The following is a 230,686-nucleotide window of genomic DNA, read 5'->3' as shown; positions in this document are numbered from 1 at the left end:
CACGACGCCACAGCCGTTCGGTGTCCTTGTTGCCGAACGATCTGATCACGAAACCAGTGTATAACGGAGTCCGTCATTAACGCTATACGTTAAACCGGAACTCGACCACGTCGCCGCAGATACCAACCTCTGGAGAAGTTAGCTACTCCCCGGGTTTGACCTTGTCGTAACGGCAAGGTTTACCGTCTCTCGCTATGACTATTTCAGTGATTGACAGCGCGTCGAGCATGCGCCGAGTGCTCGCAGCGACACCCGATGACCGCGCCGATCTGGTCCGTGAGATGTGGTCTCCCCTGGCTGGGATGTACCACTTCATCCCGGGAGGGGTCGACATGGCCACCGTGCACCGACAGAACTTCGGCTTCGACTGGGAGGGCGCAACCGAACCGATCCAGGGGGCCCTCGAGCGTCTCGTCGAGGCAGACGCCTGGAACCGCATCACTACGGCGCTCGAGTCCGGAGCCGCGGCACTCCGGGCAGCTGCCCCGGGCATCGAGGTGCCCGATCTGCAGGTGCTCCTCGTGCTAGGCGATCCCGACAACAAGCACTTCGTCGACGAGATCCAGGGGCTGTCCGCATTCGGTGGAATCAGCGGCTACATCACCATCACCGTCTGGCCCACGCCCCAGGTTCTGGAGCGACTCGAAGCGATTGCCGTTCATGAACTGCACCACAATGTGCGGTACTCGCCGGGCGGAGTCGTATGGGACCCGATGACGGTCACCGTCGGCGAGCAGGTAATCTCGGAAGGGCTTGCGGACGTGTTCGCTGCGGAGCTGTTCGGCGACCGCGGGTACACGCATTTCGTCAGTGAAAGCACCCACAACGATGCCGAAGTCCTTGCGAAGGTCGCAAGCGGGCTGCACGTCACAGGCATGCAGAACTTCACGGCGTGGGTGCATGGTGACGCGAGCGCGCGCCTCCTCGGCGCAGAGCCAGTTGGTCTGCCCACGGGTGCTGGCTACGCAGCCGGCATACGGCTAGTTCGCGCCTACCTCGATGCCACAGGAGCCACCGCGGCACAGAGCGTTGCCGTGCCTGTGGACGAGGTTCTGCGTGTCGCCGCGCCTCAACTGGGCTTGCGCCTCAATCCGGAAGAATGAGAACGACGTCAACCAGCTGGAGGCAGTCCGTGGAGTGGACCGTGCACGAGCTCGCAGAACGTGCGGGCATCAGCGGGCGAACGCTGCGTCACTACCACCAGATTGGGCTGCTCGAGCCAGACCGCGTCGGGTCCAACGGTTACCGGTACTACGGGCCCGACGCAGTCTCCCGCCTGCAGCGAATCCTGCTGTTGCGAGAAACGGGCATGCCGCTGGCCGACATCGCGGACGTACTTGATGTGCCCACAACTCCTGAGGTGGAAGTCCAAGCGCTCACCGGGCACTTGGAGCATCTCGCTAGGGAACGCGACTCTCTGAATCGACGCATCAACGCGGTGGAGCACACCTTGTCCATGCGTCGCCAGGGCCGCGAACCTCGCATGGATGTCATGCTCGAGGGATTCAACGACCGATATGAGGTTGAGGTCGTCGAGCGCTGGGGCCGCGACGCATTCGACGCATCGAATCAGTGGTGGCACGGGAAATCGGTCCAGCAGCAAAAGGCATGGAAAGTCAGAGCCGACGCCCTACTCACCCGGTGGCGTGTGATCCAGCAGGAAGGGCATGAACTGGACTCCGCGATAGCGCAGGAGCACGCGGCCGTTCACGTGGAGTGGTTCAAGGAGATTCCGGGAACTCCTACCCATGCAGGCGACACGGCGAAGTCCGTCGACATGATCCGTGGTCTCGCAGACCAGTACGAAACGAACCCCGACTTCCATGTCGCCTTCGGAACCCCGGAGGCCGCAAGTTTCGCTGCAAACGCGTTGCGACTTCACGTGCGAGGACTAAAGCCTTCTCCTGCGGATGACCTCAGAGGTTAATTTGAAAATCTAAACTCCACGACGTCGCCGTCGGCCATGACGTAGTCCTTGCCTTCCATGCGGACCTTGCCCGCAGCCCGGGCGGCGGCCATCGACCCCGCCTCGACCAGGTCGTCGTACGAGACGACCTCGGCCTTGATGAACCCGCGCTCGAAGTCGGTGTGAATCACCCCGGCGGCCTGCGGAGCGGTGGCGCCCTGCGGGATCGTCCAGGCGCGCGCCTCCTTCGGACCCGCGGTCAGGAACGTCTGCAGCCCCAGCGTGTGGAAACCGGCCCTGGCCAGCGCGTTCAGGCCCGGCTCGTCCTGGCCGACCGACGCGAGCAGCTCACGCACGTCCTCCGGGTCGTCCAGCTCGAGCAGCTCGGCCTCCACCTTGGCGTCCAGAAACACCGCGTCGGCCGGGGCGACCAGCTCGGACAGTTCCTTGCGCTTGGCCTCGTCGGTCAGCACCGATTCGTCGGCGTTGAACACGTACAAGAACGGCTTGGCGGTCAGCAGCGAAAGCTGCCGCAGGCCGTCCAGGTCGACCTCCGACTGGGCGGCGAACAACGTGCGTCCGCTGTCCAGGATCTCCTTGGCCTTCTGCACGTTCTCCAGCGCGGGCCGGGCGTCCTTGCGCGTGCGCGCTTCCTTCTCCATGCGCGGCAGCGCCTTCTCCAGCGTCTGCAGGTCGGCGAGGATCAGCTCGGTGTTGATCGTCTCGATGTCGTCCGCCGGACCCACCTGGCCTTCGACGTGCGCCACGTCCGGGTCGTCGAACGCCCGGATGACCTGGCAGATCGCGTTGGCCTCGCGGATGTTGGCCAGGAACTTGTTGCCCAGCCCGGCGCCCTCGGACGCGCCCTTGACGATGCCCGCGATGTCCACGAACGACACGGTGGCGGGCACCGTGCGGGCGGAGCCGAACATCTCCGCCAACTTGTCCAACCGCTCGTCGGGCAGCGGCACCACACCGACGTTCGGCTCGATGGTGGCGAACGGATAGTTCGCGGCCAGCACGTCGTTGCGGGTCAGCGCGTTGAAGAGGGTGGACTTGCCGACATTGGGCAGCCCAACGATGCCGAGGGTCAGACTCACGCCATCCGAGTCTACGGAGCATGCCGGTGATCTCCGCGCCCGGGCCGTCCGCGTCACGGTCACCATGTCCGATTTCCGCCAGTGCCCCGGGAGCCGCGGTGGCAGTATCGGCATCATGACAGCAACGGCGAGCGTCGAACGGTCGGCTATCTGGCGCGACTTCGACGTCTGCTACCGGGCCGTAGCGGCACGCGATGCGCGGTTCGACGGACAGTTCATCACCGCGGTGGCGACCACCCGCATCTACTGCCGGCCGTCGTGCCCGGCGGTGACGCCGAAACCGCAGAACGTTCGCTTCTACCCCACCGCGGCGGCCGCTCAGGCTGCGGGCTACCGCGCCTGTCGCCGGTGCTTGCCGGACGCCGTACCGGGGTCGCCGGAGTGGAACGTGCGGGCCGACCTGGCGGGCCGCGCCATGCGGTTGATCGCCGACGGTGTGGTGGAGCGCGAGGGCGTACCGGGGTTGGCGCGCCGGCTCGGATATTCGGAGCGTCAGCTGAATCGCGCACTCACCGCGGAACTCGGCGCGGGCCCGTTGGCGCTGGCCCGCGCGCACCGAGCGCACTCCGCCCGCTTGCTGATCGAGCTGACCGACTTGCCGTTCGGCGACGCGGCCTTCGCCGCCGGGTTCTCCAGCATCCGGCAGTTCAACGCCACGGTGCGCGAGGTGTTCGGGTGCTCGCCGTCGCAGCTACGCGCGCGTCGCAAGCAGACCGCCCGTACCTCGTCGGCGAACGGCAGTGTCGACGTGACGTTGCGGCTCCCCTTCCGCGAACCGTTCGACGCCGAAGGCATCTTCCGGTTCTTGCGGGTCCGCGCGATCCCCGGCGTGGAGATCGCCCACGAGGATGGATACGCCCGCACGCTGCGACTTCCGCACGGCACGGCCACTACCTGGCTGTGGCCGCCGAAGAGCGCGGCGCGGCATGTCCACTGCTTGCTGAGGTTGTCCGACATGCGCGACCTCGGCAGCGCGGTCACCCGCGTTCGTCGCTTGCTGGACCTCGACGCCGACCCGGCCGCGGTCGACAGCGTGCTCGCCACGGATGCCGCGCTGGCCGACAGCGTCGCTCGAACGCCGGGGATCCGGGTGCCCGGCGCTGTCGACGGACCTGAGCTGGTCATCCGGGCACTGCTCGGGCAACAGATCAGCGTGGCGGCGGCACGCACCACGGCCGGCAGGCTCGCCGAGGCGCTCGGTGAACGGCTGCCGCACCCCGACGAGGAACTGACCACGCTCTTCCCCACCCCGGAAGCGATCGCCGAGCACGGCGCAGACGTGCTCAACGGGCCACGGCGGCGCATCGAGGCCATCGTGAACACCGCTGCCGCCATGGCGTCGGGCGAGCTGGACGTGCACGTCGGCCGAGCACCCGACGAACTTCGCGCCGACCTGCTGGCGCTGCCCGGAATCGGGTCGTGGACCGCGGACTACGTCCTGATGCGTGTACTCGCCGCCCCGGACGTTCTGCTCACCGGCGATGTGGCGTTACGGCAGGGTGCGGCCACACTCGGCCTGCCAACCGCGCCCGCGGACTTGACCCGACGACTCGACACGGTGCGGCCGTGGCGCTCGTACGCCGGCATGCACCTGTGGCGCGCCGCGCCAGGCACGACTACCCGGAAAGGATGACCATGCCCACCACCGCCTCATGGTCCACTGTGGACACACCGATCGGACCGTTCACCGCGATAGCGGCCGCCGACGGCGCCGTGCTGGCCTCCGGCTGGACCGCCACCACCGACGACCTCACGCCGTTGATCTCGCCGCCGCTTCGGCCCGCTGAGCTGCGGGAACGACGTGACCTCGGCGCGATCACGCGCGCCGTGCGCGCCTTCCACAGCGGAGACGTCGCCGCCATCGAGGAGATCCCGGTGCGCCAGCGCTCGGGCGAGTTCCTGACGCATGCCTGGGAGGTCCTGCGCACGGTGCCGCCGGGGCAGCCGGTGACCTACAGCGAGTACGCCGCCTTGGCCGGACGTCCCGCCGCCGTCCGCGCTGCGGCCTCGGCGTGCGCCAGGAACGCGGCCGCACTGTTCGTGCCGTGCCATCGGGTGGTCCGTATCTCGGGCGCGATGGGTGGCTTCCGCTGGGGCCTCGACGTCAAGCGCTGGCTGCTGGCCCATGAGGCCGCGGCGGCCTGAGCTCAGACCTGGAGCTGCAGTGTCGACCCGGTGCGCGACTTGCGCACGTGCAGCCTGGTCGGGATCCGCTGACGCATCTCCTCGACATGCGACACGAGGCCCACGGCACGGCCGCCGGCACGCAGACTGTCGAGCGTGTCCATCACGACGTCGAGCGTCTCGGCGTCCAGCGTGCCGAAACCTTCGTCGATGAACAGCGTGTCCAGCTGCACGCCGCCCGCTTCCGCCGAGACGACGTCCGCCAACCCCAGCGCCAGCGCCAGCGACGCCAGGAACGTCTCCCCGCCGGAGAGTGTCTTCGCCGAGCGGACCATGCCGGAATAGTCGTCCAGCACGTCCAGGCCGAGGCCGCCCCTGGTGCCGCGAGCCCCCGCAGCGTCGCTGTGCACGAATGCGTAGCGACCTTGGCTCATCACCCGCAGCCGAGCCGTGGCGGCGACCGCGACTTCCTCCAGCCGGGCCGCGAGTACGTAGGACCGCAGTGACATGCGCTTGGCGTTCTGCCCGCGGCCGTTGAGCACGTCGGTCAGGGCGTTCAGCTCGGCGAACTCCGCTTCCAGCGGCTCCAGCTCCGCGCTGCGCTCGGTGAGCCGCTTGCCGAGTTGCTCGAGCTGTTCCGCGCGGGTCTCCGCGGCGCGCTGTGCCACCAGTGCCGCATCCGCGGCGGCGCGGGCCCGCTCGGCCTCCTCCAGCGCGCCGGCGACGTCGACCTCCATGTCCGGCTCGATACCGAACAGCTCGGGCTCGGCCAGCACCGCACGGGCGGCGCGTTCTTCGACCTCGGCTTCCGACACCTCGGACTCCAGTCGCCGGACGATCTCCGGCTCGCGGGCGGCGGCCAGCGCCGCCTCGACCGACGAGAATCCGGCCGCCTTCGCGGCATCCGCCACGGCGGTTTGCTGCTCGGTGACCCGTGCCTGGCACGCCGCGACGGCCGCCCGCGCATCGGCCAGCGCATCACAGGCGGCCGCCTGGGCGAGCAAGACCGACCGTCGTTGCTCGACGGAGTCGTATTCGCCGCGGGCCTCTTCCAGCCGCCGCGTCCGTTCCTCGATCGCCGCGACGAGGCCCTCGCGTTCGGCCTCCGCTGCCGCGACGGCGCGCTCGGCCGCTGCCCGCGCCGCCGTGAGCTCCTCGATGCGGTCTTGTGTCGTGGCCACGGCGGCTTCCAGCTCCGCAGCTCGCGCGACGGCCTCCTCCAACTCGGCGAGCTCGCGCCGGGTTCGGTCGAGCTCGCGCTGCAACTCGTCTGCGGTGCGGCCGCGTAGCTTGACCTGCAACTCGGTGACGGCGGCACGCGCATCGTGCATGGCTTGCTCAGCCCGCGTCCGAGCCTGCTGGGCCTCGGCTTCGGCGGCCGCGGCTGCCTGCTCGTCGGCCTCCCGCACCGCGTCGTCGGTGGGATGCGCGGGAGCCGGGTGCTCACACGAGCCGCAGACCGGGCACATCTCGCCGGCGACCAACTTCCCGGCCAGCTCGGCGGCCATCCCGGCCAAACGGCGTTCTCGCAACCGTTGCTGCTCTTCGCGCGCGTCCTGGTGCGCGTCGACGGCGGCGCGCAGCCGCTCCTGCGCCTGCTCGAGGGCCTCCTGCAGCACCGGAAGCCGCTGCGCGTCGGCAAGCGCCTCGAGCAACTCGTCTCGCGCGGTGCGTGCGTGCTCCACCTTCGCTGCGGCGGCCTTCGCGACCGCCAGCTGCTCGCGTAGGTCTTCCAGCCGCTCAGGCAGTCCGTCCAGCTCGGCGCCGATCTGCGCGACCCGGCGCTGGGCTGCCTCGGCTTCGGCGTCGACGTCCTCGAGCCGGCGCTGTTGCTCGCGCTGGCGGTTCGCCTCCTCGATCGCGCCGGCCAACTCCCCGGCCTGCTCCCGCAGCGAACCCGCGCGCGAGCGCAGCTGCCCGGCAGGGCTTTCCGCCTCGACGCCGTCCACGGCGTGTGCCGCGGCCGCTTCGGTCTCCCGGGCGCCGGCCAATTCCTGCTCGGCGCGTTGCAACTCGCGCTGCGCGGCCAGCACGGACTCCGCGCGCCGCGCTTCGGCCAGCTCGGTGCGAAGGCCCTGCAGTTCGTCCGCCCGCGCGCGCAGTTGCTCCAGCTTCGTCATCGCCGCGGCCACACGGCGGGCCCGCTCCACCAGCGTGCGCCGCTCGGCAAGTGTTTCCTCGGCCTGCTTGCTCGCCTCGGCCGCCGCGGCCGCGTGCTTGGTCGCCAGCTCGTAGGCTTCGATCGCGCGCTGCGTGGTCTCCTTCGCCCACGTCAGCACGTCGGTCTCCGGTGGCTCCTGGCCCGCCGCCTGCGTGAACCGGGCCACCCACTCCCGGAAGTCGGCCCGCGCCAGGTCCAGTTCGCTGCGCCGCTGCCGCCTGCGTTCGGTGAACCAGTCCTGGACCGCTTCGAACCGGTGCGTGCCGAACAGCTTGTCCAGCAGCCGTTCGCGTTCCGCAGTCTCCGCGCGCAGGAACGTCGCGAACTCGCCCTGTGGGAGCAGCACGACCTGGAAGAACTGGTCCGCGGTCATGCCGAGCAGCCGCTGCACGGTCCTCGCGACCTCGTCGATGCGTGTCACCGGCTCGTTGCTGTAGCCGCTCGGCGGATCGTTCACCCAGGTCAACGAGGCCTTGGCAGGCTGCTTCGTGACCCCGTCGCCGCGCTTCTTGGGCCGCTCGTACTCCGGGAAACGCTCGATGCGCAGCCGGTGCGAGCCCACCGTGAACTCCAGGCAGACGCGCGTCGGCGTGGTCGGTTCGGCCTGGTCGCTGCGCAGCCGCTTGGCCTCGCCGCGCGCGCCAGGCACCACGCCGAACAACGCGAACGAGATCGCGTCCAGCAGCGTCGTCTTACCTGCGCCGGTATGGCCGTGCAGCAGGAACAGCCCGTCCGCGCCGAGCGCGTCGAAGTCCACCGACTCCGTTCGCGGGAACGGGCCGAACGCGCTGAGCTCCAGGTGGTGCAGCCTCACCGGCCGACACCTGCCGACAACGGCGCGCCTTCCTCACGGCGCCCTTCCCGCTCCGGGAGGCCGGCGCGCAGCGCTTGTTCCAGCAGGTCCCGCTCCGAAGCCTCGGGTCCGGCACCGCGACAGTCGGCCAGGAAGCGCTCCACGATCTCCACATCCTTGCGGCCGCGCACTGCTTCGGCGTAGCGCAGCTGTCCGCCGGAGCCACCACCCTGCGGCTGCCAGTCCAGATGCACCGCGTACGGGAAGCGTTCGCGCAGCTTGCGCATCGCGTCGGTGGGGCGAACCCGGTCGGTCAGCGTGACCGCCAGGTAGCACTCGCGAACGTCCTCGTGGGCGGGATCGGTCAGCACTTGCTCCAGCTCGCCGCTGATCATGGCCAGCGCGCGCGGCACCGGCAGGTCGACCCGCTCCACCCGTTCAAGGCCGTCGGCGCCCAGATCGATCAGCCAGGCGGCCTTACGGTGCGCCGCCTCGGAGAACGAGTAGGGCAAGAGGCTGCCGGAGTAGCGCAGGCGCTCGCTGAGCGTCTGCGGGCCGTGCAGGTGGCCGAGCGCCACGTAGTCCGGGCCGTCGAACACCGCCCCACCGACCTGCTCGACACCGCCGACCGCGATCGACCGCTCGGAGTCCGAGCCGGTGCCACCCGTGACGAACGCGTGCGCCATGACCACCGAGCGGCCGCCACGCCGCTGTCGGTCGGCGTTGATACGCCGCATCGCCTCGGTCAGCACGCCGGTGTGGCCTTTGGCGTCGATCCCCATCGCCTGCCGGGACGGTTCCGGCTCCAGATACGGGATGCCGTAGACGCACACCGGGCCGTGCTCGTCGGTGAACACCACCGGGTCGTCGATGGCGTCGATGCTGGTGCGCAGGTGCAAACCACCCGCGGCGAGGAAGTCCGCGAAGGCGCCGAGCCGCAGCGCCGAGTCGTGGTTGCCCGACGTGACCACGATCTGCGCGCCCGCCTCCCTGATCCTGGCCAGGCCGCGAGTGGCCACCTGGACCGTCTCGGCGGACGGCACCGCGCGGTCGTAGATGTCGCCCGCGACGAGCACCACGTCGACCCGCTCGGACTGCACGACTTCGGCAAGATGCCGCAGGACGGCCTCCTGGTCGGCGAGCAGATCGGCGCCGTGGAACGTGCGCCCGAGATGCCAGTCCGACGTGTGCAGCAACCTCACGCTGCCCGACTCTATGTTCGAATGCCGACACGATCGTGCAGACTCGCCGCGACACCGGCAGGCCCGCGCCGACGGCCACCCGTCCGCGCCTCGCGTCCTCCCCGAATCTGTCGGTGATCTCTGCCAAGGTTGCGGCTATGGCATCGACAGTGCTCACAACGGCAGCGGTGGCGGCCGCGGCGGTGCTTGCCGTCGGCGTGGCGATGCTGTGGCGGCTGTACACCGACAGCCAGCGCAGGGCGGACGCGGCCGCGCAGGCATTGGCGCAGGAACGCAGGCGGCTGGACGAACAGCAGTCCCAGCTGCGCCGCTACGAGGTCGCCTTCGCCTCCATCCACGGTCGCGGCGAGCTCGGCGAACGCGTGCTGGTCGAGACGGCGAAGGCGCTCGGCCTGCGGGAAGGCCTGCACTACACGTTGCAGGCCGACGTGGCAGGCGGCGGCTCGGTCAAGCCGGACATGGTGTTGCACGTCGGTGGCGGGCGCAGCGTGCCGGTGGATGCGAAGGCCAGCATGGCGTGCTGGGCCGAGGCGGTCGAGACCACCGACGAGGCGGAGCGGGCCGATGCGCTGCGGGTGCACGTGCGCAATCTGCGGTCGCGCGCCGCCGAGCTGTCCAGCCGCGGCTACGACCGGTACGCCGATGCCATCTACGGCACGATCATGTTCGTCCCGTCCGACGCGGCCGTGGTGGCGGCGCTGGACACCGAGCCGGAGCTGCTGCGCTGGCTGCTCAACCGCCGGGTGTTCATGTGCGGGCCGACCGGGTTCGCGGTGCTGGCCTCCGCCGCGCTGTTCGCCAGCACGGAGCGTGCGCTCGCCGACGATGTCGAGCGCGTCCGCTCGGCCGCCTCCGGTGCGCATCGAGCAGCGGGCAACGCGGTGGAGGCGGTGAACCTCTCCAGCACACATCTGCAGCGATTCTTGTCCGCGCGGCGCCGTGAGCTCGATGCTTTGGAAGCCTTCCGCCGTGCCGTGCAGCCACTGAGCGACGCGTCCGGCTCGGCGACCGCGCTGGCCGAGATCCGCAGGGACGACGGGGAGCCGCTGTCCGCCTAGGCCTTCACGAATGCGTAACGTGTTCACGCTACCGTTGGCGGGTGCCTACCAGGATCGAACGCGAGGACGAACGCGCGTCGAGCGACCGCGGAGCGCCGCCGTGGGATGAACGTCCGATCCTGGGTCAGTCCCAAGGTCTGCCGTGGTGGAGCGCCATCCTGCTGGCGATCGCGGTCACCGCGGTCGGCGCGGCCGCCGATGCGCAGTTCAGCGACAAGCCGCCGACGCTGATCACGCAGGCGGCGTACTTCGTCGGCTGTGTGGTCGCGGTGTGCTGGGTGCGGCGCCGCAACCTGTTCGGCCCGACCGTGCAGCCCCCGCTGGTACTGGCCCTGGTGCTGCTCGGCGCCGAGATCGCGAAGAACGGCATGCCCGAGAAGCTGGGCATGAAGGAGATCTTCTTCGACTACGGCGTCCCGGTCATCAACAACTTCCCGGTCATGGCGCTGACCACCGGTGTCACGCTGGTCATCGGCATCGTCCGCGTGGTCCGCGAGCGCGATCCGGACCGGGCCGACGCCGACCGCAAGCGGCGTGGCTCGGGCGCCGACGATGACGACGAGCCACGGCCTCGTCCGCGCCCGTCCGCCGAAGAGCGGCGCGCCGGACGCCGGGCCGACGAGCCGACCAGCGCCGCGGCGCCCCCGGTGAGCAAGCCTGCCGGCCGCGACCGTGGTGCTGCGGGTCGAGGCGCCGAACCTCGCCGCCGGGACTCGACGGCACTCAACCGTCCGCGACCGGACGCCGGGCTACGCGATTCCGGTCCGCATGCTCGGCGTAAGCCGCAGGCAGGCAGGCGGCAGCAGGACAGCGGTCCGCATCCGCGTCCGGATCGGGCGACCCCAGCAGGTCGTCCGCCCGCGCGTGGCCGCCGCACTCCCCCGCCGACCCGGCCGTGGGAGACCGAAGGCGGGCCGCCCGGGGTTCCGCCGCGTCGCCGGGTCCCACCACCTTCGCGTGGCGGGTCGACCCGCAAGCCCCCGGCACGCGGGGAGACACCGGAACCACCTCGTCCCCGTAGGCAGCCACCACCGCCGCGCAGCAGGCGGTGGGATTCCGACGAGTCCCGCTGAGGGAGAACCCGGATGCCCGCCGTCCTGCCCGAGGCGTTGATCGTGGCCACCCTGGTGACCGCTGCGTTGCTGGTCGGCCCGCTGGTGCGTGCGCGGCGGCCGGGTGGCTTCCTGTTCAGCCTGTTCGGATTGATCGAGCTCGGCCTTCTCGTTCTGCTGGTGTGGGGCATCGTGCTGGTCGCAGGAACCGAGCGCGACGTGGACGTCGCCACGTTCGTCGGCTATCTCGTCGGGACGGTCGCCGTGCTCCCGTTGGCCGTGCTGTGGGCGAGGAACGAAACGAGCAGGTGGGGTGACGCGGTGCTGATCGTCGCACTGCTGGTGATCCCGGTGCTGATCGTCCGGTTGAACCAGATCTGGGACGCGGCGCATGCCTGACGACCTCGCCACCGCGACCCGTTCCGGCCCGGGCCGCATGCTGGTCGCCGTGTACGCGATCTTCGCGTTGGCCGCGACCGCACGGTCGGCGGTACAGATCGCCACCCGGTTCGAGCAAGCGCCGCTGGCCTATGTGCTGTCCGCGTTCGCGGCACTGGTCTACGTGCTGGCCACGGTGTGCCTGGCAAAAGGGAGTGCGGTGTCGCGCCGCATCGCCTACGCCGCGTGCACCATCGAGTTCCTCGGTGTGCTGATCGTCGGCGCGCTGAGCCTGCTGCGGCCCGAATGGTTCCCGGACGCCACGGTGTGGTCGGTCTTCGGGCGCGGGTACTTGTTCATCCCGGTCGTGCTGCCGCTGATCGGGCTGTACTGGCTGCGCCGCACCGCGCGCTGAGTCAGCGGACCTGCGAGCGTTCCTTGGCCTCGCGCAGCTCTCTGGGCAGCGCGAACGAGATCTTCTCGCTGGCCGTGGTGACCTCTTCGACGTCGGACCACCCGCGCTGGGACAACCAGTCCAACAGCTCGAGCACCAGCACGTCCGGCACCGAGGCGCCGCTGGTGACGCCGATCGTCTCGACTCCGTCCAGCCACTGCTCGTCCACCTCGCTGGCGAAGTCGATCAGGTGCGCGGCCTTGGCGCCTGCCTGCAGCGCGACCTCGACCAGCCGGTTGGAGTTCGACGAGTTGCGCGAGCCGACGACCAGCACCAGGTCACACTCCGGCGCCATCGCCTTGACCGCGGTCTGCCGGTTCGAGGTGGCGTAGCAGATGTCGTCCGACGGCGGGTCGGCCAGCTTCGGGAAGCGCTCGCGGAGCTGCTCCACCCGTTCCATCGTCTCGTCCACCGAGAGGGTGGTCTGGGACAGCCACACCACCTTCTCCGGGTCGCGTACCTGCACCTTGTCGACGTCCTCGGCGGTGTCGACCAGCTGCACCCGGTGCGGCGCCTCGCCCGCGGTCCCCTCGACCTCCTCGTGGCCCTCGTGGCCGATCAGCAGGATGTCGTAGTCCTCGCGGTCGAAGCGGTTGACCTCCTTGTGGACCTTGGTGACGAGCGGGCAGGTCGCGTCGATGGTGCGCAGGTTGCGGGCTTGGGCCTCGGCCCGCACGGCCGGGGAGACGCCGTGCGCGGAGAACACCACCAGGGCGCCTTCCGGCACCTCGGAGGTTTCCTCGACGAAGATGACGCCGCGCTCGCGGAGGGTCTCCACGACGTGCCGGTTGTGCACGATCTCCTTGCGGACGTACACCGGCGGCCCGTACTTCTCCAGGGCTTTCTCCACGGTGATGACCGCACGGTCGACGCCCGCGCAGTAGCCGCGCGGCTTGGCCAGCAGGACCCGCTTGCCCGTACTCATGCTCCCTACCCTACGGGCACCGGTCGGCGGAAAGCTTCCGCAGGTGAGCGGGGGCACCCCGAACTACCGGTCCGCACCGGCCGGCATGCGGCACGCACCGCATCGATCGCCCGGGGCCGTTAGCCTCGCCGCGGTTCGACCGGTGCCCACAGCACCCGCCGGGTCGCCCGAGACCGGAGCCCAGGCGCGCAGTTCGACCGGTGCCCACAGCACCCGCCGGGTCGCCCGAGACCGGAGCCCAGGCGCGCAGTTCGACCGGTGCCGGCAGCCCCCCCCGGGTCGCCCGAGACCGGAGCCCAGGCGCGCAGTTCGACCGGTGCCGACAGCCCCGCCGGGTCGCCCGAGACCGGAGCCCAGGCGCGCGGTTCGACCGGTGCCGACAGCCCCGCCGGGTCGCCCGAGTCCGTAAGCCCGCCGCGGCTCAGTCGAAAGGCCTTATGCCCCGCCGCTGCGGACCACCCGCGGATCCGCACCCGCCACGCGGACCGCCCGGGTTGGGTCCGCCGGCCGGGTGAGAGAGACTAGGCGCATGAAGCCACTTCCGCTGCCGGTACGGCTCGCGGCCGGGTTGGTCGTCACCGCTCGCGAGCGCGCCAAGGATCTGCCCCGCCAGCTCATCGGACTGCCGATCACCGTGGTCAGTCACGTGCTCCAGACGTCCATGCGGGTGCAGCAACACATCACCGAGCTGGCGTTGAAGGGCGACGAGGCGCTGTCCGGGCTCCGGCCGGTGGAGGACACGCCCAGCTGGGCCACGTTCGACGAGGACGTGGCCGACGCACCGGGCGAACCGTTCACCGGGCAACTGGTCTCCGTCCCGGCGCCGCGGGCCGAGCACAACGGCGCCGGCCCGCTGACCAGCGCGCGCAACAGCATGTTCGACCGAGCGGACGCAGGCGAGACCGACGAGGCTGACGAGGGCGACGACGACCGGTCGCCGGACCCGTGGGAGGAAGAGGCGCGCGAGGTGGCCGCCCGCGACGCGGATCCCAGCGACGACCCGGACCAGAGCGAGGGCCCGCGGGCGCCGGAATGGTTGCCGAACTACGACCAGCTCACGCTCGCCCAGCTGCGGGCCCGGCTGCGCCAGTTCAGCGCCGAACAGCTCGCCGAGCTGCTCGCCTACGAGAAGGCGACGTCGAACCGGCCGTCCTACGCGGGCATGCTGCAACGCCGGATCGAGCGGGTGTCCGGGGGTGACTCCACGCTGTGACGGCCGAGCCCGCGCAGGTGGATCGCCAGCGCTCGACGGCGGAGCATCCGTGGCCGGTGCGCACCGTCGCGCGCAAGATCGGCGACTGGATCCACCGGCTCGGGTTCGTCTGGATGGAAGGTCAGGTCACCCAGATCTCCGCGCGGCCGGGCACCAGAACGGCGTTTCTGACCCTGCGTGACCCGGCCGCGGACATCTCGTTGACCGTCACCTGCCCGATCGGTCTGCTGGACGAGGTGCAGCCGCCGTTGCGGGACGGCGCACGCATCGTCGTCCGGGCACGTCCGAACTTCTTCGTCGGTCGCGGCACGATCAGCCTGCGGGCGAGCGAGATCCGCGCCGTCGGCATCGGTGAGCTACTGGCGCGCATCGAGCGGCTGCGCGCGTTGCTGGCCGCCGAAGGCTTGTTCGCACCCGAGCGCAAGCGCCCGCTGCCGTTCCTTCCGAAGGGCGTCGGGCTCATCACCGGCCGGGCCTCGGCCGCCGAACGGGACGTGCTGGCGAACGCCCACGCACGCTGGCCTGCCGTCCGGTTCACAGTGCACAACACCGCGGTGCAGGGGCCCATGGCGGTGCCGCAGATCATCCGCGCGCTGCAGGCATTGGACGCCGACCCGGACGTCGAGGTCATCGTGATCGCTCGTGGCGGCGGCAGTGTCGAGGACCTGCTGCCGTTCTCCGACGAGCGGCTGTGCCGGGAGGTCTCCCGCACGCGTAAACCCGTGGTGTCGGCCATCGGCCACGAACCGGACTCCCCCCTGCTGGACCACGTCGCCGACGTGCGCTGTTCCACGCCCACGGACGCGGCCAAGCGGATCGTGCCGGACGTGAAGGTGGAAGCCGAGCGGATCGCCGAGCTGCGCCACCGCTGCCGTCGCGCGCTCCGCGGCTGGGTCGACACGCAGTGCGAGTGGCTGTCCCAGCTGCGTAGCCGCCCGGTGTTGGCCGACCCGTACGGTCCGCTCGACCGACGAGCCGACGAGATCCAGCTCGCCAGGGAACGCGCGCGCCGTGCCGTGCTGGCGGCGCTGTCCGCCGAACAAGCAACCCTGGCCACCGCCCGCGGTCGCCTGACCGCTCTGGGGCCCGCAGCGACGATGGAACGCGGCTACGCCGTGGTGCAGGTGCGCAAGCCGGACGGCTCGCTGTCCGTGTTGCGCTCGGTCGACGAAGCCGAGGTCGGCACGGAGCTTCGGGTGCGGCTGGCCGATGGTGCGGTGCATGCCGTGGTCGACGGCATCGCGCCCGATACCGATGACGACGACCCGTCTGCCAGGATCGAGTCATGAGCGACGAGAAGAACGGCTACGCCACGCTCGGCTACGAGCAGGCTCGCGACCAGCTGCTCGAAGTGGTGCGCGAGCTGGAAGCGGGCGGGAAGTCGCTGGAAGAGTCGCTGGAGCTGTGGGAGAAGGGCGAAGAGCTTGCGCGCGTGTGCGAGCGGCATCTGGAGGGCGCTCGCAAACGCATCGACGACAAACTGGCTTCCGTCGGCGAGGCGGACGAGCCGCCTTCCGACGGTGAGTAACGCGGCACATCCGGCCTACGACGCCCAGGCAATCTGGGAGGATGCAAGGCGCGTCACGACTGGAGGACATCATGAGCGCGACCGACTCGTCTTCGAGCACTACCCGCCGCAAGGGTGAAGCCCCGGACCGCAACCTGGCGATGGAGCTGGTTCGGGTCACCGAAGCAGCGGCGATGGCGGCCGGCCGGTGGGTCGGCCGTGGTGACAAGGAAGGCGGCGACGGCGCGGCGGTCGACGCCATGCGCCAGCTGATCAGCACCGTGTCGATGCGCGGTGTGGTGGTGATCGGTGAAGGCGAGAAGGACGAAGCGCCGATGCTGTACAACGGCGAGTTGGTCGGCAACGGCGACGGCCCGGAGTGTGACGTCGCGGTCGACCCGATCGACGGCACCACGCTGATGAGCAAGGGCATGCCGAACGCGCTCGCCGTGCTGGCGGTGGCCGAGCGCGGAGCGATGTTCGACCCGTCCGCGGTGTTCTACATGGAGAAACTGGCCGTCGGCCCGGAGGCGGCGGACGTGGTCGACCTGACCGTGCCGGTTGCGGAGAACATCCGGCGGGTGGCGAAGGCGAAGAACACCGACGTCAGCGACGTGACGGTGTGCATCCTGGACCGGCCGCGGCACGCCCAGCTGGTCGACGAAGTGCGGCGGGCAGGCGCGCGCATCCGGTTCATCACCGACGGCGACGTGGCCGGTGCGATCGCCACGGCGCGGCCCACGACCGGTGTGGACATGCTGCTGGGCATCGGCGGTACCCCGGAGGGCATCATCGCCGCGGCGGCCATGAAGTGCATGGGTGGCGCGCTGCAGGGCAGGCTGTGGCCCAAGGACGACGCCGAGCGCGAGAAGGCACTGGCGGCCGGGCACGACCTGGATCGCGTCCTGCACACCGACGACCTGGTCAGCGGCGAGAACGTGTTCTTCTGCGCCACCGGCGTCACCGACGGCGACCTGCTGCGCGGGGTGCACTACCGGTCGGGCGGCGCCACGACACACTCGATCGTGATGCGGTCCAAGTCCGGCACCGTACGCATGATCGAGGGCTACCACCGGCTGACGAAGCTGCGGCAGTACTCGTCGGTCGACTTCGACCGGTCCTCGGACGAACCCGCGGTGCCGCCGCTGCCGTAACGGTCGGCCGCCTGCGGGCCAGTCCGCGGCACCGTTCCCTGTCGAGCCCGCGGAACCGTCCCTGCCGAGCCCGCAGGACCGTCCCTACCCGCCCGCGGCACCGCGAACACACCTTCGCGTGACAACCCGAACGAGCCGTCTACGTGCGGAAATAGCGCCCAGATCGGTCATCAGGCACAACGTTCACGGAATTTGGCGACGGATCGTGAATTGTTGACCCGGTTCCTACTTTCGCGGGTGTCACACGTCCGATACCCGCACCTACCTTCCGTCACCAATGGTTTTCGTCGGCGGACGCCGGCAACGACGGAAGGAGAAAAGAGAACATGCGTAAACGTTCTCTGGTGGTGGGACTCCTGGCGGCAGCGGCGACGGCTGTCAGTGGTGCGGCGGCAACCGGTGCCCTGGCCGACCCCGCCGACAACTCGGACGAAGTCCAGCCGTACATCGTCGGCGGCCACGACGCGACCGAGGAGTACTCGTTCGTCGTTTCGCTGCAGCAGCAGGGCCAGCACTTCTGCGGTGGTTCGCTGATCGCCTCCGACTGGGTGCTGACCGCCGCGCACTGTGTGGACGGCGCCAGCCCGTCGCAGGTGCAGCTGCGGATCGGCAGCCTCGACCGCACCTCCGGCGGTGAAGAGGCGCAGGCGGCCGAGATCACCGTCCACCCGGACTACAACGGCACCAACGACATCGCCCTGATCAAGCTGGAGTCGCCGGTCGAGGCGACGCCGATCCAGCTGGGCTCGTCCGCGGACGTCGGCACCGAGTCGCGCATCCTCGGCTGGGGCCAGACCACCCCGCAGCCGGGTGGTGACAGCGGCCCGGACACGCTGCAGGAGCTGGACGTGGCGGTGGTCGACCCGTCCGGATGCGCGGGCGGCCAGATCGACGCCGACACCGAGCTGTGCACCGACAACCCCGGCGGTGACTCGGGCGCCTGCTACGGCGACTCGGGCGGCCCGCAGATCGCCAAGGAAGGCGGCAACTGGGTGCTGATCGGTGCCACCAGCCGCTCCGGTGGCAGCTCGACCTGCGCGATCGAGCCGTCGATCTACACCAGCACCGTGGCCCACGCCGACTGGGTCAACGAGGTCACCGGCGGCGCCGTCAGCTGAAACTCTGCGCCATCGACGAACGGGCTCACCGGCTTCGGTGGGCCCGTTCGCTTGTCGTGGTCACCGTGATCTCTTTTCCGACTACTGGCCGAACAAGTCAGCGCCTTTCCTCCGTGTTCCCTGTGCCGGCGCCAACCCCGCCGGTTGCGGAAGGAGACAAGCATGCGGAAACGTTCTCTGATCGTCGGACTCCTGGCGGCAGTGCTCACGGCCGGTGCTCTGCCGACAGCGGCCTGGGCGGACGACGTCGAGCCGCTTATCGTCGGTGGGCACGACGCCACCGAGGAGTACTCGTTCGTCGCCTAGCTGCAGGACGACGGCAAGCACTTCTGCGGCGGCGCGTTGATCGCACCGGAGTGGGTGGTGACGGCATATCACTGCGTGTGGGACTACCAGCTGGACCCGACGCAGATCACCGTGCGCGTCGGCAGCCTCGACCACACGACCGGCGGCGAACAGGTACGGGTCGCCGACATCGACATCCACCCGGAGCTTGCCGACGGCTGGGTGGAAGGCGACCCCCCGCACGACATCGCGCTGCTCAAGCTGGCCGCACCGGTCGAGGCCACGCCGATCGCACTGGGCACCTCGACCGAGCCGGGCACCGAAACCCGGCTGCTGGGCTGGGGTATCACCGTTCCCGAGCCCGAGGAAGACACGCAGCTACCCACCACGCTGCAGGAGTTGGACGTCACGGTGCTCGACCCCGCCGACTGCGCGAGCGCACTGATCGACCCGGATACCGAACTGTGCACCGACAGCCCCGGCGGTGATTCAGGCGCCTGTCTCGGGGACTCGGGCAGCCCGCAGATCGCCAAGGAAGGCGGCGCCTGGGTGCTGCTCGGCGCCACCAGCCGCGGCCCCGTGCCGTGTGGGACCAAGCCGTCCGTCTACACCGACGTCGTCGCCCACGCCGACTGGATCGACGAGACCCTGAAAGGCGCAACCCGCTAGTCCACCCCGTACGAGCGGGCTCATCGACATCGGTGGGCCCGCTCCTCTTCGTCACACGTCCGACGAGTGCCCCGGGAACAGGTGCGCCTGGGGGTCGAGGTCCACCGCGATGTTGTTCACCGCCGTCGCGGCCTCCCCGAAGCCGGTGGCGATCAACTTGACCTTGCCGGGATAGGTGGCGACGTCACCGGCCGCGTAGACGAACGGCCGCGCGGTCGCCATCCGGGTGTCGACCGTGATCTGACGGCGTTCGATCTGCAATCCCCAGCTCTCGATCGGCCCCAGGTCCGCGGTGAAGCCCAACGCGGCGACCACCGTGTCCGCGGGCACCCGCACCGGGTCCGCGCCTTTCTGCGTGATCTCCACTTCGCGCACCCTGTCGTCGCCGAACATGGCGGTGACCTCGGCGTCGGTGATGATCGGGATCCCCAGCTCACGCACCCGCGTCACGACCGACTCCGCGGCCCGGAACCGTGCCCGCCGGTGCACCAGCCGCACGCTCGCGGCGATCGGGTGCAGCGCCAGCGCCCAGTCGAACGCCGAGTCGCCACCACCGACCACGACCACGTGCTTGCCCCGGTGCTCCTGCAGCGACGGGACGAAGTGCACCACTCCGCGGCCCATCCAACCCTCGGCGGACGGCAGCGGCCGCGGGGTGAACTCTCCGATGCCCGCGGTGATCAGCACCGCTCTGGTCAGCACCGGCTCCTCCCCCTCGATCCCGACCTGCAGCTTGCCGTCGACCTCGGTCAGCGTGGTCGCCTTGCAGCCCAGCAAATAGTGCGGGTCGGCCTGCTCGGCCTGCTTGACCAGCGACGCCACCAGGTCGCGGCCCAGCACGCTCGGGAAGCCCGCCACGTCGTAGATCTGCTTCTCCGGGTACATCGCGGTGATCTGTCCGCCCGGCTCGGGGAGCGAGTCGACCACCGCGCAACTCAGCCCGCGGAACCCGGCGTAGTAGGTGGCGAACAAGCCCGTGGGCCCGGCACCGACGATGAGCAGATCGACTTCGAGGCGACTCATACCGGAGAGGTTAACCCGGTCACACCACCGCCGCGCCCGTTCGCGAGTGGCGCGCCCTGGACGAGACGTAGTTCGCGTTGAGTGGCTTCCGCGCGCGCGGCGGGCCAGACTCGAAGCATGGCTGACAACACTGGCGCACAGGACGGCTACCGCATCGAACGCGACACGATGGGAGAAGTTCGCGTGCCCGCCGACGCGCTCTACCGGGCGCAGACCCAGCGGGCGGTGGAGAACTTCCCGATCTCCGGGCGTGGCCTGGAGCGAACCCAGATCAGGGCGCTCGGCCTGCTGAAAGCCGCGTGTGCCCGGGTCAACGGCCGGCTCGGCGTCCTGGACGAGGAGCTCGCGTCGGCCATCGCCGCCGCGGCCGACGAAGTGGCCGAGGGCAAGCACGACGACCACTTCCCCATCGACGTGTTCCAGACCGGGTCGGGGACCTCGTCGAACATGAACGCCAACGAGGTCATCGCCACGTTGGCCAGCCGCAGCCTGGGGCGGGACGTGCACCCGAACGACCACGTCAACGCCTCGCAGTCGTCCAACGACACGTTCCCGACGACCCTGCACCTGGCGGCCACCGAAGCCGTGGTGAACGACGTCGTCCCTGCGCTGACCTACCTCGCCGACACCATCGAGGGGCGCGCGGCCGAGTGGGGTGACCTGGTCAAGTCCGGCCGCACCCACCTGATGGACGCCGTGCCGATCACGTTCCAGCAGGAGGCCGGCGCGTGGGCCGCCCAGCTGCGGTTCTCCGTGGAGCGGCTGGAGTCGTCCGTGCCGCGGCTCGGCGAACTGGCCATCGGCGGCACGGCCGTCGGTTCCGGCTTGAACGCGCCGCCCGGGTTCGGCGCCGCGGTGGCCGAGGAGCTGGCGAAGGTGACCGGGCTGCCGGTGACCGAGGCCCGCAACCACTTCGAGGCACAGGCGTCGCAGGACTCCGTGGTGGAGGCATCCGGCCAACTGCGCACCGCGGCCGTGGCGCTCAACAAGATCGCCAACGACGTCCGCTGGCTGGGCTCCGGCCCGCGCACCGGATTGGCCGAGCTGGCGCTGCCCGACCTGCAGCCCGGGTCGTCGATCATGCCGGGCAAGGTCAACCCGGTGATCTGTGAAGCGACGCTGCAGGTCGTCGCTCAGGTGATCGGCAACGACGCCGCGGTGGCCTTCGCAGGCTCCCAGGGCAATTTCCAGCTCAACGTCAACCTGCCGGTGATCGCCCGCAACGTGCTGGAGTCCGCGCGGTTGATCAGCGCGGTGTCCCGCCTGCTCGCCGACAAGGTCTTCGCCGGGCTGACGGTCAACGCCGATCGCGCGCGGCAGTACGCGGAAGGGTCGCCGTCCATCGTCACGCCGTTGAACGCCTACATCGGCTACGAGGAGGCCGCCGCGGTCGCCAAGCAGGCACTGGCCGAGAGCAAGAGCATCCGCGACGTGGTGATCGAGCGCGGCCACGTGGCCAACGGCAAGATCACCGAGGAGCAGCTGGACGAGGCACTGGACGTGCTGCGGATGGCGCGCGGCAACAACCGCTAGCGCTTCGCCTGCGCCAGCACCGCGGCGGCGGTTCGCCTCGCGGTGCGCACGGCCTTCTCGGCGACGCCGAGCGTGCTGGCCACCGTCGCGCCTTCCAGCAGGATGAACAGCGTCTCCGCGACGGCGGCCGGCCGGCGCACGCCTGCCTCGTCCACCAGCTGCCGCAGCCGTTCCAACTGCCATTGCTTCTGTTCAGCGATGGCGGCGCGGCCGGGGTGATCGGGCTCGGCCAGCTCGGCGTTGGCGTTGACGAACGCGCAACCACGCGGGTTCTCCCGCTCGATCCACGACTGAAGTGCGTCGAACATCAGCAGCGGACGGTCGGCCTTCCGGCCGCGCGCCAGCGTCTGCTCGACATGCTCGCGATAGCGGCGATCTCGCCTCCGTAGGTACTCGGCGACCAGCTGCGCCTTGGAGCCGAACCGGTCGTAGAGCGTCTTCTTGGTCACCCCGGCAGCCGCCGCGATGCCCTCCACGCCCACGGCCGTGATCCCACGCTCGTAGAACAACTTGCCTGCCACGTCCAGCACCCGCTCGGCCGCCGGCGTCAACGTTTTCGTCGCCACCCGAATCACCTCACCGCACTGAGTATACCGACCGGTATGGTTATCATCGAGGTAAACCGATCGGTATACCTTGGAGGCGGTATGAGCACGAACACGCTGATCGCGACGGGGTTCGTGCTCGCCTGGAGTTCCGGGTTCATCGGCGCGGAGCTCGGCACCCAGGACGCTTCGTCCCACACGCTGCTGTTGTGGCGGTTCCTGGTGGTCACCGCGGTCGCCGCCGCATGGTGGCTGATCGCCGGCCGGCGCAGGCTGAACGCACGCGAGCTCGGGTGGAATGCGCTGATCGGCGCCCTGTCGCAGGCGGTGTTCCTGTTCGCCGTGGTGTGGTCGGTCGAGCTCGGGGTCTCGCCGGGCACTTCCGCACTGGTGGCGTCCCTGCAACCACTGGTCGCCGCGCTCGCCGGCGGCCCGCTCCTCGGCGAGCGGACATTGGCGTTGCAGTGGTTCGGCTTGGCGGGCGGGCTGGCCGGAGTCGCCCTGGTGGTGGCCGGCGAGCACGGCAGCGGCGCACCGTGGCCTGCCTACGCCCTTCCGGTGGTGGCGATGCTGGCGCTGGTGGCGGCCACCCTGCTGGAACGCGCGAGCAAGCGGACGACTCCGCTGCCGGATGCCATGGCCGTGCAATGCCTGATCAGCCTGGTGCTGTTCTCCGTGCTCGCCGTGGCGACGGGGACGGCTGCGCCACCGGCGAGCAGTTCGTTCTGGGCAGCCGTCGCCTTGACCGTGGTGGTGTCCCACCTCGGCGGGTACGGCTTCTACTGGCTGGCCGTCCGGCGCATGTCGCTGGCCCGCGCGTCCAGCCTGCTGTACCTCACCCCGCCGACGACCATGCTGCTTGCGCTGGTGCTGTTCGGGGACTCGGTCGACGGGCAGGGCATCGCCGGCACGCTGCTGTGCCTGGCTTGCGTCTCGGCCGTGCACATCGGCGACCGCACGCGCGCTGTGCGTCCGCAACCAGTGAGTTTGTCGTAGTCGGGCGGCATGATGGAGCCATGTTGCTGGCCACCGTCGTCGCGGCCTCGCAGGCCGTGGCCGCCACCCGCTCGCGCAAGGCCAAGGTCGCCGAACTGGCGACGTTGCTGCGCGAAGCCGAGCCGGACGAGCGCGCGGCCGTCGTCGCGTTCCTTTCCGGCCGGCTCACCCAAGGCAGGTTGGGGGTCGGCTGGCGCACGCTGACCTCACTGGACAGCAGCCCGGCCGACGAGCCGCAGCTGACCGTGACCGAGGTGGACGAGGCGCTGACGAAGGTGGCGCAGACTCCGCCGGGCACCGGGTCCACGACGGCCCGGCTGACCGTGATGCAGTCGATTTTCCACCGCGCCACCAAGGACGAGCAGCGGTTCCTGATGCAGCTGATCATGGGCGAACTGCGCCAGGGAGCGCTGGAAGGCGTCATGCTCGACGCCATCGCGGCCGCATCCGGCGCCCCGGGCGAGTCGGTGCGCCGGGCGTTCATGCTCAGCGGGCGGCTGCCCGAGACTGCGGCCGCCGCCCTGTCGGACGACCCGGGGGCGCTGGACCGTTTCCGCCTCCAGCTCGGCAGGCCGGTGCGGCCGATGCTGGCCTCCCCGGCAGGCTCGCTGCCGGAGGCGATGGAGATCCACGAGCGGTCCGTGGTGGAGTACAAGCTGGACGGCGCGCGGATCCAGGTGCACAAGTACGACGGTCAGGTGCGTATCTGGACGCGCACGCTGCGGGAGATCACGCCGCACGTGAGCGAGCTGGCCGAGCTGGTGCGGGAGCTGCCGTGCGAATCGGTGGTGCTCGACGGTGAGACGCTGGCGCTGACCGACGACGGGCGTCCGCGCCCCTTCCAGGAGACGCAGGCGCGGTTCGGCTCCACCACCGAGGAGCAGGTGCGCGCACTGCTGCTGCGGCCGTACTTCTTCGACTGCTTGCATCTCGACGGCGCGGATCTGCTGGACGCTGCGCTGCACGAGCGGCGGGAGGCGCTGCATTCGGTGGCGAGTGAGCACGTCATTCCTGGTGAAGTGAGCCCGCCCGATCCGGCTGAGGTGCTGGATGCGGCGCTGGCCGACGGTCACGAAGGCGTGGTGGTGAAGAACCTCGAGTCACCGTACGCCGCGGGCAGGCGCGGGAAGGCCTGGTTGAAGGTCAAGCCGGTGCACACGCTGGACCTCGTGGTCATCGGTGCCGAATGGGGGCACGGACGGCGCACCGGTTATCTGTCGAATCTGCATCTGGGCGCCCGTGACCCGGACGGCGGGCCGCCGATCATGGTCGGCAAGACGTTCAAGGGCCTGACCGACGAGCTGCTGCGCTGGCAGACCGAGGAGTTCCCGCGCTACGCGGTCGAGTCGAGCCAATGGCACGTGCAGATGCGGCCCGCTCTGGTCGTGGAGATCGCGCTCGACGGGGTTCAGCGGTCGACACGCTACCCGGGCGGTGTGGCACTGCGCTTCGCCCGTGTGGTCCGCTACCGGCCGGACAAGACCCCCGCGGAGGCCGACACCATCGACTCTGTTCGCGCGTTGTTGCGCTGACCCGTAGCTTTGGTGTCGTGCAATACCTCAACGAGCGTGAGCCGGAATACGACCTGACCTACGACGACGCGTTCCTGGTGCCTACGGCATCGTCGGTGGAGTCGCGTTTCGACGTCGACCTGTCGACCTCGGACGGCACCGGCACCACGATTCCGATCGTGGTCGCCAACATGACCGCGGTGGCCGGGCGGCGGATGGCCGAGACGGTGGCCAGGCGCGGTGGCCTGGTGGTCCTCCCGCAGGACGTGGACCCGCACGCGGTCGCCGACATCGTTTCCTGGGTCAAGCAGCGCGACACCATGTGGGACACCCCGCTGACGCTGTCCCCGGACGACGCGGTGGTCGACGCGGTCAACCTGATGGGCAAGCGTGCGCACGGCGCGGTCGTCGTGGTGGACGGCGAGGGCCGTCCGACGGGCATCGTGCCGGAGAAGGCGTGCAGCGGCGTCGACCAGTTCGCGCGCCTGGACGACATCGCGGAGAAGGCCCAGGTGCAGCTGCCGATGACCACGCCGGCGCGCGAGGTGTTCGAGGAGTTGCACGCGCACGGTGCGCAGCTTGCGCTCGGTCTGGATGCCGACGGCCGACTGGCAGGCGTGCTCACCCGGGTCGGCGCGTTGCGTGCGTCCATCTACCGGCCCGCGGTCGACGACTTCGGACGGCTGCGCGTGGCCGCGGCGACCGGCGTGAACGGTGACGTGGCGGCGAAGGCGAAGGCCTTGCTCGAAGCCGAGATCGACGTACTGGTGGTGGACACCGCGCACGGCCATCAGGAAAAGATGCTGAAGGCGCTGCGTGCCGTCCGGTCACTCGAACCGACCGTGCCGGTGGTCGCGGGCAACGTGGTGACGGCGCAGGGCGCCAAGGATCTCATCGAGGCGGGCGCCGACATCGTCAAGGTCGGTGTCGGGCCCGGTGCGATGTGCACGACGCGGATGGCCACCGGCGTGGGCAGGCCGCAGTTCTCCGCGGTGGCCGAAACTGCCGCGGCCGCGCGTGCGCTGGGTAAGCACGTGTGGGCCGACGGCGGCATCCGGCACCCGCGCGACGTGGCGCTCGCACTCGCGGCAGGCGCGTCCGCGGTCATGATCGGCTCGTGGTTCGCCGGCACCTACGAGTCACCCGGCGACCTGCACTACGACGAGCACGGGCGGCCGTACAAGGAGTCGTTCGGGATGGCGTCCAAGCGGGCGGTGGAAGCCCGCACGCGGTCGGAGAACCCGTACGACCAGGCCCGCAAGGCGTTGTTCGAAGAGGGCATCTCGTCGTCGCGGATGGCGCTGGACCCGGCCCGGCCGAGCGTGGAGGACCTGCTGGATTCGATCTGCGCCGGGGTGCGCTCGGCCTGCACCTACGCAGGCGCGGCGAATCTGGAGCAGTTCCACGAGCGGGCCGTGGTCGGCGTGCAGTCCGCGGCCGGGTTCGCCGAAGGTCGTCCGCTGCCCAGCGGTTGGTGAGGCGCCGCCGCGCACCCGGCCGGTGGCTTCACGGCGCAGCGGGCGGGCACGCACCAGGCCGGCGGCTTCACGGCACACCGAGCCGTCGCGCGCCGGGCCGGCGGCTTACGGCACAGCGGGCCGTCACGCACCAGGTCGGCGGCTCCGCGGCACACCGAGCCGTCGGGCGCCGGGCCGGCGGCTTCACGGCACAGCGGGCCGTCACGCACCGGGCTGGTGACGTCACGGCTCACCGGACCGACGGATGCCGTCGCGCACCGGGCAGGTGCGCGACGGCATCCGTGCGACTAGTGGCCGTGGTCCTCCAGCATCTCGGTCACCAGCGCGGCGATCGGTGAGCGCTCCGAGCGGGTCAGCGTGATGTGAGCGAAGAGCGGATGCCCTTTGAGCTTCTCGATGACCGCGGAGACCCCGTCGTAGCGGCCGACCCGCAGGTTGTCCCGCTGCGCGACGTCATGCGTGAGCACCACACGAGAGCCCGTACCCAGCCGTGACAAGACGGTCAGCAGCACGTTGCGCTCCAGCGACTGCGCCTCGTCGACGATGACGAACGAGTCGTGCAGCGAACGCCCGCGAATGTGCGTCAACGGCAGGACCTCGAGCATTTCCCGGTCCATGACCTCGTCCAGCACGTCCTGGGAGACCAACGCGCCGAGCGTGTCGAACACCGCTTGCGCCCACGGCTGCATCTTTTCGTTCTCGCTGCCGGGCAGATAGCCGAGGTCCTGGCCGCCGACGGCGTAGACCGGACGGAACACGACCACCTTGCGGTGCCTGCGCCGTTCCATCACGGCTTCCAGGCCGGCGCACAGCGCCAACGCCGACTTCCCGGTGCCGGCCCGGCCGCCGAGCGAGACGATGCCGACGTCCGGGTCCAGCAGCAGGTCCAACGCGATCCGCTGCTCCGCGGAACGACCGTGCAGGCCGAACGCCTCCCGGTCACCCCGAACCAGCTGAACCTGTTTGTCCTCGGTGATCCGGCCGAGCGCGGACGAGGACCCGGCCAGCAGACGCATGCCGGTGTGGCAAGGCAGCTCACCCAGGTCGGTCAGCCCGAAGTCGGTCAGGTCGACCGTGTTGTGCTTGAACAGCTCGTCCAGCGCTTCCTGCGGGACCTCCACGTCGTACATGCCGGTCCAACCCGAGGGCACGACGTCGTGCGCCCGGTATTCGTCGGCGCACAGGCCGACCGCGCCTGCCTTGACCCGAAGCGGGATGTCCTTGGTCACCAGCGTGACCTTTTCCCGCTCCGCGCTGAGGTTCAGCGCGCACGCCAGGATGCGGTGATCATTGCTGTCGGTTCGGAATCCCGACGGCAGGACACCGGGATCGGAGTGGTTCAACTCCACCTGCACCGTGCCGCCTTCGTCCCCGATCGGCACCGGGGCGTCCAGCCTGCCGTGCTGCCTGCGCAGGTCGTCCAGCAGACGCAATGCTTCGCGCGCGAACCACCCGAGCTCGGGGTGGTGCCGTTTGCCCTCCAGTTCGCTGATCACCACCAGGGGCAGCACCACCGCGTGTTCGGCGAACCGGGTGAGTGCCCAGGGGTCGGACAACAGAACAGAGGTGTCCAGCACGAATGTCTCTTGCGCTGATGTTGGGGGCGCGGATTCCGCGGTACGCCCGGCCTGGCCGGTCATCGAGCGGGATAGGGGAACCTCCGTCGCGGCCTTGCGGGACGAACGCTGCACAGTCACGGCATCTCCCTCGAGGGCGCGGCACCCGCGCCCCATCTCGCGCGTTGGCCGGGCACCCCGCCGTCGGTGGCCACCCGCCGCCCGATTCCTCAGGCGGCGTCAGCACGAGGGCCGGGTGCCGGCCCCCGCGTGAGTCTTCTGAGCGTTCGCAACGCTCCGCTGACTGTGATCACGTCCCAGGGCCTCCCGGGACGACCCGTGTCTTCGTCCGGGCCGTCACTGGCAAGCTACCGCGCATCACCGACAGCGCGCAGGCTGCCACACAGGTGATTCACCAAGAACTGACGTTACTTTCCGTCAAACTCCACTACACGGAAGGTGTCGATCTTACGTACCGAAACGCCGCTGACGCCACGAGAACTCACGCAGCGCACGCAGGAAGTCGACGCGGCGGAAGGCCGGCCAGTACGTCTCGGTGAACCAGAACTCCGAATGGGCGGACTGCCACAACAGGAACCCGGACAGGCGTTGTTCGCCCGAGGTGCGGATGATCAGGTCCGGGTCCGGCTGGCCCGAGGTGTACAGGTGCTCGGAGATGTGGTCGACGTCGAGCATCTTGGCCAGTTCGGTGATCGTGGTGCCCTCGCTGGCGTGCTGCAGCAGCATCTTGCGCACCGCGTCGGCGATCTCCTGCCGTCCGCCGTAACCGACCGCGACGTTGACCACCATGCCGCCGCGATTCTGGGTGCGGTCGGCCGCCGCGGTGAGCCGCTCGGCGAATTCCTCCGGCAGCACCTCGAGCGCACCGACGATGCGCAGCGTCCACGGGTGCTGCGGCTCAGCGAGGTCGTCGACCACGTCGGCGATGATCTCCGACAGCAGCGCGAGCTCCTCCGGATCCCGCTTCAGGTTGTCGGTGGACAGCAGCCAGAGCGTGACGTATTCGATGTTCGCCTCATGGCACCAGCCGAGGAAGTCGGCGATCTTGCGGGCACCGACCCGGTGGCCGTCGCTGACGTTGGTGAAGCCTGCTTCCCGGGCCCACCGGCGGTTGCCGTCGAGAATGATCGCCACGTGCCGGGGCCGTCGGCCGGCGGTCTGTTGGATCAGCCGCTTCTCGTACAGCCCGTAGACGATCTTCGATGCCCATGACCGCAGACTCACAGGGGGGAACTTTACTGCTGTTGCGATCCGACACGTGTCCGCGTCCGCCCTCGGCGCGGGCTAGTCCACGCGGGTGGTTGCGGACGCGCGAGACGTGCCAGGCGAACCTACGGTGCCGTAACCTGGAATTCCCGACAGTTGTACCAGGAAGGCCGCCGCGTGAGCGTTACCTCTTCGCGCACCGACGACTCCGACGAGCTGCCTCGTCACGTGCAGCTCGCCGCCCAGCGGCCGCGCCTGCGCGGACACATCCACTACTGGTCTTTCCTGGCCACGTTGGCGGTCGGGACCGCGCTCATCGTGATGTCGGCCGTCCAGGTGTCCGGTTTCGTCGCATTGACGTGCTCGGTATATGTCCTCACCGTGCTCGGCATGTTCGGCGTCAGCGCGCTGTACCACCGGCGCATCTGGACGAGCTACCGCGTCTACATGTGGATGAAGCGGCTCGACCACTCGATGATCTTCTTGTTCATCGCGGGGACGTACACGCCGTTCACATTGCTGGCGATGCCGCAGCCGACCGGATGGATCGTCCTCGCCGTGGTGTGGACCGGCGCGCTCGGCGGCGTGATTCTCAAGCTGTTCTGGCCGGATGCGCCCCGGTGGCTCGGCGTGCTGGCCTACAACCTGGTCGGCTGGGTGGCGATCTTCGTGCTGCCCGAGCTGGCCGAGACCGTGGGCGTCGCCGCGCTGACGCTGCTGCTGGCCGGCGGTGTGCTGTACACCGCCGGAGCGGTGATGTACGCGCTGAAGAAGCCGCGGTTGTGGCCGAAGGTGTTCGGCTACCACGAAATGTTCCACGCGTTCGTCACCGCTGCGGCGTTGTGTCACATGATCGCGATCTGGTTCTGCGTGTACTCGTGAGAAGCGGCGGGCTACGGGCGACGCGGCCGTGGATGGCTCGAACCCGCCGGAGCGGCCCGAGCGCCGGTGATTCCCGCCCCGATCGCCCGAATTGGCTGGAACAACCCGAACGCCGGCGGCTCGCGCCACGGTCGCCCCAGTCGGCCGGAGCGACCCCGAGCACTAGTGGTTCGCACTGCGATCACCCCAGCGATCGGAGCGGTTCCGAGCGCCGATGGCTCCCCGTCGCGGGTGGCAGCTAGAGCTGCGGGCCGCGCGAGCGTAGGTCGTCGACCGCCTGCATCGCCTCGCGAAGCTCGGCCAGCCACTCCTCGGCATGCTCGCCGACCAGCCGTACGCACCACGCCAACGCTTCGGACCGCGAGCGGGCAACGCCCGCGTCGACCAGCGTGTCGAGCACCTTCCGCTCCGGCTGGCGCAGTCGCGTCATGACCGGGACGGACAGCGTCGTGAAAACCTCTTGGGCGTCACCCAGCCGGACACCCCATGCGACTTTGCGCTGATAGCGGTGTTCCGCTTGGCGGGCGATCTGCATGCGGGTCTCGCGCGTCTGCTCCCGGAACCGGGCGATCCGCCCGGCCACCACGGCCGCCCGCTCGGCGTCGTCGGTGAACTCGTCCTGCAGTGCGGGCAGCTCCCCGATCACGATGATTTCCTCGCGGTCCACGCTGACCTCCGGCGGGCCGGTGAACCAGTCGTCCGGCAGCCGCCCGGCGAACCAGGCCGCCGCGTCGTCGGCCGACGGAGCTTCCGCCTGCTGACCCCGGCCGCGCGCGCCTTTCCACCCGTGCCCCATGAACCGCTCTCCTATGAAGTGCCGATACATCGCAACTCCTGATTACAGCATTACAGTAGTACCAAAGTTACGCCGTTCTCGGAAGGCTGCGACCCTCGTTCACCAGTAGCGGAACCCGTCATCCCCCCAAGCGGAACGCCATCCCCAACCAAACGCGGAGCACATCGGTCCAGGGGCGTGAACGATCACCACGCACAGACGAGGAAAGACCGATGACGAAGCAGATGGTCCGCGTCGACGTCAGTTTCGAGCACGACCGCTGGCTGGCCTCCACCGAGGAACTGGGCTGCGCAGCGGCCTACTCGACACACCGTGAGATGCGCGCCCGGTATCCGCACGTGTTGGCGGACAGGCTCGACACCGATGTCGCCTCCATCGATATCGAATGGCGCGGACTGGACCCGGTGGTGCGCGAGCTGCTCGACAAGGCGGCCGACAGCCTGCGGCTGGCGCACGAGATCAGCGTGCGCACGCACTCCGGCCGAGCCATGACCGACTACCTGCACGCCCAGCACGCCATCAAGGTGTATCGGCTGGACCTGCAGGCGTGTCCGGCGTGAGCGGAGGGGGACGGAAGATGTCTCTGCTTCGTCGCTTCGCCGCAGCCGTGTTCGGCGGCGTCGTCGGTGCGGCCCTGGCCACGGGCGTGAGCGCAACCGCCGGCGACGACGCCTACTACCGCAAACCGAGCATCGACAACCCGATGCAACTGGCCGGGTGCGTCATTCGTTTCGACCAGCTGTCGCCGTCCGGAACGTCGGTCGTGCCGCGTACGCACGCCAACGTGTCGCACTACAACGTGGGCTGCCCGAACGTCCGCGTCGACGACTCCGACGACGGGACCGGCAAGGTCGGCGACCTGATCATCTACCAGTCAGGCACCAATCGGGTCGTGACCGCCGGCGTGTTCGTCGACGAGACGCTCGCCGCGCGCGACATCTACTGCGGGATCTCCGGCGGCGGAACGAGCAGCCGGATCCGCTGTTTCCAGGACGGCAAGTTCGTGCCGGTCACCGACAAGGCTGCCTTCTACTCCAAGACGGCGAACCTGTGGTTGCTCTGGGTGCGGTGGGAGGAGTCCGCGGCTTAGCGCCCAGACCTCCAGCTAGCCGGCCCGTGCACTCGTCAGCGTCCGCGCGAGCTCGGTCGGGTCGGTGGTCGGCCGGTCGCACACGTACCCGCGACACACATAGGCCGCAGGGCCGTCCTCGACCAGCGGACGGTCGGCCAACAGCGGGACCCCCGGCTCGTCGGGGCGGCCGGCGACCACGACGGCTCCTCCATGGGCGACCGCCACTGCGGTCGACGTCAGCTCGCCACGCGATTCCGGCGGACCGACCACGGCCACCTGTACCGGTCCGGCCTGCGCCGCCTCGGCCACCGCCAGCCAGTTGCCCGCGAAGCGCGGCTGGTACGACAGCAGCACGCCCACCCGCTGCAGCGCCTCGTCCGCCAGCCTGCGGTACTCCGTCGCCTTCGAGCCGCCGATGAGCACCGACGCCGAGAGCAACGCGGCCGCCAGCGCGGAAGCACCGGAAGGGCTGGCGTTGTCCGCCGGGTCGGCAGGCCGCTGAACCAAGGCCTCTGCATCCTCGGCAGTGTCGAAGTAGGCGCCGGGGTGATCGTGGTCGGCGAACCTGTCGACTGCGATGTCGATCAGCTCGGTCGCGGCGGACAACCACTTGCCGTCGCCGGTTGCCTGGTGCAGCGCCAGCAGTCCTTCCGCGAAACAGGCGTAGTCGGCGAGCACACCGGCGGCGTCACCGACTCGGCCCGCTCGCGAGCTCCTCCGCAGACGGCCGTCGACCACATGCACATCGAGCACGAAGTCGGCGGCGGCCACAGCGGCTCCGACCCAGTCCGGGCGGTTGAGGGCCCGGCCGGCCTCCGCGAGCGCGGTGATCGTCAGGCCGTTCCATTCCGCCAGCACCTTGTCGTCGCGTGCCGGCTGCGGACGAGCGCGCCGCGCCGCCAGCAACTCTTCGCGTACCCGCTGCCACCGCTGCGTGTCGTCCGGATCGGCAGGCATTTGCAGCGTCGAGGTCCCGTGCTCGAAGGTTCCGTCGTCGGTGACCGCGAAGAGCTCGGCGGCCCACGCGCCGTCGTCCTCGCCGAGAACGTCGACCAACTGCGCAGGCGTCCAGACGTAGGTCTTGCCTTCCTCCCCCTCGGTGTCGGCATCCAGCGAAGCGGCGAAGGCGCCCTCGGACGTCCGCAGGTCGGTGAGCAGGAACTGCGCGGTTTCCTCGGCCACGCGGCGGGCGAGGGTGCGGACCGGTTCTCCGGGCACGAGCCGGGCAAGGTGCGCGTAGACCCGCAGGAGCAGCGCGTTGTCGTAGAGCATCTTCTCGAAGTGGGGTACGACCCACGCGGCGTCGACCGAGTAGCGTGCGAAGCCGCCGGCGAGCTGGTCGTAGATGCCGCCGCGCGCCATTGCCTCGGCGCATTGGGTGGCGACGTCGAGCGGCTCGCGACCTCCGCCGTTCTCGTATCGGCGGAGCAGGAACTCCAGCACCATCGACGGCGGGAACTTGGGCGCGCCACCGAACCCGCCGTGTTCCTGGTCGGATTCGGCGACCAGACGTGCCGCGGCAGCTGCCAGGACGTCTGCGTCGACCGACGCCGTACGCAGCGGACCGGTGCGCTCCTCGATGTGTGCGACCAACTGTTTGCCGGCGTCCACCACCTCGTCGCGGCGCTCACGCCAGGTGGCGGCGACCGCCTCCAACAGCCGGGCGAACTGGTGCGGCGGGTAGTAGGTGCCGCAGTGGAACGGTTCGCCATCCGGGGTGAGGAAGCATGTCATCGGCCAGCCACCCTGACCGGTCATCGCCTGAGTGGCGGTCATGTAGACCGCGTCGATGTCCGGCCGCTCCTCCCGGTCGACCTTGATGTTGACGAAGTTGTCGTTCATCAGCCGCGCCAGCTGCTCGTTCTCGAACGACTCGTGCGCCATGACATGGCACCAGTGGCATGCGGCGTAGCCGACCGAGAGCAGGATCGGCACGTCCCGGCGCTTGGCCTCGGCCAGCGCTTCCGGCGACCACGGCCACCAGTCGACGGGGTTGTCGGCGTGCTGGCGCAGGTACGGACTGGAGGCATCGGCGAGCCGGTTCGTCATAGGTCCACCCTCCCAGACCACCGCGTTCGCGGCCCAGCGCCTTCCCGGCCGGCGCGCTCGCGGGCCGGCGCCCTCCAGGTGGGCACTCGCGGGCCGGTGCCCAGGGGACGGCGCGGCCCCACGCCAGACCGGCGCACTCACAGCCTCACGCCACTTCAAGCCGGTGGGCTCGCGGGCCCGTGCCGCCCAGGGCCGGTGCGCCCGCGCCCCGACATCTCCCACACTGGCACGCCCGCAGCCCGGTGCCACCCACCCGGTGCGCTCGCATGCCGGCGCCGCCCGGGCCGGTGCGCCTGCGGCCCAGTTCTGGGTCAGAAAATGAGCTTGAAGCCCATGTGCGTCGGTTCGAAGCCCAGCCGCTGGTAGAACCGATGCGCGTCGGTCCTGCTCGCGTCCGAGGTCAGCTGCACCAGCACGGCCCCGCGTTCTCGGGCGGTATCAATCGCCCACCGTATGAGGCGCTCGCCGACGCGATTGCCACGCTGATCCCCGCGCACACGAACAGCCTCGATCTGCGCGCGCAGCGCCCCTCGCCGCGACAGACCGGGCAGGAAGCTCAACTGAACGGTTCCGACCACAGCGCCTTCGCGCTCGGCGACGACCAATAGCTGGTTCGGATCCGTCTCGACAGCGGCAAATGCTTCCCGGTACGGCGCCAGGTCGTCCGGCGACTCACGTTTCCGGCCCAGCGGGTCATCGGCGAGCATCGCCACGATGGCCGGGATATCCGCGGCAGTCGCCTCTCGGATGGTCAATGCGATCTCGCGCGGCGCGTCCGAGGTCGCGGTCATCCTGACCCTCCCCTGTCCTCATCTGGCCTTTCGGCCCTGCTACCCCGCTGCGGTGGAACTCCGGCTGCGGGTCGTCGCGCCAGGCCCGCTGTGCCCTCCCCGAGCGCCGAGGCCCGCGTCGAACAGTCCCCTGTCTACTGTGCGCCCGCCCGGTCACCGCCGCGCCCCAGCCGACCACCGGGCGGTCGCAGTGCACCCGGCCGGCGGGCAGCTCACTTCGCGCCTCGACGGGCAGGTCACTTCGCGCCCGGACTGCCCGGATCTTCGCGGCCTGCCGTCCCAGCCTGCTCCACCGAGTGCTCGTCCTCGATGTGCTCGCCCCTCGCCTCGGACGAACCACCTTCGTCCTGCTTGTCCTGCTGCTCGGGCTCGTCGAAGCTTTCCGGAAGCCGCTTCAAGTGCTTGGTCATCGACCGCACGAGCAACACCACAGCGACCAGGAACAGCAGCATCACGACCAGGCCGAGCGGGGAGGACTTGCCGAACTCCTCCTTGCCTGGTGTGTCGTTGCTTCCCGGCTGCTGCGCGAGCACCAGGCCCACCGTGGCTGTCACCCCGGCGGCCGGCTGCGGCAGGAACGTCATGCGGTCTCCTTCGGAATGCCGGCGAACAGGTCGTCCTCCGGCAGCGTGGTGTCGACCAGCGAGTGCACCAGCTCGTATTCCTCGGTCGGCCAGAGCTCACGCTCCAGCTCGACCGGTACTGCGAACCAGCGAGAATCCGGGTCGATCTGTGTGGCGTGCGCCTTCAGTGCCTCGTCCCGCACCTTGAAGTAGTCGGCGCACTCCACTCGCGTGGTGACCCGCTCCATCACGTCCGGACGGTTCGAATCCCAGCGCTTGAGCCAGTCCTCGTACGGCGACTCCTGGCCGCGGGCCAGAAGAGCCTCGTGGAAAGTCACGATCTTGGAGCGGGAGAACCCGTGCGAGTAGTACAGCTTCAGCGGCTGCCACGGCTCGCCTGCGTCCGGGAACCGGTCGGGATCGGGTGCGGCATGCCAGGCCTCCATCGACACCACGTGGGTGCGGATGTGGTCCGGGTGCGGGTAGCCGCCGTTCTCGTCGTAGGTGATGATCACGTGCGGCTTGAACTCGCGGATCTGTCGAACCAGCGCCTCGGCAGCCTCCTCGACCGGGACCAGCGCGAAGCATCCGTCGGGCAACGGGGGCAGCGGGTCGCCCTCCGGCAAGCCGGAGTCGACGAAGCCCAGCCAGCGGTGGCTGACACCGAGGATCGACGCGGCCTTGGCCATCTCTTCCCGACGAATCGCGGCGATGTTCTCCACCACCTCGGGCCGATCCATCTTCGGGTTCAGCACGCTGCCCGCTTCACCGCCGGTGCAGGTGACCACCCGCACCTGGTGACCCTCGGCCACGTAGCGCGCCATAGTGGCGGCACCCTTGCTGGATTCGTCGTCCGGGTGCGCGTGCACCGCCATCAGACGCAGCCCGCCCGGCTGTGTGGGGTGGTTGTCCTCGGTCAAGCCACGACCCCTTCTCTGCCTCGTGGAGTCGACCCGGCTAGGGTCGACTCCATTGTCCTCGTCCTGTATTCGGCCGGCGCCGGGAGGGGTTCGGATCGGTGTGAACACAGAACCGACCACGCACCCGCTGCCGGAAGGCCGCTATGGCAAACAACGCTCCTCGATGATGAAATACTCCGCGGCCCGGTGGGTCGCCGGAGTGCTCGTCGCGATCGCGTGCGTACTCGCGGCCTACATGGCATACGTCAACCTGGGCAGCGATCCCATTACCGCCGAGACGATCGGCTACTCCGAACGGCCGGGCAATGCCATGGAAGTCACCTTCCGCGTGAGCCGCGACGACGACCGCAAGGCGGCCGTCTGCATCGTGCGCACCCGCGTGCGTAGTGGTGACGAGGGCGGCCGGAAAGAGGTGCTGGTACCACCCGGCAATGACGGTCAGCCATTACGCACAGTAATCAAGAGCACGTCGCGACCGGTCACCGCGAACGTCTTCGGCTGCTCATATTCAGTTCCGGAGTATCTGTCAAGGGGCTAGCGGCCAACGGGGTGAATCGCGCGTCGGGCGCCCCAAGATCGTCGTCTCGACGCGACGAAGTGGCCGCTCAACGTGCTATCATGGCGTACGGCACGGCCCGGCGGGCCGTGTCTTTCCTTTATGAGCATTTGTCTACCGAAGATGCGTTTGCCGAGAAATCGGCGCTGCGAAAGTTCCCCGGTGCGAAGCCACGCATCGGGCGCCACGACAAGGAGATGGTGACCGTGAGCGACACCAAGGTGACCTGGCTGACCCAGGATGCCTACGACCGGCTCAAGAAAGAACTGGATGAGCTGATCGAGAATCGCCCGGTCATTGCCGCCAAGATCAACGCCTCTCGCGAAGAGGGCGACCTGAGGGAGAACGGCGGCTATCACGCGGCCCGGGAAGAGCAGGGCCAGGCCGAGGCTCGCATTCGTCACCTCCAGGAGTTGCTGCGCACGGCGAAGGTCGGCGAAGCGCCACCCAACGACGGGATCGCCGAGCCAGGCATGGTGCTGACCATTCGCTACGAGGGTGACGACGAGGTCGAGGAGTTCCTGCTGGCCACCCGCGAAGAAGGCGGCGGCGGGGACATCGAGGTGTACTCGCCCGAGTCGCCGCTCGGTAAGGCGTTGCTGGGGGCTTCCGAAGGTGAGTCGCGCGAGTACGAGCTCCCGAACGGCAGCAAGCAGAAGGTCACGCTGCTCAAGGCCGTGCCCTATTCGGGCTGATCGGTAGCCGCGTGCACGCTTACCGTTGGTGGTACTTCGCCGCCGCCGTGATCATGGCGATCGCGGTGGCGGCGTTTTACATCGCCGTCCAGGCTTACCCCGACAGCCTCGGCGGAGCCGCGTGGCCGGGACTGCTCGTCTCGGTGCTCCTGCTCGCCGGTGCTGTCTTCCGCCTGCGCGTGACCGATTCGCCGATGGCTCGTGCCGAACGGGCAGCCCTGGCCGCCGCAGCCGGCCTGAGCCTGCTGACCGTCGCGCTGCAAGCCTTCGTCCTCGCCGACGGCCTCTCGGTGTGGGCCGTCGTCGTCGGAGCGCTCCCCGCGCTGCCGTTCCTCCCGCTCGCGTGGCAGGCCGAGCGAACGCTGTCCGCCGAGCCGTCGCGCAGCTGACCGTTCGCCTCACGGGCCCCGCGCACCGAGGGCGGGCCGATCCAGCCGCGTGACCGGCCCGCTGACGTCGGTGACGAAGCTCAGTTTCGACCCCACCGGTAGTCGGGCTGGTTCGCTCAACACGACAGCTGACTCCAGCGGCGATACGCACATTGTGGGCCTCCACAGCATTGGTTCTTGTCTCTTCGGGCTTGTCTTCAGCCTGCCCGACGGGCCTTGTCGGATCGACCATGTGCCACCGCGGCTGTGGACAACTCCCCTGGTGTGGACAGCTCGAGTTTCGGCGACCTACGCCGCCGGGTAGCTGATCAGGACAGCTTCCAGGGAGGTACGCGATGCCGCAGCAGGCATGGTCCAAGAAGCGCGAACGGCAGTACGAGCACATCAAGTCGGGTGCGAAGAAGAAGGGCACGAGCGAGGACCGCGCGGAGGAAATCGCTGCTCGCACGGTGAACAAGAACCGGGCACGGTCCGGCGAATCCCGGCAGAAGAGCAGGACGTCGGTCAAGGACATGTCACCGCAGCGGCGTGGCGGCAAGCGCTCCGGCAACCGGCAGGGACCCGGTGGTCCGACGCGCGACCAGCTTTACAACGAGGCGAAGAAGCGCAACATCAAGGGCCGGTCGAAGATGACCAAGAAGGAGCTGGCGAGCGCCCTCGGCCGCTGAACCGCCGATCGCTTTCGACGGGCCCGGCCGGCGTTGACCCGCTTCAGTGGGTGATGCCCCGTGGGGCTTTGCCGTTCGGTGGGGATTGTCGGCTGAGAGCGGGTGTGCCAGGCGACGAGCCGCATCGGCGGCGAAGCAGGTGGGCCAGGCGACGAATCAGCGCGCTTGCATCACGGTTGCTACTCGCCGCTGGTGACCAACGCTCGCACCTACTCGACCACGGTGTAACCCGCGCGCTGCAGGGCCTCGGAGACCTCGGCGCAATGCTGCGGACCGCGCGTCTCCAAGTTCAACTCGATCTCCACGTCACCGATGTCCAGCGACCCGGAGATGCGCGAGTGCTCGACATCGATCACGTTCGCGCCGAGCTCGCCGACCCTGGTCAGCAAGGCCGCCAACGAGCCGGGCCGATCGGCGACCCGCAACCGCAACGACAGATACCGCCCGGCGGCGGCCATGCCTCGACGAATGATGTTGAGCAGCAGCAGCGGGTCCACGTTGCCTCCCGACAACACGGCCACGACCGGCGGTTCGAACGCACCCTCGTGTTCCAACAACGCTGCCACCGTCGCCGCGCCGGCCGGCTCGACGACCAACTTGCGCCGCTCCAGACACAACAGGACCGCACGCGCCAGCGCCTGCTCGCTGACCGTCACCACATGGTCGACGAACTCCGTGACGTGCGCGAACGTCACCGGGCCCGGCGCGCCGACCGCGATCCCGTCCGCGATGGTGCTCGGATTCTCCAGCTGCACGGGCTCACCGGCGTCGAGGGAAGCGAGCACAGCCGCAGCATCGACCGCCTGCACCCCGACGATCCTGACGTCCGGCCTGCGCTGCTTGAACACCGCGCCGATCCCGGCAACCAGCCCGCCACCACCGGTGGCGACCAGCACCGTCTTGACGTCCGGCACCTGCTCCAGGATCTCCAGCCCGACGGTGCCCTGCCCGGCGATGATGTCGGGGTGATCGAACGGGTGGATGAACACCGCACCCGTGCGCTCGGCGAACTCCGTCGCTGCCGCTAGCGACTCCGCGAGCGTGTGACCCTTCAGGTGAACGTCCGCGCCATAAGCCCTGGTCGCGGCCAACTTGGGCAGCGGCGCACGCTCCGGCATGAACACCGTCGAACGCGTGCCGAGCAGCGACGCGGCGAGTGCGACACCCTGCGCGTGGTTGCCGGCGCTGGCCGCAACCACCCCACGGGAGCGTTCGCGCTCGCTCAGCCCGTGGATGCGCGTGTAGGCGCCCCGAATCTTGAACGAGCCGGTCCGCTGCAGGTTCTCGCACTTCAGGTACACATCCCCGCCGTGCAGCCGCGCCAGGTCACGGGCGTGCTCCATCGGCGTGGTTCGAACCACCTCGGAGATCAGTTTCCGGGCGGATTCGATTTGATCCAAGCGCACAAGGTCCATATGAGCTGCATCATGCCACCGGGTACGCTGGAAATACCGACGACCCGGGAGATTAAGGGCGAGAGAATGACACGGGGGACCTCACCCACGCGGGCCACGCGAGTGGCCGGCGGGACGTCGCTGCTTGTCGCGCTGCTGTCGGCAGCCGCGCTTACCGGGGCCGCGTTCGTCACAGTCGACCTGGCGACATGCGGTCAACCGGCCAGGTACGTGCACAACGAACAGCAGCTCGAGCTGGTCGGTGGCTGCGTCGATCCGGCGGAGCTGCCGAAGATTCATCCCGAGCCGAAGAAGGCCAAGCCGAAGGCGGCGGCGGGCGCCTACCAGCCGTAACCGGTCAGCTCAGCGCCTTACGCAGGTCCGCTTCGAGGTCCTCGGGACTTTCGATACCGACCGACAACCGGATCAGATCCTCCGGCACCTGCAGCAACGAACCAGCCGTGCTGGCGTGCGTCATCTTCCCCGGATGCTCGATCAGCGATTCGATACCGCCGAGCGACTCGGCCAGCGTGAACAGCTCGGTTGCGGCCGCGACCTGCAGGGCGCGCTGCTCTCCGCCCTGCACGGTGAACGACACCATGCCGCCGAACCGGCGCATCTGTTTGGCCGCGACCTCGTGCCCCGGGTGCTCGGGCAGGCCCGGGTAGTACACCTTCGTCACGGCGGGGTGGTCGGCCAGCATCGCCACGATGCGCTCCGCGTTGTCACAGTGCCGCTCCATGCGTAGCGCCAGCGTCTTCATGCCCCGCATGGTCAGCCAGCTGTCGAACGGACCGGGTACCGCTCCTGCGGAGTTACGCAGGAAGAACACCTGCTCGGCGACCTCGTCGGAGTTGGTGACCACCGCGCCGCCGACGACGTCGGAGTGCCCGCCCAAGTACTTGGTGGTCGAGTGGACGACGATGTCCGCGCCCAGCTCGAGCGGCTGCTGCAGGTAAGGCGTCGCGAACGTGTTGTCCACCACCAGCTGCGCCTGCGCCTCGTGGGCCACCGTCGCCAAGCCCGCGATGTCCGCGATGCCCAGCAACGGGTTCGACGGCGACTCGCACCAGATCAGCTTCGTCTCCGGACGCACCGCCGCACGCACCGCGTCCAGCGAGGACAGGTCCGCGACGGTGTACTCCAAGCCCCACCCGGTCATCACCTTGTCGATGAGCCGGAACGTGCCGCCGTACGCGTCGTTACCCAGCACCAGGTGGTCACCCGGCCGCAGCGCAGTGCGCAACACCGCATCGGTGGCCGCCATACCGGACGCGAACGACACACAGCGCCGCCCATTCTCCAACGCGGCCAGCGCCTCTTCGGCGGCCGTACGCGTCGGGTTGGCCGTGCGCGAGTACTCGTAGCCGCCCTCCCGCAGACCACCCACGCCGTCCTGCGCGTAGGTCGAGGTCGCGTAAATCGGCACGATGACCGCGCCTGTCCGTGGATCGGGCCGCTGACCTGCGTGAATTGCCCGGGTTTCGAATCCGTAGTGCCGGGTGTCGTCCATGTACCCAGCCTAGGCCCGCGACCTCGGATGACGACCAGCGGCCCGGTCGCTACGCGGTCCGGCTCTCCGGCGCCCTGGTCGCTCCGGCCACGATCGCCAGCAGGGCCGTCAGCAGCCCGAGGCCGGAGGCCAGCACGATCGCGATGGCGAACGAGTCCTCGAACTCGAACATGAGCTGGACCCAGCCGCCGAGCTCGACTTCCAGCACCAGCGGTTCGAGGATCACCGTACCGGCGGTCAGCAGCGCGACCAGCATGAGCAGCCACGCTGCCGACACCCGGCGTGCCAACGTGCCCACGGCGAGCCCGAGCAGCAGGAACGCCAAACCTGCCCGCACCCCGACCACGACCCACAACGCGTTCGGCATCGGTGTACCTGCCTCGTCGAACGCCGTGAACCACTCGAAGACCACCCACGCCAGGGCGCCGGCAGCCAGCAGTCCGACCAGGCCCGCGACGATCGCCGTGGCGCCCGCCCGCGGACGGGAGTACTCCGGAGTCGAGCCGTAGTCGTAGGGCTGCGGTTCATTGGGGTACATGCTCGGACTCCTCGATCACACGGTGACAGAGGATTCGTCGCCGTCGGCGAACCGCGCGTTAGCGCGTCACCACTCGTCGAGCGGATCCTCCCTGGTGCACCACCGGCCGGTCGCCGGGAGCAGCGTGAGCACCAAGGTGACCACGACGACAGCCAACGCGGTGCCGACCAGTACCTGCAGCTGGCCGACGACCGGCGCCTCGTCCTCCCAGACCAAACCGGCGTTGCTGACCTGTTCGATGCCTGCGATGAGTACGTACCCGAGCCCGGACAACGCGGCCGCGGACGCGGCGGCGACGGTCATCTGCCCTGCCGACCTGCGTCGGAACAACAGCACAGACCCGCTGAGCAGTGCCACGGTGATGCCGACCAGCACCAGGTAAACCACCACGCCCGCAGGGTGCAGCTCGGCGTCGTCCCAGATCGCCCACAGGCCGAGCAAGCTCAGCACGAGCCCGCCACAGCCGAGGACGGCCGACAACACCCCAGCGGTGATCGCACTCCATCCGCTCGCCGGCTGCGACGGCTCCGCCTGCGGCGGCTGGGGCGGCAGGTGCGGTGGTCGGGGCGGCCGGTGCGGCGGGTAGGTCATCGGCTCATCTCCGGGAATGTGGTCACAGCGACGAACTCCGTCCTGCGCGGACGTGGCGCCATGTCGGCGGCAGGCAGGCCAGCAGGGTCGGGATCGCCACCAACAGCAACGCCACCAGAGCGCCTGCGGTGAAGGCTATGACCAGGTCGGCCAGCCCGACGAGCAGCAGCACACCACCACAGCTACCGAGCAGGTAGGGACCGACCGGATTGCGCAGGTGGACCAGAACGCCGCCGGCCACGACACCGCACGCCAACAACAGCCCGGCGATCAGCAGCAAACCGCTCGCGATGCTCGTGCGGAAGACGGTGCCGACGGCCGACACGTTGAGGGCGATCTGCAGTACCCCTACGAACAGGGCGGATGCCGACGCCGCCAGGGCGAAGTGCTGATCAGTGGGCCGTTCCTTGTTCGTGGCGGCGACCGGAGCGGGCTGCGGCGCCACTGGAGCATTGGAGAACTCGGGGGCTGTGGGACTCCAGCCACCCGGTTGACCGGGTGCTTGCTGCTCCCCGGTCGCTGGGGCGTAGGCGCTCGGCTGAGCCGCGGCGTCGTAGCTGTGGTGCGGTGTGCCGGTCGTCGAATGTGTTGGCGCGCCCGGCACCGTGTCGTGCCGGTCCGTCGGATCCGAATACGACTGCGGTGACGCCGCCGCGCCCCCGGCGGCCGAATCGTGCGGCGGCGCAGGCCGCGGATCGCGCCCGAACGGCTGCGGTGGCTGTGGCGCGGTCACGTGCTCGACCCTTTCGACTGCTCAGCAGGCAGACAAATCGTGGGCCATACGCTAACCGACCGGGCCTCCCCAAGGGGAGCGCCCGGTCGGTTGTGTTCGAGCTGGATGAACTCAGCCTTGGTACGGCGGCTGGCCGAACCCACCGGTCTGCGGGCCCTGCTGGCCGAAGCCCTGCTGCGGCGGCTGACCGTAGCCACCGCCCTGCGGCGGGCCGAAGCCGCTCGGGCCGCCGTAGCCGCCCCCGCCGCCGGGACCACCGAAGCCACCGGGACCGCCGTAGCCACCGGAACCGGCCGCGGACAGGCCCAGGAACTGCTTGGTCTGCGGAATCAGGCCGAACACCGCGATGATGGCAATCAACAAGCCGAAGATCATTGTCAGGACGAAGCGTGTCTCGTCGACGTAGACGGCCATGAAGAGAATGCCTCCAATTGCCGCCACTGCGCCGCCGACGAGCGCCAGGATGACACCGACCGTGCCTTGCGTGCGCAGTGCGACGAGCACACCGCCAGCGGTCCCCATCAGGCCACCCAGCAGCCCGAGGATGACGTAGATCCACGCGTCGGCCGGCGCTCCGCTGAATTCCGCCATCATCGTGATCATCAGGATGGCCACGGTGAGCCCGAGCGCCGCCATCACGCCGCCGGTGATCCAGGCGAAGATCTGGCCGTTGTCACCACCACCGGGCCCGCCGAACCCACCGGGGCCGCCGTAACCGGGCTGCCCCATCGGCTGGCCGTACTGGCCCTGCTGACCGAAGCCCTGCGGTTGACCGAAGCCGCCCTGCTGCTGCGGAGGCTGGCCGTACTGGCCCTGCGGCTGGCCGAAGCCACCCTGCTGGCCCTGCTGCTGGCCGAAGCCACCCTGCTGCTGCGGGGGCTGGCCGAAACCGCCCTGCTGCTGCGAAGGCTGGCCGAAACCACCCTGCTGCTGCGGAGGCTGCTGGCTGAAACCGCCACCCTGCTGACCGCCGCCCGGGTTGTCCTGAGCACTCGGCGGCGGGGTGTACGGAATACCGCCCTGCGGCTGCATGCCCGGCGGCACGAGCTGCGTGGACTCGCTACTCGCGCTGGAGTCCTGCCCGCCCTGGCCCTGCTGCTCGACCGGCTTCACCATCTGGGTGGCGTCGCTCTCGCCGGCAGGCTCCGGCGGGGTCTGGCCGGGTTGCACCACCTCGGTGGGCTCCGGCGCATCCCCGAACGGGGTGTTCTGCTGCTGGTCAGGTCCGCTCGGCGGGCCCCCCTGGTTTTCCTGCTGCGGGTTCGGTGGCTCGGGAGCACTCATGTGGGTTCAATCCCCTTTGAAAACGACAAGTGACGACGTAACGCCGTATGTCAGTCGACTCATTTCTTCGCTGTCGACACGCTATCGGATCACCGCATCTTCCGCCGGAAAGGCCCCGGGGGTGTTGCGATCACTGTCGCGCGATCGGGGCTACTCGGAGGCGAAGAACGCCAGCAAGTCGTGCCGGGTCACGACGCCGACGGGACGGCCGTCCTCGAGTACGAGGGCGCCGTCGGCGTCGGCCAATGCGCTCATCGCCGCCTGCACCGGTTCCCCGGCACCAATAGTCGGCAATGGCGCGGACATGTGCCGATCAAGCCGATCGGACAATTCCGCCTTACCGGAGAACAATGCGGCCAGCAATTCGCGTTCGTTGACCGCGCCGACCACTTCGGCCGCCATCACCGGTGGCTCGGCCGAGACCACGGGCATCTGGCTGACGCCGTACTCCCGGAGGATCTGCACCGCCTCGGCCACGGTCTCGTTCGGGTGGGTGTGCACCAGGTCGGGCAGCGACCCGTCCTTGCGGCGCAGCACATCGCCCACCGTTGCATGGCTGGACTCCGGCGGCAGGAACCCGTGCCTGGCCATCCAGGAGTCCGAGAACACCTTGGTCAGATAGCCACGGCCACCGTCCGGCAGCAACACCACGATCACCGCGTCGTTGCGACCCTCGGCAGCCAGCCGCTCGGCCAGCCGCACCGCCGCCGCGGCCGCCATGCCGCACGACCCGCCGACCAGCAGGCCCTCCTCACGCGCCAAGCGCCGCGTCATGGCGAAGGAATCCGCGTCGGAGATGGCGATGATCTCGTCGGCGATGTTTCGGTCGTAGGCGTCCGGCCAGAAGTCCTCACCGACGCCTTCCACCAGGTACGGACGCCCGGTCCCGCCGGAGTACACCGAGCCTTCCGGGTCCGCCCCGACGACCTGCACGGCACCGTCGGAGACCTCCTTGAGGTACCGGCCGGTCCCGGAAATCGTTCCGCCGGTCCCCACTCCCGCCACGAAGTGCGTGATCTTGCCGTCGGTCTGCTGCCACAGCTCGGGGCCGGTGGTCTCGTAGTGGCTGCGCGGGTTGTTGGGGTTGGAGTACTGGTCGGGCTTCCAGGCGCCCTCGATCTCCCGCACCAGGCGGTCGGAGACGCTGTAATAGGAGTCCGGGTGCTCCGGCGGCACGGCCGTCGGGCACACCACCACCTTGGCGCCGTAGGCCTTGAGGACGTTGCGCTTGTCCTCCGACACCTTGTCCGGGCAGACGAACACGCAGTTGTAACCCTTGCGCTGGGCCACCAACGCAAGACCGACCCCGGTGTTGCCGGACGTCGGCTCCACGATGGTCCCACCCGGCCGGAGTTCGCCGGAGGCTTCGGCGGCCTCCACCATGCGCACCGCGATGCGGTCCTTCACACTGCCGCCCGGGTTGAGGTACTCGACCTTGGCCAACACCAACGGCCCGTTCTCGATGTGCGCGGTCAGGGCGTTCAGTTTGACCAGCGGCGTGTTGCCGACGAGGTCGATGACGTGCTCGACGTAGTCCACGGGTCCTCTTTCTCACGCGGATGCTGCGCAATGCCGGATCAGGCACCTACAGCCTATGCCCGGCGATGCGGCACAGCTGAATCGCGGTATCGGTCGAACGGCCCACGACGAAAGGGGGGTCCGACGACACGCGGCAACAACCGGCGCACAGCCATTGTCCGGAACGCCCGAAAGTGCTTAGCTCTGCGTCGTTCCACCGGACGACCAAGGGGTGTTTATGTCCGCACGTTCCCTCCGCCGGGGCAGGCTGACCGCCGCCACGGCGGCCGCGGTTCTCGTTGCGAGCGCGGGTGTCATCGGCAGCACGAGCGCTGCCGCCGCACCGGAGAAGCCGAAGTTCACGCTGCACGTACTGTTCACCAACGACGCCGAGTCGGCGTTGCTCGGTGTCGAAGGGGACGGCACCGACGAAGGCCCGATCGTCGACGACGGTCCACGGCCGTACGGCAGTGCGTCACGCATGGTGACGTTGACCAAGAAGCTGCGCGCGGAGGCCACTCACGGCAAGGCCCCGGAGGGGCAGGCGGCCAAGCGCGGCGTGCTGACGCTGTCCGGCGGCGACAACTTCCTGGCCGGCCCGGAGTTCGCGGCCAGCATGGACAAGGGTGTGCCGTTCTACGACTCGCTGGCGCACAAGGCGATGGGCTACGACCTGTCGGCCATCGGCAACCACGAGTTCGACTTCGGGCCGGAGGTCACCGCGCAGTTCATCGACGGCTTCCGTGGCTCGGTGCCGTTCGTCAGCGCGAACCTGGACGTCAGCGGGGAGCCGACGCTCAAGTCGCACGCCGACCGCGGCACCATCGTGGCCACGCACGTCGAGCGGATCCGCGGCGAACGGGTCGGCGTCATCGGGTTGACCACGCCCGAGCTGCCGTCGGTGTCCAGCCCGCGCAACGTGAAGGTCGACCCGGATCTGGCCGGCATCGCGAACTATCACGCCGGCTACCTCGAGGCCAGGGGCGTGGACAAGATCCTGGTGGTCAGCCACCTGCAGGACATCGACAACGAGCTGGCCCTGGTGCCGAAGCTGCGCGGCGTCGACGCGGTCATCGGCGCCGGCGGTGGCGAGATCCTGGCGGACGAAGGCGACCGACTGATCCCCGGTGACCAGGCCGAGCGCGGCTTCCCGCTGTGGGCGACCGACGCGCAGGGCAAGAAGGTTCCGGTGGTCACCACGACCGGCGACTACAAGTACCTGGGCAGGCTGGTGCTGAACTTCGACCGCGACGGCAACGTGATCAGCATCGACGAGAAGCAGACCCAGCCGGTGCGGGTCTCCGGTGTCGGACCGGACGCCATCCAGGGTGACCGCCAGGTGCGCGAGCAGGTGGAGAAGCCGGTCGCCGAGTACATCGAGGGCCTGGCCGAGACGGTCGTCGCGGACAGCGCGGTCGCCCTCGACGGTGTGCGCAACAACGTCCGCTCCAAGGAGACGAACCTCGGCAACCTGCTGGCCGACGCGCTGCTGTGGGCGGGCAAGGAGAAGGCGGCCGAGTACGGCGTGCCCGAGCCACAGGTGTCGATCCAGAACGGCGGCGGGATCCGCAACGACTCGGTTATCCCGGCAGGCGAGGTGACCGCGCTGAACACCTACGAGATCGCACCGTTCGCCAACTTCGTGGCCGTGGTGCCCGAGGTTCCGCGGGAGACGCTGCGCCAGCTGCTCGAGCGCGGGGTCGCCGAAGCACCATCGGCGTCCGGTGCGTTCATGCAGGTCGGTGGCTTGAAGTTCACCTACGACACCTCGAAGCAGGCGCAGGAAGTCGAGCCGGGCAGCGGCGGCACGATCGTCACGCCGGGCGAGCGGGTGCAGGACGTGACCCTGGACGACGGCACGGTCATCGTGCAGGACGGCAAGGTCGTCGACGGCCCGCCGGTGACGATCGCGACCAACGACTTCAGCGCGCGCGGTGGCGACGACTACCCGTTCGACGGGCTGGAGTTCACCCCGGTCGGCGTCACCTACCAGGGCTCGCTCGAGGGCTACTTGACCGAAGGGCTGTCCGGGAAGATCACCGCGGAGGACTACCCCGAGGGTGGTGAGGGCCGGATCACGCCGGTCGGCTGACCGGACCGGTTGGCCTGGCGGCCACAAGCGGGCACGATGACAGTCACGTCATCAGTGATGTCATCGTTGCCTCGCTTGAGCCGGAGGAACCCACCATGCCGGAAGCCGTGATCGTCGCCACCGCCCGTTCGCCGATCGGGCGCGCGGGCAAAGGATCGTTGGTGGACATGCGCCCCGACGACCTCACCGCGCAGATGGTGCAGGCCGCATTGGCCAAGGTGCCGCAGCTCGACCCGGCCGACATCGACGATCTGATGCTCGGCTGCGGCCTGCCGGGCGGTGAGCAGGGCTTCAACATGGCCAGGGTGGTGGCCGTGGCGCTGGGCTACGACCACCTGCCCGGCACCACGATCACCCGGTACTGCTCGTCGTCGCTGCAGACCACGCGGATGGCCATGCACGCCATCAAGGCGGGCGAAGGGGATGTGTTCATCTCCGCCGGTGTGGAGACGGTCTCCCGGTTCGCCAAAGGCAGCTCGGACTCGTGGCCGGACACCCACAACCCGCTGTTCGCCGACGCGGAGGCGCGCACCGCGAAGGCCGCCGCCGAGGGCGCGGACAGCTGGACCGACCCGCGCGAGTTCGACCAGGTCCCGGACATCTACATCCCGATGGGCCAGACCGCGGAGAACGTCGCACTGCTGAAGGGCATCACCCGCGAGGAGATGGACGAGTTCGGCGTCCGCTCGCAGAACCTGGCGGAGAAGGCGATCGCAGACGGCTTCTGGGCCAAGGACATCACCCCGGTGACGCTGCCCGACGGCAGCCAGGTGACCAAGGACGACGGCCCGCGAGCCGGCGTGACGTTGGAGGGCGTCTCGGCGCTCAAGCCGGTCTTCCGCCCGGACGGCCGGGTCACCGCGGGCAACTGCTGCCCGCTCAACGACGGCGCCGCGGCGGTCGTCGTCATGTCCGGCACCAAGGCCCGTGAGCTCGGCATCACCCCGCTGGCCAGGGTCGTCTCCACCGGTGTCTCCGCGCTCTCGCCGGAGATCATGGGTCTCGGCCCGGTGGAGGCGTCCAAGCAGGCGCTCGCGCGGGCAGGCATGACCATCGACGACATCGATCTGGTGGAGATCAACGAGGCGTTCGCCGCCCAGGTCATCCCGTCCTACCGTGAGCTCGGCGTGGACATCGACAAGCTCAACGTCAACGGCGGCGCCATCGCGGTCGGCCACCCGTTCGGCATGACCGGCGCCCGGATCACCTCGACGCTGATCAACTCGCTGCAGCACCACGACAAGCAGTTCGGGCTGGAGACGATGTGCGTCGGGGGTGGCCAGGGCATGGCCATGATCCTCGAGCGGCTGTCCTGAGACGGACACGAAGAAGCGGGGCGCCTGATGATTCAGACGCCCCGCTTCCTTATGGCTACCTGGCTACTCGGACTGCATAGCCCAGAGCAGGTGCAGGATCTCGAAGTACAGCCAGACCAGCGTGGCCATCAGACCGAACGCGGCGTACCAGGCCCACTTGGCAGGCATCCCCGAACGGATCATGTTGTCGGCCATGTCGAAGTCCAGCAGCAGCATGAACGCTGCGATGCCGATGAACACGATGCCGAGGATGATGCTCAGCGTGCCGGGACCACGCAGCCCCAGGTTCGCGCCGAACAGGCTGAACACCAGGTTGACCAGCATCAGCAGCGCGGCGGCGGACGCAGCACCGATGACCCACTTGGTCAGCTTCGGGGTCACCTTGACCGCCCCGGTGCGGTAGACGAACAGCATCACCACGAACACCAGGGCCGTGCCCATGACCGCCTGCAGGCCGAGGCCACTCACGCTCGGCGGCAGCAAAGTCTCCAGCACCGCGGTGACGGTGCCCAGGAAGACACCCTCGACCGCCGAGTAGGCCAACGTCAGGCCCGCGCTCGGCTTCGGCCGGAAGCTCAGGAACATGGCCAGGCCGAACCCGACCAGCATCGACACGATCCAGACGGTGAACACCGAGCTGGCAGCCTGGGCGGCGATCTGGCCGTGCGCCCACACCGCGGCGAGGACACCGGCGACCAAAGCGACACCGATGCTGGCTGCCGACTTCGTCACCACGTCGTCGACCGTCATCGGCCGCTCGGCGGCGACCTGCCCGGGGTACGGCGGCACCCCAGTCTGCGCGTCACCGAAACCCACGTACGGCCCGCCCGCGGTAGCTACACCGCCAGGCAGCCTGCGAAATGCCGGGTTGCCACTTCGTTGCACTGCGCCCTCCTCGGGACTTCAACACATGCAGGGTCTTCGCGGCGCCTGCACCACATCAACGTCCTGTGCGGCGCGCCAGTTCCCGTCCGGGATCAACTGATCTTCCACCCTACCCAGACCGTGCTGGCCGACGCGAGCAGCGCGATCGGACCGTGACCCGAAGTCGACAACGAGCGACGGCCGCACAACAATGCTGCTCATGACCAACTACCTGGTGACCGGGGCGACCGGGCTGATCGGGCGCCACTACATGACGGAAGTGCTGGCCGACCCGGATACCGAGCGTGTGTGGGTCACCGTGCGGTCCGGTTCGCGGGACAAGCTGGAGCGTATGGCCCGCCGGTGGCCGAACCGCGACAAGCTCGTGCCGGTGATCGGCGACATCGGCGAAGAGCGGCTGGGGTTGTCCGAAGAAGACTTGCAGCAGCTGCGGGGACGCGTCGACCACGTGGTTCACCTGGCAGCGCTGTACGACATCGAGGCCGACGACGAGGCCAACGAGCAGGCCAACATCGCCGGGACGGCGAACACGGTGGCGCTGGCCGCCGAGATCCAGGCAGGCTGCCTGCACCAGGTGTCGTCGGTGGCGGTGGCCGGCGACTACACCGGCACGTTCACCGAGGACATGTTCGACCAGGGGCAGCGGTTCCCCACGCCGTATCACCGCACCAAGTTCGAGTCGGAGAAGCTCGTTCGCGAGCAGCAGGACGTTCCGTGGCGGGTGTACCGGCCGTCGATCGTGGTGGGCAACTCGCGGACCGGCGAGATGGACAAGATCGACGGTCCGTACTACCTCTTCCCCACCATCCAGAAGCTGGCCACGTTGCCTGCTCTGCCGTTCGTTGCGCCCGATTTGGGCGACACCAACGTCGTGCCGGTCGACTACGTGGCCGCGGCCCTGCACGAGCTGGTCAAGCGACCGGGCCTGGACTACCGGGCGTTCCACCTGGTCAACCCGGAGCCACAGCCGGTGATGGCGGTGTTCAACGCGTTCGCCAGGGCGGCCGGTGCGCCCACGGTCGCCACCACCATCGGCGGCCGGATCGGCCGTGGCCTGGTCGACGCGGTGAAGTTCACCGAGCACCTGCCCGGCGTGACGATCGCCCGCGACGCGCTGCTGGAACGCCTGGGCATCCCGCCGGTGCTGCTGGACAACATCAACTTCCCCGCGGTGTTCTCGTCCGCGGCCACCCGCAAGGAGCTGGCCGGGACCGGGATCGACCTGCCGCGGCTGGAGGACTACGCGGCCACGCTGTGGGCGTACTGGAGCGAACACCTGGACCCGTTCCGGGCTCGCCGTCCCGGTCCGCGCGGCAAGCTGGACGGCAGGCGAGTGATCATCACCGGTGCGTCGTCCGGCATCGGCCGGGCCACCGCGTTGAAGGTCGCCGCGGCCGGTGGCATCCCGCTGCTGGTGGCGCGCCGCGAGGCCGAGCTCGAGCAGGTGCGCAAGGAGATCCTGGAGGCGGGCGGACAGGCGTCGGTCTACCCGTGCGATCTGACCGACCACGAGTCGGTGCACAAGATCGTCGAGCAGATGATCGCCGACCACGGCCACATCGACATGCTGGTCAACAACGCCGGACGCTCGATCCGCCGGTCGATCCGGCTGTCCTACGACCGCATGCACGACTACGAGCGGGCGATGGCGATCAACTACTTCGCCGCGGTCCGGCTCATCCTGGCCGTACTGCCGCACATGACGCAGCGCAAGTTCGGGCACATCGTCAACATCTCGTCCATCGGTGTGCAGGGCATCGCGCCGCGGTTCTCCGCCTATGTGGCGTCGAAGGCGGCGCTGGACTACTTCTCCAAGATCGCCGCGGTGGAGATGCACGGCGACGGGATCACGTTCACCACGATCCACATGCCGCTGGTGCGCACCCCGATGATCCGGCCGACCAAGATCTACGACGCGTTCCCGACCAAATCGCCGGACGAAGCGGCGGACATGGTGATGGACGCGCTGATCAACCGGCCCAAGCACATCGGGACGCCGAGCGGCCAGCTGATCAACGCCGCCTACAACGTCACGCCGAGCCTCACCGACGCGGTCGCCTACCAGGCCTACCGCGTCTTCCCGGACTCCGCGGCGGCGGGCGGCGACGGCAAATTGAAGATCGGCAAGGGGGAAAAGCACCTTGGCCGGGCGGCCAGCGCACTCATTCGGCTCACCCGCGGCTTCCACTGGTAGTCGCGGAGGGTAAGCGATTCACCCGTGTGGGCAGCCCGACAGGCGGAGAACCCCCGCCTCCGGTGACAACAGCCTGTGCGCGGGTACCTTCGATGATGGTCAGTGGTGTGCCGCGAGCCCTGACCGACGTTAGGAGGACCCTTGACTTCGCCGACTCCGCCCCAGCGTGCTCATGTCCCCGCGCCCGTGCAACGTGAGTTCACTACGCACTGGAACGGCTACGACCGCACCGAGGTGCGGGCGCACCTGGCGCGTCTCGAGGAGGACATGCGGCAGCTGGCCTCGGAGCGGGACAAGGTGACCGCGCAGCTGGGCACCATGGCCAAGCAGATCGAGGTGCTGCGGGCGGAGAACGCGAAGTTGAAGGAGCGGGTCGAGGAGCTCAAGCAGCCGCCGAAGAACCTCGCGGACCTCGACGAGCGGATGCAACGGGTCGGCAAGCTGGCGCACCTGCAGGCGGAAGAGGTCACCACCAGGGCGCAGGCCGCTGCTGAGGAGACGTGGCAGGCGACCGCCAAGGCGTCCATCGCGTTGCGTGAGCGGTATCGCAAGCTGCTCAAGGAGCTGGACGACTACGCTCAGCAGCTGCACGCCGAGCACCGGGCCGCGCTGGAGGAGACGCGCGCCGAGGTGCAGGAGCTGGTGGTCGACTCGGTGCGCCGCCGGGAGGCGCTGGACGCGGAGGCGGAGCGCAAGCGCCGGGCGATCGAGCAGGAGTTCGACGCGACCATGGCCGCCAAGCGCAAGGAGCTGGAGAAGCATCTGTCCGATCAGCGCACGGCGGCCAAGCAGCAGGCCGAGCGGCGGATGGCCGAAGCGCAAGCGGAAGCCCGCCGCACGGTGGCGGAGGCCAATGCGATCGCGCAGCGGCGCACCGACGAGGCGAACCGGGTGATCGACCGGCTGCTGTCCATCAGCAAGCAGGCACACGGCCGCATGGTGACGGCCAACCAGTACCTGGCATCGGCCGAGGAAGCGCTGCAGCCGACGGAGGAGGAGCAGCAGCCGGTGCGGCGCGCCGAAGAGGCTGTGCCGTCGGTGCCGAAGCCCACGAACAACGGCACCAAGGCCGGCAAGGACACCGCGAACAGCTCCGCGGACGCCAACAAGAACGACAAGACGAACGGGTCCGCGGACAAGGCCACGGCGGAGGCCGACAAGCGCGAGCCGGAAGCGGCGAAGACGCGGTAATCAGGCCGGCCCTGCACGAGCCTGAGGCAGCGAAGACGCGGCAAACACGCTAGGCAGGCGCGAGTTCGCGCGCGTGCCGAGCAGCTCTGTCAGGGCCGAGCGACGCGGCCGGGCGCTCTCCGCCGGGGATCACCAGCTCGCTCAAGGCCGAAGCGTCCACCCGCGTACCCTCCGGCGGGGATCACCAGCTCGATCCGGCTCGAGACGCCTGTCCGCCACTCTCCGGCGGGGCCAGCTACCCCGTCCACTCAGTCGCCGCGCGGCACGGCCGCGTGCCCGGTGACCTCAGTCGTGAATCCGTCGGAACGGCCGCTCGGCCTCCAGCTCGTACGCCAGCTCCAGCAACGTCCGCTCGTCCCCGTGCGTCGCGGTGAAGTGCACGCCGATCGGCATCCCCTCCGCCGTCTGCCCGAGCGGCAGTGACATCGCCGGGCCACCCGCCACGTTGTTCAACGGCGTGAACGCCACGTACTTGATCAACCGGTCGAGCAGCTCGTCGAACGGCAGCGTCGGGCTGAGGTACCCCAGCTTGGGTGTGCTGTGCGCGAGCACCGGCGAGACGATCACGTGGTAGCGCTCGAACATCCGCGCGTACTCGTTCTTGATCTTGCTCAGCCGGTACAGCGCGCTCGGGAACCGGTGCATCGCGCGCTGGTAGCGGCGCCGCAAGCCGCGCGTGAACCCGTCCAGTTTGCTGCTGTCGAACGCCCGGTCGAAGGTCTTGCCGAAAGCGCTGATGGTGAAGGCCAGGAACCCCCAGTAGGTGATGAAGTCGTCGACGAACTGCTCGCCGAGCGGCAGGTCGACCGGCTCCACGGTGTGCCCCAGCTTCTCCAGCAAGGCCACGGTGTCCTGCACCGCGTCCGAGGTCGGACCGTCGACCTCCACGTCGGTGATCGAGCGCGTGACCAGCCCGATGTGCAGCCGTCGGTCCGCCGGCCCACTGACCATGCCCAGCGCCGGGTAGCGCGGGTTGCGCCAGTACTGCTCAGCGGCCGCCCAGAACGCTGCGGTGTCCCGCACCGTCCTGGTCAGCACACCCTCCGACACCAGATTCACCGGCATGGTGCGCGCCTGCTCGCCGTCGACGTGCCTGCCCCGGGTCGGCTTGAGCCCGACGAGACCGTTGACCGCCGCCGGGATGCGGATCGACCCGCCGCCGTCGTTGGCGTGTGCGATGGGCACGGCGCCCGACGCCACCAGCGCGGCCGACCCACCCGAAGAGGCACCCACCGAGTACTCGGTGTTCCACGGGTTCCTGGTGGGCTCACGCCGCGCGAACTCGGTGCTGGCGTTCAACCCGAACTCCGGCAGCGTGCTCTTGCCGAGCACGGTGAATCCGGCGCTGAGCAGCTGCTTGGCCACCCGGCCGTGCCGCCGAGCCTTCCGCGGGACATAGGCGTCCGTGCCGTTGCCGGTGGGCATGTCCGCCACGTCGGTGTTGTCCTTGACGAAGAACGGCACGCCGGACAGCAGCCCGGGCGCCGGGGTGGCGGCGGACTCGACGGCCCGCTCGAACGCGGCGAACTCCACCGCGTTCAGCTTCGGATTGACCTTCTCCACCCGCGCGACGGCCGCCTGAGCCACCTCGACCGGGTCGAGTTCGCGGCGGCGGATCAGCTCGGCCAGTTCGACGGCGTCGTGCTCGCCAAGAGCATCATCGGTGAACGCGTGCACCCTGTTCTCGGTCATCGGCGAGCTCCTTATACGTCTGTATGAATCCGCCTCAGAGTAACCGATCCGCACACTGGGAATCCGTCCCATGACGGTCGGCGGCAAAAGGTGTCCTTGTGCCCTATTCGGACGCAGGACCCCAGCCGTAATTTGGGCCGCTCGGACGCCGTCGCGCGAGTCGGCGTACGCGAGTTGGACAAGAGGAGCTTTGCCGATGGCGCGCAGATCCCCTGCACCACGCCCGCCTGCGCCGGAATCCGGCACGAAGAACACCACGGTCGAGGACTGCCCGGAAGCCGCGGCCAGGGAAGAAGGACTGCACCAGCTGCTCCAGGGCCTGCGGGCGGTCCGCGACGGGGATTTCTCCACCCGGCTGCCCCGGGTGGACGACCCGTTGATGGACGAGATGGGCACCGTGTTCAACGGGATGGTGGACCAGCTGACCCGGTTCACCTCCGAGGTCACCCGGGTGGCCAGGGAGGTCGGGTCGGAAGGCAAGCTCGGCGGCCAGGCCGAGGTGCCCGGCGTCGTCGGCGCCTGGAAGGACCTGACCGATTCGGTCAACGCGATGGCGGGCAATCTGACCGATCAGGTGCGCGACATCGGCCGGGTCGCCACGGCGGTGGCCAAGGGTGACCTGACACAGAAGATCACCGTGGACGTCAAGGGCGAGGTCCTCGAGCTCAAGGACACCGTCAACACGATGGTCGACCAGCTCTCCTCGTTCGCCGACGAGGTCACCCGCGTCGCCCGCGAAGTCGGCACCGAAGGCAGGCTGGGCGGTCAGGCCGACGTCAAGGGCGTCTCCGGCACCTGGAAGGACCTGACCGAGTCGGTCAACGTCATGGCGACGAACCTGACCGACCAGGTCCGGTCGATCGCCGAGGTCACCACCGCGGTGGCCAGGGGTGATCTCACCCAGAAGATCCGGGTCGACGCGCGCGGCGAGATCGCCGAATTGAAGGAAACCATCAACACGATGGTCGACCAGTTGTCCGCCTTCGCCGACGAGGTCACCCGCGTCGCTCGCGAAGTCGGCACCCAGGGCAACCTGGGCGGACAGGCCATCGTGCGCGGTGTCTCCGGCACCTGGAAGGACCTCACCGACAACGTCAACGTCATGGCGTCCAATCTGACGTCGCAGGTCCGCTCGATCGCGCAGGTGGCGTCGGCGGTGGCGCGCGGCGATTTGTCGCAGAAGATCACCGTCGAGGCCAAGGGTGAGGTCGCCGATCTGAAGAACTACATCAACGCGATGGTCCGCTCGCTGCGCGAGACGACCAAGGCGAACGAACAACAGGCCTGGTTGAACACCAACCTGGCACGCATCTCCCGGCTGATGCAGGGCCACCGCGACCTGCGCAGCGTCGGCGAGCTGATCATGGACGAGCTGGCTCCGCTGGTCGGTGCTCAACACGGCACGTTCTTCCTGGCGGAGAACACCGAGCGGCGCAGGCAGCTGCGGCTCATCGCCAGCTACGGCAGGGCCTACGACGACCACAGCCCGCGGCAGATCGAACTCGGGCAGACGCTGGTCGGCCAAGTGGCGCAGAGCAACCGGCCGGTGATCATCGACGAGACACCACCGGACTTCCTGACCATCTCGACCAGTCTCGGCCGGGCCGCACCGGTGAACATCGTCGTGCTGCCGATCAAGTTCGAGGATCAGCTCATCGGCGTTCTCGAGCTGGCCTCGTTCAACCGGTTCACCGAGGTGCACATCGAATTCTTGCAGCAGTTGAGCGAGTCCATCGGCGTCATCGTGAACACGATCATCGCCAATGCCCGCACCGACGCGCTGCTCGAGGAGTCCCAGCGGCTGGCGGCCGAGCTGCGGGCGCGCTCGGAGGAGCTGCAGAAGCAGCAGGCCGAGCTGCGCCGGCCCAACGCCGAACTCGAGGAAAAAGCCGCCCTGCTGGCCAGGCAGAACCGCGACATCGAGATGAAGAACATCGAGATCGAGCAGGCCAGGCAGGAGCTGGAGGAGCGGGCCCGCCAGCTGGCGCTGGCCTCGAAGTACAAGTCGGAGTTCCTGGCGAACATGTCGCACGAACTCCGTACGCCGTTGACGTCGCTGCTCATCCTCGCCGGGGTGCTGGCGAAGAACCCGACCAAGAACCTCACCGCCAAGCAGGTCGAGTTCGCCAACGTCATTCACTCCGCGGGCAGCGACCTGCTGCAGTTGATCAACGACATCCTCGACCTGTCCAAGGTCGAGGCGGGCAAGATGTACATCCACCCGGAGCCGTTCTCGCTCGAGCAGCTGCTCAGCTACGTGCGCACCACGTTCGCCCCGCAGACCGCGCAGAAGGGACTGGCGTTCGACATCGTCGCCGACGACGACGTCCCCGAGCAGCTGGTCACCGACGAGCAGCGGCTGCGTCAAGTGCTGCGCAACCTGCTGTCCAACGCGGTGAAGTTCACCGAGCACGGACGCGTGACGCTGCGGGTGAGCATGGCCGAGCCGGACTCGCTGGCCGAGACACCTGGTCCGGTGGTCGCGTTCTCGGTCGCCGACACCGGGATCGGCATCGCCGAGGCGAACCTGGAGGCCGTCTTCGGCGCCTTCCAGCAGGCCGACGGCACCACCAGCCGCCGCTACGGCGGCACCGGGCTCGGCCTGTCCATCAGCCGGGAAGTGGCGTATCTGCTCGGCGGCGAGATCCGCGCGGAGAGCAAGCTCGGCGCCGGGTCGACGTTCACGTTGTTGCTGCCGGTCACCACCGGCGCCACACCGGACGACGAGGGTCAGCAGCTCGAAGCCGGCACCACCGGGGAGCAGAACGAGTCGGACGTCCGGCGCGTGCTGATCGTCGAGCCGAGCGAGGACGATCAGCCCGGTCCGCTGACGTCGTTGGCGCGGGCGGTGGTCAACGAACTGGGCGGCAACCAGGCCCCGAGGTTGACCTCGGTGACCGATGCGGATGCCGCGATCAATGCCCTGACCGACCACGGCTACCGGTGCGCCGTGCTGGAGATCAGCCCGGACACCCAGATGCTGGACGTCGTCAAGGCACTGACGGAGAACCCGATGCTGCGGTCGCTGCCGATCCTTGCGGTGGTCAGCGGGAAGCTCACCGTGGCGCAGGACCGGATGTTGCGCAGCTATGCCCGCATCCAGCCGATGGAGCTGTTGTCCTCGCGCGAAGAACTACGCAGCCGGATGCTGCTGTACTTCTCCGCGGACGACACCAGGGATCTGCTCCCGCTCATGCTGGCGCAGCAGCGCGACGAGGCGCCGAGCGCGGACGAGGCTGACGACGAGCCGAACTACGACCTGCTCAAAGGTCGCAAGATCCTGCTGGTCGACGACGACTTCCGCAATGTGCTGGCCATCGCGGGGATGCTCGAGTTCTACGGCATGACGGTGGTGCACGCCTCCAACGGTCGCCGGGGTGTCGAGCAGCTGCTGGCCAATGACGACGTCGACGTCGTGCTGATGGACGTGATGATGCCGGAGATGGACGGCTACGCGACGACCACCGCGATCCGGCACATGCCGCGCTACGCCGACCTGCCGATCATCGCGGTGACCGCCAAGGCGATGGAGGGCGACCGGGAGAAGTCGTTGGCCTCCGGTGCGTCAGACTACGTCACCAAGCCGGTGGACGCCGACGAGCTGCTGTCGTGCATCCACCGCTGGATCACGCGGCGCGACGCGGCGGGCAAGGACAAGTCCGGCCGCGACCTCGCCACCACTCCGCCCGCGGAGTGACCGGGCAGCGGGTCGGCGAGCTCATCGACGCCGAGCTCGCGAGCCCAGCATGCGGATGGTGTCGACGACTTCCTGGTTCGGGGCGCCCTTGGCCAGGTAGGCGGCCGCGCCGTGCGATCGCATCCCGGCCATCGACTCGCGATCACCGAACGCCGAGAACGCCAGCAACTCGGTGTCCGGGGACTTCTGCCGCAGTTCGTCGGCGACCCGTTGGCCGCCGCCACCGGGAAGCCTGATGTCCAGCACGGTCACGTCCGGCGCGAACTCCTCGGCCAGGGTGATCGCATCCTGCGCGGAGCTCGCGACACCGACGCAGTCGATGTCCGGTTCGAGCTCCAACAGGGCACGCAGCGCCTCCCGGATCGCCGGTTCGTCGTCGACGACCAGCACCCGAATCGGCTCCTGCGGGTCGGTCATGGCGACGTGTCCACCAATGTCAGTGGTAACCAGAATCGCACCGTGGTGCCGGTTGCGGAAGTCTCGCTCTCCCACCAGCCGCCGCCGGACAACGCCCACTCCCGCATCTCCCGTGTGCTCAGGCCCGCGCCCTCGGGCTGACCGTCGTACGGCCCGTTGTCGATGACCTCGGTGAGCAGGCCGTCGTCTTCCGGCCGGACCGCGATCCGCAGTTGCGTGGCGCTGCCCCGCCTGCGCACGTCCTCCACCGCGATCTGGGTCAGCCGGAACAGCGTGAGCACCACTCGTGACTCGGGTTCTTCCGGGACCCGGTAGTCGAGCTGACCGTCGACGTGCCAGTCGTCGGTGGCGTTCTCCAAGTAGGTACGCAGGATCGCCTCGAGCTTCTTGTGCTCCAACGCGCGCGGGCGCAGGTACGTCAGCAGACCGCGCAGGGTGGCCATGGCCGACGAGACCGCATCGGTCACTTCCGTCATCTGCTCGCGTTCGGCCTCGCCCAGCCGTGCGGCGAGCAGCTGCATGCGCAACCCGACGGCGACCAAGGCCTGCATGGGGTCGTCGTGGATCCGCTCGGCAAGCCACTGCCGCTCGAGCTCGTGGGCATGCAGCAAATGGTCGATCAGCCCGCCCGGATCGGGGACGGGCCGTCTGCCGTCGCCCGACTCAGGACGCACGCTGTCCACCTGCCGATTGTGCCAGCACCGCCATCGCTGCGTTGTGGCCGCCGATACCGCTGACTCCGCCACCCCGCGTCGAACCGGCACCACAGAGCAGCACCCGAGGGTATTTCGTGGCCACACCCCAGCTGCCCGGTTCGTGCTCACCGTGCGCATAGGGCCACTGCAGGTCGCCGTGGAAGATGTGCCCGCCCGGCATGCCCAGCTCCGCGTGCAGATCCAGCGGCGTCTTCGCCTCCAGGCACGGCCTGCCCGCGGCATCGGTGTGCAGACAACCCTCGATCGGCTCGCCGAGTACCGAGTCCAGTGACCGCAGGGTCGCGCGCAGCGCCTCGGCCTTGGCGGCCTCGTGGTCGGCGGCGAACAGACGAGCGGGCATGTGCAGGCCGAACAACGTCAGGGTCTGCATCCCGGCCCGCCGTTCTTCGGGGCCGAGGATCGAGTCGTCGGTGAGCGAGTGGCAATAGATCTCGCACGGCGGCAACTCGGGTATGCGGCCCTGCGCGGTGGCTTCGAACGCCGCCTGCAGCTGCGCCATGTCCTCGTTGACGTGCAAAGTGCCGCTGAAGGCGTCGCGCGGGTCGACCTCGGGATCGGCCAGCTTCGGCAGCCGCCGCAACACCATGTTGACCTTGAGCTGTGCGCCTTCCGGTGGCACCGAGGCCTCCCCGATCAGGTCGTCGAGCACGCTGGGGGCCACGTTCGCCAGGACCCAGCCGGCGTGCGCGACGTGTTCGGCGTCGTCGTGGCGGTAGCGGACCTCGCCGTCGGGGTCGATCGCGACGACTTCCGCCTCGGTCCGGATCTGCGCGCCTGCCGACCGCGCTGCCTCGACCAGGGCGCCGGTGACCGCTCCCATCCCACCGACGGGGACGTCCCAGTCGCCGGTTCCCCCGCCGATCACGTGGTAGAGCCAGCACCGGTTCTGCACCAGTCCGGTGTCGTTGAGGTCGGCGAACGTGCCGATCAGGCCGTCGGTGGCCAGCACGCCGCGAACCGTGTCGTCACTGAAGCGTTCCTGCAGCGTGTGGCCGAGGGGCTGCTCGAACACGACCCGCCAGGCTTCGTCGTCCCCGACGGCTTCGCGCAGCTGCTCGCGGCTCGGCAACGGTTCGGTGAGGGTGGGGAACACCCGCTGCGCGACGCGTCCGGTCAGCTCGGCCAGCTCCTGCCACGCCGCGAAGTCGCGGGTCGAGCCGGTCACCCGCTGGAACGACGCGGCCGTCCGCTCGGCATCCTCGTTGTCGACCAACAGACCGGTGGCGGTGTCGCCACGCCGCACCGGGGTGTAGGAGGAGATCCGCCTGCGGCGCAGTCGCACGGTCAGTCCCAGGTCGTCGATGATCTGTTCGGGCAGCAGGCTCACCAGGTAGGAGTACCGCGAAAGCCGGACGTCGACACCGTCGAAGGCCGGGTAGCTCACCGCTGCCCCACCCGGCGAGGTGCCGCGCTCGAGAACCAGGACCCGCTGTCCGGCCCGTGCCAGATACGCAGCGGCGACGAGTCCGTTGTGCCCGCCGCCGACGATCACCACGTCGTGTGAAGTCACTCCGCGAACCTACCTTCCGGATCGGCCGCGGTGGACCACCGATTCGTTCGGTCAGGTCCGCGATCGCGCCCGTTCGGTCCGTTTTCGGACTTCTCGCAGCATGACGCGGTGCAACTGGTGACTCAACACCGGCGACAGCCGCTCGAGCCACCAGCCGAGGCGGCCGTAGAACGGGGTGATGACGAAGCGCCTGCCGCGCCGTACCCCGTCGAGCAGGCGGCGGACCGCTTCGTCGGTCGGCATGGGTTTGACCGGTACGACCTTCCTGGGGTCGGGCACGCTCATGCTGCCGTGCAGCTTCGCGGTGTCGAACATGCCGGACTCCACCCACGCCGGGCAGAACACCGTGGTGCGGATGCCGTTCGCCTCCGCTTCCAGCGCCAGCGCCTTGTGCAGGCCGACGACCGCGTGCTTGGTGGCGGTGTAGTGCACCTGGAGGGGTACCGGGACCAGGCCGGCCGCCGACGCCGTGCTGATGATGTGACCGAAGCCCTGCTTGAGCATCTGTCGATACGCGATCCCTACGCCGTTGAGCACGCCGCGCAGGTTGACGTTCACCGTCAGGTCGGCTTCGTCCAGGGTCACCGCCTCGACCTCGCCGAAAATGCCGACACCGGCGTTGTTGACCATGTAGTCCAGGCGGCCGAACTCGGCGACCACTTCGTCCACGGCGTCCTGCACGTCGGCGCGCTCGGCCACGTCGACCCGCATGGCGCGGGCGGCTCCCCCGGCGCGCTTGATCTCGTCCACCACGGCGTGCAGCGGCTCTTCGGAGACGTCGGTGGCCAACACGAACGCGCCCTGGGCGGCCAGCTGCCTGGCGATCTCAGCTCCGATGCCGCTGGCCGCGCCGGTGACGACGGCTGTGGCTCCGGCAAACGTCCGGCTCATGCCGACCTCCCGGTGAATCGTGCGCTGAGCGCCTGCACCACCCGGGCAAGCCCGGTCGGGCGGCGCGGAGTGTCGGGCTGGATTCGCAATGAGTTGATCGTCATGGCCAGCATCTCGTAGTGCCCCACCAGCATCGGTAATTCGATCAAGTGCCGTTCACTGAGCTCGCCGCGCAACGCCTGCCAGGTTTCGTCCGACAGGGTGCGGGTGTTCAGCAACTCCTCGGCCGCGGTCAACAGGAGTCGCTGCCTGGGCGTCCACCCCGCGGCCGCCGGTCCCTCGAGCACCGCCGCGAGCTCCTTGTCGGTCAACCCGGCTTGGCGCGCGAGCTGGGCGTGATGGTGCCACTCGTACTCGCACTCACACAGGTGCGCGACACGCAGGATGACCAGCTCGGTGTCCCGGCGCGGCAGCGTGCCGCCGGGCATGAGCGTGCCCGCGAACAGCAACCACGGGCGGAACATGCGCCGGTGGCGGGCCAACGTGGTGAACAAGTTCGGCGGACCGGTGCCCGCCGCGGCGCCCAGCGCGCCGGTGATCGCCGTGTTCACCAGCCCCATCTCGCGGCGGGTGGCCGGAGGAATCCGTGGACTGACCATTACCGGACGGTAACATAGAAGAACACTTTTGTTCGTAGAAGTTGCCTGGATGTTCTTGTGGCGTGAGACAACAGGACGCCGGCCGGGATCGCGCCGGGCGTGCGGCGCGGAACGGGACGCCGGCCGGGATTGCGCCGGGCCCGCGACGCGCGATGAGCCGTCAGCCGGGATTGCGCCGTGGTTTGATCACCGCGTTGGGCAGCGCGGGTGCGGGCAACCGATGCGGCGTACCGATATAGCCGTCGACCTCACCGAACCGATCGGCCCCTGCCTCCCAGGCGGCACGGAACTCGACGATCTCGTCGTGGCTGCGGCCGACGAAGTTCCACCACATGACGATCTCCTCGCCGAACGGCGGCCCGCCCAGCAGCAGGATGCGCGCCGGCTCGCCCGCCCCCGCGCGCAACTCGACGGTGGTGTGTCCGGGTGCGAGGTAGGCGAGCTCGGCCGGGTTCACCGGGACGCCTGTCACGGCCAGCTCTCCCTGATCGAGCAGGATCCCGTGCTCGAAGGTTTCGTCGAGCGACAGCTCGACGCCGGCTCCGGGATCGAGGACCAGCTCCGCGCCGAGCAGCGGGGTGTAAGTGCGCACCGGGGACGCCGTGCCCGCCAACGAGCCGAGGAAGACCTTCGCCACCGCGCCACCCAAGCGCACCGGTTCGGGCCGGTAGGACTGCAGGTCACGGGGCACGTCACGAGCCTCGTCCGGCAGCGCCACCCAGAGCTGGACACCGTGCAACGTCTCGGTCTTGTCGGTGGAGACCTCGGAGTGGGCGATGCCGCGCCCGCCGGTCATCAGGTTCAGCTCGCCGGGCCGGACGAACAAGTGGTGGCCGCCGCTGTCGCGGTGCTCGATCTCGCCGTCGAACAGCCAGCTCACCGTCTGCAGCCCCGTGTGCGGGTGCGGTGGGACGACCATCGGTGTGGTGTCCGGACCGTAGTGGTCGGCGAAGCACCAGGCACCGATCAGCGTTCGTGCCCGCTGCGGAAGTGTGCGCCGAACGAGCAGCGCGCGCGGGCCACCGAGCGGCACCTCGCGCGCGGTGAGGATCTGTACGCCGCTCGGCTGGTCACCGTCCGTGCAGGTGACTTCCCGCGGACTGGTCTCGGTGTTGCTCATCGCATCCTCATCGTAGGCTCGGGGCCATGGATTCCTCGGCCACGAAGGTCACCGACAACCCGGAAGAACATCGTTTCGAGCTGACCGTCGACGGCCGGCTCGCCGGGCACGTCGAGTACCGGCTGCTCTCCGACACCATCGTTTTCACCCACACCGAGGTCGACCCGGCCTTCAACGGCAGGGGTCTTGGCAGTGTGTTGGCGCGCGCGGTGCTGGATTCCGCCCGCGAGCGGGAGCTGGCCGTGGTGGCCCAGTGCCCGTTCGTCCGCCGGTGGATCGAGAAGCATCCGGACTACGCGGACCTGGTGTCCGACTCGGCATCGGAGGAGGCTTCCGGGGCCTGATTCCGCCGCGCGACCGCCGGGTGCACCGGAGCCTCCGGCACGTGCGCGGGCCGCAGCGCGTCCATCTCCTTGCGCAGGACGGGCACGACTTCCTCGCCGAGGATGTCGAGCTGTTCCAGCACGGTCTTCAACGGCAGGCCCGCGTGGTCGGCCAGGAACAGCAGCCGCTGGTAGTCGCCGAAATGCTCGCGGAAGGTCATCGTCTTGTCGATGATCTGCTGCGGGCTGCCGACGGCCAGCGGCGTGGTTTCCATGAACTCCTCGAGCGAGGGGCCGCCGCCGTAGACCGGGGCGTGGTCGAAGTACGGCCGGAACTCGCGGATCGCGTCCTGCGAGTTCGGGCGCATGAACACCTGGTGGCCGAGGCCGACGATGGCTTGGTCGGCGGCGCCGTGCCCGTGGTGCTCGTAGCGCTGCCGATACAGCTCGATGAGCCGCTGGAAGTGGTAGGTCGGCCAGAAGATGTGGTTGGCGAAGAATCCGTCGCCGTAGAACGCGGCGACCTCGGCGATCTCCGGACTGCGGATCGATCCGTGCCAGACGAACGGCGGCACCCCGTCGAGCGGTCGCGGCGTGGAGGTGAAGCCGTGCAGCGGGGTGCGGAACTTGCCTTCCCAGTCCACGACGTCCTCCCGCCACAGCCGGTGCAGCAGGCCGTAGTTCTCGATCGCCAGCGGGATGCCCTGCCGGATGTCCTTGCCGAACCACGGGTACACCGGCGCGGTGTTGCCGCGGCCCATCATCAGGTCGACCCGGCCGTCGGCCAAGTGCTGCAGCATCGCATAGTCCTCGGCGATCTTCACCGGGTCGTTGGTGGTGATCAACGTGGTCGCCGTGGACAGGATCAGCCGCTCGGTGCGGGCCGCGATGTAGCCGAGCATCGTGGTGGGTGACGACGGCACGAACGGCGGGTTGTGGTGCTCTCCGGTCGCGAAGACGTCCAGGCCGACTTCCTCGGCCTTGAGCGCGATGGTGACCATCGCCTTGATCCGTTCCGCCTCGGTGGGTGTCCGGCCGGTGGTCGGATCCGGGGTCACGTCGCCGACGCTGAAGATGCCGAACTGCATCGCGCCTCCTGAGTTTCATGCATTTGCATTGATACAACCGGCGCACCTGACACGATATTCCGCCTGCCGACGTCAGCCGGCACCTCGGCGTGCTGCTGGACGTAGCGACAGAAGGGCGACCCGGCGGGCGGGATCGCCACGACGTCGGCCAACAGCATCGAGGCGTACGGGGCTTGATGCCAAAGATGTGCCGGCAAGGAGACGACACCGCCGATGTCGTGCGCGATGATGTGCGGCCGCTGAAGTTCCCAGCATTCGAGCAGCGCCGCCAGTGCCTCGGCTTGCACCCCGAAATCGACCGGATGATTGGCGTTGGACGAGCGGCCAGAGCCCGGCATGCCCCACAGGTAGACCGTGAAATCGGCCGCCGGCGCATCCGCGAACGCTCCCGCAGCCACGACGACCACGGTGTGCCGTGACAGAACACCACCGCGGGACCGTCACCCCACCGCCCCCACGCGATGCGCCGACCTTGCCACGGGAAGCTTCGATCAACCGTCATCGGCGCATGCCAGGGGCGTCAAGCGGCGCGTTGCGCCTTCTTTTCCGCGCGGCGGACGGCCTTGCGGAGGTCGTCGACGCTCATCTTCGACCGCCCCTTGATGTCGAGCTCCTTGGCGAGCTCGAGCAGATCCGACTTCGACATGTCGTCCAGGTCGGCGGGCTGTTGCTTGCCGCCGGACTTCTTGCCGGACTTGCCCTTCGCCTGCTCCACGCTGCGCTGCAACACGTCCATCAGGCTGGAGACCTCGGTCGGCTCCGCGGGTTCCGGCGCGGGCTCCGGCTTGCGGCCCGCCTTCTTGTCCTTGACGAGTTTCTCCACCCGCTCGGTGTAGGTGTCGTGGTAGTCCTGCGGCCGCCACGGCGCCTCCATGGCCTCGATCAGTGACACGGCCATGTCCAGCTGCTTGCCCTTGCCGGGCTTCTTCTTGGTGTCGACGTCCAGCACATCGGCCGGGTCGCGGATCTCGTCGGCGAAGTACAGCGTGTCGAGGGCGAGCACGCCACGATCGGAGCGCACCGCGGTGAGGTACTGCTTGTTCCGCATGACGAATTGCGCGATGCCGACGCGGTTGGTTTTGGCCATCGCGGCGACGAGCAGCTGGTACGGGTTCGTGCTCGATGCGTCCGCCGGGCCGAGCCAGTACGTGGCGCGGAAATGAATCGGGTCGATCTCGTCGAGGTCGACGAACGAGTCGATCTCGATGGACTTGGATCGTCCTGGTGCGATGTCGGTCAGCTCGTCCGGCTCGACGATCACATACTCGCCGTCACCGACTTCGTAGCCCTTGACGATGTCGCTGTATTCGACTTCTTTACCGGTGCGCTCGTTCACCCGCTTGTAGCGGATGCGGTCGTTGGTGTCGCGTTCGAGCTGGTTGAAGTGCACGGTGTGGTCCTCGACGGCGCTGTAGAGCGCCACCGGGATACTCACCAAGCCGAAATTGATCGATCCGCGCCATACCGGCCGAGCCATGCGAGCACCTCCTGCCGTGGGATTACCCCGGGCAGGCGGGTGTCACGCATACGGCAACGCCGCCGACCCGGTGCGGATCGGCGGCGTTGTCGGTAAGCGAGCGTCAGACCGCGCGCACGTTGCTGGCCTGCGGGCCCTTCTGGCCCTGCGCCAGCTCGAACTCGACGCGCTGGTTCTCCTCGAGGCTGCGGTAGCCGTGGCCCTCGATGGCCGAGTAGTGCACGAAGACGTCACTGCCGTCCTCGAGCGCGATGAAGCCGAAACCCTTTTCGGCGTTGAACCATTTGACGGTTCCGTGGGTCATGCGTAATCCCCTTCAGGGTCGATTTCGGAGCCGCACCGTGCGCCTCCGTTGGCCGGATAGGTGAGACGGAGCGACTTCCTCGGCCTTCCCTGCAAAGAGAACTACCCGCCCACTGGATGGGGCGGCCGTGCGAAAAAGCAAACGCGTCAAAACTTCGACCACCACCCAGTGTACAGATCAACTGACGGCCATCCGCGTGCCCCTGGTCACATGCGCGCGGAAAAGAGCCGACCCAGCCGCGGTGACCTGCCCCAGGCCGTTAGTCGGACGGTGATTTCCGCCAGAACAGGTCCGTCATTCGCTCGATGGTCTTCTGCATCTCTTGCAACGCCTCGGGGATCCGGGCGCGAGTGAAGCGGCTGCGCGGGCCGTTGACGGTCAAGATCGCCACGAGGGTTCCGGCCGCATCCCGGATGGGCCGGGACAGCGACAGCAACTCCGGCTCCAGTTCGTTGTCGATGATGGCGAAGCCCTGTTCCCGGACCTGTTCCAACTCCCTGATCAGGGCTTCCCGGTCGGTGATGGTCTGCGGCGTGTACGCCTCGAGCTTCTCCGGCAGCGTGCGGCGGAGCTCCTCGGCCGATTTCTCGGCGAGCAGGACCTTCCCGGTGGAGCTGGCGTGCAGCGGGTAGCGCTGTCCCACCATGTTGCGTCCGGTCACACCGAGTACATGCGACCCAGCAGCTTCGGCGATCAGGTCCAGCTCGTCCTCACCACTGGGCACCGACAGCGTCACCGACTCGTTGAACCGGTCCGCCAGCTCCTGCAGCAACGGCTGCGCGTGCCCCACCAGGCCGGCGTACGGATCGGCCCGACGCCCAAGCCTGGCCAGCTCCCAGCCGAGCACGTAGTGGGTGTTGATCCGGTCGACCAGGCCGTCCTGCTCGAGGCTGTACAGCAGCCGGAACGCGGTAGGCCGGCTCAGCCCGGCGGCCTTGGCCAACGTGGTGACGGTGGCACCGGTCCTCGGCTGCGCAGCCAGTTCTCGGAGCAGGCGCACCGCCTTGACCACCGACTTGTTGATCAAGTCGGGCTGCTCGGAGCTCTCGCCCATCGCCACTCCCCCGCACGGTCAGCAGATCACCTGGCGCGTTCACTGTAACGCCGCGGTGTTCAGTAATCGAACGTGGGGAGAGCGTGGACGCGGCTTCGCGACGCGAAACCGCGAGGTCGGCGACGACGCCCCGACGGCCGCACAGCGACCGCCGGGGCCCATCGGCTAGACCGCCTCCGGCGCAGGCGATCCGTGCGGGGCCGACGTCTCGCTCAGATTGCGGCCCATGGTCTCGGGCGCCAGCACCTGGGAGACCAGCGCACCGACGACGCACACACCAGCAGCCATCAGCATCGTGGTCGCCCCACCGAGGTTGTGCATGGACCACGGCAGCAGGAAGGTGCCGATACCGGCGCCTATCCGGCTGACCGCGGTCGCGAACCCGGTGCCGAGGCCGCGGATCTCGGTCGGGAAGACCTCACCGGGATAGACGCCGGTCAGCGCCGTGTACATCGCATTGGCGAACGCGAAAACGAGAAAGCAAAGCAGAACCACCGACGACGGCGCGTCCGGCCACAGCCCGATGACGACCAGCACCGCGCCGGCAACCCACTGCTGCGGAATCGTCAGCTTGCGGCGACCGATCCGATCGATCAACAGCAACGACACGATGACACCGGCTAACGCAAGCCCGTTGACGCTGATGGCGCCCACCAATCCGTCTCCGAGGCCGTAATCGGACAACACGCTGGCAGCGAAGGTCGCGATCGCGAAGTACGGCGTCACCGCGCAGAACCAGAACACCGAGGTGAAGGTGGTGGCTCGCCAGTACTCGCGAGAGAACATCATCCGGAACGTGCCCGGACGTGCCGGGAGGTTGCCCGGGTCAAGCGCATCCTCCGGCTCTTGCAGGTACGCGTGCGCGATCCGGCGCGCCTCCTCCGTCCGTCCCTTGCTCATCAACCAGCGTGGCGACTCCGGAAGGCCGAAGCGGGCCACGAACAGGATCACCGCCGGGATGGTGCTGGTAGCGAGCGTGATCCGCCAGTCGACGTCGGCCGTGACCAGGACATAGGCCACGGCTGACGCCAACATGAAGCCCAGATACCAGAACACCTCGCAGAGCGACATCAACCGACCACGCAGTCGCGCGGGCGCGAATTCCGCGAGCAACGGCCAGCCGACCGAGTATTCGGCGCCGATCGCGATCCCCATCAACAAACGCACGGCGAACAACTGCCACGCCGTGTCGACGAAGGCCTGCAGCACCGAGCCGACGATGAACAGCCCGAGGTCCATCATGAACAGCGGCCTGCGCCCCAGCTTGTCGGTCAGCCATCCGCCGAGTGGCCCACCGACGAAAATGCCGATCAGTGCTGCGGCGCCGGTCAGGCCCTGCATGAACAGCGACATGCTCAGCTCGCTGTTCACCGCGGCAATGACGTTGCCGATGATGCCCAGGATGTAGCCGTCGATGAACATGCCCCCCACGGTGACGGCGGTGATCTTGACCAGAAAGCGCCGTTTACGAGCCGCGTCATCCATGCCCGGCCCGACGAAATCCGGGCTTGGTGTGGTTACCGTCATTTCAGTCCTTCCTGGTGGACGACGCAGCCGCCGGCACACGACGCGATCGGGAAATTCCAGCGACGAAATGCCGATCTCGAGGTAGATCGAAAAATTCGTGCGATTTGTTCATCGTTGAACACCGTTCGAATTGGGCGGCATGCACCAGCACGGCGCAGCCATGAGGTGAAGGAATTGAGAAACTGGCGGGCGCGGTGACGCTAGGCGCGTACTTCGAACTCGACGGTGCCGAGTCCGTCGAACGAGCCCGACCAGTGGCCCGGCTTGCGCATGGGTACCGCTTCCAGGCAGCTCCCGGCCAGGATCAGCTGACCAGGAGCGAATGCGATGTCGTAGGAGGCGAGCCGATTACACAGCCATGCGGTCGCATTCAGCGGGTTACCGAGGATGGTGCCGGTATTGCCCGCCATGACCTCGCGACCGTTGAACCGCAGCACGCCCCTGGTATTGCCAAGGGAGAGCTCGGTGAGCGATCGAGGGGCGCCGCCGATGATCACCGCGCCGGTCGACCCGTTGTCCGCCAGTGTGTCCGGCAGGTCGATCGCCCAGTTCTCGATCCTTGAGTCGATGATCTCTATCGCCGGCACGACATAGTCGATCGCATTGATCACGTCGACCACCGTGACGTTCGGCCCGGCCAAGTGTCCTTTGAGGACGAAGGCAGGCTCGAGCTCCACGAACGGCTCGATGTAGTGATCGCGGTCGACCGGGGTGCCTTCGTAGCGGAAGGTGCTGGCCAACAGATGGCCGTAATCGGGCTGGTCGAGGCCGAACGCGTCCTGCATGGCCTTGGCGATGTTGCCCAGCTTGTAGCCGACCACCCGATCGCCTTCGGCCACTGCTTTGTCGACGTTGATTCGCTGGACTTCGAAAGCTCGATCGGCGTCCAGCTCGGGCCAGGTTCTCGTGGGCGCCGGCACCGCACGCCGGCTGACCCGCGCAGCGTGCAGGAGCTCGGCAATTTCGTTCAGCTGACCAGCCGGCATCACGCCACCTCAGCCGGAGCCACACACTTCCGATAACCGCGGCCGGGGTGGTCCTCCCGAAGCCGGACCTGCCCGGCCCCGTAGAGCTTCTCGCGCAGTGTGGAGCTCTCGTAGGAGTCCCACACCACTCCTCTACGCCGCAGCTCGGGTACGACGAGTTCGACGAAGTCCGCGATGTCCTGGTACTTCACCGCGTGGCCGATGTTGTAGCCGTCGATGCCGGTCTCATCCATCCAGCTGATCAGCTCATCGGCCACCGTCGCCGGCGAGCCGACGATGGTCGGACCGGTGCCGCCGATGCCGATGAACTCGGCGATGTCTCGCGGCGTCCACTCCTTGTCCGGATCCATCTTGGAGAACAGATCCACCATCGTCTGGCCGGCGTTGGTCTTGACGTGCTTGAACGGCACGTCCGGGTCGAACTGTGCGAAGTCCAGTCCGGTCCATCCGCTGTAGCGGGCCATCGCCCCGGCGAAGCTCACCAATCGCCGGTACGACTCGTACTTGGCCTGCGCGGCCTCGTCCGTCGGCGCGCAGACCACGGTGATCATCTGCAACACCCGGACACTCTTCGGATCGCGGCCGTTCTCGGCGGCCAACGCACGCAGCCCTTCGACCTGCTTCTTCAGCGCGGGCTTCGAGACGGCGTTGGCGAACACCGCCTCGGCATGCGCCGCGGCGAGCGCTCGGCCTTTGCTCGAGCCGCCTGCCTGGAAGATCACCGGCGTGCGTTGCGGCGACGGTTCGCACAAGAAGATGCCGGGAACGGTGAAGTACTTGCCGTGGTGTGCGATCTCATGCACCCGAGCCGGATCGGCGTAGACGCCGTTCTCCCGGTCGCGAATGACCGCACCGTCCTCCCAAGATCCTTCCCACAGCTTGTAGCAAACCTCGAGATACTCCGCCGCCCTGTCGTAGCGCTCGTCGTGCGGGACCTGCTGACCGGAACCAAGATTGCGCGCGGCGCTGTCCGCGTAGGACGTCACCAGGTTCCAGCCGATGCGTCCGCCGGTCAGGTGGTCCAGAGTGGTGAACCGCCGCGCCAGCGCATACGGGTGCTCGTAGGACGTCGATCCGGTCACGCCGAAGCAGAGATTGTCGGTGACCGCGGCCATCGCCGGCACTACCAGCAACGGATCGTTCGCCGGAAGCTGTGCCGCGTCGGTGAGCGCAGCAGCAACACTGCCTTGGTACACGTCGTGGTAGCCGACATTGTCCGCGAAGAAGATCCCGTCGAAGCAGGCTTGTTCCAGCAGCTTCGCGTACTCGGTCCAGTAGTGGATGTCGGTGTATCTGTGGTGGCGGTCGTCCTCGTGGCGCCACAGTCCGGCCGACAGGTGTGCGGGCCCGTGGAAATCGAACGCGAACAGACGCATTCGGCGTGTCATGATCGTTCTCCTGTTTCGCGGGTAGATCGTTCGGGTCAGATCTGCTGAAGCCGGTGTCCCATCCGGTTCCGCTTGGTCGCGAGGTAGGCCGTGTTGTGCTCGTTCGGCGGGGCCTCGAGCGGGACGATGTGGCTCACCGCCACTCCGCATTCGGTCAGCGCACGGCATTTCGCCGGGTTGTTCGTCATCAACCGGATCGAGGTGATTCCGATGTCGCGCAGGATGCCGGCGGCCGCCGAGTACTCCCGGCTGTCCACCGGCAGTCCGAGCGCGAGGTTGGCCTCCAAGGTGTCCAGACCTTGGTGCTGTTGGAGCTGGTAAGCGCGCAGCTTCTGCGCCAGACCGATGCCGCGGCCTTCGTGCCCGCGGAGATAGACGAGCACACCGCGACCTTCCTCGGCGATCGCCGCCATGGCCATGCGAAGTTGCGCACCGCAGTCGCAACGTAGCGAGCCGAGCAGGTCGCCGGTGAAGCATTCGCTGTGCAACCGGACGAGCACGTTCTCCGCGCCGGCCACGTCGCCCGTCAGCAGTGCGACGTGCTCGGCACCATCGGGCTCGACCCGGTATGTGACCGTGTGGAACGTGCCGAGATCCGTCGGGATAGCCGCTTCTCCGGTGCGCTTCACGCCGGGCGCCGACCGCTGCAACCAGTCGATCAGATCCGTCATGGCGATCATCGGAATGCCGTGCTGCGCGGCGAAAACCTCCAGGTCGGCACCGCGCATCATGTGCCGCCGGTCCGGTGTGACGACCTCACACAGCAGCGCCGCACCACTCAGCCCGGCCAAACGGCACAGTTCCACACCGGCCTCGGTGTGACCAGGCCGCTGCCGCACGCCACCAGGCTTGGCCAGCAAGGGCATGACATGTCCCGGCCGCGCCAAATCGGCGGGCATCGTCCGCGGGTCGGCCAGCGCCTTGACCGTCCTCGCCCGATCCCCGGCACTGATCCCGGTGCTCGTCCCGTGCTTGTAGTCGACGCTCACCAGGAATGCCGTGCCGTGACTCTCGGTGTTGTCCCGCACCATCAGATCGAGGCCGAGCGCGTCCGCGCGGTTCTGATCGATCGCGACGCAGAGGAACCCCGACGTGTGTTCCAGGAAGAACGCGACATCGTCGGTGTCGGCGTACTCCGCGGCCATGATCAGGTCACCCTCGTTCTCCCGGTCGGCATCGTCGACGACGAGCACCTTCCCGCCCGCGGCGAGAGCGGCAACGGCTTCGGCAACGCTCGATCTGGGCATTGGGCCTCTCCCAGGCGACGCTCAATGAGCGTTCAGATAGTGACTATGACGTTCGCAAGACTGTGGCACGGCGATCCGGAGGCCGTCAAGAGTCTTCGAAAATTCCCCATCTATCTGCAAATACCCTCGTAAGGCCTCTTGACGCGACACAAGTCGCAACGCCACACTGCTCACGCTGATGTTCAGTATATGAACTGATCGACCACTTTTAAGCCATCGCCACGACGGGAGTCCCCATGTCCGAGCAAGCCGATGTTGTCGTGATCGGCGGCGGGATCGCCGGACTGATCACCGCCCGCGAACTGGGCCGTACCGGCCGGCGCGTCCTGGTGCTGGAGGCGCGCAACCGACTGGGCGGCCGGGTATGGACCGACCACCGCCTCGGCCGCGATCTGGAGATCGGCGGCACCTGGCTCCATTGGGTCCAGCCGCACGTCTGGGCCGAGATCACTCGCTACGGCCTGGCTGTCACTCGCGGACCCCGCCCCGAAGTGGCCTACTGGTTGGCCGGCAACCAAGTCCGGCAGGGCACACTCGACGACTTCATGAAGCTCATCGACCCCGGCATGCGGAGGCTGCTCGCCGACACCATGCGTTGGATTCCGCGCCCGGACGACCCTCTCGCCGAGCCGGAACTGGCCACCATCGATGCGTTCAGCGTGCAGGACAAGCTGGACGAGCTCGAACTCGGCGTCGACGAGTATCACGCCAACGAGGCCGCGTGGATCGGTCACTTCAATGCGCCGCTGGACGAAGGCGCATTCACCAGCGCCCTGCGCTGGACCGCCGCAACCGCGGGCTCGTGGCATCTCATGCACGAGGCCTCGGCGGTCTTCCGGCTGGCGTCGGGCACGCAGGCGCTCGTCAAGGCGATCGTCGCCGACACCCGAGCCGAGATCCGTACCGGAACTGAGGTCCGACGCATCGAGCACGACGCCTATGGCGCAGTGGTCACCACCGCCACCGGTGAGCAGGTTCACGCGCGGCGAGTCGTCGTCACGTTGCCGCAGAACATCATCGGCAACCTGGACATCTCCCCGGCACTGTGCCAAGAGAAGCTGGCCGCGAGTAAGGAGAAGACGGCCTCCAAGGGAGTCAAGGCCTGGATACGCGTACGCGGTCCGATCGAGCCGTTCTTCGCCTACTCCTCGGCTGCCCACCCACTGTCAGTCGTCCGCACCGAGTACCTGGGCGACGACGATGCGGTGCTGGTCGCATTCGGTGCTGACTCGAGTCGGATCACGCCGAATGACATCGATGCCGTTCGCGAAGCCCTGCGGGTCTGGCGTGACGACCTCGACGTCATCGAGGTGACCGGGCACGACTGGATGTCCGACCCGTACTCCGGCGAGACGTGGCTGATGCACCGGCCACACCAACTCACTCGCTATCTGCGAGCCCAGCAACAGCCGGAGGGCGTGCTGCACTTCGCCGGCAGCGACTACGCCAATCTGTGGGCCGGATTCATCGACGGCGCCATCGAGTCGGGCCTGCGCGTCGCCCGCGAGATCACCACGCAGCTCGCCACCTCGCGGTAGGGCGAGGCGAATTCCTTTGTGAAGGGAGAGGTCATGACAGCTGCACTGTCGCGGATCGACCCGCGGCGCTACCGCGACGTCATGGGGCACCTGCCCACCGGCGTGGTGGTCGTGGCAGGCCGCAGGCCGAGCACCGGCGAACCGGCAGGACTCGTCGTCGGCACGTTCCAGTCACTGTCGCTGGACCCGCCGCTGGTCACGTTCAGCGTTGCACTGACATCCAACAGCTGGCCGAAGATCCGCGAGTCCGGCCGATTCAGCGCCAGTGTGCTGGCCAGCGGACAACACGACGTCTGCCAGCGGTTGTCCAGCAAGAACCCGGACAAGTTCCACGCGGTCGACTGGCACGAGTCCGCCGACGGGAATCCCCGCATCACCGGCGCCCACGCCTGGATCGACTGCCAGGTCCACCACGAATTCGAATGCGGTGATCACACCGTCGTCATCGCACGGGTTCGGAGGCTCGATGCGGGTTCCGGCGAACCGCTCGTCTTCTACCGCGGCCGCCTCGGCAAGTACCGGGAAATCAGCGCCTGATCATTCGCCAACCAACGGAGACCATTGATGAGCACCCTCGACCGGGAAATCGTCGCGACCACCGAGGACGTCGACCGCCGTCTTGCCGCCGCGGCCGGCGCGGCCGACGAGTGGGGCCAGTGGAAGCCCCGGCGCAGAGCCGATGCGCTCTCAGCCGTCGCCGATGCGCTGGACGCGCGCAGCGCCGAGCTTGTCGCCGCCGCCATGCAGGAGACCGGCCTCGCCGAAGCGCGACTGGTAGGCGAGATGAAACGAACCACCGTCCAGCTTCGGATGTTCGCCGACCTGCTGCGCGACGGGTCGTATCTCCGTGTCGTCATCGACCGGCACGATCCCGAGTTCGTTCTCGGCCCTCGACCCGACCTGCGCCGCTGGCTGATTCCCGTCGGCCCGGTGCTGGTGTTCGCGGCCAGCAATTTTCCGTTCGCGTTCTCCGTTGCGGGCGGGGACACCGCGTCCGCGCTCGCGGCCGGGTGCCCGGTACTGGTGAAGACCCACCCCGGCCACCCGGAGACTTCCCGACGCACCGCGGAGATCGTGCGCTCCGCGCTGGCCGGTAACGGCGCCCCAGAGGGCACGTTCGACGTGATCGCAGGCAAGGAAGCCGGGGTGCAGGCGCTGCGAGACCCGCGCGTCAGCGCGGCTGCGTTCACCGGATCGGTCGCCGGCGGGCGCGCGCTGTTCGACATCGCTGCCTCACGTCCGACGCCGATCCCGTTCTACGGTGAGCTCGGCAGCATCAATCCGACTGTGGTCACCCTCGAGGCGACGCGTGAACGCGGTGCGCAGATCGCCGAAGGATTCGTCGGGTCGTTCACCCTGGGCGCGGGCCAGTTCTGCACCAAACCGGGGGTGCTCCTCCTGCCGAACGACACCGATATCCCCGATCAACTGATCAAACTCGTCGCGGACGTTCCGCCAGCCAGGTTGCTCACGGCCGCGATAGCCGAGCGCTACCAGGAACGGACCGACCAGCTCGCCCAGGTGCCCGGGGTGCGGGCCCTCGTCACCGGCGGCCAGGTCGCACATCCGTCCGGAGTCCCCGCCGTCACCCCGACCCTGTTCCACGCCGGCTCGGTACAGAACCTGTACCGCCATCGCGACGTCCTGCTCGAGGAGAACTTCGGCCCGTCCGCCGTGCTCGCCCAGTACGACTCGGACGACGACATCGTCAGGATCCTCACCGCCGTCGAGGGGACCCTGACCGTCACGGTGCACACATCGGAAACGCCCGGACCAGCGGAGCAGGATCGCCTCACTCGGCTATTGGATCTCGCGGCCAAACGCAGCGGCCGGATCGTGTTCAACCAATGGCCGACCGGCGTCTCGGTCACGCCTGCTCAGCAGCACGGCGGCCCGTACCCGGCCACGACGGCCGTATCGCACACGTCCGTGGGCACTGCGGCTGTCGAGCGGTTCCTCCGCCCGGTGACCTACCAGAACGCGCCCGACGACCTGCTGCCTCCGGCACTTCGGGAGGACAATCCGTGGCGACTGCCTCGAACGGTGAACGAGCCGGGTCAGGCACAGCGCTGGCACTGAGTCGGCCTGTGCCCCCGACGGGACTCGAACCCGCACTCGATCGGTTTTAAGCCGACTGCCTCTGCCAATTGGGCTACGGGGGCGGAAAAAGCCTAGCGCGCTCGAGCCCGGCAGCGGCCGGCCGCTCGCATCGGACCGATGGAGGCCCGCCGCTCGCGTCGGACCCTGCGGCGACCAGCCACATGCGCCAGACCTCCGGAAGGGGCCGGCCACTCGCGTCGAACCTGGGCAGGGCCGCGCCCACCGGCCCAGGCGAACCCCGTACAGCCCACGGGCTCGGCAAGCCCGCGTACACCCCACGGACTCGGGCAGTCCGCGGACAATCGCCAGCCGGCAAGCTCGCGACCTCCCCGCCGACTTATACAAGTGTGTAAAATCTCCCCGCATGGTGACGCAGCACACGGATGTCCTCATCATCGGCGCGGGCCTGTCGGGAGTCGGGGCGGCTTGCCACCTGCGCCGGGAGATGCCCGAGACGACGTTCACCATCTTGGAGAAGCGCGACACGATCGGCGGCACGTGGGACCTGTTCCGCTACCCCGGTGTGCGGTCCGACTCGGACATGTACACCCTCGGATACCGGTTCAAGCCGTGGCCCGAGCAGAAGGCGATCGCGGACGGCCCGTCGATCCTGCGCTACGTCAAGGAAACCGCCGCTGAGTACGACGTCGAGCGACACATCCGGTACAGGCACGAGGTCATCGCCGCCGAGTGGTCCAGCGACGACGCCAAGTGGCGGGTCACCGCCGAGCACGACGGCAAGAAGGTGGAGTTCACCTGCAACTTCTTGTGGTCGTGCAGCGGCTACTACGACTACGAGAACGGCTACACGCCGCAGTTCGACGGGGTCGAGGACTTCACCGGCACGGTGGTGCACCCGCAGCACTGGCCGTCCGATCTGGACTACCGCGGCAAGCGGGTGATCGTCATCGGCAGCGGGGCGACCGCGGTGACGCTGGTGCCCGCGATGGCGATGGGCGACAACGCAGCCGAGCACGTCACCATGCTCCAGCGTTCACCGACGTACATCTTCACCGCGCCGTCTCAGGACCCGTTGGCCAATCTGCTGCGCAAGGTCCTGCCGGAGGAAGCCGCCTACTTCCTCAACCGGTGGCGCAACATCCTGACGCAGACCGGCTTCTACCAGCTCAGCAGGCGCAGGCCGCAGCTCGTCCGCCGCCTGCTCAAGCGGTTCACCGCCAAGCAGCTCCCGCCCGGCTACGACGTGGACCGGCACTTCTCGCCGAGCTACGACCCGTGGGACCAGCGCATGTGCCTGGTACCCGACGGTGATCTGTTCAAGGCCATCCGCAAGGGCAAGGTCGACATCGTCACCGACCACATCGATCGGTTCACCGAGAAAGGCATCCGGCTGCGCTCCGGTGTCGAACTCCCCGCGGACATCATCGTCACCGCCACCGGGCTCAAGCTCTTGGCGTTCGGCGGCATGACGCTCGCGGTCGACGGCAAGCCGGTCGAGCTGTCCGAGCGCATGGCCTACAAGGGCATCATGCTGTCCGGGGTGCCGAACTTCGCCTACATCCTCGGCTACACCAACGCGTCCTGGACGCTGAAGGCCGACCTGGCGTGCGAGTACGTCTGCCGGGTGCTACGGCACATGCGCGACAGCGGCAGCAAGCGGTGCGAGCCGGTACCCGACCCGGACGTGCGGCCCGAGCCGTTCATCGACCTCAAGTCCGGCTACGTGTTGCGCTCCCTGGACCAGCTGCCCAAGCAGGGCGACCGGACGCCGTGGCGGCTTCGGCAGAACTATCTGCGGGACATCTCGGCGCTCCGGCACGGGCGGGTGGCCGACGGCGTGCTGACGTTCAGCCGCTAGTCCGGCCTGCTGGCCCGCTGGAACTCCGCGTGCGGGTCGTGCAGCTGGCCGAGCGAGAGGATGTCCCTGCGGAACAGCCCGCCGAGCAGCCAGTCCATCGTGATGCGCACCTTGCGGTTGAACGTCGGCATCGCCTTCACGTGGTAGGCGCGGTGCATCGCCCACGCCGGCCAGCCCTTGAGCTTGATGCCCAACGTGTCCGCGACGCCGCGACCGAGGCCGAGGCTGGCCACCGACCCGAGGTTCTTGTGGTGGTAGTCCTTCAGCTCCTTGCCGCGCAGCCACCGGATCACGTTCTTCGCCAGGTGACGCGCCTGCCGGACCGCGTGCTGCGCGTTCGGCGGGCAGACCGCGTTCGGGTCCTCCTCGGTCCGCGACAGGTCCGGCACGCCTGCGCAGTCACCGGCCGCCCACACCTCGGGATGATCCACCACCTGCAGCGTCGGGTGCGTACGCACTCGCCTGCGGTCGTCCAGCGGCAGGTCCGAGCTCTTCAGCACCGGGTTCGCCTTCACGCCCGCGGTCCAGACAATGGTGTCCGAGTCGAACTCGGTGCCGTCGGAGAGCACTACGTGCCCGTTCTCGAACGACTTGGCCAGCGTCGACAGGTACACCTCGACGCCGCGCTTCTCCAGCGCCCGCACGGTGTAGGCACCCAGCGTCGGGCGCACCTCGGGCAGGATGCGGTCCGCCGCGTCGATCAGCACCCAGCGCAGGTCCTTCTCGTCGATGTTCTCGTAGAACCGGGTGGCGTAGCGAGCCATGTCCTCCAGCTCACCGAGCGCCTCGACACCCGCGAAGCCACCACCGACGAACGCGAAGGTCAGCTTGCGGCGGCGCACGTCCGGGTCGGTGGTGCTGGCCGCCTGGTCCATGCGCGACATCACGTGGTTGCGCAGCCAGATGGCCTCACCGATGCTCTTGAAGCCGATACCTTCCTCCGCGAGGCCGGGAACCGGGAGCAGCCGCGCGACCGAGCCGAGCGCGACGATCAGGACGTCGTAGCTCAGCTGCTCACGCTCACCCGCGGCGGTCTCGATGGTCACCGTGCGGTCGGCGTGCTTGATCTCCTGCACCCGGCCGTTGAGCACATGGCACCGGCGCAGCACCTGCCGCAGCGGGACGACCACGTGCCGCGGCTCGATCGACCCAGCAGCCGCCTCCGGCAAGAAAGGCTGGTAGGTCATGTGCGGTTGCGGATCGACGACGGTCACCGACGCCTCGTTCGCGCGCAATTTGCGCTGCAAACCCAGCGCGGCGTACAACCCGACGTATCCTCCGCCGAGGATCAAAATTCGCTTCGGTCCAGCCTTCTTGGCAGCCATGGCTCTATCGTTGCACTCCCCGCTCGGTATCGCCGCTGGAACGGGGTCCAGCGATCGCGTGCGTCACAGTCGGGCCGCGGATTTCGCCCGAGCGAGCACTTTCTTGATCATTTCTGGCGTGAGTTTTCCGGTGAAAGTGTTCTGCTGCGAAACGTGGTAGCAACCGAATAGTCGCAATCCGTTCACGTCGTATTCCACTCCGTGTCCGAAGCGCGGTCGGGGCTTCGGGACCTGCCACCCGGCCGAAGGCAGCGCGTTCAACGTCGCCTGCCAGCCGAAGGCACCCAGCACCACGACTGCCCGCAGGTTCTCGAGCAGTTGCAGTTCGCGCACCAGCCACTGCTTGCACGTGTCGCGCTCGGCCGGAGTGGGCTTGTTCGCAGGCGGGGCACAGCGCACCGGAGCGGTGATCCGCACACCGAACAGCTCCAGACCGTCGTCGATGTGCGTGCTCATCGGCTGCGACGCCAGGCCGACGTCATACAGAGCTGCGTAGAGGACGTCGCCGGAGCGGTCCCCGGTGAACATGCGGCCGGTTCGGTTCGCGCCGTGCGCGGCGGGTGCCAGGCCGATGATCGCCAACGAGGCGTCCGCAGGCCCGAAGCCGGGGACCGGACGACCCCAGTAGTCCTGATCGGCGAAAGCAGCTCGTTTGGTGCGCGCGACCTCCTCACGCCAGGCGACCAGGCGCGGGCACGCCCGGCATTCCGACACCGCGGCATCGAGTTCGGCGATGCTGTCGGCCCGCTCGGCAAAATCCGTCACCCGTCCAGTGTGGACGCCTTAGAGTTGCCTGCATGTCGACCCCTTCCGCCGACTCCCGCGCCGAGGACAAGGACAAGCCCGCAGAGCCCAGCGACGAGCTCGTCACCACGCACCACACGCTGGAACTGCCGACCGGACCGCTGCGCTACACCGCGCAAGCCGGACGCGTCGTGCTGCGCAAGGAAGTGATCACGGACGGCAAGTCGGAAGGGCTCAAACCGGTCGCCGAGATCTTCCTGACCAGCTACACGCTCGACGACGCCGACCCGACCCAGCGCCCGGTGATCTTCGCGTTCAACGGCGGACCCGGCTCGTCCAGCACGTGGCTGCATCTCGGGCTGCTCGGTCCGCGCCGGGTGGTCTCCGGTGACGTCGGCGCCATGGAGCCGCCGCCGTACCGGCTCACCGACAACCACGAGACCCTGCTCGCGCATGCCGACCTGGTGTTCATCGACCCGGTGGCCACCGGCTACTCGCGGCCGGTGAAAGGCGAAGCCGACAAGGACTTCCTCGGTTTCACCGGGGACCTGGAGTCGGTCGGCGAGCTGATCCGGCTGTGGACCTCGCGCAAGGGCCGCTGGCTGTCGCCGAAGTTCCTCGCGGGCGAGTCCTACGGCACTCTGCGGGCCTCGGCGTTGGCCGAGCACCTGCAGTCGCGCTTCGGCCTGTATCTCAACGGGCTGATCCTGATCTCGGCGACGCTGGACCTCGGCACCGTGTTCGCCGACGCCAACAACGATCGCCCGTATCCGCTGTTCGTGCCGACCTACGCGGCGATCGCGCACTACCACGGCCTGCACGGTGACCGGCCGCTGCAGGAGGTGTTGCGCGAAGCGGAAGAGTTCGCGTCCCGGGAGTACCCGTGGGCGCTGGCACAAGACGCCCGGTTGACCGCCGAGGAGCGCGCGAGCGTGGTCACCAAACTGGCTCGGCTGACCGGACTGTCGGCCGACTACATCGACCGCGCGAATCTGCGGATCGAGCACATCCGCTTCTTCACCGAGCTGCTGCGCGACCAGCGCAAAGTGGTCGGCCGGATCGACGCTCGCTTCACCGGCCCGGAATCCGACTACGCACGGGAGCGATTCAGCTCCGACCCGTCGACGAACGCGCTCACCGGACCGTACGCCGCGGCGCTGAATCATTACGTGCGCGCGGAACTGAAGTACGAGAGTGACCTGCCCTACGAATTGATCAACATGCGGGCCAACGAGAAATGGTCGTACGCCGAGTTCGAAGGAAAACACATCAGCGTGCTGGACCGGCTGGCCGCGGCGATGCGCGCCAACCCACACCTGAAGCTGCACGTCGCGTTCGGCTACACCGACGGCGCCACGCCGTACTTCGCCGCCGAGCAGAGCCTGGCCCAGCTGGCCATCCCGGAACAGCTGCGGGAGAACATCGAACGGGCGTACTACCCCGCCGGCCATATGATGTACGTGCATCCCGACTCGCGAGTGCGCCAGGCGGCCGACCTCGCCGCGTTCGTACGGGCCAGCTCGAACCGATGATCAATTTCTCCCACCGGGCCGGTTAACGCGGTTCAACAATTCGGGTGAAGACGGTATTCCCGCAGCGTATGAGGCATAACCCACATACCGTTAGCCAAGGTAATGAGCTAAACTAACAAAGTACCGTCCCCTACTCCTTCCAGGAGGCGAATTCACCCCAGTGCGTCACATGTTCCGCTCGTTGCGGCATCACGACTACCGGCTCTACTGGTCGGGAATGTTCGTATCCAACGCCGGGACGTGGATGCAGCGGGTCGCCCAAGACTGGCTGGTGCTCGTCACCCTTGGCGGTGGCGCGACCGCCGTCGGCATCACCACGGGACTGCAGTTCCTGCCCTTTCTGCTCGCCGCGCCGTTCGGCGGGGTGCTCGCCGACCGGCTGCCCAAGCGGCAGCTGCTGATGGCCACCAACGGCTTCCTCGGCCTGGTCGGCCTGACCCTCGGTGTACTGGTGATGACCGGAACAGCGGAGATCTGGCACGTCTACGTGCTGGCTTTCCTGCTCGGCGTCGGTACGGCATTCGACAACCCCGCGCGGCAGGCGTTCGTGTCCGAACTGGTCGGCCAGGAGGACATCACCAACGCGGTCGCCCTGAACAGCGCCTCGTTCAACGGCGCCCGGCTGTTCGGGCCCGCGATCGCCGGCCTGCTGATCGCCGTGTTCGGACCTGGTCCGGTGTTCCTGATCAACGGTTTGTCGTTTGCCGCGCCGATCATCGCGCTGCTGCTGATCAAGCCGTCGGCGGTCCCGAGCGATCCCACGTCCGAAGACGACGACGGCCCCCTGGCCAGGATGGCCGCCGGTGTCCGCTACCTGCGCGGCCGCCGCGACCTGCTGATGGTCATGGCCGTGATGTTCGGTGTCGGCACGTTCGGCATGAACTTCCAGATGACCAACGCGCTGATGTCCGCGGACGTCTACCACCGCGGCCCGAGCGCGTACGGGCTGCTCGGCACCATCATGGCCATCGGCACGCTCAGCGGTGCGCTGCTCGCCGCTCGTCGCAAGGCACCCCGGCTGCAGGTGATCCTGACCGGCGCGGTGCTGTTCGGCGCGTTCGAAGCGGCTTCCGGCCTGATGCCGAACTACGAGGCTTTCGCGGTCACGCTCGTGCCCATAGGCGTGCTCACCATGACCGTGCTGACCTCGGCGAACGCTTACATCCAGACAACCGTCCCAGCGGGGATGCGTGGTCGCGTCCTGTCGCTGTACCTGATGTTGCTGATGGGCGGCACCCCGCTCGGCGCGCCCATCATCGGCTGGGTGGCCAACGAGCTCGGCGCTCGCTGGTCGCTGATCGGTGGCGGTGCGCTGACCGTCGCCGGCACCGTGATCGCCTACTTGGCGTTGAACACGCGGCCGGAGCGCGGCGTGCGCGCTCTGCTCGTGCACACCCAGCGGCGCCCGATGCACACCGCATCGAGCGCCGGCAAGGTGGCCGCCTGACGGCTGCTGATCCCACCACGAACACAGAGCCCCTCGGGTCCGCCCGAGGGGCTCTGTCGTCACCGGGCCTCCGGGTCCGCTCGAGGGGCTCTGTCGTCACCAGGCCACGGATCCTGGGCCCTCGAGCCATCCGAGGCTGCCGTCACCGGCCCTCGGGGCCGCCGCGGCTGTCGTCACCGGGCCTCGGGTCCTCGGGTCCACCCGAAGCTGTCGCCACCGGGCACGGGCCCAGCGGCAGCCCAGCCGTCGTGCCACTCCACGCAGCCCTCCGCCGACCCGGTGACCCATCAACCACCGTGGGCATGTCGATCGTTGCAGCCAGGCGGCAGGCACGGCGGATTCACCGCACCCGCACACGAGGAGAGCCCCTCGAAGGCGACTCCGAGGGGCTCTCCTGGTGGGGGTGGAGTGTTGGTCAGTCGGTCAGGAATCCGTCGCCGTGGCGGACCGCACCGAAGGCGTCCACCACGCCGTGGCCGTAGAAGCCGTTGAACTCCCAGTCACCCTCACAGGTCGCGGTCCAGGTCTCGTCGCGACCCTCGTCGAGGTAGTCGACCGTCCGCGGCTCCGGACACGGCGTGGCGATCGCGGTGCCTTCCAGGACCGCGCGCACCTTCTCCGGCGCGAGGCCGAAGTCGGCGCCCTCACCCGAGCCGTACTGCGACACGATCAGCGCGGCCACACCAGCGGCGTGCGGCGACGCCATCGAGGTGCCCTGCAGCGGCTGGTAGTAGGCGTACTCGCCGTCCGCGGTCTCCGCGCGCTGGACGCCCCATTCCTCGCCGAGCTCGGTGATGTCACCGTTCTCGTCGATCGTGCCCTCGGCCAACGCCACGTTCTTCGGGTACGCCGAGAGGATGAGGTTCGCGTTCTGCCCGTAGTCCGGCGTGCCGTAGTAGTCGCGGAAGTAACCACCCGGCGCGGACACCGAGATCCGCTCGGTGCCGTAGCTGGAGTAGTCCGCCTTCGCCTTCGACGGGCCGAGCGCCGCCACGTTGATCACGTTCGGGCCCTCGGTCGGCATGCTCAGGCAGGTGTCGTTGTCGATCTGCCGTTCCTTGGCGCTGTTCGACGGGAAGTTCGGGCTCGAGGTGTCCGGGAGCGGGTTGCCGCTGTCCTCGTGCTGGTTGCCCAGCGCCGACACCAGGGTGACGCCCTTGCCGTGCGCGTACTCCAGCGCCCTGGTCACCGCTTCCTTGACGGTGCGCTGCTGCGCCTGCTCCGCCGGCGAGTCCGCCGGGTTGTCGTCGCAGTTGTACAGCCACGGGTCGACGTAGAAGCTCATGTTCACCACGTCGATGCCGTGGTCACCGGCGTAGGTCAGCGCGTCGACCACCGGCTGCAGGAAGAAGTAGCCGGAGTCCATGCCCGCGCGCAGGTTGACCAGGGTGACGTTCGGGGCGACACCGGAGACACCGAAGTCGTTGGCCGCCGCACCGATGGTGGCCGCGACGTGCGTGCCGTGGCCGTTGTCGTCGTGGTCGTTGGGGTCGACGCAGCCACGGAACTCGCACGGCCCGTCCACCACTTCGCCGTTCGGATCGGTCGGCATGTCGACGGTGAAGTTGCGCGACAGGTCCTTGTCGAAGTTCGGCGCGATGTCCGGGTGGCTGCCGTCCACACCGGTGTCGATGACGCCGACGCGAACCTGCTTGTCACCCGCCTGTACGTCGCGCGCCAGGTGGGAGCGGACCATGGTCAGGCCCCACAGCTGGTCGTCCATCGGGTCCATGGCCGCGCGGGAGCTGCCCTTCTTGGCGGCCTTGGCGGACTTGCGCTGCTTGACCTTGCTCGCGCGGTGCTCACGCTCGATCTCGCGGCGCTGCTTGGCCTTGCTCTTCTCCTTCGGGGCGTAGCCGAGCGACTTCGCCTTGGTCGCACCGAAGACCGCGTCGTCCTTGGCGACCGCGGTGGCAAAGCCGTTCTCCGGGGCGCGCACCGTGAGCAGACCGACGGCCTTGTTGGCCTTGACGACCTCGCCACCCGCGGCCTCGACAGCCTCGACAACCTCGTCGACGCCGGCGCCGCGCTCGGCGAGCACGTTGAATTCCACGGTCTTGCCGGACACCGCCGGAGCCGCCATCGCGGGCACGGCCACTGCCGCGGTTCCCCCGGCGAGGGCCGCCGCCACCGCGGCGACGATCAACTTCCGTTTTCTCATCCGTTCCTCCGCCCTGTGTGGGATGGAGTGAACCTAATGCACGAAGCGGCGTGATGTGGGCACTTTGCCACGAATGGCGTGGGCCATTCGGGCTACCCGGAGACCTGATCGTTAGCCACCGAAAGAGAACGTGCTGACGGGGCGTGATCAGTCCGCCAGGCTCAGCGCGATGCCGTCCAGAATGTCGTGTTCACTGACGTGCAGATCGACCGGTCCGCCGCGCTCGGCGAGCATCTCACCGATGGTGTGCACGACCAGCGCGCCACCGCCGATGACGTCGACCCGCCCTTCGTGGATGACCGGGTTCTCGGCGCGGGTGGCGTGATCCTGCGCCAGCAGGTCGCGGGTGACCCGCTCCAGCTCGGCGTGCGTCACCGTGGACTGGTGGATCTGGTCCCGGTCGTAGCGCGGCAAGCCCTGCGCGACGCCGGACAACGTGGTGACCGTGCCCGCGACACCGATCCAGCGCCGAGCCCGCGTCACGTCGACAGCGTCGAAAGTTTCGGTGAGTACTTCGCGGGCGAACTGTCGTCCCGCGGCGATCTCGTCGGCCGTCGGTGGATCGGAACGCAGCACGCGCTCGGTGATGCGCACGCAGCCGACGTCGACCGACTTCGCGGCGAGTATCTTCGCCTCGCGGCCGTCCCACTCCCCCAGCACCAGCTCGGTCGACCCGCCGCCGACGTCGACCACCAGGAACGGCCCGTCGTCCGGATCCTGATCGGCGACCGCGCCGGTGAACGACAACCGGGCCTCGACCTCGCCGCTGATCACCTCGGCCCGCACGCCGAGCGTCTGCTCGGTCATGCGGAAGAAGTCCTCGCGGTTGCTCGCGTCCCTGGTGGCCGAGGTCGCGACCATGCGGACCCGCTCGACGCCCTTGCGCCGCGCGGCGATCGTGTAGGCGGCGAGCGCCTGGCGAGTACGTTCGATCGCCTCGGGCGCGAGTTGACCGGTGGCGTCCACGCCCTGGCCGAGCCGGACGATGCGCATCTCCCGGTGCAGGTCGCGCACGAACCAGGTTCCGTCGTGATTGGGCATGAGCTCCGCGACCAGCAGTCGGATGGAGTTCGTCCCACAGTCGATCGCGGCAACCCTAGGCATGCGCTCAGCCTAACGGACCGAGATCAGCCTGCGGCGCAGTCGCCGGACGGCCAGTCCTTGCTCACCAGCTCGAAGGTCTCGTCGCCGAACGGATTGACCCCGGGGCCGACGGCGAGCCGGTGGGCGAGGTGAACGTGCAGGCATTTGACCCGCGTGGGCATGCCGCCCGCGGAGACCTGGTGACCGAGCGGCTCGATGGCGTCACGCTCGGCCAGGTACTGCTCGTGCCCCCGCTGGTAGGCGGCGGCCAGCTCCTCGTCCTCGGCCAGCCGAGCGGTCATCTCGCGCATGATGCCGGACGCTTCGAGCCGACCGACCAGCGAGCACAGCCGCGGACAGGTCAAGTAGTACAGCGTCGGGAACGGCGTGCCGTCCTCCAGCCGCGGGCTGGTCTGCACCACGGCGGGATGTCCGCTCGGGCACCGTGCGGCGATGGCGCGCATGGCCCGCGGTGGACGGCCCAGCTGCTGGCGGACGATCTCCCGGTCCGCTTCGGTCACCGGCTCGAATTCCCTGCTCATCGCCGTCGAGGGTATCGCTCGCCGGTGGCCTCACTCCGACATACCCGACCACAGCTTCTCGAACCAGGCCGCGTCGATCTCGGTCCGGCCACCGGAGGTGTGTTCCTCCCCCGTCGGCGCGTCGCCGGGCAGCTGCACGATGTAGGGCGTCTCGCCGGGCATCACGTAGCGCAGCCGGCGCCGCGCTTCGGCCTCGATCTGCGCCGGGTCGCTCAGCGCGCGCTTCTTCCGTTCCAGTTCGGCCACCTTGCCGGTGAGCTGTTCCTTCAGTTCTTCCTGTTCGGCGACCTCGGCACGCTGAGCCAGGTAGGTGCGCAGCGGCACCGCAAGGGTGAATGCGAGCGCGCACACCACGAGGGCGGCGATGGCCGCGCGGCGGGTCGACGACAACCCGAGCGCGCGCGCCGCCCCGGCCAGCCGCTTGCTGCGCACGCCCTCGGCGACCCGGGCCCGGACGGTCGTCCGTGACCGGGACCGGGCCGCCGTGGCGGGGCCGGACTTGGGCCGGCCACGCGTCAGTTCCGGGCGACGCGAGCGCGTCGAACGCGCCGAACCCCGTGGAGTCCGGCGATCGTCACGCTTGGCCCGGGTCATGATGCGTCAGTTGTTCGGAGTGAAACGGGGGAAGGCCAGGTCACCGGCGTAGCGTGCCGCGTCGGCGAGGTTCTCCTCGATGCGCAGCAGCTGGTTGTACTTCGCGGTCCGCTCACCGCGGGCCGGAGCACCGGTCTTGATCTGGCCGACGCCGGTGGCCACCGCCAGGTCGGCGATCGTGGTGTCCTCCGTCTCGCCGGAGCGGTGGCTCATCATCGACTTGTAACCGTAGGACGTGGCCAGCGCGATGGCGTCCAGCGTCTCCGACAGCGTGCCGATCTGGTTGACCTTCACCAGCAGCGCGTTGGCGGCACGCCGGGCGATGCCGTCCTCCAGCCGGTCCAGGTTGGTGACGAACAGGTCGTCGCCGACCAGCTGGACCCGGGAACCGATCCGCGCGGTCAGCTCCACCCAGCCGTCCCAGTCGTCCTCGGCAAGCGGGTCCTCGATCGACACCAGCGGGTAGGCGTCCAGCAGTTCCTCGTAGTAGGCACCCAGCTCGGACGCGCTGCGCTTGTTGCCCTCGAACTGGTAGGAGCCGTCGGCGAAGAACTCGGTGGCCGCGACGTCCAGCGCCAGCGCCACGTCGCTGCCCGGGGTGAAGCCTGCCTTCTTGATCGACTCGACGATCAGGTCCAGCGCGGCCCGGTTGTTCGGCAGGCTCGGCGCGAACCCGCCCTCGTCCCCGAGGCCGGTGCTCAGGCCCTTGGACTTCAACACCGACTTCAGCGCGTGGTAGACCTCCGCGCCCCAGCGCAGCGCCTCCCGGAACGTCTCGGCCCCGATCGGGGCGATCATGAATTCCTGAACGTCCACGTCGGTGTCGGCGTGGGCACCGCCGTTGAGGATGTTCAGCATCGGCACCGGCAGCACGTGCGCGTTCGGGCCGCCCAGGTAGCGGAACAGCTCCAGGTCCGCCGAGTCCGCGGCCGCCTTGGCCACCGCGAGCGAGACACCCAGGATGGCGTTGGCGCCCAGCCGCGACTTGTCCGGCGTGCCGTCCAGGTCGACCAGCTTCTGATCGACGATGCGCTGGTCGACCGCCTCGATGCCGACCAGTTCCGGCGCGATCTCGTCCAGCACGGCGGCGACGGCCTTCTCGACGCCCTTGCCGTTGTAGCGCTGCGGATCGGCGTCGCGGAGTTCGACCGCCTCGTGCTCCCCCGTCGATGCGCCGGACGGAACCGCGGCCCTGGCCAGCGTCCCGTCGTCCAGCGCCACCTCCACCTCGACCGTAGGGTTGCCACGCGAGTCGAGAATCTCCCGCGCACCTACCTGATCGATGACCGCCACGCCTCACTCCTCGCTACGTGCTCACGGTGAACGGCGTACCTGCTGATACGCACTCTCACGACTGACGTCTCGAAGCGTAGCCGCCGTGCGCTGTCACCCGTTGGAGGCATGCGGTAGCTCACGTCATCTGTGCCCGTCCGGACAGGGGTCGCCGACCGGAGGCTGCGCTGGGTTCCGGCATCGCGGGCGGTCACCGAGCGGCGGCTGCGCGGGCTCTCGCGTCGCGGACCGGGCGAGCCGGCGGTGCAGGCACACCAAGCGCGCCGGTCACCGACCGGGTGCTGCGCGCAGGATCACGAGGCGGTCCGACCCCGAGCGGCGGCTGCCCAGGCTCCTCGCGTCACGGACCGGGCGAGCCGGCGGCGCAGGCACCACGCGCGCCGCTCACCGACCGACAGCTGCACAGAATCACGAAGCGGGCCGACCCCGAGCGGCCGGCAGTACGGACCGACGCGTGGCGACCAGCGTCACCGACCGGCGGCGGCGCTGGCTTTCGCGTAGCGCTTGGTCGCCACGAACACATGCTGGGCGAACGTGGTGGAGCCGCCGTGCGCGGCGACCGCCGACCACCAGTGCCGCGCTTTGCGCATGTCCCCGCCGCGGGCGCAGAGGGCACGGGCGGTCGTCACCGCTGCGTCGTCGATCTGCTGCGGATCCGGGCGTTGGCCGTCCCGCGAGGCACGGAACCGGTGCGCCTTCCACTTCGCCAGCGACAGGTGCAGGGGGCCGACCCGGTCGTTCTTGCCCACCACCGGTTTGACCAGCTCGCCGTCCTTGTCGATCTCACCGCCGTGCTTGCTGGCCACCTGGGCGATGCCGGCCAGGGTCGACCAGGTCAGCCTGCACTTGGGCGCGTCCGAGCGCATCCACATCTCGGCCAAGCCGTACGCCCGGACCGCGCGGGCCGGGATGCCGGTCAACCCGCCGACCTCCTTCGCCCAGGCCGCCAGTTCCTTTTCGTCCGAGGCGTTCGGACGGTCGACCGGAGCCGGAACGCCGCGCGGCGGTGCGGCCGCATTGGGCGCGGGGAGCGCTGAGGCGTGCGCGGCCTTCGGTTCGTCGCCTTCCGCGGCGGGGCGGTTGACGCCGATGGTCAGGATCAACGTCAGGCCGGTCGCGATGATCAGCCCGGCAACTGCCAGGCGCATGACGGGCGGCCGAAGCCGCGGCAGGACAGCAGACCGTGGCGGTTCGCTCACTCGATCAGGTTATCCCGTCTCACCCGGGCGTCCGGGCATGTCGGACGCCGTGTCTGTCTCGTTCTTGTCGTCGGCCGGCCAGTATCGCCGCCAGCCCTGCGCGCCCATGGCCAGCGGGTCCACGCCGTCGGCCCGCGCGGCCTGCTCGGCTTCACGCACCGCCGCGGCGAATCGCTTCGCCGCCGCGCGCAGTTCGCCCTCCGGCTCGCGGCCGTCGCGCATCACCTGCGCTGCCTGGTCGAACAATGCGGCGCCCGGGCCGTCGCCTGCCAGCAGGTCGGCGGGGAACTCGGCACGCAGGACCCGCTCGACGATCTTGCCCGCGAGGGCGGCCGCGGGTTGCCCCATCGCCACCCCGTCGAGTGTGGACGTGCGTGCTTTCTGCTTCTGCTTGAGGCGGTGCCAGTTCTGCTCCTGGGCTTCCGCCGAGGGCACGGCCGCAGCTTCGCCGAAGATCTGCGGATGACGGCTGACCATCTTGTCGACCAGTTCCGCGGCGACGTCGTCGATGTCGAACGCGTCATCCGGGTGCTCGGCAGCGATCCGCGCGTGGAAGAGCACCTGGAGCAGCACGTCGCCGAGCTCCTCGCGCAGCGCTGCCCGGTCGTCGGTCTCGATCGCCTCGAGCAGCTCGTAGGTCTCCTCGAGCAGGTAGCGGCGCAGCGACTCGTGCGTCTGCTCCGCGTCCCACGGACAGCCACCCGGCGAGCGCAGCCGGTCCATCACCGCGACCGCTCGCGCGAGCGCGGACGGTTCGATCACCGTGGCACCGGCCGCGACGAGTGCCGCTGCGGCCCGGTCGGACCGGTCGGCGGCGAGCAGCACGACGGATTTGAGCCCGGCCACCTGCACCAGCTCGGTGTCGTCGGGCGCGGGCTCGGCGCCGGGGACGGTCAGCTCCACGCCCGGCGCGAGGTAGACGACGTCGGCTGCGCGCACGGCACCGAGTGCCTCAGCGGGAACACCTGCTGAAGTGACGATCACGACCACCGGGCTCGTCGCCGACCCCGGCACCGCTGCGGTCACTGCCGTTCGACTCCGTCCGTCGAGAAGAGGTGGCTCTGCGCGTCCTCCTCGTTCTCCAGGATTGCCATGCCGGCCTCGTCCCACACGCCGTAGCGCGGGTTGATCGTCACCCCGAGCTGCTCGGCTGCGGGCCGCAGCATCTGCAGGCCGATCTGGCTCAGCGCACCTTCCGGATAGTTGCGGCCGGACGAAGCCCCGGACTCGGACCGCTCCTCGACCAGCGCGACCATCCACAACGCGCCGTTCTGCGGGTTCGGCTGCATCACCACGACGGTGCCCGGCTCGACCGCGAACAGCGGGGTCTGCATCAACACCTCTTGCTCGCTGCCGATGAGTTCGGACAGCACAAGTTCCTTGGGCAGCTCCTGGTCGCCCTGCGCAGCCAGTTCCGCCGCACGGTCCGGGTTGGCGGCCATCTCCTTGCCGAGGTCGACCGCCCGCTGGCGGGCCGTCGCGCCCGGCTCTTCGTTCGCGATCAACGCTCCGGAGACCCGCACGGACAGCTTGTCGGCGTAGTGCCTGCCGATCTCACGCAGCAGCAGCAGGTCCTGGATACGCTCGCGCACCCGGTCCGGCGAGGTCAGCACCCGGGTCGCGGCCTTGGTCTCCCCACCGAGCTCGTCGAGCAGGTCTTGCACCTCTTCCGGGTCAGCACGCAGATCGAGCCGGTCGGCGGTCGCCGCGATCAGCTCGTGCTGAACACGCGCGGTGAGCGACTGCACCGAGATCCTGCCGAGCGCGTCCTGTTCCCTGAGCTGCTCGGCGTCCGGGACGTTGTCGAGCAACCAGCGGAACTCACGCTGGAGCGAATCCACCGAGATCTCGGTGTCGCCCACGACGGCGGCGGCTCCTGGTCGGCTGGGCCCGGTGTCGCACGCGACGAGGGCCAGCACTCCCGTGACGGCAAGCAGCGCGAGCCAGCTACGGCGGATGATGTGCCTCACAGCGCTGTACCTTCTCACAGCCGCACCGGCCGATGGGAAGCACCCGTTCGTCTGCACCCACCGCGGTCGATCATGCACTTTCCGTGGTCGTCGAATCGGTCATCCGGTGCGCGAGCGGACAGCGCCGGGGTCAGCGGGCCCGACGCCTCGCCGGTCACTCCGTGAGCGACTGCACCAGCTTCACGCACCACTGCAACAGCTCGTCGTCCCGCAGCGGCGGCGCCCCGATGCGACCACCCGCAGGCCCTTCTGTCGGCCGCGGCACGGACACCGTGCTGGTCGCGGCCTTGAAGATCGCTTTCGGGTACAGCCGCTTGAGCCGCACCTGCTGCGAGTCGGCCAGCTTCAGCGGGGCGAACCGGATGTTGTTGCCCTGCAGCGAGACCTCGGTGACCCCCGCGGCCCGGCACACCTGCTTCAACCCGGCGATCTTCAGCAGGCGCTCGACCGGTGCGGGCGGGGAGCCGTAGCGGTCGGTCAGCTCGTCGCGGACCTCGTCGATCGCCGCGACGCCGTCCTGCTGGCTGGCGGCGGCGATCTTGCGGTAGGCCTCCAGGCGCAGTCGCTCGCCGGAGACGTAGTCGTGCGGAATGTGCGCGTCCACCGGCAGGTCCACCCGGACCTCGACCGGCTCCTCCTCGGCGGGCTCCGCACCGGCCGAACGCCGGAACGCATCCACCGCCTCGCCGACCAGCCGCACGTAGAGGTCGAAGCCGACACCCGCGATGTGTCCGGACTGCTCGGCGCCCAGGATGTTGCCCGCGCCGCGGATCTCCAGGTCCTTCATCGCCACTGCCATGCCCGCGCCCAGCTCGGTGTTCTGCGCGATGGTGGCCAGCCGCTCGTGCGCGGTCTCGGTCAGCGGCGCCTCGGTCGGGTACAGGAAGTAGGCGTAGCCACGCTCGCGGCGGCGCCCGACCCGGCCGCGCAGCTGGTGCAGCTGGGCAAGGCCGAGCAGATCCGCCCGCTCCACGATGAGCGTGTTCGCTCCCGCGATGTCCAGACCCGTCTCGACGATCGTGGTGCACACCAGCACGTCGAACTCGTGCCGCCAGAAGCCCTCGATGATCTTCTCCAGGCGGTCCTCGTTCATCTGGCCGTGCGCGACCGCGATGCGGGCCTCCGGCACCAGCTCGCCGAGTCGCTTGGCCGCCTTCTCGATGCTGCGCACCCGGTTGTGCACGTAGAAGACCTGGCCGTCGCGCAGCAGCTCACGCCGGATGGCCGCGGCGACCTGCTTGTCGTCGTAGCCGCCGACGTAGGTCAGCACCGGGTGCCGCTCCTCCGGCGGGGTCAGGATGGTGGACATCTCGCGGATGCCCGCCAGCGACATCTCCAGCGTGCGCGGGATCGGCGTGGCCGACATGGTCAGCACGTCCACGTGCGTGCGCATCGCCTTGATGTGTTCCTTGTGCTCGACGCCGAACCGCTGCTCCTCGTCCACGATGACCAGGCCGAGGTCCTTGTACCGGACCCCGGTCTGCAGCAGCCGGTGCGTGCCGATGACGATGTCCACCTCACCCTCGGCAAGGCCGGTCAGGATCGACTCGACCTCGGTCTCGGGGGTGAAGCGGGACAGTCCCTTGATGGTGACCGGGAACGCGCTCATGCGTTCGCTGAACGTGGCCAGGTGCTGCTGAGCCAGCAGCGTCGTCGGCACCAGCACCGCGACCTGCTTGCCGTCCTGCACCGCTTTGAACGCCGCCCGCACCGCGATCTCGGTCTTGCCGTAGCCGACGTCGCCGCAGATCACCCGGTCCATCGGTACGCCGCGCTGCATGTCGGCCTTGACCTCGTCGATGGCCGCCAGCTGGTCCGGGGTCTCGGTGAACGGGAAGGCGTCCTCCAGCTCGCGCTGCCACGGGGTGTCCGGCCCGAACGCGTGTCCCGGCGACGCTTGCCGAGCGGCGTACAGCTGGATGAGCTCGGCGGCGATCTCCCGCACCGCCTTACGCGCCCGCGCCTTGGTGTTCTTCCAGTCCGAGCCGCCCAGCTTGTTCAGCGTCGGCAGCTCACCGCCGACGTAGCGGGAGACCGCGTCCAGCTGATCGGTCGGGACGTACAGCCGGTCACCGGGATGCCCGCGCTTGGAGCTGGCGTACTCCAACACGAGGTACTCACGGGTGGCACCGGCGACCTTGCGCTGCACCATCTCCACGTAGCGGCCGATGCCGTGCTGTTCGTGCACCACGTAGTCGCCCGGCTTGAGCGCCAGCGGGTCGACCGCGTTGCGCCTGCGGGACGGCATCTTGACGCTTGCTGCCTGGGCGTCGACCGCCCCGCGACCGGTGATGTCCGACTCGCTGAGGACGGCCAGCGCAGCGGAGGGCAGCGAGAACCCTTCGGTGATCGTGCCGCGGGTGACCGTCACGACGCCCGCGGGCGGGACGTCGTCGAGGCTCTCGGCGAGCGCGGCCGGAACCTCCTCGGCGGACAGCTGCTCGACGGCCCGCGCCGCAGTACCCGCACCCGCGACGACCAGCACCGCTGCCCCGCCGGACGCGGTCTGCGCGCGCAAGTCCTTGGCCGCCTGGGGAAAGTCACCGCGGTATCCGGGCGCAGGCTGCACGCCGGTGTCCAGCACGTCCTCGACGTCGGTGGTCAGCTGGCTGAGCGTCCACCAGCAGCGGCCGGTCTCCTTCGCGTGCCGCTCGATCTCGGCCAGCTCGCGGTACGCCGAGGCGCCGAGGTCGATCGGAGCCTGTCCTCCGGCCGCAGCGCTGGACCACGAGGCCTCCAGGAACTCCTGACCGGTGCGGACCAGATCGTGCGCGCGGGCCACGATGCGTTCGGGGTCGGCCAGCACCACGTGCGTCCCGTCCGGGAACGCGTCGGTGAGCAGCTCCAGGTCACCGTGCAGCAGCACCGGGATGAGCGACTCCATGCCCTCGACCGGGATGCCCTGCGACAGCTTCTCCAGCATCTCACTGAGCGCCGCGTTCGACTCGTGCTCACTCTGCAGCGCCGCCGCACGCGCCCGCACCTCGGGCGTCAGCAACAGCTCCCGGCACGGCGCGGCGACCACGCGCTCGACCGGCTCGGGCAACGAGCGCTGGTCGGCGACCGAGAACATGCGGATCTCGGAAACCTCGTCGCCCCAGAACTCCACGCGGTACGGGTGCGGCGCGGTGGGCGGGAAGACGTCCAGGATGCCGCCGCGCACGGCGAACTCGCCGCGCTTCTCCACCATGTCCACGCGGGTGTAGGCCAGCTCGAGCAGGCGTGTGGTCAGCTCGTCGAACTCGTGCTCGCCGCCCGGGGCCAGTTCGACCGGCTCCAGCTCGGCCAAGCCGGGCGCCATCGGCTGGATCAGGCTGCGCACGCCGGCGACGACCACGCGCAGCGGCCCGTCGACGCCGGGATGCTTCAGCCTGCGCAGCACCTGCAACCGGGTGCCGATGGTGTCCGCACGCGGCGACAACCGCTCGTGCGGCAACGTCTCCCAGGACGGGAAGGCCGCCACCTGGTCCGGACCCAGCAGGTCGGCCAGTGCCGACGACAGCACGTCGACCTCCCGACCGGTCGGCACGACCGCCAGCACCGGCCGCTCGGCACCACCGGCCGCCTTGTCCGCGGCCAGCGCCGCCACGACCAGTTGCCGCGCGGCGGCGGGCCCCTGGAGCGCAAGCTCAGCCGCCCCGGCGCGGTCGACGACAGCACTCAAGCCGGGGGTGGACAAGGCGGCGGACAACAAGCCGGAAAGCACGAGTAAACAGGGTACGGCGCAGCACCGACGACCCCGGCTGCGGGCGCGTTCCGCCCCTTTTGACAGACTCGCCGTCATGAAACGCTTCCGCGTGACTGCAGCCGTACTCGCCAGCTTGTCCGTGCTGCTGACCAGCTGTTCGGAAGACGCATCCGGCAACGAACCGCCGCCCGGCGCGATCAAGGGTGACCAGCGCTCGCACTCGCAGGGCAAGATCAAGGTCACCGAGGTGGCCGAGGGGCTGAAGGTCGGCTGGGACATCGGCTTCCTGCCCAGCGGCAACGTGCTGGTGCCGCAGCGGCCGGGGAAGCTGTCGGTCATCTCGCCCAAGAAGAAGGGCCAGAAGATCACCGACATCACCGACCCGAAGCAGACCACGGTCACCGACGTCAAGATCGACCTGCCCAAGCCGTACGTGAAGGCCGAGGGTGGTCTGCTCGGCATGGTGCTGCACCCGGACTTCGAGAAGTCCCGCAAGTTCACGCTGTGCCAGACCACGGCGACCCCGGACGGCAAGCCGAACGACATCCGGCTGATCACCTGGAAGCTGTCGAAGGACGAGAAGTCCGCGACCAAGGTCAAGGACCTGATCACCGGGCTGCCGCTCGGCCCGACCGGTCAGCACGTCGGCTGCCGCCCGACCGAGGGCCCGGACGGCGAGCTGCTGATCGGCACCGGTGACGGCTGGCACCTGAACACCGCCCAGGACAAGAACAACCTCGGCGGCAAGGTGCTGCGCGTGGACTGGGACACCGGCAAGGCGCTGCCGGACAATCCGTGGGTCGCCGACGGCTCGGCCAAGACCGAGGAAGCCAAGCGCGTGATCAGCTACGGCCACCGCAACGTCCAGGGCGTCGCGGTGCGGCCGGGCACCAAGGAGATCTGGACCTCCGAGCACGGCACGATCCGGGACGACGAGATCAACCTGATCCAGCCGGGCAAGAACTACGGCTGGGACCCGTCGCACGGTGGCGAGAAGACCGACCAGAGCCAGTACGCCAAGTTCGAGGTCGAGGCTCCGATGACCGACAAGGAGCTGTTCCCGGACGCGGTGGACGCGAAGTGGGCCACCGGCGAGCCGACCGAGGCGCTGTGCGCGGCGATCTTCCTCGAGGGCAAGCAGTGGGGTGAGCTGGAAGGCAAGCTGGCGGTCACGTCGCTGAAGGGCTCGAAGCTGTTCCTGATGACCGTCGAGGGCGAAGGCACCGACAGCAAGATCACCGCGGTCGACGTGCCGAAGGAGCTCGACTGGACCTACAAGCGGCTGCGCGCCGCGCGGATCGGCCCGGACGGTGCGTTGTACCTGACCACCGCGGGTGGCGAGAACGACTACCTGCTGCGGGTCGAGCCGGCGAAGTAACACGTTTCACGCGCCAGCGCGGGCATGATGGTCGATGTGACCAGATTCGTGCCCGCGCTGGTGTTTTCCACGCTCGCCGCGCTGCTGGCGGCCTGTACGAGCGCGCCGGTGCAGCAGCAGCGCGTTCCTGCGCCCGAGGGCGCGGAGCCGACCGGCCTGCGGGTGCAGCGGGTCGCTGCCGGGTTCGAACATCCGTGGGACATCGGATTCCTGCCCGGCGGTGAGCTGCTGGTCACCGAACGGCCGGCCAGGCTGACGCTGTTGTCCGGCGGTGAGCCGGGAGCGAAGCGCACGGAGATCAAAGCCGACCTCGGCGACGTCTACGTCAGCGGTGAGGGCGGCCTGATGGGTCTGGTCGTCTCACCGGATTTCGCCAAGACGCGCGAGTTCACCGTGTGCCACGCCTACCAGGAAGGCGGCGCGCCGGTCGATGTTCGCGTGGTGACGTGGAAACTGTCCGAGGACGGCACGTCCGCGGAGAAGGTGCGCACACTGGTCACCGGGATCCCGCTCAACGACAGCGGCAGACACTCGGGCTGCCGGCTGGAGTACGGGCCCGACGGCGAGTTGCTCATCGGCACCGGTGATGCGGCGCAGGGTGCGAATCCGCAGGACAAGAAGGGCCTGGGCGGCAAGGTGCTGCGGGTCGACCCGAAGACCGGCGAAGGGTTGCCGGACAATCCGTTCGCGAACAGCTCGAACACCAACACGCGCAGGCTCGCCAGCTACGGCCACCGGAACGTCCAGGGTGTGGCGCTGCGGCCGGGAACCGACCAGGTGTTCACCGCCGAACACGGACCGGACGTCGACGACGAGGTGAACCGGCTGGAGCTGGGCGGCAACTACGGCTGGGATCCGTCCCGGGGCGGGACCGTCGACGGCTACGACGAGGGCGTGTCGATGACCGACACCGAACGCTTCCCCGACGCTGTCCGTCCACTGTGGACCACCGGTGATCAGACCGAGGCACTGTGCGGGGCGGAGTTCCTGGCCGGCGAGCAGTGGGGTGAGCTCGAGGGCCTGCTCGCCGTCACCGCACTGAAAGCACAGAAGATGTTCCTGCTACGGCTCGACGAAAAGGGCGAGCAGGTCGAAGAGGTGACCGTGCCCGAGGAGCTGGACGGCCAGTACGGCAGGCTCCGCGCGGCACGACTCGGGCCGGACGCGGCGCTGTATCTGAGCACGGACGACGGCGAGGACGACGAGATCCTGCGGGTGACCGCTGACTAGTTGACGGGTTGCCCGAGGGCAGCTCGAGCAGCGCTCTGCTCTCCGGCGTCTTCGGCAGGCGTGGCGGTGCGGCGTCGGATGCCCCTCGCCGAGCGGCCTGCGGTTGCGCAGACCGCCAGGGCGCCGACGACGAGCACGGCAGCCCCGGTCAGTGCCGCCGCGGCGAAGCCCCCTGATGTCGTGGCGCCGGCGATCTGCGGTCCTATACTCGTGCCGATGAACAGTGCCGCGGTGTAGAGGGCGGTCGCCGCGCCGATGGCATCGGGTGCCGCTGCGTGGATCAACTCGACCAGGTTCGGTGCAGCGACGGCGATCCCGGCGACGTAGAGCAGCAGCGCCAGCGCGAGCAGGACCACGTCGTCGCCGACAAGGCCCGCAGCGGCCGCGCCGAGCGTTGCCAGCCCCAGGGCAAACACCGCCTTGGTACGAGCACTGAACCGAGCGGCCACACCGGTCAGCAAGGGCGCAACGACGACCGCGGGCAGCGAGCTGGCCCGGAGCACGAGGAGCGCCGTCGGGTCGTCCGCCACGGCGGGCGGGCCCGCGATCTCGATCGCGGTGTAGAGGATGACCAAGCTCCCCAACAGCGTGCTCGCCGCTGCATAGAACGCGAGCAGCCGTGGACGGGCCAACAGCCGCGGCAAGCTGATCAACGCCGTCCTCATGGTGTTCGCCCGCTCGGCGGTGTCGGCACGCAAGCCGACCAGGACGGCGACGAACAGCAGCAGCATGACCGCCGAGGAAGCGAAGAAGATCGCACGCCAGCCCGCCGGAGCCAGGGCCTGGGCTGCGACCTGCATCAGCACGGCCGCAGCCAGTCCGCCGCTGCTCATCGCGCCGAGCGCGACCGGGCGTCGACGCGTGTCGGCGTGCTCGGCGACGTAAGCCATCGCGGTAGGGCCGACCGCGGCCACCGTCACGCCCTGCAAACAGCGGAACGCCACGGCCGCGGGCAGACTCTGGGCGAAAGTCACGAGCAGTGTCGACAGCGCGGCGCACAGCAGGCCGGCAAGGATCACCCTGCGCGGCCCGTACCGGTCCGCGGCCGGGCCTGCGAAGAGGAAACCGACCGCGAAGCTGAGGCTGAACCCGGTCGACAACCATGCCGTGGACGACGCCGCGATCCCCCAGTCGCGAGCCATGGCGGGCATCAGCGGGATGACGGTGTAGGTCTGGCCGACGCCGACGACAGAGGTCGCGAGAAGGATCGGCAGCATCCGCCCGAGGTGAACCCATCGCTGCGTTTGACGTCGAGGCGAGGACACGACCTTCACCATGCCAACCAACTAGTTGGATGTCAACTACCTGGTTGGTTGGTTGCTACGCTGCGGGGCATGGCCACAACGAAGTCGCCCAGCACCCGGGAGCGCCTCCTGGCCGCGGCGCGCGACGAGTTCGCCACGCACGGCATCGCCGGAGCGCGGGTGGACCGGATCGCGGCGGCCGCCGGAGCGAACAAGGAGCGGATCTACGCGAACTTCGGCAGCAAAGAGGCCCTGTTCCAAATCGTGGTCACGCAAGCGATGGCCGAGCACGCCGACGGGATCGGGCTGCCCGAGGGCGACCTCGCCGAATACGTCGGACGGCTGTACGACTTTCACCGTCGGCGCCCGGTCCTGCTCAGGCTCATGCTGTGGGAGGCCCTGCACTACGGCGACCGCCCGTTCGACGGCGGCGCCCGCCAACCGAACTACCGCAAGAAGGTCGAGGCACTGGCCAAGGCGCTCGGCAGGCCGGCGGACCACCACACGGCAGCCAAGCTGATGACGCTCATCGGACTTGCCTGCTGGCCACACGCCATGCCCCAGCTCGCCCGTTTCCTCCTGGAGGGCGAAAGCCCCGAGGAACGCCACCGGCTCATGCGTGCCCAGGTGGTCGAGTTCGCCCGCCGGACGTTGTCCGCCGACGAACCCGAGTCGGCGCGATCGCCGCGTTGAGCTGCTGCACGGTCATCCTCAGACCGCCGTCGCCGCGCCCGCGCCGGGGACTAATCGTTGAGCTGCAGCTTGGGTTTGTGCTCGAGCTGGGACAGCCCGTTCCACGCGAGGTTGACCAGATGCGCGGCGACCTCGTTGCGCTTGGGCTTGCGCGCGTCCAGCCACCATTGCCCGGTCAGGGCGACCATGCCGACCAACGCCTGCGCGTACAGCGGCGCCAGCTTGCGGTCGTACCCGCGGGCGGAGAACTGCTGGCCGAGGATGTGCTCGACCTGACTGGCGATGTCGTTGAGCAGCGTGGAGAACGTGCCCGTCGAAGTCACCACCGGCGAATCCCGCACCAGGATGCGGAAGCCACCTTCCGATTGTTCGACGTAAGTCAGCAGCGCGATCGCCGCCTGCTCCAACATCGTGCGGGGGTGGTCGGCGTGCAAGCTGGCGACCATCTGGTCGAGCAGCGTCTGCGTTTCCCGGTCGACCACGACGGCGTAGATGCCTTCCTTGCCGCCGAAGTGCTCGTACACCACCGGCTTGGAGACATCCGCGCGCTGCGCGATCTCCTCCACCGACGTGCCGTCGAAGCCCTTCTCGGCGAACAGCGCCTTCGCCACGTCCAGCAGCTGTTGCCGCCGCTCGGACCCGGTCATCCGCACACGAGGTGCCGGAGCCGCCGGGGTCTGCCCTTTGGATCCGCTCGTCCGCTTCGACCGCCGCGCCATGGCTGCAGGCTATCGACCCGGCGGGAAGCCGAGCCGATCAGGCCTTCGCCGCCAGGCGCGCCAGCCGTTGTTCGGTCGGCCAGCGCACGTCGTAGGCCCAGCCGAACTTCTCGAACAGCCAGATCATCCGCGCCGAGATGTCGATCTGCCCACGCTTGACGCCGTGCCGCGCGGACGTCGGGTCGGCGTGGTGCAGGTTGTGCCAGGACTCGCCGAGCGACAGGATCGCCAGCGGCCAGAAGTTCGCCGACTTGTCCCGCGCCTTGAACGGCCGCTCGCCGATCATGTGGCACACCGAGTTGATCGACCACGTGACGTGGTGCAGCACGCAGATACGCACCAGCCCGGCCCAGAAGAACGCGGTCAGCGCACCCCACCAGGACCAGGTGATCAGGCCGCCGAGCACGGCGGGCACCGCCAGGCTGAGCAAAGTCCACAGCCAGAACTTCTTGTCCACCCAGACCAGCAGCTTGTCCTTGACCAGATCGGGCGCGAACCGGTCGATGTTGGTGACGTTGCGGTCGAACAACCACCCCATGTGCGCATGCCAGAACCCCTTGGCGATGGCCAGCGGGGTCTCGCCGTACGCCCACGGCGAGTGCGGGTCGCCCTCCCGGTCGGAATAGGCGTGATGCCGCCGATGGTCGGCCACCCAGGTCAACGGCGGCCCCTGCAGCGCGGTGCTGCCCGCGATCGCCAGCAAGGCACGCAACCACGGCTTGGCCTTGAACGACCCGTGGGTCAGATGGCGGTGGTATCCGACGGTGATCCCGGCGGCGCCGAAGAAGTAGAAAGCCACGAACAGACCGACGTCCACCCAGGTCAGACCCCAGCCCCAGGCCAGCGGCACGGCGGCGATGAGCGCCAGCATGGGCGCCAGCACGCCGACGTAGACGGCCACTTGCACTTTGACCGGACGCCTGCCGGAAATGATCGGCTTCGACCCTTTCTTGGGGGTGTCGGTTGTCGTGGGCTCGGCGTTGGTCTCGCCGGCAGTAACCGTCATGAGCCCGCTCCTGTTTCCTGCTACCTACGGTTCCGTAGGTTACGGTACCCGAAGAATCCGCCGGGCAAACAGCTTCGCGTCATGCGACCCACATCGGCGACCACGGTGTGCGTGTTGCGGCAAGGCGGTGCCGTATGGTGCGGCCCGCGTCAACAGGTGCTGCGACAACCGTGCACAATGGTCGACAGGAGGGGTCGACGAGCGATCCCCTACCGATCCGCCGTGGTGTAATGGGCAGCACTTCAGATTTTGGTTCTGACGGTTCAGGTTCGAGTCCTGGCGGCGGAGCTTCCCTGCGCGTGAGCAGTCCCGATTCCCCTCCGCGGCGGCGACCGCCTGGCGTGTCGGGTATGTCCGACGCCTGGCTGCTGGGCCGGGCTCGCGAATTGCGCGCCTCGGTGCAGACCAGCGAGCGCGCCGAGCAGCTACGCATCATCGACGAGTTGGACATGCTGCTGGCCGAAGCCAAGCGGCGTGGCCACGCGCTGATGATCGCAGACCTGCTGCGCAGTGCCGCGATGGCGCGGTTGGCCACCCGTGGCCGGTGTGCGACGTCCGAGCCACTGCTGGACGAACTGCTCGCGCACACCCGGCGCAACGGCATGCCGATCCAGCGCGCGGGCGCGCACGCGCTGCAAGCCCGCAGGCTGATCCTGGCCGGCAAGCAGGACGCCGCGCTGACCGAGATCGCCAGGGCGCTGGCGATCCTGGACGACCCGCCGGACGAGGAGTCGCACGGCGACGCCCGCGCCAGCGAGCGGGCACTGGTCCGCGCGTTGATCGACTGCTGGCAGGTACTGAGCGAGCTGAGTCTGTACGAGACCGCGGAGGAAGTCTCCGTCAGGGCACACGAGGCGCTGATCCAAAGCGCCAGCCCGCACGAGATCACCATCCAGCTGCTCAACTTCATCGAGATGCTGCTGTCCTGGGGGCTGCGGCTGGAGCGGGTGCGCAAGAACGACCTGGCCAGGCAGAAATTCAGCATGGCGGCCGCGGTGGCCCGCGAGGTCGAGGGACCGTTCACCGACTCGCTGTTCCGTAAGCGCGACCAGCCCGCGATCGAGCAGGTCGGCCTGGTCGCGGCCGCGGTGGCCTTGGCCGAGCCGGATCAGCAGCACGTGACGCGGTTGCGCAGGCTGCTCGCCCAGCCCTCGTCCGGTCAGGAAACCGTGTTGGTGGCCATCGCCCTGGCCCGCTGCCTGGAAGCCGACCGGCTGAGCAACGACGCGTTGGAGGTCCTCATCGGCGCGCGGGAGGAAGCCCGCGCCATGAACGCCCCGACGTCGACGCAGCTGAACATCGACCGGGAACTGGCGCGCATCGAGACCGCCGGACGGGTCGCCCCAACCGTGGCCGGCTACGTGCAGACGCTGGAAGCCGAACTGTGGGCGCTGCGCGAGTCGCAAGCGGCCGCGTTGGAGACCCGGCGCAAGCACGAACGTCTTTCCGCCCAGCACGGCGCCATCGCCAAGCAGGCGTTGCAGGACCCGCTCACCGGGCTGCCGAACCGCCGCGCGCTGGACGAACGGCTGCGGCAACTGTCCACCGACGCCTCCGCCCAGCCACTCGCCGTCGCGCTGGTCGACCTCGACGGCTTCAAGGGCGTCAACGACAAGAAGTCCCACCAGGAAGGCGACGACGTGCTGCGGGTCATCGCCAGCACGTTGCGCGACGCCCTGCGTGGCGGGGACTTCGTGGCCCGCTACGGCGGGGACGAGTTCGTCGTGCTGCTGCCCGGCGCGCCGGCGTCCGCCGCAGCGAACGCCATGAACCGGTGCCGTGCCGCGGTGGCCGACCTGCCTGGCCACTTGTCACACGGCGTGACGCTGTCCATCGGGCTGGTGTCCATGGCGCCGACCGAACACGTCGACGCGGTGCTGGCCCGCGCGGACGCCGCCATGTACCAGGCCAAGCGCAACGGCGGCAATCAAGTCGCGTCGGCGATGCAGGATGGCGCGGAAGCGGTCAGCTGACCGCGGCAGTGACTGCGGCCACGACAGTTGCCGTCGCAACGGCGTGCGGCAGCGAGGATGGCCTGGTAGAGACGAACTGCACACCGCCTGGGTCCAGTCGGAACGCCCGAGCCCCGTAGGATCGGCTGTCGCGACGAGCCCGCCACGAATCGCACTGGGAGAACCGTGACCTCCAGCCTCACCACGTTGATCCTCGCCGCAGGCGAGGGCACACGGATGCGTTCGAGCACCCCGAAGGTGTTACACCCGATCGCCGGACGGCCCTTGGTGGAGCACGCCGTGCGCGCCGCCGCCGGGTTGAAACCGGAGCATCTCGTGGTCGTCGTCGGCCACGGGCGGGAAGCCGTGACGGCGCACCTGGCGACGGTGTCCGAAGCACTCGGGATGACCGTCGGCACAGCGGTGCAGGAAGAGCAGAACGGCACCGGGCACGCGGTGCAGTGCGCACTGGACGCGCTGCCGCAGGAGTTGTCCGGCACCGTGCTGGTCAGCTACGGCGACGTGCCGCTGCTGGACACCGAGACACTGGCCGCGCTGCTGTCGCAGCACGAGTCGACCGGCTCCGCGGTCACCATCCTCACGGCCGAGGTGGACGACCCCACCGGGTACGGCCGCGTGCTGCGGGACGACGACGGCAGCGTGCGGTCGATCGTCGAGCACAAGGACGCCACCGAGGAGCAGCTGGCGGTCCGGGAGATCAACTCGGGTGTGTACGCGTTCGACGCCCAGGTGCTCGCCGACGGCCTGCGCAGGCTGTCGACCGACAACGCGCAAGGCGAGCTGTACCTGACCGACATCGTCGCGATCGCCCGCTCGGACGGACGCCAGGTCTCGGCGATGGTGGTCGAGGACACGTGGCTGACCGAGGGCGTCAACGACCGGGTCCAGCTGGCCGCGCTCGGCGCCGAGCTCAACCGGCGCATCGTGCAGCGCTGGCAGCGCGCGGGTGTGACCATCGTCGACCCGGCGACGACGTGGCTGGACGCGGACGTCGAGCTGGGGCAGGACGTGGTGATCGAGCCCAATGTGCAGCTCAAGGCGGGCACCACGGTCGGCGCGGGCGCGATCATCGGCCCGGACACCACGCTGAGCCGCGTCGAGGTCGGCCCGGGAGCGTCCGTGGTGCGCACGCACGGATCGGACTCGGTGATCGGCGCGGGCGCGACCGTCGGCCCGTTCACCTACCTGCGGCCCGGCACCAAGCTCGGCACCAAAGGCAAGCTCGGTGCGTTCGTGGAGGCCAAGAACGCCGAGATCGGCACCGGGACCAAGGTGCCGCACCTGACCTACGTCGGCGACGCCACCATCGGCGAGTACAGCAACATCGGCTGCGGCACGGTGTTCGTCAACTACGACGGCGTGAACAAGCACCGCACGACGATCGGTTCGCACGTGCGCACCGGGGCGGACAATCAGTTCGTGGCCCCGGTGACGATCGGCGACGGCGCGTACAGCGGCGCGGGCACGGTCATCCGCCGGGACGTCCCACCGGGCGCCCTGGCCATCTCCGGCGCGCCGCAGCGCAACCTGGAAGGCTGGGTGTTCGCCAAGCGGCCGGGGACCCCGGCCGCCGAGGCAGCCGAGGCCGCCCTCGCTCAACAGCAGTCCGAAAGCGGCGACGAGCCCGAGAACGGAGAGGCATCATGAGCTCCAAGTCCGGCACCCCGAAGAAGAACATGATGCTCTTCGCCGGTCGGTCCCACCCTGAGCTGGCGGAGGAGGTGGCCAAGCACCTCAACGTGGCGATCACGCCGCAGGTGGCGCGCACGTTCGCCAACGGCGAGATCTACGTGCGCTACGAGGAGTCGGTGCGCGGCGTCGACGCGTTCGTCATCCAGAGCTTCCCGCCGCCGATCAACGAGTGGCTCATGGAGCAGTTGATCATGGTGGACGCGCTCAAGCGCGGCAGCGCCAAGCGGATCACCGTGGTCATGCCGTTCTACCCGTACGGCAGGCAGGACAAGAAGCACAAGGGCCGGGAACCGATCTCGGCGCGGCTGATCGCCGACCTGCTCAAGACGGCCGGCGCGGACCGCATCCTGACCGTCGACCTGCACACCGCCCAGATCCAGGGCTTCTTCGACGGCCCGGTCGACCACATGTTCGCGCAGAACGTGCTGATCAAGCACCTGCAGGAGCAGTACGAGTCCGACGTCACGGTGGTCTCCCCGGACACCGGCCGGGTGCGGCTGGCCGAGAAGTGGGCACAGCAGCTGGGTGACCGGCCGATCGCGTTCATCCACAAGACGCGCGACCCGGACCGGCCGAACGAGGCCATCTCCAAGCGGGTGGTCGGCAAGGTCAAGGGCCGCACGTGCGTGATCATCGACGACATGATCGACACCGGTGGCACGGTCGCGGGCGCGGTGCAGGCGCTCAAGGACGAAGGCGCCAAGGAGGTCATCGTGGCGGCCACCCACGGGGTGCTGTCGCCGCCCGCTTCCGAGCGGCTGGCCAATTGCGGCGCGACCGAGGTGATCTTCACCAACACGCTGCCGATCCCGGAGGAGAAGCGGTTCCCGAACATGACGGTGCTGTCCATCGCGCCGCTGTTGGCCACCGCCATCCAGGAAGTCTTCGAGGACGGCTCGGTGACCAGCCTGTTCGACGGCAACGCCTAGCCCGACCCGGCGGCCGGCGCGGCTGAGCCGGTCCGTAGACTGAACTGGTTGCCCCGGCGAGGCGGGTTTCGACCCCGCGTGATCGACGTGGCGGAGCAGGCTTCCTGCCGCGCGCACGCGCGCTCCTCCCCGGGCCCACGAGCACACAGCGAAGTCCGAGTGTCGAGGAGCGAACGACGTGTCCGACGAGATCAAGCTGACAGTTGAGCAGCGCAGCGAGTTCGGTAAGGGTGCCGCGCGGCGGACCCGCAAGGCAGGCAAGATCCCCGCGGTGCTCTACGGCCACGGCACCGACCCGAAGCACCTGGCGCTGCCCGCCATCGAGTTCGCCCGGGTGATCCGTGACCACGGGTACAACTCCGTGCTGACGCTGGACATCGACGGCGACAAGCCGCAGCTGGCGCTCACCAAGAACATCGCCGTGCACCCGCTGAAGAACTACATCGAGCACGTCGACCTGCTGGTCGTCAAGAAGGGCGAGCGGGTCTCGGTCGACGTTCCGGTGATCGTCTCCGGCGACCCGGCCCCCGGCACGCTGGTGCTGCAGGAGGTCGACAACATCACCATCGAGGTCGACGCGCTGAACATCCCCGAGGAACTGCACGTCAGCATCGAGGACGCCGAGGCCGGCACCACCATCACCGCGGCCGACATCGAGCTGCCGAAGGGTGCCACCCTGGTCACCGAGGGCGAGTCGGTCCTCGTCGCGGTGAACGAGGCCCCGACCGCCGAGGCCATGGAGGAAGGCCTGGACACCGAGGCCGCCGAGGAGCCCAAGGAAGCCGCGGGCGAGGCCGCGGAAGAGGCCTCCGAGTAGTCCGCTTGAGAAGTTCGAGTGTCAACACCCACCGATGTGCCGGGCGCCGGCGAGCTCGTGCTGCTCGCCGGCCTCGGCAATCCGGGCCCCCGGTACGAGACCACCAGGCACAACATCGGGTTCCTGGTGCTGGACGAGCTCGCCGACCGTGTGGGCGGCTCGTTCAAGGCGCATCGCACCAACGTGGCGCTGCTGGAAGGCCGGTTGGCCGGCGTCCGCGTCGCGATGATCAAGCCGCGTAGCTACATGAACCTCTCCGGCGGTCCGGTCAAGGCGGCCGCGCAGTACTTCGGCGTCGAGCCGAGCGGGATCGTGGCCGTGCACGACGAGCTGGATCTGGACTTCGGCGTGGTCCGGCTCAAGTTCGGCGGCGGCGAGAGCGGCCACAACGGCCTGCGCTCGCTGACGTCGGCGTTGGGTACCCGCAACTACTACCGGGTGCGGTTCGGCATCGGCCGCCCGCCCGGGCGGATGAACCCGGCGGACTACGTGCTGAAGGACTTCTCCACCGTGGAGCGCAAAGAACTGGCGTTCCACATCGACCGCTGCGCCGACGCGGTCGAGGCCCTCGTCACCAAAGGCCTCGCCGCGGCACAGAACACCTATCACTGACATCCTCGGCGCGGGTCGTTCTCCGCCGCCCTCGACTGCGCGGGCGCGTGCGGCACATTCGCACGCCAATCCCGCCGGTGCGGTGTCGACCGGCCATGTCTCAATGCGCGAGGTCGGGCTCCTGGTGCAGTCGGACCCCGGCCGCCACGTCACGCGGACGCCTGCGTGATCTCCTTCGCGTACTCGATCGCCGTCGCCGCCCGCTTGACCTTGCCGGACGGCGTCTTCGGCAAGCTGCCCGGCGGCAACACCACGACGGAGTACGGCCGCACGCCGACAGCATCGGTCACCCGGGTGGTCACCGCGCGGGCGATCTCCTTCTCCTGATCCGTGCCTGCCAGCCGCGACTCCAGCACCACGGCATACCGCTCGCGTCGCGTGCCTGCGTCGATCCGCACCGCGATCGCGTTGCCCGCGCGAACTCCGTCGACCGATTGCGCCGCGCGCTCCACGTCCGTCGGGTAGATGTTGCGGCCGCCCATGATGATGACGTCCTTCTTGCGGCCACAGATGACGATCTGGCCGTCCGCGAGATAACCGAGGTCGCCGGTGGGGAACCAGCCCTCGGCGTCCCGCAGGTCCAGTGGCCCGTCGACGGTGAGGTAGCCGGGCGTGATCGAGTCACCGCGCAGCTGGATCTCGCCCACGTGCCGATCGGGCAGCACGTTGCCGGACTCGTCGACGATGCGGGCCTCCAACCCGGGCAGCGGCGTACCCAGCAGCGCGAACTGCCGAACCTTGTCGGTCTCCCTCCGCGGGTCGTCCTCCGGCACCGGGACCGCGCGGTTGTCGTTCTCCAGCGCCTCGGCCTCCACCACGTCGACCTGCAGGCCGCTGAACAGCGGCGCGAACGACACCGCGAGCGTGGCCTCGGCCATGCCGTCGGCGGCGAACACGCAGCGCGGGTCCAGCCCGAAGCGAGCGCCCGCGTCGGTGAAGGTGCGCACCGCGTTCGCGTCGATCGGCTCGGCACCGTTCAGCGCGATACGCAGGCTGGACAGGTCGTACTTGTCGTCCTCGACCCGTGCCAGGCGCTTGCCGACCACCGCGTAGGCGAAGTTCGGCGCCGCGGTGACGGTCGCCTTGTACCGGGAGATCAGGTCGATCCACAGCAGCGGCCCGGCCAGGAACTCCGCCGGGGTGACCTTGACCAGCTCCACGCCGAACGTCATCGGCACGGTGAGAAAGCCGACCATGCCCATGTCGTGGAACGTCGGCAGCCACGAGACCATCACGTCACGGTCCACGTCGAGCTCGGCCCGATCGCGCATCGCGGTCATGTTCGCGATCAGGTTGCCGTGGGTGATCTTGACCGCTTTCGGGTCCGCGGTCGATCCGCTGGTCAGCTGCAGCAGCGCCAGGTCGTCCTCGCCCATCGGCACCGGCTCGTCGAGCGATTCGGGGTGGTCGAGCAGTTCGCTGATCAGCAGGTAGCGGATGCCGTTCTCCTCGAGCACCGGCGCCAGCTGGTCGAACGGGTCGCCGAGCAGCACCAGTTCCGCGGAGATCATGCGCAGCACGCGCAGCGTGTCCGAGGCCCATTCGGCCAGGTCGGTGCGCGGGGTCGGCTGGTGCAGCATCGTCACACTGCCGCCTGCCAGCCACGTGGCTTGCACGGTCGGCGCGATGACCACCGGTGCGGCGGCCAGCACCCCGACCGACTGCCCCGGCTTGAGACCTGCGGCGATCAGTCCCGCGGCGAAGCGCCTGGCCTGCTGGTGGATCTCGGCCCAGGTCTGATGCTTCGGCTCGTGCGGCTCACCGGTGACGATTCCGCGGCGCGATCCACCAGCGGAGGTAGCGCTGGCGACCATCGTGTCGACGAACCTGCTCATACCCGAAACGATACTGGCGGACGGTCAACTGTTACTCGGCGGTATGTCCAGTGACACTCGGTCGACCTGGCCGTTTCCGTGCCGCCGGGTTGATATGCAAGTAGTTACTTGCATATGATTGCGGAGTGGGCGACGTCTACAAAGCACTGGCCGACCCGACCCGGCGACTCATCCTGGACGAGCTGGCCGAGCGGGACGGGCAGAGCCTGTTCGAGTTGTGCGGCCGGCTGGCCATGCGGCACGACGTCACGTCGAGCAGGCAGGCGATCACCCAGCACATCGCCGTCCTGGAGGAGGCCGGGCTGGTCAGCGTCCGCCGCTCCGGGAGAACGCGCATCCATCATCTGCACACCGAGCCACTCCGCGAGATCGTCGAGCGCTGGCTCACCGCCCGGGAGGACTGAATGGCTGTCCGCATCACCATCACCAGCGTGTTCGTCGACGATCAGGCCAAGGCGCTGGCCTTCTACACCGAACGGCTCGGCTTCCGACTGAAGCACGACGTGCCGATGGGCGAGCACCGCTGGCTCACCGTGGTCAGCCCGGACCAGCCGGACGGACCCGAGCTGCTGCTCGAGCCCGATCAGCACCCGGCGGCCAAGGCCTACAAGGAGGGGCTGGTCGCCGACGGCATCCCGGCCGCGTCGTTCACCGTCGACGACGTGCGCGCAGTGCACAAGGAGCTGACCGAACAGGGCGTGCGGTTCACCCAGGAGCCCGCCGAGATGGGCCCGGTGATCACCGCCGTGTTGGACGACACCTGCGGAAATCTCATCCAGTTGACGAGCCCGGTCGCGTAGCGCCTGCGGGATCCGACGCGACCCAGGCTCGCTGCCGCCGCGTTTCCACGGCTCGCGGGTGGTAGTGCTTGCGTACCCAGTCGACCGCTTGCGTCGGCGGGACTCCGCTGAGCGTGGCGAGGACGGCGAGCGCGGTCCCGGTCCGGCCGATGCCACCACGGCACGCGATCTCCACCCGCTCGGCGGCCGCACGCTCGTGGACCTCGCGCAGCGCGTCGATCGCGTCGGCCGGGTCGCGCGGCAGGCAGAAATCACCCCAGCGGACCCAACGGCTCGGCCACGCCAGGACGCCGGGATCCCGCCCCAGCAGGTAGACGGCGAACTCCGGCTGTCCGAGCCGGCCCCGAGGGCGCTTGATGCCGGTGCCGCGCACGTTCCGGCCGTCGGGCAGCTGCACGACACCGGGTTCGTCATCCCATGCGCCCACTCGCACCCCTCTGTCCGTGCTCGTCTACTCGACGGCGGACCCCCCGGACAGCCCGACGGGCTACTCGACGGTGTCGGCGAGCTCCATCCAGCGTTGCTCGACCGACTCCTTCTCGGCCAGCACGTTCTTCAGCTCCATGTCGAGTTCGAGCAGCCGGTCCGGGTCGGTGGCCGCCTCCGCCAGCGCGGCATGCAGCTTCTGTTCCTTGTCGTGCAGCGAATCCAGCTTGCGCTCGAGGCGGGCGAGCTCCTTGCGCGCCGCGCGCTGCTCGGCCGCCCGCGAGGCAGGCTTGGCGGACTCCTGCTGAGCCGGCTTCCTCTCGGCTGCCGCATCCCGCCGCCGCGCGAGGTACTGCTCGATCCCGCCGGGGACACTGGTCACCGCACCGTCGCCGTACAGCGCGTACACGGCGTCACAGACTCGCTCGATCAGATACCGGTCGTGCGAGACCACCACCAGCGTTCCCGCCCAGCCGTCGAGCAGGTCCTCGAGCTGCTGCAGGGTGTCGATGTCCAGATCGTTGGTCGGCTCGTCGAGCAGCAGCACGTTCGGCTCGGCCATCAACAAGCGGCACAGCTGCAACCGCCGCCGCTCACCACCGGACAGCTCGTCCACCGGCGTCCACTGCCGCTTGGGCGGGAACCCGAACTTCTCCGCCAACTGCGAGGCGGACAGCTCGTGCTTGCCCAGTACGACGCGCCGGGCGACCTCCTCCAGCGCTTCGAGCACACGTAGATCCCCGGGCAGGTCGTCCAGCTCCTGACGCAGCCACGCCAACCGGACCGTCTTACCCCGCACCAGCCGCCCGGCGTCCGGCTCCAGCGCGCCGGCGAGCAGGCGCAACACCGACGTCTTGCCCGAGCCGTTCACGCCGACCAGGCCGATCCGATCACCGGGGCCGATCCGCCAGGTCACGTTGTCCAGCAGCCGATGCGAGCCGAGCGTGAGCGAGACGTCCTCCAGCTCCAGGACGGTCTTGCCCAGCCGCCGCTTGGCGAACGCGTGCAGCTCCACGGTGTCGCGCGGCGGCGGCACATCCGCGATCAGCGCCTCGGCGGCCTCGATCCGAAAGCGCGGCTTCGAGGTCCGCGCCGGCGGTCCCCGGCGCAGCCAGGCGAGTTCCTTACGCACCAAATTCCTGCGCTTCTCCTCCGCCGCGGCGGCCAGCCTCGCGCGCTCGGCGCGGGCGAAGATCCAGTCCGAGTATCCGCCCTCGTACTGCTCGACCGAGCCGTTGACGACCTCCCACGTGCGGTCGCACACGGTGTCGAGAAACCAGCGGTCGTGGGTGACGACCACCAGACCCACCCGGCGCGCCAGCAGGTGATCGGCCAGCCACTGGATGCCTTCGACATCCAGGTGGTTCGTCGGCTCGTCGAGGATGAGCAGGTCGAGTTCCCGCACCAGCGCGGCGGCCAGTGCGACCCGGCGCCGCTGCCCGCCGGACAGCTCGCCGGTCGGCGACTCCCAGCCCAGCGCCTCGATGCCCAGCCCGGTGACGATGCTGCGCACCCGCGGGTCGGCCGCCCACTCGTGATCCGCGCGGTAGCCCTCCAGCACCACGTCACGCACCCGGGCGGACGGATCGAGATCGCTGCGCTGAGTCACCACCGCCATGCGCAGATCCCGCGCCCGGCTGACGCGACCGGAGTCCGGTGGTTCGAGCCCGGCGAGCAGCTCCAGCAGCGTCGTCTTGCCACTGCCGTTGAGGCCCACCACACCGATGCGCTCCCCGGCGTGGACGCCGAGCGAGACGCCGTCGAGCAGCACACGCTCGCCGAACGACTTGTGGACGGACTCCAGGTTGATCAGATTGCTCACGCGTCAACCTCGCGGTCGATCACGGTCGTCACGCATGCACCTCGGGCGGCGTCGGTCTGGACGGTTCGCTGCTGATCACCCGGGCGCCAGGCACCGGCCCCTGCGCCACACGCACCGTCCGGCACACTCCGGCCCCGGACAGCTGCGCCGCCACCTCGACCGCGGCGTCGCCGTCGGTGCACAGGAACGCGCATGTCGGCCCGGACCCGGAAACGATACCGGCCAGCGCACCGGCGTCCACACCCGCACGGAGCGTGCGGCGCAGCGACGGCCGCAACGACACCGCGGCCGCCTGCAAGTCGTTGCCCAGCAGCAGGCCCAGTTGACGTGGGTCACCGGACGCCAGGGCCTCCAACAGCGGCTGGTGCGAGCCGAGCCGCGGCGGGTCACCTTCCTCGCGCAGCCGATCCAGCTCGCCGTACACCCGCGGCGTGGACAGTCCGCGATTGCTGAACGCCAGCACCCAGTGGTACGTGTGCCTGCCCAGCACCGGGACCAGCTGCTCACCGCGGCCGGTCCCCAGCGCCGTACCGCCGGAGAGCGCGAACGGCACGTCACTGCCGATCCGGGCGCCGATCCGCATCAACTCGTCGCGGCTGATGTCCAGCCGCCACAACGCGGCCAGCCCGACCAGCGCGGCCGCGGCGTCCGCGCTGCCGCCCGCCAGGCCGCCCGCGACCGGAATGCCCTTGTTGATGACCACCCGGACCTTGGTCTCGTCCTCCGAGCGGCCGACATGTGCCGCCAGTTCCCGCACCGCACGCCAGGCCAGGTTGTTCGCGCCGTGCGGGACGTCGCCGGCGCCTTCCCCGCTGACCTCGACCCCCGGCTCGTCCCCGGCGGCCACGGTGACCTCGTCGGTCAGCGACAACGCCTGGAACACCGTCGTCAGCTCGTGGTACCCGTCCGCTCGTTTGTCACCGACGGACAGGTGCAGGTTGATCTTCGCCGGCACTCGCACGGTCACCGGAGGTGGTACAACGGCAAGCACGATGTCAGCGTACGCCTGTCATGCTTGGCGACCCCACGGCAGCGCCCGTGTCCGGTGGCCGAACCCGCGTCAGGCGGCCTGCAACAGCTGCTCGACCACCGCGCGCCGAGCGCGCACCGAGGCCGGAGCACTCGCCTGGGCGCTGACCAAGCCGCCGTGCTCACGGATCCACGCCAGCGCCTGCTCGGCGTTGCTGCCGCGGACACCGATCCGGTAGCGGGCCACCGGCGTCTCCACCACGCGGGTCTTGCCGCCGCTGATGGTGGCGATCTGCACCTCGTTGCGGTCCTCGGCCGCGGGCAGCAGCGTCTCCACCGTGGCGTGGCCGACCAGCAGGACGTCGGCGACAGCGTCGTAGTCGCGGACGACCTGCGACGTCGACGACACGGCCGGCAACAGCGCGTGCGCGGTGTAGCTGGTCTGGTCGGTCAGCAGCGACAGCACCGTGCCCGCCTCGAGCAGCCGCCCGTCGGCGAACAGCGCGACGCCGTCGCACACCTTACGCACCACGTCGGCCTCCCGGGTGGCCAGCACCACGGTGATGCCCAGCTCGGCACGGGCCCGGTCGATCGCGGCGAGCACGCCGCCTGCCTGCTCGGCGTCCAGGCCCAGCGTCGGCTCGTCGAGCAGCAGCACGGACGGCTGCGTGGCGAGCGCGCGAGCCAGCACGACCCGACGGCGCTGGCCCTCGTTCAGTTCACCGGGCGAGCTGATGGCCGCCCTGGTCAAGCCCACCAGGTCGAGCAGTTCGGCGACGCGGGCGCGCCGGGCGGCACCGTCCAGGCCGAGCCGCTCCAACGGCAGCGCCACGTTGCCTGCGACGGTGCGCTCCGCACGCAGGCCGAACGAGTCCACCAGCGCGAACTGGCCGCGCAGGTCACGCAGCCGGCGACCGGACAGCTCGCCTGCGTCCAGCTCGTCGACGAGCACCGTGCCCGCCTCGGGAGCCTCGCGCAGGCCGAGCAGCCGCAGCAGCGTGCTCTTGCCCGCACCCGCGGGGCCGAGCAGCCCGAAGATCGCGCCGGACGGGATGTCGAACTTCACCCCGCGCAGCGCGGACGGCGGATGTTCGTCGGACGGGATGGTCTTGGTGATGTTGTCAACGGTGATCAAGTCGGTCTCCTGAAGCCGCGCAACCCAACGCACACCGCTTCCCCAGCGCATGCGGAGTGGATTGCAAAGAAAAGGAAGAAAAGGACTTAGCGGGCGAGATGGGCCGTCAGCGGCAACAAGCGCAGACGGTGCGCTTGCACTGATCGACGACGCGACGCTTCGTCAACATTCGAGACCGATACATGTCAGAATTCCTCCATCGGTCCTGGCGGAAGCACCTGCCCGCCGAGGCGGGTGGTTGCTGCGACGTCATAGAGCCAGGTCTCTCGGCCGCTCGGGATGGATACCCCAGCATTACAGCCGATGTTGCTCATTCCTGGCAACACCGGGCCGGTCGTTCTTGTTCCACATCACACGGATCGCCGCGCGCGCCCGAGGTGATCTTGACGCTGCGTCGAGCGGTTACCGGCGCGCAGCCGCCAGCCGGGTGAAGTCCGAAACGGTGAGCTGCTCGCCCCGGGTAGCCGGGTCGATCCCGGCGGCGCGGAGCAGTTCTTCGGCGCGTGGCGCGGAGCCCGCCCACGTGGCCAGCGCGGCCCGTAGCGTCTTGCGCCGCTGCGCGAAAGCGGCGTCGACCACTGCGAACACGTCCTGGACGGGGACGTCGGCGGGCGACTCGCCGCGCTCGAAGGCGACCAGGGCGGAGTCGACGTTGGGCACCGGCCAGAACACCGCGCGCGGCACGGCAGCGACCTTTCTTGCCCTTCCGTACCACGCGAGCTTCACGCTCGGGACACCGTAGCTGCGGCTGCCGGGGCCTGCCGCCATGCGATCGGCCACCTCGGTCTGCACCATCACCAGCGCCGTGCGCAGTGACGGCAACTCGGCGAGCAGATGCAGCACCACCGGGACCGCCACGTTGTAGGGCAGATTCGCCACCAACGCGTTCGGCGCCTCGGTCAGATCGCGTGCGGACAAGCGCAACGCGTCGGCCGCCAGCACGTGCAGGCGCCCCAGATCGCCCCCGCGCTCGGCCACCGTCTCGGGCAGGCGACCGGCCAGCAGCGGATCGACCTCCACCGCGTGCACCGACGCGCCCGTGGCGAGCAGACCGAGCGTCAGCGAGCCGAGCCCCGGCCCGACTTCCAGCACCACGTCGTCGCCGCCGACCCCGGACAGCTGCACGATGCGGCGCACCGTGTTGGGGTCGTGCACGAAGTTCTGACCGAGCTTCTTGGTCGGCCGGACCCCGAGCTCGTCGGCCAGCCTGCGGATGTCCGCAGGTCCCAGGAGTGCAACGGTCACCGGCGCAGCCTAATCACCGGCGCTCGAACCGTGCGTGGCGACTCAGCGCGGCAGGCCCAGCTTGGCCGCACAGGCCGGCCAGGCACCGTAGCCGCCGCGAGAATCGCGCACCTTGGTCGCGATGGCGATCTGCTGCTCCCTGCTGGCCTCGTGCGGGTACGCCGCGTACGCGTCGCCGCCGTAGGCGTCCCAGGTGCCCTTGTTGAACTGCAAGCCGCCGTAGTAGCCGTTGCCGGTGTTGATCGACCAGTTGCCGCCGGACTCACACTGGGCCAGCTGGTCCCACACGCCCGCGTCGTCGATCTCCGGCATCTTGGTGCCGACCTTGACGACCCGCTGCTTGGCCTTGCGGATGACCGTCTTGGCGATCTCTTCGCGGTCGATCTCGACGTTGTTCTTCTTCGTGACCCGGTAGGTCACCAGCGCGAGGCCGGCCTTGCCTTCCTCGACGACCTTGGTCTTGCCCGCCTCGAGGGTGTCGTCCTCGATCTCCTTGACCGGCGGCTCGATCGGCTCCTTGACCTGGATGGTGAACGTGCCGGTACGGGTGATCTCGACCGTCGAGCCGTCCTTGAGCTCGCGGGTCAGGCCGTTCTCCACCTTGTCCTTCGGGCCGATCTTGATGCCCTTGGACTTGAGGAACTCCTCGACGGTGATGGCGTGCGTCTGGATCGTCTGCGGCTTCTCACCGCCGTCGACCAGCGTGATCTTCTTGAGGGTCTTGATCTCCAGGATCATGCCGTCCAACGGCACTTCGCCGTGCTGTGGCGCGGAGATCCACGCACCCTGGGCGATCAGGTTGCTCTTGCCCAGCTGGACCAGCGCGTCGCGCACCGTGGTGGCGCGCACCCAGGTCTGCCGCTGCTTGCCGTCCTCGATCACCGTGAGCTGGCGGCCACGCTCCAGCTTGATGACGCCGTTGTCGCCGATCTCGGCGTTCGGCGCCAGCGACAGCGCGTCGTGCGGGCCGACCTTGATGCCCGCGTCCTCCAGCACGTCGCCGACCGTGCTGCCGAACGTCGAGACGACCCGTTCCTTGCCGTCGACGTTGATCGTGACGCTCTTGTTCATCGCGAGCGCCACGCCGCCGCCGGTCATGGACACCAGCACGGCCATGACGGCGCCCTTGAGGAAGCGCCGCTTCCACTTCTGCGCCGCGGTGACCTGCTGCTGCGGCTCGTCGGAGGAGGTCTCGGGGGCGACCGCGGGAGCGGCCTTGGCCGCCGGGATCTCCTCCTCGATCGGCGGCAGCATCGTCGTCTCGGCGTTGATGAGCCGGATCAGCTCATCGACGTCGATGTCCAGGGTGCGCAGCATCTCGCCGGCCTGCGGGCCGAGCGAGGCGTACACGTCCTGCTCGGTGATCGACGGTTCCGGCGAGAACAGCGAGCTGTCCAGTTCCTGGTCCAGCTCGGCCAGGCCCGGGAAATCGGCGTAGCCGTGGTCCGGGGCTCGGTAGCCGTCGCGGTAGCCCAGCGGCGGCCAGTCAAGCTCTGCAACTGCGGTATTCGATGGGCGCGAGTCGGGGCGGCGCCACTCATCGACGGTCACGAGGTACAGGCCTTTCGGGGTAAGGGTCCTGCTCTTCCGGCGTGCGCCACTCCGGGGGAAAGTGACTCACACCGGTGGAGTCCGCTACTCAGCGTCCTCCTGAGGTCGTACGGTCACGGGACAATAACGGACACCGCGGGCTTGTGCAAACACCTCCCGGAGTAATCGGACGTATCTCACCCACCCAAGTGGAGCAATCCGCCCGATCAGGCATTACGCAGAGTTCAGCTCGAGGTCACGGAACGGAATCGAAAGACCCGTTCCGCCGCGGCGGTGGTTGCTTCGGCCAGCTCCTCGACGCTCTCTTCGCGCAGGTCAGCAAGATCGCGAACGGTATAGGCGACGCAGTACGGCTCGTTCGGCCTTCCCCGGAACGGATGCGGTGTGAGAAATGGCGCATCCGTCTCCACCGTGAACTGGCCGAGCGGGACGAGCTTGGCCGCTTCCCGCAGCGGTCTGGCGTTCCGGAACGTGACCGGCCCGGCGAACGACAGCACGTACCCGGCGTCCAGGCAGCGGCGCGCGACGCCCGCGTCCCCCGAGAAGCAGTGAAAGATCACCGTCTCCGGCGGTCCTTCTTCATCGAGGATGCGCAGCACGTCGTCGTGCGCGTCGCGGTCGTGGATCATCAGCGGCTTGCCGAGGCGCTTCGCCAGGTCGATGTGCCAGCGGAACGCCTCCTGTTGGGCCTGCGGCGGCGAGTAGTCCCAGTAGTAGTCCAGGCCGGTCTCGCCGATCGCGACCACGCGCGGCCGGGCCGCCAGGCGCTCGATCTCCGCCTGTTCCTTCTCCCCGAACGTCGCGGTACGCGTCGGATGGATCGCCACAGCCGCGTACAGCCGCTCGTCCCACGTCGCCGCCTCAGCGGCCCACCGCGCAGCCGTCAGGTCGTCAGCGACCGTCACAGCGCGGGTGACGCCGACCGAGCCGGCACGGTCCAACGCTTCGGCAACCTGGGCAGGCGTGGTCAGCCCGCACGCGTCCAGATGCGTGTGCGCGTCGACCGCGTTGACGGGCAGCCGTTCCGGAAGCGGCGGGCGTTCGGTGCGACTCACTTGATCGGCGCGAAGTCCGGGCCGGTCTCGGCGAGCTTCGGGTCGAGCTTGGCGAACAGCGGCTTCGGCTTCTCCAACGGGCGGCCGACCTCGATCGGCGTCGACTCCCAGCGCGCCTGCTCGGCCGCGTAGTCACCGCTGATGATGGCGTGCCGCTTGCCGGGCAGATCGAGATCCTCCACCTCGGACACCTCGGGCTGGGCCGCCCACACCCCGGTGCCGCCGAGCGCCTCGTGCACCTTCTGCGCCGCATGCGGCAGGAACGGGGTCAGCAGGGTATTGGCGTCCTGCACCACCTGCAGCGCCGTGTGCAGCACCGTGTCCCGGCGCTCCGGGTCGTCCTTCAGCTTCCACGGCTGCTGGTCGGACAGGTACTTGTTCGCCGCGGACACCACGCGCATGGCCTCGGAGATACCCGCCCGGAACCGCGAGCGGGCCAGCTCCTTGCCGACCGTCTCGTAGGCCGCGCGAGCCTGCGCCTTGAGCTGCTCGTCGGCCTCGGTCGGCGTGCTCGGCCGCGGGATGGCGCCGACGTTCTTGTGCGCCATGGACAGCGCCCGGTTGACCAGGTTGCCCCACTCGTTGGCCAGCTCGAAGTTGACCCGGCGGACGAACTCCTCCCACGTGAAGTCCACGTCCTGGGTCTCCGGCCCGGCCGCGGAGATGAAGTACCGCAGCGTGTCCGGCCCGAACTCGGCGAGGAACTCGTGCAGGTAGATGACCGTGCCGCGGGACGTGGAGAACTTCGAGCCGCTCATCGTCAAGTACTCCGACGAGGCGATCTCGGTCGGCAGGTTCAGTTCGCCGTACGGGCCGGGCGTGCCGCCCTTGTCGCCCCGGCCGTTGTGGCCGAGCAGCAGCGCGGGCCAGATCTGGGCGTGGAACGTGATGTTGTCCTTGCCCATGAAGTACACACACTGCGCCGCCGGGTCGTTCCACCACGCCTGCCAGGCGTCCGGATCGCCGCTGCGGCGCGCCCACTCCACCGACGCGGAGAAGTAGCCGATCACCGCGTCGAACCACACGTAGAAGCGCTTGAGCGGTTCGTCGCGCCAGCCGTCCAGCGGAATCCGCACACCCCAGTCCAGGTCACGGGTGATCGGCCGTGGCCGCATGTCGTCGATCAGGTTGCGGGTGAAGTTGACGACGTTGGGCCGCCAGTCGGTCTTCGACGCCAGCCACTTGCCCAGCGTCTCGGTGAACGCGGGCAGGTCGAGGAACAAGTGCTCGGTCTCGATGAACTTCGGCGTCTCGCCGTTGATCCGGCTTTTCGGGTTGATCAGCTCGGCGGCGTCCAGCTGGTTGCCGCAGTTGTCGCACTGGTCACCGCGCGCGCCGTCGTAGCCGCAGATCGGGCAGGTGCCTTCGACGTAGCGGTCGGGCAGCGTGCGTCCGGTGGACGGGCTGATCGCGCCGCGCGTGGTCTTCGGGATGACGTAACCGTTGCGGTACATGGCCAGGAACAGTTCCTGCACCACGTGCGCGTGGTTGCCGGTCGTGGTCCTGGTGTACAGGTCGTAGGTGACGCCGAGGCCCTGCAGGTCGTCGACGATGACGCGGTGGTACTTGTCCGCGGTCTGTTCCGGCGTGAGGCCTTCCTTCTCCGCCTGCACCAGGATCGGCGTGCCGTGCTCGTCGGAGCCGGAGACCATCAGCACCCGATTGCCCGCCATTCGCTGGTATCGCGCGAACACGTCGGACGGGACGCCGATACCGGAAACATGGCCAATGTGGCGGGGACCGTTGGCGTAGGGCCAGGCCACCGCGGTCAGGATCGGGGTGCTCATGTTTTTAGCCTACGGTGCCCGCCGATCGCCTTTTGCAGTGGTCAGCACGCTGGTACGGCGGCCGCGCACCGGCCGGCCGATCGGGCAAGGCGGCACACTTCGGACTTCTCTGGCGGCGCGGCGGGCTGCACTATGGGCCGGTGAGGGTGGACCGCATTCGGCTGGACGTCTCCGCACCGGTGGAGGCGGTCGTGGCCGTGCTCGACGAGCGGGCTCGCCGCCGTGATCTGCCTCCTCCCGCGGCGCTTGTCGGTGACTGGTTCGGCTCGCGCGCGGTGGTGGCCCCGTCGGTACGGCTGCGGCCCGCCGGCGCGGAGGAGGCCTACCAGATCCCGACGCGTGCTCGACCCGTGCACGCCGCGGGTGACGGAGCGGTCGGCGGCGGCTGGTTCGGCTACCTCGGCTACGACCTGGCCGCTGCAGCAGGCGCGCGCGGCATGCTGCCGTCGGCGGTATGGGGCTGGGCCGATCACGTCCTGCGGCTCGACACCGACGGGTGCTGGTGGTTCGAGTCGCTCGGGGTCGACGAGCCCGCCGAGCGCGCCGCCGAACTCGAGGCCGTGCTGGCCGAGCCTGTCCCACCACCTGCCGGTTGGACGCCGACCGTGCTGCACCGGCCGGACGAAGCCACGCACGCCAAAGCGGTGCGGGCGACCCTGGAAGCCATCGCGGCCGGTGAGCTGTACCAGGCCAACATCTGCACGCGCTTCACCGGGACGTTCGACGGGCGGCCCGCGGAGCTGTTCGGCGCGGGCGTGTCCGCGCTCCGGCCCCGCCGCGCGGCACTGCTGTCCGGCGAGTGGGGCGCGGTCGTCTCGCTGTCGCCGGAACTGTTCCTGTCACGGCACGGCCGCACGGTGCATTCCACGCCGATCAAAGGCACGCTCCCGCGCCGCGGGCCCGCGGACGACGACAACGCGCGACGGCTGCGCGAGTCGGTCAAGGACGTGGCGGAGAACGTGATGATCACCGATCTGGTGCGCAACGATCTGGGCAGGGTCAGCGTCGTCGGTTCGGTCACCGTGCCCGAGCTGCTGCGTGTGCGTCCCGCTCCGGGCGTATGGCACCTCGAGTCGACCGTGCGCGCCACACTGGCCCGCGAGCGCACCGACGCCGACCTGTTGCGTGCGGCCTTCCCGCCCGGGTCGGTCACCGGCGCGCCGAAGATCCGCGCGCTGGAGTTGATCTCCCAGCTCGAAGCCGTCCCTCGTGGGGTGTACTGCGGCGCCATCGGGATGGTCTCCCCGGTCGCCGGGCTCGAGCTCAACGTCGCCATCCGCACGCTGGAGCTGCGGGACGGACTGATCGAGCTCGGGGTCGGTGGGGGCATCACGGCATCGTCGGATCCGGCGCTCGAGTGGCAGGAGTGTCTGCACAAGGCGGCACCGCTGGAGTCCGTGTTGGCCCGCGGCGCCGGGAATGCCGGGTGCGCTCGCGATGTTGGGCTCGGTTAGCGTGGCTAACCAAGGAGGGTCAGTGGCGAGCACACCACAAGCGCAGATCGGTTACCGGGCACTGCCGCGGGAAGTGTGGGTTCTGGTCTCTGCGAACGTGCTCATCGCGGCGGGCTTCGGACTGGTCGCACCCGCCATCCCGGTTTTCGCCAAGAGCTTCGACGTCGGCATCTCCGCCGCATCGCTGGTGGTCAGCGCGTTCGCCGGAGCCCGGCTGCTGTTCGCCCCCGCCACCGGCCCGCTCATCACCAAGCTCGGCGAGCGCAAGGTGTACATGACCGGCCTGATCATCGTGGCCGTCTCCACCGGTGCCGCCGGGTTCGCGCAGACCTACACTCAGCTGGTCGTCTTCCGTGGCCTGGGCGGCATCGGGTCGACCATGTTCACCGTCTCCGCGGTGGCGCTGTTGATCCACCTGACCCCGCCACCGCTGCGTGGCCGGGCCTCCGGGCTGTTCGGCGCGGGCTTTCTGACCGGCAACGTGATCGGCCCGCTCGGCGGCAGCGGCCTGATGGTGATCTCGCTGCGGGCGCCGTTCCTGATCTACGCCGCGCTGCTGCTCGTGGCGAGCTTCCTGGTCTGGTTGCTGCTGCGCAACTCGACGCTGATCGGACGGGTGGACGCCGACACCGCGCCTGGCGTGACGCTCGGCCAGGCGCTGCGGAACCACGCCTACCGCGCTTCCCTGCTGGCGAACTTCGCGTTCGGCTGGTTCGTCTTCGGGGTGCGGGTCGCATTGCTGCCGTTGTTCATCGTCCAACAGCTGCACGAGAGCGAGTCGCTGTCCGGCATCGCGTTCGGCGTCTACGCGGCGGTGAACGTGGTCGCGTTGCTCCCGGTCGGCAGGCTGGCCGACCGGATCGGCCGCAAGCCGCTCATCCTCGTCGGGCTGGTGATCACCAGCGGCGGTGTGGTCTGGCTGGGCCTGAGTGGGTCGGTGGTGGAGATGCTGCTGGCCAGCGCGGTGGCCGGCATCGGAACGGGCGCACTCACCCCACCGAACCAGGCGGCGGTGGCCGACGTCGTGGGCGCCAAGGGACGCGGCGGGCCCGTCCTGGCGGCGTTCCAGATGGCCGCCGACGTCGGCGCGATCGTCGGCCCGTACGTGGCCGGGCTGATCGCCGAAGGCAGCTCGTTCGCCCTGGCTTTCGGGGTTACCGGGGCGTTGACGCTGCTGGCCGCCGCCGTGTGGCTGCCCGCGCCGGAGACGTTGCCGCGAACGCCGGACGAACCGCACCACCCGACACCCGAGCAGGCGTGCGAGCTCGACGCGCGGGAGGCTCGCTAGCCGCGTCGCTCCTTGGCGGCCAGCACGGCGTTGTACAGGTCGCGGGCGGACACCCCGGCGCGCTGCGCCACCGAAGTCGCGACGTCCTTCAGCCGCTCGCCACCCATGGCCTCGGCTTCGACGTAGGGCACGAGCTCCTCGACGTCGGGCGGCGGTGGTTTTTCGGCAGGCGCCAGCACCACGGTGATCTCGCCCTTGACGCCCCCGGCGGCCCAGTCCGCCAGGTCACCGAGCGGCGCCCGGCGAACCTCCTCGTACCGTTTGGTCAGCTCCCGGCACACCGCAGCGACCCGGTCTTCACCCAGCACCTCCGCGGCATCGGCCAACGTGCGAGCCAGCCGATGCGGGGACTCGAAGAACACCGTCGTCCGGCGCTCGTAGGCCAGCTCGCGGAAGAAGGCACGGCGCGCGCCGTCCTTGCGCGGCACGAAGCCCTCGAAGCAGAACCGGTCGGCGGGCAGCCCGGAGAGCGCGAGCGCCGTGGTGACGGCGGACGGCCCCGGCAAGCACGTCACCGGGAGGCCGGCGTCCAGACAAGCGTTGACCAGCGAGAACCCTGGGTCGGAGACGCTCGGCATGCCCGCGTCGGTCACCAGCAGCACCGTTTCGCCTTCCCAGATCGCGCCCATCAGCATGGGGACCTTGTCCAGCTCGACGGCGTCGTAGAAGCTGACGATGTGTCCCTCGGGGCGCACACCCAGCGCTGCGGCCAACGCACGTGTGCGGCGAGTGTCCTCGGCGGCGATCACGTCCGCGGTCACCAGCGCCTCCCGTAGGCGCGGCGAGGCGTCTCGACTGTCTCCCAGCGGGGTGGCGGCGAGTACCAGCATTCCGGTCACCCGGCGATCTTATGCGGATATCGCCGGGTATCGGCCCGGCAAGCCACACCGGCCTCACCCGGCTGGACCTACCATGGGCTCCCGTGACCGCGGTTCTGCCGGACGACCTTCGATCGAGCCCCCGCGGCTTCGGCGGTGGCCGTCCACCTTCCGACGCCGTGCTGGCGCTGCGTGGGCGCCCGCTCCCGTCGGACCGCGCACGGTCGTGGATCGTCACCGGAGTCGTCACCGCGCTGGCCGCCATCGTGCGGCTGTGGAACCTGGGCTGGCCGACCGACCACGGCACCCCGGTCTTCGACGAGAAGCACTACGTGCCGCAGGCGTGGCAGATGCTGCGCAACGGCGGTTACGAGGACAACTACGGCTACGAGCTCGTCGTCCATCCGCCGCTGGGCAAGCAACTGATCGCCATCGGCGAGTGGCTGTTCGGCTACAACGGCTGGGGCTGGCGGTTCAGCGCCGCGATCTTCGGCATCGTGCTGGTGCTGCTGGTCGTCCGCATCGCGCGGCGGCTGACCAGGTCGACGCTGCTGGGCGCCATCGCGGGCGTCCTGGTGATCGCCGACGGCGTGCTGCACGTCCAGTCCCGGATGGGGATGCTGGACATCTTCCTCACCGTGTTCGTGGTGGCGGCCTTCGGCTGTGTGGTGATGGACCGCGAACAGGTCCGCGAACGCCTGGCCGAAGCGGTAACCCGCGGTTGGATCGACGACCCGTACGGCCCACGTCTCGGCTACCGCTGGTGGCGGGTCGGTGTCGGCGTGCTGCTCGGCCTGGCCTGCGGCGTCAAGTGGTCCGGCATGTACTTCGTGGTGGCGTTCGGGCTGCTCACGGTGGCCATGGACTTCAGCGCGCGGCGGACCGCTGGGGTCGAGCGTCCGCTGCGCGGGGTACTCCGGCGCGACCTGCTGCCTGCCGTGCTGACGCTCGGCGTGCTGGCCGTCGCGGTCTACCTCGCCACCTGGTGGGCCTGGTTCGCCAGCGAGACCGCAACCGACCGCAACTATGTGGAGATCGCGCAGGAACAGAGCGGCTTGCTCGCCTTCCTGCCCGACACGTTGCGGTCCTTCCTCGCGTACCACGTCAACGTGTTGGATTTCCACGCCGGGCTGCACACCCCGAAGGGTGATCCGCACCCGTGGGAGTCGAAGCCGTGGACATGGCCGATGGGCCTGCGGCCGATGCTCTATTACTGGGGCGACGGCGCCGAGGCCGCAGGCTGCGGGCGCGACGTGTGCGTGCGGGCGACGATGTTGATCGGTACGCCCGCGATGTGGTGGCTGTCCGTGCCGGTACTGCTGTGGGGTCTGTGGCGGTCGATCTTCCGGCTCGACTGGCGCTACGCGATGGTGCTGACCGGCTACTTCGCCGGATTCCTGCCCTGGTTCCGCGACGTCGACCGGCAGATGTACTTTTTCTACGCCACGCCGATGGCACCGTTTCTGATCCTGGCGTTGACCCTGGTCCTCGGCCAGGTTCTGGGCAGTGCGCAGGCGGGTCTGGAACGCCGGGGAACCGGGTTGCTGGCGGTGTCGTTGTACGTCGGTCTGGTGGTTGCGAACTTCGTCTGGCTTTGGCCGATTCTCAATGGGGACTCGATCACGAATGCGCACTGGCAAGCCGAGCTGTGGCTGCCCTCGTGGAAGTAAGCTGCTGACGTGATCGAGCGCGGCGCGCCGGGGGATCCACCCTCACGTCCGCTCACACCCGTCGCGTCGACGCGCCGGGCGCTGAGCAAGCTGATGCCCAGCGGAGGGCACCCCACCCGGGCAGTGCTGACCCTGTTCGCCGGATTCATCCTCTTCGGCACCGTGGTGCTGATGCTGCCGTTCTCCACCACCAGCGGGAAATCCACCGATTTCGTCACGGCGCTGTTCACCTCGACGTCCGCAGTGTGCGTCACCGGACTGACGGTGGTCGACACCGAGTTCTACTGGTCGGAGTTCGGCCACGTGGTGCTGCTGGTGCTGATGCAGATCGGTGGTATCGGCATCGTGACGATCGCGTCGGTGCTCGGGCTACTGGTCGCCCGCCGATTCAGCTTGCGCATGCAGATGACCATGCAGGCCGAGATGCGCGGCATCGGTTTCGTCGACGTGCGGCGCATCGTCACGCGAGTGGTGATCATCTGTGTGGTCATCGAGTCGATACTGGCGGTGATCCTGACCATCCGGCTGGTCACCGCCTACGGTCAGTCGTTCGGCCGGGCGTTGTACTCCGGCGTCTTCCACAGTGTGTCGACGTTCACCGGCGGCGGATTCTCCCTGCACTCCGACAGCCTGGCCCGCTACGCGGGCGACGGCTGGGTGAGCGTTCCGGTCGCCGTCGTCGGCATCATCGCCGGAATCGGCTTCCCGGTGCTGTTCGAGCTGGGCAGGCGGGCCAAGCACCCGCGCCGCTGGTCGCTGCACACCAAGATCACCCTGCTGACGTCGGCGATCCTGTTGGTGGTCGGGTTCGTGTTCCTGCTCGTCGCGGAGTGGGCCAACCCGCGGACGTTCGGCCCGATGGGCGTCGGCGCCAAGATCGTCTCGGCGCTGTTCGGATCCGTCGTCCCGCGTTCGATCGGATTGACCACCATCGACGTCAGCGACATGCACTCCGAGTCGCTGCTGCTCTACGACGTGCTGATGTTCATCGGTGGCGGCAGCGCCAGTACCGCGGGCGGCATCAAGGTCACCACGTTCGCGCTGCTGGCGTTCGTCATCTGGGCGGAGATCCGCGGCGAGCCGACGGTGCACGTGATGGGCAGGCGGTTGTCGCCGATGGTGCAACGTCAGGCCTTGACGGTGGCGCTGCTGGGTGTCGGACTGGTCATGTCGACCACGATGGTCGTGCTGGCGCTGACCGACATTCGACTGGAGCGGGTGTTGTTCGAGGTGATCTCCGCGTTCGGCACCGTCGGGCTGTCCACCGGGGTGACCGGCGAGCTGCCCACCGCGGGAGTGCTCATACTGGCGGCGGTGATGTTCGTCGGCCGCATCGGGCCGATCACCACGGCGACCGCGCTGGCGTTGCGCGAGCGCCGCAGGCGCTACGAACTACCGGAGGAGCGACCGATCGTTGGCTAAGAAAGAGCATCCCGACAATCGCGCGGTCGTCATCGGGCTGGGCCGGTTCGGCAGCTCGCTGGCGCTCGAGCTGGTGTCCGGGCGCACCGAGGTGCTCGGGTTGGACCGCAGCGAGAAGCTGGTGAACGCCTGGGCCGACGATCTGACCCACGTGGCCGTCGTCGACAGCACGGACGAAGAGGCGCTGCGGCAGCTCAACGTGCAGGACTACCCGCGTGCAGTGGTGGCGATCGGCGCCGACCTCGAGGCGAGCATCCTGACCACGTCGATCCTGTCGGACTTCGGCATCAAGAAGATCTGGGCCAAGGCGTTGTCCCGCCAGCACGCCAAGATCCTGGAGCGGGTCGGCGCGCACCACGTGGTGCTGCCCGAGCACGACATGGGTGAGCGGGTGGCCCACCTGGTGATGGGCCGGATGCTGGACTACATCGAGTTCGAGGACGACTACGCCATGGTGAAGACCCTGGCGCCGCACGAGGTGGTCGGCAAGACGCTCGGCGAGTCGGAGCTGCGCAGCAAGTACGGGATCACCGTGGTGAGCATCAAGCGGCGCGGGGAAGGCTTCACCTACGCCACCGCGGAGACCGAGGTGCGGGCGGGAGATCTGCTGATCGTGGCCGGGAAGGCGTCGGACACCGAGCGGTTCGCCGAGCTCACCTGAGGCTGGGCAGCCCACCGACCACGCACACCCGGCTCGCTCGAGCGCGCAGCTGCCCTGCCGCGCGATGCGGCGCTTTCAAGCCGTTGCGACGCGCCTGCCCTGCGGCCGATGCGGTACTTCCATGCCGTTGCGACGCGCCTGCCCTGCGGCCGATGCGGCACTTCCATGCCGTTGCGACGCGCCTGCCCTGCCGCGCGATGCGGCACTTCCATGCCGTTGCGACGCGCCTGCCCTGCCGCGCGATGCGGCACTTTCAAGCCGTTGCGACGCGCCTGCCCTGCCGCGCGATGCGGCACTTCCATGCCGTTGCGACGCGCCTGCCCTGCCGCGCGATGCGGCACTTCCATGCCGTTGCGACGCGCCTGCCCTGCGGCCGATGCGGTACTTCCATGCCGTGCGACACCCGTGCGCGCCGATCAGCTGCCGTCAGGCCCGCGGCATGATGCGGGTGACCGGTCCCTCGCGCGACTCCCCCGCCTTGGCCAGCCACTCGTTCATCTCCCGGACGATCGACTGCAGCGTCGGCCGGTTCCGCGGCTGGGCGTCCAACGCCGCCCGGAGCAGCCGCACGTGCACGCTCTGCTCCGGCAGCTGGGTCGGCGGCTCCGCCCGCGACGCCGCCACCAACGCCGCCATCGGCGTCTCCCGCACCCCGCGCGGCGGCTGGCCGGTCAGCGCGAAACTCACCGTCGCGGCAAGCTGCCAGGCATCCGACGCGGGCGTGGCAGGAGCGCCGTTGGCTGTCTCCGGCGCGGTGTAATCCGGTGTGCCGATCATCATCCCGGTGGCGGTCAGCTGCGAGTCGCCCTTGCTGCGGGCGATGCCGAAGTCGATCAGGTGCGGCATGCCCGCCGGGTCGATGATCACGTTCGACGGCTTCACGTCGCGGTGCAGCACGTCCCGCTCGTGCGCGGCGATCAGCGCGGAGGCCATGGTCGACCACAGCCGGGCCGCGGCCACGTCGTCGATCGGGCCGTTGCGGTCGACCGCGAACGCCAGCGCCTCACCCTCCAGGTACTCCATCACCAGCGCCAGGCCGTCGTGCTCCTCGACCAGGTCGTAGACCCGCACGCAGTTGGGGTGGTTGATCTGCGCCAGCGCTTTGGCCTCGCGCTGCATGCGTTGCTCGGTCTCGGCGTCCGGCGCGTGCGCGATCTTCAACGCCACCCGACGGTCCAGCTGCGTGTCGACGGCCTCCCACACCGTGCCCATGCCGCCGTGCCCCAGTTTGCGCACGCGGCGATACCGCCCTTGCTTGTGCGGCAACGGGCCGACGGCCGCGGCGGCCGGAGCCGGGTTCGGTCGGGGCTGCGCCGGCGGCTCCGGCTTCGGCTGCGGAGCCACAGCGGTCGGCGGGTACTGCCGCGGCGGCGGTGGCGGCGGTGGCGGCGGAGCCGACGGCGGCTCGTACGGCGGCGGCTTCGGTGGTTCGTACGGCGGCGGAGCCGCGGCCAGCGCGGCCTTCCGCTCGGCCCGGCGGATGGTCTGCCAGCTCGGCGGCCCGACCATCACCAGCGGCACCAGCCCGAGGATGGTCAGCGGCACGAAACCCAGCCACAAGAACACCGCGGTGTTGGCGCTCACCGGCACGGTCAGCAGCACCAGGCCGACGAACGGCAGCCACAGCAGCCGCGCGGGCCAACGGGGACCACGCCGGGTGGCCAGCCGGGCCTGCAACACGATGAACAGCCCGGCCAGGATCGGCAGCCCGACCAGCGCCCCCAGGTAGAGCCAGTAGGTCAGCGAGCCGTTCGGGTAGAACACGGTCTCGAAGACGTTGGGCCCGCCACCGAGGTACTTGCGCTGGTTGCCGATCAGATCGCACGCCGAGGTACGCAGCGACTCCAGTTCGGGGAAGGTCAGCCCGGTCCGGCCGGGGCCACCGCCGGTGTAGGCCGCCCGGTACACCTCGGACGCGCCCAGCATGAGGATCCACGGCAGTACCAGGACGAACACCACGCCGACGGTGCCGAACGTGGCGATGGTCGCGGTGTTGTACGTGTTGCCGGTGAACTTGCGGACCGACGCGACGATCAGCGCGCCCAGCATCGGTAGCAGCGCGATCAGCGCCCCGGCGGTCATGGTGGCCCACACCCACTCACCGGGACAGATGCCCGGGCCGAACACCTGCTTGGCGAACGACAGCAAGGCGCCGGCCAGGTCGGTGAACATGGCCCCTCCTTCCGCCGTCCGAGCGCCGGCCTCCAGTATGTCGGGTACCGCGTTCCCCACCCCGGCACACGTGCCGATTCGTGGCCGTGTTGTCCTGAACAGGTGCATATTCGCGGCACTCGCTCAGTGCGTCGACGTCTGGTCCGCGCACTCGGTTGCTCCCTGGTCGGCGCGATGTTGCTCACCGGATGCACGTCCACGGAGGAACCATCGAGCCGGCGGCCGTCGTCGACCCCTCCGACGACAACGTCGTCGCGCGCGCCGGACCCGGTTGCCCTACCGAAGGGCGCTCCGCAGTTGACCGACGTCATCCCGGCCCCGGTGCGCGTGCAGCGCGCGCCGGAGGAGAACTTCCCGATCGACTCCGCTACCGCCATCGTGCCTGCGAAGTCGCCGGACGCCGAGCACGCCGCCGACCTGTTGCGGGACACGCTGCGGCGTTCGACCGGCTTCGAGCTGCCTGCCACCGACCGCGGCCAGGTCATCGAGCTGCGCGTCGACGACGAGCTGCCGGCGCAGGGCTACCGGCTGGAGGTCACCCGCACCCGCATCACGCTCAGCGGCGCGGACCGCGCGGGGCTGCTCAACGGCGTGCAGACGCTGTTGCAGCTGCTGCCGCCCGAGGTCGTCGCGGGCAAGCGCCCGCAGGGTGAGCTGGTCGTCGCGGGCGGAACCATCACCGACCACCCGCGCTACGCCTACCGCGGCACGATGCTGGACGTCGCCCGGCACTTCTTCGACGCCGACACCGTCAAGCGGCACATCGACCGGATCGCCCGGTACAAGATCAACTACCTGCACCTGCACCTGGCCGACGACCAGGGCTGGCGGATCGCGATCCGCAAGTGGCCGAAACTGACCACCGTCGGCGGCCGAACCCAGGTCGACGGGGGCAAGGGTGGCTGGTTCAGTCGGCGCGAGTACTCCTCGATCGTGCGCTACGCCCAGCGGCGCGGCGTGACGATCGTGCCGGAGATCGACATGCCCGGCCACACGCAAGCGGCCCTGGCCGCCTACCCGCAGCTCAGTTGCGACGGTCGACCGCGCCGGCCGTACACCGGCACCCAGGTCGGGTTCTCCACGCTGTGCGTGACCAAGCAGGAGACCTACCGGTTCGTCCAGGACGTCATCTCGGAGCTGGCCGAACTGACCCCGGGCCCGTATCTGCACATCGGCGGCGACGAGGCGCAGTCGACCAAGCCCGCCGAATACCGCACGTTCATGCGCAAGGTGCTCCCGATGGTGCTGCGGGCGGGCAAGAAGCCGGTCGGTTGGCACGAGTACGCCCAGGTCGACCTGCCGAAGGAAGCCGTGGTGCAGTACTGGCGGATCGAGCGGGCCGACGACGCCACCGCCGCCGCGGCCCGGGCGGGCAACAAGGTGCTCATGTCCCCGGCCGACAAGAGCTACATCGACATGAAGTACTTCGAGTCCGACAGCCGGGGCAACAAGTGGGCGGGACCGGTGAGCGTGCAGACCGCTTACGACTGGGACCCGGCCGGCTACCTGAAGGGTGTCGACGACTCCGCCGTCCTCGGTGTCGAGGCTCCGTTGTGGACCGAGCTGGTGGAGACCGAGGAGGACATCGAGCGGCAGGCGTTCCCCCGGATCGCGGCCGTCGCCGAGGTCGGCTGGACGCCGCAGAGCCGACGCGACTGGAACGACTTCCGTCAGCGGCTGGCCCAGCACGGGCCCCGGCTCAAGGCCCAAGGCGTGGCCTTCCACCCGTCGCCCGACGTGCCCTGGTAAGGCTCAGCGGGAGACCAGACGAATCAACGTGCCGTCCTGCAGCAGCTGGAGGGTGCGTCCAACCGGCTCGTCCGACCCCGGTGTCAGCACCAGCCGCACGGTCGAGCCGTCCACCCCGACCTCGGCGTCACTCAGCATCCCGGCGGGTTCTCCCCCGGCTTGTTCCAGAGCCGTGGTGATCCTGGCGCGCAGTTCCTCCGCGTCACCGTTGGGCGAGCCGAAGCACACGACCTCGGTGACCTCCGACGCGCTCGGCGCACGGACCCCGACCGCCACCACCACGTCTGGAGCGTTCGAGTCCCGGACCAACCGTGCCGCCACCACATCGCCCAGGCAGGAAGCCGCGGCACTCATGCCTTCGTCCTCGGCCAGCCGTTGCCCTTCCGGCTTCGTGACCCACGCCAATGCGTCGGCCATCGGCGCGTAACTGAAGGCACCGGGTTCGGTGCGGATGTTGTTGAACTCGGACAGCTGCACCATGTCCTGGAACGGGCCGCTGTCCAGGTTGATCTCGCCGTTGGCCCCCGAGGTCCAGACCGTGGCGTCGCCATCCTTCTCCTGGGGCACGTCGCGCGCGGCGATGCGCTTGTCGACCGCGGCCACGTCGTAGTCGCCGATCACGATTCCCGCCCACCGCGGCGGAACCCCTGCGGTGATCGCTTCACGCATGACGGAGAGATCGAGGTCGATGCCCTCCTGGATGAGCTTGCGGTAGTTGAACAGGTGGTCCAGACCCGTTCCGTCGATCAGCCGGAACCGCCTCTCGTCCGCCTTGATCAGCTGCTGCACCGCGGCCACATCACCGTAGGACAAGCTCTGCCGTGTCTCGGGAGTCGACTGCACCCGCTGCAGCGCCCCGGCCAAGCCGGAAGCGTTGCCGACGTTCGCCGGCGTCGGCTCACCGGGAGACTCTGTCGAACAGCCGGAGACCGCCAGCAGACCGATCAGTCCGACGGCAAGCAACCGCTTCGCACGCACCATGATCGGGAGCGTATCCCGCCACCACGGGCAGCGCGGACGAAACGGTCAAACCTCCGAACACTCGCGTCACCAGGTGAGCCCGTGACCCAGCGGGTACAGCGTGGTGTCCGGGTCCTCCGCGCTCGGGATCGAGACCGGAAGCTTGCCCTTCGGGGACACCTCGCCGAACAGCACCCGGGCCAGCGACGGCGCCATGACCGGACTGTACGAGTAGGTGCTCACATACGTCGGGGCCTCGGGGAAGTACGCGATGTCGTACGGGTTGCGCACCGCCACCACGATGACCGGCTTACCGGTGGCCAACAGCGACTTGACCAGCTGGCGCTGTTTGCCGTCCGGATCGGTGTCCTTCAGGTCGGACGCGTTCATGGTCAGCACGACGGTCAAGTCGTTGGCCTTCGCCTTGGCCACCGCCTCGTCGATCTGCGCATCGGTCGGCTCGGCACCCGTCTCCAACGCCGAGGCGTTGGCGCCCCGCTTGGTGAACTCCTTGGCGACATCGGTGGTGGTTGCCGCGCCGTAGCCGGTGACCAGCACGTCCCTGGACTTCTTGGCCAGCGGCAGCGCGTCGTTCTCGTTGGCGACCACGGTCACCGACCGGTCGGTGACCCGCTTGGCGGTCGCCTGGTGGGACGGTGTGCCGACCAGCTTGTCGACCTTGTCCGGATCCACGTACGGGTCGTCGGCAATGCCCTTGGCGTACTTCAGCTCGAGAATGCGCTGCACGCTCTGGTCGATCCGCTCCTCGGTGATGCGGCCGGACTTCACCGCGTCCAGCACCGAGTTGTACGCCAGGTCCATGTCGTACGGCATCAGCAGCTGGTCGACGCCCGCTTCCAGCGCGCGCAGCGGGATCTCCTCGTCGCCGTACTTCTCCCGCACGCCGTCCATCCGCAGCGAGTCGGTGATCACGACGCCGTCGTAACCCAGTTCCTCACGCAGGATGCCGGTCAGGATCGGCTTGCTCAGCGTCGCCGGGTCCTCGCTCGGGTCCAGTGCCGGGACGACGATGTGCGCGGTCATGATCGAATCGACACCGGCCTTGACCGCTGCCTCGAACGGCGGCCGGTCGAGCTCGTCCCACTCCTGGCGCGAGTGGTCGATCTCCGGAATGCCGGTGTGGCTGTCGGTCTCGGTGTCACCGTGACCGGGGAAGTGCTTCGGGGTCGCGGAGATCTTCGCGTCGTGCTCGTAACCCCGCACGGCCGCCGTGGTCAGCTTCGCCGCGAGTTGCGGGTCGGAGGAGAACGACCGCACCCCGATCACCGGGTTCAGCGGGTTGACGTTGACGTCGGCGTCCGGGGCGTAGTTCTGATTCACCCCGAGCGCCTTGAGTTCCTTGCCGATGACCTTGGCCGAGGCGCGCGTGTCCGCTGTCTTGCCGTTCGCGCCGAGCGCCATGTTGCCCGGCATCGCGGTGAACGGCGGGCCCATGCGACTGACCAGCCCGCCTTCCTGGTCGGTGCCGACCAGCAGCGGGACCTCCGGGCCGTCCTCGAGCGCCGCCTTCTGCAGGCCGTTGGACAGCGTCGCGATCTGCTTCAGTTCGTTGGTCGGGTTGCTCCAGGCGAAGTAGATGACGCCGCCCAGGTGGTATTTCTGCACCACCTCGGCCGGAGTGGCCACGCCGTAGCTGTCCACGTTGCGCTGGTCCGGAGTGTTCGCGTCGCCGCCGTAGACCTCGGTGACGAACAGCTGGCCGACCTTCTCCTCCAGCGTCATCTCCGCCAGCTTCGCCGCCGCACGGTCGGCGGGCGAGGCAGCCGTGGGTGCCGCGGCGGCACCCGATGGCGCCATGACCGCCAACCCCGCGACGAGTACTGCGGACATGCCAAGAACACAACGGCGCCGACCACCGCGATGCGACATGAGCCCTCCCCAATCCGGTGACGCCTGTAGTGACGCCGCCACAGAAAGTTACGTATGCCACTCGATCAGGTCAAGGCTTCACGGCACAAACGGGTGGCAAGTGAAAAATCTGCGGGTGAAGGACGTCGATGCGGGCGCGGGCACGTCGAGTGCTCCGGACGCGAGACAGCCCACCGTCAAGCGAACAGGTCGGGCAGCGCGCAGGCAACCCGACGAAAGTCGTGACCGACGTTACACTCAATCGGGCGGCGCACGACGCCGCTCTCGGCATACCGTCACCGAGGGCATTTCGGCAGTACAGGTGGCGGCACCTCGGTGTCCCGCACACAGTTCTGCCCCACGCTGTCCGGGCCGAACCCGGCGCGCGAGAGTGCCCACCCGGTACGCCGGAACCCACCACTGCAACGGCGCTGTCGGCCGATCGCCACAGCGGGACGTCGACGAGGTGACACACCATGACCGAGCAGCATGCTGCACTGACCTACACGTCCTATCTCGCGCTCGACGAGGTGCTCAATGCGCAGCGACCCCGCTCCGACGAGCACGACGAGATGTTGTTCATCGTCATCCACCAGGTCTACGAGCTGTGGTTCAAGCAGCTGCTGCACGAGATGGATCACCTGCAGGCCAGGCTCGAAGCGGGCGACACCTCGCACGTGATCCGCACGCTGCGCCGGATCCTGACCATCCTCAAGGTCAACGTGGCGCAGATCGACGTGCTGGAGACGATGACGCCCAGCCAGTTCACCAGCTTCCGCGACCGGCTGGAGGCCTCCAGCGGCTTCCAGTCCGGACAGTTCCGTGAGTTGGAAGCGGTGCTCGGCAGGCGGGACACCGCCGTCTTCCGGCACTACCCGGAGGGCACCGCGGCGAGGGAGAACATCGCCGCCCGGATGTCCAAGCCCTCGTTGTACGACTCGTTCCTGCACTACCTGGCCAAGCACGGCTACGACGTGCCACACGAGATCCTGGCGCGGGACGTCAGCACGCCGTACCAGCCGTCGGAAAAGGTGCAGGACCTGTTGCTGCAGGTCTACCGGGACGACGAGAGCCCGGCCAACGTGTGCGAGCACATGGTCGACCTGGACGAAGGCGTGCAGGAGTGGCGCTACCGGCACGTGAAGATGGTGGAACGGACCATCGGCGAGAAGACCGGTACCGGCGGGTCCCCCGGTGCGGCCTATCTCCGCACCACCGTGGGCAAGCCGCACTTCCCCGACCTGTGGGCGGTGAGGAACCGGCTGTGACGCTGCACGTTCCCGCCGTGCAACTGGCAGATCTGCGCGGCACACCGAACGCCCTGGCCCCGCACTACTCGGCCTTCCGCGTCTCCGAACGCCTGCTGCTGACCGGGCACTCGCACCAGGCGTGGCCGGATGTCGCCGCGGAAGGGCTTACGGAGGCCTTCACCGACGCCGCCGAGCATGTCGACACCAAGTGGGACCGAGCCCAGGCCAAGGCCGATGTCGTGACGGGCCACTACTTGGCGCTGCTGGACGACGCGGGCGGCGACCTGGCGTTGGGCGCCAACACCCACGAGCTGCTGGTGCGGATGTTGTCCGCGCTGGACCTGCGCAAGCGGCCGCGGCTGGTCACCACCGACGGCGAGTTCCACACCGCGCGGCGGCAGTTCGGCAGGCTGGCCGAGGCGGGGTTCGAGGTCGTCCGCGTGCCTGCCGAGCCGGTCGACTCGCTCGCCGAGCGGCTGGCCGCCGCGGTGAACGACGAGACCGCCGTGGTGCTGGTGTCGATGGTGCTGTTCGAGACGGGCCGGATCGTGCCTGGCCTGGACACCACGATGGCCGCCTGCAGGCGCCACGGCGCTGAGTTGGTGGTCGACGTCTATCACGCACTGGGCGTCGTTCCGGTGTCGCTGCCCGAGCTGGGGTTGACCGACGCGTGGGTGGTCGGCGGCGGCTACAAGTACTTGCAGCTGGGAGAAGGCAACTGCTTCTTGCGCCTGCCGGCGCATGCGCAGTCGCTTCGACCGGTCGTCACGGGCTGGTTCGCCGAGTTCTCCGAGCTGGCCGAGGAGGCCGACCCGAACCGCACGGCGTATCCGGCGGGCGGAGCGCGGTTTGCCGGATCCACCTACGACCCGACCAGCCACTACCGGGCCGCGCGGGTTTTCCAGTTCCGCGAGGACCACGGCTTGCGGCAGCCGCTCCTGCGCACGGTCGCCCGGCATCAGCTCGGCGTGCTGGCCGAGGCGTTCGACGCGCTCGACCTGCCCGAGGAGGTCATCACCCGGGACCGCTCGGCGACGCTGGATCAACTGGGCGGCTTTCTCGCCTTGCGCAGCCCGCAGGCCGGCCGGATCTGTCGCGCGCTGGCCGACCGTGGGGTGTCGACCGACTCGCGAGGGGCGTACTTACGGTTCGGGCCCGCTCCGTATTTGTCGGACGCTCAGCTGCGCGATGCCATGCAAGCGCTCGGGGAGGTCATCGCGGCCGACACGTGGTCGTGACGCTGAGTCGGCGCGACCAACCGACGACCTCCTCCGTGGCGGCCGTGGCCGCGAGCCACCTTGGTCGGCGCGGCGACCAGCAAGACCCCATGCGCCTCGGCGCGACGTGACCCTTACTCGGTGCCGAGCGCCTCGACGCACGCGACGAGACCGCGAAGCAGCTGCTCCTGCTCGCCGTCGGACAGCGGCTCCAGCATGCGCCTCTCCACCGCGCGCACGACAGCGCTCGCCTCGCGATGCCGTTCCCGGCCGGCTGGAGTGAGTTCGGTCGGTCGGGCGCGGCCGTGCGGCGCGCTGTCCGGGCGGGCGACCAGGCCGCGCTCCTGCAGCCCACGCAACACCAGGTTCATCGACTGACGAGTCACGAACACCGCCCTGGCCAGCTCGGCGTTGGACAACCCCGGCCGCTGCGCGAGGACCTCCAGGCAGGAGTACTGCGGCACGGTCAGATCCAGCGGTCGCAGTGCGGCCTCCATGGCCGAGCGCAACGCGTTGGCCGCCCGTTTCAACACGTATCCCACCGACTCGTCCAGCGGTCCGAGCACCTCGCCTTGACTCATGTCAGCATTCTGACATACGCTGGTTGATGTCAACATGCTGACATTGAAGGGAGTACCGATGACCAGCCCGCAGAGCACGATCGAGATCACCGAGAACTCCGACCAGGTCACGCTGGTGAACGTCTTCACCGTCGATCCCGAGCGACAGGACGAACTGCTCGCCGCCCTGGACAAGGCCACCGAGGAGGTCTTCGTGGGCGTGCCCGGTTTCATCTCCGCCAACCTGCACACCAGCCTGGACGGCGGCCGGGTCATCAATTACGCGCAGTGGAGCAGCGAGCAGGCCTACAAAGAGGCGCTGAGCCGCCCCGACGTCCGGGAACACATCGGGCAGGCGGCCGCCATCGCGAAGAGCTACGACCCCACGCTGGTGCGCGTCCGCGCGATCCACCACGCGTAGCAGCGGCTGACGCCGCTGGCCGGCGCGTCACCGAACGTCGGCCAGCGGCCCCAGTGCCGTGGGGAGATCGAGGTCAGGATCGGCCAGCTCGTCGAGAGCGGCTGCGAGCACCTTCTCCTCGTAGCGGAAATGGGTCTCCATGACCGCGGAGATGCCATCCAGATGTTGGGTGACATCCGCCGACGTCGAGTCGCTGCTGTCCAGTACTTTCCGCAAACCGCCGAGCAGGTGGTCGATCATGCTGTGGTCCTGCAGCAGCGAATTGATCGCCTCGGCCAACTCCGGACGTTGACGTCGCAGGCGGGGGAACAACGCCTCCGCCTCGCCGCGATGGTGACCGTCCAACGCCGCACAGAACGCGCGACAGTACACCTGCAGGTCACGGGCGACATCGGCGTGAACGTCGACCGCATCCGCGGCGTCATCCAGCGCTTCGCGAACGACCTGCATGGCATCGCGGAGCCGGTGATGCACCGACGACAGCTCATGTCGCCAAGCGATCAGGCGGGCGCGCTCATCCACGGCGCATCACCGCCGGAACATCAATGATTTGAAGACAAACACCGGGCACGAAGACGTGCAACGGATTGACTACCTTTCGCTCCCGCGCCTCCATGCCTGACGCTGTCCGCCACCGGCACGCGACGCTGGCGTGGATGCTATCAGACCATCGGGTCGCGCGAGGGAAACTTCGGCGGCCGACGCTGCGCGAACGCCGCAAGGCCTTCGCGGGCGTCGGCCGACATGAAGGCCTTCTGCCCGTACAGCGCTTCGCTGTGGAACGCCTGATCCTGTGGCAGGTCACCGAGCCGGAGCACGGCCTCCTTGATGGTCTCCAGCGCCGTGCCGCTGCGGGTCGCCAGGCGATGGGCGCGCTCGAGCGCGGTGTCGAGCAGGGCAGGTGCTGGGACGACCTGGTTGAGCAGGCCGTACCGCAACGCGGTGGCGGCCGAGATGCGGTCCGCCTGCAGCATCAGCTCCATCGCCCACACGTACGGGATCTGCCTGGTCAGCCGGGTCAGCGTGCCCCCGGCGGGCACCACCCCGACGCCGCTCTCCGGCAGGCCGAACTCGGCGGTGTCGGCGGCGATACGGATGTCGGTGGACAGCATGATCTCGAAGCCGCCACCCAGGCACAGCCCGTTGATCGCGGCGATGACCGGTTTGAACAGCGTGGTGTGCTTCTGGTGCGCGGCGTCCCACTCGGAAATGTCGAACCGGCCCTCGGCCAGCGCCGGGATCGACTCGGTGAGATCGGCGCCCACGCAGAACGCGCGGTCACCCCGGCCGGTGAGGACCGCGACGGCGAGCGAATCGTCGTCGCGGACCTCCGCGAACGCCTCCCCCAGCTCGTCGTACATCGCCAGCGTCAACGCGTTGAGCTTGTCGGGCCGGTCGAAGTAGATGATGCCGACCGGCCCGTCGCGCTCCACGGTGATACCGCCCATCAGATGACCTTCTTCTCCCGCAGTTCGGCGATCCGCTGATCGTCCAGTCCGGCCAGTGCCCGCAGCACGGTGTCCGCGTGCTCGCCCACCTTGGGCGCCAGACCGCGCGGGTCGGTGGGCGTGCCGTCGAGCTTGATCGGCGAACCGAACATGCGCAATTGCCCGAACTCCGGATACTCGACGTCGACGATCATGTCGCGGGCGGCGATCTGCGGGTCCTCGACCACTTCGCGGATGTTCTTGATCGCGCTCAGCGGCACCGCGTCCCCGACGATCTCCTCCAGCTCGGCCTTCGTCTTGTCCTCGAACCACTTGTGCAGCACCGGCCGCACCCGCCGCTCGTAGACATCGGGATCGAACCGCTTGGCCATCGTGTCGATCTCCGGGTCCTCGGCCAGCTCCGGCTGCCCGAACAAATGACAGGACAGCCGCCAGAACTTGTCGGTGTAGCCGCCGAAGAACACGTACCCGTCCTTGCACGGGTACAGCTCGTACGGCTTGACGAACGGATGCTCGTTGCCCAGCGGCCCCGGCACCTTGCCGTCCACCGTGTAGGACACCACGGCGTTCTCGGTCAAGCTCAGCACCGAGTCCTGCTGAGAGATGTCCACCATCTGGCCCTCGCCGGTCTTCTCCGCGTGCCGGAGCGCCGCGAGCGTGCCGATGACCGCGTACATCGTGGCGGACAGGTCGCCGATGATCGTGCCGACCCGCACCGGCGGCCGGTCGGCGAAACCGTTGATCGACCACAACCCGCCCGCGGCCTGCGCACTGTTGTCGTACGCGGGCCGGCGGTTGTAGGGCCCGGTTTGGCCGTAACCGGAGATCGCGGTGTAGACCAGCCGCGGGTTCTCCTCGCGCAGCGTCCGGTAGCCGACACCCAGCTTGTCCATCGTGCCCGCCCGGAAGTTCTCCACCAGCACATCCGCCCGCCGGGCCAGCTGTTTGAGCACTTCCTTGCCCTCCGGCTGGGCCAGGTCCAGGGTCAGCCCGAGCTTGTTGCGGTTGAACTGCGCGAAGAACGCGCTGAACTCCTCACCCGTGCCGGATTTCAGCTTCGGCGGGAAGTCCCTGGCGTAGTCCGGGTCGTTCGGGTTCTCAATCTTGATCACGGTCGCGCCGAGGTCGGCGAGCAACATCGAGCAGAACGGGCCCGCCACCACCCGGGTGATGTCCAGCACCACCACGCCGCGCAGCGCACCCTTGGCGGGTACTCCGGGCAGCATCCGGGCGATGGCGTCGAAATCGTTGCCGGTCATGATCACTTCCCCGCTTCCGGCTCCACCCTGATGCAGGCCTCGAGCAAAGTCCCGCATTCGGGGCTGTAGTACTCGTCGATCAGCACGCGCTCGCCGTTGCTGCGCGGGCGGATCCGGACCCCGTGCTCGGCCAACCGGTCGGACGCCACATGCGTGACCTTGCGCGCGGCCGGACGCCAGTCGTCACCATCGCCCAGACGAGCGCCACTGGCCGGGACGAACCAGCCGTCGGCATCACGGCGCGGGGCCGACGCCCCTGCGGGGGCGGCCAGCACTTCGCGTGCGAGGTCCTGGCCGAGGCGGTTGCGGCGGATCTCGTTGCGAATTTGCTGCGTCGCGTCCTCGTCGACTTGCCCGTCGTTCAACACCACGCCGTAGGTCTTCCGCGCCACTTCCTCGGTCACATAGCCGTCGCGCACGTCGTCGGCGACCTTCTGCGGGTCACGCAGCAGCGGGTCGCCGTAGCCACCGCCGCCCGCGATCCACTGCACGAACACGTCGCCGGTACTGATCGAGACCGACTGCTGATTGATCTCCAGCAGTTGCTTCTCCTCGGCACTCAACACGTCCGGGTTCGGAATCCGCCCCTGGGACAGCAGCTGCTCCACGTCGGTGCGGCGCCAGACTTCATGGCCGCTTCCGCCGCCCGGCAGACCACCGCCGAATCCGTCCGCCACCACCTGCGAGCTGGGTGCGAACACCGTCTGCGTGACCTCGCTCGCGCCGTGCAGCGTCCACGCGAAACGCATCCCGAGGCCGCCGCGGTTCGCCCCGTGCCCGGCGCTGTCGATGTTGAGCTGCTTCCACAAGTACAGCACCGGATAGAGCATCTCGTTCATCTCGACATCCGGCAGCATGTTGTTGACCTGCGTCATCATGCCCGCGCAGTCCAGCCCGTCGCCGTCCGGCTGAGCGCCCGCGCCCATTCCGCCGCCGTCCATGTTGAACAGCACGAAGTACTCGCCCGCGTCGGTGTTGCCCGCCGAGATGCCGCCGGTCCACGAGTCGCCCCACACCCCCTGCGTGCGGTTGCGGACCAGCTCGTTGCCGCTGTTGTGGCACGCCTCGTTCATCAGCTTGGTGACCACGCGGCTGACCCGGGCACCGGTGGTCAGGTGCCCGTTGCTGATCGGGGCGGGCGGCCGCGGGTTCACGATCGAGCCGGGTTCGGCGATGATGTCGAACGCGGTCATCACGCCTTCGTTGAACGGCACGTCCCACGCCAGGATCGGCACGATGGCGGTGGCGACACTGCCGACCAGGGCGCCGTACGAACAGTTGATGAAGCCATCGGTCTGCTCGCTGGAGCCGGTGAAGTCGAACGTGATCTGGTCACCACGTTTGGTCATCTCGCACGCGACCCGGTACAGCTCGTCGACATGGCCGTTGTGCTCGGTCCACTCCTCGGCCCGGTACGTGCCGTCCGGGATGGCCCGGATGCGTTCCCGCACCACCTGCTCGGCCAGTTCGAACGACAGCCGGGTGTACTCGCGGAACGTCTCCAGCCCGAACTCCTCGATGGTGCCCAGCAACCGCCGGATACCGGTGTTGTTGCTGGCCACCAGGCTGCGTACGTCGTTCCAGTACAAATTGGGCACGCGCACGTTTCAACAGGATCCGGCGTACCCACTCCACCGGCTCGCCGCGCTCGAACACCTTGACGCCGGGCGGCAGCCGCAGCGCTTCGGCGTAGCAGTCATGCGCGCCGGGCGCGAAGCCACCGGGGGTCATGCCACCGACGTCGACCAGGTGAGCCTGTGACTGCGCCCAGCCGATCAGTTCATCGCCGTGGAAGATCGGCGAGATCACATTGGTGTCCGGCGGGTGGCTGGCCCCTGCGGTGTGCGGGTCGTTGCAGATGAACGCGTCGCCCGGCGCGAGCGGTTCGCCTTCGATCTCCTTCACCAGGTTCTGCACCGCGACGCTGCCGGAGCCGATGTGGAACTGCACATAGTCGGAGTAGGCGTAGATCCGGCCGGTCGGGTCGAACAGCGCGGTGTTGAAGTCACCGGCCTCGGTGATCACCGGGGAGCCGGACGAGCGGATCATCGCGATGCCCATTTCCTCCACGATGGAGTCCAGGCGCATGCGGATGACTTCCAGCGTGACCGGGTCGAATCCCTCGGGGAGCTTCAGCTGGGAGGTGGTCATGGGTCGTCTCCTTCACGGGCGCAGGGATCAGCGGTCGGCCAGGCGCAGCAGGAAGTCGCCGTCGTCGGTCAGCTCGACGGTGGCGCCGCTGGGGACGTAGACGGTGGTGTCCGGTTCTTCCAGCAGGCAGGGACCGTCAGCGCGGCCGAGCGCCCCGAACCCGCGGTGCACATCGATCTTCACGCGCTCACCGGTGTGCGGTTCCAGCACGACGCGGGTGCTGTGCTCGTGCCGTTCGTCGGTGATGTCGGCGCCGCGTCGCACGGCCTGCACGTCGCTGCGGCCGATGGCCCGGACGCGGGTGTTGACCAGCAGGATCTCGGCCTCGGTCCACGCGGTGCCGGTGCCGAACTCCTCCTCGTAGTCGGCGACGAAGCGTTGCCGGAGCATCTCCTTGTCGTCCTCGCCGAACGGGTGCGCGGGCAACCGCGTGGTCACCTCGAAGATCTGGCCGACGAACTTCATGTCCGCTTCGCGTTGCAGTTCGCGGCGATCCTCCGGGATGCCCTCGGCTTCGAACCACTTCTGCGCGCGTTCCTCGAGCGCGGCGAATTCCTTCTCCAGCACCTCGGCGGGCTGGTCCATCGTCCACGGGCTGGTCTGCACGGCGGAGAACACCGAGTCGGCGTGCATGAGCCCGTAAGCGGAGAAGACCGCGGCGTTACGCGGGATGACGACCTCCCGGACCCCGGCCTCCCCGGCGATGGCGGCGGCGAACAGGCCGCACGCGCCACCGAAGCCGACGAGCGTGAATTCGCGCGGGTCGTGCCCTCGGTTGACGGTGATCTTGCGCAGCGCGTTCGACATCTGCGAAGTGGCCAGCCGGTACACACCCTCCGCGGCGGCGTCCTCGCTGATCCCGAGCGGTTCGGCTACGTGCTTGCGCAGCGCTTCCCGCGCTTTCTGCTCGTACAGCGGGACCGTGCCGCCCAGGTAGTAGTCGGGGTTGATCAGGCCGAGCACCAGTGCGGCGTCGGTGACCGCGGGCCGGGTGCCGCCTTTGCCGTAGCAAGCCGGGCCCGGTGTCGAGCCGGCACTTTGCGGGCCGACTCGCAGCAGGTTCCGTCCGTCCACCCACGCCAGGCTGCCGCCGCCCGCGCCGATGGTCTCGATGTCCACCGCGGTCAGGCTGGTCGGCAGGCCGCCGATCTCGGCTCTCGGCAGCAGCCGGAACTCCTCGTCCAGGATGGCCGCGGCGTCCAGGCTGGTGCCGCCCATGTCCGCGGTGAGCACCCGGCGCCGCCCCAGCCGCTTGCCCAGCAGCCGCGCGCCGGTGACGCCGCCGACGGGGCCGGAGTTGAACATCGAGATCGGCGCCTTGCTGGTCTCCTCCACCGACAAAAACCCGCCGTGCACCTGCATGATCTGCACTCGGGCGCCCAGGCCCTTGCGGCGCAGATCATCCGCCAGGTGCTCGAAGTGCGAGGCCACCAGCGGTTTGACCGCGGCATCCAGTGCCGTGGTGACCGTGCGCTCGTATTCGCGGTAGACCGGGGTGAGACGGCTGGACAACGTGTACGGGATGTCCGGGTGGTGAGCGTCCAGGTACGCGCCGATCGCTTCTTCGTGGGCCGAGTTGCGGAACGACCACAGCAGGCACACCGCGATCGCTTCCGCTCCGGTGGCCAGCACCTTCTCGACCGCTTCGCCGATCGCTTCCTCGGTGAGCGGGACCAGGACGTTGCCGTGGGCGTCGATGCGCTCCGGTACCTCGACGATACGGCGCCGGTCCACGATGTCCGGCGGCGGCGTCATCTTGTGCGGGTCGCGTTCGTCGGTGCGGGCCGAGCGGGCGATGCGCAGGGTGTCCCGGAACCCTTGCGTGGTCAGCAGCCCCACCGCGGCATACTTCTGCTCGTCGACCGCGTTGGTGACGATGGTGTTGCCGAGGACGAACCGGTCGACCGCCGGGAAGAACTCCTCCTCGGTCATCCCCACCCGGTCCCGCAGCACGTCCAGGGCGCCGAGGATCCCGGTGGTGACGTCCTTGGTGGAGAACGCCTTGCCGCGGATCACGCGCCCGTCAACGATCGCCACGGCATCGGTGAATGTCCCACCGACGTCGATGCCAACGTGAAGCGCCATTGCTCACCGTCCCTCTCACCTGGGTTGGTGCTGCTTGCCGCCCCGGCGGGAAGGGTCTTTGTCCGCACCAACAGGGTTTCGAATTGCCCTGAAATTCCGCCATCCCAGCCACTGACGCTACGGTTGTCAACGAGCCGAGGCTATGTATCATCCGTCAACTATCCGCCGGAACTTCCTGTCCCATCGGCACAAGGGGCGTCATGCCGGACACCATCCCGGTCGCCAGCGTCGTCGCACTGCTCCAGGCCGCGTCCGCCGACCAAGAGATCGATGTGGACGGGCTGCTGTCCGAGCTGGACCTGCCCGACAACGTGGCGGCCAAGATCGCTTACGAGATGCGCAGGCTGCGCGCCAATTCGGACCGCTGGCGCCGCCGAGGGCGGGAACTGACCGCGCTGTTCTCGTCGGCGCGTGAGCTGGTGCAGTTGCGCGACGTCGACGAACTGCTGAACCGGCTGGTCGAGCGGGCGCACGACCTGATGGGCACCGATGTCACGTACTTGTCCGAGTTCGACCCGGACACCCGGGAGCTACGGGTACGCACCACGCTTGGGTCCATTTCGTCGGCGTTCCACGGCTTGCGCGTGCCGCCCGGCGTCGGGCTGGCCAGCCAGGTGGTCGAGGAACGCCGCCCATGCTGGACCTCGCGGTATGCCACATTGACGCAGGTCCCGCACGATTCGACCATCGATGCGGCGGTGAAGGCGGAGGGCCTGGTGTCGCTGCTCGGCGTCCCGCTGCTGGCCGATGACGAGGTGCTCGGCGTGCTGTTCGCCGCCAACCGCTTCGAGCACGCCTTCTCCCCCGAAGAGATCTCACTGCTGACCGCGTTCGCCGACCACGCCGCCGTGGTGCTGCAAACGGCTCGGCTCCTCGCGCGGGCGCGAGACGCTGCTGACCAGGCACGACAGGCCTATGGCGAGCTGTCCCGGCATGTCGAAGCGGTCGAACGGGCCAGTGAGGTGCACAACGAGCTCACCAATCTGATCTTGCAGGGTGGCGAGGCACCGGACGTTGCCGTGGCACTGGGCCGGGCGTTGCGGTGTCACGTGAAGTTGCTCGACGCCGACGACATCGGTGAGCCGCTGCGCGAAGCCGTCGACCGCAGCAGGCAGAGCGGCCGTTGCGTGGCCGTCGGAGACGACTCGTTCGTCGTTGCGGTGGTGGGAACGTCCGGGCTCACGGCGTTGCTGTTGGAGCAAGGCGAGGTCGACTTCGGGCCAACCGAGTTCCGCACCGCCGAGGGGGCCGCGCAGATCACCGCACTGCTCAATCTCAAGCACGAGGCGATGCTCGAGGCGCAGAAGCGGGTGCGCGGGGATTTGCTCGCCGACCTGCTGTCCGATTCGCCGGACCGGCGGGCGGACATCGACGCCCGGGCCCGTGCGCAGGGCATCAAGCTTGGCTCGCTGCGCTCGGTGGTGGTGCTCAGTGTGCCGTCGACCCATCGCCGGGACACGTTCCATGCGTTGCGGCCGATCGGCGGGCTCGCCGGCGGGCATGCGGAACACGTCGTCGCCCTCACCGGGGACACCGACCCGCACAAGGCGAGCAGGCGGGTGCATCGTGCGGTCCGCCGGGCGATCAACGGGCCGGTACTCGCAGTCGCCGCCCCGGTCGCCGATGTCACGGCCGACCTGCGGGAACAGGTGGATGCCGCGGCTGCGTGCCTGCGTATCCTGCCGTCTCTCGGGTTGACCGACACGGCCGTGACGACCGACGAATACCTCCCGTACACCGCTCTCTTCGGCCCTGGAGAGACGCGAGTGGAGGAGTTCGTGCGACGGGTCATCGGTCCGGTACTCGACTGGGACGCCGAGCACTCCGCCAAGCTGCTGCCGACGTTGGCCGCGTACTTGGAGAACAAGATGAGCCCGGTGGGTGCCGCCCGCGCCCTCCACCTGCACAAGAACACCGTGCTGCAGCGCATGGAACGGCTGACCCAGCTGCTCGGTCCGTCGTGGCAGGAGCCGGACTACCTGTTCCGGATCACCGTCGCGGTGCGGTTGGCGCGGTTGACCAAACGTCCATAAGTCACCGCCGAACCGTGGACGATCGGTACGTTCCGTGACGAGCTGGTGGCGATTAGCGTCCTTGCCCGTAGCTACCCGCGACAGGCCCACGAACAGGCAAGGACTCGACATGGCACCCACCAGCCGTATCCCAGGTCTTCGGGACCTTTCCGTTGCGGACCGGCGCAAAGCCGTGGCCGACGCGGCCGGTCTCGACCCGGCGGCCATCTCCGCTTTCGATCCCGCGCACGGCCTCACCAGTGAGCTGGCCGATCACATGATCGAGAACGTGGCCGGGATTCTCGGGCTGCCGATCGGCGTCGCGACGAACTTCGTGGTCAACGGCTCCGATGTGCTGGTGCCGATGGCGATCGAGGAAGCGTCCGTGGTCGCCGCGGCCAGCAACGCCGCCAAGGTGGCGCGGGTGCACGGCGGCTTCACCACGTCGTCCACGCCGCCGATCATGCAAGCACAGGTGCAGATCATCGGCATCTCCGACCCGGAGGCGGGCCGGGTGAGGCTGCTGGAGGCCCGCGACGAGCTGATCGAGCTGGCCAATGCGCAGGACCCGAAGCTGGTCGAGTTCGGTGGCGGGGTGCGGGACATCAGCGTCCGCTTGGTTCCATCGCGCGCCGGCACCTACGTCGTCGCACATCTTCAGGTCGACGTACGCGACGCCATGGGCGCGAACGCGGTGAACACGATGGCGGAGGCCGTCGCCTCGCGCGCCGCCGAGATCGCGGGCGGCAGGAGCTTGCTGCGGATCTTGACCAACAAGGCCGACATGCGGCTGGCGCGCGCCCGCGCGGTGTTCGACGCGGAGACGCTCGGCGGCCCCGAGGTCGTGGACAACATCATTCACGCCGCCGCACTGGCCGAATCCGATCCGTACCGGGCGGCCACGCACAACAAGGGCATCATGAACGGCATCACCGCGGTGGTGCTCGCCACGGGCAACGACACCAGGGCCGTGGAAGCCGGCGCGCACTCGCACGCGATCTCCCCGGACGGCCGCTACACGTCGTTGTCCCGGTTCGAGAAGGACGCCGACGGCAACGTCGCCGGGGTCCTGGAGTTGCCGATGCCGGTCGGCTTGGTCGGTGGCGCCACCAAGGTGCATCCGGCCGCTCAGGCGGCGATCAAACTGCTCGGCGTCACGACCGCCTCCGAACTGGCCGAGATCATCACGGCGGTCGGCCTGGCCCAGAACTTCGCCGCCGTGCGAGCCCTGGCCACGGAAGGCATTCAGCGCGGGCACATGTCGCTGCACGCCCGCAACATCGCGTCGTCGGTGGGTGCCACGCCGGATGAGGTCCCGGTGGTGGCCGCCCGGATGGTCGCGGACAAAAAGGTGCGGGTCGACTACGCCGAGCAGATTCTTGCCGAGGTACGGGCAGGTCGATGACGCGGTACGGACTCGAACGGCTGCCCGGGCTGCCGGAGTCGGTCACCATCTGCGAAGTCGGGCCACGGGACGGGCTGCAGAACGAGCCCGTCCCGGTGGACACCGGGGTGAAGGTCGAGTTCATCGAACGGCTCGCGGATGCCGGGCACACCGTCATCGAGGCGACGAGCATGGTCCACCCGAAGTGGGTGCCGCAGCTGGCCGACGCCGAACAGGTGCTCAACCGTGTGGATCGCCGTCCGGGTGTGCGGTATCCGGTGCTCGTGCCGAACATGCGTGGCCTGGAGCGGGCGCTGGGCCTGGGCGTCACCGACATCGCCGTGTTCGCCTCGGTCACCGAGAGCTTCGCCAAGGCCAATCTCAACCGGACGGTCGACGAGTCGCTGGAGATGTTCGCTCCGGTGATCGCCAAGGCACGTGAGTCGGACGTGCCGGTGCGTGGCTACCTGTCGATGTGCTGGGGCGATCCGTGGGAAGGCGAAGTGCCCGCAGACCAGGTCGTGCGCGTCGCTACGGCGCTGATTTCGCTCGGTTGCACCGAGCTCAGCCTGGGCGACACCATCGGCGTGGCCACACCGGGCCGGGTCGCCGCCCTGCTGCGAGCGCTGACCGCGGCCGGTGTCCCGATCGAGCGGATCGCGGTGCATTTCCATGACACCTACGGCCAAGGTTTGGCCAACACGCTGGTCGCGCTGCAACACGGCGTGACCACCGTGGACACATCGGCCGGTGGACTGGGTGGCTGCCCTTATGCCAAGAGTGCCACCGGGAATCTGGCCACCGAAGACCTCATCTGGCAGCTGGACGGGCTTGGTGTCGCGACCGGCGTCGACCTGGCGAAGCTGGTCGAGGCCAGCGTGTGGATGGCCGAGCAGCTGGGCAGACCGAGTCCGTCGGCGGTCGTCCGGGCTTTCCAGTCGTCCTAGCACCCACACGGTCGGCCGAGCTCGCGGACCGGCCGGCGAACAGACGACCGGAAGTTCCGCGGACGAGATCAAACGCGGACCGGACAATGCGATTTATGCGACCGAGTTCTTTTCCGGAAAGATCGCCCGGCTCTGGGTCGACTCGTTCGGTAAGGACCCGGGCTTCCCGTCCGGAACCAAGTAGCAGCCGCGCCCTCCCTTCCGCCCCGGTTGGTTCGCCGCATGTCGCGACGAACCAGCCGGGGTCTTGCTTGAGTTCGACCGTCGCCGTGGTCGCCTTGGCCGAGAGCGAGAACATGCCCTACGACCCGGGCCCGACGACGTTCAGCTGCCCCTCGTGGATGGAAGAGACCCATTCCCAGCCGGGCTCGAACGGCCCGCTGACCCGGGCATCAGCGAACCGCTGATCACCCCCGAGCGCCCGCACGTAAGCACGATCCCGGGCGATCCGGGTGCGTATCTCGGCTCCCTGCGCCACAGACCCATGACCGGGGACGACGACGTCTGCCGCAGCCGCCGCTTCCTCGATCAGCCGCAAGCCGTCGAGGTAGTCGCCGATCGGGTCCGGTCCTTCGAAATCAAGCATCGGCACGAACAGGTCCGACAGCATGTCCCCTGCCACCAGCACCCGCCGGTCCGCGATGACCAGCGCCGCGTGGCCTTCGGCGTGTCCGCGATGCTCGACGACCCGGATGCGTGGCCCGTCCCATGGAACGTGGCCGCCCGAGGGCAGTGCCGTGATGCGGCCGAACCCGTCCAGCGGAGGGTCGTCGAGAAGCTCAGGCGGCAGCATCGCGACGGCGCGCTCCCGCCAGTCCAGCTTGCTCAGGAATTCGCGCATAAAGGTCGCGCACCGGGCGGTCCCGTAACGCGGGACGTCGCCGAATTCCGCATACCACTGCACGTGGTCCCAATCGGGATGGGTAGCGAACCCGGCGACCACCGGCTGCCCTAGCTCTCGGAGATCACGCGCGAGACAGCGCAGCTCGTCACGACTGGTGCCCGGATCAACAAGCAGCACACCGTCATCGCCCTGAACGACCGTGGTGTTGTTCCTCAGCAGCTGGCTTTGGTGGACGAACACGCCTTCGGCGATCTGCTCGAGCATGGCGCCTCCTCTGGTTACCGGAGTAGACGCGGGTCCCCGCGAGAACTCATCGCCACACGGGCGCCTACCCCCCGACCGTCCGTCCACACCGCGACGTTGTGGGCCACGAAGCTCGAGAAGGACACCGGCGCCCTGCCGATGAGGTGCTGGAGATCCGGGGTCGTCCGGTCCTCGGCGCCTTGGGCGACGGCCACGTCCATGGCCGCGAGAGTCTTCGCATGTGTCTCACCGAGGCCCGCTGACATATGCCGGGCGACCAGCTCCTCAGCGCTTATCTGCTCATGCGTGACAGTGAACCCGACCGCTGCGCTGATGCGGGCGGCCACCTGGTCGTAGCTGAGCGCCTCGGCGCCGGTGAGCACGAAGTCCGTGTTCGGCGCCTGGGCGGCCGTCAGCACCGTGGCGGCCGCCTCGGCGATGTCGTCAGCACTGATGAAAGGGATACGTCCGGTGCCTGCGGCGGTATAGATCGCGTGCTCGTCGCGGATGGTGGCACGGTGCTGGCCCTCCGAGAAGTTCTGCATGAACCACGAGGGGCGCAGGACGGCCCACTCCGCAGCCGACGAGGCCAGCCACTGGTGGACCTGTCCCATGCCCGGGCCACCGGCTTCCACCAGCGACGCGCTGAGCAGGACGAATCGGGTCACACCCCGTGCCATTGCGGCCTCGACGAACTCGATCACCACAGAGACCGGGTCGGCGATGCCGCTCGGTGCCACGAGATACGCCGAGCCGACCCCGTCAACGGCGGCGTCCCATGTGCTGCGGTCGGTCCAGTCGAAGTGGACGCGGCCCTGCCCCGGTCGCCGCGACGCCGCACGAGCAGGCACACCACGTGCGCGCAGTGCCATGAGCAACCGCCGCCCTGTCTTGCCCGTCCCCCCGGTCACCAACACCGGGCGGCTCATGCCAAGGCCTCCGCCGAGACAACGGGATTCCAGTACTCCCGGTAGTGGGCCAGCTTGCCGTCGCGCAACTGTGCCACGACGACGTACTGCTGGTGGTACGGCTTGCCCGTCCCGCTCGCGCGTCCGCGGATCGCCAACTCCGCGATCACGGTGTTCGGGTCCAGGCACTGGTGGATCTCCATCCGGTCCACACCCTCGATCGAGAACCGCGAGGGGAACCGCGTCATGTAAGCGAGGATCTCCGCCTTTCCCTCGAGCCGCTTCGGGCGACCCTCGGCGGCGAACGGGAACTCGCAGATCCCGTCGTCGGCCCAGAGCTCGATCCACTCGTCGAACCGGTGGGCGAACAGCAGCGACCGGTAGCGCTGCAGCACGGCCAGGTTGGCCTGTCGGATCTCGTCGTCGGTCACCGCTGAGTCGTCCTTCCTGCCGGGGTGAACCGTGGGTACTATCCGGACTGCAAGTCCGGATATCGACCACTATACGGACCAGTGGTCCGTTTAGCCAACGGTGGAGCACGACGTGACAGGCAAGGAGCGGGCCGACGCGGCACGCAACCGGCGCGCCATTCTGGACGCCGCCGACCGGCTGTTCGCCGAGTCGGCCGACCCGCACACGGTGTCCATGAACGACATCGCGGCGGCGGCCGGGGTGGGCAAGGGAACCCTGTTCCGCCGGTTCGGCGACCGGACGGGTTTGATCAGGCAGGTCTACGCGGCACGGCTGGCACCACTACGCGACCGGATCGAGAACGGTCCCCCGCCGCTGGGGCCGTCGGGCACGCCGCGGGAGCGCATCGTGGCGATCATCGACGCGATCGCGGCGATCAAGCTCGAGAACGCGCACCTGATGATCGCGCTCGAGGAGGGCGGCACACCCGCGCACCGGTTGCACGAGTCGGCCGACTACGTGGCCGTCCACGAGCTCCTCACCGACCTCGTCACCGCATCCGGCGGCGGGGTGCACGCCGGATGGGTCGCACACGTGCTGCTGGCCGCAGTACGCGCGGATCTCCTTCAGCACATGGCCTCCGTGGAGAAGCGCAGCCCCGCCGAGATCCGAGCGAACCTTCAGGCATTCACCACACACACCCTGTCGCTCCGGTTGCCCGACGACACCTGAGCGGCCGGCCGGATCGACACAGGCCCGCTACGCCTTCGTGGGGGCCATGCGTTGCAACCAGTAGTTGATGACCTCGTCCGAACGCTCGGCGTCATCGCGCAGCACACTGGTGACGGCAAGGCCGCGCAACAGTACGACCAGCGAATTGAAAGCGACCCGAGTCTGCCGCGAATCGTCGTCCCCAAGGGCGCGGGTGAAGATGTCGCGCAGCTCCCTGCCGAGCCGCCGCTCCGCCGGGATCAACGCTTCGCGCAGCTCGGTGTCGGTACGCGAGCTCATCCACAGCTCGAGTGCCGCCACGAACGGCGGGCCAGACATCGCATCCTGAATCGCGTTCACCACCTGTGCAAATGCCCGTGGCCCCGGCTCGATCCCGTCGACCGCGGCGTGCAGTGCTTTCAGCCGCTCGTCGGCGATGAGATGGATGGCGGCGACGAGCAATTCCGCCTTGGACGCGAAGTGGTGGAGCAGCGCGCCGCGCGACAAATTCGCCCGCTCCTGCACTCGTTGGGTCGTCGTTCCGGCGTAGCCGTAATCCACCAGGCACGCAACGGCCGCGTCGAGGAGCTGACGACGAGTCCGCTCACGTTGCTGGATGCGCAATGACGTCACGCGATCGAGCCTAACGGACACCGCGCATTGACAGGCCGTCCGAACGGACTGTTAAATCTGAGCCACCTCTCACATCGGAGGTCCTCGATGAAGAGCCTTGCTCGGGTACTCGCCGATGCCACCGCACGCGATCCGCTGCCGACGGATCGCTTCAGTCGGTGGCCCACCGATGGCGGCGCGACACCGCAGCGGATGCCCTTGCCCTGCTCGGCAAGGCGCCGGGTTCGGCATCGATCAGCGCGCCGGCCTGGCGCCGATCCGATTGACCCACGAGCACAGAAGAGGGAGACGGCATGGAGCAGGATCGCGAAGACATCGTCCGGTACGAAGTTGCCGGGCGAAAGGCGTACCTGACGCTGAACCGGCCGGAACGGCTGAACGCGATCACCCACGAGATGGCCGCGGCAATCAAGTCCGCGGTCGAGCGCGCAAACGACGACCCAGCCGTCCACGTGATCATCGTCCAGGGTGCGGGCCGTGCCTTCAGCGCGGGCTACGACCTGCATCGGTACGCCGAGGAGGGCGACAGCCTGCAGCCGCCGGTGTGGGACCCCATCAAGGACTACCGGCTGATGAAGACCAACACCGAGAACTTCTTCAGCCTGTGGCGGTCCCTCAAACCCACCATCGCGAAGGTGCGCGGGTACGCCGTGGCCGGCGGCAGCGACATCGCGCTGTCGTGCGACCTGGTGGTGATGGCCGACGACGCGCGCATCGGCTACATGCCGGCACGGGTGTGGGGCTGCCCCACCACGGCGATGTGGGTCTACCGGCTCGGCGCGGAGAAGGCCAAGCGCATGCTGCTCACCGGCGACACCATCGACGGCCGAACCGCGGCCGAGTGGGGCCTGGTGCTGGAGTCGGTCCCGGACGACGAACTCGACGACGCGGTCGAGAAGCTGGCCGACCGCATGGCCGGTGTGCCGGTCAACCAGCTGGTGATGCAGAAACTCATGATCAACCAGGCCTACGACAACATGGGGCTGCAGGGAACGCAGATCCTGGCCACTCTGTTCGACGGCATCGCACGCCACTCGCCGGAAGGGCGCTGGTTCCAGGAACTCGCCGCGACCCACGGTTTCGACGCGGCCGTGAAGTGGCGCGATTCCGGGCGATGGATCCCGGAAGGCGGAGGAGAGGTACCGGACGAGTCCGAACTTGTGGAGGAGGACTGACATGTCCCTCACGACTTCCGCTGTGCCTGCCAGCACCGACGAGAAGATCTTGGACCTGACCACCGGAGACGTACTCGTCCAGGCGGCTCGGGACTGCGGTGAGCGCCGCGCGCTGATCGCTCTCGCGCCACAGGCGCAGCCGCGCACGTGGACGTATGCCGAGCTCCTCGAGGATGCACGGCGCGCGGCGCATTGGCTGCTCGGCCGGTTCACGCCCGGCGACCGCATCGTCGTCTGGGCGCCCAACGATCCGGAGTGGGTCATCCTGCAGTACGGCGCGGCGATGGCCGGCCTGGTCCTCGTCACGGCGAATCCCGCGCTCCGGGCAGGCGAGCTGGAGTACATCCTGCGGCAGTCGGAAGCCGTCGGGATCGCCTACAGCGACGAGTTCCGCGGAACCGACATGGCCGCCATCGCCGAGGAGGTCCGCGCCCGGGTTCCCGCGGTACAGCAGGTGGTGCGCTTCCGCGACTGGTACGAGCAGCTGCAAGCCGTGACCGATGTGGACCGCGAGCTGCCCCACGTCGATCCCGGCTCGGCGGCCCAATTGCAGTACACCTCCGGAACCACGGGCTTTCCGAAGGGGGCGCTGCTGCATCATCGCGGTCTAGTCACGAATGCGCATTACGTGCACCGGCGCGCCCAGTTCCCACGGCACGGCATCTGGGTGACGCCGCTTCCCCTGTTCCACACCGCAGGCTGCGGACTGTCCGTCCTCGGCAACGCGATCAGCCGGGGAACCCTCGTGCTGTGCCGCCAGTTCGACCCCAAGCTGGTGCTCAACGCCCTGCAGGACTGGAAGGCCGACGTCTACGCAGGTGTCCCCGCGATGTACGTCGGACTGCTCAGTTACCCGGAGTTCAGCTCCTACGACTTGTCGTCGGTCACCGTGACGATGTCCGGCGGCGACGCGGTCCCGCCGGAACTCATCGCCCAGGTCGAGGAGAAGTTCGGGGCGCGATTCTCGACCGTCTACGGCCAGACCGAGCTCAGCCCGATCGTCACCCAGACCAGCCCGGACGACCCCGACGAACAGCGCCGCAACACGGTCGGCCGCCCGCTGTGGAACGTCGAGCTCAAGATCGTCGACCCGTCCGACGGGAGCACCGTCCCGGTCGGCACGGAGGGCGAGATCTGCGCGCGCGGCTACCAGACGATGCTCGGGTACTTCCAGATGCCGGAGGAGACCCGGAAGACGATCGACGCCGACGGGTGGCTGCACACCGGTGACCTCGGCGTTCTCGACGAGGATGGCTACCTCCGCGTCACCGGCCGCATCAAGGACATGATCATCCGCGGCGGGGAGAACATCTATCCGCGGGAGATCGAGGCGGTCCTGGCCACCCATCCCCAGGTCGGAACCGCCATCGTGGTGGGCCTGCCGGACGAGCAATGGGGTGAGGTCGTCGCGGCCGCCATCCAACCGAAGGACGAGCGTGCGGTGCCGACCAAGGACGAGTTGCACGCGTTCGTGCGCGAGCGGCTCGCCCCGGCCAAGACGCCCAAGCACTGGTACCTCGCGTCGCAGCTACCCACCAATGCCATGGGCAAGCTGCAGAAATTCCGGGTCCGCGACCAGATCCTGGACGGCCAACTCACAGCGCTGGAGTGAACTGGACCGTCACCGCCTGGCGCCGAGGTGATCCAGAACCTGGCAGTCACCGCACAGCGCTGGGGTGAACCAGCCAGTCACCGCACAGCGCTGGGTGCGCGACGCGGTCGGGCGTGCCACGCCCGACCGCGGCCGCCGCCCCGATGCCGGGCGGCCGGCGCCGTGGTGCGCTGCCGGATCGTGCCGGATGCCACCTAGTCGGATTGTGCCCGCGTCACCACCTGGTCCTTCACCGCGAGCCATGCCAGTGCCGCGCACCCGACCGCGACCGCGGCGAAGACCGCCGACTGCCCCAAGGAGTCCGACCGCGAGCCACCTATCACCGCGCCGACGACAGCACACGCGGATGCCGCCGCCACGGTGGCGGGACGAGCAGCGAACGTCGGCGCCACGGTGGGCCGCAGCCACAGCGCGAGCCGGTACGCGATGCACACCAGCAGGGTGGAGCCCACCACGTCGCTGGGCCGATGGTGGAGGGTGGCTTGCACGGCGCCGGCGACCATGGCCAGCCAAGCCGCCCCGACTACCAGAAGCCACGGCCGCAGCCGTTCCGGCACGGCGAACAAGGCCGCCACAACCAGCGCGGACGCCACCGCGGCATGACCGCTGGGGAAACTCGGCTCGACGAAGTAAACCGGTGCGTTCACCAGATCCGGCCGGGGCAGAACTTGTCCGAGCACTTCGGCGGCCCCGATCGCGGCACCCGCGACACAGACCGCGGCCGCTCCCTGCCACCAGCACCGCCGCACCAGGGTGAGCAGCACAAGCACGAGCAGCCCCACCGCCGCTGTCGGCAGCGCGAGCTCACCCAGCGGGGGAAGCGTCGGCCCGGTAGCGGAATAGGCACCCGAGAACTCGTGTATCCAGGCCGGCTTGCTCCCGTTCTCACTCGACAACACGGCGTTCTCGATGCGCTGCCCGATCGGGGTGCAGACAGCCAGCAGATACAAGACGAGAAAACCGAGCAGGAAAAGCACGAACGGCACAGAGGCCCTGCCGGGTGCGCTGCGCGCCGGAAGCGCTACGTCGCGAGCACGGTCAGCTGATGGGTTGTGAGGCATTCCGTCTTCTTCTCTCGGATTCGGCGAGGACCGGCACGGCAGGCACCGATCATGGTGGGCTCGACGAGCAACCATGGTGGCACCGGCTGTGCCACCACAACCGGACGCGCCGACTACCACCTGGTCGAGCTCTCGGGTGCAGCCGAAAGCGGAAGCGAGCGGCCGTCGCCCGCGGTCTCCCACCTTTGCCGGCGACAGCGGTCATTCCCCTCACGCGGGGAGCGGACCGGTGGGTTCAGCACGCCGCGCCGGCAAGCCGCGGCCGCTGCATTCGGCGTCTCGACGGGCACCGCGGTTCGGCGAGCACAACGGCGCCTGGGACACTGAAGGCCTCGAAGGAGGGCTTAATTCCGTGTCCCATCGCGAGTCGAACCACGAAGTCCGGCCGCTGCTCGGCCAGGTCGCCGACAGCGTGTCGCAAGCGATCGCGCATGCCTACCCCGAGCTGGCCGGGGCCGATCCGCTGGTGCGCCGAAGCGAGCACGCCGACTTCCAGTCGAACGCCGCGCTCGCGTTGGCCAAACGCGCCCGCACCAAGCCTGCCGAGCTGGCTCAAGCGCTCACCTCGGCGATGGCCGGCGAGCGGGTCGAGCGCGTCGAGGTCTCCGGTCCCGGCTTTCTCAACATCACGGTGCCCGACCAGCTGATCTGGGGCCAGGTCGCCGCTCGGCTGGCCAGTCCCCGCCTCGGCGTCGGCACGCCCACCGCGGCGCAGCGCATCGTGATCGACTACTCCGCGCCGAACATCGCCAAGGAGATGCACGTCGGCCATCTGCGCACGACGATCATCGGCGACAGCCTGGCGCGGGTGCTCGGATTCCTCGGTGCCGAGGTCATCCGGCAGAACCACCTCGGTGACTGGGGAACCCAGTTCGGGATGCTGATCCAGTACCTCGACGAGCACCCGGACGCCACCTGGCACCACGACGAACTGGCGGCGGGCACCTCGGCCGTTTCCGCGCTCGACGAGCTCTACCGGGCCGCCCGCGCCGCCTTCGACGCCGACCCCGACTTCGCCGAGCGTTCCCGTAACCGCGTGGTCGCCCTGCAGGCGGGCGATCCCGACACGGTCGCGCGCTGGAAGGAGATCGTCGCCGAGTCCGAGAAGGCCTTCCGTGACATCTACGACCGGCTCGGCGTACTGCTCACCCCGGAGGACTCGGTCGGCGAGTCGTTCTACAACCCGATGCTCGCCGACGTGATCGACGAACTCACCAAGGCCGGGATCGCCGTGGAGAGCGAAGGCGCGCTGGTGATCTTCTCCGACGAGGTGACCGGCCCGGAGGGCAAGCCCGCGTTGCTGATGGTGCGCAAGCGCGACGGCGGCTACGGCTACGACACCACGGACCTGGCCACCATCCGGTACCGCATCCACGATCTGAAGGCCGACCGCCTGCTGTACGTCACCGACTCGCGGCAGGCGCTGCACTTCCAACTGATCTTCGAAGCCGCCCGGCGCGCGGGATGGCTCACCGACGACATCGACGCGGCACACGTGCCGTACGGCACCGTGCTCGGGCCCGACGGCCGCCCATTCAAGACCCGGTCCGGTGGCACCGTCCGCCTGATGGACCTGCTCGACGACGCGGTGAACCGTGCCCGCGAGGTCGTGCGCGAGAAGAACCCGGACCTGCCCCGCGAGGAACTCGACCGGATCGCCGAGCAGGCGGGCATCGGCGCGGTGAAGTACGCCGATTTGTCGACATCTCGCATCAAGGACTACGTGTTCGATGTCGACCGCATGGTGTCGTTCACCGGCAACACCGGCGTCTACCTGCAGTACGCGCACACCCGGATCCGCTCGATCCTGCGCAAGGCAGGCGACCCCGACGTCACGGTCGACCCCAGCATCGCCCTGCACCCCGCCGAGCGGGCGCTGGCGCTGGAACTCGACGACTTCGGCCCGACCCTGGCGGCGGTCGCCGAGACGCTCGAGCCGCACAAGCTCTGCGGCTACCTGTACGACCTCGCCCGCGACTTCACCACGTTCTACGAGGCCTGTCCGGTGCTCAACGCCGAGGAACCGGTCCGCAGCAACCGGCTTGCGCTGTGCCGGCTGACCGCCCACACCCTGCGACAGGGACTCGGCTTGCTGGGCATCAGCGCTCCGGAACGGATGTGACGCTGTAGTCGCGGTACTCGCCGGGCTGGTGGGCCACCCCGGTCGCCGCCCTCGTCGTCGCGAGCGTGGCCGTCGACGAAGGCCGGGAGGGACGTCTCACCCGGCTTCGGCGGGCGCCAGCACGATGTCGAAACGCGTCCGGGTCCACGGTGCGTCCCCGAGGTCTCGACCGTCCGGCGTCGGCGTGCCCGGTGGCTGCTCGTCGAACCGTTTGACCAGCGACTTCTTCACACCGAAGACCGCGTCGCCGATGTCCAGCTGCGGGTCACCCTCGACGAAGATGTGCGTGACCAGCGTGCGCAGATTCTTCGCGGCCTCCTGCTGCGTGTCGACCGACGCGTTGCATCCCGCCGGGGGTCGCGTCGCCGCGCGCGTTGGCCGGACTGGTGCTGTTCACCGGTGGCTACATCGGAACGACTCCGCCCCCGCTGCCCCAGGACGACCGCCTGCGTGGGGTACCTGCCTTGCTGCGCAGCATCGAGCACGACCCGTGGGTGCCGAAGCACCGGGTGGAGGAGACGGCAGGCCTGTTGCGCGCCGCCGGGCTGGAGGTCGACGTGCGGATCGACCCCGGCGACGAGCACATCATCACCAATGAGGCGTGCGAGTCGGCGACGAAGCTACTGGCTGCGCTGGCTGTCGGCGGCTAGGGGCACTCCCTTCACGCTGATCTTCATCGCTGATGCCGGCGGGAGTTCGTTGGGGTACGCGCCACGACGTTCAGGTCTGCTCGGTCGTTCCTCACGGAAGAGCTCGCTCCGAGGGCTTGCCTCCAGCGCGCATCCCTGTGATTCTCACGTAGCAGTATGGCTTTTCATTGTGTGAGTATCAGAGTCGGCTTGGACGGCAATGCGCCCACCGTGATGCGGCGACGGAAGGAGAGCTGCGAGACGCCGTACGGGATCTCCGCGGGCTTCGGTGTCGTACGGCCGGTCCACGCCCACGGTTGGAGGAGCGGCGAGTGAAGCTGTTCAGCGAACAGACAATCCGCACTCAGATCCGCAGCGTGCTCGAGGCGTGGGGAATGCCGGAGGAACCTGCCGCTATCGCCGCAACGGCAATGGTCTACGCCGACCTGTCCGGCATCGACTCCCACGGGATCTCGATGCTGATCTCCTACGAGAAGTTGCGCGACAGCGGACACCTCAACGTGCGAGCCCAGCCCGTCGTGGAACGCGAGAACACCGCGATGGCACTGCTGAATGCCGATGGCGGCCTGGGCCATCCGGCGGCAGTCACCGCCATGAACCTGGCCGTCGACAAGGCCCGCTCCGCCGGCGTCGGGATCGTGTCGGTGCACAATTCACGACACTTCGGTACCGCCGGGTACTACGCGAAGCTTGCCGCCGAAGCAGGACTGATCGGGCTCGTCACGACCTCGGCACGAGTCGTCAGCGTGGTGCCCCCGGGCGCGGCGGTACCTCGGCTGCCCACCAATCCGATCGCCTTCGCCGCGCCTGCCCGACACAACCCGCCCTTCTTGTTGGACATGTCCACCAGCACCGTCGCCTCCAACAAGGTCAGGGCTCACGACCTCCGCGGCGAGTCGATCCCCGAGGGATGGGTCGTCGACGAGTCAGGCAGCTCGGTGACCGATCCGGGTGCGGCGATGTCCTGGATCCACCACCGCACCGGCGGCGGGCTGACCCCGCTCGGCGGATCAACTGCCACGGGCGGCCACAAGGGCTACGGCCTTGCTGTCATGGTGCAGATACTCAGTGCCGCCCTGTCCGGAGCCGACCTCGCCGTCACCCGCAGGCCGGGAGCAGCTGGGGACATCGGACACTTCTTCCTCGCGCTCGATCCCGCGTTCTTCCGCCCTGGCGGCGAGTTCCTCGCAGACGTCGACGAACTCCTGGACACTCTGCGCGCCACCCCGCCGGCTCGGCCTGAAACTCCCGTCCAGGTCGCCGGTGACCCCGAACGGAACAGTCGTGAGCTGCGCAGGATGCGCGGCATCCCGTTGCCCGACAGTCTGATCGCGAAGATCGCGGCGATCTGCGAACGAGCGCGCATTCCGTTGTTGCTCGACCAGCCCGTCCAGGAGAAGTGATCCGATGTACGACTTCTGCGTGATCGGCGGAGGGATCGTCGGCGCCGCGACCGCCCTGAAGCTGCTCGAGAGGTGCCCCGGTGCCAGCCTGCTGCTGGTGGAGAAGGCGCCTCAGCTGGGCACGCACCAAACTGGCCACAACAGCGGCGTCGTCCATTCCGGGATCTACTACGAGCCCGGCAGCCGCAAGGCCGAGCTGTGTCGCCGGGGCGCACAGGCCACCAAGGAGTTCGCCGCCGCGAACGGAATTCCGTTCGACGAGTGCGGCAAGCTGCTCGTCGCCACGAACCACGTGGAACTGCGTCGCCTCGACAACCTCGCCGAGCGCGCTGCAGTCAACCGACTGGAGATCGAGCGCCTCGATGCCGCCGAGCTCCGCCGCCGCGAACCGTACATCCGCGGTGTCGCCGCACTACTGGTGCCCAGCACGGGCATCATCGACTTCCGACTCGTCACGGCAGCGATTGCCAAGCACGTCGAGGCCGCGGGTGGGCAGATCCAGACGTCGACCGAGGTCGACCGCATCGACGAGACCGGCGACGCGGTCACCATCGGCGCCGGCGAACAGCACTGGTCGGCGCGTCGGCTTGTGGTCTGCGCCGGATTCCAGGCAGACCGTCTGGCCCGCCTCGCCAGCATCCGCACCGATACTGCGATCGTGCCGTTCCGCGGCGAGTACTACCAGCTTCCCGCCGCCCGCAAGGACATCATCCGCCATCTCATCTACCCCGTCCCGGATCCCGATCTGCCCTTTCTCGGCGTGCACCTGAGCCCCACCGTCGACGGCACCATCACTGTCGGCCCGAACGCGGTTCTCGGACTCGCCCGGGAGGGCTATCGCAAGTTCAGCGTCGACCGGAAGGACCTCGCCGAACTGGCGACCTTTCCTGGGCTGTGGCGGCTGGCGAAGGCGAACATCGCCACCGGGGCGCGGGAGATGAGGAATTCCTTGTTCAAGCGCGGCTACCTTCGCGAATGCCGCAAGTACTGTCCCTTGCTGCAAGTCGCGGACCTGCTCCCGCACGAGGCCGGCATCCGCGCCCAAGCCGTCCGCAGAGACGGCTCACTGGTGCATGACTTCGAGCTGGAACGCACACCGCGATCGGTGCACGTGCTCAATGCGCCCTCGCCCGCCGCGACGTCCGCGTTGCCGATCGGCGAGCTGATCGCCGACACATTGCTGTCCGATCGCCGACCCACAGGGTCCATCGCTTTCCGAAACCGCCCTGCTCTGGAACCAGGCTCGACAGCCTTGATTCGCGATCGAACGAGGTGCATCGCGCCTGAGTGGGCGTGCGGCAAGCAACGAAAAAGTCCTTCCCGCCTCGGCGGAAAGGACTTTTCGATCGGTGGGCCTAACGCTTCAGAACACGAACACCCTAACGGCGGAAGGCCCTGAGATCAGGATCAAGCCGGTGGGTACTCGTCGCGTGTTCTCGGGCGGTGGTGCCCAGTGAACCGCGACGAGATCATCACCGGACTAACCGACGCCCAGGCCGATGGGCTGGCCTGCGTCATCTGTGGGGAGTGTCCGATAAACGGTGGATCCGGCCTGGCATCGGTTAGTTGATGCGTCCTTCGAAAGTGATCGCGAAGGCGTTCAAGGCAGGCTTCCACCTCATCGCCCATCGTGCCCTACCCCGGCCGGTGGGGTCCAGGGCGCGGGTCGCGAGATAGAGACACTTGAGCGCGGCCTGCTCGGTCGGGAAATGCCCACGGGCGCGGATCGCCCGCCGGTAGCGGGCGTTGACCGACTCGATCGCGTTGGTCGAGCAGATCACCCGCCGGATCTCGACGTCGTAGTCGAGGAACGGCACGAACTCGCTCCAGGCGTTCTCCCAGAGTCGCACGATCGCTGGGTACTTCGGTCCCCACTTGGTGGAGAACTCGACGAACCGTTCCTTCGCCGCACCCTCGGTCGGGGCGGTGTAGACCGGTTTGAGATCGCGTGACATCTCGTCCCAATGTTGACGAGGCGCGAACCGAAAAGTGTTGCGGATCAAGTGAATGATGCAGGTCTGCACCACCGCGAGTTCCCACACGGTGTTGATCGCCTCGGGTAAGCCTTTGAGGCCGTCGCAGACGACGATGCACACATCGGCCACTCCGCGGTTCTTGATCTCGGTGAGCACCGCGAGCCAGAACTTGGCGCCTTCACCGCCGTCGCCGGCCCACAAACCGAGGATGTCGCGTTCGCCGTTGACGGTGACCCCGATCGCGACGTAGATGGGTCGGTTGGTGACCTGCCCGTCGCGGATCTTGACGTGGATGGCGTCGATGAACATCACCGGATAGACCCGGTCGAGCGGCCGGTTCTGCCACTCGGTCATCTCCTCGAGCACCTTGTCGGTGATCCGGGAGATGGTGTCCTTCGACACCGAGGCTCCGTAAATGTGTCGGTGATCCGGGAGATGGTGTCCTTCGACACCGAGGCTCCGTAAATGTCCTGGAAGTGCGCCGAAATCTCCCCGGTGGTCAGCCCTTTCGCGCTGAGGGAGAGCACGATCTCGTCGATTCCGGTCAGCCGGCGTTGGCGTTTGCGCACGATCTTCGGTTCGAAGCTCGACTCGGTGTCCCGCGGGACGTCGATCTCGACCGGGCCGATCTCGGTCAGCACCGTTTTCGACCTCGTGCCGTTGCGGGAGTTGCCGCTGCCGCGGCCGGCCGGGTCGTTCTTCTCGTAGCCGAGGTGCTCGGTCATCTCCGCATCCAGCGCGGTTTCGAGCACGTTCTTCGTCAACTGCCCCAGCAGTCCGTTCGGGCCCATCAGCTCGATGCCCTGCTCTTTGGCCTGGGCCAGCAGTTGCTGCGCCAGTTCCAGCTGGTTCACCTCGTCTGCCATGGGCTCCAGTGTTTCCGTCATGGTCGATCCTTTCCGCCAAGCCTGCCGCTCGGCGTGTCAGGCCAACCCGGATCCACCGTTATTCAGACAGTCCCTCGATGGCCTGTGGGCGGGTTGCGATTGCCCCGTGGGCCCACGCGGTATCGCGTATGTCGGCGAACCAGCCGGCCATGATGTCGAGGGCGTTGTTGTGCAGGGTCGGGTTGGTGCCCGCGAGGGCGTCGCTGATCATCCAAAGTTTGTAGTCGAGTCCGCGCCCGTCGACTACGGTGCTGAGGACGCAGGCGTCGGTAAGGATGCCGCAGATGAGTAAACCGTTGATGTGCAGGTTGCGGAGGAGCATGTCGAGGTCGGTGTGGAGAAAGGCGCTGTACCGACGTTTCTGTACGATCCTGTCGCCCGGCTGAGGCTGGAGCGGTGGTACGAACTCGAGTCCCGCCCCGCCGTCCACGCAGCTGGGTGGCTCGATGTGTCGTGATAGTCCGAAGTCCGACAGGTCGGCCCTGTGGACGTGTTGGGTGTGGATCACCGGCCAACCGTGGACGCGTGCGCTGGTGGTGAGTTTCTCGATTGCGGGGATGATATCGGTGGCACCGTGTGCCGGAATCGCGCCGTCGGGCTGGACTCCATCGCGCTGCATGTCTACGACCAGGACGCCGTAACGTTCGCCGTCTTCAAAGGGAAGGTACATGGTTACTCTCCGCTCGTAGTCTCGGGTGCGCGGGCAGACCTCGACCGCAGCCAGCCGTAGGTCTCGCGCACGAGTGCAGCTGTGATGACAAGGAAGCCGATCCAGCCAACGATGATCGTGGCCCACAGGATCACTTCGAAGGTCGTTTCGTTCATGCTGAGTGCTCTCCTTCAACCTCGTGGGCGCGCTCTGCGCTCGTACCCGTGCGGGGTGCGCCGTACTGTCTCAGCTGGGCAAAGTCGTACCGTTGTCGGCTGATGACGGGGCTAAGTAGAAGAACCGCAACGGGTACAAGTAGGGAGACGAGGTTGCCGACGAAGTAGTCGATCTCTGGGTCGTCGATCGCGACATAGGCGATGATGCCCGAGCTCATGCCGATGATCACGGATCCGATTGCTAATGATGCGCTGGGGCGACGCCAGAACATGCCTGTGAGCAGGGCGCCGATCGGGGCAGCGAACACGATGCCGCTTACGATGTCGATACGCAGGAGGGACACTCCCTCAAGCGCGAGTGCACCGATGCAGGTGAATACCCCGAAGACGATCGTGGCGGCTTGGGTGAATCGCTTCTTCTGCCGCGGTGTCCGGTTCCCACCCATGACGCCGTCCTGGACATCGACGGCCATGGCCGCTTGGAAGCCGGCGAGAGAGTTGCCGGCCGTGGTGAGCCCAGCCATGAAGATCGTCAGTGAGAACAGTAGTGAGCCAATGGAGCCGAAGTTCTCGCTGAAGATGTAGCCCGAGACTTCGGTCGAGACCCGCAGCTCGTCGCCGACTGTGATCTCGTCGGCGATACCGATGCCCCCGAGGACCATGCCGAACAGAATAGGAATGGGGATCCACGCGACGACGGTGCCGAGGATATAGGCGCCCAACAGCGACTTGCTTGATCCAGCCGCGCGAGCCTTGGAGTAGTAGCCCTGATTGAGTAGCACAAAGCCCATGCTGACCACCATCGCAACGGCGAAGTAGCGGACAGCTGCTGGTGCCCAGAACGTCATCGCATCCGCATTGTGGGTTGCGACATCAGCGTTAGCCGCCGCGCGTTGCAGGCCATCGTAGAGATTTCCGATGCCGAAACGTGCCAGGATGATGGGTATCAAGACGAGCGAGACGGCCGAGATGATGACGAACTGGATTACGTCGTTGATGACCGCGCCGCGCAGTCCCGCGATCGCAATGTAGCTGACCACGACGGCGGTCGCTCCGACTGCGACAAGCGGATAGGCGACGTCGAACGACCCCGAAACGGCGTAGGCGACGCCGATAATCTGCTCAACACAGATGTACAGGGCCATCAGGAGCGTCATTCCCAGGAGCAGGTGATGTGTCGCCGCGCCGTACCGCTGCTGCAGGAACTCCAGGAAGGTCGTCCCGTGCGGCATGATCCGGCGTAGCCGGAGCGCGAGCGGGATGAACACGAAGAATGGGACGGCAGACCCGAACGCGAACGCAAACCCGCCACCGATACCGAACAGGTACCCCGCCTCCGCAGCACCCAGCAGGCTCGTAGTCCATAGCCAAGACACCATCACGCTCGCGCTGACGATACCGAACGGTAGTCGGCGGCCGGCGACAATGAAATCGTCGACGTCGTCCACGGGCGCGCGCTTGGCAACCCAGAGTGCGACGGCCAGGAAGATGAGGCCAAATCCGACAAAGACGAGAATCACTGTCCACCTCTTGTAGATTGTCAACAATCAACCCCGTCGTCGGGGACGTAACCACAACTCCCCAGGGGAGTCAACAGCCGAGCCAGATCTTGAGCACGGCGCTTCATCGTCGAGGGCCGGGGAGCCAGGCATTTGCGGGCAACACCCGATGATGCGTTCTAGACGGTGTCCCCGCCGCCTCCAGCAAGCGCTGATCCGGGTCGCACGAGGCCCTGTCTGGCGGGCCTCGTGCCGACTGACATCACGCGGCCGACAAGCGGCCAGCATGCCGCGACCGCCCGCGACCTACGGGCCGCACAGATTTCCTGCACGGGAGTCGTGGGATCAAACGTGGTGCGAAAGGACGTCTATCGGTGGTGCGTGGAGCGACTGATGCGGTGCGACATGCCACTCATGACACCGAAATTGCGGGCATGTTGCGCGGAGCGGCGTTCTTTTAATCCGTGGGTTGTGGGTTCGAGTCCCACGGGGCCCACCCCGCGCACAAGGCTCGAACCCCTGCCAACGATTCGTCGGGCAGGGGTTCGAGCCTTGTGCGCGGGGTGGAGCTGAGGGGAATCGAACCCCTGACCTCCTCGATGCGAACGAGGCGCGCTACCAACTGCGCTACAGCCCCTAGCGGCTCGATGAGCATAGCAAGCCGCTCGATCAAGCCGTGCGGGAGGGGTTATTCACCCACCGCCCGCCGATACATCGGAAGGTCGGGCTCCGCCAGCTCGTGGAACGCCGGGTCCTCGTCGTAGACGTCGACGACCACCGCGTTTCGCGGCGGCTGAGGCCTCTCGCGCGGCCGACGCTCCACCAGCTGCACCGGCTCCTCCTCCACGTCGTACTCGTCGTCGTAGTCCTCGTAGTCCTCGTGGTACTCGGCTCGCAGGTCGCGCTCGAACCTGCGGTCGTAGACGCGATCGAGCTCGTCGTCCCGGATGCGCCGCCGCTCGGCCGCGCGCGCCCCGGCCAGCCTCGCCATCCTGCGCTGGCGGATCTCGTTCTCGATGCGCACCTGCCTGCGCAGGTAGGCCAGGTAGCTGGCGAGAACCACCGTTGCCGCACCGGTCAGCCAGAACAGTGGGGTGAACGCCACTCCGGCGACGATGGCGGACAGCACGATCGTGGCCAGCAGAGTCAGCACGACCCGCTGACGGAACGCATACTTCGCCCGCGCGGCCAGCTCCGCCGCGTGCGGATCGAACCCGCCGCGACCGGGCCGGTAGCGACGCTGCGGTCGCGGCAGTGGCTCCCCGTAGTCGTCGTCGAGCTCCGCATCCGCACGGGTGAGACGCTCGTCACCGAACTGTTCGTCCTCGGCGTCGTCGTGGCCGCTTCGCGCCTCGACTTCCTCGGCGTCCTCGTAGTGGTCCTCGTCGTGTTCGCTGGATTCGGGCATGGCCTCCTCCTCCTGGTCGACGACGTCGTCCCGGCCGCCACGCACCACCCGGGATGCCAACGCGTCATCGCCTGTCTCGGCGATTTCCTGCCGTTTGCGCACGACCATCGGTACGAGCACGACAAGCCACGCGACCGCAAGCGCGACGATGATCAACGAGCTCGGCATCTCGGCTCCCCGCTGCACTCCTACATGTTCTCGTCACGCTAGTCACACCAGTAACAGATCGCTTGGAGGCTCGCCGTAATCGATCACGGAAAGTCGTCACCGGATCGGGGCAAGTCATGCAGAACTTCGTCAAACGCGCTCGGCGCCGCCGCGGTCGATCAGGCGCGCCACCAATCCGCTCCCGGTTTCCTCCGCGGTGAGCGCGAAACACACGTGGTCTCGCCAGGCGCCGTCGACGTAGAGGTAGCGCTCGAACAAGCCTTCCTCGCGGAAGCCGTGCTTGGTCAGCACGCGGAGACTGGCCGCGTTGTCCGGACGCACGGTCGCTTCGAGGCGGTGCAGCGCCGCGTCGGAGAACGCGTGGTCCACCGCCAGGGCGACGGCGGCGGTCGCGACACCTTTCGACGCCAGCTCCGAATCCACCCAGTAGCCGATCCATGCGGATTGCAGCGAGGCCCGCACGATATTGCCGATGGTCACTTGACCAGCGAAAACACCGTTGACGGTGATCGCGAAGGGCAGACAGGCACCGCGCCGGGCCAGCGTGCGCAGGCCCGCCCACTGCGTCGTCCAACTGAGCCCGCTGTGCCGCTCCTGCCACGTTCCCGGCGCCGACGGCTCCCAGCGCTGCAAGTAGTCACGGTCGCGCACCCGGATGCGCCGCCACGGGCCACCATCGCGGAGGCGAACCGGCCGGAGGGCGACGTCTCCCGCGCGCACCCGCAACGTGCCCAGCCGCGCGGGCCAGCCGGGGTGCTTGCCATCCGGTTGCCCCGCCATCCCAGCGGGCTGCTGCGGCCGCGACATGTGCCGCACGTTAGCCGCGCTGCGCGAGGAAGGCGACCTGCACTTCTTCCCCCGAGGCGATCTCGGTCTGCAGTTCACCCACAGTGATCAAACAGTTCGCCTCGGCCAACGAGGACAGCATGTTCGTCCCCGAGATGCCGAGCGGCTGCACGAGGTACTCCCCGGTGCTCTCGTCGCGCATGAGCTGCCCGCGGAGGTAGCCCCGCCTGCCGTGCACGGACGAGATCGGGGACAACAACCGGGCATTGATCACGCGGCGATGCGGGTTGCGTGCGCCGCGCGCCGCCTTGATCAACGGGCGCACGAAGACCTCGAAGACCACCAGCGCACTCATCGGGTTGGCGGGCAGCAGGAAGGTCGGCACGGAATCGGGTCCCAGCCGCCCGAACCCTTGCGTCGACCCGGGGTGCATGGCCACGCGGGTCTCGTCGATGTGCCCGAGGTCGGACAGCGCCGCGCGCACGTCCTCGCCCGCGCTACCGCCCGCTCCCCCGGCGATGACGACGATCTCCGACATCAGCAAGCGGCCCTCGACGACCTCCCGCAACCTGCTCGCCTCGGTCGACACAATGCCGACACGGCTGACCTCGGCACCGGCGTCGCGCGCGGCGGCGGCCAGCGCGTAGGAGTTCACGTCGTAGACCTGCCCGACCGTCGGCGTGCGATCGACGTCCACCAGCTCGTCGCCGACCGAGATGATCGACACGCGCGGACGTGGGTACACCAGCACTTTGGACCGACCGACCGCGGCAAGCAGACCCACCTGAGCGGAACCGATGATGTCGCCTTTGCGGACCGCGACATCACCGATCTGCACGTCCTCGCCCATGCGCCGCAGGTACGCCGCCGACGGCACGCTGCGCATGACGGCGACCCGGGCCAGGTGGCCGTTGGTGTACTTCACCGGCACCACGGCGTCGGCCAGCGTGGGTAGCGGCGCACCGGTCGCCACTCGCACCGCTTGGCCTGGCTGCAGGCGCCGCGGCTGCCGCGATCCGGCGTGGATCTCCCCGACCACCGGCAGTTCGATCGGGTTGTCCTCCGTCGCTTCCCGCACGTCCACGCTGCGCACCGCGTACCCGTCGACCGCGGCTTGGTCGAAACCTGGCAGCGCCTGCTGAGCGACCACTTCCTCCGCGCACAACAGCCCTTGGGATTCCGAGATCGCCACTCGCACCGGCCTCGGCCGCACCGCGGCGGCCAGCACCCGGGCCAGGTGGTCGTCGACCGACCGGAAGTCGTCATCCGGTGCCATCTGGTCGGTCCCGGACACCATCGTGCCTGCCATGTCGGCACCGACGTGGCCCTCGTGCTGCTGCTCTGGTGTGGTCATGGTCGTGCGATTCTGTCCGTCAACCAGGTCTTCAAGCTCGGACCGTACTCCGGATCGTCCAGCGCGAAGTCGATCGCGGCTCGCAGGAAACCGCCGGGATTGCCGAGATCGTGGCGGGGACCGCGGTGCACCACCACGTGCACCGGATGCCCTTCCTCGATCAGCAGGCCCACGGCGTCGGTGAGCTGGAGTTCACCCCCGCTGCCCGGGGTGATTCGCCGCAACGCGTCGAAGATGGCGCGGTCCAGCAAGTAGCGGCCGGCCGCGGCGAAGGTCGACGGGGCCTGGTCGGCGGGCGGCTTCTCCACCATGCCGTTGACCTTCTTGATGTCGGCGTCGCCGGTGTCGGTGACGTCGAAGACGCCGTAGGCGGAGATCTCCTCTTTCGGGATGTCGAACGCGCACAACACGCTGCCGCCGTATTCGGCGCGCACCTTCGCCATCCGTTCCAGCACGCCTCTGGGCAGCACGAGGTCGTCCGGGAGCAATACGGCGACCGCGTCGTCGTCCGGGCCGAGATTGTTCTCGGCACAGGCCACTGCGTGACCGAGACCGAGCGCTTCTTCCTGGATGGCCACTTCCACGTCGATCAGGCTGGGAGCCCGGCGAACCTTAGCGAGCTGGTCGTCCTTACCTTTGGCCTGCAGCGACTGCTCGAGTTCCGGCGCGGGCCGGAAATAGTCGACGACCGACTGCTTCGACGGAGACGTCACGATGACCAGTCGCTTGGCTCCGGCCTCCGCGGCCTCGGTGGCGACCAGCTCGATGCCAGGCGTGTCCACGACGGGCAGTAGCTCTTTGGGAACCGATTTGGTAGTGGGAAGAAAGCGCGTGCCCAGGCCGGCGGCGGGCACGATGGCGGTCGTGAACGTCTGGTGCTCTTCGCTGGCCGTCATGGCCATGAGCCTAACGTGAGGTGGTGTACGTGTCCGGGAACGAACCGGCCCGTGGCGCTCAACGGGCGTGGACCAAGCACGAATGGCGAACCCATCTGCTCGCCGAACGCGACGCCGTGTCCGCCGAAGAGCACGCCAGAGAGGCCGAGCTGCTGGCCGAACGCGTGGCCGAGGTCGCGGCATCGCACGGCGCGGACACCGTCGCCTGCTATGTGCCGTTCGGCACCGAGCCCGGCACGGTGCAGTTGGCCGACACGCTGCGGGATGCCGGAGCCCGCGTGCTCGTGCCCGTAGTACCCAGACGTCGCGTCCCGCTGCTGTGGACGGTCTACGAAGGGCGCGACGGACTCGCGGAAGGGCCGCTGCCCGGACTGCTCGAGCCGACCGGCGACCGGATGCCACCGGAAACCATCGCCGAAGCAGGCCTGGTGTTCGTACCCGCGCTCGCGGTCGACTCACGTGGCGTGCGACTCGGGCGTGGCGCGGGCTACTACGACCGAACCCTGCCCCTGGCCGATCCCGAGGCTGATCTGGTCGGCGTGGTGCGGGACTCGGAGTTCGTGGCCGAGCTGCCCGCCGAGCCGCACGACGCTCGGCTCACCTCGGTGGTCACCCCGCACGAGGGGTATCGGCGTCTGGGAAGGTGAGTCCCCAGCGCTGGAAGCGCGAACTTCTCGCGAGCCGAGGCCCCTGGGGGAACTCGGCCGGGGTTTCCGCGCGGCGGGTGGATTCGCTCCGATGCCGCGTCTCCGCACCTCATCCTTCAGACGCCGCATCCCGCATGCCGCGGCCCCGCGCTCGTGACCCGCCTTGCTGTGCCGCAAGCCCGAGCCGGCATGCTGCGCCCCACGCCTGTGACCCGCATGCCGTGCCGCAAACCCGCGACCCGCTGCTGCCAACCCCGTTGTCCGCGGCAGGCGATCCGCACCCGTATCGTGTGAAGGCTGCCGGCGAGCACGCACCGTCGATCCACCGCAACGTCGTAGCTTGCCCGCGGCGACCGCGTCGATGTGTGAGCTAGACCCGTTTGCCAGCGCAGAATTCGATAACGCACAATGGAGTTGGCACTCGAGCCGCTCGAGTGCCAACGTTTGCCGATGAGGAGTCTTCGGTGCCCACCTACCAGTACGCCTGCAAGCAGTGTGACCACCGGTTCGAGGCGGTTCAGTCGTTCAGCGACGCGAGCCTGACCGAGTGCCCGGAGTGTTCCGGCCCGTTGCGCAAGCTGTTCGGCTCGGTCGGCGTGATCTTCAAGGGCAGCGGCTTCTACCGCACGGACTCCCGCGCGTCGTCCAGCTCCAACGGCTCGGCGTCCAACGGCTCGTCGAGCAGCAGCTCGTCGAGCAAGTCCAGCGACAAGTCGAGCTCTTCATCGTCCTCCCCCTCGTCCAGTTCGAGCGCTGCGTCCAAGGCCTCCTGAACATCGCACGCGGCGCTGACAGTTTCGCGACTGGAGGCCGCCGAAGCGGCGAGTTGTCCACAACGACGGGGTTATCCACAGGCGACGCTCGCACGGGTGTGATCAGCGCTCGGCGATCCATAACGTGCGAGGCATGCCTGACATCGCTCGCATCTCTCGCGCCCTGCTTCCGCGGCTGACTCGCCGGCCGCGGCCGAGACGTCGGATCCGCAGGTCGTTCTTGACAGTTGGTTTCGCTCGACGCGCGTTGGCGCTGCTGCTACTCGCCGCGGCCGCAGTGTTCGCCGCACAGCCCGCAACGAGCGCGCAGGAGCCTCGCGCGCCTGCGGTCGTCACCAGCCGGGACTTGTCCGCGGGCCACAAGCTTGCAGCGGCGGACGTGCGGGTCACCCAGCTGCCGACGAGCGCGATCCCGGCCGGCGCACTGTCCTCTCCCAAGGACGCAGTCGGTCGCGTGCTGTCCGGTGCTGCTCGCAGCGGCGAGCCGGTCACCGACGCGCGGCTGGTCGGACACGCGGGAAGCAGCACATCCGCTGCGCCCGGCACAGCGACGGTCCCGATCCGCCTCGCCGATCCCGCGGTGGCCGCCTTACTGCAACCCGGCGCTCTCGTCGATGTGGTCACCATGGCCGAATCCGCCGGCGAGAGCCGCACACTCGCCAGTCAGGCGACTGTTGTCACTGTGACTGCTGATGACAATGAGACCCGACCGGACCGTGCGCAGCTAGTACTGCTCCAATTACCTACAGCAACCGCCAACCGGCTCGCCGCCGTGTCGCTGAAACAGCCGGTGACCGTTACCCTGCGGTAGCCGCAACCACTGTGGCGCCGGCCACAGTGTGCGAGGGCGGCCGGGAACGGAAGGCCCGTTCGTTGGAGCAGTCAAGGAGTGCTGGTCATGCTCAAGGGGTTCAAAGAGTTCCTGATGCGAGGGAACATCGTCGAACTCGCGGTCGCGGTGGTCATCGGTACTGCCTTCGTCGACCTGGTCTCGATCTTCACCAACAGCATCATCAATCCGCTGATCGCCGCGCTCGGCGGCGGCAGCGATGTCGGGCTCGCGGTGCAGCTCGTCGAAGGTAACCCGAAGTCGGTGCTGGACTTCGGCGCGGTGATCAACGGCGCGGTGACATTCGTGCTGACCGCTGCGGTCGTCTACTTCCTGGTCGTGGTTCCGTTCAACAAGATCCAGGCGCGGATCAAGGCGCGCCGCGGAATCCCGCAGCAGGAAGAGCCGCCGAGCGACAACGAGCTGCTGATCGAGATCCGGGACCTGCTCAAGGCTCAAGCCAACCGGTAACGCGAGCGACCACGGCTCCGCCGGGGCTGCCCGATCGAGGTACCCCGGCGGAGGGAACCCTGCTCCGCCGGCTTAGTGATGCGGCGGCCGGTTGGCGAGGAACCATTCGTCGCGATCGGTGTCCCGAGGTGAACCGTCGTCACGCTCGTCGGAGGTCGTCTCGGGAAGGACCTCGCCGAACACTTCCTGGAGGCGCTGACGGGTCACCGCGGGTCGCCGGGCCGGCTTGTCGTTGACGGATTCCGGCTTACCGGCGCCGGCGGAGTCGGACTGTCGGCCGGTTTCGGACATGTCGCCAATGATGGCACGCACGCCGACCGTTCCGGCCGGCCGGAACTCAAGACGTCACACCGGCGAGGACAAGCACTGGGCCGCCACCGACGCGGGCCGGATCCCGGCGCTACTGGCGCCGTCCGGGCTTCAGCCCTCGGTGGCGAGCTCGCCGGAGAGCTCTGCGATCACGTGCGGCACGAGGGATGACAGGGTGGCCATGCTGTCGCGCACCGCAGCGCGCGAGCCGGCCAGGTTGACCACCAGGGTGCTTCCCGAAATGCCGACCAGGCCGCGGGAAACACCGGCGTCGAGCGCACCGGCGGACAGTCCGGAGGAACGCAGGGCCTCGGCGATTCCCGGGATGGTCTGATCGAGCACACCTTGGGTCGCTTCCGGTGTCACGTCGCGGGGCGAGACGCCGGTGCCGCCGACCGTGATCACCAAGTCCGCGCCACCGATGACCGCGGTGTTCAGGGCGTTGCGGATGGCGACAGTGTCGGCGTGCACGGTGACGGTGCCGTCGACGATGAAGCCGACTTCCTTCAGCAGCTCGGTGACGAGCGGACCCGTGGAATCCTCGACCTCGCCGTTGGCCACTCGGTCGTCGACGATGACGACCAACGCCCTCCCCAACCGTTGCGCCGCGCTACGTTCCATGGTCGTTACGTTAGTCGGTCCCCACAGCGGGACGCAGCGCGGTTCGACCGACGTGTCAGGTGTCGACATCAGGCTCCCAGAAGATCGAGTTGTGGTATCGGCTCCCCGACACCTGTCGAGGGGCAAACGGCTGGCGTGCGCTGAGAACGGCGCCGGACGGTGCGACGGATCGGCCGGGCCGGTTCGGCGGGCCTACCGAGCGGCGCGACGGGTCGGCCGGAGCGGCGTGGCGGGAATGGCCGAAGCGGCGCGACGGATCGGCCGAGGCACCGCTTCGCGGCCCCACGTCCTCCGCACGCTGGACCCCTCAAGCACGGCAACGCGGTTGCCCCGTGCTGGAAGAGCCGCCGACGGCAGCCGCCGCTACGCGGAGCGCTCAACCAGCTCGCGCAGCGGCCTCGGCTCGGCTGTGGATCAGTTCGGGACGGGCTGCGCGCCGAGGGTGATGTCGACCGTGCGGTCGTTGTCCAAGGTCAAGGTGACTTTCTCCCCGGCGGCCCTGGTGCGCACCGCGGCCACCAGCTCGTCGGCGTCCTCGATCGGACGGTCGCCGAACTTGGTGACCACGTCGCCGGACTTCAGCCCGGCCTTCTTAGCGGGCGAGTTGTCCATGACCTCGACGATCTCCGCGCCACCCTCCTCTGCGTCGCGCACCGTCGCGCCGATGTAGGTCTGCGTCGCCTTACCGGTCTTCATGATCTCGTTCGCGGTGCGACGCGCCTGGTCGATCGGGATGGCGAACCCGATGCCGATGTTGCCGATGCGGCCACCGTCCTGTCCCGGCGCGGACGACGGCGGGCTGTAGATCGCCGAGTTGATCCCGATCACCCGGCCGTTCATGTCCACCAGCGGACCGCCGGAGTTGCCCGGGTTGATCGCCGCATCGGTCTGGATCGCATCCATCGCGGTGGCCTGGTCGCCACTGCCACTGGCGGTGACCGGGCGGTTGAGCGCGCTGATGATGCCCGCGGTCACCGTGCCGGACAGTTCGTACGGTGAGCCGATGGCGACCACGCTCTGCCCCACGCGCAGATCGTCGGACCGGCCCAGCTCCACGGGCTTGAGGCCGTCGACACCCTCGAGCTTGATCACAGCGATGTCGGTCGTCGGGTTACGACCCACCACCTTGGCCTGGGCCCTGCTGCCGTCCTGGAACACGGCGGTGATCTGGCCCCTCCCGTTCGCGGCGGGCTCGACCACGTGGTTGTTGGTCATGACGTAGCCGTCGTCGGTCAGCACGAAGCCGGAGCCCTCCCCGGCGGACCCGTTGCCCTGCACCTTGAGCTGCACCACGCTCGGCGCGACCTTCTCCGCGACGGCCTCCACGCTGCCCTTCGGCGCGCTGCCGGTCTGCCGCGCGGGAGGCTCCTGTTCCAGCGCGTTCACCGTCGTGTCGGGCCCGGCTCCGTCCGCGGCCAGGTACCCGGACACGCCGCCGGCGCCCGCACCCACCAGCAAAGCGAGCGCTGCCACTCCGGCGACCAACTTGCCGCGGCCCGATTTCGGCGGCGCAGGCATCGGCTGCGTCTGATACCCCATCGATGGATACGCAGGTGCCCCGGACTGCTGCGCTTGCTGCGTCGCCTGCTGGGTCTCATCGGTCGGCCACACCGGGCCGGCAGACGTCGAGTCGTCGTTCTGCTGCATATCTCCACCGTGCGCTGCGGTCCTGAGAATCAACTGAGTCCACGCTGTGGGCTTACCTTCAAGCCTAACCGGGTTCGCCGGGCAGCCGGATGGTCATCAGCGCTCCGCCGCGAGCCGAACGACCGGCGTAAACCGTACCGCCGTGACGTTGCGCGGCCTGCTTGACGATGGCCAGGCCAAGACCCGAGCCGGGCAGGCCACGGGCGCTCACCGAGCGATAGAAGCGCTCGAAGACATTCGGGATGTCGTCGTCGGCAATGCCCGGGCCCTCGTCGGCGACCTCGACGACGGCCGTGCCGTCGCCCAGCGGACGCAGCCGCACTTCGACGGTGCCGTTCTCCGGGGAGAACTTGACCGCGTTGTCCAGCAGGTTCAGCACCGCCCGCTCGAGCTCGCTGGAATCGCCGTACACCGCCCACGGCTGCAGCGACACGTCGAACTCGATGCTGCCGGCCCGACGTCGCGCCCGTTCCAGCGCTCGTTCCACCACGTCGACCATCTCGACCCGCTCCGGCTCGGCAGGTGGAGCGTCGCCGCGGGCGAGCAAGGACAGGTCGCCGATCAGCTGGGTGATCTCGTCGAGCTGGCCGGTGACGTCCCTGGCGATGTCGGCTCGATCCTCCGGCGACAGCGTCCGAGCGCCGGGTTTGTCCGCCGCCAGCAGCAGCTCGAGGTTGGTCCGCATGGACGTCAACGGCGTGCGCAGCTCGTGGCCGGCGTCGGCGACGAGCTGCCGTTGTCTTCGCTGCGCATCCTCCACCGCGGCCAGCATCCGGTTGAAGCTGACGGTCAGCCTGGCCAGCTCGTCGTCGCCGGTGACCGGGATCGGACGCAGATCTCCGGTCGCCGACACGCGCTCGGTCGCTGCCGTCAGGTTTTCCACCGGACGCAGGCTTCCGCGCGCTACGGCCGTGCCCGCGCCCGCGGCGACCAGCACGCCCGCGCCACCAACACCGAACAGCACGAGGGCCAATCGGCGCAGGATCTGCTGGGTCGGCTCCAGTGGCTGGGCCAGCACAATCGCCTCCCCGGGACCCGAGGGCAGCGCGATCACTCGCGAATTCGTCTTCGGCTCGGTGCGCAACGAGATGTCTTGCAGGCCGCTGGCCACCCGCAGCTCGGACTCACCCCACGGCGGAGCATGCCCGACCGGGTTCCGCATCTGCGCCACACCCGGCCGCCCGGCGAGCGACAGCACGCCGATCTCGATGTCGGTCGAGGCAAGGAACGCGGCGGGAATCTGCTCGACACGGTTGGTGACCGGCGGCGACTGCACCGCGTTCTCGGCGCGCTCGATCAGCTGCTCGTCCAGCGTCTCGTAGAGGTTGGCGCGCATCGTCCAGTACGCGCCGAAGGACACCAACGCGACCGTGCCCGCGACACACGTGGCGGCCAGCAGCGTGACGCGCCGGCGGAGCGACATCCGTCTCGGCGTCTGCTCCTCGCTGTCCTGCCGGTCCTCGGCGGCACGGGTCACGGAGGCGTCTCCCGCAGCACGTAGCCGACACCGCGCACGGTGTGGATCAATCGCGGTTCACCACCGGCTTCGGTTTTGCGCCGCAGGTAGCCGATGTAGACCTCGAGAGCGTTGCCCGAGGTCGGGAAGTCGTAGCCCCAGACTTCCTCCAGGATCCTGCTGCGGGTCAGCACGTGTTTCGGGTAGGTCATCAGCAGCTCGAGCAGCGCGAACTCGGTCCGCGTCAGGCTGATGGTCCGCTCGCCACGAGTGACTTCCCGGGTCGCAGGATCCAGGGTCAGGTCCGCGAACGACAGGACCTGTGATTGCCCGTCTCCCACCGGCTCGGTCGAGGACCTTCGCAACAGGGCGCGCAGCCGGGCGAGCAGCTCCTCCAACGCGAACGGCTTCGGCAGGTAGTCGTCTGCGCCCGCGTCCAAGCCGGCCACCCGGTCGGAGACCGCGTCGCGCGCGGTGAGCACCAGAATCGGCAGGTCGTCACCCCTGCTGCGGAGCCTGCGGGCCACTTCGAGCCCGTCCACGCGCGGCATCATCACGTCCAGCACCATGGCGTCCGGCCGGTTCGCGTCGATCATCTCGAGGGCCTGGGCACCGTCGCTGGCCAGGTCGACCGAGTAGCCGTTGAACTCCAGTGATCGGCGCAGCGAGTCCCGCACCGCCCGGTCATCGTCGACGACAAGAATGCGCATGCCCACAGTCTTACCGCTGGAGCTGAGTCCTGCCTGAGAACCCTGGTCAGCTCGGGTCGCGCGGCACGGGCGCGTTCCACTTGCGCCACAGGGCGAGCAGCCGCACGGTGATCACGACGACCGATCCGAGGATCGCCACCGGCCCCATCGGCAGCTTCAGCAGGTAACCGAGGCCGACGACGACCGCGCCCAGCAGTGCGGCCAGCGCATAGATCTCCTTACGCAGGACCACCGGGATCTCGCGCAGCAACAGGTCGCGCGCCGCGCCACCACCGATACCGGTGGTCATGCCGATCAAGCACGCGGTGTACACCGGCGCGTTCAGGTCGAGCGCGATGACCGTGCCCGACGTCGCGAAGACCCCGAGCCCGAACGCGTCGGCGACCAGCACTGGTTTCCGCAGCCGAGCGATCTGTGGGTGGAAGTAGAACGTCACGAGTGCCGTCACCACGCAGACAGCCAGGAACGGCCACGTCCGCAAGGTCGTCGGCGGGTGCACACCGAGCAGCACGTCCCGCAGGATCCCGCCGCCGAGCCCGGTCGTCACCGCGAGCACGGCCACGCCGAACAGGTCGAGCCGGGCCTGCACGGCCGCCAACGCGCCCGACGCGGCAAAGGCCACCACGCCGATCAGCTCGAGCGCGAGAAGCATCAGTCGTCGAGGAGCCCGCCCCGATAAGCCAGGAGTGCGGCCTGCACCCGGTTGGCCGCGCCAATCTTGGCCAGCACCGAGGACACGTAACCCTTCACCGTGGCTTCCGAGAGGAACAGCGTCGAACCGATCTCCGAGTTGGACATCCCCTGCGCGATCAGGGTGACGACCTCACGCTCGCGCTCCGACAGGGAGGCCAGCAGCTCGCGCGCCGGTTCGGCCGCCCTGGCTTCGTCCCGCTGGGCCCGAACCATGCGGGCCGCCACGCCAGGGTCGAGCACCGCACCCCCGCGAGCCAGATCTCGCACTGCCTGCACCAACGACGCCGGACGGATGTCCTTCAACAGGAAGCCCTGTGCGCCCGCGCTGAGCGCACGGGACACGTAGCTGTCGATGTCGAACGTGGTGAGCATCGCGACCGTCGGCGGCTCGGGCAGCGCGAGGATGCCGCGCAGCGCCTCCAGGCCGTCTTCCTCGCCGGCCATCTTGATGTCCAGCAGCACGACGTCCGGGTGGTGCCTACGGGCCACCTCGACCGCGGACCGGCCGTCACTGGCCTCGCCGACGACCTCGATCCCGTCCGCCCCGGACAACATCGTGCGCAAACTCGAGCGGACGATCTCCTCGTCGTCCGCGAACATCACCCTGATCACTGGCGCCCTCCGACCTGGCCTGTCACGTTGAGGCTACCTAGTAAGACGCCGAAGAACGCATCGCCGTACGCGCGAGCCGGGATTAGGGTGCAACAAGCTTTACCGGACCCGCTACTCTGACACCATCAGCCCTCGTAGCTCAGGGGATAGAGCACCGCTCTCCTAAAGCGGGTGTCGTAGGTTCGAATCCTACCGGGGGCACCACAAGGATGGGAACAGGACCGTCACCCGATGGGTGACGGTCCTGTTCCGTATTCTCTTGTTTGCGCTGCTGACGGCGTTGCCGCGCAGCGTCGAGCGAGATGACCGCCGCGTCGTGGGCAGTCCGGCTGGCGGCGGTGATGGTAGGGCCGGTCAGGGTGACCCGGCAGGTGGCGGTGTTGGTGTCGCGGTTGTAGCGGATCTCCAGCCGGAGGGCTTCGAACAGGGCGCGGGCCAGCTCGTCGGGTAGTTGGTCGACTTCGATCTTCATCACGGGGAGCGCATCGAGCAGGCCGGGGTTGGGTGCGGCCAGGATGCGCTGCTCAGCCTCTGCGAGCTGCATTTCGAGCTGCTCGCGCTGGGCCCGGAGCTCGGCGCGCCGCTCGTTGATGTCACGGACGAAGTCCTCGTCGGGGTCGTCGACGAGTTCGAAGTTGCGGATCGTCCGCTTGATCTTGACGTCGATGTCGGCGATCGCTCTGCGGAGTCCTGTGACCTGCTGTTCTCGCTCCTGCGCCACGGTGGCGTCGAGTTGGCGGAGGTTGGCGTCGAGCAGTTGGCGGCGGTAGTCGCCGAAGACGTGATCGGACAGGAAGGCGTTGACCTTCTCCAGCAGGTGGTCCTCGCGGACGAAGACGCCCCCGGCGGCTGGGTGGCCGGCGGGGAGGTATGCCTTCTTGGGGTTGCAGGCGTAGTAGACCCGCCGTCGGGTTTTGCCGTTCATGCGCCTCCCGCACAGGTCGCAGAACAGGTAGGTGCGGAAGAGGTAGGACCGTTTGGTCTGCGGGTGCTTGGTGTTCGGTCCGGGGTCTGTGCGGGAGCCGAAGCGGTGTCCGCTGACTTCTTGGACCTGGATGAAGGTGTCGAGGTCGACCAGCACCTCGTGCACTGGTTCGGGTGACCAGATCCACTCGGAGACGGGGTTGCGCCGGTTGCCAGCGGACTTGCGGGCACGGCGGTTCCACACCATGTGTCCGGTGTACTTCGGGTTGGTGAGGATGTCGCGCACGTTGGAGTAGGTCCACAGGCCGACCGCCCGCGACGGGGTGTTCGGCGTGGGCGGCGGGTTGGTCGCCAGATCTCGGTTGAGTCGGTCGGCGATGGGCTGGTAGCCGAGGCGCTCCTCCAAGCGCCACTTGAAGATCCGCTTGACGACCGGGGCCTCGGCCGGGTTGGGCTCGAGGAAGGTCTTCTTCTGGCCCTTGGCTCGCTTGGCCGGGACCGGGTGCGGGACGTGTTTGGCTTGGTAGCCGTAACACGGTTTGCCGATGTTGAAGCCCTCCTCGGTGTGCACGGCGATGCCGTCCCAGGACTTCTCTAGCATCTCGACCACGTAGAACTCGGAGATGCCCTGCTTGACCCGTCGGGTGAGCAGTTGGGTGGCGACCTTGGCTTTGCGGCCGGTGCCGTCGTGGGCGAGGTTGAACGGTTCGTCGGCGGCGAGCAGTCGAACCCCGGCGCTTTCGAGGCGGTTCTCGATGTCGGTGGCGATGTAGGTGCGGCGGGCGATGCGGTCGATGGACTCGCAGATGACGAAGTCGAAACGCCGGTCGACGCGTTCGGCTTCGGCGAGCAGGTCCTGGATGCCGCCGTCGCGCGGGATGGGGATGTCGAACTGTTCGTGCGCGGTGCCTTTGCCGCGGGCGGCGAGTTCCTTGCGACCGGACTCGATGTCGTAGAAGTGCGCCACGATCAGCGCGTCCTCGGGCAGCACGAGCTGCGACGCTCGGAGTTGCCGGGGCAGTGACAGGGTCGGGTCCTGCTGGTCGTAGGTTGAGGTGCGTCCCGCCCAAGCGAAGCGCAGCAGCCGGGGACGCGCTTCGGCGGCTCCGGTGTTGTCGTCGTGACGGCGATAGGGGCTGCGTGGGCGGCCTACTGGTTGGTCGTCCGCCCACTTGCGGACGAGTTCTGGGCCAGCCATTCGGTCACCTCCCTCAGCACGCGCGCCTGCTGTTGCGCGAGCGCTTCGCCTTCGGGTCCGTCGAGGAGCTGGACGTCGAAGACCACTTCCGGCGCCTCGGGCTCGAACTGCTGCGCGGTCGTTTTTCGACGCCGACCAGCAGTGGACGACGGCCTTGTCGGATCGTCGCGGCCGGGCGGGCGTCGGTGGCCGTCGTGCTTCTTCGTCATCGCGCCTCACCCCGTGCGCGCGCCGTCGGGCTGCAGATCAGTTGACGCATCAGGTTGTGCACTTCGGCCGGCTGGTGCGAGACCCCAAAGGGCCATGCGTGCGACGAAGAGTCGGACGATGTCGAGAAGTCCTGTGGGACGGCGGTGGTGAGGGTGGCGACGCGCACTCCGCACTCCGCGAACTCCTGGAGAACTGCTTGGTGCTCGGACAGCCGCCGGGGCAGGCGGGACTCGTCGACACAAGCCACGACGTCGAACCCGCGATCGCGGTCATGTGCCCGCTGGAGCAGTTCGACAAGACCGCCGTGCACTCGACGTCCTGCCAATGACAGGACTCGCGGCGTGTCGTCGCCCCGCCGGTTCCACACGCCGATGTCAGCGAAACAGGCCGAGATCAAGGCGGGGTCGAGCAGGGCGGTTGTGACCGCGTGGAGTTGGCGCAACAGCGACAACGGAGCGTCCAAAGTACTTCCACACTTCCCGTAGAACGCGACACGCGGGTGTCCTGTGTGGACTTCGGTGCGTCGAGCGGGGCTGTTGTCAGCGGCCATCTCGCGCTCCTTTCTCTTACAGCGCTTGGTGTTGAAGCGCCGCCGCTGCGACGGCGTAGCTGTATCCACGCTCCATACGCCCGAGACGGTCAAGCGCGGTGCGACGCGGCACTCGCGTCGCACCGCTACGGCGATCAATCCCCAGGCCCGGTGATTCCCCTACCCCAGGCGGATTCGTCCCGTCGCGCGCCAACTGGGCGGCGTTTCCGGGCCGAGCAGACACGTACGGCACGTTTGCTATGGACCCGATGGGGCGAACCGTCCGGCACGGTCCGTGGGCCGACTTTCCTGGCCCCAGGAGCGAACCGGTCGGCGTCACGCGGCGCGACGCGAAGCGAGTTCCACGTGGTGCTCGAACTGCTCCTGCGGGTCGCGATTCCTTGCGGAGACAAGGTGGATCCGGCGTCGGTCAACCAAACGGGAGACGGCCGAACTCGGCGGCGCAACTGAGTGCGCGACAACCGGCCGGTGTTCGGCCGGTGCCGAGGGAGTGAGAGTCGCGAGTAGCCGGGTGTGCCAGTCCAGCGCGAAGCGCAGGCAGTTGGACTCGCTTCGGTGGGTGGAGGTGCAACCGGGCATGTGGCGGCCCCGCAGACTCCAGGATGCCGAGTCGCTGGAGGCGATGGCGTCGGCGTACCGAGCGAGGCCGAGCACCTTGGCGCCGAAGGCGTGGAGCTTGTAGCCGCGGGCGGCCAGCGAGCGCACGATGCGTTCGACCTCGACGGTGTGCTGGCGGCGGCATACACTTCCCACGCCCACCAACGGAAGCGCGGCCAGGTCGACGCCGCGTTCTTCGTACATGTCCGCGCACCGGTGGTAGTCAGTGATCGACTGTCCTTGGAGGACAGGGATGAACGGCAGCTCCGGGTCCAGGTCGCGCAGTCGGAGGTAGTCGACGACGGTGAGGTGTTGGTGGGTGCGCAGGCTCAGGCCAGTGCGGGCGAGAACGTGGTCTTCGGTCATGCGGTCGCGAGGTGCGGCCCAGTCGAGGTTGCCGATCTCGGTGGCGTAGCGGCGTACCGCCTTGACGTAGGTGGCGGCGTCGGTCCGCCATCTGCCGTGCAGCGACAGTTCCGTGAAACCTCCGGAGTCCAGCGCCCACGGGCCACTCGCGCGTGGGAGCGAGCGGCGGCCGGCCAGGCGCCGGTGGCTGACCAGGAACGGCACGCCGAGGTCGCGCGCCAGCCAGGATGGTTGATGGGTTCCCAGGTAGAACTTCACGGGCGCGTCACCTCCCGACACGCGATCGCGCTCGCGATGCGAAGCGCGGCAAGAGTGAGCAGCGTGGCGACCGCTTTGCCGACGAGCTGTCCGGGCACGGCCGTGAACGCGCCGAAGGCCAACGGCACGAACAGAACACTGTCGACCACGAGCCCACCGGCGTTCGACATCGCGACAGCTCCCAGGCGAGAGCGGTGACGCACCCTCGTATAGATCAGCGCGTCCACGATCTCCGATGCAGTGAAAGCGACGACGCTGGCCACCGCGATCTGCGGGGAGGCGAACACGGCGGACAGTCCCGCCCCGGCCACGATTCCCATGACCACTCCGCGGGCACCGAGCCTGTCCTGGACGAGGTCGCGCGCCGTCAGGCTTGCTCCCGCGAACACCGTGCCCGCAGGAACAACTAGTCCACCGACGACGAACGGCGGCCAACACACCGAGGCGATGTTGGCGGCGACGACCGCGAGCAAGTACCCGACCATCGCCGCCACGGCGAATCCCGCGTGCTGTGAGCCCATCCGACCCGATCGCCTCGACGGTGACGGCACAACGGGAGGCGATGACGTGTTTGCGGCGCTCATGCCGCACGCTCGCCAGGTCCGCGTCCTGTTCCGGCGATCGGCTCGCCGGACCGACAAGACCACGGCGAGCAACCATCTGGGTCGCCGTCCTCCTCAACGCCGTGCGCCGACTCGGTAGAGATCAGCCGTAGATGCTTCTTGGTCCTCGACTTCGCAGGCGCGTCAAGGTCCACCTGATCCAGCGGAACGCAGGAGCGGTGTAGGAAGTACTGCCCGCGCAACTCCTGCCCCTGCTTGGTGGCGTGCGGGTAGCCGTGGCGGATGGCGCGGTCGAACTCGACCGCCTCGGCCCAACCGTCCGGGTCGTTGTCGCGCACCCAACGCCAGCCCGCGTTGCCGTGGAAGGGGCATCCGACACAGGCTGACTTCACGGTCTCCCCGAAGCCTCGCTCGGCGAGGAACTCCAAGCACCGGGCCCGGTCGAAGCCGAGATCGATCAGCGGGAAGACGTTGCGCAGGAACCTCAGCCCGGAATCCTTCGCGCGCGTGAACTCGTCAGTGCTGATCCCGATGGCCTGCTCGGCGTAGACCCCTCGCGGCACACGTCGCGGATGCGGATATCCCAGCAGCTCCCGCGCGGCCTTCTTCAGCGGGGTGATCTTGTACTCCGCAGTACATTGCCTCCTCGCGAGCCCTCGCGACCCGTCGGGGTTGAGTGTGTGCAGGGGCATGGACACGAAGCGGTGCCGGGGATCGAGGGCGTCGGCACGGATGTTCCCCGCCGAGACTTGGCGCACCGGGATGCCGTGTCTCTCGGCGTGCGCCGCCAAGCGGTCGAGGTTCGCGTAGACGGCGCGCGGCTCCCAGCCTGTGTCGGCGAAAAGGGCGACGTCGAAGCGCGGGATCTCGCCCTCACACGCCAGCAGCAGCACGGTCGTGCTCTGCACTCCTGCGCCCAGGGACAGCAGTCGCAACGCGGGCCCGGGGTCGGGCACCGCGAGATTGGTCGTGGTCATGCCGCGGTCACCTCCTGCCCGGTCGGCGACCGGTGGTCGGTGTCGGTGGTGATGTCGAGGAGTTCGGCGAGGTCGGCCAGCAGCAGGGCCACCGCGTAGGCGGCCTGCTGGGGAACCACGCCGTTGCCCAGCGCCCGCAGCTGCGCGGTGCGGGGCAACGGAAGGTCGGTGACCCAGCCTTCGGCCAGCCCCATGAGGTGCTCGACGAAGGCGGGGGCGAGCACCGGGCGGCCGTGGTTGCCGGGCTGGGTCGGGTGCGGTGTCGGGCGGCCCAGCACCGCTTCCCAACGGCGGATCGCCGCCTCGTAGACACCCCAGTTCACCGGCATCGACTCGGCGCCGGATACCGAACTCGCCTCGAGGTCGGGGTCTGCGACCGCTACGAGATGTCGTCGGTCTCGCTGTCCCCGGCGAGATGGTGCGCCGGCGGGGTGAGCAGGCGGATGACCGCCGAGGGCAGCATCAGGTCGCCCTTGGACCCCCGCTGCGCCGGACAGCCCTTCGTCCCGTCCGTCGCTCGCGGCGTGGGCAGGAATGCCTCGGGGTCCACCAGCGGGAGCACCTGCTGTGACAGCGGTGGCCGGAACCCCGCTCCGGCCCTGCGGCCCGCTGTCCCGGTGTCCGACGCTCGCGGAGTCGGCAACAACCGAAGCCGGTCCAGCAGGGACGGACCGCCCTGCCTGCTGGCGGCGCTGACGCCATTGGAGGAGCCGTCGTGCGCGGTCGGCGTCGGCAGCATCTCCGCCTCGTCGACCGAGGCCGGGCTCGCGCAACCAGGCGAGCAGGAACACCCGCTCGCGACGGTGCGCGGCTCCGACGTCGGCGGCGCGGACGCTACGCCAGAGCGCGTCATACCCCGCTTCGGCCAGGTCGCCGAGTACACGGTGGAGTCCTCCGTTGCGCCAGCGAAGCGCGGCGACGTTCTCCACCACGACGAGCGCGGGTCGTAGTACGCGAATGCCCGCCACGATGTCGGCCCACAGCCCACTGCGGACTCCCTTCTCGATGCCCGCGCGCTTCCCGGCGGCGGAGATGTCCTGGCAGGGGAACCCCGCGACGAGCACGTCGACCGGCTCGACTGCGGCCCAGTCGATGTGCCGTAGGTCGCCGAGGTTCGGGATGCCCGGTGTGCGGGCGTCGAGGATCTGAGCGATGTGCGGGTCGGGGTCGGCGACCCAGGCGATTCGGCCGCCGCCGAGGGCGGCCAGCACCCCGAGGTCCAGGCCGCCGTAGCCGGTGCACAACGAGCCCACGACCGGATCGGACCCGGCGACAGGGCGGGCCCGCCGCCCCGGCCCCGGCGTCACCGCCGGGGCCGGAACGAGAGTGAGCGGACGGGCCGCCCGCTCACGGTGCGAGCGCGGTGAACGGCGTGTCATGCCGCCTGGCCTCGCTCACCCGCACCGTCACGCGCGGCACCCGCGGATCGCGCCGAGCGGTACTGCCCGAGGTCGACCACGTTCCCCGTCGACGTGCCGGCCGCGCTGCTGCCGACGGACTTGTGCAGGGCGGTGCGGAAGACGAGAACGTCCTCGTGGGCGATCAGGTGCAGGGGCAGTCCAGCCTCGCGCTGCTTGCGGATGAAGTCGCGCTGGAAGAACGACCCGCGGGCCACGAGGTCGGTCTCGGCGGCGCGGGCGAGCAGCGCGACGTTGCGCTCGACCGGGATCAGGCCGGCGGCGCGCCCGCACGCGAGGATCTGCGAGGGCAGGTCGATCAGCTCGGCGTGCTCGCGCCACGGGCGGATGGTGATGGCGATGTGCCCACCGGGCTTGAGGAAGGTGCGCAGCGCCGCGAGGATGCGCGTGAACCCGGCCAGCAGCCGGTGGTGGCCGATGTTGGCGAGGTTGCCGCGGTCGAGGGTGTTGCCGTAGAGGTGGTGGTACTTCTGCACCCCCGCGCCGGGCGCGACCGACACCTGCCCGTGGGTCGAGGGACCGTAGGGCGGGGAGGTCACCACCAGCGCCGCCTGCCCGACGTACTCCGGTGGCAGCAGCGTCACGAGCTGGCGGGCGTCGCCGTGGAACACCCGCGCGTCGATCCCCTTCTCACCGCCGACGCCCTGCTCCCGCGCGACGTCGAGATTTGCGTTCGCAACGTCAACCCAGTGGGGTTCGTACTCCACGCCGACCGCGCGGCGGCCGAGCCGGACGGCTTCGACGAGGGTGGTGCCGATTCCGCACATCGGGTCGAGCACCAACTCGCCGGGCTTGGTGTAGTGGGCGACGGCGTGGCGGACGACCTCGGGCAGCATCTTGGCCGGATGCGCGGTCGACTCGGGCGTGTACTTGTTCTTGCGCTGGGCGGCCGGCGAGGACTGCGCGGTCGTCCACACCGACACCGCGGGCGGCTCCCCGCCGGTCTTCTGCTCGCCGCTGTCCACAGAGTTGTCCACAGCGGTGGGTGGGGTGTCGAGCGCGGCGATGAGCGCGCGCGGGATGCGCTGGGTCTGCTCGTCGCCGAACGCTGTGGCGGTCGGTGTGGAGGGCTCGGCGATGGGCTGTTGGGTGGCGTCGTGCGTCACGGGTGTGCCTTCCTGGGGGTGCGGTCCGGGGTGGGCGAAGTCGTCGTTCGACGCGGGCCTGGGCGTGGCCGTCATCGGAGGTCTTCGGGTTGCGAGTCCGCGTTCGCAGGCCCGCTCGGCGACGCCGCGGAGGTCGGCTGGTGGTCGTGCGGCTGGGCGAAGACGAGGACGTCGGAGTGGATGCGCCGATGCGGCGCGGGCAGTCCTCGCACGGCGGCGCGGTGGCGTGCGCGCGCGTCGGTGTCGTCGGTGTCGCGCTCACCGACGACACCGCCGGAGTGGTCGTCGGACGGCGTGTCTGCGAGGTGGAACCGGCCGTCGCGGACCGGTGTGTGCAGGGCGACGATGTGCTGGAGGTAGAGCAGGTCGGCGTTCTGTCCGGCGGTCACCACAGCGCCCGTCGGGTCGGTCAGTTCACCGGACGTCCAGTCACAGTGCGTGAGGACGACGAGGATGCCGCCGACACGGAGACGCCGTGCCGCGTAGAGCGCGACGAGGTCCGCGCTGTGGTTGCCGGACAGGTGCGGCGGCAGGCTCGCCACGATCAGGTCGGCAGCGTCGCCGGGGTTCGTCACCGTGTCCGGAACGGGCGCCGCGACGGTGGCCTCCGGCGCGGTGGGGATGGTGGCAGGAGCCAGGTCCACGCCGCCGACGAGGTCGGCCCAGAACGGTCGGGAGGCCGGGCCGGTCGAGGTCGGGTCGACGGGGATGCGTTCGATGCGCGCGGCGCGGTCGAGACGCTCGATGACGGCGATGGTGTCGGCCAGTTCGGGGTCCGGCTCGGCGCCGGGCGCGTGGTCGATGACACCGTCGGCACCAACTACACCGAGCGCCGGACGGGCGCGCTCGGGCGTCGGCCAGTCCAGCAGCACGACTCGTTCGGCGGGCTTGCTGAACGAGGTGACGATCCGCTCGACGAGGGCCGCGGGCCAGGTGGCGGCGAGGTCGATCGGTGCGGTGCCGGCGGTCCAGACGGTCGCCGGAGTCGGGGTGGACGCCGAGCCGCGTGACCGCGTGCGGCCGGTGTCGGTCGCGGGCTTGCCGGGGCTGACGCGCGTGGTGGTCGGGGCGGTCGGCCACGGTCGGCGGTCGCCGCCCCGGCGGACGCCGGGGCGGGCCGGAGCGGGGTGGGTGGAGTCGGTGCGCCGTCGGGGCGAGCGGCGGGCGGAGTCGTCGGACTGGGTCACGGGTGTCCCTTCGCCAGGCTGGGTGCGCCTGTCGGTGTGAGGCGCTGATGACACCCCTGAACTCCGAAATACGGGCCTTTTGGGGACACGCTCCCTGCAACTTTCTCAAGCCCGATTCACAGCCACTCGAATAGCCGGAAGGGTTCGCGCGCGCGTGCCCGCGCCAAGAGAGGCGACGGTTCACGAGAAGTGTCGGAGCGCCTTTTTCCGAACCCGCCGAGATCGTGAGTAACATCGTCGGTGACAGCGGGTGGCGGCGCGCTCACAGCGATGACCAAACTGGTACCGAACTAGTACCGCGACGGCGAAAGTCCAGCTAGAGGGGTATTACCGGCATCGCGATTGCGATCTTGTTTTCGCTCGCCAGGTGATCCATAAGGGCGCTAAATGTGGATCTTGTGACGCCTGCCGGGCGAGGTTGATGATCGCCGGTACCTCTGCGGTAGTAGTTCGGTACCAGTTTGGTAATCGGTTGGTACTACCCGCCGTGGCGTCCTGGGCAAGTCGTTGATTCCGACTTGCTTTCGGGAGTCATTCCATGAGTTCACGTGAAGCTTTTCCGCGCTCGGGTTTCGAGCGCGACTCCATGCCCCTGGACGCGGCGCGGGCGGCGTTCGAGTGGCTGGTCACCGGGCCGCACCCGGTGTCGGTGGACGGCCGGTTGTTCCCCGGTCTCCCGGCACGGCGGGTGCCGTTGAACGAGCTGCGTGACCGGCTGCTGCGCCGCCGCTGTCCGCAGGCACTGCGCGACGCGGCGTGGGCCCACCTGGTCCTGCTCGCCCGCACCGAAGGCGGCGCCTGGACCGTCGGTGCGGTCGGAGTCGCGCTGCCCGCACTCACCTCCATCGCCGCCACCTTGTCGGCGAAGTTCGCCGGTGACCCGAGCGACATCCACGCCGCGGTGCTCGCCGGGTTCGTCGCCGAGTTGGGCGAGATCGATCTGCGTCGTCCGCGCGTCATGTTGCGGCTGAGGTGGGCCGCCTACCGCGCCGGCCACGCCGCCGTGCGCGAGGCACTGGACGCGCCGGTGCCCTCGGGACACGGGTTCCGCTCGACGATGCCGCCGCCCCCGTGGGGCCACCCGGACTTCGTCCTTGCCCGCGCCGTCGCGGACGGTGCCATCACTTCCACCGAGGCCGAACTCATCGGCTCCACCCGGCTGGAAGGCGTGCCGCTGGCCGACGCCGCGGCCGAGCGCGACCTCTCCTATCAAGCGGCCAAGAAGGCGCGTCTGCGCGCCGAGCACCGCCTGGTCGCCTACCTGCTCGACGACACCAGCGACACCTTGCACGCCGGTCCGCACGAGGGCGATGTCGCGACCCAGGTGGCCGACGCCGTGACCATCACCGCCGCCGCCGAGCGCTCTGCCCGACCCGCCGCACTGTCACGCACTGTCACTGAGTTGGCGGGGCGCGCGGCGAAGAAAGTCGGCGATCGCGTGTCCCCGCAGGGCCGGTTTTCCGGAGTTCAGGGGTGCGGGAGGAGACCAGACACCCCCGCGCACACCACCTCTTCGCCCACGCCGCATCCCGAGTCACAGCACTCGGCGCAGCGGCTTTCGGGCACGACTTCGGGAGTGTCGCGATGCGCCTGACTCGTACCTCTGTTCGTCCTCACAACCCCCGCCGGCCCGGTGACCACCGGCCCCACTGCGGGGCCGTCCTCAGTCGCTGCGAGGCGACCTCGCGGGCCCACGTGCCGATGTGCACGGGCCCGCTGCAGCCGAGCTGTGACAACACCACACCTCCGACCTCTCAGGGGCGCGGCGTCCGTCGCCGGAACCTCCGTCGACGCGTGCTGCTGGTCGCCGAGTTGGTCGTGGTGGTGCTGCTGGCCTCTGGCGCGACGGCTCACGCCGACACCGTGGTGCTCGCGATCGCGGGCAGCGTCGACGAGGTCCTGACCAACATCCGCAACTGGCTGATGGGCATCCTCGCCGGGCTGGCCACGGTGTTTCTCACCATCGGCGGCGTCCGCCGCGTGTTCGGCGGCGGTGACCCCGGCGAGCAGGAGAAGGCCAAGGAGTGCTTCAAGGCGGCCGGGATCGGCTACGCCTTGGCGGCTCTCGCTCCACTGGTCGTCACCGTGCTCAAGGGCATCGTGGGGGCCTGACCGATGCGCCCGCCGAACAGGCCGGTCAGGTCTGCCCCACGCCGCACATCGGTCGGCCCCACCGTCGGCTCGCTGCACGACACGACGCCCACCGCGCAACGCGGGTCGGTGTCGGCGGACCGCCGGGAGATGCTCGCGCCTCCGGCCGCGAGCTACCGGCGGCCCCGCCGGCACGGGCGACTCCTCCGCGTCACGCGGAGCCGGGCGCTGGTGGCGTTGGCGGTGAGCCTGGTCGTCCTGTTGGGCGGCACCCTCGCCTCGGCGGCGTTCGCCCCGGACTCGGGAACACCAGTGGTCCCGGCTGCCGCCGCGCAACCCGCGCCGCCGACCAACCAGCCGCCGCTCCCGATCCCGACGGTCGACCCGGACCCCTGTGGTCCGGGCTCGCCGCCGCTGCCGATCTGCACGCTGCCCACGCCGACGACGACACCGCCCATGACCGGGCTGCCGTTGCCCATCCCGACCGGGCCGCCGACCTCGGTCACCTGTTTTCCCGGGTCGCTCCAGTACGAGTGCCTCAACCAGTCGACCACGCCCACCAAGCCGCCGTGCACCGGTGAGGGCTGCATCCCGCAGCCCGGCACTACCACCACGCCGCCGACCAACCCCGGCACGGGACAGCCGGGACAGGGTGAGCAGACCGAGGACGACTGCGGGATCACCGACATCGGTGCCTGCATCACCGAGGCCATCAACGCCTTCTTCCGGGGCATCGTCACCGAGGCGCTCAACCCGCTGCTGGATCTGCTGTCCAAGACGCTGCTGACCACGCCGATGCCGGACTCGCTGCCGCGAGTGGGCGAGCTGTGGGACAACTCCTGGCAGATCCTGCTCATCTCCTACGGCCTGCTGGTGCTCATCGCCGGGGTCATCGCGATGGGCTACCAGACCGTCCAGACCCGACACTCCATCAAGGAGCTCGCGCCGCGTCTGGTGGTCGGGTTCCTGGCCGGCGCCTTGAGCTTGTGGGTGGCGACCAAGGGCATCCAGATCGCCAACGCGCTCGTCGCGGCGATCATGGGCGGCGGGGTCGACGCGAACTCCGCGGGCGAGACGCTGCGCAACCTCGTGCTGGGCAGTCTCAACGGTGGCATCTGGATCATCTTCATCGGCATCTTCCTCGCCGGGATGCTCGTCGCGCTGCTCATCACCTACGTGGTGCGGGTCGCGCTGACCATCATCCTCATCGCCGGGGCGCCGCTGGCGCTGATGTTCCACGCCCTGCCGCAGACCGAGGGCATCGCCTACTGGTGGTGGAAAGCCTACGGCGGGTGCCTGGGCATCCAACTCGGCCAGAGCCTGACGCTGATCACCGCGATGAAGGTGTTCCTCGCCCCCGGCGGGTTCACAATCTTCGGCCCGACCATGTCCGGGTTGGTCAACCTCCTGGTCGCGCTCGCGCTGATGTACATCCTGTTCAAGATCCCGTTCTGGGTGCTGTCCTCGGTGCGCGGCGGGGGCGGCGGTCGCGGTCTGATCGGGTCGCTGGTCCGGGCGTTCGTCGCCTACAAGACCTTCGGTCTGCTCGGCGGCGGCGGTCGCGGCAAGAGCCCGAAGCCTCGCCCCTCGGGCGGCGGCCGGGGCGGCAACGGCGGCGGAAGTTCCAGCGGCGGCAGCGGTTCGTCCAACCCGTACGCCAACGCGCAAACCACCGCGAACGGGCAGTACGTCCTGCCGCTGCCCGGTGTGCGCCGGACCCGCCCAACGGGCAAGCCAGCGCCGAAGACGAAGCCCGGTCCGGCCCCGAAGTCCTCCGGTCCGCAGGGCCGCCAGCTAGCCCTGCCGCTCGGTGACGACTGGACGGCGATCCGGGGTCCGCCGCCAGGTCCGGAACGGACGTCGATGGCGCCGAGGAAGGACAACAACCGCAGCGCCTCCCGGAGCGAGCCCCGGGACACGTCGAAGTAGCCCATCAGCGCGGCCTCCGAGGCCAGTCGGTCGCCTGGCTTGAGTTCGCGGCGGTACGCCTCGCGCATCATGTGGCGCGCCGTGCGTTCTGGAACGGTTCCGCGCTCGGACACGTCCGGGCTCCTCTCGACAGTCTGCGGCACAAACTCTTATACTAGATTCGTGCTATCTAAGGTACTAGATTCTGCCTTCGTGTTTTCCCCCGAACACCAGGCGTTCGAGGAGTCGGTCGCGACGCTGGCTCGGCGCGAATTCCACGATGGCTACCTTGCCAGGGCGACCAGCGACGACATGTGCTGGCCAGAGCTGGCACAGCTGGGACGGCACGGCCTGCTGGGGCTGTCGCTGCCCGAGGACGCCGGCGGCCAGGGCGCCGATCCGGTCACCGTCGGCATCGCCTGCGAGCAGATGGCCAAGGCCGACTTCAACCTCTCCTACCTGATCTTCGCCACGGTGCTGGCGCAGGGCGTGCTCACGGGCCTGCCCGAGCCGGTCGCTCGTCCGATCGTCCGGGCGGTGACCGCGGGGGAGCAGCTCCTGGCACTGGCGCTCACCGAACCCAGGGGCGGCTCGGACGCCAGCGCGACGTCCGTCCGGGCGCGGCCGGTCCCCGGCGGATACCTGCTGTCCGGTGAGAAGACCTCGGTGACACTGGGTATGCACGCCGCACACGCCATCGTCGTGGCGACGTGCGACCCGGACGCGGGATCCCGGGGAACACGGCGGTTGCTGGTCGCCCTGGACGATCCGACGGTCACCCGGCAGCGCATCGCCGACCCCGGTTTCCGTCCGCTGAGCCGGGCCGGTCTGACCTTCGACGACACCTTCGTCCCCGCCGAACACGAGATCGCCGGAACGGGCAGCGGGCTGGCCGCCCTGCTGGCCGACTTCGACCTGACCCGGACGCTGCTTGGCCTGATGGTGGTGGGCGCGGCCCGCCGGGCCATGGAGGCGACCATCGAATGGGTCCGGGACCGTGAAGCGTTCGGCTCGCCCATCGCGCGCTTCCAGGGCGTGTCGTTCAACCTCGCCGAGCACGACACGCAGTTGGAGGCCGCGCGGTGGCTGTGCTACCGCACGCTGGGCCTGCGGGCCGCTGGCCTGCCGCACACCAGGGAAGCGGCGATGTGCAAGTGGTGGGCGCCGCGCGTGGCGGTCCAGGCCATCAACGACTGCATCGTCCTGCACGGACACGTGGGCTGGTCCACCGAGATGCCCCTGCAGCAACTGCTCCTCGACGTCAGCGGGGTACAGATCGGCGACGGCACACCACAGATCCAGAAGCTCGTCATCGCGCGTCAGCTGATCGGCCGCCGGTACGTCGGTTGACGCGGCTCAGATCCCACCACATCCCACTACGGCAAAGGAGCCAGTATGCGGAGGGTCAAAGGATGTCCATCCACGTCGATGAACGACGTCCAGCTGAACACCACGACGTTCATCCGGCACGCGGCGCGAACCTATCCTGAGCAGGAGGTCGTGTACCGCACGTCGGCCGGGTTGCAGCGCTACACCTACGCGGACGCGTACCGGCGGATGATGCGGCTGGCCAACGCCCTGGAGTCGCTGGGTGTGCAGCCGGGCGAGCGGGTCGGTGTGCTGGACTGGAACACCCACCGCCATTTCGAGCTCTACTTCGCCATTCCCGGCACCGGCGCGGCGCTGCTGCAGATGAACCTGCGCATCTCGACGGAGGATCTGACCTACGTCGCCACGCACAGCGAGGTGTCCTACATCTTCGTCGACGAGTCGCTGCTGCCGATCGCCGAGGCGATCGCGCCGAACCTCAAGAACGTCAAGGGTTACGTGGTGATGTCCGACCGGCCGGTCGGCGAGATCAAGACGACACTCGGCCCGGTGCACGGCTACGAGGAGCTGCTGGCCGAGGCCGACGACGTCTACGACTGGCCGCAGGTCGACGAGAACAGTGCCTACAGCGCCTGTTACACCTCCGGCACGACCGGACGCCCCAAGGGCGTCTACTACTCGCACCGCAACATCTACCTGCACTCCATCACCATGGCGGCGTACCTCGGGATCAGCAGCGACGACTGTGCCTGCCTGATCGTCCCGATGTTCCACGGCCAGTCGTGGGGCCTGTTCTACGCGTGCGCGATGATGGGGGCGAAGCTGGTCTTTCCCGGCCGCTATACCGCGGAGGACACCAATCCGTTGGTGGACCTGATGATCCAGGAGAAGGTCACGATCGCGTGTGGCGCCCCGGCGATCTTCCAGCCGATGCTGCAGTACATCCGCACCCTGCCGGACAAGCCCGACTTCAGCCGCGCCCGGTTCCTCTCCGGGGCGACCGAGCCACCGCTGTCGATGATGCGCGGCTTCAAGGAACTGACCGGGGCGGAGATCATCCACGCCTACGGTGCCACCGAGACCACCCCGCTGGTCGCGGTGAACTACCGGCTGAAGCCGTCGCTGGCCGGCCTGACCGAGGAGGAGCGGTGGGACCTCAAGCGCAAGCAGGGACTGCTGGTCACCGGCGTGGATGTCCGGGTCGTCGGCGCCGACGGTGAGGAGGTGCCGCACGACGGAGTCAGTGTCGGTGAGGTGTGCATGCGCGGGCCGTGGATCGCCGGCAGGTACTACAACGCGCCTGGCACCGAGGGCAACTTCCTCGACGGCTACTGGCGCAGCGGCGACGCGGCCACCATCGACCAGAACGGCTACCTGAAGATCGTCGACCGGATCAAGGACGTGATCAAGAGCGGCGGCGAGTGGATCTCGTCGATCGACATGGAGAACGCCATCATCGGCCACCCGGACGTGCTCGACGCCGCGGTTGTCGGCCTGCCGCACCCGAAGTGGCAGGAACGCCCGCTCGCGCTGGTGATCCGCCGGGAGGGCGGCACGGTCACCGACGACGACATCCGGACTCTGCTGCTCGACAGCGGCTTCGCCCGCTGGCAACTGCCCGACCAGATCCGGTTCGTGTCCGAGATCCCGAAGACCAGTGTCGGCAAGACGAGCAAGAAGACCATCGTGGCCCAGTACCGCAACCTCTACGACCCGAGCGCCGGCGATGAGTGAGCCGCAGAGCCCCGTGCGCGTCGAGCGCTCGGGACGAGTACTGGTCATGACACTCGCGCGACCGCAGGCCCGCAACGCGGTGAACGGCGCCGTGGCCCGGGATCTGGAGGCCGCCATCGACCTGCTCGAAGGGGACGACGAGCTCTGGGCGGGCGTGCTCACCGGGGACGGGCCGGTGTTCTGCGCGGGCGCCGACCTCAAGGTGGTCGCCAACGGTGGGCTCGGCGAGCTGGTCACCGAACGCGGCGGCTTCGCCGGACTCGTTCGTCGCGAAAGGACGAAACCGGTCATCGCGGCGCTCAACGGCGACGCGCTCGCCGGCGGGATGGAGATCGCGATCGCGTGCGATCTCGTGCTGGCCGCGCGGGGAGTACGCCTCGGCATCCCGGAGGCCGCCCGGTCGCTGCTCGCCGTCGGTGGTGCGCTGGCCAACCTGCCGAGGCTGATCGGTGAGAAGGCCGCTCTCGAACTGGCGATGACCGCCGTGCCGTGGCCGGCCGAACGGTTCGTCCAGCTCGGCCTGCTGTCCGGGGTGGTGCCGCCGGAGGCGCTGCGCGAGCAGGCGCTGCGGCTGGCGGAATCCATCTGCGCCAACGCTCCGCTCGCCGTGCGGGCCTCCCGCGCCGCCATCCTCGCCGGCCGGGACCTGCCCGAGGACGCCCGGTGGGAACTGGCCGACCGGCTGCTGGCCGACCTCGCCCGCACCGAGGACTTCAAGGAGGGGCCGGCATCCTTCCTGGAGAAGCGCCCGCCGCGATGGACGGGACGATGAACTGAGGCGGCCCGCTCGATCATTTGGTTCGGGTTGACATGCGTCACACTCGCCTTACAATACTGCCTGGTTAGTTAACTTTGCTGGAGCGCCGCGATGCGCCCAGCCCGGCTCTTTCAAGTCGTGCCGGCGTGATGACGAGACGCGCACGTCGCTCGTATCCCATGCCAATTCAGGGAAAGGACACGGAACAATGGGGTTCCTTGGGAGAGGTGCGTCGCGCAAAGCGGTCGCATCGGCTTTGCTCGCGGCGGTTGCCGCCGTCGCGAGCTCCGTCACCTCGGCCAGCGCGCAGGAGGACCGAGTGCCCTCGACCGCGGGCCTGCCCGACCCGTACCGCGGGTGGAACGTGCAGATCACACCGCAGGCAGGCAACGCGAACGTGCTGGACCTGGTCTTCGACAGCCCGCTGCTGCACAAGAGGATCACCAACCGGGTCTACCTGCCCACCAGCTACAGCAGCACCGGGGCTCCGCTGCCAGTCATGTACTACCTGCACGGCACGATCGCGTCACCGCTGGACAACCCGGTGCTCGGCCCGATCACGCAGCACGAGGCGCTTCTCGACGCCATCGGCCCCGGTGGTGGCGCGCGGCAGACGGACATCTTCCAGTTCGAGACCCAGCTGGACAGGGCGAAGTTCCTCCTGGTCGCACCGGACACGTCGTACGCGGACACGATCTGCGAGACGTGCATCTGGATCGACGGCCGTCAGGACGCCATCCCCAACGTCCCACCGCTGACCGCGGAGACGTTGCAGGCCGACAGCTTCCTGCACAAGGAGCTCTACCCGTTGGTGGAGGCCCTGTTCAACGTCCGCACCGACCGCGGCGGCCGGGGCGTGATGGGCTTCTCGATGGGCGGTGTCGCCGCCTACCTGCAAGGCATGCGGCACCCGGACCGGTACGCGTTCGTCGGTTCGGTGAGCGGCGCGCTGGACGTGGTCGACGAGCCGGGCGGGCGGGCCATCTGGGAAGGTCTCGGCTACATGCGTGACCAGGGCTACGGCACCGCGCTGACCAACGAGGCCGACTGGCGCGGCTTCAACCCGAAGGACCTCGTGTCCAACCTCGGTGGCATCGACGCGGCGGTACTGTCCAGCACCGGCGACGCGTGCCTGCCGGCCACTTCGTTGCTGCAGAAGGACTGCATGCGGCTGTCGCCGGTGACCAACCCGGCCGCCGCGGCGGTGGAACTGGTGCTGGCCCGGCAGTACGCGATGCACTCCAGGGAACTGCCGTCGAAGGGCGTGAACGAGACCCGTGTCCAGTACCCGGGTGTGCATGGCGCCAACAACTACCGGGTCTACCGGGACAACATCGTTCCGATGGCCAACCAGGTGTTCGCGCGGAAGGTGGCCGACCCGCAGGTGTTCGACTACCGGACCACCGCGACGTCGTTCTCCGTGTGGGGCTACGACGTCACCACGACACGCGGCAAGGTCGAGTTCCTCGACATGACCGGCGTGCGGGCGGACGGCAGGAGCTTCCAGCTGCGCGGTTCCGGCTCCGCGGAGGTGCTCACCCCCGCGGCGTTCCAGCCCGGCTCGAAGCACCGCGTCGTCGCCTCGGCCGCTGACGGCACGAGCACCACGCGGGAGTTCGTGGCTGACGCCAAGGGCAGGCTGCCGATCAGCACGGACCTCGGCAGCGGCCGGGTGACGATCCAGGTCGACTGACCGCGGTTGCGAACGGGGGAGGGGAGCGATCCGGCTCTCCTCCCCCGTTCCTGGCACGTCAGGGCAGCACCTTGCCGATGACCAGCAGGATCTGCTCGCTGAGCTGCTGCGGGCTGGTCGGGCCGGCCGGGTCGTACCAACGGTACAGCGACGTCAGCATCGACAGGATGAGGTTCGCGGCGATCCAGGTGTCCAGCCGGACGGAGCCCGGTACCTGCTCGACACACTCGTCGAGCAGCGTCTGGAAATCGGAGGTGACGTCGTGTGCCCACGACCGGAACCGGCGGCGCCCGGCCTCCGACAGCTCGGTCTCCTCAGCGAACACGATGGCGTAGAAGGTCCGGTTGACCGTCGCCGCCTCGACATGCGTGGCGATCACCCGGCGCAGCCGCGTCAGCGCGTCGTCGTCGCTGTCCAGCACCGAACGCAGGCGACGGCCGAGATCCTCGGTCACGGTGTCCACCATGCGGTCCAGCAGCCAGCGCTTGCTCTTGGTGTACTTGTAGACCGTCGGCCTGGAAATCCCCGCGGCTTCCGCGATGTCGTCAATGGTCGCGTTGCGGTATCCCTTGTCCCGGAAAACCTCAGCCGCAGCCGCCACGAGCGCGGAGGTGTCCGTCGCCCGGTCTCTCGCCATCCCCGATCCCCATGCCTTCCGTGCCCGCTATGACCAGCTGAGAACACTACTCGTGCGCACCGCATCCAGCGGTGCGCACGAGCCCGTGACGGATGGGACGAGACGGCTTGGCGGCCTACCGGCCAAGGATGGTGATCGTGGCGACGGCGGCGTCCGGTCCGATGTAGCCACCCGCGTTCTCCGCCAGGCCGATATTCGCGCCGGCCACCTGGCGCTCGCCGGCCCGGTCCCGCAGCTGGTCGGCCAGCTCGACCACCTGGGCCAGCCCGGTGGCGCCCAGGGGGTGGCCCTTGCTCTGCAGGCCGCCACTGGGGTTGACCGGCAGCCGGCCACCGATCCGGGTCTCGCCGGCGCGCAGCATCGACGGCGCCTCACCGGGACCGCAGAGCCCCAGCTCCTCCATCACGATGAGCTCGGCGGGCGAGGCCGCGTCGTGGCATTCGACGACGTCGACGTCCGCGGGCCCGACCCCGGCCATCTCGTAGGCACGCCGCGCCGCGTTCGGGACGAGTTCACCGTAGACACCGGCCCGCCCGGCCCCCACGACCGTCGCGAGCAGGCGTACCGCGTCCGCGCCGGCCCGGGCGGCCAGCTCCGGGGTGGTGACGACGACAGCCGCGGCGCCGTCGCTCATCGGGGCACACATCGGCACGGTCAGCGGGCCGCTGACCTTCCGTGCGGACAACACCTCCTGGACCGTCAGCCGTCCGCCGTACTGCGCCTTCGGGTTCGCCATCCCGTGTTCGTGGTTCTTCACGGTGACGGCGGCGAAGTCCTCCGGCGTCGCGTCCGACCGTTCCATGTACCACGTGGCGAACCTGGCGTAGATGTCCATGAAAACGGAGCCGGTCCCGGTGCTGCCGAGATCCGCGCGGATCTCGTCGAGGCGATCCTGGTCCAGCGCCGACGTCAGGGCGGCGAACGCCCGTGCCTTGTCCTCGATGTGCAGCTTCTCGGCGCCGACCGCGATCGCCACGTCGACCTGGCCGGACGCGACCGCCAGCCATGCCTGGTTGAGTGCGGTGGAGCCGGACGCGCAGGCGTTCTCGACGTTGATCAGGGTGATGCCGTCGAGACAGCTGCCGTGAATGGCGTGCTGGCCGCGTACGGACTCCTGACCCTGCAACAGTCCCGAGGTCACGTTGCTGTAGTAGACAAGATCGACCCCCTCGGCCGTGCCCGGCAGCCGGGCGTCGGCGAGTGCCTCGCTCACAGCCTCGGCCACCAGGGACTTGATGTTCCGGCCGGCGTGCTTGCCGAAGGTGGTCATACCAACCCCGGAGATGGCCACGTCGCGCATCTGGTCTGCCTTTCCTTGTTGTGCGGGGCGTCGTCAGGTCAGGCGCGCGCCCGCGTCGATGGACAGGGTCGCCGCGTTGAGGTAGCGGTTGGTCACGATGTGGCCGACCAGTTCCGCGAACTCGGCCGGGTCACCCAGCCGCTGCGGGTAGAGCACCATCTGCTCCAGCGCCGTGAGCACCTTCTCCGGCATGCCCGCGGACATCCCGGTCTGGAAGAGCCCGGGGGCGATGGTGACCACCCTGATCCCGTGCGCCGCGAGGTCGCGGGCGACCGGCAGCATCAGACCGATCACGCCCGCCTTGCTCGCCGAATAGGCGGCCTGGCCCTTCTGGCCCTGCCACGCCGCGCCGGAGGAAACGTTGATGATCACGCCGCGCTCGCCGTCGGCCCCCGGATCGTTGCCGGCCATCAGTTCCGAGCAGCGGCGCAGCACGTCGAAGAGGCCGATCAGGTTGACTTCGATCACCGTGCGGAAGGTGGCAAGTGGCAGTGCCTGTCCCTTGCTGACCACTTTGCCCGCGGTGGCCACGCCGGCCGCGTTCACGCACAGGTGCACCGTGCCGAACTTCTCCTTGATGGCTGAGAACGCGCGGTCGACGGACTGCTCGTCGGCGACGTCCACCTCGACGGGCAACAGGTCACCGTCGCACTGCTCGGCGACCTGCCTGGCCGCGTCGCCGTCCCGGTCGAGGACCGCCACCCGGGCACCCGCGCGTGCCAGTGCCAGGACAGTGGCCCGTCCGAGTCCGGAGGCTCCTCCCGTGACCACCGCGTTGCGTCCTTCGATGTCCATCCGCGTGCTCCTCGTCCTCGATCGAACCAATGTTAACTAACTGACTAGTATTTATAGAGTAACCATGACCGGCTGGGACGCCGGTCAGGTCAGTTGTCCGCCGGGGGCACGAACAGCCGGGGAAGGTTCACGGTCACCGCCTCCCGCCGTCGGGGTGGGGCGCCACCCTGCGACGAGCGCTGGCCGGGACGTCAGGTGTGCCGGATGTCATGACATTATTCTAACATGTGGTAGGTATTTGACCTGGTGGACGAAGTTCGACTCACGAGTCGACATTGACGGTGCGGCTGCCGAAGCCTGGCACCGGCACATCACCCTCGCGATGCTCGCCGCGGCATTCCCGGCCGTGACCGCCCACACCGAACGCGGCCGCACCCCGCCACGCCCGCAGAAGAGGCGCCAGAACCGATCCAGATCGGCTGATCCCGTTACCCTGCAACGAAATCAGCTGGCTCTGGGCCACTCTCACCCACCCGGCGCACCCACGAACACACGCCCAGCACTGGTCTCCCTGGCGCCGAGGCGGCCTTCGTGAGCGCGGGCGTTCCGGCTGAACCTCGCGTTTCTCGCAAGGTTCGGGCGTCAAGCCTGCATTCCGGTGACCAGCCCTGGCTGTTGGACACTCTGAGTGGCTCGCATCCCGGACGGGATCCACTGTGGTTCCGTTGTCAAGATCCCCGGACGCGGGATTCCGCCGTGCTTTCCCTGATCCACTGTGGCCGGACATTCACAAAGGCTTCGGCGAACCACCGGTGACCTCGACCTGGGTTCCGTACTTTTCACGGATGTCCGGAGTTGTGCCCGAGTCCACACTGACTGAACCAACGCGACGGTGCGGTGCGGAAAGCGGAGACCAGGCTCCTCCGTGCGGCCGTCGGCATCGCTGGCAGCGAGGCGAACGGTGTGAGGCCCAAGGGCACGGCTCGAAGGAGGCCTGAATTGGCACTGGATATCCGAGGTTTGGTGGACGCCAAACAGGGCACGGTGGATCCCCGGATCTACCAGGACGAAGAGATTTACCAGCAGGAGCTGAAGAACGTCTTCGCGCGGTGCTGGCTGTTTCTCGCACACGACAGTCAGATCCCGAATCCCGGCGACTACATGACCACGTACATGGGCGAGGACCCGGTGCTCGTGGTGCGTAAGCGAGACGGTTCGGTCGGGGTCTTCATGAACCAGTGCCGGCACCGCGGAATGCGGTTGTGCCGGGCGGACGCGGGTTCTGCCAAGAGCTTTTCCTGTAGCTACCACGGGTGGACCTACGACCTGTCCGGCAACCTCGTCGGCGTCCCGAGCGAGGACGACGCCTACCACAACGAGATCAACAAGGCCGAATGGGGCGCCATCAAGGTGGCCCAGGTGGACAACTACAGGGGATTCATCTTCGGCACCTGGGACCCCACCGCACCACCCCTGATCGACTACATCGGCGACTTCCGGTTCTACTTCGACGCATTCGCCGACCGGACCGAGGCCGGTACCGAACTCCTCGGCGGTGCGCACCGATGGGTGTTCCCGGCGAACTGGAAGTTCGCGGCGGAGCAGTTCTGCAGCGACATGTACCACGCGCCGATCAGCCATGCCTCGGCGGTGCTCGCACTGACCCCGGACGACCAGGACGTCGACGAGGAAGTCTTCCCGATGGAGGGCATGAAGGGCCGCCAGTTCAGCTCAGAACTGGGCCACGGCACCGGGTTCTTCGTGGAGTCCGGTGACGTGCTGGCCAACATCGTGGGGCAGAAGCCGGCCGACTGGTTCCAGGGCGGCAACCCGGAGGCGGTCGAACGGCTCGGCGACGCGCGGGCCCAGCGGATGCGTGGCGCGCACGCGACGCTGTTCCCGAACTTCTCCTTCCTGCCCGGCATCAACACGCTGCGGATCTGGCATCCCAAGGGCCCGAACGAGATGGAGGTCTGGGCCTGGACGCTGGTGGACAAGAACGCCCCGGCCGACGTGCGTGAGGCGCAGCGCATCGGTACCGGTCGCACGTTCAGCGTGGCCGGCATGTTCGAGCAGGACGACGGTGAGAACTGGAGCGAGATCCAGCGCGTGCTGCGTGGTCACATGGCCAGGCAGAGCAGCTTCAACGTGCAGATGGGCCTTGGCCACGAATGGCATGACGACCCCGATTTCCCGGGAAAGGTGAACCGGGTCTACTGCGAGATGGCGGCCCGCGGCTTCTACCGGCGGTGGGCGGATATGGCCAGCGGGATGTCCTGGGACGAACTGATGGCATCGGTCGGAGCAGCCGTGGAGGTGTCCGGATGACCGCGCAACTGGAGAGTTCCCCCGTCACTTCGGTCGACGCCGAACTGCAGCACCAGATCGAGCAGTTCCTTTACCTGGAGGCCCGCTTCCTCGACGAGCGGCGGTTCGAGGAATGGCTCGACCTGTTCAGCGATGACATCCACTACTGGATGCCGACCAGGTCGGTTCGCTACGAACGTGAACTCGACAAGGAGTTCTCGGCGCCGAACGAGGTCGCGCATTTCGACGAGAACAAGCGCGCACTGGAGGAGCGGGTCACCCGGATCCGGTCGGGTATGGCGTGGGCGGAGGAGCCGCCTTCGCGAACCCGGCACATGGTGCACAACGTGATCATCGAGCCGGGGGATTCGCCCGCCGAACTCCTGGTGCGCAGCAACATCCTGCTCTACCGCGGCCGTCTCGACCGGGACGTCGACTTGTTCGTCGGCTTCCGCCAGGACGTGTTGCGGCGCAGCGAGGACGCGGACTACGGCTGGTTGATCGCGCGCCGTGCGATCTACCTGGACCAGACCCTGATTCTCGCCAAGAACATGAGCATCTTCTTCTGATGTCGTAGTGGCCGATTCCGGGCGTGAACCGTCCAGTTCTGGCCGGTTGTACGCGAGTTGGCCGAACTCGGGCCGCATCCGTTTTCCCGCAGCGGTCCGGTTCGGCCGGCTCGGCCCCGGAAACAGTCAAACCTGGTCCGCGGGAAACGCGGGCCGGAATCGTTGAACACCAGCCCGGATGCACTACGGAGGCAAGCAGTATGACGCGCGTGAGTGACAATCTCACCGCCGACGAAACCTCGCGTTTCGCCGACCTTGAAGATCTTCGCATTCACTACCACGACACGGGCGCGCGTACGGCCGCGGCCGAAGCACGGCCGCCGCTCGTGCTGCTGCACGGTGGTGGCCCCGGCGCATCGGGCTGGAGCAACTTCTCGCAGAATGTCGCCGGGCTTTCCCAGCACTTCCGGGTGCTCGTCGTCGACCAGCCAGGCTACGGGAAATCCGACAAGCCCGTGGTCAAGGACGGGGTCTGGACCTTCAACGCGCGGGTGCTGGACCAGTTGCTCGAGTCGCTGGACATCCCGCAGGTGCACCTGGTGGGCAACTCCCTCGGTGGCGGCACCTCGCTGAAACTGGCTCTGGACTTCCCCGACCGGGTCGACCGGCTGGTGCTGATGGGGCCCGCGGGCGGAGCGCTGAACATCTTCTCCGCGGACCCCTCGGAAGGGCTCAAGGTCCTCTTCTCGTTCTACGCCCCACCCGGTCCCAGCATCGACCGGATGAAGCACCTCATCGAGATCATGAGCTACGAGCCGAAGACGGTGCCACCGGAGGTGCTGCAGGACCGGTTCGCCTCCGCGACCACTCCCGAGGCGATGGACTACGCGACCCGGCTGTACCAGGCGTTCGGCCCGGACGGCGACGGGCTGCCGGAAGAGCTGTGGCGGGACGTGCACCGGATCCAGCACAAGACCCTGCTGGTGTGGGGGCGCGATGACCGGGTGCTCCCGCTGGATGGCGCCTTCTTCCTGCTCAAGCGCATGCCCGATGCGCGGTTGCACGTGTTCCCCCGGTGCGGGCACTGGGCCCAGCTGGAGCACCGCGACGAGTTCAACAGGCTGACGGTCAGCTTCCTGGCATCTTCGTAAAGCGATCTTGGAGGAAAACGTGTCGGTAAACGCACTGGGCCACCTCGCGATCTCGACGTCCAAACTGGACGAGTGGATCGAGTTCGCGGGGAACGTCCTCGGTATGCAGGTCTGCCCTGGCGGCCCCGACGGGACCACCCGGTTCCGCATCGACGAGCGGAGCTATCGCCTGGAATTCGAGGAAGGCGCCGACGACCAGCTGGTCCGGATCGGCTGGGAGGTGCCCGACGCCGCCGGCCTGGAGGCCGTCGTCGCGCGGCTGGAGCAGGACGGCCTCACCGTGCAGCGGTGCGGGGAGGAGGAAGCGGCCGCGCGCGATGTCCAGGGGCTGGTCAAGACAGTGGACAGCTCCGGGTTCAACCTCGAGTTCTTCTACGGCCAGCGCAAGTCGGTGGAGCCGTTCATCTCGCCGCGGTCGGCGACCTTCGTCACCGGCGGACTCGGCCTCGGGCACGTCGTGCTGATGACCCCGGTCTTCGACGACGCGGTGCGGTTCTACACCGAAGTGCTCGGGTTCCGGCTCAGTGACACCCTGCGTCTCGGCCCGGCCAGGGTCGCGTTCCTGCGCTGCAACGCGCGCCACCACAGCGTGGCCCTCATCGACGCACCGGCGAAGGGGATCCACCACTTCATGGTGGAGGTCGAGGAGATGGACTCGGTCGGGCGCGCGTACGACGCCTGCCGGGACGGCGGTGCGGAGATCATGATGGACCTCGGCCGCCATTCCAACGACGAGATGTTCTCGTTCTACGCCAAGACACCCTCGGGATTCGGGCTGGAGTACGGCCACGGTGGCGTGCTGGTCGACGACTCGACCTGGACGGTGACCGAGATCGCCGGGCCCAGCCTGTGGGGTCACCGCGGATCCATGGTCTGACCGCGGACAGGCACTCCCGCGCAGTACGACGTTCTCCCGGCAGCAAACCGCTCGATGACTGCTGCGCTACGTGAAAGGTGTAGTGATGAGCTCGACCGTCCCCTCCGGTTCGCAAACCCTGCTGGTCTGCGCGGTGGATGAGCTGCCTCCCGGGCAGGTACGGAAAGTCGACGCCGAACGGCCGATCGCGGTGTTCAATGTGGACGGTGTCTTCTACGCGATCGACGACACGTGCTCACATGCGGACGCCTCGCTGAGCGAGGGCGACCTGGAGGGGCACCTGGTCGAGTGTCCGTGGCATGTGTCCCGTTTCGACCTTCGCACGGGAAGGCCCTGCTCGCTGCCGGCCAGCAAGCCGGTGCGGACGCATGCGGTGGAGATCCGGGACGGCAATGTGGTCGTCCTGGTCGGCACCGCACCACAGCTGGCGGACGGTGGGGCGAGGAACGTGTCATGACGGGCCCCTTCGACTCGGTCGCCATCATCGGCGCGGGACTGGCCGGGGCGAGCGCGGCGATCACCCTGCGGGAGCGTGGGTTCTCCGGCCGGATTCGGCTGATCGGCGCGGAAACGCACCTGCCCTACGAGCGACCGCCGCTGTCGAAGGACTTCCTTGGTGGCGACCTGCCGCCGGAGCGGCTGCTGGTGCATCCGGAACAGGCCTACGCGGAGCGGGACATCGACCTGGTGCTCGGGGGTGCGGCGATCCGGCTGCACCCGGCCGAGCGGGCGGTCGAGCTGGCCGGCGGCGAACGGGTGGAGGCCGATCGTGTCCTGCTGTGCATGGGAGTGCGGCCCCGGCTCGCCGGCGTGCCCGGCGAGTGGCTGAGCGGGGTCCACTACCTGCGGGACCTGGAGCACGCCATGGCGTTGCGGGAGGTGATCCGGCGTGGCGTGCCGGTGGTGGTGGTCGGCGAGGGCTTCATCGGTTCGGAGCTGGCGTCCACGCTGGCCGGGCAGGGCGCCGATGTCACCCTGCTGATGGCCGGTGACCTGCCGATGCGGCCGGCTCTCGGACAAGAGGCCGCGCACTGGCTGCTCAACCGGCATCGCGACAGTGGGGTGCGGGTCCTGGCCAGGTCACCGCTGAAGTCGATCAACGGCTTCGACCGGGTGGAGTCCGTCGAGGTCGCGGACGGAACCGTGCTGCCCGCCGGCGCGGTGGTGGTCGGCATCGGTTCCGAACCGGTGGTCGACCTGGCTGCCGGTGCCGGGATCACGGTCGACGACGGCGTGGTCGTCGACTCGTCGAGCCGCACCTCGATTCCGGAGGTCTTCGCGGCCGGCGACCTGGCCCGGTTCCCCAGCCGGGCCTTCGCCCGCCGCCTTCGCGTCGAGCACTGGCAGAACGCGCAGAACCAGGCCGCGAACGCGGTCGAGGCGATGCTCGGCCATGCCGACCCCTACGACGAGATCCCCTGGGCATGGACCGAGCAGCACGGAAACCGCTGGGAGATCGCCGGATTGCCGATGCTCGGCACGCAGGTGGTGCGCCGGGGAGATCCGGACGGCCCCGACGGTGCGTTGTGGGTGTTCTCCGAGCGGGGACGCGTGCAGGGCGCGGTGGCGGTGAACCGGCGGCGTGAGTTGCGGGCGCTGCTGCGCGCGCTGGCGGGGACGGTGTTCGTCGACGAGCAAGCCGTCCGGGACGAGTCGATCGATATCCGGTTGGCCATCAGCAGCGCGGAAACCGCGGTGCCGGCGGGGGAAGCCTGACAGGCCAGACACAAACGACAAGAGGTCAGACATGGGTTGGTTGCAAGGCGATGTCGCGATCGTCACCGGCGGTGGTTCCGGGCTGGGCCGGGCGGTGGTCGAGCGATTCCTCAACGAAGGCGCGCGGGTCGGTGTGCTGGAGAAGTCGGCGGAGAAGCTCGCCAAGCTCGAAGCCGACCTCGGTGACGCCGTCGTCGGTATCCAGGGAGACGTGACCAGCTACGCCGACAACGTCCGCGTCGTCGGCGAGACCGTGGCGCGCTTCGGCAAGCTCGACACCTTCATCGGCAACGCGGCGATCTGGGACTTCTCGACCAAGCTGGTCGATCTGCCCGAGGAGACCATGGATCGGCTGTTCGACGAGATGTTCCACGTCAATGTCAAGGGCTACCTGCTCGGTGCCAGGGCGGCTGCCCGCGCACTGGCCGCCACCGGCGGTTCGATCATCTTCACCGTTTCCAACGCCGGTTTCTACCCTGGCGGTGGCGGTCCGCTCTACACCGCGTCCAAGCACGCTGTGGTCGGGCTGATCAAGGAACTGGCCTTCGAACTCGGCCCCAAGATCCGGGTCAACGGTGTGGCGCCGGGAGGCATGCTGACCGACCTGCGTGGCCCCGGTTCGCTGGGACTCGGTGACACCAGCATCGCCTCGGTTCCGCTCGCCGACCTGGTCAAGCAGTGCACTGTGTTGCAACAGCTTCCGGAGGCCGCCGACTACGCCGGGAACTATGTCTTGCTGGCATCGAAGACCAATTCCTCGGCATCGACCGGCGTGATCATCAACTGCGACGGCGGTATGGGCGTGCGCGGTCTCGCCGAAATCGCCGGCGGAAACGATCTGTAGGGCGTGGTACTCCGCAGTTTCAGGGAAAGGAATTCCAATGACGGTCAGCAGGCCCACCTTCGGTACTCGCGAGCTCTACGACGCGCTCGCGGAGGCGCTCAACAACGACCCGGTCTGGCTCAAGAAAGCCAGGAAGATGACCTTCGCGATGACCCACGTCTACACCGGGGAGCTGCCGCTGGTCATTCGGATGAACTTCACCGAGGGCGTGATGTCGGGCGTCACCGAGTTCAATGACGTGTCCGAGGCGCCGTACAGCGAGTTCGTGCTCACCGGGGACAGCAAGAGCTGGGAGCGGATGCTCGTGACCGGCGAGCTGAGCGTGAACATCGCGTTGGTCAGCAAGAAGATCTCCGTGAAGGGCAAGATGGGCCCGATGATGAAGAACATTCCGCAGTTCAACTACATCATCGCCAAGCTCATCGAACTGGAACCCCGCGTACTGGACGACAAGCGGGCCTGAACCGCGCGGTTCGACTCGGCAAGCGGAATGGATCTCAATGGTGAGAAGCGCCGATCTCGGTAAGCGTGCGGACTCGGCCGTGGTGGCAATGTGTTTGGACACCGCCGCGGGTGAATCGGCGGCCACGGCCGCACTGTGGTCGCGAAATGACGACTGGAAGCTGGTGAAGCGGGCGCAGGGTGGCGATGCCGAGGCGTTGGGCCGGCTGTACGACAACAATTACGGTTTCGTGTACTCCTATGTCCTCAAACGCGTGCGGAACGTTCCCCTGGCCGAGGACCTGACCAGTGAGACATTTGTGCGCCTGCTCCGCCGGATCGAGTCCGTGGAGTTCCGTGGCCATGATGTGCAGGCGTGGATCATCACCATCGCGCGGAACGTGACGACCGATTATCAGCGTTCCGGCTACTTCCGCTACGAGCTGGTCAGCGATGACGTGGAACCGGCGAACATCCTCGCGGACAGCACGGAGCAGACGGTGCTGGCCAGGGCGGTCGGCTCGGAGCTGCGCGCGAGTATCGAGCAGCTCACCACCTCGCAACGGGAATGCATTTTCCTGCGGTTCTACGAGGACCGCTCGGTGGCCGAAACCGCCGCCATCATGCGGCGCGATGTGCGCTCGGTCCGGGCCCTGCAGCACCGGGCGGTCCGCCGGCTGGCCGAGCTCATCATCCAGCCTCGTTCGCCGACCGGCACGCGGGTCACCAGCCGCCTCTTCGCGAAAGGGATCAGGTGAGGGTATGCGTCTTTCTCAGGTTTCGCTGAGCGCGTCCGCTTCCGGGCGGAGTTCGCGTGGTCCGGTCGGTTGGCTGGGCAAGTTCGATCCGGCGGGCGCGGTGCGCGGCGCCTGGCGCGGGTTCGTGGTCCTGCTGCTCGGTGGCCTGGCGGCCCCGGTGGCCGCGGTGTACCTGCCGGTACTGGGTTCGGTCTGGCTGGCGGTTACCGCGATCGCGGCCTTCGTGGTGGCCGCGTGGAAGCCGGGAAGCTCGGCCGATCCTCGTTGGTTCGGCATGGTTTCCGCGGTCGGCGCGTACCTGCTGATCCTGCCGCTGGTGCTACTGCAGCCCGCTGGCCGGTCCCTGGTGCAGATCGGGTGCACGCTCGCGGTGGCGGTGCTCGCCGGCGCGCTCACCGGCTTTGTCCGCCGCCGGTCGTCGAGGACGGGTGGGGCGGATGAGTAGCGGCGGCGCGGCGGTGCAGCCGGCACAGCCCCCGGGACGGCCCAACGGGTCGAAGCCGGTGACCAGGCAACTGGCCTGGCTGGCCCGCCCGTTTCGGCAGGCCGGTGAGATGACCCAGCTCGGTGGCCGGGTACTGGCGATGGCCGTGCGCCGGCCGGTCGGCTACTGGGGCGAGGTGCGGGACCAGATGTTCCAGATCCTCAAGCTGTGCTGGCTGCCGATGATGGTGGCCACCATCGCGTTCGGCTTCGGCGCGCCGGGCCTGCAGGGCGGAAACATCATCAACCTGTTCGGGGTGCCGGAACGGCTGGGCTCCTTCTTCATCATGGCCAGCGTCCGCGAGTTCGCGCCGTGGATCAACGCGATGGTGATCGCCGGTGTGGTGGGTACCGCGATGACCGCCGACCTCGGTGCCCGGCGCATTCGTGAGGAGATCGACGCGATGGAGGTGCTCGGCGTCGATCCGGTGCGCACGCTGATCCTGCCGCGGGTGATCGCGGTGACCCTCATGACCGGGTTGATGGACCTGGTCGCCCTGGTCTTCGGTGTCATCGGCGGGTTCGTCGCCGCGGTGTTCGTGTTCGACGCGAGTGCCGCGGCCTTCGTGAACAGCTTCTTCGACAACGCCACCGTCACCGATATCTGGGGCAGCGTGGTGAAGACGACGGTCTTCGGGCTGATCATCGGCGTGGTTTGCGGCTACAAGGGTTTCCGGGCAGAGGGCGGGCCGAGCGGCGTCGGCCGCGCGGTCAACCAGGCCGTGGTGATCTCCTTCGCCGCGATCTGGGTGTTCAACTGGGTGTTCACCACGATCCTGCTCGGTTTGAACCCCGACATGCACGTCTACAAGTGATTCTGAAATGAGGCGCAGATGACTGGCGTTCTCCGCCCGGAGCAGGGGCGACATTCGAAGGGCAGCGGCGCTCCCCAGCCGCGGGATCTCGTCGTCACGCCCGGCGTGATCGGCGCGAAGATCCACCAGAGTTTCGCCACCGGTGGCGAGATCGCCCAGTTCTCCGCCAGAACCGTCCGCCAGCTTCCCCACGTGCGGCACTACGCCGGCGAGGTGCTACGCCAGGCCGCCACCCTGATCATCTCCAGTGGCTTGATCATCTGGGCGATGCAGTTCGTGATGGGGTCGGTGTGCGCGGTCGAGGCGAGCTACACGCTCAAGCAGATCGGCGCACCGCTGTACTCCGGCATCTTCAACGTCTACTGCGGTTTCCGGGAGATGTCCCCGTACATGTGGGGATACATCCTCTCCGCGAAGGTCGGCTGCGGCCTGGTCGCGGAAATCGGGTCGATGCGCATTACCGACGAGATCGACGCGATGGAGGTCATGGGCATCAACTCGCGCAGTTATCTGGTCGGCACTCGCATTCTCGCCACCTGGATCGCCATGCCCTTCCTGTACACCATTGGGCTGGGCATGCTCTACATCTCCGAATACCTCGTCACCGTACTGCAACTGCAGGTCGTGTCACCAGGTGGCTACAACTACATCTTCTGGCTCTACCAGAGCCCGGTCGACTTCCTGATGGTGCTCGCGAAAGTGATGGCCATGGGAACGGTGATCATTTTTGTCAGTTGCTACTACGGCTACAACGCGCGAGGCGGCCCGGTCGGCGTCGGCACCAACACCGCGAAATCGATGATGGTGAACATGGTCATGGTGCACGTCGTGAGCACCCTGCTCACGCAGTTGTTCTGGGGCCTCGATCCCAACGCCCCGATCGCGAACTAGGGAGTGGTACGAGCATGAAAGTGACCACGAGTTCCAGTCAGGACCACAGCGAGCCAACAACGCACATGGCGAGCGTTGGCCGGCTTCCGGTGGATCAGGGCGTGGCCTCGAACGGCGCCGCGCACTCCATGCAGGTGCGCGGAGTCCACAAGAGCTTCGGCGACTTCCAGGTGTTGCGGGGGATGAACCTGGACTTCGCCGACGACGCGATCACCACGGTCCTCGGTCCTTCGGGTACCGGGAAGAGCGTGCTGATCAAGCATCTCGTCGGGCTGCTCGAACCGGACGCCGGCGAGGTGCTGGTCTTCGGCAAGGACATCTGGCGGGTGAGCGAGCAGGAGCGCTACGAGCTGCGCAAGCGGTTCGGTGTGTTGTTCCAGGACGGCGCGCTGTTCGGGTCGATGAACCTGTTCGACAACGTCGCCTTCCCGCTGCGCAAGCACACCAGCATGTCGGAGTCCGAGATCGCCGAGATCGTGATGAGCAGGCTCATCGAGGTCGGGCTGGAGAAGTCGATCACCAAGTCGCCCTCGGAGATCTCCGGTGGTATGCGCAAGCGAGCCGGGTTCGCCCGTGCGCTGGTGATGAACCCGGACATCGTGCTGTTCGACGAGCCGGACTCCGGCCTCGACCCGGTACGGACCAGCCTGTTGTGCGACCTGATCCTGGAGATGCACGAGCGGCACAAGGGCACGTATCTGGTGGTGACACACGACATTCGCAGCGCGCGCAAGGTCAGCGACTACGTGGGCGTGATCTGGCAGGGCCAGGTCGTGCACTACGGCGAGGCGGAGGAGGCCTTCGCCTCCGAGGACCCGTTCGTGCGGCAGTTCCTTTCCGGGGAGTCGGCCGGACCGCTAGGAATGGACTGAGCAGATGCGACGGTTGTTGGTCATCGCGCTGGCGGCGCTCGCCCTGTTCGGCGCCGCTGCCTGGTCGCTGGGCACCGAGGATTATCGCGTCAGCGTGCTGCTGCCCTCGGCGACGAACGTGGTCCAGGGCAGCCCGGTGCTGATGAACGGTTTCGAAGCCGGGAAGGTCGCCTCGATCCGGGTGCAGGACGGCAAGGCGCGGGTCGAGCTGGAGTTGGACTCCAAGCACGCTCCGCTGCACGACGGCGCGAAGGTGGAGGTGGCGTGGCGAGCGTTGCTCAGCGAGCGGCGTGTCACGATTACCGATGGCGCGCGGGAAAACGCGGCGATTCCGTCCGGTGGGATGATCAAGGGCGATATGCCGGTGCCGATGGAGCTGGACCAGGTGCTGGCCGCGCTGGACCCGGAGACCCGGACGCGGTTGGCCTCGCTGGTGCGGCGGCTGGACGGCACGCTCACCGGGCATGAGCAGGATCTGCGATCGACGCTGAAGGCCAGCGGGCCCGCGGTGGCAGCGCTCGGGGACGTCCTGCGCGGTCTCGGCACCGATGGTCCGGCGATCAAGCAGATGGTGAGCCGGGTCAACGCGATGGTGCAGACGCTGGCCGCGCGGGACGGCGACCTCCGCAACATCGTGAGCAGTCTGTCCACCCTGTCCGCGCAGACCGCGGGGCAGCGCCAGCGGCTGTCGGACGCGCTGGCGGCGCTGCCGGGAACGCTGGACACCGCGAACCGGACGTTGGGCAGTGTGCCCGGTGTGGCGGACAAGGTCACCCCGTTGCTGGACGACCTCCGGCCGGCCACCGAGCGGCTGCCCGGTGTGGCCGCCAACCTCGCCCCGGTGCTGCGAGACCTGCGGCCGTTGGTCCGTGAGCTGCGTCCGACGCTGGCCGCGGCGGATCTGTTGCTGGACAACACCCCAGCCCTGCTCGACAGCGCGCACCCGGCGGTGACCGGGCTGAACTCCGCGGTGGGTGCCCTGCTGCCCGCGCTGGAGTTCCTCCGTCCGTACACCCCTGAGCTCGCCGCGCATTTCTCCACCTGGGGCAGTGCGATGGCGAACTACGACCGGAACAGCCACTACTCACGGCTGCACATCTCGGTGAGCCCGCAAAGCGTGAACCTCAATCCGGGTGTGATTCTCCCGCCCGGGTTCACCTACCGCCCCTATCCGTTCCCGGGTGAAGCCGGCGGACAGCCATGGACCGACGCCTTCGGGAGTGGAGTGCGATGACCGCCAACACCGTCGCCGGGATCCCCGGCAGGAAGCCGATCCTGTCCAAGGCACGCGTCATCGCCGCGGTGATCTTCGTCGGCGCGACGGCGCTGGCGAGCTGGGGCATCCACCAGAGCTCCGAGTCCGGCGGCACCCTGGTGACCGCCGAGTTCGCCGACGCCAGCCCGCTGCTGGTGCGCAACGACGTCAAAGTGGACGGTGTCAAGGTCGGTGAGATCAAGGAAATCAAGGCCAGGGACGGGAAAGCCGCCGTCACCATGGAGCTGGATCCCGAAGCGCTGCCGCTGCACGACGACGCGAAAGTGACCATCCGCCCGGTCAGCCTGCTCGGTGAGCGCTATCTGGAGCTGGATCGGGGCACGCCCTCGGCGCCGGTGATGGCGCGCGGCGCCACGCTCCCGGTGGAGCGAACGGGCCGCAACACCGATCTGGACGAGGTGCTCAACACCGTCGACGATCCCACCGGCCAGTCGCTGGCCGCGCTGGTCACCATGCTTGGTGAGGGAGCGCGCGGAAACGGCGCCGACATCCAGGCCACGATCGAGGCGCTGGGGCCTGCCATGCGGGACGTCGGCGGACTGGTCCGCATCCTCGACGAGCAGAACCGGCTGCTCAACAGCGTGGTGGACAACGTGGCGCCGGTCGCCGGGGCGCTCGCCCGTGACGAGGGCAGGACGCTGGACGGGCTGGTGGCCTCCGCGCACCGGCTGCTGGGCACGATTTCCGCGCAGCAGCACGCATTCGAGTCGACGCTCGCGGAGTTGCCCGCCACGCTGAACGAAGCCAGGTCGACGCTGGCCCAGCTGGTGGGCACCGCGAACTCGGCCACGCCGATGCTCGCGGCGCTGCGCCCGACCACGGACAACCTGGCGGAGATCAGTGCGGAGCTCAAGCGGTTCGCCGACTCGGCGGACCCGGCGCTGGCCGCCGCGCAACCGGTGCTGGCCAAGGCGCAGGGGTTGCTGGACCAGGCGCAGCCGGTGGCCGCGGAGCTGCGCAAGGCCGGCCCGGACCTGGCGTCGAGCATCAGGTCGGCCGATCCGCTGGTGTCCCAGCTGACCGAGAACATCGGGGGCGTGATGGCCTTCATCCGCAACTGGGCGCTGTGCACCACCGGGCACGACGGGGTGTCGCACTACTTCCGCGGCCGCGTCATCGCGACCCCCTTCACAGTGACCGGCACTGTACCCGGGCTCAACGGAGACCTTGGCGTCGGCGAGCTGCTTTCCAGCAGCCGGCAGAACCCGCCACAGCCGCAGCAGCCCGCGCAGCCGCAGCAGCCCGCGCAGCCGGGTCTGCTGCCGCCGCTGGGCCTGCTCAGCCCGCAGCCGACACCCGACGGTGGCGTCACGGGCCTGAGCCAGCAACGAGAATCCGGCGTTCTCGGCTTCCTCCTGGGAGGGTTGTGATGGCAGCGATACGCAGGGCTCGGCCGAGGCGGTCGGTGCTGGTCGGGATAGCGGTGCTCGCCATGTTCGTGGCCTCGCTGCTGCTGGCGGTGAACGCGACCCACGGGGCTCCCTGGCACACCGGCACCGAACTCAAGGTGGCGTTCGACAACGTGGGCGCATTGCAGACCGGTGACGACGTCCGGATCGCGAACGTGCGGGTGGGCCACGTCAAGGAGGTCGGCCTGGTCGACGGCAAGCCGCAGGTCGTGCTCTCCTTCGACGAGGATCACGAGATCTACCGCAACGCCACCGCGTCGGTGGATGAGCGTTCCGCGCTGGGGCAGAAGTTCATCGATGTCAACCCCGGCGACCCCAGCGCGGGCCGGATGGGTCCGGACGACGTCCTGCCGGCCAAGAAGACCATGGGCGCGAACGAACTCTCCGACCTGCTCAGGGTGTTCGACGAGCCGACCCGCAAGGGGCTCGGCACCGCTGTCCGCGAGCTCGGCGGTGGCGCCGGTGGGCACAGCCAGGACGTCCGTGACGTACTCGCCGCGGCGCCCCAGATGCTGCCGGATCTCGGGACGGTGGCGCGGGCGCTCAGCGCGGACAACGGGGCCGACCTGCGCGCGGTGCTGTCCACCGCGAACAGCCTGGCCGGTCGGTTCGCCGGCCGCCAGGAGCAACTCGGCGAACTGGCCGGCCAGCTGGACACCACCTTGCACGCGCTGGCGGTGGACAATGGAGAACCGCTGTCGCAGGCGCTGCAGAAAGCGCCGGAGACGTTGCGCGAGGCCCGTGGCGCGCTGCAGACGGTGCGTGAGCCGTTGGCGCAGACCGAGTCCGCGGCACGGCAGCTCGAACCGGGCGCGCTGTCGTTGGGGCAGGCGACCCCGGATGTCCGGGGCGTGCTGCGTGAGGCGGTCGGCCCGCTGGACAAGGTCCCCGGGGTGGCGCGCAGCGCCGAACCGGCGGTCACCGAGCTCACCCAGACCTTCGCTGACGCCCGGCCGCTGGCGCCGGTACTGACCAAGGCGTTCGGTGACATGCAGGTCCCGCTCGCCGTGCTCAAGCCGTACGCACCGGAGATCGCGATGTTCTTCAACAACGCGTCGAGCGCGCTCAGCAACGGTGACGCCGCCGGGCACTGGCTGCGCATCTATCTGAACGTGGGCGCCGAATCGGTGCTGGGCACCCTGCCGATCGCGGACCCGACCGCGTCGCGCAACGCGTACCCGGCGCCGGGGCAGGCGATCAAGGACCGGGAGAAAGGTCCGCTCGGCACACGAGCGGGAAGGTGAGTCGGCATGGCAATCCACGGTAGGAAGGGCAGGGGCGTCAGCGGCCGGCGGGTGAAGTCACCGGCGCGCATCGGTGTCCTGATGGCGGTACTGACGTTGGCGATCGGCGCCGCCCTGTTCAACAAGGACCGGATCGCCACCGTGCTGAGCTCCGGTGACGTGGTGCGCATCAACTTCGCGCAGGACTACAAGCTGCGGGAGGACCTCACCGACGTCAAGATCGCCGGTGTCCCGGTGGGCCGGGTCAGCTCGGTCGAGGAGAACGGCGACGGCACCGCCACAGTGGAAGTGAAGGTCGGGGAGGGCGTGCGGGACAAGCTCGGCACCGCCCCGTCCGCCGAGATCCGGCCGGTGACGCTGCTCGGCGGGAAGTACTACGTCGACCTCGTTCCCGGTGGGGACAAGGGAAGCCCCGCCGCCGACATCCCGGTCGAGCGCACCAGGCTGCCGGTCGAGCTGGACAAGGTGGCCAGGTCGCTGCAGCCGCCGGCGCTGGAGGGCGCGCGCTCGGCGGTCTCCCAGCTGGACAAGACCCTCAACCAGGGTGGGTCCTCCGCGATCGACGAACTGCTGGCCGACGCGCCGCCCGCGCTGGCGCCGGCGGGACAGGTGCTGACCGCGGCCAGGGGCACCAATCCGCGAACGGATCTGCCCGACCTGGTGCGCAACCTGGAATCCACCGGCCGGGTGCTCAGCGAGCAGGACGGCAGGCTCGACGCCATCGTGCACGATCTCGCCACCGGCAGCGCGGTGCTGGGCAAGCGGGCGCGGGATGTCGCCGGCACGATCGAGACGCTGCCGGACACGCTGCACAGCGCGAACGCCGGTCTGTCCAGGTTGGACGCCACGCTCGGCAGGCTGAGGAACACCGCGGATTCGGCGCGGCCGGTCGCGCGTGAGCTGAACACCACCTTGGAGCACGCCGACCCGGTGCTGGTCAAAGCCAGGCCACTGGTCAGCGATGCCAAGGACCTGCTGGTGGACGCCAGGCCGCTGGTGCAGGACCTGGTGCCGGCCAGCCAGCGGACCACCGACGTGATGCGCGGACTGAACGGTCCGGTGCTGGATCGCGTCAACGGCCCGATCACCAAGTTCGTGCTCTCGCCGTGGAACGGCACCGGGCCCTACACCGGTTCCGGCTCGGATCGGCCGTTCTACCAGGAAGTCGCGTTCCTCGCCGCGAACCTCGTGCGGGAAGCCGTGGCCTCCGACCGCAACGGCCACGTGATCATGGCCCACGCCGGGATCGGGCCCGGCTCGGTCGGCGGGCTGCCGATCAGCTTCGAGCAGCTGGTCTCCCAGCTGATCCAGATGCAGGTGCGGAAGGCGGAAGGTGGTCCCCGATGAGCACACCGCGCAGGCCCGGCCGGTTGACGCGGGCATGGGAGCGGATGAAGAACGAGCCCGGGCTGGTCCGCAACCTTGCGGTCACCCTCGCGCTCGTCCTGCTCGCCAGCGTGTGCGGCGGCATCATCCTGACCAACCAGCGGTTCAACTGGCCGTGGGAGGACGAGCTGACCTTCTACGTGACCCTGCGCAGCAGCCCCGGGGTGAGCCCCGGCAACGGGCAGGAGGTGCGCATCGCGGGCGTGCAGGTCGGCGACATCAGGTCGGTCGACGTGGACGACAACGGCAACGCCAAGCTCGGGATCGCGATCGACCCGCAATACCGCGTCTACGACAACGCGAAGGTCGTGCTGCGCCCGAAGAGCCCGGTGAACGAGATGTACATGGAGCTCAACCCGGGCGGGCCGCCGGGCAAGCAGCTCAGTGACGACGCGGTGCTCCCGGTTGCCAACTCGCAGCGGCCGATCCAAATCGACGAGGTGCTCGGGCACCTCGACGTCAACACGCGGGACGCGCTGACCAGTCTGCTGTCCGAGTCCGACGTGGCGCTGGCCAAGGCACCGGAGCAACTGCCCGAGGGGGTGAAGGCGACGGACCAGGTGGCCAGGAACCTGCGCCCGGTGGCGGAGGCATTGCAGACCCGCAAGGACACACTGGCCAAGCTGGTCACCTCGCTCCAGCAGATCGCCACCAGCGTGGGCGGCAACGACACCCGGCTGTCCGAACTGGCCACCGCCCTGCAGCGCACGCTGAACACCGTCGGCACGCGCAGCGATTCGCTGGACGCGACCCTGGCCGCGCTGCCGGACGTGATGCGCCAGCTCAAGCAGGCGACGCAGGCCGTGCAGGGGCTGTCCGACCAGCTGGACCCGACGCTGGACAATCTGCAGAAGGCCACCGGGACCCTGCCCGATTCGTTGTCCCGCTTGACGAAGACCGCGGACCGGATCGGCCAGACGGTGGACGTGGCCGCACCGGTGGTGGCCAAGGCGCGTCCGGTGGTCGCGGACCTGCGCCCGTTCACCGGCAAGCTGAACGAGGCCCTGCCCGCACTCGGTTCGATCACGAGGAACCTGGACCCGGTGACCGGGAACCTGGTGTCCTATTTGAACGATCTCGGCGCCTTCGTGGTGCAGACCCGATCGGTCACCAGCCTCACCGATGGCAACTCCGGCGTACTGCGGGCCCAGGTGGGCATCGCACCCTCGTCCGTGCCCACGGACTTGTTGAACTTCCTGTCCACCCCGAAACCGGGTAGGTGAGGCAAAATGCGCATAGCCCATGGCGCGCTACCGGCCATCCGCCTGGTGGTGCTCGTGTTGTTCGTCGCGGTGTGCTCGGTCATCTTCGGCTACCTGTGGCTGAACTCGGGCGGCAAGCTCCCGCTGCTGAGCAGGTCCGGATACCAGGTCTCGTTCATCGCACCGAAAACAGCGAACCTGGTGTACAACGGCGACGTGATGATCGCCGGCGTCCCGGTCGGCGACGTGGAGAAGATCGACGTACACGGCGGCGAAGCCGAGGTCACCATCCAGCTGAACGAGCAGCACCCGCTGCACGAGGGGGTTACCTTCCAGCTGCGGAACAAGACGCTCGTCGAGGAGACGTTCGTCGAGATCGTCGACGGCCACGGTGCGAAGATCCCCAGTGGTACCAAGCTTCCTGCCGAATCGGTGAAACCGGCCGTCAAGCTCAACGACGTGCTGGCCAGCCTGGACGGCGACACCAGGGCGGCACTGGCCGGCAGCGTGCGCTCGCTCGGCGCGGGTACCGAGGGCACCAGGCAGGACCTGTCCGCGGCCCTGTCCGGGCTGGGTGATCTGGGTCGGCAGGGCAAGGACGCGCTCGGCGCGCTCGCCGCCCAGTCCGACGACCTGCGGCAGCTGGCCGCGAACAGCGCCACACTGCTGGCGGCGCTGGACAGCCGCCAGGGCCAGATCGCCCAGATGGTGCAGAACGCGAACGAGCTGAGCAAGGCGACCGCCGGAGGTGCCGGCCAGATCGAGGACGTGGTCCGCAAGCTGCCCACCCTGCTGGACACGGCGAAGCAGGCCAGTGCCGGGCTGAACCGGCTGTCCGGATCGCTGGCACCGGTGGCGCGCGACCTGAACGCGGCCGCGCCGGCGTTGAGCACGGCGCTCGCGGAACTGCCCGCCACCGCGGCGGACCTGCGTGGCCTGCTGCCGTCCCTGGACGGTGTGCTGAACAAGTCGCCCGGCACGCTGGACCGGGTCCCGCAACTGTCCACCGACCTGCGCCAGCTCATCCCCAACGCGCGGGTGGCGATGTCCGACGTCAACCCGATGCTGGCCTACCTGCGTCCCTACGGGCCGGAGATCGCGGCCTACTTCATCAACTGGGGCGACAGCGTCACCAACGGCGACGCCAACGGCAAGTACTGGAACGTCTACCCGATCCTGAACGAGTACAGCATCAAGGGGCTTCCGATCAAGAACAGCACGCTCGGCCCGCTCAACAAGCACAACCCGTACCCGGCGCCCGGCACGCTGAATGATCCGGGCCCACAGGACCGGCCGTACCCGCGCCTGGAACGGGAAGGCAACTAAGCGGTGGCGCGGCATGGCATGCACGGGATGATCGGCCGGCTGATCCGGCGAATGCCTGCTCCGCTTCGGGTCCGTCCCACACGCAAAGGCATCACGATCGCGGTGGGCGCGGTGCTCGCGGCGGGCGCGCTGCTCGGCGGGCTTGCGCGGTCCACAATGGAGACCGGCGTCGAGTCGTTCCTGCCGTCCGGGCACGAGTCGGTCGCCGGGCTCGACGAGCTGGCCGGTTCGTTCGGCGGCGATCCGGTGGTGGTGCTGCTGGAGACCGACGGCCCGAGGCGGCTGCTCAACGAGGACAACATCGAGAAGGTCCTCCGGCTGGAAGGCAGGTTGTCCACGTTGCCGGACGTCGCCGCGGTGTACGGGCCGGCGACGATCGTGAACCAGATTGCCGGCCAGGCGCAGAAGTTCCTGGCGGAGCTCACCGGCCGCCGCGACGCCGAGCGTGGTGCCGCGGAGGAGGCCGCGAGGAAGTCCGGAGCGAGCGACAAGGCCGTCCGCAGCGCCGGTGACAAGGCGGTGCAGGCGTTCGACGCGCGGTACGGGCCGTTGCTGGTGCAAGGGCTGCCGGCCGGGCTGCCCACGCTGCGCAATCCGAACTTCGTCGGCACCGTGGTCTACAACTCCGACGGGCAGCCGCGCCCGCAGTGGCATTTCGTGATTCCCTCGGCGGATTCGATCGCGATCCTGGTCCGGCCGAGGGAGGGGATCAAGGCCGAGGCCACCGGGAACCTGGTGGCCGGGATACGTCAGGCGGTCGCCGACTCCGGTCTGCAGACCAGGGCGGCCACGGTTTCCGGGGTGCCCGCGGTCGCCTCCGGGGTGGGGGAGCAGGTGGCCGAGGAGATCCCGTTGCTCGGCGGCCTCGCCGTGCTCGCGGTCGCCGCCTGCTTCCTGTGCGTGCCCTGGGCCAGGCGCAGCCGGCGGCTGGGGCCGGTGGTCACGGCGCTGCTGGCCACCGGGTTCACCGTCGCCCTGTTCGGCTGGCTGGACCGGCCGCTCTCGCTCGGGGTGCTGGCGTTCCTTTCGGTGCTGCTGGGTATCGGGGCGTTCTACCCGATGTATTTCGCGCAGCGGGCGCGGCGGCGCACCGTGCTGGTGGTGGCCGCCGCGACCTCGGCCAGTTTCGCCGCACTGACCCTGTCGCCACTGCCGTTCGTCCGCGATCTCGGGCTGGCGCTGGCGGCGGGAGTGCTCTGCGCCGCGTTCACCGGGCTGGCGCTGGCGCGCTGGCTTGCCGACGCCCCGTCCCCGGACGGTCCGCAACCGACGGCGGCCCTCCAGGCGTGGCCACCTTCGACGAGAGGCGTGCGCCTGGGGGTGAGCCTGCTCGTCGTGGTGGCGGCGGTCGCCGGCTGGGCGCTGCTGCCCGGGCTGCCGCTACGCTCGGACTTCCGTAGTTTCGCCGACGGCCTGCCGGCGCTGTCCGACGCGGAGCACGTGGAGCGCAAGATCGGCTCCTCCGGTGAGCTCGACATCGTGGTGCGTGGCGAGAACGTACGTTCGGTCGAGGCGTTCGACTGGATGCGGCGGGCCCAGACGGCCGTGATCTCCGCACATGGCGAGCAGATGCGGCCGGTGGTCTCGCCGGTGTCCATGTTGCCCTTCCTCGGCCCGGCGCCGACGAGCGAGCAACTGTCCTCGGCGCTCCGGCTGCTACCGCCGTACCTGGTCGGGTCGGTGATCCGCGACGACGGGAAGGTCGCGGTGCTGAGCTTCGGCGTCGACATCAACGATCTCGGTGCGCTGCAGCGGTTACGCGACGAGGTGCTGGCGAGCCTGCCGCCGGCTCCGCCGGGGTACACCACCGAGCTGGCCGGACTGCCCCTAGTCGCGGTGACCGCGCAGGAAATGGTGTCCGCGGACCGGATCTGGGGCAACCTCGCCGGTATCGGTGCCGCCGGGCTGGTCCTGCTCATCGGGTTGCGCCGGCGCGGCGACGCGGTGCGTGCGGTGGCCGCGGGTGTGGTGGCCACCGGTGCCGGGTTCTGCGCGTTGTGGCTCACCGGAATCCCGCTCAGCCCGGTAACGGTGGCGCTCGGGTCGCTGACGACCGCGATCGGGTGCGAGTTCACCGTGCTGCTCGCCGAAGCGACCCGGCGGGGCAGCCGTCGGCTGCTTCGTTCGGTCCTGCTTGCGACCGCGACCTCGGCCGTCGGCTACGCGGTCCTCGCCGCGTCCCAGCTTGCCGTGATCCGCGAGTTCGGCATCCTGCTTGCGGGCTCGGTCATGCTCGCGCTGCTTGCCGCCAGCTGTGTCGTCGCGGCGACCGTGCGGCGGGAGCAACGCGGACCGCGAGGTGCGGTAGCCCCCGAACCGTCCACGAAGCCCACCGTAGGAGCCATGGGATGAACACCGAGCGGAACCAGACATTTACCGTTCATCGCGCTACGCGAACGGAAATAGCAGCGCCAGGTCGGCACCGCGCGCCGTAAAGTTCACACCTTACGAATGAGGAGTGAACGGTGACAGACGCGGCGAAGCCCGACTTCGAGCAGAACCTGGTGGACTTCGGGTCGGCCAGGTTCACCCAGCTTCGGCCGGGTCAGCACCAGGTTCTCACCACCTACGCGGACCAGCACCTCGACACGGCGGATCTGGCCATCGAGATGCCCACGGGCGAAGGCAAGACACTGCTGGCTCTGCTGATCGCCGATCATGCCCTCAGCCGCGGTTGGTCGGTGGCCTATCTGACCGGTACCCGCCAGCTCGCCGAGCGGGTTGACGAGGAAGCCGAAGATCTGGGACTGGACGTGGTCCGCTTCGCCGCGAAGGACTACGGCGGCGCGAAGCTCGACGACTACCACCAGGCTCAGGCCGTCGGCGTGATGAACTACTGGGTCTACTTCAACAGCGATCCGAAAGTTGGGGCCGCTGACCTGGTCATCTTTGACGATGCTCACCTCGCCGAGCAGCCCCTCAGCGGGCTGCAGACCTTGCGCATTCCCGACAAGCTGGGCCCTGCCCGCCAGCTCTATCGGACGATCTGCGAGCTCGTGGTGGCCCACACCGACGCCTACCCCGGCCTGCGCGCGATGCTGGACGGCACCGCCCGGCCCGGTACCCCTCCCGAGTTGCTGTCGTTCAGTGATTGGGACGCGATCGTGGGCCCAACGCGCGACGCTATCGGGGCATCGCCACTCGTCACGGACCGTGACCTCAAGGACGAGATGCGATACGTCTGGCCAACGGTCCGCGACCACCTCACCCAGTGCGGCGTTCTGATCGGCCCCTCCGGCATCGAGATCCGCCCCTACCATCCGCCCACCACGCTGAACCCCCAGTACAGCCGTGCCAAGCAGCGGATCTACCTGTCGGCCACCCTCGGCTCGATGGACGACCTCCAGCGCCGAGTCGGAGGTGGGCCGGTCACCCGTCTCACGACCGCCACCCCGCTGCCGCCTGGTGCGACGGGCGAGCGTCTCCTGGTACTCAACCCCAGTGCCGAGCATCCCTTCGACCAGCACGTTCTCGGCTGGGCCCTTGCCCAAACCCAGGCCGCCGGTGGCCGTGCGGCCTGGCTGTGCGCCAGCCACGCCGAAGCCGACATCCTCCAAGAGACCCTCATCGCCTACGGACAGCAGGTTTATCGTCTTCGTCCTGGGGATGACTCGATGGTCGACACCTGGAGTCGTGTCGCCAACGGACACCTGATCACGGCCGGCCGCTACGACGGGCTCGACCTCGCGGGTGACCTGTGCAAGCTGGTCATCATCACCACCGTCCCGCAGGCCAGCAGCGAGTTCGAGCGATTCGTCGTCGCCTACCTCGGCGATGCCAGCTTCATGCGGCACCGCGTCGGTCAGCGCGTCACCCAAGCATTGGGCCGCGCCAATCGCGAAGCGACCGACCGGTCCCTCTACCTCGGACTCGACCCCAGCTTCGCGCAAATGCTCGCCGACCCGGCCGTCCGCAAGTCGATTCCTGCGGGCACCGAGCCCACCATTCGCACCGCGCTGGAGATCTACGACCAAGGCTGGGAAGGCACCCTGCGCGCCTGCACCTCGTTCTGGCAGCCAACCCCACAGGCTTCGGCCTCCACGGAGGCCGCCGCACCGACGAGTCCTCGCCGCAAGGCACGGCCCGGCCGCAATATCGGCGGAAGCAGCGACGTCTCCAGCGCCAACGCGGAAGTCTCCGCAGCGACCGACTTGTGGCTCAGCGACCACGCGGGAGCAGCCAAGAAAGCCAGTGAAGCTGCCGCTCAACTGGCCAAGGCCGGGGAAACCGAACACGCCGCGTTCTGGCGCTACGTGGAAGCCCACGCCCACTTCGATCGCGGACGCCCTCAAGACCTGGCCGCCGCGCGCAAGGCACTCGAGGACGCCACTGCGGGCGGCCCGCGCACCACCTGGTTCCGCCGACTGGCCCGCACCGTCGCCGACCTCGAAGGCTACGAACAGACCGCCGACGACACCGACCGGTTCTTCCTCGCCTGGGACGAGTGGCGCCGTGAAGCCGGCGCCCGACTCGACCGTGTCCTCTCCGAGGGGCGCGCCCTGCTCACCGGCAGCCACGACCAGCAGTGTGAAGGGCTGACCAGGCTCGCTCGCCTCGTGGGGGCCAGCGGAGAACGCCCGCCCAAGACCGAGCAGAGCGCCACGGACTGCCGCTGGACCTGGTCCACCGTCAAGCGCGCCGAGCGCCGCGTCTGGGAGGTGAAGACCGTTCCGAAGGGCGAGCCGAAGCCGCTGATCCGCGGCGACGTGAACCAATTGCTCGGCCAGATCGAGGTCGAGACCAGGCGATCGGCGAAGACCCGCGTGTTCGGCTGCCTGCTGACCCCGGCCACCACCACCAAGGATGACGCTGCCGAGGCGGCGCACGACAAGATCGTGTTGGTCAACCACGGTGCGGCCGTCCGGCTCTACGACATGCTGGCCGACCGCCTTCGCCAATACGACGCGCTGTGCGGCGACAACAACGCCGAAGCACGTGGTGAGGCTCGCACGAGGATCGAGGCGCTCCTGCCCCAGGAGGACAGCTGGTTGGGCAAGCTGCTCGCACCCTCCCGTGGCCGGCTCGTCACGGCAGACGACGTGGCCGCCATCTTCCCGTCAACGTGACGACAAGTAGCTGCTCAGACCTTGTCTTAGCCCAGGTGAAAGCTCACATGTAAAAGGCGTACCGCCCCTGCGGACGATCCTGCGGGCCGAGGTGGCGCAGGATCTGACCGACCCGGTCCGCTGTACGCAAGGTGATCGGCTGCCGCCCATCGAGCTGGGTCTGGTTCCAGTTCATCTTGGTCAGAGCAAGCAACTCCTCGGCCAGGTGCTCGGGACTGGACTCGGTCTCGATCATCCGAAACGGCAGCGGGGTCGGGATGTACATGCCGGGGTAGGTGCCGTAGAAGGGCACGCTGCCGCGGGTGTAGAGGACGTGCTGGCGGGCGTCGAGGCTGAACAGTGTGCCCCGCAGGGGAGGGTGCGCGGCGGGGCGAAACAGCCGCACGGGGTCATGCGCGGGAAACCAGAGCAGCTCCACGGTGTCGATGTCGGCGTCGTCGGCCGCAGCACGGAAACCGTTGATCTCTTCCGGCGTGTAGGAGGAGGTTTTGTGCAGCACGACGCGCGCGGGAAGGTGGCGGTGTTCCTTGCGGTAGCGGCCGAGCGCATCGGTGAGGAGGGCGTGCGCGTCGTTCTCGGTGAGGTGGGGTTGTTTGTCGTGATGGGAGACCTTGGCGGGGGCTCCTCGGACGATCACGCCGTCGCCGCGCTGGTTGAACACCTGAGCGACGCTGGTCTCGAGGGTGGTGTGGTCGCCGCTGCGGTAAAAGGTGACGCCGACGTAGCAGCTGTCGAGGTCGGTGGACTCGCGCGGCAGGCGCCAGGGCACGCCGCCGGCCTTGTAGTAGAGAGCGGTGTGCAAGTTCCATGCCCGCGTGGCGAGGTCCTGGAGGCGAGGCTTGTCCCCGCCTGGCGGTATGAAGCTCGGATCCCAGGTACTGCGGCGGATGATCTGGATGGGGCGGCTGTAGCGCATGGCCACGGCCTTGAGCACGGCACGGAAGTCGTCGACCGGCTCGGCGGGCCGAGCCTTCTTCCAGGGGGCGTCGGGGTCGACCTGTGCTGCGGGGCGTTCTGGGAGTTGTTCGGGTCGGGCGATGAGGACGACATCGCAGCCGGGCTCCTCGTCGAGCACTTCGAGTTCGGCGGCGTACAGCTCCACGGCGGCCTTGACGGCGGCCTGCGGCGCGAGGTCGGTCAATCGCTGGAGGTCGCGATCGCGGATTGGTCGCTCCAGGCGCGAGTCCCACACCAGGGTGGAGCGGAATCCGGTACTCGTGTCGAAGCCGGGGAACGGCACAAACAGTCTTCCGAGTCGGCTGTCTTTGGCGGCGATGGGCTGACGGCAGGTGTCCAGCCAGCGCCGCAGGCCCTGAATGGATGATGGGGTGCCCACGATGCCGACCCGGATCGTGCGCACGGCCGTGTTCGTGGCGTCGGCGGGTCCGTAGTCGGTGATGCCGTGGCGCGGGTCGATGTGGCGGGCGCCGCCGCTGAACTCCAGCGGGGGTTCGTCCATGACGGTCAGCTTCACGGTTCCACCTCGAACAGGGCCAGTTCGTCGTCGGTCGGCTGATCAGGTTCGGGAGTACCGTCGCCGTCGTCTGCGGTGTCGGTGTCGTTCTTTCGCGGATCGGTCTGCCAGGCGGCGTCGTCGATGGCACGGTCGGAGGTGTAGGTCACCAGGTCGCCGTAGGTGAGGATGGTTTCGCGAGGGTCAAGGACTCCGTCTTCGCCGTGGAGGTAGGTGGCCCACATGCGGGTCTGGCCGTGGACGGCGGGGTTCTTGTCGAGTCGCTTGATGCCGGCGAGGTGCTCGGACATGAACAGCGAGTCGCGGTATCCGTCGCGGGTGTAGTGGTAGGTCGGGGTGAGAGCGCAGTACCACTGGTCGTCGAGCGGCATGAATTGCCATTCCAGGGCGACGTGCTTGTAGTAGCCGACCTGGTCGGGTTTGTTCTTTTTGAACTTCGGGTGGAACACAAGCCGTTGCCGTCCGCTTGCTCCTCGGATGTGGCGGGGTTTTAGGTCAGAGGTTGGGCGGAAGTAGACGATCTTGCGTCCGCCGTGCCAAGCGCAGTCGACGCTCACGTCGTGCTGCAGCGCGTAGTTGAGCAGTTGTACAAGCCAGCGCTGCCGCATCGGATCGGAGTTCCACGACGCCGTTTCCACGGCGTCAGTAGGACCGTTGGCGACGTGGCGCAGGGCGGTCTCCTCCAGCGGCATCCAGCTGTAGATCTGTCCACCTCGCAGGATGAAGTCGCGCCGCACGTCCGGGTCGTCGCTGTCACGCTGTCGACTGATGACCTCCCGCGGGTCGGTGTACTTCGTGGGAGCCGCGTAGATGAGGGCGGGGACGGCGATCCGGAGGAGGTTGGTGGTCAGTACCTCCTCGCGGTGCTCCGCCACTGGGACATGAGCACGTCCGTGCGGGTCGGCGAGGTTGAGTAGCCGGTGCGCCGCGTTCTGGTCGAAGCGCTGGGTACCTTTATCGAAGTCGATCCGGCCGGAAGCACGGTGACCGGGGTTGGCGAACCAGCTTTGGATGTGCATCCACCATGCTTCGCCGGTCTGGGGGTGAGCGCAGACCAACAGGACCGGATTGTCGGCACCCATCCAGTAGTCCACGTCGGCCTGCTTGCACAGGTAGTGGAAGCCACGTTCGTTCTCGCCGGGAAAGGGGCGATCACTCGCCTTGCTCTGCACGAAGATCACCCTGCTGGCAACCTCGCCGGTCGACGGGTCGCGCAGCTCGATCTCCCCGTCGATTCCAGCGTCGAGGGTTCCGGTCCGCTCGTGCCACACGAAGCCCATCTTGTTGACCATCTGGTGAATGAGCGCGATACCGCTGTCACCGATGTGCGAACCCACACCGATCTTCTTCATGCACACCTCACCGGGTCCGGGATGCTTGTCCCATGCCTCCGGACAGAACCACCTGTGGCAGCACGACCGACCATCTGCGCGACTCCCTTCGCGATGACCATGCACGCTACGCCGAGGGTCCGACAAAACGAGGCAAACAGCTGTAACGAGCCGTCCGATCAGGTGCAACAGCGTGTCCGGTCCGGCCAGGGTGCGCAGGGCCGAGCAGCAGGTAAGCGGTGGGCGGTTCGGTCACGCTCCGCCCACCGCCAGTTACTCACTCGGTCGGCTGGAACTCGAAGCGGCCTTCGACCACTAGGCTGCCGCGATAAACCTGCTGGTCAGCCCTGTTCCCATCCTTTGGTACTCCCGCCGGGGGCGCAAAAACCCCAGTTCAGAGCTTTGACCCGGGGTACCGCAGACACCACCGCCCATGCTTAACCCATGTCTTTGGTTTCCAACGGCGGACGTTCCCCAAGAGCTGACCCGGCTCGTTCGCCGACGACTCCGCGTTCCATGTAGGTCTCTTGGGTCGTACTGATCCGCTCATGACCGAGGTAGTCGGCGATCTCTCGGGCGCTTAGTCCGGCACGATCAAGAGCATCGGCGACGTAATGCCGGAAGTCGTGGGGACTAAGCCCTTCGAATGGTGTTCCGGCAACAACCTTGCGGAATTGCGCGGCCGTGTTGCTGGGGTCTCGCAAGCTGCCAGTGCTCGTGGGGAACACCCACTGCGAAACGGACTCGACGTGCCGCCGTTTGAGTACGTCCTGTCGCGCGTCAGACTTTGTGGCTCAGGGGTTATGTAGGTTCCTGAGCAGGAGGTATGACGATGAGCCGTCCCCCGGTGTTCCCGGTGGAGGACAAGATCCGGATCGTGCTGAGCGTGCTGTCCGGGGAGATGACGATCGCCGAGGCCGCTCGGCGGAACAAGGTCTCGGAGCAGTCGGTGTCGCGGTGGAAGGCCCAGTTCCTCGAGGGCGGCCGGGCCGGGGTTGCCGAGGGCGGTAAGGCCGGTCCCTCGAGTCGTGAGGAGCAGTTGCAGG

At 68.7% G+C, this 230,686-nt stretch carries 205 protein-coding genes, 4 tRNA genes, 6 pseudogenes and 1 riboswitch (1 of these 216 cut by a window edge); of the genes and pseudogenes, 104 read left to right on the top strand and 111 right to left on the bottom strand.

The window, feature by feature from the left end:
• A protein-coding gene (locus YWM_RS0106310) for a type II toxin-antitoxin system RelE/ParE family toxin (protein WP_028850008.1) crosses the window boundary here: on the bottom strand, positions 1-49 show its 5' portion. It extends 233 nt beyond the left edge of the window; only the first 49 of its 282 coding nucleotides appear in the window; the start codon lies at positions 47-49; the stop codon falls past the left edge of the window.
• 145 nt (positions 50-194) lie between these two features.
• Here YWM_RS0106310 and YWM_RS0106305 point away from each other — a divergent pair, with 145 nt between their 5' ends.
• Both YWM_RS0106305 and YWM_RS0106300 read left to right on the top strand, forming a co-directional pair.
• A complete protein-coding gene (locus YWM_RS0106305; protein WP_028850007.1) occupies positions 195-1,103 on the top strand; it encodes a DUF2268 domain-containing putative Zn-dependent protease in 909 nt (302 codons plus the stop codon).
• 41 nt (positions 1,104-1,144) lie between these two features.
• Positions 1,145-1,927: a MerR family transcriptional regulator gene (locus tag YWM_RS0106300; RefSeq protein WP_229730346.1), complete on the top strand. Its 783-nt coding sequence runs from the start codon at positions 1,145-1,147 to the stop codon at positions 1,925-1,927.
• Here YWM_RS0106300 and ychF read toward each other — a convergent pair.
• Positions 1,924-3,006, bottom strand: a complete 1,083-nt coding sequence (ychF, locus tag YWM_RS0106295) for a redox-regulated ATPase YchF (protein ID WP_028850005.1) — start codon at positions 3,004-3,006, stop codon at positions 1,924-1,926. The two genes, YWM_RS0106300 and ychF, sit on opposite strands and share 4 nt — an antisense overlap.
• 115 nt (positions 3,007-3,121) lie before the next feature.
• On the opposite strand from ychF, the gene YWM_RS0106290 reads away from it, so the two are divergent.
• Positions 3,122-4,639 (top strand): DNA-3-methyladenine glycosylase 2, encoded by a 1,518-nt coding sequence (locus tag YWM_RS0106290; RefSeq protein ID WP_028850004.1) that lies wholly within the window; start codon positions 3,122-3,124, stop codon positions 4,637-4,639.
• A 2-nt stretch (positions 4,640-4,641) separates the two neighbouring features.
• Positions 4,642-5,151 (top strand): methylated-DNA--[protein]-cysteine S-methyltransferase, encoded by a 510-nt coding sequence (locus YWM_RS0106285; protein WP_043659875.1) that lies wholly within the window; start codon positions 4,642-4,644, stop codon positions 5,149-5,151.
• A 2-nt stretch (positions 5,152-5,153) separates the two neighbouring features.
• On the opposite strand, the gene YWM_RS0106280 is transcribed toward YWM_RS0106285, so the two are convergent.
• Positions 5,154-8,105 carry an AAA family ATPase gene (locus YWM_RS0106280; RefSeq protein WP_028850002.1) on the bottom strand — a complete coding sequence of 984 codons (2,952 nt, stop codon included), beginning with the start codon at positions 8,103-8,105 and terminating at the stop codon, positions 5,154-5,156.
• Positions 8,102-9,286: an exonuclease SbcCD subunit D gene (locus tag YWM_RS22435; RefSeq protein WP_052344611.1), complete on the bottom strand. Its 1,185-nt coding sequence runs from the start codon at positions 9,284-9,286 to the stop codon at positions 8,102-8,104. Before YWM_RS22435 ends, YWM_RS0106280 begins: the two co-directional genes overlap by 4 nt.
• Positions 9,287-9,423: 137 nt before the next feature.
• Here YWM_RS22435 and YWM_RS0106270 point away from each other — a divergent pair, with 137 nt between their 5' ends.
• From YWM_RS0106270 to YWM_RS0106255, 4 genes are read left to right on the top strand one after another with little or no spacing between them, the layout of a single operon-like run.
• Positions 9,424-10,344: a DNA recombination protein RmuC gene (locus tag YWM_RS0106270; protein ID WP_028850001.1), complete on the top strand. Its 921-nt coding sequence runs from the start codon at positions 9,424-9,426 to the stop codon at positions 10,342-10,344.
• Between the two features lie 41 nt (positions 10,345-10,385).
• Positions 10,386-11,417 carry a DUF6542 domain-containing protein gene (locus YWM_RS25110; protein WP_052344610.1) on the top strand — a complete coding sequence of 344 codons (1,032 nt, stop codon included), beginning with the start codon at positions 10,386-10,388 and terminating at the stop codon, positions 11,415-11,417.
• A 12-nt stretch (positions 11,418-11,429) separates the two neighbouring features.
• Positions 11,430-11,795, top strand: coding sequence for a hypothetical protein (locus tag YWM_RS0106260; protein ID WP_028850000.1), 366 nt, complete (start codon positions 11,430-11,432; stop codon positions 11,793-11,795).
• Positions 11,788-12,189, top strand: a complete 402-nt coding sequence (locus YWM_RS0106255) for a hypothetical protein (protein WP_028849999.1) — start codon at positions 11,788-11,790, stop codon at positions 12,187-12,189. The genes YWM_RS0106260 and YWM_RS0106255 overlap by 8 nt, the downstream gene beginning before the upstream one ends.
• Position 12,190: 1 nt before the next feature.
• Here the strand turns inward: YWM_RS0106255 and YWM_RS0106250 are convergent, their stop codons facing one another.
• Positions 12,191-13,153, bottom strand: coding sequence for a 4-hydroxy-3-methylbut-2-enyl diphosphate reductase (locus YWM_RS0106250; RefSeq protein WP_028849998.1), 963 nt, complete (start codon positions 13,151-13,153; stop codon positions 12,191-12,193).
• Between the two features lie 529 nt (positions 13,154-13,682).
• Between YWM_RS0106250 and YWM_RS0106245 the strand changes: the two genes are divergently transcribed.
• The 7 genes from YWM_RS0106245 (at position 13,683) to YWM_RS22425 (ending at position 19,099) form a co-directional block, all read left to right on the top strand.
• Positions 13,683-14,366 carry a lipid droplet-associated protein gene (locus YWM_RS0106245; RefSeq protein ID WP_028849997.1) on the top strand — a complete coding sequence of 228 codons (684 nt, stop codon included), beginning with the start codon at positions 13,683-13,685 and terminating at the stop codon, positions 14,364-14,366.
• Positions 14,363-15,655 (top strand): exodeoxyribonuclease VII large subunit, encoded by a 1,293-nt coding sequence (gene xseA / locus YWM_RS0106240; RefSeq protein WP_028849996.1) that lies wholly within the window; start codon positions 14,363-14,365, stop codon positions 15,653-15,655. The genes YWM_RS0106245 and xseA overlap by 4 nt, the downstream gene beginning before the upstream one ends.
• Entirely contained in the window at positions 15,652-15,894 is a 243-nt protein-coding gene (locus tag YWM_RS0106235) for an exodeoxyribonuclease VII small subunit (RefSeq protein WP_028849995.1), read from the top strand. Before xseA ends, YWM_RS0106235 begins: the two co-directional genes overlap by 4 nt.
• A gap of 71 nt (positions 15,895-15,965) precedes the next feature.
• Entirely contained in the window at positions 15,966-17,027 is a 1,062-nt protein-coding gene (gene glpX / locus YWM_RS0106230) for a class II fructose-bisphosphatase (RefSeq protein WP_028849994.1), read from the top strand.
• A gap of 326 nt (positions 17,028-17,353) precedes the next feature.
• Complete coding sequence (locus YWM_RS0106225) at positions 17,354-18,145, top strand: S1 family peptidase (RefSeq protein WP_028849993.1); 792 nt, start codon at positions 17,354-17,356, stop codon at positions 18,143-18,145.
• A 162-nt stretch (positions 18,146-18,307) separates the two neighbouring features.
• The gene (locus tag YWM_RS26760; protein ID WP_245565938.1) at positions 18,308-18,451 is read left to right on the top strand and encodes a hypothetical protein; all 144 of its coding nucleotides are present in this window, start codon (positions 18,308-18,310) and stop codon (positions 18,449-18,451) included.
• Entirely contained in the window at positions 18,452-19,099 is a 648-nt protein-coding gene (locus YWM_RS22425) for a S1 family peptidase (RefSeq protein ID WP_281168804.1), read from the top strand.
• A gap of 51 nt (positions 19,100-19,150) precedes the next feature.
• Here the strand turns inward: YWM_RS22425 and YWM_RS0106215 are convergent, their stop codons facing one another.
• On the bottom strand, positions 19,151-20,122 hold the full coding sequence (locus tag YWM_RS0106215; protein WP_028849992.1) for an NAD(P)/FAD-dependent oxidoreductase: 972 nt from the start codon (positions 20,120-20,122) through the stop codon (positions 19,151-19,153).
• A gap of 117 nt (positions 20,123-20,239) precedes the next feature.
• Here YWM_RS0106215 and YWM_RS0106210 point away from each other — a divergent pair, with 117 nt between their 5' ends.
• Complete coding sequence (locus YWM_RS0106210; protein WP_028849991.1) at positions 20,240-21,655, top strand: class II fumarate hydratase; 1,416 nt, start codon at positions 20,240-20,242, stop codon at positions 21,653-21,655.
• Here the strand turns inward: YWM_RS0106210 and YWM_RS0106205 are convergent.
• Positions 21,652-22,221, bottom strand: a complete 570-nt coding sequence (locus tag YWM_RS0106205) for a TetR/AcrR family transcriptional regulator (protein WP_043659990.1) — start codon at positions 22,219-22,221, stop codon at positions 21,652-21,654. The genes YWM_RS0106210 and YWM_RS0106205 overlap by 4 nt on opposite strands.
• 81 nt (positions 22,222-22,302) lie before the next feature.
• Between YWM_RS0106205 and YWM_RS0106200 the strand changes: the two genes are divergently transcribed.
• From YWM_RS0106200 to YWM_RS0106190, 3 genes are read left to right on the top strand one after another with little or no spacing between them, the layout of a single operon-like run.
• Positions 22,303-23,196, top strand: coding sequence for a DMT family transporter (locus YWM_RS0106200; protein WP_028849989.1), 894 nt, complete (start codon positions 22,303-22,305; stop codon positions 23,194-23,196).
• A gap of 20 nt (positions 23,197-23,216) precedes the next feature.
• Positions 23,217-24,728, top strand: a complete 1,512-nt coding sequence (locus YWM_RS0106195) for an ATP-dependent DNA ligase (RefSeq protein WP_028849988.1) — start codon at positions 23,217-23,219, stop codon at positions 24,726-24,728.
• A gap of 17 nt (positions 24,729-24,745) precedes the next feature.
• Positions 24,746-26,185, top strand: a complete 1,440-nt coding sequence (locus YWM_RS0106190; RefSeq protein ID WP_028849987.1) for a GuaB1 family IMP dehydrogenase-related protein — start codon at positions 24,746-24,748, stop codon at positions 26,183-26,185.
• A 287-nt stretch (positions 26,186-26,472) separates the two neighbouring features.
• On the opposite strand, the gene phoH2 is transcribed toward YWM_RS0106190, so the two are convergent.
• Together phoH2 and YWM_RS0106180 are read right to left on the bottom strand one after the other, a co-directional pair.
• Positions 26,473-27,762 carry an RNA 5'-3' helicase PhoH2 gene (gene phoH2, locus YWM_RS0106185; RefSeq protein ID WP_028849986.1) on the bottom strand — a complete coding sequence of 430 codons (1,290 nt, stop codon included), beginning with the start codon at positions 27,760-27,762 and terminating at the stop codon, positions 26,473-26,475.
• Positions 27,763-28,209: 447 nt separating this feature from the next.
• Positions 28,210-28,986, bottom strand: a complete 777-nt coding sequence (locus tag YWM_RS0106180) for an isoprenyl transferase (RefSeq protein WP_028849985.1) — start codon at positions 28,984-28,986, stop codon at positions 28,210-28,212.
• A 198-nt stretch (positions 28,987-29,184) separates the two neighbouring features.
• On the opposite strand from YWM_RS0106180, the gene trhA reads away from it, so the two are divergent.
• Positions 29,185-29,850, top strand: coding sequence for a PAQR family membrane homeostasis protein TrhA (trhA, locus tag YWM_RS0106175; RefSeq protein ID WP_028849984.1), 666 nt, complete (start codon positions 29,185-29,187; stop codon positions 29,848-29,850).
• A gap of 238 nt (positions 29,851-30,088) precedes the next feature.
• Here the strand turns inward: trhA and YWM_RS0106170 are convergent, their stop codons facing one another.
• Positions 30,089-30,646 carry a hypothetical protein gene (locus YWM_RS0106170; RefSeq protein WP_028849983.1) on the bottom strand — a complete coding sequence of 186 codons (558 nt, stop codon included), beginning with the start codon at positions 30,644-30,646 and terminating at the stop codon, positions 30,089-30,091.
• Between the two features lie 212 nt (positions 30,647-30,858).
• On the opposite strand from YWM_RS0106170, the gene YWM_RS0106165 reads away from it, so the two are divergent.
• A complete protein-coding gene (locus tag YWM_RS0106165; protein WP_028849982.1) occupies positions 30,859-31,206 on the top strand; it encodes a hypothetical protein in 348 nt (115 codons plus the stop codon).
• Between the two features lie 17 nt (positions 31,207-31,223).
• Positions 31,224-31,736, top strand: coding sequence for a hypothetical protein (locus YWM_RS0106160; RefSeq protein ID WP_028849981.1), 513 nt, complete (start codon positions 31,224-31,226; stop codon positions 31,734-31,736).
• A 15-nt stretch (positions 31,737-31,751) separates the two neighbouring features.
• Here the strand turns inward: YWM_RS0106160 and YWM_RS0106155 are convergent, their stop codons facing one another.
• The 4 genes from YWM_RS0106155 to mca form a co-directional block, all read right to left on the bottom strand.
• Complete coding sequence (locus YWM_RS0106155) at positions 31,752-33,767, bottom strand: thioredoxin domain-containing protein (protein ID WP_028849980.1); 2,016 nt, start codon at positions 33,765-33,767, stop codon at positions 31,752-31,754.
• 311 nt (positions 33,768-34,078) lie between these two features.
• Positions 34,079-34,558, bottom strand: coding sequence for a GNAT family N-acetyltransferase (locus YWM_RS0106150; RefSeq protein ID WP_052344607.1), 480 nt, complete (start codon positions 34,556-34,558; stop codon positions 34,079-34,081).
• A gap of 236 nt (positions 34,559-34,794) precedes the next feature.
• On the bottom strand, positions 34,795-35,142 hold the full coding sequence (locus tag YWM_RS22420) for a hypothetical protein (RefSeq protein ID WP_052344606.1): 348 nt from the start codon (positions 35,140-35,142) through the stop codon (positions 34,795-34,797).
• A complete protein-coding gene (mca, locus tag YWM_RS0106140; protein ID WP_052344637.1) occupies positions 35,139-35,996 on the bottom strand; it encodes a mycothiol conjugate amidase Mca in 858 nt (285 codons plus the stop codon). Before mca ends, YWM_RS22420 begins: the two co-directional genes overlap by 4 nt.
• Before the next feature lie 145 nt (positions 35,997-36,141).
• Between mca and YWM_RS0106135 the strand changes: the two genes are divergently transcribed.
• From YWM_RS0106135 to YWM_RS0106120, 4 genes are all read left to right on the top strand, one after another.
• Positions 36,142-36,579, top strand: a complete 438-nt coding sequence (locus YWM_RS0106135) for a DUF4307 domain-containing protein (RefSeq protein WP_245565936.1) — start codon at positions 36,142-36,144, stop codon at positions 36,577-36,579.
• 215 nt (positions 36,580-36,794) lie between these two features.
• Positions 36,795-37,292, top strand: a complete 498-nt coding sequence (gene greA, locus YWM_RS0106130) for a transcription elongation factor GreA (RefSeq protein WP_156914678.1) — start codon at positions 36,795-36,797, stop codon at positions 37,290-37,292.
• A gap of 11 nt (positions 37,293-37,303) precedes the next feature.
• Complete coding sequence (locus YWM_RS0106125) at positions 37,304-37,681, top strand: hypothetical protein (RefSeq protein WP_028849975.1); 378 nt, start codon at positions 37,304-37,306, stop codon at positions 37,679-37,681.
• A 335-nt stretch (positions 37,682-38,016) separates the two neighbouring features.
• Positions 38,017-38,349 carry a hypothetical protein gene (locus YWM_RS0106120; protein ID WP_028849974.1) on the top strand — a complete coding sequence of 111 codons (333 nt, stop codon included), beginning with the start codon at positions 38,017-38,019 and terminating at the stop codon, positions 38,347-38,349.
• Positions 38,350-38,558: 209 nt separating this feature from the next.
• On the opposite strand, the gene ilvA is transcribed toward YWM_RS0106120, so the two are convergent.
• On the bottom strand, positions 38,559-39,764 hold the full coding sequence (gene ilvA / locus YWM_RS0106115) for a threonine ammonia-lyase (RefSeq protein ID WP_028849973.1): 1,206 nt from the start codon (positions 39,762-39,764) through the stop codon (positions 38,559-38,561).
• 66 nt (positions 39,765-39,830) lie between these two features.
• On the opposite strand from ilvA, the gene YWM_RS0106110 reads away from it, so the two are divergent.
• Positions 39,831-40,097 carry a hypothetical protein gene (locus tag YWM_RS0106110; RefSeq protein WP_028849972.1) on the top strand — a complete coding sequence of 89 codons (267 nt, stop codon included), beginning with the start codon at positions 39,831-39,833 and terminating at the stop codon, positions 40,095-40,097.
• Between the two features lie 4 nt (positions 40,098-40,101).
• Here YWM_RS0106110 and YWM_RS0106105 read toward each other — a convergent pair whose 3' ends face one another.
• The 6 genes from YWM_RS0106105 to YWM_RS0106080 all read right to left on the bottom strand — a co-directional run bounded on the left by YWM_RS0106105 (position 40,102) and on the right by YWM_RS0106080 (position 45,941).
• On the bottom strand, positions 40,102-41,256 hold the full coding sequence (locus YWM_RS0106105; RefSeq protein WP_028849971.1) for a cystathionine gamma-synthase: 1,155 nt from the start codon (positions 41,254-41,256) through the stop codon (positions 40,102-40,104).
• 49 nt (positions 41,257-41,305) lie between these two features.
• Positions 41,306-41,794 (bottom strand): hypothetical protein, encoded by a 489-nt coding sequence (locus YWM_RS0106100; RefSeq protein ID WP_028849970.1) that lies wholly within the window; start codon positions 41,792-41,794, stop codon positions 41,306-41,308.
• 66 nt (positions 41,795-41,860) lie between these two features.
• Positions 41,861-42,385, bottom strand: a complete 525-nt coding sequence (locus YWM_RS0106095; protein ID WP_028849969.1) for a hypothetical protein — start codon at positions 42,383-42,385, stop codon at positions 41,861-41,863.
• A 22-nt stretch (positions 42,386-42,407) separates the two neighbouring features.
• Positions 42,408-42,830 (bottom strand): hypothetical protein, encoded by a 423-nt coding sequence (locus tag YWM_RS0106090; RefSeq protein ID WP_028849968.1) that lies wholly within the window; start codon positions 42,828-42,830, stop codon positions 42,408-42,410.
• A gap of 399 nt (positions 42,831-43,229) precedes the next feature.
• Positions 43,230-44,402 carry a hypothetical protein gene (locus YWM_RS0106085; protein WP_028849967.1) on the bottom strand — a complete coding sequence of 391 codons (1,173 nt, stop codon included), beginning with the start codon at positions 44,400-44,402 and terminating at the stop codon, positions 43,230-43,232.
• Positions 44,403-44,552: 150 nt separating this feature from the next.
• The gene (locus tag YWM_RS0106080; RefSeq protein ID WP_028849966.1) at positions 44,553-45,941 is read right to left on the bottom strand and encodes a cystathionine beta-synthase; all 1,389 of its coding nucleotides are present in this window, start codon (positions 45,939-45,941) and stop codon (positions 44,553-44,555) included.
• Positions 45,942-46,158: 217 nt separating this feature from the next.
• On the opposite strand from YWM_RS0106080, the gene YWM_RS0106075 reads away from it, so the two are divergent.
• A complete protein-coding gene (locus tag YWM_RS0106075) occupies positions 46,159-48,012 on the top strand; it encodes a bifunctional metallophosphatase/5'-nucleotidase (RefSeq protein WP_043659869.1) in 1,854 nt (617 codons plus the stop codon).
• Between the two features lie 95 nt (positions 48,013-48,107).
• A complete protein-coding gene (locus tag YWM_RS0106070) occupies positions 48,108-49,328 on the top strand; it encodes an acetyl-CoA C-acetyltransferase (protein WP_028849964.1) in 1,221 nt (406 codons plus the stop codon).
• Between the two features lie 63 nt (positions 49,329-49,391).
• On the opposite strand, the gene YWM_RS0106065 is transcribed toward YWM_RS0106070, so the two are convergent.
• Complete coding sequence (locus YWM_RS0106065) at positions 49,392-50,213, bottom strand: Bax inhibitor-1/YccA family protein (protein ID WP_028849963.1); 822 nt, start codon at positions 50,211-50,213, stop codon at positions 49,392-49,394.
• Between the two features lie 199 nt (positions 50,214-50,412).
• Between YWM_RS0106065 and YWM_RS0106060 the strand changes: the two genes are divergently transcribed.
• Both YWM_RS0106060 and YWM_RS0106055 read left to right on the top strand, forming a co-directional pair.
• Complete coding sequence (locus YWM_RS0106060; RefSeq protein ID WP_028849962.1) at positions 50,413-52,407, top strand: SDR family oxidoreductase; 1,995 nt, start codon at positions 50,413-50,415, stop codon at positions 52,405-52,407.
• Positions 52,408-52,548: 141 nt separating this feature from the next.
• The gene (locus tag YWM_RS0106055; protein ID WP_028849961.1) at positions 52,549-53,598 is read left to right on the top strand and encodes a coiled-coil domain-containing protein; all 1,050 of its coding nucleotides are present in this window, start codon (positions 52,549-52,551) and stop codon (positions 53,596-53,598) included.
• A gap of 285 nt (positions 53,599-53,883) precedes the next feature.
• On the opposite strand, the gene YWM_RS0106050 is transcribed toward YWM_RS0106055, so the two are convergent.
• Positions 53,884-55,290 (bottom strand): amidase, encoded by a 1,407-nt coding sequence (locus tag YWM_RS0106050; RefSeq protein WP_028849960.1) that lies wholly within the window; start codon positions 55,288-55,290, stop codon positions 53,884-53,886.
• 196 nt (positions 55,291-55,486) lie between these two features.
• Between YWM_RS0106050 and YWM_RS22415 the strand changes: the two genes are divergently transcribed.
• Complete coding sequence (locus tag YWM_RS22415) at positions 55,487-58,987, top strand: HAMP domain-containing protein (protein ID WP_084612208.1); 3,501 nt, start codon at positions 55,487-55,489, stop codon at positions 58,985-58,987.
• 21 nt (positions 58,988-59,008) lie between these two features.
• Here YWM_RS22415 and YWM_RS0106035 read toward each other — a convergent pair whose 3' ends face one another.
• From YWM_RS0106035 to YWM_RS0106010, 6 genes are all read right to left on the bottom strand, one after another.
• Positions 59,009-59,404, bottom strand: coding sequence for a response regulator (locus YWM_RS0106035; RefSeq protein ID WP_043659866.1), 396 nt, complete (start codon positions 59,402-59,404; stop codon positions 59,009-59,011).
• Entirely contained in the window at positions 59,401-60,078 is a 678-nt protein-coding gene (locus tag YWM_RS0106030) for a sensor histidine kinase (protein ID WP_156914671.1), read from the bottom strand. Before YWM_RS0106030 ends, YWM_RS0106035 begins: the two co-directional genes overlap by 4 nt.
• Positions 60,068-61,630, bottom strand: a complete 1,563-nt coding sequence (locus YWM_RS0106025) for a phytoene desaturase family protein (protein WP_028849957.1) — start codon at positions 61,628-61,630, stop codon at positions 60,068-60,070. The genes YWM_RS0106030 and YWM_RS0106025 overlap by 11 nt, the downstream gene beginning before the upstream one ends.
• Positions 61,631-61,681: 51 nt before the next feature.
• Positions 61,682-62,521: an SDR family NAD(P)-dependent oxidoreductase gene (locus YWM_RS0106020; RefSeq protein WP_028849956.1), complete on the bottom strand. Its 840-nt coding sequence runs from the start codon at positions 62,519-62,521 to the stop codon at positions 61,682-61,684.
• Positions 62,518-63,120 carry a carboxymuconolactone decarboxylase family protein gene (locus YWM_RS0106015; protein WP_028849955.1) on the bottom strand — a complete coding sequence of 201 codons (603 nt, stop codon included), beginning with the start codon at positions 63,118-63,120 and terminating at the stop codon, positions 62,518-62,520. The genes YWM_RS0106020 and YWM_RS0106015 overlap by 4 nt, the downstream gene beginning before the upstream one ends.
• 160 nt (positions 63,121-63,280) lie before the next feature.
• Positions 63,281-64,240 carry a pirin family protein gene (locus tag YWM_RS0106010; RefSeq protein ID WP_028849954.1) on the bottom strand — a complete coding sequence of 320 codons (960 nt, stop codon included), beginning with the start codon at positions 64,238-64,240 and terminating at the stop codon, positions 63,281-63,283.
• A gap of 26 nt (positions 64,241-64,266) precedes the next feature.
• Between YWM_RS0106010 and YWM_RS0106005 the strand changes: the two genes are divergently transcribed.
• Complete coding sequence (locus YWM_RS0106005; protein WP_028849953.1) at positions 64,267-64,584, top strand: GNAT family N-acetyltransferase; 318 nt, start codon at positions 64,267-64,269, stop codon at positions 64,582-64,584.
• On the opposite strand, the gene YWM_RS0106000 is transcribed toward YWM_RS0106005, so the two are convergent.
• The 9 genes from YWM_RS0106000 to YWM_RS0105960 all read right to left on the bottom strand — a co-directional run bounded on the left by YWM_RS0106000 (position 64,533) and on the right by YWM_RS0105960 (position 73,634).
• Positions 64,533-65,651 carry an LLM class flavin-dependent oxidoreductase gene (locus YWM_RS0106000; protein ID WP_028849952.1) on the bottom strand — a complete coding sequence of 373 codons (1,119 nt, stop codon included), beginning with the start codon at positions 65,649-65,651 and terminating at the stop codon, positions 64,533-64,535. The two genes, YWM_RS0106005 and YWM_RS0106000, sit on opposite strands and share 52 nt — an antisense overlap.
• Positions 65,618-66,049, bottom strand: coding sequence for an alpha/beta fold hydrolase (locus tag YWM_RS22410; protein ID WP_156914670.1), 432 nt, complete (start codon positions 66,047-66,049; stop codon positions 65,618-65,620). Before YWM_RS22410 ends, YWM_RS0106000 begins: the two co-directional genes overlap by 34 nt.
• Positions 66,050-66,171: 122 nt before the next feature.
• Positions 66,172-67,128: a non-homologous end joining protein Ku gene (gene ku / locus YWM_RS0105990; RefSeq protein ID WP_028849951.1), complete on the bottom strand. Its 957-nt coding sequence runs from the start codon at positions 67,126-67,128 to the stop codon at positions 66,172-66,174.
• A gap of 103 nt (positions 67,129-67,231) precedes the next feature.
• Positions 67,232-67,432 carry a cold-shock protein gene (locus tag YWM_RS0105985; protein WP_028849950.1) on the bottom strand — a complete coding sequence of 67 codons (201 nt, stop codon included), beginning with the start codon at positions 67,430-67,432 and terminating at the stop codon, positions 67,232-67,234.
• A gap of 259 nt (positions 67,433-67,691) precedes the next feature.
• Complete coding sequence (locus tag YWM_RS0105980; protein ID WP_028849949.1) at positions 67,692-68,486, bottom strand: IclR family transcriptional regulator; 795 nt, start codon at positions 68,484-68,486, stop codon at positions 67,692-67,694.
• Between the two features lie 165 nt (positions 68,487-68,651).
• Complete coding sequence (locus YWM_RS0105975) at positions 68,652-70,013, bottom strand: MFS transporter (RefSeq protein WP_028849948.1); 1,362 nt, start codon at positions 70,011-70,013, stop codon at positions 68,652-68,654.
• A gap of 200 nt (positions 70,014-70,213) precedes the next feature.
• Entirely contained in the window at positions 70,214-70,999 is a 786-nt protein-coding gene (locus YWM_RS0105970; protein WP_028849947.1) for a 2-keto-4-pentenoate hydratase, read from the bottom strand.
• Positions 70,999-72,387 (bottom strand): LLM class flavin-dependent oxidoreductase, encoded by a 1,389-nt coding sequence (locus tag YWM_RS0105965; protein ID WP_028849946.1) that lies wholly within the window; start codon positions 72,385-72,387, stop codon positions 70,999-71,001. The genes YWM_RS0105970 and YWM_RS0105965 overlap by 1 nt, the downstream gene beginning before the upstream one ends.
• A 35-nt stretch (positions 72,388-72,422) precedes the next feature.
• A complete protein-coding gene (locus YWM_RS0105960) occupies positions 72,423-73,634 on the bottom strand; it encodes a bifunctional 3,4-dihydroxy-2-butanone-4-phosphate synthase/GTP cyclohydrolase II (RefSeq protein ID WP_028849945.1) in 1,212 nt (403 codons plus the stop codon).
• 236 nt (positions 73,635-73,870) lie between these two features.
• On the opposite strand from YWM_RS0105960, the gene YWM_RS0105955 reads away from it, so the two are divergent.
• From YWM_RS0105955 to YWM_RS0105945, 3 genes are read left to right on the top strand one after another with little or no spacing between them, the layout of a single operon-like run.
• Entirely contained in the window at positions 73,871-75,172 is a 1,302-nt protein-coding gene (locus tag YWM_RS0105955; protein WP_028849944.1) for a flavin monoamine oxidase family protein, read from the top strand.
• A 33-nt stretch (positions 75,173-75,205) separates the two neighbouring features.
• A complete protein-coding gene (locus YWM_RS0105950) occupies positions 75,206-75,709 on the top strand; it encodes a flavin reductase family protein (protein WP_028849943.1) in 504 nt (167 codons plus the stop codon).
• A gap of 27 nt (positions 75,710-75,736) precedes the next feature.
• Positions 75,737-77,251, top strand: coding sequence for an aldehyde dehydrogenase (NADP(+)) (locus YWM_RS0105945; RefSeq protein WP_211232440.1), 1,515 nt, complete (start codon positions 75,737-75,739; stop codon positions 77,249-77,251).
• A 9-nt stretch (positions 77,252-77,260) separates the two neighbouring features.
• On the opposite strand, the gene YWM_RS0105940 is transcribed toward YWM_RS0105945, so the two are convergent.
• Positions 77,261-77,334, bottom strand: a tRNA-Leu gene (locus tag YWM_RS0105940).
• A gap of 302 nt (positions 77,335-77,636) precedes the next feature.
• Between YWM_RS0105940 and YWM_RS0105935 the strand changes: the two genes are divergently transcribed.
• Positions 77,637-79,091 (top strand): NAD(P)-binding protein, encoded by a 1,455-nt coding sequence (locus YWM_RS0105935; protein WP_043659856.1) that lies wholly within the window; start codon positions 77,637-77,639, stop codon positions 79,089-79,091.
• Here YWM_RS0105935 and YWM_RS0105930 read toward each other — a convergent pair.
• Together YWM_RS0105930 and YWM_RS0105925 are read right to left on the bottom strand one after the other, a co-directional pair.
• On the bottom strand, positions 79,088-80,416 hold the full coding sequence (locus YWM_RS0105930; protein WP_028849940.1) for an NAD(P)/FAD-dependent oxidoreductase: 1,329 nt from the start codon (positions 80,414-80,416) through the stop codon (positions 79,088-79,090). The two genes, YWM_RS0105935 and YWM_RS0105930, sit on opposite strands and share 4 nt — an antisense overlap.
• Before the next feature lie 63 nt (positions 80,417-80,479).
• Positions 80,480-81,181, bottom strand: coding sequence for a uracil-DNA glycosylase (locus YWM_RS0105925; protein ID WP_028849939.1), 702 nt, complete (start codon positions 81,179-81,181; stop codon positions 80,480-80,482).
• 32 nt (positions 81,182-81,213) lie between these two features.
• Between YWM_RS0105925 and YWM_RS0105920 the strand changes: the two genes are divergently transcribed.
• Together YWM_RS0105920 and YWM_RS0105915 are read left to right on the top strand one after the other, a co-directional pair.
• A complete protein-coding gene (locus YWM_RS0105920) occupies positions 81,214-82,692 on the top strand; it encodes a S10 family peptidase (RefSeq protein ID WP_028849938.1) in 1,479 nt (492 codons plus the stop codon).
• Between the two features lie 169 nt (positions 82,693-82,861).
• Positions 82,862-84,139 carry an MFS transporter gene (locus YWM_RS0105915; RefSeq protein WP_028849937.1) on the top strand — a complete coding sequence of 426 codons (1,278 nt, stop codon included), beginning with the start codon at positions 82,862-82,864 and terminating at the stop codon, positions 84,137-84,139.
• A gap of 415 nt (positions 84,140-84,554) precedes the next feature.
• Here the strand turns inward: YWM_RS0105915 and YWM_RS0105910 are convergent, their stop codons facing one another.
• The 9 genes from YWM_RS0105910 to mfd all read right to left on the bottom strand — a co-directional run bounded on the left by YWM_RS0105910 (position 84,555) and on the right by mfd (position 96,687).
• Positions 84,555-86,300, bottom strand: a complete 1,746-nt coding sequence (locus YWM_RS0105910; protein WP_028849936.1) for a S8 family peptidase — start codon at positions 86,298-86,300, stop codon at positions 84,555-84,557.
• A 147-nt stretch (positions 86,301-86,447) separates the two neighbouring features.
• Complete coding sequence (locus YWM_RS0105905; RefSeq protein ID WP_028849935.1) at positions 86,448-87,404, bottom strand: Ppx/GppA phosphatase family protein; 957 nt, start codon at positions 87,402-87,404, stop codon at positions 86,448-86,450.
• A 23-nt stretch (positions 87,405-87,427) separates the two neighbouring features.
• The gene (locus YWM_RS0105900; RefSeq protein ID WP_028849934.1) at positions 87,428-87,925 is read right to left on the bottom strand and encodes a DUF501 domain-containing protein; all 498 of its coding nucleotides are present in this window, start codon (positions 87,923-87,925) and stop codon (positions 87,428-87,430) included.
• Positions 87,926-87,955: 30 nt separating this feature from the next.
• Positions 87,956-88,357 carry an FtsB family cell division protein gene (locus tag YWM_RS0105895; protein WP_245565935.1) on the bottom strand — a complete coding sequence of 134 codons (402 nt, stop codon included), beginning with the start codon at positions 88,355-88,357 and terminating at the stop codon, positions 87,956-87,958.
• Between the two features lie 168 nt (positions 88,358-88,525).
• Positions 88,526-89,812 (bottom strand): phosphopyruvate hydratase, encoded by a 1,287-nt coding sequence (gene eno / locus YWM_RS0105890; protein WP_028849932.1) that lies wholly within the window; start codon positions 89,810-89,812, stop codon positions 88,526-88,528.
• 467 nt (positions 89,813-90,279) lie between these two features.
• The gene (locus tag YWM_RS0105885; protein ID WP_156914668.1) at positions 90,280-91,011 is read right to left on the bottom strand and encodes a murein transglycosylase; all 732 of its coding nucleotides are present in this window, start codon (positions 91,009-91,011) and stop codon (positions 90,280-90,282) included.
• Positions 91,012-91,020: 9 nt separating this feature from the next.
• Positions 91,021-92,037, bottom strand: coding sequence for a nucleoside triphosphate pyrophosphohydrolase (locus tag YWM_RS22405; protein ID WP_084612207.1), 1,017 nt, complete (start codon positions 92,035-92,037; stop codon positions 91,021-91,023).
• Positions 92,034-92,981, bottom strand: a complete 948-nt coding sequence (locus YWM_RS0105875) for a SurA N-terminal domain-containing protein (protein WP_043659851.1) — start codon at positions 92,979-92,981, stop codon at positions 92,034-92,036. Before YWM_RS0105875 ends, YWM_RS22405 begins: the two co-directional genes overlap by 4 nt.
• Positions 92,982-93,135: 154 nt before the next feature.
• The gene (mfd, locus tag YWM_RS0105870; RefSeq protein WP_028849929.1) at positions 93,136-96,687 is read right to left on the bottom strand and encodes a transcription-repair coupling factor; all 3,552 of its coding nucleotides are present in this window, start codon (positions 96,685-96,687) and stop codon (positions 93,136-93,138) included.
• Positions 96,688-96,763: 76 nt separating this feature from the next.
• Between mfd and YWM_RS0105865 the strand changes: the two genes are divergently transcribed.
• Positions 96,764-98,047, top strand: a complete 1,284-nt coding sequence (locus YWM_RS0105865; protein WP_043659848.1) for a PQQ-dependent sugar dehydrogenase — start codon at positions 96,764-96,766, stop codon at positions 98,045-98,047.
• A 27-nt stretch (positions 98,048-98,074) separates the two neighbouring features.
• Positions 98,075-99,277: a PQQ-dependent sugar dehydrogenase gene (locus YWM_RS0105860; protein ID WP_043659976.1), complete on the top strand. Its 1,203-nt coding sequence runs from the start codon at positions 98,075-98,077 to the stop codon at positions 99,275-99,277.
• On the opposite strand, the gene YWM_RS22400 is transcribed toward YWM_RS0105860, so the two are convergent.
• Positions 99,274-100,494, bottom strand: coding sequence for an MFS transporter (locus tag YWM_RS22400; RefSeq protein WP_052344602.1), 1,221 nt, complete (start codon positions 100,492-100,494; stop codon positions 99,274-99,276). The two genes, YWM_RS0105860 and YWM_RS22400, sit on opposite strands and share 4 nt — an antisense overlap.
• Positions 100,495-100,611: 117 nt before the next feature.
• Here YWM_RS22400 and YWM_RS0105850 point away from each other — a divergent pair, with 117 nt between their 5' ends.
• Complete coding sequence (locus tag YWM_RS0105850) at positions 100,612-101,214, top strand: TetR/AcrR family transcriptional regulator (RefSeq protein WP_043659846.1); 603 nt, start codon at positions 100,612-100,614, stop codon at positions 101,212-101,214.
• Between the two features lie 50 nt (positions 101,215-101,264).
• Here the strand turns inward: YWM_RS0105850 and YWM_RS0105845 are convergent, their stop codons facing one another.
• Positions 101,265-101,861: a TetR/AcrR family transcriptional regulator gene (locus YWM_RS0105845; protein WP_028849925.1), complete on the bottom strand. Its 597-nt coding sequence runs from the start codon at positions 101,859-101,861 to the stop codon at positions 101,265-101,267.
• A 109-nt stretch (positions 101,862-101,970) separates the two neighbouring features.
• Positions 101,971-102,939, bottom strand: a complete 969-nt coding sequence (locus YWM_RS0105840; protein ID WP_028849924.1) for an acyl-CoA desaturase — start codon at positions 102,937-102,939, stop codon at positions 101,971-101,973.
• Between the two features lie 216 nt (positions 102,940-103,155).
• Here YWM_RS0105840 and YWM_RS0105835 point away from each other — a divergent pair.
• The 6 genes from YWM_RS0105835 to pth all read left to right on the top strand — a co-directional run bounded on the left by YWM_RS0105835 (position 103,156) and on the right by pth (position 108,962).
• Positions 103,156-103,227, top strand: a tRNA-Gln gene (locus YWM_RS0105835).
• A gap of 62 nt (positions 103,228-103,289) precedes the next feature.
• Positions 103,290-104,912 (top strand): GGDEF domain-containing protein, encoded by a 1,623-nt coding sequence (locus tag YWM_RS22395; RefSeq protein ID WP_052344601.1) that lies wholly within the window; start codon positions 103,290-103,292, stop codon positions 104,910-104,912.
• A 165-nt stretch (positions 104,913-105,077) separates the two neighbouring features.
• On the top strand, positions 105,078-106,559 hold the full coding sequence (gene glmU, locus YWM_RS0105825) for a bifunctional UDP-N-acetylglucosamine diphosphorylase/glucosamine-1-phosphate N-acetyltransferase GlmU (protein WP_028849923.1): 1,482 nt from the start codon (positions 105,078-105,080) through the stop codon (positions 106,557-106,559).
• The gene (locus YWM_RS0105820) at positions 106,556-107,533 is read left to right on the top strand and encodes a ribose-phosphate diphosphokinase (protein ID WP_028849922.1); all 978 of its coding nucleotides are present in this window, start codon (positions 106,556-106,558) and stop codon (positions 107,531-107,533) included. Before glmU ends, YWM_RS0105820 begins: the two co-directional genes overlap by 4 nt.
• A gap of 178 nt (positions 107,534-107,711) precedes the next feature.
• Entirely contained in the window at positions 107,712-108,350 is a 639-nt protein-coding gene (locus YWM_RS0105815) for a 50S ribosomal protein L25/general stress protein Ctc (RefSeq protein WP_028849921.1), read from the top strand.
• 18 nt (positions 108,351-108,368) lie between these two features.
• Positions 108,369-108,962 carry an aminoacyl-tRNA hydrolase gene (pth, locus tag YWM_RS0105810; RefSeq protein WP_028849920.1) on the top strand — a complete coding sequence of 198 codons (594 nt, stop codon included), beginning with the start codon at positions 108,369-108,371 and terminating at the stop codon, positions 108,960-108,962.
• Positions 108,963-109,111: 149 nt separating this feature from the next.
• On the opposite strand, the gene YWM_RS0105805 is transcribed toward pth, so the two are convergent.
• Entirely contained in the window at positions 109,112-110,797 is a 1,686-nt protein-coding gene (locus YWM_RS0105805) for a fatty acyl-AMP ligase (protein ID WP_028849919.1), read from the bottom strand.
• Positions 110,798-110,922: 125 nt separating this feature from the next.
• Here YWM_RS0105805 and YWM_RS0105800 point away from each other — a divergent pair, with 125 nt between their 5' ends.
• Positions 110,923-111,201 carry an ArsR/SmtB family transcription factor gene (locus YWM_RS0105800; protein ID WP_028849918.1) on the top strand — a complete coding sequence of 93 codons (279 nt, stop codon included), beginning with the start codon at positions 110,923-110,925 and terminating at the stop codon, positions 111,199-111,201.
• Positions 111,202-111,597, top strand: coding sequence for a VOC family protein (locus YWM_RS0105795; RefSeq protein WP_028849917.1), 396 nt, complete (start codon positions 111,202-111,204; stop codon positions 111,595-111,597).
• On the opposite strand, the gene YWM_RS22390 is transcribed toward YWM_RS0105795, so the two are convergent.
• From YWM_RS22390 to metG, 8 genes are all read right to left on the bottom strand, one after another.
• A complete protein-coding gene (locus tag YWM_RS22390) occupies positions 111,569-112,024 on the bottom strand; it encodes a protein-tyrosine phosphatase family protein (protein ID WP_043659843.1) in 456 nt (151 codons plus the stop codon). The two genes, YWM_RS0105795 and YWM_RS22390, sit on opposite strands and share 29 nt — an antisense overlap.
• Before the next feature lie 60 nt (positions 112,025-112,084).
• On the bottom strand, positions 112,085-113,845 hold the full coding sequence (locus YWM_RS0105785; RefSeq protein WP_028849916.1) for an ABC-F family ATP-binding cassette domain-containing protein: 1,761 nt from the start codon (positions 113,843-113,845) through the stop codon (positions 112,085-112,087).
• 28 nt (positions 113,846-113,873) lie between these two features.
• The gene (locus tag YWM_RS0105780; RefSeq protein WP_028849915.1) at positions 113,874-114,836 is read right to left on the bottom strand and encodes a 4-(cytidine 5'-diphospho)-2-C-methyl-D-erythritol kinase; all 963 of its coding nucleotides are present in this window, start codon (positions 114,834-114,836) and stop codon (positions 113,874-113,876) included.
• A gap of 69 nt (positions 114,837-114,905) precedes the next feature.
• Positions 114,906-115,949 carry a methionine ABC transporter ATP-binding protein gene (locus YWM_RS22385; RefSeq protein ID WP_052344635.1) on the bottom strand — a complete coding sequence of 348 codons (1,044 nt, stop codon included), beginning with the start codon at positions 115,947-115,949 and terminating at the stop codon, positions 114,906-114,908.
• Positions 115,950-116,142: 193 nt separating this feature from the next.
• A riboswitch (SAM riboswitch) is annotated at positions 116,143-116,235 on the bottom strand.
• Positions 116,236-116,351: 116 nt separating this feature from the next.
• Complete coding sequence (rsmA, locus tag YWM_RS0105770; protein ID WP_043659841.1) at positions 116,352-117,194, bottom strand: 16S rRNA (adenine(1518)-N(6)/adenine(1519)-N(6))-dimethyltransferase RsmA; 843 nt, start codon at positions 117,192-117,194, stop codon at positions 116,352-116,354.
• Positions 117,195-117,236: 42 nt separating this feature from the next.
• A complete protein-coding gene (locus YWM_RS0105765; RefSeq protein ID WP_052344634.1) occupies positions 117,237-118,613 on the bottom strand; it encodes a resuscitation-promoting factor in 1,377 nt (458 codons plus the stop codon).
• Between the two features lie 356 nt (positions 118,614-118,969).
• Positions 118,970-119,800: a TatD family hydrolase gene (locus tag YWM_RS0105760; RefSeq protein ID WP_028849912.1), complete on the bottom strand. Its 831-nt coding sequence runs from the start codon at positions 119,798-119,800 to the stop codon at positions 118,970-118,972.
• The gene (metG, locus tag YWM_RS0105755) at positions 119,797-121,587 is read right to left on the bottom strand and encodes a methionine--tRNA ligase (protein WP_028849911.1); all 1,791 of its coding nucleotides are present in this window, start codon (positions 121,585-121,587) and stop codon (positions 119,797-119,799) included. The genes YWM_RS0105760 and metG overlap by 4 nt, the downstream gene beginning before the upstream one ends.
• A 140-nt stretch (positions 121,588-121,727) precedes the next feature.
• On the opposite strand from metG, the gene YWM_RS22380 reads away from it, so the two are divergent.
• Together YWM_RS22380 and YWM_RS0105745 are read left to right on the top strand one after the other, a co-directional pair.
• On the top strand, positions 121,728-123,041 hold the full coding sequence (locus YWM_RS22380; RefSeq protein WP_052344633.1) for an aminodeoxychorismate synthase component I: 1,314 nt from the start codon (positions 121,728-121,730) through the stop codon (positions 123,039-123,041).
• Between the two features lie 22 nt (positions 123,042-123,063).
• Complete coding sequence (locus YWM_RS0105745; protein ID WP_028849910.1) at positions 123,064-124,329, top strand: MFS transporter; 1,266 nt, start codon at positions 123,064-123,066, stop codon at positions 124,327-124,329.
• Here YWM_RS0105745 and rsmI read toward each other — a convergent pair.
• Positions 124,326-125,159, bottom strand: a complete 834-nt coding sequence (gene rsmI, locus YWM_RS0105740) for a 16S rRNA (cytidine(1402)-2'-O)-methyltransferase (RefSeq protein ID WP_043659956.1) — start codon at positions 125,157-125,159, stop codon at positions 124,326-124,328. The two genes, YWM_RS0105745 and rsmI, sit on opposite strands and share 4 nt — an antisense overlap.
• A gap of 92 nt (positions 125,160-125,251) precedes the next feature.
• On the opposite strand from rsmI, the gene YWM_RS0105735 reads away from it, so the two are divergent.
• From YWM_RS0105735 to YWM_RS0105725, 3 genes are read left to right on the top strand one after another with little or no spacing between them, the layout of a single operon-like run.
• The gene (locus tag YWM_RS0105735) at positions 125,252-126,817 is read left to right on the top strand and encodes a dolichyl-phosphate-mannose--protein mannosyltransferase (protein WP_028849908.1); all 1,566 of its coding nucleotides are present in this window, start codon (positions 125,252-125,254) and stop codon (positions 126,815-126,817) included.
• A gap of 9 nt (positions 126,818-126,826) precedes the next feature.
• Positions 126,827-128,239 carry a TrkH family potassium uptake protein gene (locus YWM_RS0105730; protein WP_245565934.1) on the top strand — a complete coding sequence of 471 codons (1,413 nt, stop codon included), beginning with the start codon at positions 126,827-126,829 and terminating at the stop codon, positions 128,237-128,239.
• Positions 128,232-128,900 (top strand): potassium channel family protein, encoded by a 669-nt coding sequence (locus YWM_RS0105725; protein WP_028849906.1) that lies wholly within the window; start codon positions 128,232-128,234, stop codon positions 128,898-128,900. The genes YWM_RS0105730 and YWM_RS0105725 overlap by 8 nt, the downstream gene beginning before the upstream one ends.
• Positions 128,901-129,326: 426 nt before the next feature.
• Here YWM_RS0105725 and YWM_RS0105720 read toward each other — a convergent pair whose 3' ends face one another.
• Positions 129,327-131,072, bottom strand: a complete 1,746-nt coding sequence (locus YWM_RS0105720; protein WP_028849905.1) for a serine/threonine-protein kinase — start codon at positions 131,070-131,072, stop codon at positions 129,327-129,329.
• Positions 131,073-131,369: 297 nt separating this feature from the next.
• Here YWM_RS0105720 and YWM_RS0105715 point away from each other — a divergent pair, with 297 nt between their 5' ends.
• The gene (locus YWM_RS0105715; RefSeq protein WP_052344600.1) at positions 131,370-132,821 is read left to right on the top strand and encodes a beta-N-acetylhexosaminidase; all 1,452 of its coding nucleotides are present in this window, start codon (positions 131,370-131,372) and stop codon (positions 132,819-132,821) included.
• Between the two features lie 3 nt (positions 132,822-132,824).
• Here the strand turns inward: YWM_RS0105715 and YWM_RS0105710 are convergent, their stop codons facing one another.
• Both YWM_RS0105710 and YWM_RS0105705 read right to left on the bottom strand, forming a co-directional pair.
• Positions 132,825-133,802, bottom strand: a complete 978-nt coding sequence (locus YWM_RS0105710) for a hypothetical protein (protein ID WP_028849903.1) — start codon at positions 133,800-133,802, stop codon at positions 132,825-132,827.
• Between the two features lie 66 nt (positions 133,803-133,868).
• Positions 133,869-135,632 (bottom strand): glycoside hydrolase family 3 protein, encoded by a 1,764-nt coding sequence (locus YWM_RS0105705; RefSeq protein ID WP_052344599.1) that lies wholly within the window; start codon positions 135,630-135,632, stop codon positions 133,869-133,871.
• A gap of 494 nt (positions 135,633-136,126) precedes the next feature.
• On the opposite strand from YWM_RS0105705, the gene YWM_RS0105700 reads away from it, so the two are divergent.
• Positions 136,127-136,918: a tryptophan 2,3-dioxygenase gene (locus YWM_RS0105700; RefSeq protein ID WP_028849901.1), complete on the top strand. Its 792-nt coding sequence runs from the start codon at positions 136,127-136,129 to the stop codon at positions 136,916-136,918.
• The gene (locus YWM_RS0105695; RefSeq protein WP_245565933.1) at positions 136,915-138,138 is read left to right on the top strand and encodes an aminotransferase class V-fold PLP-dependent enzyme; all 1,224 of its coding nucleotides are present in this window, start codon (positions 136,915-136,917) and stop codon (positions 138,136-138,138) included. Before YWM_RS0105700 ends, YWM_RS0105695 begins: the two co-directional genes overlap by 4 nt.
• A 113-nt stretch (positions 138,139-138,251) precedes the next feature.
• Here YWM_RS0105695 and YWM_RS0105690 read toward each other — a convergent pair whose 3' ends face one another.
• On the bottom strand, positions 138,252-138,698 hold the full coding sequence (locus tag YWM_RS0105690; protein ID WP_028849899.1) for a MarR family winged helix-turn-helix transcriptional regulator: 447 nt from the start codon (positions 138,696-138,698) through the stop codon (positions 138,252-138,254).
• A gap of 58 nt (positions 138,699-138,756) precedes the next feature.
• Between YWM_RS0105690 and YWM_RS0105685 the strand changes: the two genes are divergently transcribed.
• The gene (locus tag YWM_RS0105685) at positions 138,757-139,098 is read left to right on the top strand and encodes an antibiotic biosynthesis monooxygenase family protein (protein ID WP_043659838.1); all 342 of its coding nucleotides are present in this window, start codon (positions 138,757-138,759) and stop codon (positions 139,096-139,098) included.
• A gap of 27 nt (positions 139,099-139,125) precedes the next feature.
• On the opposite strand, the gene YWM_RS0105680 is transcribed toward YWM_RS0105685, so the two are convergent.
• From YWM_RS0105680 to YWM_RS0105660, 5 genes and pseudogenes are all read right to left on the bottom strand, one after another.
• Positions 139,126-139,620, bottom strand: a complete 495-nt coding sequence (locus YWM_RS0105680) for a hemerythrin domain-containing protein (RefSeq protein ID WP_028849897.1) — start codon at positions 139,618-139,620, stop codon at positions 139,126-139,128.
• A 140-nt stretch (positions 139,621-139,760) separates the two neighbouring features.
• On the bottom strand, positions 139,761-140,546 hold the full coding sequence (locus tag YWM_RS0105675; protein ID WP_028849896.1) for an enoyl-CoA hydratase/isomerase family protein: 786 nt from the start codon (positions 140,544-140,546) through the stop codon (positions 139,761-139,763).
• Positions 140,546-141,805, bottom strand: a complete 1,260-nt coding sequence (locus YWM_RS0105670) for a CaiB/BaiF CoA transferase family protein (RefSeq protein ID WP_084612225.1) — start codon at positions 141,803-141,805, stop codon at positions 140,546-140,548. The genes YWM_RS0105675 and YWM_RS0105670 overlap by 1 nt, the downstream gene beginning before the upstream one ends.
• Positions 141,806-141,807: 2 nt before the next feature.
• Positions 141,808-143,866: pseudogene (locus tag YWM_RS22375) on the bottom strand (hydantoinase B/oxoprolinase family protein).
• 117 nt (positions 143,867-143,983) lie between these two features.
• Positions 143,984-146,041, bottom strand: a complete 2,058-nt coding sequence (locus YWM_RS0105660; protein ID WP_028849894.1) for a hydantoinase/oxoprolinase family protein — start codon at positions 146,039-146,041, stop codon at positions 143,984-143,986.
• A gap of 200 nt (positions 146,042-146,241) precedes the next feature.
• Between YWM_RS0105660 and YWM_RS0105655 the strand changes: the two genes are divergently transcribed.
• From YWM_RS0105655 to YWM_RS0105645, 3 genes are all read left to right on the top strand, one after another.
• Positions 146,242-148,074, top strand: coding sequence for a helix-turn-helix domain-containing protein (locus YWM_RS0105655; protein WP_028849893.1), 1,833 nt, complete (start codon positions 146,242-146,244; stop codon positions 148,072-148,074).
• A 61-nt stretch (positions 148,075-148,135) separates the two neighbouring features.
• Positions 148,136-149,458 (top strand): hydroxymethylglutaryl-CoA reductase, degradative, encoded by a 1,323-nt coding sequence (locus YWM_RS0105650; RefSeq protein WP_342664928.1) that lies wholly within the window; start codon positions 148,136-148,138, stop codon positions 149,456-149,458.
• Positions 149,455-150,384, top strand: a complete 930-nt coding sequence (locus YWM_RS0105645; protein ID WP_028849891.1) for a hydroxymethylglutaryl-CoA lyase — start codon at positions 149,455-149,457, stop codon at positions 150,382-150,384. Before YWM_RS0105650 ends, YWM_RS0105645 begins: the two co-directional genes overlap by 4 nt.
• Positions 150,385-150,685: 301 nt before the next feature.
• Here the strand turns inward: YWM_RS0105645 and YWM_RS0105640 are convergent, their stop codons facing one another.
• The 3 genes from YWM_RS0105640 to YWM_RS0105630 are packed head-to-tail and all read right to left on the bottom strand — an operon-like array spanning position 150,686 to position 152,810.
• Entirely contained in the window at positions 150,686-151,492 is an 807-nt protein-coding gene (locus YWM_RS0105640) for an MBL fold metallo-hydrolase (protein ID WP_028849890.1), read from the bottom strand.
• A 14-nt stretch (positions 151,493-151,506) separates the two neighbouring features.
• Entirely contained in the window at positions 151,507-152,400 is an 894-nt protein-coding gene (locus YWM_RS22370) for an ergot alkaloid biosynthesis protein (protein ID WP_084612203.1), read from the bottom strand.
• On the bottom strand, positions 152,397-152,810 hold the full coding sequence (locus tag YWM_RS0105630; protein WP_043659836.1) for a nuclear transport factor 2 family protein: 414 nt from the start codon (positions 152,808-152,810) through the stop codon (positions 152,397-152,399). Before YWM_RS0105630 ends, YWM_RS22370 begins: the two co-directional genes overlap by 4 nt.
• Before the next feature lie 112 nt (positions 152,811-152,922).
• On the opposite strand from YWM_RS0105630, the gene YWM_RS0105625 reads away from it, so the two are divergent.
• The gene (locus YWM_RS0105625) at positions 152,923-153,522 is read left to right on the top strand and encodes a TetR/AcrR family transcriptional regulator (RefSeq protein WP_028849888.1); all 600 of its coding nucleotides are present in this window, start codon (positions 152,923-152,925) and stop codon (positions 153,520-153,522) included.
• 27 nt (positions 153,523-153,549) lie between these two features.
• On the opposite strand, the gene YWM_RS0105620 is transcribed toward YWM_RS0105625, so the two are convergent.
• Positions 153,550-154,125, bottom strand: coding sequence for a TetR/AcrR family transcriptional regulator (locus YWM_RS0105620; RefSeq protein WP_211232438.1), 576 nt, complete (start codon positions 154,123-154,125; stop codon positions 153,550-153,552).
• A gap of 302 nt (positions 154,126-154,427) precedes the next feature.
• Between YWM_RS0105620 and YWM_RS0105615 the strand changes: the two genes are divergently transcribed.
• The gene (locus YWM_RS0105615; protein WP_028849886.1) at positions 154,428-155,309 is read left to right on the top strand and encodes a crotonase/enoyl-CoA hydratase family protein; all 882 of its coding nucleotides are present in this window, start codon (positions 154,428-154,430) and stop codon (positions 155,307-155,309) included.
• A gap of 1 nt (position 155,310) precedes the next feature.
• Positions 155,311-156,921 (top strand): class I adenylate-forming enzyme family protein, encoded by a 1,611-nt coding sequence (locus YWM_RS0105610; protein ID WP_028849885.1) that lies wholly within the window; start codon positions 155,311-155,313, stop codon positions 156,919-156,921.
• Between the two features lie 194 nt (positions 156,922-157,115).
• Here YWM_RS0105610 and YWM_RS22365 read toward each other — a convergent pair whose 3' ends face one another.
• Positions 157,116-157,907, bottom strand: a complete 792-nt coding sequence (locus YWM_RS22365; protein ID WP_156914665.1) for a phosphatase PAP2 family protein — start codon at positions 157,905-157,907, stop codon at positions 157,116-157,118.
• Between the two features lie 427 nt (positions 157,908-158,334).
• Here YWM_RS22365 and argS point away from each other — a divergent pair, with 427 nt between their 5' ends.
• The gene (gene argS / locus YWM_RS0105600; RefSeq protein WP_245565932.1) at positions 158,335-160,104 is read left to right on the top strand and encodes an arginine--tRNA ligase; all 1,770 of its coding nucleotides are present in this window, start codon (positions 158,335-158,337) and stop codon (positions 160,102-160,104) included.
• Positions 160,105-160,200: 96 nt separating this feature from the next.
• Here argS and YWM_RS27035 read toward each other — a convergent pair whose 3' ends face one another.
• Positions 160,201-160,335: a hypothetical protein gene (locus YWM_RS27035; protein WP_281168798.1), complete on the bottom strand. Its 135-nt coding sequence runs from the start codon at positions 160,333-160,335 to the stop codon at positions 160,201-160,203.
• 143 nt (positions 160,336-160,478) lie between these two features.
• Between YWM_RS27035 and YWM_RS22360 the strand changes: the two genes are divergently transcribed.
• The 3 genes from YWM_RS22360 to lhgO all read left to right on the top strand — a co-directional run bounded on the left by YWM_RS22360 (position 160,479) and on the right by lhgO (position 163,556).
• Positions 160,479-160,754, top strand: coding sequence for an alpha/beta hydrolase (locus YWM_RS22360; protein WP_052344596.1), 276 nt, complete (start codon positions 160,479-160,481; stop codon positions 160,752-160,754).
• 311 nt (positions 160,755-161,065) lie between these two features.
• Positions 161,066-162,157: an Ldh family oxidoreductase gene (locus YWM_RS0105585; protein WP_028849883.1), complete on the top strand. Its 1,092-nt coding sequence runs from the start codon at positions 161,066-161,068 to the stop codon at positions 162,155-162,157.
• Between the two features lie 4 nt (positions 162,158-162,161).
• Entirely contained in the window at positions 162,162-163,556 is a 1,395-nt protein-coding gene (gene lhgO, locus YWM_RS22355) for an L-2-hydroxyglutarate oxidase (RefSeq protein WP_084612201.1), read from the top strand.
• A 163-nt stretch (positions 163,557-163,719) separates the two neighbouring features.
• On the opposite strand, the pseudogene YWM_RS22350 reads toward lhgO, so the two are convergent.
• The 10 genes and pseudogenes from YWM_RS22350 to YWM_RS0105535 all read right to left on the bottom strand — a co-directional run.
• A pseudogene (locus YWM_RS22350) lies at positions 163,720-164,631 on the bottom strand (IS256 family transposase); the annotation flags it as partial.
• Positions 164,632-164,663: 32 nt separating this feature from the next.
• Positions 164,664-164,924, bottom strand: a pseudogene (locus tag YWM_RS27145) (transposase); the annotation flags it as partial.
• A 154-nt stretch (positions 164,925-165,078) separates the two neighbouring features.
• Positions 165,079-165,690 (bottom strand): cysteine hydrolase family protein, encoded by a 612-nt coding sequence (locus tag YWM_RS22345; RefSeq protein ID WP_052344594.1) that lies wholly within the window; start codon positions 165,688-165,690, stop codon positions 165,079-165,081.
• A gap of 2 nt (positions 165,691-165,692) precedes the next feature.
• Positions 165,693-165,845 carry a hypothetical protein gene (locus YWM_RS26080; protein ID WP_156914664.1) on the bottom strand — a complete coding sequence of 51 codons (153 nt, stop codon included), beginning with the start codon at positions 165,843-165,845 and terminating at the stop codon, positions 165,693-165,695.
• On the bottom strand, positions 165,842-167,365 hold the full coding sequence (locus YWM_RS22340) for a sodium:solute symporter family transporter (RefSeq protein WP_052344593.1): 1,524 nt from the start codon (positions 167,363-167,365) through the stop codon (positions 165,842-165,844). Before YWM_RS22340 ends, YWM_RS26080 begins: the two co-directional genes overlap by 4 nt.
• A gap of 543 nt (positions 167,366-167,908) precedes the next feature.
• Positions 167,909-167,981, bottom strand: a tRNA-Ala gene (locus YWM_RS0105555).
• A gap of 51 nt (positions 167,982-168,032) precedes the next feature.
• Positions 168,033-168,938 (bottom strand): divisome protein SepX/GlpR, encoded by a 906-nt coding sequence (sepX, locus tag YWM_RS0105550; protein WP_342664927.1) that lies wholly within the window; start codon positions 168,936-168,938, stop codon positions 168,033-168,035.
• A gap of 111 nt (positions 168,939-169,049) precedes the next feature.
• The gene (locus YWM_RS0105545) at positions 169,050-169,727 is read right to left on the bottom strand and encodes a GNAT family N-acetyltransferase (protein WP_043659833.1); all 678 of its coding nucleotides are present in this window, start codon (positions 169,725-169,727) and stop codon (positions 169,050-169,052) included.
• Between the two features lie 10 nt (positions 169,728-169,737).
• A complete protein-coding gene (glp, locus tag YWM_RS0105540; protein ID WP_028849880.1) occupies positions 169,738-171,003 on the bottom strand; it encodes a molybdotransferase-like divisome protein Glp in 1,266 nt (421 codons plus the stop codon).
• Positions 171,004-171,056: 53 nt separating this feature from the next.
• A complete protein-coding gene (locus YWM_RS0105535) occupies positions 171,057-171,956 on the bottom strand; it encodes a UTP--glucose-1-phosphate uridylyltransferase (RefSeq protein WP_028849879.1) in 900 nt (299 codons plus the stop codon).
• A 29-nt stretch (positions 171,957-171,985) separates the two neighbouring features.
• On the opposite strand from YWM_RS0105535, the gene YWM_RS22335 reads away from it, so the two are divergent.
• From YWM_RS22335 to mscL, 4 genes are all read left to right on the top strand, one after another.
• Positions 171,986-172,603, top strand: a complete 618-nt coding sequence (locus tag YWM_RS22335; protein ID WP_084612222.1) for a 5-formyltetrahydrofolate cyclo-ligase — start codon at positions 171,986-171,988, stop codon at positions 172,601-172,603.
• 464 nt (positions 172,604-173,067) lie between these two features.
• Positions 173,068-173,376 (top strand): FmdB family zinc ribbon protein, encoded by a 309-nt coding sequence (locus YWM_RS25575; RefSeq protein WP_084612200.1) that lies wholly within the window; start codon positions 173,068-173,070, stop codon positions 173,374-173,376.
• Between the two features lie 133 nt (positions 173,377-173,509).
• Entirely contained in the window at positions 173,510-174,187 is a 678-nt protein-coding gene (gene cpaB / locus YWM_RS0105515) for a Flp pilus assembly protein CpaB (RefSeq protein ID WP_028849878.1), read from the top strand.
• Between the two features lie 87 nt (positions 174,188-174,274).
• A complete protein-coding gene (gene mscL, locus YWM_RS0105510; RefSeq protein WP_028849877.1) occupies positions 174,275-174,676 on the top strand; it encodes a large conductance mechanosensitive channel protein MscL in 402 nt (133 codons plus the stop codon).
• Between the two features lie 72 nt (positions 174,677-174,748).
• Here the strand turns inward: mscL and YWM_RS22330 are convergent, their stop codons facing one another.
• The 7 genes from YWM_RS22330 to YWM_RS0105475 form a co-directional block, all read right to left on the bottom strand.
• Positions 174,749-174,967: a hypothetical protein gene (locus YWM_RS22330; protein ID WP_156914662.1), complete on the bottom strand. Its 219-nt coding sequence runs from the start codon at positions 174,965-174,967 to the stop codon at positions 174,749-174,751.
• A gap of 129 nt (positions 174,968-175,096) precedes the next feature.
• A complete protein-coding gene (locus YWM_RS0105500; RefSeq protein WP_028849876.1) occupies positions 175,097-175,606 on the bottom strand; it encodes a MogA/MoaB family molybdenum cofactor biosynthesis protein in 510 nt (169 codons plus the stop codon).
• Between the two features lie 414 nt (positions 175,607-176,020).
• Positions 176,021-177,253, bottom strand: a complete 1,233-nt coding sequence (locus YWM_RS0105495) for a S1C family serine protease (RefSeq protein WP_211232437.1) — start codon at positions 177,251-177,253, stop codon at positions 176,021-176,023.
• 64 nt (positions 177,254-177,317) lie between these two features.
• Positions 177,318-178,676 (bottom strand): sensor histidine kinase, encoded by a 1,359-nt coding sequence (locus YWM_RS0105490; RefSeq protein WP_052344631.1) that lies wholly within the window; start codon positions 178,674-178,676, stop codon positions 177,318-177,320.
• Between the two features lie 50 nt (positions 178,677-178,726).
• Positions 178,727-179,419, bottom strand: a complete 693-nt coding sequence (locus YWM_RS0105485; protein WP_028849873.1) for a response regulator transcription factor — start codon at positions 179,417-179,419, stop codon at positions 178,727-178,729.
• Positions 179,420-179,465: 46 nt separating this feature from the next.
• Complete coding sequence (locus YWM_RS0105480) at positions 179,466-180,074, bottom strand: trimeric intracellular cation channel family protein (protein ID WP_028849872.1); 609 nt, start codon at positions 180,072-180,074, stop codon at positions 179,466-179,468.
• A complete protein-coding gene (locus YWM_RS0105475) occupies positions 180,071-180,724 on the bottom strand; it encodes a response regulator (protein WP_028849871.1) in 654 nt (217 codons plus the stop codon). Before YWM_RS0105475 ends, YWM_RS0105480 begins: the two co-directional genes overlap by 4 nt.
• 128 nt (positions 180,725-180,852) lie before the next feature.
• Between YWM_RS0105475 and YWM_RS0105470 the strand changes: the two genes are divergently transcribed.
• Positions 180,853-180,928: transfer RNA gene (locus YWM_RS0105470), tRNA-Arg, on the top strand.
• A gap of 658 nt (positions 180,929-181,586) precedes the next feature.
• Here YWM_RS0105470 and YWM_RS27230 read toward each other — a convergent pair.
• Positions 181,587-182,249, bottom strand: a pseudogene (locus YWM_RS27230) (recombinase family protein); the annotation flags it as partial.
• An 87-nt stretch (positions 182,250-182,336) separates the two neighbouring features.
• On the opposite strand from YWM_RS27230, the gene YWM_RS0105455 reads away from it, so the two are divergent.
• The gene (locus YWM_RS0105455; protein WP_028849868.1) at positions 182,337-182,672 is read left to right on the top strand and encodes a hypothetical protein; all 336 of its coding nucleotides are present in this window, start codon (positions 182,337-182,339) and stop codon (positions 182,670-182,672) included.
• Between the two features lie 125 nt (positions 182,673-182,797).
• On the opposite strand, the gene YWM_RS0105450 is transcribed toward YWM_RS0105455, so the two are convergent.
• The 8 genes from YWM_RS0105450 to YWM_RS0105410 all read right to left on the bottom strand — a co-directional run bounded on the left by YWM_RS0105450 (position 182,798) and on the right by YWM_RS0105410 (position 190,078).
• On the bottom strand, positions 182,798-183,055 hold the full coding sequence (locus YWM_RS0105450) for a hypothetical protein (RefSeq protein WP_028849867.1): 258 nt from the start codon (positions 183,053-183,055) through the stop codon (positions 182,798-182,800).
• On the bottom strand, positions 183,052-183,606 hold the full coding sequence (locus YWM_RS26575; RefSeq protein WP_156914661.1) for a recombinase family protein: 555 nt from the start codon (positions 183,604-183,606) through the stop codon (positions 183,052-183,054). Before YWM_RS26575 ends, YWM_RS0105450 begins: the two co-directional genes overlap by 4 nt.
• Before the next feature lie 315 nt (positions 183,607-183,921).
• Entirely contained in the window at positions 183,922-184,827 is a 906-nt protein-coding gene (locus YWM_RS22325; RefSeq protein ID WP_245565931.1) for a deazapurine DNA modification protein DpdA family protein, read from the bottom strand.
• Positions 184,824-185,348, bottom strand: a complete 525-nt coding sequence (locus YWM_RS22320) for a VUT family protein (RefSeq protein WP_043659822.1) — start codon at positions 185,346-185,348, stop codon at positions 184,824-184,826. Before YWM_RS22320 ends, YWM_RS22325 begins: the two co-directional genes overlap by 4 nt.
• A gap of 59 nt (positions 185,349-185,407) precedes the next feature.
• On the bottom strand, positions 185,408-186,367 hold the full coding sequence (locus YWM_RS0105430) for a hypothetical protein (protein WP_052344591.1): 960 nt from the start codon (positions 186,365-186,367) through the stop codon (positions 185,408-185,410).
• Complete coding sequence (locus YWM_RS25105) at positions 186,364-187,746, bottom strand: DNA cytosine methyltransferase (protein ID WP_156914660.1); 1,383 nt, start codon at positions 187,744-187,746, stop codon at positions 186,364-186,366. Before YWM_RS25105 ends, YWM_RS0105430 begins: the two co-directional genes overlap by 4 nt.
• Positions 187,743-188,966 (bottom strand): TRM11 family SAM-dependent methyltransferase, encoded by a 1,224-nt coding sequence (locus YWM_RS22300; RefSeq protein WP_052344589.1) that lies wholly within the window; start codon positions 188,964-188,966, stop codon positions 187,743-187,745. The genes YWM_RS25105 and YWM_RS22300 overlap by 4 nt, the downstream gene beginning before the upstream one ends.
• Positions 188,963-190,078: a hypothetical protein gene (locus YWM_RS0105410; protein WP_028849864.1), complete on the bottom strand. Its 1,116-nt coding sequence runs from the start codon at positions 190,076-190,078 to the stop codon at positions 188,963-188,965. Before YWM_RS0105410 ends, YWM_RS22300 begins: the two co-directional genes overlap by 4 nt.
• A 538-nt stretch (positions 190,079-190,616) precedes the next feature.
• Between YWM_RS0105410 and YWM_RS0105405 the strand changes: the two genes are divergently transcribed.
• From YWM_RS0105405 to YWM_RS27225, 3 genes are all read left to right on the top strand, one after another.
• A complete protein-coding gene (locus YWM_RS0105405) occupies positions 190,617-191,672 on the top strand; it encodes a hypothetical protein (RefSeq protein ID WP_028849863.1) in 1,056 nt (351 codons plus the stop codon).
• Between the two features lie 200 nt (positions 191,673-191,872).
• Positions 191,873-192,190, top strand: coding sequence for a pilin (locus YWM_RS0105400; protein ID WP_028849862.1), 318 nt, complete (start codon positions 191,873-191,875; stop codon positions 192,188-192,190).
• Positions 192,191-192,193: 3 nt separating this feature from the next.
• Positions 192,194-194,098: a TrbL/VirB6 family protein gene (locus YWM_RS27225; protein ID WP_483855300.1), complete on the top strand. Its 1,905-nt coding sequence runs from the start codon at positions 192,194-192,196 to the stop codon at positions 194,096-194,098.
• On the opposite strand, the pseudogene YWM_RS27220 reads toward YWM_RS27225, so the two are convergent.
• Positions 194,071-194,166, bottom strand: a pseudogene (locus tag YWM_RS27220) (hypothetical protein); the annotation flags it as partial. The gene YWM_RS27225 and the pseudogene YWM_RS27220 sit on opposite strands and share 28 nt — an antisense overlap.
• A gap of 124 nt (positions 194,167-194,290) precedes the next feature.
• Here YWM_RS27220 and YWM_RS0105390 point away from each other — a divergent pair.
• The 4 genes from YWM_RS0105390 (at position 194,291) to YWM_RS0105375 (ending at position 199,590) form a co-directional block, all read left to right on the top strand.
• Positions 194,291-195,427 (top strand): acyl-CoA dehydrogenase family protein, encoded by a 1,137-nt coding sequence (locus tag YWM_RS0105390; RefSeq protein ID WP_028849861.1) that lies wholly within the window; start codon positions 194,291-194,293, stop codon positions 195,425-195,427.
• Between the two features lie 78 nt (positions 195,428-195,505).
• Entirely contained in the window at positions 195,506-197,140 is a 1,635-nt protein-coding gene (locus YWM_RS0105385; RefSeq protein WP_245565930.1) for a long-chain fatty acid--CoA ligase, read from the top strand.
• Positions 197,133-197,912 carry an enoyl-CoA hydratase-related protein gene (locus YWM_RS0105380; RefSeq protein WP_043659816.1) on the top strand — a complete coding sequence of 260 codons (780 nt, stop codon included), beginning with the start codon at positions 197,133-197,135 and terminating at the stop codon, positions 197,910-197,912. The genes YWM_RS0105385 and YWM_RS0105380 overlap by 8 nt, the downstream gene beginning before the upstream one ends.
• Before the next feature lie 304 nt (positions 197,913-198,216).
• Positions 198,217-199,590 (top strand): alpha/beta hydrolase, encoded by a 1,374-nt coding sequence (locus YWM_RS0105375; protein ID WP_169720961.1) that lies wholly within the window; start codon positions 198,217-198,219, stop codon positions 199,588-199,590.
• Positions 199,591-199,648: 58 nt separating this feature from the next.
• Here YWM_RS0105375 and YWM_RS0105370 read toward each other — a convergent pair whose 3' ends face one another.
• The 3 genes from YWM_RS0105370 to YWM_RS0105360 all read right to left on the bottom strand — a co-directional run bounded on the left by YWM_RS0105370 (position 199,649) and on the right by YWM_RS0105360 (position 202,322).
• The gene (locus YWM_RS0105370) at positions 199,649-200,227 is read right to left on the bottom strand and encodes a TetR/AcrR family transcriptional regulator (RefSeq protein ID WP_028849857.1); all 579 of its coding nucleotides are present in this window, start codon (positions 200,225-200,227) and stop codon (positions 199,649-199,651) included.
• Positions 200,228-200,342: 115 nt separating this feature from the next.
• The gene (locus YWM_RS0105365) at positions 200,343-201,527 is read right to left on the bottom strand and encodes a thiolase family protein (RefSeq protein ID WP_028849856.1); all 1,185 of its coding nucleotides are present in this window, start codon (positions 201,525-201,527) and stop codon (positions 200,343-200,345) included.
• 33 nt (positions 201,528-201,560) lie between these two features.
• Positions 201,561-202,322, bottom strand: a complete 762-nt coding sequence (locus YWM_RS0105360; RefSeq protein WP_028849855.1) for an SDR family NAD(P)-dependent oxidoreductase — start codon at positions 202,320-202,322, stop codon at positions 201,561-201,563.
• A gap of 939 nt (positions 202,323-203,261) precedes the next feature.
• Between YWM_RS0105360 and YWM_RS0105355 the strand changes: the two genes are divergently transcribed.
• The 21 genes from YWM_RS0105355 (at position 203,262) to YWM_RS0105255 (ending at position 226,835) form a co-directional block, all read left to right on the top strand.
• A complete protein-coding gene (locus YWM_RS0105355) occupies positions 203,262-204,590 on the top strand; it encodes an aromatic ring-hydroxylating oxygenase subunit alpha (protein WP_028849854.1) in 1,329 nt (442 codons plus the stop codon).
• Positions 204,587-205,138 carry a 3-phenylpropionate/cinnamic acid dioxygenase subunit beta gene (locus tag YWM_RS0105350; protein ID WP_043659811.1) on the top strand — a complete coding sequence of 184 codons (552 nt, stop codon included), beginning with the start codon at positions 204,587-204,589 and terminating at the stop codon, positions 205,136-205,138. The genes YWM_RS0105355 and YWM_RS0105350 overlap by 4 nt, the downstream gene beginning before the upstream one ends.
• A gap of 209 nt (positions 205,139-205,347) precedes the next feature.
• Positions 205,348-206,229 carry a 4,5:9,10-diseco-3-hydroxy-5,9,17-trioxoandrosta-1(10),2-diene-4-oate hydrolase gene (hsaD, locus tag YWM_RS0105345; RefSeq protein WP_245565929.1) on the top strand — a complete coding sequence of 294 codons (882 nt, stop codon included), beginning with the start codon at positions 205,348-205,350 and terminating at the stop codon, positions 206,227-206,229.
• A 19-nt stretch (positions 206,230-206,248) separates the two neighbouring features.
• Complete coding sequence (locus YWM_RS0105340) at positions 206,249-207,106, top strand: VOC family protein (protein WP_028849851.1); 858 nt, start codon at positions 206,249-206,251, stop codon at positions 207,104-207,106.
• An 85-nt stretch (positions 207,107-207,191) separates the two neighbouring features.
• Complete coding sequence (locus YWM_RS0105335; protein ID WP_052344588.1) at positions 207,192-207,563, top strand: bifunctional 3-phenylpropionate/cinnamic acid dioxygenase ferredoxin subunit; 372 nt, start codon at positions 207,192-207,194, stop codon at positions 207,561-207,563.
• Entirely contained in the window at positions 207,560-208,822 is a 1,263-nt protein-coding gene (locus YWM_RS0105330; RefSeq protein ID WP_028849849.1) for an NAD(P)/FAD-dependent oxidoreductase, read from the top strand. Before YWM_RS0105335 ends, YWM_RS0105330 begins: the two co-directional genes overlap by 4 nt.
• 31 nt (positions 208,823-208,853) lie before the next feature.
• Positions 208,854-209,666 carry a 3-(cis-5,6-dihydroxycyclohexa-1,3-dien-1-yl)propanoate dehydrogenase gene (hcaB, locus tag YWM_RS0105325; protein ID WP_028849848.1) on the top strand — a complete coding sequence of 271 codons (813 nt, stop codon included), beginning with the start codon at positions 208,854-208,856 and terminating at the stop codon, positions 209,664-209,666.
• Between the two features lie 37 nt (positions 209,667-209,703).
• A complete protein-coding gene (locus tag YWM_RS22285) occupies positions 209,704-210,129 on the top strand; it encodes a hypothetical protein (RefSeq protein WP_043659807.1) in 426 nt (141 codons plus the stop codon).
• A gap of 37 nt (positions 210,130-210,166) precedes the next feature.
• Complete coding sequence (locus tag YWM_RS22280; RefSeq protein ID WP_211232435.1) at positions 210,167-210,865, top strand: RNA polymerase sigma factor; 699 nt, start codon at positions 210,167-210,169, stop codon at positions 210,863-210,865.
• A 4-nt stretch (positions 210,866-210,869) separates the two neighbouring features.
• Entirely contained in the window at positions 210,870-211,310 is a 441-nt protein-coding gene (locus YWM_RS0105310; RefSeq protein ID WP_052344587.1) for a hypothetical protein, read from the top strand.
• Positions 211,303-212,163, top strand: a complete 861-nt coding sequence (locus YWM_RS0105305; protein WP_084612197.1) for an MlaE family ABC transporter permease — start codon at positions 211,303-211,305, stop codon at positions 212,161-212,163. The genes YWM_RS0105310 and YWM_RS0105305 overlap by 8 nt, the downstream gene beginning before the upstream one ends.
• 18 nt (positions 212,164-212,181) lie before the next feature.
• Positions 212,182-213,054 (top strand): ABC transporter permease, encoded by an 873-nt coding sequence (locus YWM_RS0105300; RefSeq protein ID WP_028849845.1) that lies wholly within the window; start codon positions 212,182-212,184, stop codon positions 213,052-213,054.
• Between the two features lie 65 nt (positions 213,055-213,119).
• Positions 213,120-213,926, top strand: a complete 807-nt coding sequence (locus YWM_RS0105295; RefSeq protein ID WP_052344586.1) for an ABC transporter ATP-binding protein — start codon at positions 213,120-213,122, stop codon at positions 213,924-213,926.
• A gap of 4 nt (positions 213,927-213,930) precedes the next feature.
• A complete protein-coding gene (locus YWM_RS0105290; RefSeq protein WP_028849843.1) occupies positions 213,931-215,160 on the top strand; it encodes an MlaD family protein in 1,230 nt (409 codons plus the stop codon).
• Positions 215,157-216,572 (top strand): MlaD family protein, encoded by a 1,416-nt coding sequence (locus YWM_RS0105285; RefSeq protein WP_052344585.1) that lies wholly within the window; start codon positions 215,157-215,159, stop codon positions 216,570-216,572. The genes YWM_RS0105290 and YWM_RS0105285 overlap by 4 nt, the downstream gene beginning before the upstream one ends.
• On the top strand, positions 216,572-217,855 hold the full coding sequence (locus tag YWM_RS0105280) for an MlaD family protein (RefSeq protein ID WP_028849841.1): 1,284 nt from the start codon (positions 216,572-216,574) through the stop codon (positions 217,853-217,855). The genes YWM_RS0105285 and YWM_RS0105280 overlap by 1 nt, the downstream gene beginning before the upstream one ends.
• 6 nt (positions 217,856-217,861) lie before the next feature.
• Positions 217,862-219,202: an MlaD family protein gene (locus YWM_RS0105275; protein WP_028849840.1), complete on the top strand. Its 1,341-nt coding sequence runs from the start codon at positions 217,862-217,864 to the stop codon at positions 219,200-219,202.
• Positions 219,199-220,464: an MlaD family protein gene (locus YWM_RS0105270; RefSeq protein WP_028849839.1), complete on the top strand. Its 1,266-nt coding sequence runs from the start codon at positions 219,199-219,201 to the stop codon at positions 220,462-220,464. Before YWM_RS0105275 ends, YWM_RS0105270 begins: the two co-directional genes overlap by 4 nt.
• A 6-nt stretch (positions 220,465-220,470) precedes the next feature.
• The gene (locus YWM_RS0105265; protein ID WP_028849838.1) at positions 220,471-221,769 is read left to right on the top strand and encodes an MlaD family protein; all 1,299 of its coding nucleotides are present in this window, start codon (positions 220,471-220,473) and stop codon (positions 221,767-221,769) included.
• A 51-nt stretch (positions 221,770-221,820) separates the two neighbouring features.
• A complete protein-coding gene (locus YWM_RS0105260; RefSeq protein WP_156914658.1) occupies positions 221,821-224,121 on the top strand; it encodes an RND transporter family protein in 2,301 nt (766 codons plus the stop codon).
• A gap of 113 nt (positions 224,122-224,234) precedes the next feature.
• Positions 224,235-226,835, top strand: a complete 2,601-nt coding sequence (locus tag YWM_RS0105255; RefSeq protein WP_028849836.1) for a DEAD/DEAH box helicase family protein — start codon at positions 224,235-224,237, stop codon at positions 226,833-226,835.
• A gap of 43 nt (positions 226,836-226,878) precedes the next feature.
• Here YWM_RS0105255 and YWM_RS0105250 read toward each other — a convergent pair whose 3' ends face one another.
• From YWM_RS0105250 to YWM_RS25555, 3 genes and pseudogenes are all read right to left on the bottom strand, one after another.
• A complete protein-coding gene (locus YWM_RS0105250; RefSeq protein WP_028849835.1) occupies positions 226,879-228,309 on the bottom strand; it encodes an argonaute/piwi family protein in 1,431 nt (476 codons plus the stop codon).
• Entirely contained in the window at positions 228,306-229,661 is a 1,356-nt protein-coding gene (locus YWM_RS0105245; RefSeq protein ID WP_028849834.1) for a DUF4365 domain-containing protein, read from the bottom strand. Before YWM_RS0105245 ends, YWM_RS0105250 begins: the two co-directional genes overlap by 4 nt.
• A gap of 416 nt (positions 229,662-230,077) precedes the next feature.
• A pseudogene (locus YWM_RS25555) lies at positions 230,078-230,398 on the bottom strand (tyrosine-type recombinase/integrase); the annotation flags it as partial.
• Between the two features lie 74 nt (positions 230,399-230,472).
• Here YWM_RS25555 and YWM_RS22275 point away from each other — a divergent pair.
• On the top strand, positions 230,473-230,686 hold a 214-nt coding region (locus tag YWM_RS22275; RefSeq protein WP_028849833.1), incomplete at its 3' end, for a helix-turn-helix domain-containing protein.

This window comes from Thermocrispum municipale DSM 44069 (assembly GCF_000427825.1).
Taxonomy (GTDB): Bacteria; Actinomycetota; Actinomycetes; order Mycobacteriales; family Pseudonocardiaceae; genus Thermocrispum; species Thermocrispum municipale.
The sequence above is the reverse complement of the archived record's forward strand: the minus strand, read 5'-3'. Positions and strand labels throughout refer to the sequence as shown.

Excerpts from the sequence above, each read along its gene's own strand:
- YWM_RS22395 (WP_052344601.1), top strand. The coding sequence starts at position 103,290 with ATGTCCGACGCCTGGCTGCTGGGCCGGGCTCGCGAATTGCGCGCCTCG.
- YWM_RS0106235 (WP_028849995.1), top strand. The coding sequence starts at position 15,652 with ATGAGCGACGAGAAGAACGGCTACGCCACGCTCGGCTACGAGCAGGCT.
- metG (WP_028849911.1), bottom strand. The coding sequence starts at position 121,587 with ATGAGCACCCCGATCCTGACCGCGGTGGCCTGGCCCTACGCCAACGGT.
- YWM_RS0105935 (WP_043659856.1), top strand. The coding sequence starts at position 77,637 with ATGGTGACGCAGCACACGGATGTCCTCATCATCGGCGCGGGCCTGTCG.
- ku (WP_028849951.1), bottom strand. The coding sequence starts at position 67,128 with ATGGCTCGGCCGGTATGGCGCGGATCGATCAATTTCGGCTTGGTGAGT.
- YWM_RS26080 (WP_156914664.1), bottom strand. The coding sequence starts at position 165,845 with ATGAACGAAACGACCTTCGAAGTGATCCTGTGGGCCACGATCATCGTT.
- YWM_RS0105955 (WP_028849944.1), top strand. The coding sequence starts at position 73,871 with ATGTCCGAGCAAGCCGATGTTGTCGTGATCGGCGGCGGGATCGCCGGA.
- YWM_RS0105310 (WP_052344587.1), top strand. The coding sequence starts at position 210,870 with ATGCGTCTTTCTCAGGTTTCGCTGAGCGCGTCCGCTTCCGGGCGGAGT.
- YWM_RS0106290 (WP_028850004.1), top strand. The coding sequence starts at position 3,122 with ATGACAGCAACGGCGAGCGTCGAACGGTCGGCTATCTGGCGCGACTTC.
- YWM_RS0106060 (WP_028849962.1), top strand. The coding sequence starts at position 50,413 with ATGACCAACTACCTGGTGACCGGGGCGACCGGGCTGATCGGGCGCCAC.
- YWM_RS0105640 (WP_028849890.1), bottom strand. The coding sequence starts at position 151,492 with ATGCTCGAGCAGATCGCCGAAGGCGTGTTCGTCCACCAAAGCCAGCTG.
- YWM_RS0105975 (WP_028849948.1), bottom strand. The coding sequence starts at position 70,013 with ATGACGGTAACCACACCAAGCCCGGATTTCGTCGGGCCGGGCATGGAT.
- YWM_RS0105350 (WP_043659811.1), top strand. The coding sequence starts at position 204,587 with ATGACCGCGCAACTGGAGAGTTCCCCCGTCACTTCGGTCGACGCCGAA.
- YWM_RS22345 (WP_052344594.1), bottom strand. The coding sequence starts at position 165,690 with ATGTACCTTCCCTTTGAAGACGGCGAACGTTACGGCGTCCTGGTCGTA.
- YWM_RS0105980 (WP_028849949.1), bottom strand. The coding sequence starts at position 68,486 with ATGGGCGAGAGCTCCGAGCAGCCCGACTTGATCAACAAGTCGGTGGTC.
- YWM_RS0106050 (WP_028849960.1), bottom strand. The coding sequence starts at position 55,290 with ATGACCGAGAACAGGGTGCACGCGTTCACCGATGATGCTCTTGGCGAG.
- YWM_RS0105805 (WP_028849919.1), bottom strand. The coding sequence starts at position 110,797 with ATGAGCAGGTTCGTCGACACGATGGTCGCCAGCGCTACCTCCGCTGGT.
- YWM_RS0105545 (WP_043659833.1), bottom strand. The coding sequence starts at position 169,727 with ATGTCGCGGCCGCAGCAGCCCGCTGGGATGGCGGGGCAACCGGATGGC.
- YWM_RS26575 (WP_156914661.1), bottom strand. The coding sequence starts at position 183,606 with ATGGCCGCTGACAACAGCCCCGCTCGACGCACCGAAGTCCACACAGGA.
- YWM_RS0105965 (WP_028849946.1), bottom strand. The coding sequence starts at position 72,387 with ATGACACGCCGAATGCGTCTGTTCGCGTTCGATTTCCACGGGCCCGCA.
- YWM_RS0105675 (WP_028849896.1), bottom strand. The coding sequence starts at position 140,546 with ATGGGCGGTATCACCGTGGAGCGCGACGGGCCGGTCGGCATCATCTAC.
- YWM_RS0105385 (WP_245565930.1), top strand. The coding sequence starts at position 195,506 with ATGAACGACGTCCAGCTGAACACCACGACGTTCATCCGGCACGCGGCG.
- YWM_RS0105720 (WP_028849905.1), bottom strand. The coding sequence starts at position 131,072 with ATGTTCACCGACCTGGCCGGCGCCTTGCTGTCGTTCGCCAAGCAGGTG.
- YWM_RS0106005 (WP_028849953.1), top strand. The coding sequence starts at position 64,267 with ATGGATTCCTCGGCCACGAAGGTCACCGACAACCCGGAAGAACATCGT.
- YWM_RS0106260 (WP_028850000.1), top strand. The coding sequence starts at position 11,430 with ATGCCCGCCGTCCTGCCCGAGGCGTTGATCGTGGCCACCCTGGTGACC.
- YWM_RS22420 (WP_052344606.1), bottom strand. The coding sequence starts at position 35,142 with ATGACGTTCCTGCCGCAGCCGGCCGCCGGGGTGACAGCCACGGTGGGC.
- YWM_RS0106195 (WP_028849988.1), top strand. The coding sequence starts at position 23,217 with ATGTTGCTGGCCACCGTCGTCGCGGCCTCGCAGGCCGTGGCCGCCACC.
- YWM_RS0105615 (WP_028849886.1), top strand. The coding sequence starts at position 154,428 with ATGGAGCAGGATCGCGAAGACATCGTCCGGTACGAAGTTGCCGGGCGA.
- YWM_RS0105850 (WP_043659846.1), top strand. The coding sequence starts at position 100,612 with ATGGCCACAACGAAGTCGCCCAGCACCCGGGAGCGCCTCCTGGCCGCG.
- YWM_RS0105610 (WP_028849885.1), top strand. The coding sequence starts at position 155,311 with ATGTCCCTCACGACTTCCGCTGTGCCTGCCAGCACCGACGAGAAGATC.
- YWM_RS0106245 (WP_028849997.1), top strand. The coding sequence starts at position 13,683 with ATGAAGCCACTTCCGCTGCCGGTACGGCTCGCGGCCGGGTTGGTCGTC.
- YWM_RS0106255 (WP_028849999.1), top strand. The coding sequence starts at position 11,788 with ATGCCTGACGACCTCGCCACCGCGACCCGTTCCGGCCCGGGCCGCATG.
- YWM_RS0105795 (WP_028849917.1), top strand. The coding sequence starts at position 111,202 with ATGGCTGTCCGCATCACCATCACCAGCGTGTTCGTCGACGATCAGGCC.
- YWM_RS0106015 (WP_028849955.1), bottom strand. The coding sequence starts at position 63,120 with ATGGTCAGTCCACGGATTCCTCCGGCCACCCGCCGCGAGATGGGGCTG.
- YWM_RS0106010 (WP_028849954.1), bottom strand. The coding sequence starts at position 64,240 with ATGAGCAACACCGAGACCAGTCCGCGGGAAGTCACCTGCACGGACGGT.
- YWM_RS0105710 (WP_028849903.1), bottom strand. The coding sequence starts at position 133,802 with ATGGTGCGTGCGAAGCGGTTGCTTGCCGTCGGACTGATCGGTCTGCTG.
- YWM_RS0105370 (WP_028849857.1), bottom strand. The coding sequence starts at position 200,227 with ATGGCGAGAGACCGGGCGACGGACACCTCCGCGCTCGTGGCGGCTGCG.
- YWM_RS0105985 (WP_028849950.1), bottom strand. The coding sequence starts at position 67,432 with ATGACCCACGGAACCGTCAAATGGTTCAACGCCGAAAAGGGTTTCGGC.
- YWM_RS0105860 (WP_043659976.1), top strand. The coding sequence starts at position 98,075 with ATGGTCGATGTGACCAGATTCGTGCCCGCGCTGGTGTTTTCCACGCTC.
- YWM_RS0106100 (WP_028849970.1), bottom strand. The coding sequence starts at position 41,794 with ATGTACCCCAATGAACCGCAGCCCTACGACTACGGCTCGACTCCGGAG.
- YWM_RS0105685 (WP_043659838.1), top strand. The coding sequence starts at position 138,757 with ATGACCAGCCCGCAGAGCACGATCGAGATCACCGAGAACTCCGACCAG.
- YWM_RS0105970 (WP_028849947.1), bottom strand. The coding sequence starts at position 70,999 with ATGCCGGCTGGTCAGCTGAACGAAATTGCCGAGCTCCTGCACGCTGCG.
- YWM_RS0105305 (WP_084612197.1), top strand. The coding sequence starts at position 211,303 with ATGAGTAGCGGCGGCGCGGCGGTGCAGCCGGCACAGCCCCCGGGACGG.
- YWM_RS0105430 (WP_052344591.1), bottom strand. The coding sequence starts at position 186,367 with ATGACCACGACCAATCTCGCGGTGCCCGACCCCGGGCCCGCGTTGCGA.
- glp (WP_028849880.1), bottom strand. The coding sequence starts at position 171,003 with ATGGTGTCCGGGACCGACCAGATGGCACCGGATGACGACTTCCGGTCG.
- YWM_RS0106165 (WP_028849982.1), top strand. The coding sequence starts at position 30,859 with ATGACGAAGCAGATGGTCCGCGTCGACGTCAGTTTCGAGCACGACCGC.
- mscL (WP_028849877.1), top strand. The coding sequence starts at position 174,275 with ATGCTCAAGGGGTTCAAAGAGTTCCTGATGCGAGGGAACATCGTCGAA.
- YWM_RS0105360 (WP_028849855.1), bottom strand. The coding sequence starts at position 202,322 with ATGGACATCGAAGGACGCAACGCGGTGGTCACGGGAGGAGCCTCCGGA.
- YWM_RS0105295 (WP_052344586.1), top strand. The coding sequence starts at position 213,120 with ATGGCGAGCGTTGGCCGGCTTCCGGTGGATCAGGGCGTGGCCTCGAAC.
- YWM_RS22370 (WP_084612203.1), bottom strand. The coding sequence starts at position 152,400 with ATGAGCCGCCCGGTGTTGGTGACCGGGGGGACGGGCAAGACAGGGCGG.
- YWM_RS0105260 (WP_156914658.1), top strand. The coding sequence starts at position 221,821 with ATGCCTGCTCCGCTTCGGGTCCGTCCCACACGCAAAGGCATCACGATC.
- YWM_RS27225 (WP_483855300.1), top strand. The coding sequence starts at position 192,194 with ATGCGCCCGCCGAACAGGCCGGTCAGGTCTGCCCCACGCCGCACATCG.
- YWM_RS0105960 (WP_028849945.1), bottom strand. The coding sequence starts at position 73,634 with ATGCCCAGATCGAGCGTTGCCGAAGCCGTTGCCGCTCTCGCCGCGGGC.
- YWM_RS0106285 (WP_043659875.1), top strand. The coding sequence starts at position 4,642 with ATGCCCACCACCGCCTCATGGTCCACTGTGGACACACCGATCGGACCG.
- YWM_RS0105915 (WP_028849937.1), top strand. The coding sequence starts at position 82,862 with ATGTTCCGCTCGTTGCGGCATCACGACTACCGGCTCTACTGGTCGGGA.
- YWM_RS0105670 (WP_084612225.1), bottom strand. The coding sequence starts at position 141,805 with ATGACCGGCAACGATTTCGACGCCATCGCCCGGATGCTGCCCGGAGTA.
- YWM_RS0105865 (WP_043659848.1), top strand. The coding sequence starts at position 96,764 with ATGAAACGCTTCCGCGTGACTGCAGCCGTACTCGCCAGCTTGTCCGTG.
- YWM_RS0105690 (WP_028849899.1), bottom strand. The coding sequence starts at position 138,698 with ATGAGTCAAGGCGAGGTGCTCGGACCGCTGGACGAGTCGGTGGGATAC.
- YWM_RS22400 (WP_052344602.1), bottom strand. The coding sequence starts at position 100,494 with ATGCTGCCGATCCTTCTCGCGACCTCTGTCGTCGGCGTCGGCCAGACC.
- YWM_RS0106160 (WP_028849981.1), top strand. The coding sequence starts at position 31,224 with ATGTCTCTGCTTCGTCGCTTCGCCGCAGCCGTGTTCGGCGGCGTCGTC.
- YWM_RS0106120 (WP_028849974.1), top strand. The coding sequence starts at position 38,017 with ATGCCGCAGCAGGCATGGTCCAAGAAGCGCGAACGGCAGTACGAGCAC.
- YWM_RS0105485 (WP_028849873.1), bottom strand. The coding sequence starts at position 179,419 with ATGCGCATTCTTGTCGTCGACGATGACCGGGCGGTGCGGGACTCGCTG.
- YWM_RS0105245 (WP_028849834.1), bottom strand. The coding sequence starts at position 229,661 with ATGAAGAAGATCGGTGTGGGTTCGCACATCGGTGACAGCGGTATCGCG.
- YWM_RS0106225 (WP_028849993.1), top strand. The coding sequence starts at position 17,354 with ATGCGTAAACGTTCTCTGGTGGTGGGACTCCTGGCGGCAGCGGCGACG.
- YWM_RS0105290 (WP_028849843.1), top strand. The coding sequence starts at position 213,931 with ATGCGACGGTTGTTGGTCATCGCGCTGGCGGCGCTCGCCCTGTTCGGC.
- YWM_RS0106035 (WP_043659866.1), bottom strand. The coding sequence starts at position 59,404 with ATGACCGACCCGCAGGAGCCGATTCGGGTGCTGGTCGTCGACGACGAA.
- YWM_RS0105655 (WP_028849893.1), top strand. The coding sequence starts at position 146,242 with ATGCCGGACACCATCCCGGTCGCCAGCGTCGTCGCACTGCTCCAGGCC.
- YWM_RS22320 (WP_043659822.1), bottom strand. The coding sequence starts at position 185,348 with ATGGGCTCACAGCACGCGGGATTCGCCGTGGCGGCGATGGTCGGGTAC.
- YWM_RS22330 (WP_156914662.1), bottom strand. The coding sequence starts at position 174,967 with ATGTCCGAAACCGGCCGACAGTCCGACTCCGCCGGCGCCGGTAAGCCG.
- YWM_RS0105840 (WP_028849924.1), bottom strand. The coding sequence starts at position 102,939 with ATGACGGTTACTGCCGGCGAGACCAACGCCGAGCCCACGACAACCGAC.
- YWM_RS0105660 (WP_028849894.1), bottom strand. The coding sequence starts at position 146,041 with ATGGCGCTTCACGTTGGCATCGACGTCGGTGGGACATTCACCGATGCC.
- YWM_RS0106075 (WP_043659869.1), top strand. The coding sequence starts at position 46,159 with ATGTCCGCACGTTCCCTCCGCCGGGGCAGGCTGACCGCCGCCACGGCG.
- YWM_RS22280 (WP_211232435.1), top strand. The coding sequence starts at position 210,167 with ATGGTGAGAAGCGCCGATCTCGGTAAGCGTGCGGACTCGGCCGTGGTG.
- ilvA (WP_028849973.1), bottom strand. The coding sequence starts at position 39,764 with ATGGACCTTGTGCGCTTGGATCAAATCGAATCCGCCCGGAAACTGATC.
- YWM_RS0106210 (WP_028849991.1), top strand. The coding sequence starts at position 20,240 with ATGGCTGACAACACTGGCGCACAGGACGGCTACCGCATCGAACGCGAC.
- glpX (WP_028849994.1), top strand. The coding sequence starts at position 15,966 with ATGAGCGCGACCGACTCGTCTTCGAGCACTACCCGCCGCAAGGGTGAA.
- YWM_RS0105280 (WP_028849841.1), top strand. The coding sequence starts at position 216,572 with ATGGCAGCGATACGCAGGGCTCGGCCGAGGCGGTCGGTGCTGGTCGGG.
- YWM_RS0105950 (WP_028849943.1), top strand. The coding sequence starts at position 75,206 with ATGACAGCTGCACTGTCGCGGATCGACCCGCGGCGCTACCGCGACGTC.
- greA (WP_156914678.1), top strand. The coding sequence starts at position 36,795 with ATGGTGACCGTGAGCGACACCAAGGTGACCTGGCTGACCCAGGATGCC.
- YWM_RS0105845 (WP_028849925.1), bottom strand. The coding sequence starts at position 101,861 with ATGACCGGGTCCGAGCGGCGGCAACAGCTGCTGGACGTGGCGAAGGCG.
- YWM_RS0105330 (WP_028849849.1), top strand. The coding sequence starts at position 207,560 with ATGACGGGCCCCTTCGACTCGGTCGCCATCATCGGCGCGGGACTGGCC.
- YWM_RS0105900 (WP_028849934.1), bottom strand. The coding sequence starts at position 87,925 with ATGAGCAGGGAATTCGAGCCGGTGACCGAAGCGGACCGGGAGATCGTC.
- YWM_RS0105490 (WP_052344631.1), bottom strand. The coding sequence starts at position 178,676 with ATGTCGCTCCGCCGGCGCGTCACGCTGCTGGCCGCCACGTGTGTCGCG.
- YWM_RS0105285 (WP_052344585.1), top strand. The coding sequence starts at position 215,157 with ATGACCGCCAACACCGTCGCCGGGATCCCCGGCAGGAAGCCGATCCTG.
- YWM_RS22300 (WP_052344589.1), bottom strand. The coding sequence starts at position 188,966 with ATGACGGCCACGCCCAGGCCCGCGTCGAACGACGACTTCGCCCACCCC.
- YWM_RS22285 (WP_043659807.1), top strand. The coding sequence starts at position 209,704 with ATGACGGTCAGCAGGCCCACCTTCGGTACTCGCGAGCTCTACGACGCG.
- rsmI (WP_043659956.1), bottom strand. The coding sequence starts at position 125,159 with ATGCTGGTACTCGCCGCCACCCCGCTGGGAGACAGTCGAGACGCCTCG.
- YWM_RS0105405 (WP_028849863.1), top strand. The coding sequence starts at position 190,617 with ATGAGTTCACGTGAAGCTTTTCCGCGCTCGGGTTTCGAGCGCGACTCC.
- mca (WP_052344637.1), bottom strand. The coding sequence starts at position 35,996 with ATGGCGGTGCACGCGCACCCGGACGACGAATCCAGCAAGGGTGCCGCC.
- YWM_RS0106105 (WP_028849971.1), bottom strand. The coding sequence starts at position 41,256 with ATGGACGACACCCGGCACTACGGATTCGAAACCCGGGCAATTCACGCA.
- YWM_RS0106270 (WP_028850001.1), top strand. The coding sequence starts at position 9,424 with ATGGCATCGACAGTGCTCACAACGGCAGCGGTGGCGGCCGCGGCGGTG.
- YWM_RS0105930 (WP_028849940.1), bottom strand. The coding sequence starts at position 80,416 with ATGGCTGCCAAGAAGGCTGGACCGAAGCGAATTTTGATCCTCGGCGGA.
- YWM_RS0105300 (WP_028849845.1), top strand. The coding sequence starts at position 212,182 with ATGACTGGCGTTCTCCGCCCGGAGCAGGGGCGACATTCGAAGGGCAGC.
- YWM_RS0106020 (WP_028849956.1), bottom strand. The coding sequence starts at position 62,521 with ATGAGCCGGACGTTTGCCGGAGCCACAGCCGTCGTCACCGGCGCGGCC.
- YWM_RS25105 (WP_156914660.1), bottom strand. The coding sequence starts at position 187,746 with ATGACACGCCGTTCACCGCGCTCGCACCGTGAGCGGGCGGCCCGTCCG.
- YWM_RS0106070 (WP_028849964.1), top strand. The coding sequence starts at position 48,108 with ATGCCGGAAGCCGTGATCGTCGCCACCGCCCGTTCGCCGATCGGGCGC.
- YWM_RS0105705 (WP_052344599.1), bottom strand. The coding sequence starts at position 135,632 with ATGTCCGCAGTACTCGTCGCGGGGTTGGCGGTCATGGCGCCATCGGGT.
- YWM_RS0105265 (WP_028849838.1), top strand. The coding sequence starts at position 220,471 with ATGCGCATAGCCCATGGCGCGCTACCGGCCATCCGCCTGGTGGTGCTC.
- YWM_RS0105335 (WP_052344588.1), top strand. The coding sequence starts at position 207,192 with ATGAGCTCGACCGTCCCCTCCGGTTCGCAAACCCTGCTGGTCTGCGCG.
- YWM_RS0105920 (WP_028849938.1), top strand. The coding sequence starts at position 81,214 with ATGTCGACCCCTTCCGCCGACTCCCGCGCCGAGGACAAGGACAAGCCC.
- YWM_RS0105270 (WP_028849839.1), top strand. The coding sequence starts at position 219,199 with ATGAGCACACCGCGCAGGCCCGGCCGGTTGACGCGGGCATGGGAGCGG.
- lhgO (WP_084612201.1), top strand. The coding sequence starts at position 162,162 with ATGTACGACTTCTGCGTGATCGGCGGAGGGATCGTCGGCGCCGCGACC.
- YWM_RS0105365 (WP_028849856.1), bottom strand. The coding sequence starts at position 201,527 with ATGCGCGACGTGGCCATCTCCGGGGTTGGTATGACCACCTTCGGCAAG.
- YWM_RS22415 (WP_084612208.1), top strand. The coding sequence starts at position 55,487 with ATGGCGCGCAGATCCCCTGCACCACGCCCGCCTGCGCCGGAATCCGGC.
- YWM_RS0106200 (WP_028849989.1), top strand. The coding sequence starts at position 22,303 with ATGAGCACGAACACGCTGATCGCGACGGGGTTCGTGCTCGCCTGGAGT.
- YWM_RS0106000 (WP_028849952.1), bottom strand. The coding sequence starts at position 65,651 with ATGCAGTTCGGCATCTTCAGCGTCGGCGACGTGACCCCGGATCCGACC.
- YWM_RS0105905 (WP_028849935.1), bottom strand. The coding sequence starts at position 87,404 with ATGCCTAGGGTTGCCGCGATCGACTGTGGGACGAACTCCATCCGACTG.
- YWM_RS0106155 (WP_028849980.1), bottom strand. The coding sequence starts at position 33,767 with ATGACGAACCGGCTCGCCGATGCCTCCAGTCCGTACCTGCGCCAGCAC.
- YWM_RS0105275 (WP_028849840.1), top strand. The coding sequence starts at position 217,862 with ATGGCAATCCACGGTAGGAAGGGCAGGGGCGTCAGCGGCCGGCGGGTG.
- YWM_RS0105820 (WP_028849922.1), top strand. The coding sequence starts at position 106,556 with ATGAGCTCCAAGTCCGGCACCCCGAAGAAGAACATGATGCTCTTCGCC.
- YWM_RS0106305 (WP_028850007.1), top strand. The coding sequence starts at position 195 with ATGACTATTTCAGTGATTGACAGCGCGTCGAGCATGCGCCGAGTGCTC.
- hcaB (WP_028849848.1), top strand. The coding sequence starts at position 208,854 with ATGGGTTGGTTGCAAGGCGATGTCGCGATCGTCACCGGCGGTGGTTCC.
- YWM_RS0105535 (WP_028849879.1), bottom strand. The coding sequence starts at position 171,956 with ATGACGGCCAGCGAAGAGCACCAGACGTTCACGACCGCCATCGTGCCC.
- YWM_RS0105495 (WP_211232437.1), bottom strand. The coding sequence starts at position 177,253 with ATGCAGCAGAACGACGACTCGACGTCTGCCGGCCCGGTGTGGCCGACC.
- YWM_RS0106095 (WP_028849969.1), bottom strand. The coding sequence starts at position 42,385 with ATGACCTACCCGCCGCACCGGCCGCCCCGACCACCGCACCTGCCGCCC.
- YWM_RS26760 (WP_245565938.1), top strand. The coding sequence starts at position 18,308 with ATGCGGAAACGTTCTCTGATCGTCGGACTCCTGGCGGCAGTGCTCACG.
- YWM_RS0106110 (WP_028849972.1), top strand. The coding sequence starts at position 39,831 with ATGACACGGGGGACCTCACCCACGCGGGCCACGCGAGTGGCCGGCGGG.
- YWM_RS0105945 (WP_211232440.1), top strand. The coding sequence starts at position 75,737 with ATGAGCACCCTCGACCGGGAAATCGTCGCGACCACCGAGGACGTCGAC.
- YWM_RS0106215 (WP_028849992.1), bottom strand. The coding sequence starts at position 20,122 with ATGAGTCGCCTCGAAGTCGATCTGCTCATCGTCGGTGCCGGGCCCACG.
- YWM_RS0105910 (WP_028849936.1), bottom strand. The coding sequence starts at position 86,300 with ATGAGAAAACGGAAGTTGATCGTCGCCGCGGTGGCGGCGGCCCTCGCC.
- YWM_RS0106150 (WP_052344607.1), bottom strand. The coding sequence starts at position 34,558 with ATGACCGCGACCTCGGACGCGCCGCGCGAGATCGCATTGACCATCCGA.
- YWM_RS0105380 (WP_043659816.1), top strand. The coding sequence starts at position 197,133 with ATGAGTGAGCCGCAGAGCCCCGTGCGCGTCGAGCGCTCGGGACGAGTA.
- YWM_RS0106250 (WP_028849998.1), bottom strand. The coding sequence starts at position 13,153 with ATGAGTACGGGCAAGCGGGTCCTGCTGGCCAAGCCGCGCGGCTACTGC.
- YWM_RS0105450 (WP_028849867.1), bottom strand. The coding sequence starts at position 183,055 with ATGACGAAGAAGCACGACGGCCACCGACGCCCGCCCGGCCGCGACGAT.
- YWM_RS0105500 (WP_028849876.1), bottom strand. The coding sequence starts at position 175,606 with ATGGAACGTAGCGCGGCGCAACGGTTGGGGAGGGCGTTGGTCGTCATC.
- YWM_RS0106170 (WP_028849983.1), bottom strand. The coding sequence starts at position 30,646 with ATGGGGCACGGGTGGAAAGGCGCGCGCGGCCGGGGTCAGCAGGCGGAA.
- YWM_RS0106085 (WP_028849967.1), bottom strand. The coding sequence starts at position 44,402 with ATGAGTGCTCCCGAGCCACCGAACCCGCAGCAGGAAAACCAGGGGGGC.
- YWM_RS0105645 (WP_028849891.1), top strand. The coding sequence starts at position 149,455 with ATGACGCGGTACGGACTCGAACGGCTGCCCGGGCTGCCGGAGTCGGTC.
- YWM_RS0105700 (WP_028849901.1), top strand. The coding sequence starts at position 136,127 with ATGACCGAGCAGCATGCTGCACTGACCTACACGTCCTATCTCGCGCTC.
- cpaB (WP_028849878.1), top strand. The coding sequence starts at position 173,510 with ATGCCTGACATCGCTCGCATCTCTCGCGCCCTGCTTCCGCGGCTGACT.